The following is a 225,484-nucleotide window of genomic DNA, read 5'->3' as shown; positions in this document are numbered from 1 at the left end:
CGGCAACGTGCTGGTGATGCTGCTCGCGGGCGAGGACACCACCGCCAACACGCTGGCCTGGATGATCCATCTGCTGCACCGCAACCCGCCAGCGCTGCAGCGTGCCGGGGAAGAAGTGCGCCGCATCGCCGGCGAGCCCTCGCAATTCACCCCCGAGCGCATGGCCCAACTCGACTACCTGGAAGCCTGCGCGCACGAAACCATGCGGCTCAAGCCGGTGGCGCCGCTGCTGGCCGTGCAGGCGGTGCGCGCGACCACCCTTGCGGATGTCGAGATTCCCACCGACACCGTCGTGTTGGGCCTGATGCGCCATGACAGCCTGCTGGATCGCCACTTCCCCCATCCGACCGCCTTCCTGCCCGAACGCTGGCTCGGCGACGGCGGCCCGGCGCAGGTCGCCAGTTCCGCCAAGCGCGTGTCCATGCCCTTTGGCGCCGGGCCACGCGTCTGTCCGGGGCGCTACCTGGCGCTGCTGGAGATCAAGATGGCCGCGGCGATGCTGCTGTCCAGTTTTGACATCGACAGCGTGGACTCATCGAGCGGCACCGACGTGCCCGAGAAGCTGGCGTTCAGCATGGGCCCGGTGGGGCTGCGCATGCGTTTGCGCGAGCGCCGTTAAACCTCGCCTGGGGGCTTGAAAAAGGGTTTGAATACGGACGGTGCGACATCTAGAATAAATTCGGCGGGCACGGAGCGGGAAGCCATGAAGGACATCGCGCAAATTCTCAAGTCGAAGCCTGATCAGGCGGTCTACACCGTGAGGTCTTCTGCGTCGGTGTTCGATGCTGTCGCCCTGATGGCGGAAAAAAACATTGGCGCGCTGGTGGTGCTGGAGGGCGAGGCGTTTGTCGGCGTCCTCAGCGAACGCGACTGCGCGCGCAAGATGCTGCTCTCGGACCACTCGCCCCGGCAAACGGCGGTGCGCGACATCATGACTTTTCCGGTGCAGTATGTTCCCCCCACCCATAGCAACGAGGAATGCATGGCGCTGATGACCGACAAGCGCCTGCGCCACCTGCCCGTGATGGACAACGGCCGGCTGGTCGGCGTGGTGTCCATCGGCGATCTGGTGAAGGACATCATCTCCGAGCAGGGCTTCATCATCGAGCAGCTCGAACACTACATCGCGGGCGTGCGGGGCTGATGGCGCATCCACCAGCGCCTTTGCCTACCAATCTTCCTTCACCGCCAGCACCGCATCGTGTCCGGCCGCGGCGCGCCCCGCCAGCCACGCCGTGGCCGTGCCCGCCACCACGACAGCTGCGCACAACGCCAGCAGACGCAGCCACGGCACCTGCAAATCCATGGTCCAGTGAAAGCTTTGCGGATTTACCACGTGCACCAGCACCACCGACACGGCCAGGCCCAGTGCGAGCCCGGCGATGGCGCCGATCAGCGTCCAGGCCGCGCCTTCTCCGGCCACCACCGCCAGAATCTGCCGGCGCGTGAGGCCCAGGTGCGCCAGCAGGCCGAACTCGCGGCGCCGCGCCAGCACCTGCGCGCCGAAGGAGGCTGCCACGCCGAACAGGCCAATGGCAATCGCCACGGCCTGCAGCCAGTAGGTCACTGCAAAGCTGCGGTCGAAAATCCTGAGCGAGCTGGCGCGAATCTCGCCGACCGAGGCGAAGTCGATCAGCGCACCCGCGCCCGACTGCTGCTCGGCCACGTCGCGGATGGCCTGCTGCAATCGCGTGACGTCGGTGCCGGCTTGCAGCCAGAGCGCCAGATCGTTGACGCGCCGATCGCCCGTGAGCCGTTCGAAATCGCGCCGGTCGAGCGCGATGGCGCCGAACTGGCGGGCGTAGTCGCGCCACACACCTGCTACAAAAAAAGTAGCTGATTGCGTATGCCCATCAAAGGCTACAGCCCGAAATGAGTCAGATAAAGGAGCAAAAACGGCGCCCGCACGCGCGCCATACAGGTCCACCACCGCCTCGCTCACGTAGATCGCCACTTGCCCCGGCGGCACCGGTAGCGGGGGCGCCAGCAGGGGCAGGTTGCGCGCCGCGTCGCCCAGATCGCGCGCGATCAACGCCAGCGCCGGTTGGCCGGGCGCCAGCTGCAAGGGGCTGCTGCGCAGCGTGCTGACGCGCTGCACGCCAGGCAAGCGCGCCACGCCCCGCACAAACTCGGGCGTGAAATACGCCGTGTCGCTGGCACTGCCGGCGGTGGCGCTGCGCACGTACAACTCGGCCGGCAGCACCACATCGAGCCAGTGCATGACGGAGCCGCGAAAGCTGCCCACCATCACCGTCAGCGCCACAGCGAGGCTCAGCGCCGCCACCACGCCGCTCACGGCCACGGCGGCGCTCTCGCGCACGCGGCGCGCGCGCTCGACCGCCAGCAGCGGCAGCAGATGGCGCGCGACCCGCGGGGCGAGCCGGTCGTACAGCAGGGCCACCAGCCAGGGCAGGGCGGTGATACCGCCCACCAGCAGCAGCGCCACTGACAGGTAGGCCGCCAATGGAATGCCAAATACAGGCGGAGCCCAGGCCAACAGGGCGCCGGCAGCTATCAAAATGATACTTGGCCAGTGCGCAGTGGCGTCGCCCGGCGCTGCGCTCAAGCCCTTGAGGGTTTGCGCCGGCGGCAGCTTTTGGGCGGCGCGAGCCGGCCACCATGCGCCGACCAGCGCCGCCAGCACGCCGAGTGCGCCGTAGGTCAGCGCCGCCGCGCCGCTCCATTGCAAGGCCGGTGCCTCGCCGGCAAAGTAGCCGCCGCCCAGGTCGCCGCCCAGCACACGCAGCGCCAGCGCGGCCAGCCCCGTGCCCAGCACGATGCCGGCGGCGCTGCCGAGCAGCCCCAGCACGCCCGACTCCACCAGCACCAGCACCAAACGTTCGCGCCCGGTGAGTCCGAGCACGCCGAGCAGCGCCAACTGCTGGGCGCGCTTGGCCACGCTGAGCGACAGCACCGAGAACACCAGAAAAGCCCCGGTGAACAGCGCCACCAGCGCCAGCACCGTCAGGTTGACGCGGTAGGCGCGCGACAGGTTGCTCACACGCTGGCCGGCGTCGCCGGGTTCGCCCGCGCTGATGTTGGCGGGCAACTGCAGCGACTGCAGGAATGCCGCGCGATCCACGCCGGGGCGCAGCCGCACATCGATGCGCGTGAGCTGGCCGAGCTTGCCGAACAGCTCCTGCGCCGCCGCAATGTCCATCACGGCCAGCGCCGCGCCGCCGGCGCTGACCGTGCCCGCGACCCGCACCGTGCGCAGGGCCAGGCCGCTTTGCAACTGCAGCGTGGCGGGCGGCATACCCGCATCCGTCCGCAATGCCTGTCGCGCCGCGGGGTTCAGAAACACCGTTGCCGGCGCCAGCATCGCCAGCCGGTCGGCGCCGGCCTGGGGCACCGGCATCAGTGCCGGTGCCACCTGCGCCACCACGAGTGCATCCACGCCCATCACGCGCAGCGGCGCCCGTGTACCGTCGGGCTTCAGTACGTAAGTCGCCAATTCCAGCACCGGGCTGGCCACGGCCACCTGCGGCTGGTGCGCCACGCGCGCGAACAGCGCTTCGTCAAAACTGCCCTGGACCGCGCGCAGCGCCAGGTCGGGCTGGCCATTGACCGAGCGCACCGCGCTGGAGAATTCGCTGAGCGCCGAGGCGTTGATGAGCTGCACCGAGAACGCCAGCGCCACGCCCAGCATCACCGCGATCACGGCCGCCGCGTTGCGCCAGGGGTGGTGACGCAATTCCTGCCAGGAGAAGGTGCAAAGCAATGCGCGCATGTCCGTCCATTGTGCCGCCGCGTGTTGCGCCCTGACCCGTTTTACACTAACCGACCATCTTCAGAGAGGTTGATTCATGGCAATTGGTTGGCTCACGGCTTTGAAAACCATCCCGTGGGCGGATGTCATCAGCACGGCGCCCATCGTGGTTGACGGCGCGAAGAAACTGTGGAGTTCCGTGGGCAAGAAACCGGCGCCACCGGAGCTTGCCCCTGCGGCGTCGCCACCGGTTTCGTCACCCGAGGCGCAGGCCATCGCCGCGCTGGAGACCCGCATCGCCGCACTGGAGGTCGAGGCGTCCGACCTGCACGGCCAGATGGTGGCGTCCTCGGAGCTCATCAAGGCGCTGGCGGAACAGAACACGCAACTCATCAGCCGCATCGAAACCAGCCGGGTGCGCCTGCTCTGGCTGGCGGTTGCCAACGTGGTGATTGCCGTCATCGCCGTGGGTGCGCTGGGCCTGGCGATAGTGCGCCAGGGCGCCTGACAAAATCGCGGCAAGCTTCAACAAACGTCCCAAAGGATTTGATATGGCCGGCCCCACGACGGAATTCTGGCAAGAACGCTTCGAGAAAAAGGAAACACGCTGGGACCGTGGCGCCCCTAATCCCCAACTATTGGCCTGGCTGGACAGCGGCGCGTTGCAACCGTGCCGGATTGCCGTGCCGGGTTGCGGCGGTGGCTGGGAGGTGGCCGAACTGGCGCGGCGCGGCTTCGACGTCACGGGGCTCGACTACACCCCGGCGGCCGTCGCAAAAACCCGCGCGCTGCTGGACACCCAGTCCCTCAAGGCGGAAGTTGTTCAGGCCGATGTTCTGAGCTACCAGCCGGGGCAGGTTTTCGATGCCGTTTACGAGCAAACCTGCCTGTGCGCGATTCACCCGGACCATTGGTTGCAGTACGCAAGGCAATTGCGCCAATGGCTCAAGCCCGAAGGCAGTCTGTGGGTGCTGTTCATGCAGGCGATTCGCCCTGCCGCCAGCGAAGAGGGATTGATCGAAGGGCCGCCCTACCACTGCGACATCAACGCCATGTGGGCCTTGTTTGCGCAGCCTGACTGGGCATGGCCCAAACCGCCTTACGCCAAAGTGCCCCATCCGGTCCTTGTGCACGAGTTGGGGCTGCGGCTGATTCGCCGGTGAGTGCAGCCAACGTAGCGTATTGCAGGGTAGGCCATGTCTCATGAATCCAGACTGACGGGCGAATTGCGCGCGCTGCTGCATGCGCAGCGCACGGCGGCCTTGGGCACCACGGGCGACGATGGCGCCGCCTTTGTCTCCATGGTGCCGTTCGCCCTGGAGCCCGCTCTGGGCTGCCTGGTCATTCACGTCAGCGGCCTGGCGGCCCACACGCGCAACCTGCAAGCCCGGCCCAGGGTGTCGCTGCTTGTCATGCAGCCTGAGGTAACGGGTGAGCCGGTGCATGCGCTGCCGCGCGTGACGCTGCAGGGGGAGGCGTTGATGCTGGCGCCCGACAGCGCGCCGTGGCATGCGTGCCGGGCCGCGTATCTGGCCCGATTTCCCGAGGCGGAGTTCATGACGCAGTTGGGCGACTTTCGTTTTGTGGCGGTGCGCATCACACAAGCGCGTCACGTCGCGGGGTTTGGCGCGGCGCGCGATGTGGACGAAGAAGAAATCAAACGCGTTTTGAGCCCGGCAAAACCGGCATAGCCGGCCCCGGGATTACCCATCTGCGGCTGATAACGGCGCAGGCATGCTGTAGCACATTCCTGACGCTTGGCCCCGTCAGCTCTGGGCGCAGACGACGTGCGCCTGGATCTTTGCGTCGACCGGGCCTGCGCCGAATCGCGCGGCGATCGCAGCGGCACACGCCGCTGTCGCTTGCACCACATCGGCGCCAGAACGGGCCTCGATCTCATTGCGCAAGAGCGTTCCCTGACAATAGGCAACGGCCGGCACCTGTGCCGACACCGCGCGACTGCGCGCTGCAATCGTCTCGATACGTGGCGCCGAGTCGAACCCCGCAGCCGTGAGGTCGCGTGCAATCGCTTCCCTGTCGAAATAGCCGTGGGGTGTGCGCGCCATGAACCGTGGGGGGTCCGCGGGGAACAGGCCGGCAAGCACCGTCGTGACGGTATCGGCAAACTCGTTTTCCTCGATGCGATCCCAGACGTTGAACAACAGCACGCCGCCGCGACGCAGCACGCGCCGTGCTTCGGAAAACGCGCGCGACTTGTCGGGAAAGAACATCACGCCGAATTGGCAAACGACGATGTCGAAACTCGCGTCCTCGAACGGTAGCAGCGCCGCATCCGCCTGCTGCCACTGCACCGGGCGCTTCGTGCCGACGGCCGCGGCACGATCGAGCATTGGCTGATTCAGGTCGGTCGCCACCAGGTCGACATGGAGGGGCAAGACCTGCGCCATCGCTCGGGTGACGGCGCCCGTGCCGGCGGCGGTCTCAAGCACACGTGACGGATCGAGAGCGGCCACACGCTGCGCCAGATCGGCGGCATAGGGCTCAAAGATCAGTGGAACGAGGTGGCTGTCGTAGAGCTCGGGAATCGAGCCGGCGAAGAGCGCGTCAGATGCAGGTTTGTTCATCGGATTCCTCCTTTCGGACTTGCTGTGATCTTAGGCGCGGCGAGGCCAATTGAACAGCGATCTTGCAAAGGTCCGCTGCGTCGAACTCCCAGCATCTGTTCGGGCACGATGAAGCCTGTGACTGGTGGCCGTGAGTTATGGAACCATGGTTTTGAAACTCCCAATGACAGTTTTTGGGCTAGCTCTGTCGACCGTCAACAGAAGACTGAGCGGAGCCGGTCACGGTCACCCTACCAAGGCGCGGGCTCGACCCGATGCCGTCAGCTCTTGATGGAGATCAAGGCCGCGCGGCTAAACAAGCCCAAAATATCGACGAACTTTCCCACTTGACGATTGTGGAGGCGAGTCATGGACGACGAAATCAGACGGAAGATCCTGGCGCTCTTGGCGCAACATCGGATCATGACGGTTGCGACAGTGCGGCCGGATGGCTGGCCACAGGCAACGACTGTTGGCTACGTGAATGAAGGCTTGACCCTGTACTTTCTCTGCGGCCTGGAGAGTCAGAAGGCAAAAAACCTGGCGCGAGATGATCGGCTCTCGCTGACAATCGATCACGACACGGCGGATTTGATGGCGATCACCGGCCTGTCGATGGCAGCACGCGCGCATGCAGTGGATGATCGGGCACAAGCGGAGAAAGTCTTGCGCATGCTACCGCTGAAATATCCTGAGGCACAGCCTCTGCCGATGAAGATGCCGAGCCCGGATGAGGTCCGCCTGTTCCGCGTAACGCCCACGATCATTTCCGTCCTTGATTACTCCAAGGGCTTCGGGCATACGGATCTCGTCATTTGCTGATCGCGTCATTCTCGCGGTCTTGATGTCGTGCGCGACTCGGATGTTCTTCGAACCCGAATGGCCGCATCTTGCCGATGGCTGCTCCCGCTGCAGTCCGGCCGATCAATGAGATGGTGGTGACCGCAACCTGGTTATGCCTTGTTGGGATTGATCAGGTACTTGGTGCCGGTCGCACGTTGGCCATAAACGGCGATGACTTCTGGTTGCAGGGCCTCGGCCAGGGAAATCTCCTTCGAGTAGCTGCTGGCAAAGGTTGTCTTGAGCTCCGCCGCCACTCGTTGGCGCAGTGCCTGCGCAGCCTCCACGCCGATACGCTGCAGGAACGGAAACAATAGCCAGCCACCGATGCCCCATGCCATGCCGAAGTTCCGGTTGAACTCTGTCGGGCCGGTGTCGAGACCCCCGTAGAGGTAAACCTGCTTGTGGGTGGTGGAACCGTAGCGGCTGTATTCTTTGGCAGTGCGATTCAAAGCCGCCTCCATGCAGGTCAGGATCTGTCCGGCCAGCTTGCCGCCGCCGGTGGCATCGAAGGCAATGGTGGCGCCGGTGTCCACCAGCGCCTGCGTGAGGTCTTCCATGAACGTGGGCGTTGATGAGTCGCAAACATATTTGGCGCCCATGCGCTTGAGCAGCGTCGCCTGCTCGGGCTTGCGCACGACGTTCACCAGACCGATCTGGTCCTTGATGCAGATCTTGTTGAGCATCTGGCCGAGGTTGGAGGCCGCCGCCGTGTGAACCAGGGCTTTGTGGCCCTCGCGCCGCATGGTTTCCACCATGCCAAGCGCGGTCAGCGGGTTGACGAAGCAGGAGGCGCCCTCGGCCGGCGTCGTGCCTTCTGGCAGCACCAGGCATTGGTCGGCCTGGATGCAGCGGTACTGCGCATACATCGCCCCGCCCAGAACGGCCACCGTCTTGCCCAGCAGCGCCTGCGCCGTGCCGGACGACCCCGCAGCGACAACCACGCCGGCACCCTCGTTGCCCACAGGCAGCGACTGGCCCAGGCGGGCGGCCATGCCTTTCATCAGCTGGTCAGGAATTTGCGCTGTGACGACGGGGCTGGCCGGCGTTCCGGACATCTTTGCCGTGCTGATGTCGGCAGCGCCAAAAAGCAGTCCGATGTCGGAGGGGTTGATCGGAGTGGCTTCGATCCGCACCACCACTTCGTCGGGCGCGGGATCCGGGGTCGCGACGCTGAGCAGCGATATCTCCAGTTCGCCATTGGGCTTGACGAGGGAGCGAAGTTGAAGCCCTGTGCGTGTTGGGTTGGTACTCATGGTGGACTCCTGTGATGGAAATTCACTCTAGCATAGGGTCAATATTTTTTTACAATGGCCGCGCATTCCCACCTTGAAAGAGAGCCGCTTTATCGAACATCCCGTCATCACTCCATCCGCAGTACTGCAGGCGCATGGCCTGTGTTTCCGCCATCCGCAGCGCGAACTTTTCGCCGATTGGTCTACGCGCATCCCGCCCGGGGTTACGCTGGTGCGCGGCGGCGATGGCAGCGGCAAGAGCACGCTGCTGCGTTTGCTGGCGGGGGATCGGCCAGCCCAGGCTGGAACGCTGCAAATCAACGGTGTGCGCCTGGGCGACCGGCCGGGCGCCTATCGCCGGCAGGTGTTCTGGATCGATCCGCGCTCGAGTGCCTTTGACCAGATCACGCCGGTCGATTACTTCAGAACTTTGCACCGCCAGTATTCGGCGTTCGACGAGCAGGTAGCGGGCGAGTTGACGGAAGGCCTGTCGCTGGCACCGCACCGGGACAAGCCTTTGTACATGCTGTCCACGGGGTCCAAGCGCAAGGTCTGGCTGGCCGCGGCCTTTGCGTCGGGCGCTGCCGTCACGTTGCTGGACGAGCCCTTTGCGGCGCTCGACAAGACGTCGATCGGCTTTGTGACGGAACTTCTGCAGGACGCGGCCACGCATCCCGCGCGCGCATGGGTGATGGCCGACTACGAGGCGCCGGCGGGCGTGCCGCTGGCAGCCATCATCGATCTGTGAACTGCAGCGCGCGCCTATCATGAGCACGATGACAGCAAACCGGCACCCGATTTCGGCACTCAAGATTACCCTTATCGGCTTTGCCGCGCTGGCCTCGGCCATGGGCGTGGGCCGCTTTGCCTTCACACCGCTGTTGCCGCTGATGCAGGCGCATGCCGGCATGAGTCTGCGCCAGGGCGCGTGGCTTGCGGGGGCCAACTACGTCGGCTACCTGGTGGGCGCCATGCTGTGCAGCATCACCGTGCCGGCGCCGCGCCATGCGGTGCGCTTTGGCTTGGTGGCGGTGGCGTTGTTGACGCTGGGCATGGGCGTGACGGATGGCTTTGATGCGTGGCTGGCCCTGCGCTTCGGCGCCGGTGTGGCCAGCGCCTACGTGCTGGTGGGGGTGTCGGCCTGGGCCTTGCCCGTGCTCGCCAGGCATGACCGCTCGGTGTGGTCGGGTTGGGTTTTTGCCGGTGTTGGTGTGGGCATCAGCCTGGCCGGTCTGGTCGTCTTGCTGGCCGGGCTGGGTGGCTCCGATCCCGCCGGGGTGTGGCTGCTGCTGGGGTTGGCCAGCATTGTGGTCGCGGGCATCGCCTGGGCGCCGATGCGTGCGGCCGGCGCCGTCGCGGCCTCCAGTGTGCGGCAGGCGGGCCGGCTCGGCGCGGATGGCTGGCGGCTGGTGCTTTGCTACGGCACCTTCGGGTTCGGCTACATCATCCCGGCCACGTTCCTGCCCGCGATGGCGCGCGATGTGATTGCCGACCCGGCGGTCTTTGGCTGGGTCTGGCCGGTGTTCGGGGCGACCGCGGCGCTGTCGACCGTGGCCGTTGCGCTTGGCTCCAGGCGCATGCAGGCGCGCAGGGTCTGGGCGCTGGGCCAGCTCGTCATGGCGGCCGGTGTGCTCGCTCCGGTGCTGCTCCCCGGAATCGGGACGCTGCTGGTGGCGGCGGTGTGCGTCGGCGGCACGTTCATGGTGAATACCATGGCGGGGATGCAGGAGGCCCGGCGCATCGCCGGTGCCCATGCGCCGAAGCTGATGGCCGCGATGACCGCCGCCTTTGCACTGGGGCAGCTGGCGGGCCCGATCGTTGTTGCGATGGCTGCGGCGGATGGCGCCCGCCATGCGGCCGGGCCCAGCCTGTTCGCGGTCGCGCTGCTGCTGGCGGGGGCCTGGGCGCTGCGGCGCCAGCCGGATTGATCTGCGTCAAGCCCGGTGCGCAAGGATGACATCCAGGTGTCGCTGGACGGCAGCGTGGTCACGCTGCGCGCTGAGGTCAAGCAGGAGGACAGCCAGACCGAGGGTGACAAGGTACTGCGCAGCGAGCGCTACTACGGCGCGGTGTCGCGCAGCCTCCAGTTGCCGCAGGACATTGAGCAGGCGCAGGCCAAGGCCAAGTATGACAACGGGATTTTGATGCTGACGCTGCCCAAGAAGGGGGGCACCGGCGTCCAGCATCTGGCCATCGAATAAGCGGGCCGTTCCGGCCTGTGCGCTGCCGGCGCAGTCGCGTCAGGCGATGCCGACCGCGCTGAGATGCAGCACGCGGTCGGCTCGCGCGGCAGCGGCCGCCGAATGCGTCACCAGCACCAGCGAGGCGCCGTGCTGGCGGGTTTGCGAGATCAGTGCATCCATCACCTTGGTGGCGGTGGCCGGATCCAGGTTGCCGGTCGGCTCGTCCGCCAGCAGCAGCGTGGGGCGATGAATCAGCGCGCGCGCGATCGCCACGCGCTGCAGCTGGCCGCCGCTGAGCTGCTGCGGCAGCCGTGCGCCCAGGCCGTGCAGGCCGACGGCATCCAGCATGTCCTGTACGCGCGCATCGTCGTGCTGGCCCAGCAGCATCAGTGGCAGCGCCACGTTTTGCGCCACGTCCAGGTGCGGCAGCACATGAAAGGCCTGGAATACAAAGCCGACCTTGCGCCGGCGCCAGAGCGCGCGCTCGTCGGCGCTCAAGGCGCCGATATCCACGCCGTCGAGTTGCACCGAGCCGGTATCCCACGTATCCAGTCCGGCCATGCAGTTGAGCAGCGTGGATTTGCCGACGCCCGACTCGCCTACGATGGCGACGAATTCGCCGGGCGCGACTTCGAGCGAGACGTTGTCGAACACCACCAGCTCGCCATAGCGTTTGCTCAAGGCGTTGACGACCAGGCTCATGCACGTTGCTCTTGAAAGGCCTGCACCAGCGCCAGCACCTGCTGCACGGCCGTGGGGTCGTCGCAGGCCACCACGCGGCGCTCGGGGCTTGAGCGCAGCCAGGTGAGCTGGCGCTTGGCAAGCTGGCGTGTGGCGAAGATGCCCTTGTCGCGCAGCTCGCTGATCGCAGGGAGGTCGCCCGGCCCGCGTGCTTCGTGTGCATCCAGCCCGCGCGCTTCTTGCGCGTCCAACCACTCCCACGCCTGGCGGTAGCCGACGCAGCGCATCGCGGGCGCCTGCGCGGTCAGGTCGCCGCGCGCGCGCAGGGTCCGGACTTCGTCCAGAAAACCCGCCGCCAGCATGGCGTCGAAGCGCTGGGCGATGCGCTCGTGCAGCCAGCCGCGATCTTGCGGTTCTAAAGAAATAAAGGCTGTAGCCCTTGCGGAGTCTGTGCTATCAGCTATTGTTTTAATAGTATGGAAGGATGACATGGGCTGGCCGGAGGCGCGGTACACCTCCAGCGCGCGCTGGATGCGCTGCGAATCATTGGGCGCCAGGCGCTTGGCCGTGACCGGGTCCACGCGTGCCAGCTCGGCGTGCAGGGCGGGCCAGCCCGATGCCAGCGCCTCGGCTTCCAGCGCGGCGCGAATCGCCGGGTCGGCCGGCGGCATCGCATCCAGGCCCTGCGCCAGCGCCTTGAAGTACAGCATGGTGCCGCCTACCAGCAGCGGCAGCCTGCCGCGCGCGCTGATGTCACTGATCAGTCGCCGTGCGTCGGCCGCGAACTCGGCCGCGCTGTAGGGCTGCAATGGGTCGCGAATGTCGATCAGGTGGTGCGGCACGGCCGCCCGTTCTTCCGCGCTGGGCTTCGCCGTGCCGATGTCCATGCCGCGGTACACCAGCGCCGAATCGACGCTGACGATCTCGACCGCATGCGCGCGCGCAATGGCCATGGCGGCGGCCGTCTTGCCGGCGGCCGTGGGTCCGGCCAGCGCGACATAGCGCAGTGTTGCGGCGTCCGGATTGGGACGGTTCACCACGCTGTTGTGCCCCGGCAGCAGAGAGGCGAAGTCATTGAAAAGGGCGGCGTGCGAGACATCCGTCTGAGCGTATCAGATCGCCTGGCAGACCTCGGGCGAAATGCGGCGGCGCCGGGACCAAGGTGATCGATGCTGCTCAAGACGCCGTGGCGCGGTCACAATGGCCCGCACCGCCGATTCCGTGCGGAACACAGGACACCATCACCATGACCACCGCGCCACGCTGATCCGCACGGCAGTCATCATCGTGGTGCTTGCGGGCTTCGTCGTTGCCACCGGCAAGTGGAGCAACCCCTGGGCGCTGCAGACCAAGACCTGGCTGTTCCTGGCGCTGTCGGGGCTGGCCACCGGCGCCTCATGGGTCTGCTACTTTCGCGCGCTCAAGATCGGCGATGCGTCCAAGGTCGCGCCGGTGGACAAGTTCAGCCTGGTGCTGGTGGCGATCTTCGCCTTTGTTTTTCTTGGCGAGCGGCCCGGCGCGCGCGAATGGCTCGGCATCCTGATGGTGGGCGCGGGGGTCGTCGTGCTGGGGCTCAAGAAGTAGCGCGGTCCCCGCTTCAGATCACGCCTTGCGCCAGCATGGCGTCGGCCACTTTCACGAACGCGGCGACGTTGGCGCCATCCACATAGCTCACGCTGCCATCGGCGCGCCGGCCGTGCTGCAGGCAGGCTTCATGAATGCTGGTCATGATGCTGTGCAGGCGCGCGTCCACCTCGTCGCGCGGCCAGGTCAGGCGCATGGCGTTCTGGCTCATCTCCAGGCCCGACGTGGCGACACCGCCGGCATTGCTGGCCTTGCCGGGCGCATACAGCACGCCGTTGGCCTCGAACGCTTTCACGGCCTCGATGGTGCAGGGCATGTTGGCGCCTTCGGCCACGCAAATGGCCCCGTTCTTGATCAGGGTGGCGGCGTCATTGGCGTCCAGTTCGTTCTGGGTCGCGCAGGGCAGCACCACATCCACCGGCACATCCCAGGGGCGCGCGCCGGCATGGAAGTTCGTGCCCGTGCGCCGGGCGTAGTCGCTGACGCGGCCGTACTGGTGGTTCTTGACCTCCATGAGTTCGGCCAGCTTGGCCGGGCTGAAGCCTTCCTCGTCCACCACGGTGCCGCTGGAGTCCGACACGGTGACGACCTTGGCGCCCAGCGCCATGGCCTTCTCGACCGCGTATTGCGCCACATTGCCCGAGCCCGACACGCTGATGCGCAGGCCCTGCAGCGAGCGCCCGCTCTGCTTGAGCATCTCTTCGGCGAAGTAGACGGTGCCGTAACCGGTGGCTTCGGGGCGGATCAGCGAGCCGCCGAAACTCAGGCCCTTGCCGGTGAACACGCAGTCGGCCCGGTTCGTGATTTTTTTCATCATGCCGGTCATGAAACCGATCTCGCGGCCGCCCACGCCAATGTCGCCGGCCGGCACGTCGGTGTCGGCGCCCACGTGGTGCACCAGCTCGCTCACGAAGGCCTGGCAAAAGCGCATGACTTCGCCGGGGCTCTTGCCCTTGGGGTCGAAGTCGCTGCCGCCCTTGGCGCCGCCCATGGGCAAAGTCGTCAACGCGTTCTTGAAGGTCTGCTCGAAGGCCAGGAATTTCAGGATCGACAGGTTCACCGACGGGTGCAGGCGCAGGCCGCCCTTGTACGGGCCGATGGCCGAGCTGTGCTGGATGCGAAAGCCGCGGTTCACGCGGACCTCGCCATGATCGTCCACCCACGAGACGCGAAAGATGATGGCGCGCTCGGGCTCGGTCAGGCGTTCAAGCAGGCCCTGGCCGGCATATTTGGGGTGTTTTTCAATGTAGGGCCACAGGCTCTCCATGACTTCGGTCACGGCCTGCAGGTACTCGCTCTGGCCGGGGTTGCGTTCGGCCACGTGGCCCAGGAACGCGTGGAGGGTCTGGAATTTCATCAACCGTCTTTCACTTAAATGGTGCATGAAGTCATGCAAAAGACGTATTTTGCAGGAAATCTCCCTGTTTTGGTGCGTCGGCCATCCGGAAGACACCAGGCGTCCAAAGAAGCGTCGAAACGGGCGCCACTAAGCCGGCGAGCCGGCTAGCGCCCGCGCAGGAACAGGCTGTCGAGCTCGCGGATCGTGACCTGGCGCCAGGTGGGGCGGCCGTGGTTGCACTGGTCGGAGCGCTCGGTGTGCTCCATCTGGCGCAGCAGCGCGTTCATCTCGTCCACGGTGAGGCGGCGATTCGCGCGCACCGCGCCATGGCAGGCCATGGTGGAGAGCAGCTCGTTCTGCGCGCGCTGGATCACGGTGCTGGCGTCGTGTGTGCTGAGCTCGGCCAGCACGCTGCGCGCCAACTCCACCGCATCACCTTGGGCCAGCGAGGTGGGCACGGCGCGCACGGCCAGCGTCTTGGGCGAAAACGGCGTGATCTCCAGGCCCAGCATCCTGAGCGTGTCGGTGTGCGCCTCGGCCGTGGCGACTTCGTGCGCGGTGGCCGCGAATGTGGCGGGGATCAGCAGCGGCTGGCTCGCGATGGCGGCGCTGTCCATCTGCGTTTTCAGGCGCTCGTAGACGATGCGCTCGTGCGCCGCGTGCATGTCCACGATGACCAGGCCCTGCGTGTTCTCGGACAGGATGTAGATGCCCTGCAACTGCGCGAGTGCGCGACCGAGCGGCCAGTCGCCGGGGGGAAGCGTATCCGCAGCCGTTGGCCCGGCGCTTGGCCCGTCCTGAACTTGTCGAGGGGGCAAAGTGCCGTCTCGAGCGGGGGAAAATGCTTCGGTAGCGCCGGTTGTGAGCCCGTCGTGGGACCGGTCCTGAGCGGTGCCGGATGGGTCGGTGCCAGTGCTGCCAAAGTGGCCCACCGCTGCAGGTGAATTGGACTGTCCAACGGGCCACAGCGCCTCGAAGTCGGAGACCCGGTGATTCCGGGTTGCTGCGAAATCAATAGCGGGTTGCGCCCATGGCGTCTGGGCAACAGGCTGATTTGACTCATATTCTGTCGTTGCGGAATCCGTCGCGACTGTGGCTGCCGCTGCCGCCAGAACGGCCGCCGCTGCCCGCGGCGCGGCCAGTGCGTTCTCCACCGCGTGGCGCACGGCCTGGTGCACTTCGCGGCTGTCGCGAAAGCGCACCTCGATCTTGGTCGGGTGCACGTTCACGTCGACCCGCGCCGGGTCAATCTCCACGTACAGCGCATACACCGGCTGGCGCTGGCCGTGCAGCACATCCTCGTAGGCGCTGCGGGCCGCGTGCGTCAGCACCTTGTCGCGCACGAAGCGGCCGTTGACATAGCAAAATTGCTGGTCGGCGCGGGCCCGTGCGGCGTCGGGAATGCCGGCGCGGCCACTCACGCGCACCGAGCCGGCGCGGTAGTCCACCGCGATCGACTGCGCGATGAAGTCGCTGCCCAGCACATCGCCGAGCCGGCGTGTTCTCGCCGCATCGTCGCTGCCGCAGGCGCGCCACTGCTCGACCAGCCGGCCCTCGGCCCAGATGGCAAAGCCCACGTCGGGGCGCGCCAGCGCGTGGCGGCGCACGGCCTCGACGCAGTGCGCCTGCTCGGTCGCATCGGTCTTGAGGAATTTGCGCCGCGCTGGCACGCTGAAGAACAGTTCCTTGACTTCCACCGTGGTGCCCGCGGCGCGCGCGGCGGGTTTCAGCTCGCCCGTGCGGCCATCCAGAAAATAAGCACTGGATTGGCCTGCAGCCCTTGACAGCAGGGCGCAGTCAGCTATGGAGTTGATAGCGGCCAGGGCCTCACCGCGAAATCCCATGGTGCCGACCGATTCCAGATCGGCGAGGTTCCCGATCTTGCTCGTGGCATGGCGTTTGAGCGCAATGGGCAGCTCCTCGAATGGAATGCCCGCGCCGTCGTCCTCCACCGAGATCAGCCGCACGCCGCCGGCCAGCAGCCGCAGCGTGACCTGCGTGGCGCCGGCATCGAGCGCGTTGTCCACCAGTTCGCGCACCACCGAGGCCGGGCGCTCGACCACCTCGCCGGCGGCGATCTGGCTGATCAGCTCCTCGGGCAGTTCGCGGATCGGGCGGCGGGTGTCAAGAGGCATGGAGTGGGGGTAGGGCGCATTCACCGGGCCATTTTAGGGGTGCAGGGATAATCCTTTCCCATGGAACTTATTGCTTTTCTGATCGACTTCATCCTGCACGTGGACAAGCACCTCGAGGCGTTTGTCACCAGCTACGGCCTGTGGGTCTATGCACTGCTGTTTTTGATTATTTTTGTCGAGACCGGCCTCGTGGTCATGCCGTTCTTGCCGGGGGACTCGCTCCTGTTCGTCGCCGGTGCGATGTGCGGCGTGGGCCTGATGAACTACCCGCTGACGGTTGCGCTGCTGCTGGCCGCCGCGGTGCTGGGCAACCAGTCCAACTACACGATCGGCCATTATTTCGGGCCCCGGGTGTTCCAGTGGGAAGACTCCAAGTTTTTCAACAAGCGGGCGTTCGACCAGGCGCACAGCTTTTACGAACGCTATGGCGGCATCACCATCGTGGCGGCGCGCTTCATGCCGTTCGTGCGCACCTTCGCGCCCTTCGTGGCGGGCGTGGCGCAGATGACGCGGCGCAAATTCACGCTGTTCGATGTGACCGGCGGCGCGCTGTGGGTGGGCGGACTCGTCACCGTCGGTTATTTCTTCGGCAACATCCCGTTTGTCAAGGCGAACCTTGAAAAGGTGATCTGGGCGCTGATCCTGATCCCGGGGCTGTTCGTCCTGTTGGGCGCCTGGAAGGCCCGCAGAGGGCAGGCGGCCTCAAGGTCAACGGGTCCGAATTGATAATCAAGCATATTATCTAGACTCGTCAACCGCCACCGTGCGAGGAGTGCCATGAACGCACCTCAGGCTTCAAGTTCTGCTCTTTCCCGCTGGAGCCAGCCAGGCTCCAGCCGCATTCCATTTTGGGCCTATACCGACGGCCAGTTGTACCAGCGCGAACTGGAAGCCATTTTTTACGGCGCGCACTGGTGCTACGTGGGCCTGGAGGTCGAGATACCCAATGTGGGCGACTACAAGCTGAGCCATATCGGCGAGCGCCAGGTGCTGATGGTGCGCGACCGTGTGGCCCCCAAAGACCGCGATACAGACAGCGGCATCCGTGTGGTGGAAAACCGCTGCGTGCACCGTGGCGTGCGCTTTTGCCAGAAGCTGCAGGGCAACGCGCGCAGCTTTGTCTGCCCGTACCACCAGTGGACCTACAAGCTCAACGGCGATCTGGCGGGCTTGCCGTTCAAGGATGGGGTGAAGGACGGCGACTGCGTCAACGGCGGCATGCCGGAGGGCTTCGAGCTCAAGGACCACGGCCTGACGAAGCTGCGCGTGGCCACCCTGCACGGGCTGGTGTTGGCCACCTTCAGCGACGAGACCGAGCCGCTGCAGGATTACCTCGGCCCCAACGTCATGCCGTGGCTGGAGCGCATCTTCAAGGGGCACACGCTCACGCTGCTGGGCTACAACCGCCAGCGCATTCCGGGCAACTGGAAACTCATGATGGAAAACATCAAGGACCCGTACCACCCGGGCCTGCTGCACACCTGGTTCGTGACCTTCGGGCTGTGGCGGGCCGACCAGAAATCGCGCATGGTGATGGACGCGCAGGGCCGCCACGCGGTGATGATTTCCAGAAAGAACGAAGGCGGGCAAGCTGCGGTGACGCAGGGCGTGACCAGCTTCAAGGCCGGCATGACGCTGCACGACGACCGCCTGCTCGACGTAGTGCCGGAGCCGTGGTGGCGTATCCCCGACCCGTCGAATCCGGGTGCCGAGATCACGCCGACCGTAACGATGATCACGCTGTTCCCCAGCCTCATCATCCAGCAACAGGTCAACTCGCTGTCCACGCGCCACATCGTGCCGCGCGGCGCGGGCGAGTTCGATTTTGTCTGGACGCATTTCGGCTTTGCCGACGACACGCCCGAGATGACGCGGCGCCGGCTGCGCCAGTCGAATCTGTTCGGCCCGGCCGGCTTTGTGAGCGCTGACGACGGCGAGGTGATCGAACTGAGTCAGGGCGGTTTCCGCCAGTGGGGCGAGGGCGGTTCGACCCTGTGTGAACTGGGCGGCACCGGCACGGAGATGACCGAGCACATGGTGACGGAGACCCTGATCCGCAGCATGTATGCCTACTGGAAGAAGGTGATGGCCGTATGAGCACCCACGCCCCAACGGCCGGGAGTGTCGAAGCCTTGCTGCTGCAGCACCAGATCGACCAGCTCAACGCCGCCTGCGCGGCCGCGCTGGACGAGCAGCGCTTCGAGGCCTGGCCCGAATTCTTTCTGCCGGATGCAAGCTACAAGGTGCAGGCCCGCGAGAACTTCGACCGCGGCCTGCCGCTGGCGCTGATCGACCTGGAGAGCCAGGGCATGATGAAGGATCGGGTCTACGGCGTGACCCAGACGATCTTCCACGCGCCGTACTACATGCGGCACATCGTCAGCCCCGCGCAGGTGCTGGCGGTGAACAACGGCATCATTCATGCGCAGGCCCATTACGCCGTGTTCCGGACCAAACCCGGCGGCGTGAGCGAGGTCTACAACGTGGGCCGCTACATCGACCGGATCGTGCGCACCGAGGCCGGCCTGCGCTTTCAAAGTCGCCAGTGCATCTACGACAGCGAGATGGTTCTCAACTCGCTGATCTACCCGGTCTGAAGGCGCTATCGCTATCGCTACCGCGCCCGGCTTTCGCCGAAACGCGCGCGGGCTTGCCTTGTCAGGTGGGAGCTGTGGCCAGGAACCGTTCCGTCAGTCGCGCCCAGTATGCGGCACCCACCACCAGATTGTTGTCGTTGAAGTCGTAGCCCGGATTGTGGACGGCGCAACCACCCGCGCCGTCACCGTTGCCGATAATGAGGTAACAGCCAGGCACTTTTTCCAGCATGAAGGAGAAGTCTTCGCTGGCCGTGATTGCGGGACCATGCAGCACGGTCTTCTCCGGTCCCACCAGCTCCAGTGCGACTTGCCGGGCAAAGTCAGTTTCGGCAAGCGTGTTGACCAGCACCGCATAACCGCGCCGGTAGTCGATCTCCGCGCGAACGCCAAAGCTGTCTGCCTGGGCAGTCACCAGGGCTTTGATGCGCCGCTCCAGCAGTTCGCGCATTTCACATGTGAGCGCGCGAACACTAAGTTCAAGAATGGCGGTATCGGGAATTACGTTGTTGGCCTTGCCGCCGTGCAGCGCGCCGACGGTGACGATGGCCATGTCCATCGGATGGGCATTGCGCGAGACGATGGTTTGCAAAGCCATCACGATGCTGGACGCGGCAACGATTGGATCAGCCGTGCGGTGCGGCTCCGCGCCGTGGCCGCCCACGCCATGAAGTGTGATGGTGACATAGTCGGATGAGGCCATCATTGGGCCATCCCGGAACACCAGATGGCCCTGGGGTACGCCGGGGCCGTTGTGCATTGCGAACACGGCGTCGCAGGGATATTTGTCGAACAGCCCCTCGTCCATCATTCGCACCGCGCCCCCGCCACCTTCCTCGGCCGGCTGGAAGATCAGGTTCAGCGTGCCAGAGAACTCGCCGTGCTGGGTCAGATATTGCGCCGCGCCGAGCAGCATCGCGGTGTGGCCGTCATGCCCGCAGGCGTGCATGATGCCCGGTCGACAACTCGCGTACGCCACGCCGCTCTTTTCTTCGATCGGCAGTGCGTCCATGTCCGCGCGCAGGCCCAGGCGCTTGCGGCCATGACCCCGCCTCAGCTGGCCGACCACGCCGGTACCGCCGAGTCCTCGTTCAACCTGGTAACCCCATTGCGTCAGCTTCTCAGCAACGAGGTCGCTGGTCGCGAACTCTTCAAAGGCAAGCTCGGGGTGCTGGTGGATGCGGTGCCGGATCGAGGTCAGTTCGTCGGCATGCTGGTGCAGGTAGCTCAGGGATTGATTTGCAGTCTGGGACATAACGGAAGGGGTAGGTTGCGGATGCAGCGGCACGTCAAGGGTGCCGTGACATGGTGAGAGGCAGCTTGCGCCAGGGCAGATCGGTCGGGTCGGCCGCCATCGGCCCGGCCGCCTTGGCCACCAGAATGGCCTCGGCGATCGGCGCGAAGTCGGCGCGGAAATGCACCGAGCTCTTGTTGACCAGCAGTTTCATGCGCTCGGGTTCGATGCCGAGTTGGCGAAACAGCTCGCGGTCCAGCATCTGGCTCTTGGCGCTGGCCACGGCCACCAGCACGCCGTCGATCTCGAGGCAGGCACTGGGGCCGAGTTCGACGGTCGGATCCATGGTCATGGGTCCCTTGAGCGCAATGTGGCCGTCGCTCAGGGCGCGCACGGTAAAGCGGCCCTGCAGCGGCGAGTCGCTGGCGACGCCGGTGAAGGTCGGCACAGCGGCGCCCAGGGCCAGCGTGATTTCGTTGCCCACACCTGCGGCATGCGCGGCGGCGGCGGCCTCGGGGTCCCACATCAGGCCCAGGGCCACCTGTTGCGGAAAGCGCCGCCCGGCGCCCTCGGCCAACAGCGCGTGCAGCATGCCAGTGGTGTTGCTGTCGCCGCCGGCACCGGGGTTGTCCTGGGTGTCGGCGATCACAACCGGCCGGCGTGCGCCGGCCGCGATCTCCAGGCCGCGCGCCACGGCGGCCCGCGGCGCGAGCAGGTCCAGCCGCCACTGCGAGCGCGGCGCATCGATACGCGCATACAGCTTGCGCACCGCCGCCTCAGCCGCCTCGCCATGGGCCCAGACCACCGGGCCACATTCGGCGATGTCGGCAGCCGGAAAGCCGGTGGCGAAACTCAGCACTACGTCATGCTCGGCCTCCAGCGCGCGCAGCTCGGCGTAGATCGATGCGGCGGGCTCGGCCATGGTGGTCTGCACATTGAGCGGCAGCAGGAACGACAGGCGCATCGCGTGCAGCGACTCGCGTCGGCCGCACTGCAGGCGCCGCGCCAGCAGGCGCGCGGCCAAGCGCCCGGTGTCGGCCATATCGACATGCGGGTAGGTGCGGTAGCAGGCCAGTGCGTCGGCCGTCTCCAGCATCTGCTGCGTGACGTTGGCGTGCATGTCGAGACTGGCGACGATGGGCACGTCGGGCCCGGCCTCAGTGCGGATGCGCGCCAGCAACTCACCCTCGGCGTCATCGAGATGCTCGGCCACGGCGGCGCCGTGCAGGTCGAGGTAGACCGCGTCCAACCCGCCATGCGCGAGAGCCGCGCGCAGATCGCGCAGGATCTCGCCGGCGAGGCGCTCGAACGCATCCTGCGTCACGTGGGCCGATGGCGTCGCGCCGGCCCAGCACGAGGGCAGCAGCGTCCAGCCGTGTGTCCGCGCCTCGCTGATAAAGCCGCCGACCGGAATGTTGGCTTCCGCAAAGCGTTTGACCATGACCGGCCCGTGCACATAGGCCGGGAACGTCTCGCCGCGGTTGAAGGCCGCCCAGTCGGCCTTGGTCGGAGCGAAGGTATTGGTCTCGTGCTGAAACCCCGCGATCAGAATGCGAAGGGGTTGGCTGCCGCTCATGCCGTCACCTGTTGTTCCGGTGTGCCGAAGCTGAAGCCGCGGCCCGGGGCTGCCGCCAGCAGTGCCTGGGTGTAAGCATGCCGGGGGGAGAAGAAGACATCGCCGACGTCGCCCTGTTCGACAATCTTGCCGCGCTGCATCACGATCACGCGGTCGCAGATCTGGCTGGCCACGCGCAGATCATGGGTGATGAACACAATACCGATGGCCAGGCGCTGCTGTATTTCGTTGAGAAGATCCAGGATCTGCGCCTGCACCGACACGTCGAGCGCCGAGACGGCCTCGTCGGCGATCAGCACCTGCGGGTCGCAGGCCAGTGCGCGCGCAATCGAGATGCGCTGGCGCTGGCCGCCCGAGAACTCGCTCGGGTAGCGGTGCAGCGCCTCGGGCTGCAGACGCACCAGACGCATCAGCTCCTCGGCACGCGCCCACGCTTGCGCTCGCGGCACGCCGAAGTTCAGCGGGCCTTCGATGATCGAGGCGCCGGCGGTCTGGCGCGGGTTGAGGGAGCGGTACGGGTCCTGGAACACCACCTGCACGCGGCGGCGAAACGGCGACAGCGCGCGGCCGCTGGCTTTCGCCACCGAGCGTCCGTCGGCAAAAATGTCGCCACTGGTCGGCTCGATCAGCCGCGCGATGCAGCGCGCCACCGTCGACTTGCCCGAGCCCGACTCGCCGACGATGCCTACCGTCTCTCCCGGATGCACCGCCAGCGACACGTCCTGCGCGGCATGCACGGTGCGGCGCTTGGCGGGCCAGGAGCCGCTGACATAGGTCTTGCTGATGGCGCGTGCGTCGAGCAGGGCGTCGCCGGCCATACGCGGCGGGCGCCGGCGCCGGCCCAGTTCGGGTACCGCGGCGAGCAGCATCTTGGTGTACGCCTCGCGCGGGCTTTGCAATACCGCCAATTTTTCGCCTTGCTCCACCATCCGGCCCAGTTGCATCACCACCACGCGGTCGGCGATTTCGGCGACGACACCGAAGTCGTGGGTGATGAACAGCACCGCGGTGCCGTTCTCGCGCTGCAGCTCGGCAATGAGCTTGAGGATCTCGGCTTGCGTGGTGACGTCCAGCGCCGTGGTCGGTTCGTCACAGATCAGCAGCGCCGGCTTGAGAATCAGCGCCATCGCGATTACGATGCGCTGGCGCTGGCCGCCCGACAACTGGTGCGGGTACGACGCGTAGATGCGCTGCGGCTCCGGCAGATGCACATGCGCAAAGATGTCGAGAACGCGGCGCTGGCGCTCGGCCGCGCCCAGCGAGGTGTGTTCGCGCAGCATCTCGTCGACCTGGTCGCCACAGCGCAGCACCGGGTTGAGCGCGGTCATCGGCTCCTGGAATACCATGGCCATCGAAGCGCCGCGCAGCTGACGCAGCCGCTGCGGCGCGAGCTGCAGCAGGTCTTCGCCCTGCAGTTCGATGCAGCCGGCCACCGGCTTGATCCCTTGCGACAGCAGCCCCATCACAGTATTCGCGATGACCGATTTGCCGGAGCCGGATTCACCGAGCAGGCACAGTGTCTGCCCCGCGTGCACGTCGAAGCTGACACGCTGCACGGCATGCGGCCGATCGGCGCCGGCCGGCAGCGTGACGCTGAGATCGCGCACCTGCAGCACCGGCGCGGCACCGGCGGCTGCCATGGCGGGCGGGGAGTTGTTGATCATGTCATCAGCCCCCGCGCTTGTTGAACTTCGGGTCGAGCGTGTCGCGCAGCCCGTCGCCGAGAATATTGACCGCCAGCACCGTCAGGGCCAGAAAAATCCCCGGGAACAGCACGCTGTGCGGGTACTGCGTGAACTGCGAGCGGGCCTCGGCCATGATGTTGCCCCAGCTCGGAATGTCCGGCGGCATGCCGACGCCGAGGAACGACAGAATGGCCTCGACCAGGATCGCCGAGGCGCACACATAGGTGCCCTGAATGATCAGCGGAGCGATCGCGTTCGGCAGGATGTGGCGCGTGAGCACCTTCCAGGTCGGCGTGTCGAGCGCGACCGCCGCCTCCACATACGGCTCCTCGCGAATCGTCAGCACCACCGAGCGCACCAGCCGCGCGACCCTGGGCACTTCGGGTACCGCGATCGCGACGATGATGGTCGTCAGGCTGGCGCGCCAGAGCGCCATCAAAGTGATCGCGAACAGGATGCCGGGGATCGCCATCAGCCCGTCCATCACCCGCATGATCAGGCCGTCGAGGCGGCGAAAGTACCCCGCAATCAGCCCGACCGTCATGCCGACCGCCATCGCCAGGAGCGCCACCGCGACGCCGACGCTGAGCGAGACGCGCGCACCATAAATTACGCGGCTCCAGATATCGCGCCCAAGGCTGTCGCTGCCCATCGCGAACCAGTGCTGGAACGTGTCGCCACCCAGCGTCATGAATTCGGCGTGCGTGCCGGGCAGCAGGTTGGCGGCGCCCGGGTCGATCAGGGTCGGGTCGATGGTGCCGAGCCAGGGTGCGCCGATCGCCGCCAGGATCAGCAGCAGCAAGATGATCGTACCGAAGCGCACGGCACCGTTACGCAGCACGCGACGCGTCATCGAGACGCGCTGCTGCGCCACAGGCAGCGTATCGGCCATCACATCAGCAGGCTCGGGCAGGGGGTGACGTACTTCGGCCATGGTCGGTTTCTCGAATTCAGTAGCGGATGCGCGGATCGAGCAGCAGGTAGCTCAGGTCCACCAGCAGGTTGATCAGGACATAGATGACCGAGAAGAACAGCGTGATGCCCTGGATCAGGGGGTAGTCGCGCGACAGCACCGCATCCACCGTCAACTGGCCGAGGCCGGGGATCGCGAACACGGTCTCGGTGACGACGACGCCGCCGATCAGCAGCGCGACGCCGATGCCGATCACCGTGACGATGGGCACCGCGGCGTTGATCAGCGCATGGCGCACCAGCACGTGGCGCTCGCTGATGCCTTTCGAACGCGCGGTGCGGATGTAGTCCTCGGTCAACGCCTCGGCCACCGCGGCGCGGGTGACGCGCGCGATCAACGCAACGTAAACGATCGACAGGGTCAACCCGGGCAAGATCAGGTTGCGCAACCACGACCACAGCCCCTGATCGAGCCGGACATAGCCCTGCACCGGCAGCAACCCGCCCTTCAGCGCGACCAGCCAGATCAGCAGATAGCCGATTACGAAGGTCGGAATCGAAAAGCCGAGTACCGAGAAGCCCATCAGCGCACGGTCAAGCCAGCCGCCGTGGCGCCAGGCGGCGAGCACACCGAGTGGCACGGCGACCAGCACCGTCAGCACCAGGGTCAGGCCCGCCAGCGACAGGGTCGGCTCGATGCGCTGGCCGATCAGCGAGGCGACGGTTTGCTTCATGAACAGCGACTCGCCGAGATCGCCCCGCAGGACCTGCGCCGACCACTTGGCGAACTGCACCGGCAGCGGCTGGTCGAGGCCGAGCTGGGTCCGCACGCGGGCAATGTCGGCCGAGGTGCCGGTGTCGCCGACGATAACCGCTGCCGGATCGCCCGGCGCCAGCCGCGTCATCAGGAAAACGATCAGCGCGACGATCACCAGCACCGGGATGGTGGCGACGATGCGTCGTAACAGGAAGGACAACATGGTGGGTTCGTGAGGCCAGGGTTCAGTTCTTCTTGATGTTCCAGAACACGTTGACCGGCGCCTTGACGATGCCGCTGACGACACCGCGGCGCAGCACCGACAGCGGCTTTTGCTCACCCAGCGGGGCAAACAAGCCATTGTCGTAGGCGTCGATCTGGATCGCCTCGGCCAGGCGCTTGCGCACGGCCGGGTCGGTGGTGGCGACGAACTCGCTCTTAAGCTGTTCGAGCTTCGGGTCGGTGGCCCAGCCGAACCAACCTTTCTCACCATTGCCGGTTAGCGGCGCGAAGTACATCGGGTTCATGTTGTCGCTGGCGCCCCAGCCGGTAATGAACAGGTTCCAGCCGCCCTGGTCGGCCGGGTCCTTCCTGGCGCGGCGCATCAGCAGGGTCGGCCAGTCCATCGACTGCATGTCGACGTTGAAGCCGGCCTGCTTGAGCAGCTGCGCCATCACCGGCGGCAGCTTGTTGAGCAGGTTGAAGTCGGACGGCTGCATCAGTACTACCGGCTTGCCGTCGTAGCCGGCCTCCTTCAGCAGCTTCTTCGCTTCCTCGAACTGCGGCTTGCCAGTGAAGTACGAGGTTTTGTCCGACGCCAGCAGCGAGCCGCACGGGTAGATCGAAGTGCAGGGCTTGTACAGGTCGCGGTACACCATTTGCGCGCGCAGCAGCGCTTCCTGGTTGATCGCCATAATCGCGGCCCGGGCGATTTTCGGGTTGTCGAACGGTGGGATGTGGTGGTTCAGATGCAGGAAGTACGAGCCCGCCGTCGTCGCCTCGACGACCTCGAGTTTCGGGTCGATGCGCAGCGCCGCGTAGTGGTCCGACGGCATCCACGACAGCAAGTCGACCTCGCCGGTCTTGATCGCATTGACCTGAGTCTGCGCGTCTTTCAGGATGATCCATTCGACCCGATCGACATAGACCCGCTTGCCGCCGGCCAGGCCCGACGGTGCTTCGCTGCGCGGCACGTAGTGGGTGTTCTTCAGATAGACCACCTTGTCGCCGGAGCGGAACTCGTCCTTCTTGAAGATGTACGGGCCCGAGCCGGTATAGTCGTCGATCTGCTTGTCGGCCGGCGTATCGGCGACGCGCTTGGGCATGATGAAGGCCGGGCTGCCCGAGGGCTTCGCCAGCGCCTCCAGCACCATGCCGAACGGCTCCTTGAACACCATGCGCCAGCCGTTGTCGCCGCTCACTTCGATCGTGTCGAGCGCCGCGAACATCTTCTGCCCCAAGCTGTCACGCTTGCCCCATCGGGTCAGCGAGGCGATCACATCGGCCGAGGTTACCGGCTTGCCGTCGTGGAACGCCAGCCCCTTGCGCAGCGTGAAGGTCCAAGTCTTCGCATTGGGCGATGCACTGTACTTGTCGACCATCTGCGGCTGCACTTTGCCTTCGGCGTCAATGCCGAACAAGGTGTCGTAAATCATGTAGCCGTGGTCGCGCGTCACGAACGCGGTGGTCCAGATCGGGTCGAGGATCTTCAGGTCGGTCTGCGGCACCATGCGCAGGACCTTGGCGCCTTCCTGCGCCGATGCCGGCACGGCAGGTAGCGGCAGGAGCGCCGCGCCAACGAAACGCATAAAAGAAGAACGAGTCATCATAGTGATTACCTCTATAGTGAACAGTGGAAGAGAAATTTGGACGGGGAATTCGGATCAGACGGCCAAACGCTTGGCCGGTTACTTCAGATGACGTTCGATATTGGCCACCAGTTCATCGCCGGACGCTGTCAGCTTTTGCAGGCAGCGCCTGAATACGGCTTGCTCCTCCTCCGTCAGGGAGCCACGAAACGTCTCCTCCATGAAGCGCCCAATAGGGTCGGCGCGCATCACCACGGCCTCACCGGGGTCGGTCAATTCGAGGCGGATCTGGCGTGCATCTTCTTCTCCGACCGAGCGCACGACCAGGTCACGCCGAACCAATGTCGTGATTGCTTTGGATGCCAGCGTTTTCTCCAATGACGTGAGCTCGATCAAGCGCGTCAGCGTCAGGCCAGGTTCGGCCCCGATAAAACGCATCAGCCGCAACTCGCGCAAGGTCACGCCACACTCGCGCTCGTAGACCTGAGATGCGACGACCTTGACACGATCATTGACGATATCAAGCATCAAGGTCACGTAATCGAGCTTGATGCGCAACGCTTTTCGCCCTGGTCTGGAGCGGCTCATGAATATATATTTCAATAGTTGATATTTGCAACTAAATGGATGTTAATGGCACGACGTCTGAGACGTCACTCGGGGAAACCCTTGTGAAACAAGGTCTCGATGTTCCGCGCTAATTTCTCAGGAGCGACTTCAAGTGGTCGGCGCTGAAGGGGTCTTCAAGATCACCCGACAGGAACATAGCGGTACGAATCGCCGCGTGCAGGCTCGCGAGGAACTACAACGGAAAGTGGCATTTGCCCAGGCAGGGTGCCGCTCACAGCGCGCGGTTGCGCGCCAGCGGCGGATTTTTCGCAAAATAGCGCTGGATGCCGCGCATGATGGCGTCGGCCATCTTCTCCTGGTAGGCGTCGCTGTTGAGTTTGGCTTCTTCCTCGGGATTGCTGATGAAGGCGGTCTCGACCAGCACGCTGGGAATGTCGGGCGCCTTCAGCACGGCAAAGCTGGCCTGCTCCACGCGGCCCTTGTGCAGCTTGCCCACGTCACCGATCTCGCCGAGCAGCGCGCTGCCTAATTTGAGGCTGTCGTTGATCTGCGCGGTGGTGCTCATGTCGAACAGGGCGCGCTGCACCTGCACGTCCTTGGCGCGCACGTTCAGGCCGCCAATCAGGTCGGCCTTGTTTTCCTTGTCGGCCATCCACTTCGCGGCCGTGCTCGAGGCGCCGCCCTGGCTCAGCGCGAACACGCTGGCGCCGCGCGCCTGCGGCGTCAAAAACGCGTCGGCGTGGATGCTGACGAACAGATCGGCCTGCACGCGCCGGGCCTTTTGTACGCGCACCTGCAGCGGCACGAAGAAGTCGGCGTCGCGCGTCAGGAAGGCGCGCATCGGGTTGCCGTTGATGCTGGTGGCGTTGATGCGGTCGCGCACCAGGTGCGCAATTTTCAACACCACGTCTTTCTCGTGCGTGCCGGCGGGCCCGGTCGCACCGGGGTCTTCGCCGCCATGGCCGGGGTCGATCGCGACGATGATGAGCCGGTCGGTTCTGCCGCTCAAGACCGGTGCGGCGGCCCCATTGTTTGCGTCTTTTTGAGCCGTTGTCCTTGCGGAGTCTGGTGATTTTGCTATTGAAGTTGTAGCGTCCGCAACGCGCGGTGCGGCGGCGGGTTTGTGCATCTGGTTGGCCATCAGCTCGCCCAGCGGGTCGGTGGCTGCACTGGCGGCTTGCGCGGCGCCCGCGCTTTGCTGCTGGTCCTTGAGCCGCTCGGCAATCAGGGCTTCGAGCGGGTCGGCCGTGCGCGTGGGATACAGGTCGAACACCAGCCGGTACTGGTAGGCGGCCACCGGCGCCAGCGTGAACACCTGCGGCAGCGTGGCCTGTTTGAGGTCCAGCACCAGCCGCACCACGCCCGGCGCGTATTGCCCGACGCGCACGCCGCTGATGAAGGGGTCGTTCGAGGTGACCTTGCCCACCAGCTGGCGCAGTTCGGGGTTGAGGTCGATGCCGTCGATGTCCACTGCGAGCCGCGGCGGGTTCGGCACAAAAATCTGCCTGGCCTGCAGCGGCCCGTCGGATTCGATGGTGACGCGTGTGTACTCGGGCGCGGGCCAGACCCGCACCGCCACGATGGTGGCGCCGCGCGCAATTTGCTGCGTCCCCAACAGCAGCACCAGCGTGCCGGATTTGAGCAGGCTGCGGCGACTGAAGGGCTCGGCCCCGACGCCTGCCTCTGCAGGTGCTGCGCTGTGTTCGCGCGTCATGCCAGCAGTTCCCGCCCCAGCGGCGTTTGGGCGCTCAGGCTCACTTGACGTGACTCATCCAACATGGCTTCAATTTTAATAGCGAGGTCGGCGCGCGGGATGTACTGTGTTGCTTTTTCGGGCCATTCGGCGAGCTTCAATCCGGGGCTGGCAAAGATGTCGCGAAAGCCCGCGTCTTCCCACTCGCGCGGGTCGTCGAAGCGGTAGAAATCAAAGTGCCAGATGTGCAAGTCCGCGACCTCGTGCGGCTCGACCACCGCATAGGTCGGGCTCTTGATGCGCCCATGCACGCCCAGCGCGTGCAGCAGGTGCCGCACGAAGGTGGTCTTGCCGGCGCCGAGCTCGCCGTGCAGCTCGATGAACGCATTGCGCAGCGCCGGGTGTGCGGCCAGCCGGCGCGCAAACGCGCGCGTGTCGGCCTCGGTCTGCCAGACGATGGCCTGCACCACGACAGGGTCGGGCGTGCTTTCTACAATCATGGGGTGACATTCCCTCGCATTAGCGACTCTCAGATCAACGGTCTCCAATTGGTGTCCCAGGTTCAGGTGTGGGCCCGCGAGCTGGGATTCTCCCAAATCGGCGTGGCCGGGGTGGATTTGTCATCGGCGGAAGCGGGTTTGATGGCCTGGCTGGCCCAAGGGTTCCATGGCGACATGACTTATATGGCGGCGCATGGTCTCAGGCGCGCGCGCCCGGCCGAACTGGTGCCCGGCACCGTCAGCGTGATCACGGCCCGCATGGATTATCTGCCCTCGGGCACGCCGCACGACTGGCAGGCGGTTGAATTCGAGCGCTTGAAGCGGCCCGGGGAGGGCATCGTCTCCGTCTATGCACGCGGCCGCGACTATCACAAGGTGCTGCGCGCGCGCCTGCAAAAGCTCAGTGACCGCGTGGCCGGGCATCTGGGGCCGTTTGGCCACCGCGTGTTCACCGACTCGGCGCCGGTGCTCGAGGCCGAGCTCGCCTCGCGCAGCGGCCAGGGCTGGCGCGGCAAGCACACGCTGGTGCTGAACCGCGATGCGGGTTCGATGTTTTTCCTGGGCGAGATCTATGTGGACGTGGCCCTGCCGCCGAGCGAGCCCGTGCTAGATCACTGCGGCAGCTGCAGCGCCTGCATCGACGTGTGCCCGACCCAGGCCATCGTCGCGCCGTACCGGCTCGACGCGCGGCGCTGCATCTCGTACCTCACGATCGAGCACGCAGGGCCGATTCCACTGGAGTTGCGCCCGCTCATCGGCAACCGCATCTACGGCTGCGACGATTGCCAGCTGGCCTGCCCCTGGAACAAGTTTGCGCAGCGCAGCGCCTTGCCCGACTTCGACGAGCGCGCCGGCCTGAGCGGCGCGCAACTCGTGACGCTGTTCGCGTGGAGCGAGGAAGAGTTCCTGCGCTACACCGAGGGCAGCCCGATCCGGCGCATTGGCCACGAGCGCTGGCTGCGCAATGTGGCGGTGGCCATGGGCAACGCGCTGCGTCGCGGGCACGATGCCATGCTGGTCGAGGCTCTGCACCGGCGCTTTGACGACGCGAGTGAACTGGTGCGCGAGCACATCGCGTGGGCGCTCGAACAATAGTGAAGAATTTACCGATAGCCCTTGTGCGGTATAGGCATGTAGCTATAGAATCAATAGCAACCTACGCGATGCCGCCTAACGCAGCAGCCCGAGCGCAAACGGCAGGCTGAGCATGCCCAGCACGGTCGAGAGCGTGACCAGCCCGGCCACGTACGCGGCGTTGTAGCCCATGCGCGCCGCCAGCACGTAGCAGCTCGATGCGGTGGGCAGGGCAGAGAACATCAGCAACACCGTGGTCTGCAGCGGCTCCAGCCGCAATAGGCGCGACAGGCCGAACGCCACCAGCGGCAGGAGCAGGTGGCGGATCGAGAGCATGGCGACTGTCAGTGTTTTGGCGCGCGACAGATGACCCAGCTGCATGCCGGCGCCGGCCGCCATCAGCCCCAGCGGTACCGAAGCGCCGCCGATGCGCGTGACCGTGGGCTCCAGCCAGACCGGAATATGCAAGCCGAGCAGGTTGCCGGCGAGCCCTGCGGCGGTGCCGAGAATCAAAGGGTTGCGCACCAGTTCGCGCGCCAGCCCGAGGTTGGCGTGGCGCGCCATCGGCCAGACGGCGCCGATATTGTTCAGTGGCACGGAGACCCCGATCAGCACGGACATCAACAGCAGCCCCTCGGGACCCGCGAGCTTGCCGGCCAGCGCCAGGCCGATGAACGAGTTGTAGCGAAACGCGATTTGCGAGCTGGCGGCATGGTCCCGCGCATCGATGTGCCGGCCGATCCACGGCAGCCAGGGCAGCGCATAGGCCAGCGCGATGCCGATCGCGATCACCAGCAGGCCGGCCGCCATCAGGTTCGACGTCGCGCCGAAATCGAGCGGACTCTTGATGATCGACTGGAACAGCAGTACCGGAAACAGGAAGTAATACACCAGGCCTTCCACCGGCTCCCAGACCGTGCGGTTGAGCGCGGTGTGGCGACACAGCAGGTAGCCGCACAGGATCAGCGAAAAATCGGGGAACAGCAGTTGGGGGTAATTCACCGCGTCGAGAATAACCGCACGGTGGGCTTTTTTTGTTATCGTCATCGCATGCACCCCGCCAGCCAGTCCAGCATCGATGCCTTCGCGGACGCGCTGTGGCTGGAAGAAGGTTTGTCTCCAAACACCTTGAGCGCCTATCGGCGCGACCTGAGCCTGTTTGCCGACTGGCTGGGCACTCAAGCGCTTAGCCTGAACGACACGGCCGAGAACCATCTGAGCCAGTATTTTTCGCTCAAGCATGCCGCCACCAAGGCCACCACCGCGAACCGTCGCCTGACCGTGTTCAAGCGCTACTTTCGCTGGGCCCTGCGCGAGCGCATCGTCAAAGCCGACCCGACGCTGAAGCTGCAGGCCGCCAAGCAGGCGCTGCGCGTGCCCAAGACGCTGACCGAGGCGCAGGTGGAGACCCTGCTGGCGGCCCCCGATACCGATACCGCACTCGGCCTGCGCGAGCGCACCATGCTGGAGCTGATGTACGCCAGCGGCCTGCGCGTGAGCGAACTGGTCACGCTCAAGACCTTCAACGTCAGCATGAGCGACGGCGTGCTGCGCGTGCTGGGCAAGGGCAGCAAGGAGCGCCTGGTGCCGTTTGGCGAGGTGGCGCGCCTGTGGATCAATCGCTACCTGACCGAGGCGCGCCCCGAGCTGCTGGCCGGCAAGCAGACCGAAGACCTGTTCGTGACGAACCGCGGCGCCAAGGCCGGCACGGGCATGACGCGTGTCATGTTCTGGATGATCGTGAAGAAGCATGCGCGCGCCGCCGGCATCACGGCGCCGCTGTCGCCGCACACCCTGCGCCACGCCTTTGCCACCCATCTGCTGAACCACGGCGCCGACCTGCGCGCGGTGCAAATGCTGCTCGGGCATGTGGATATTTCCACCACCACCATCTACACGCACGTGGCGCGCGAGCGGCTCAAGCTGCTGCACGCCAAGCACCATCCACGCGGCTAACTTGCCCCACAATGGCAGTCTTTCGCTCCCCGAGGTTTTGACATGCTGCCCATCTCCCGCCGCTCTTCGCTTGCTGCCCTGTCGGTGCTGGCCCTGGCTCCGTTACCTGCACTCGCCCAGAGCTGGCCGTCCCGCCCCGTTCACATCGTGGTGGCGTACCCGGCCGGCGGCGTCGCCGATGCGGTGGCGCGGGCACTGGGCGACAAGCTCGCCACGCAATGGGGCACGCCGGTGATCATCGACAACCGCGGCGGGGCCAGTGGCAGCATCGGCATGGACGCGGTGGCCAAGGCCGCGCCCGATGGCTACACCCTGGGGTTTTCTGCCATCAGCCCGCTCTCGCTCAACCCGCACGTGGGCAAACTGCCGTATGACCCCGTGCTCGACATTGCGCCCGTCGCCAGCGTGATGTATTCGCCCGTGCTGCTGCTGGCCACGCCCGCGAGCACCAGCCGCGATTTTCGTGACCTGCTGGCCGCCGCCAAAAACAACCCCGGCGCCGTGCGCTGGGCCACTTCGGGGCAGGCCTCGCTCGGGCACATCATGCTGGCGCAGATCGAGCAGGCGGCCAAGGTGCAGATCACCCACATTCCCTACAAGGGCGGCAGCCAGCAGACGGGCGATGCGCTCAGCGGCCAGTTCGAAATCCTGTCCATCAATGCCGGCGCGGCGGTGATGCAGCACATCAAGGCCGGCAAACTGCGCCCGCTGGCCGTGGGCGCACCCAAGCGGCTGGATTCGCTGCCCGAGGTTCCCACATTGGCCGAGCTCGGTTATCCGCGCGCCAACCTGTCCTCGCAGTTCGGCGTTTTTGCGCCGGCGCGCACGCCGCCCGCAGTGCTGGAGCGGCTGAACCGCGACATCAACCAGGCGCTCGCGCTGCCCGATTTGCGTAGCAAGCTGCAGGCCACCGACAACGTGCCCACGGGCGGCAGCGCCGACGACTTTGCCAAGGCCATCGCGCGCGAATACGACAACATCGGGCGCGTGATCAGGGCGGGGCATATCAGGGCGCAGTGAGCGGGCTCGTTCGGTCGGTGAGCATCGAGCCGTCGTGAATCAATCCGGCGTTGCGCCGGGGCCGATATGGATGCTGCGGACTTCGGGTGTGCCCAATCCGGCCGGCCCCTGAAGCCAGTGGATGCGCAGCGTGGCCGATTCCGGCAACCACTCGATTCCCGCAGAGGCGAGTTCGATGTCGTCGCGGCAGCTCTCGAGCTTCACATGGAAGGTTTCGACGGCCAGCTTGCGGGCGATGGATGCGATACGCAGGAAGCGTTCGCGGCCGGCTTGACAGTAAGACATTCCTCCCGAAATCGAGGGGTAGCTGTCGATGAAGATAAGCCCCCGCTTGCCGATTTCGGCAACGACCTCGATGTTGTCCGGCGTGGCCCCGACCGGAATGGACGCGTCGCGGACGACCCAGACGCTGTAGTGTGTTCCGGAAGGCGATTGAACTTCGAGCGGGGCCCAAGACTTTGCGGCTGCCCGGACAGCCGCAGGGTTGCTGCGACCTGGAACGGCATCATCGGCCTGCGCTGTTTGAAATGCACACAGGACCAGCAGCAGGCTAGCCCAGAACGTGATCCGCATAACAGACTCCGCTGTACATCCAGTGCGCCCCCGCTGCGCGGCCCTTCAAGTATTTGCCGCTGTCCCGGTTGTGCAGCGCCGCTTCGGTTTTGCCTGTGTTTTGCACATCCGTCATGTCCCAGCCGATGTTGCCGGTTTTGGAGTCGCACAGGATGTTCGATTTTCTCTTCCAGGCCCCCGCATTCGCGTCCCACACGTGATAGCTGCCCCCGTTCCAGCGACAAACGGTCTCGTATTTGAGTTGCCCGTCGGTGTAGGAGCGGCCGCCTTGGGACAGGTAGGCGATCGCGCCGCTGCGTTTCTTGCCGAACAGCGCCAGTCCGCCGTCCACGTTCAGTTTCCAGTTCCAGGCTTGTTCGAAACTGGGCGGCGGCGTCGTGAGCTGGCACATGCCGAAGCCGTTGTCGAACGACTTGACGGGCTCGTTGCCTGCATTGAAGTGCCTGAATTTCGACTCCTGCGCCAGGATTTTGTCGAAGCCTGCACCACTGGGAGTGCTGGCCAGGTACTGGATGACGTCGCCAGCCACCGGGTTCGTTCCCTGGATCTTCACGGTGATGCCGGCCGTGTCGGTGCCGGCCTGGGCGCGCACCATCAGCGTTCCGCCGAGGTTTGTGATGGCAGTCTTGGCGTCCCACTGATTTGCGGCAGTTGCGCTCTGGCCGGATCTGGAGAACGCGCCCCAGGTCACCGTCCAGAACCAGGTGTGGGCGCCGCTTGCATCCGTCTCAAACAGGACGCTGGGCCATTCGGGCGTCGGGCTGATGGTGAAGAGCTCATTCAACCGGGGTGTCTTGAAATTCATGACGGAACTCCTTTCGTGCCACTGATCGCCGCGATGCGCTACAGCAGTAGTGCGGCCAATTCTTCGTCGGTGAATCCGGCCCGCTTGCGCGCCGCGTCGTTGAAGGGTGGGTGCAGCCGGGGTGCGGCGTAGCGCTCTGTGAGCAGGCGGTAGTGCGCCACCGGTTCCAGCCCACCCTGCGCGCACAGCCAGCGGTACCAGTGGTTGCCGATGGCCACGTGGCCGACTTCGTCGCGCAGGATGATGTCGAGGATGTCCACCGCGCGCAGCGCATCGGGCGCTCCGACCTGGCGCAGCTTGGCCTGGATCAACGGCGTGGCATCGAGCCCGCGCGCCTCCAGCGTGCGCGGCACCAGCGCCATGCGGGCCGTGACGTCGTCGGCGGTTTTCTCGCACATGGCCCACAGGTTGTCGTGCCCGGGGAAGTCGCCGTAGTCCCAGTGCTGGCCGTTGTGTTCCAGGCTTTGCAGGTGCGCGCGCAGCAGCGAGAAGTGAGACGCCTCCTCCAGGGCCACGCGCAGCCAGTCAAGGTAGAACGCGCGCGGCATGCCGTCGAAGCGCCAGACGGCATCGAGTGCGAGGTTGATCGCGTTGAATTCGATGTGGCAGATGGCGTGCACCAGCGCCGCGCGCCCCGCCACGCTGGCCGGTGAGCGCCGCGGCACCTGGGCGGGGTGGATCAACTCGGGCCGGGCGGGGCGGCCGGGAAATGTCGGTGCATAAGACAAAGCCTTCATTTCCGAGCCGAGATGATCTGCTACCAAAAGAGTAGCTGATTGCGCATACAGGATCTGGGCTGCAGCCACTTTTTGTTGTGGATCGGTGAGGCACAGGGCGGCCAGCGCGGCCTGCCGCAGTTCGGGGCGCGGCGCCATCCCTACAATTCCATGTTGATCAGCATGATTGGAGTTTATATGGCGATTTATGAACTGGACGGCACGGCGCCGCGCCTGGCCGACTCGGCCTGGGTGGCCGACAGCGCGCAGGTGATGGGCAACGTGGAACTGGCGCAGGACACCAGCGTGTGGTTTGGCGTGGTGATTCGCGGCGATACCGAAACCATCCGCATCGGGCGCGGCTCCAACATCCAGGATTTGAGCGTGCTGCACGCGGACATCGGCATGCCGCTCACGGTGGGCGAGAACGTCACGGTGGGTCACAAGGTCATGCTGCACGGCTGCACCATCGGGGACGAGTCCCTGATCGGCATTGGCGCGGTGGTGCTGAACGGCGCGAAGATCGGCAAGCACTGCCTGGTCGGCGCGGGCGCGCTGGTGACGGAGGGCAAGGAATTTCCCGACGGCTCGATGATCATCGGCAGCCCGGCCAAGGCCGTGCGCCAACTGACGCCCGAACAGATTGCGGGCCTGAAGATGAGCGCCCAGCACTATGTGGACAATGCCCGGCGCTTTCGGGCCGGCTTGAAGAAAATCGGCTGACCAGGATTGACGCGTGTCTGAACTTCACAAATTCCTTTTCGACGGGCTGCCGGTGCGCGGCATGATCGTGCGGCTGACCGATGCGTGGACCGAGATCCTGCGCCGGCGCGAGTCCAACAACGCCACCGGCGCCTATGCATTGCCGGTACGCGAGTTGCTGGGCCAAATGACGGCCGCCGGAGTCTTGATGCAGTCCAACATCAAGTTCAACGGCGCGCTGATCCTGCAGATTTTTGGCGACGGGCCGCTCAAGCTCGCGGTGGCCGAGGTGCAGCCCGATTTGAGCCTGCGCGCCACGGCCACCGTGGTGGGCGAGGTGGCGGCGGATGCCACGCTGAGCCAGATGGTCAACGTCACGAATCACGGACGCTGCGCCATCACGCTCGACCCCTTGAGCAAGTTCCCCGGCCAGCGACCCTACCAGGGCGTGGTGCCGCTGTTTGGCGACAGGCACGAGAAGCTGGAAAAGCTCAGCGAGGTGCTGGAGCACTACATGCTGCAAAGCGAGCAGCTCGACACCACGCTGGTGCTGGCGGCCAGCGACACCGTGGCGGCGGGTTTGCTGATCCAGCGCATGCCGGTCAAGGGCGAGGGCAATCTGGCGGGGAATAATTGGGGTCAGATTCCAAATTCGCCGGCCCGTGAACGGGCCAGGGACGCAGCGCAAAGCGCTGCTACGAAATTGGAATCTGACCCCAATTATTCCAATTATTCAGACGAGATCGGCCGCAACGAAGACTACAACCGCATCGCCACCCTGGCGGCCAGCCTGACGCAGGAGGAACTGCTGACGCTGGACGTGGATACGGTTCTGCGCCGCCTGTTCTGGCAGGAAAAACTGGTGCGCTTCGAGCCGAGAACGGGCAGCGATGGCCCGCGCTTTGCCTGCAACTGCAGCAGCGAGCGCGTGAGCCGCATGATCCGGGGGCTGGGCCAGGACGAGGCCGCGAGCATCCTTGCCGAGCGCGGCGAAATCGAGGTGGGCTGCGAATTCTGCGGCAAGCAGTACCGGTTCGATCCGATCGATGCGGCGCAAATCTTTACTGCGCCGACCGCCCAGCCGCCCGGCAGTTCAGCGACGCACTGAGTTCAACAGCGCCAAGGGCGCGGGGCGCCCTTACTTGGTCACCTGCACGAAGATCTCGTTGGGCTTGACCATGCCAAGCTCCATGCGCGCCTTTTCTTCCACCATGTCCAGGCCCTGCTTGAGGTCGGCCACCTCGGATGCCAGCCGCTCGTTGGCGACCTGCGCCTGCGCATTCGCAATCTTTTGTGCCGCGAGCTTTTGCCGCATCAGCGTCACCTCGGGGATGCTGCCGCGGCCGAACCACAACTGCGCGTGAAACACCGCGAGCAGCGCGACCAGGATGACTGGAACAATGCGGGAACCCACGAAAGCGCTGACTCAACGCAGGTTGTAGAACGCCGCGCGGCCCGGGTAGCTGGCGATATCGCCCAAATCCTCTTCGATGCGCAGCAGCTGGTTGTACTTGGCCATGCGGTCGGAGCGGCTCAGGCTGCCGGTCTTGATCTGGCCCGCGTTGGTACCCACCGCGATGTCGGCAATGGTCGAGTCCTCGGTCTCGCCCGAGCGGTGGCTGATCACCGCCGTGTAGCCCGCGCGCTTGGCCATCTCGATTGCGGCAAAGGTCTCGCTCAAAGTGCCGATCTGGTTGATCTTGATCAGGATCGAGTTGGCGATGCCTTTGTCGATGCCTTCCTTGAGGATCCTGGTGTTGGTGACGAACAGGTCGTCGCCCACGATCTGCACCTTCTTGCCGAGCTGCTCGGTCAGGTGCTTCCAGCCGTCCCAGTCGCCCTCGGCCATGCCGTCCTCGATGCTGATGATGGGGTATTTGTCGACCCAGGCGGCGAGCATGCTGGTCCACTCCTCGGATGACAGCGTGAGACCTTCGCCTTCGAGATGGTACTTGCCGTCTTTATAGAACTCGCTGGCGGCGCAGTCCAGGCCGATGGCAATCTGCTCGCCCGCGACGAAGCCGGCCTTGTCGATGGCGTCCAGGATCAACTGGATCGCCGCTTCGTGGTTGGCCACGCTGGGGGCAAAGCCGCCTTCGTCGCCGACAGCGGTGCTGATGCCCTTGTCGTGCAGGATTTTCTTGAGCGCGTGGAACACCTCGGCGCCATAGCGCAGCGCTTCGCGAAAGCTCGGCGCGCCCACCGGAATGATCATGAACTCCTGCAGGTCCAGGTTGTTGTTGGCGTGCGCGCCGCCGTTGATCACGTTCATCATGGGCACCGGCAGCTGCATGCTGCCCATGCCGCCGAAGTAGCGGTACAGCGGCAGGCCGGACTCTTCGGCCGCGGCACGCGCCACCGCCATCGAGACCGCCAGCATGGCATTGGCGCCCAGGCGCGATTTGTTCTCGGTGCCGTCGAGGTCGATCAGGGTCTTGTCCAGGAAGGCCTGCTCGGAGGCGTCGAGCCCGAGCACGGATTCGGAGATTTCGGTGTTGATGTGTTCCACCGCCTTGAGCACGCCCTTGCCCCCGTAGCGTTTCATGTCGCCGTCGCGCAGCTCGATGGCCTCGCGCGAGCCGGTGGAGGCGCCCGAGGGCACGGCCGCGCGACCCATGGTGCCGGACTCGAGCAACACGTCGCATTCCACGGTGGGGTTGCCGCGGCTGTCCAGGATTTCGCGGCCAACGATGTCAACAATTGCACTCATTCACTACGCTCTTTTCTGCTGGTTAAAGGGCTTCGACAGGCTCGGCCCGAACGGTTAAAAATCAGACACCTTCCACCACGATCATTCGCATGACGGCAGCACCTTGTCGTGCCGCACGGGCCTTGCCGTATTCGGGGGAGTCGTAGAAGGCATGGGCCGCTGCGAGGCTGGGAAATTTCAGGACCACGACGCGCTCGGGCGTCCAGTCGCCCTCCAGCACCTGCGCCTTGCCCCCGCGCACGCAGACCTCGGCGCCGTGCACCTGCATCGCGGCGCTGGAGAATTTTTTATAGTCTTCGTACTGCGCCGGGTTGGTCACGGTCACGTTGGCGATGATGTAGGCACTGGTCATGCTATTAGGCGGAGAAGTCGTTTTCGAGAAAGCCGTTTTTCTTGGTCACGGCATCGAGCGCCAAAAGGGTTTCGAGCAGCGCCTTCATGTGTTTGAGCGGCACGGCATTGGGTCCGTCGGACAGCGCCCTGGCCGGATCCGGGTGGGTTTCCATGAAGACGCCTGCCACGCCGACGGCGATCGCCGCGCGCGCCAGCACAGGCACCATCTCACGCTGGCCGCCGGAGCTGGTGCCCTGACCGCCGGGCAACTGCACCGAATGGGTTGCGTCGAACACCACGGGCGCGCCGGTCTCGCGCATGATGGACAGGCTGCGCATGTCGGACACCAGGTTGTTGTAGCCAAAGCTGGCGCCGCGCTCGCAGGCCATGAAGCTGTCCTCGGACAGGCCCTTTTCCTTCGCCGCCGCGCGCGCCTTGTCGATGACGTTCTTCATGTCGTGCGGCGCCAGGAACTGCCCCTTTTTGATATTCACGGGCTTGCCCGACTGCGCCACGGCGCGGATGAAGTCGGTCTGGCGGCACAGGAAGGCGGGCGTTTGCAGCACATCGACCACGCCGGCCACCTGCGTAATCTGCTCCTCGGAGTGCACGTCGGTCAGCACCGGCACGCCAAGCTCGCGTCTGACCTTGGCCAGGATTTCCAGGCCCTTGTCGAGGCCCGGGCCGCGAAACGTGCTGCCGCTGGAGCGATTCGCCTTGTCGAAACTGCTCTTGAAGATGAAGGGAATGCCCAGCGCCGCGGTGATTTCCTTGAGTGTGCCGGCCGTGTCCATCTGCAACTGCTCGGATTCGATCACGCAGGGGCCGGCGATCAGGAAGAAGCGGCGGTCCAGGCCGACTTCGAAGCCGCACAGTTTCATGCTCAGGCCACCACTTTCAGGTTGGCGCCAGCGACGGGATGCTCGGGTGCGACGGTCTGGTCGCGATGCGCCAGGGCCGCGCCAATGAAGGCATTGAACAGCGGGTGGCCGGCCCACGGCGTGGACCTGAATTCGGGGTGGAACTGCACGCCCATGAACCACGGGTGCACGCTTTGCGGCAGCTCGACGATTTCGGTCAGGTGCTCACGCTGCGTCAGGGCGGAAATCACCAGCCCCGCCTTGCGCAGCGTGTCGAGGTAGTTCACGTTGGCTTCGTAGCGGTGGCGGTGCCGTTCGGTCACCACGTCGCCGTAGATCTGGTGCGCCAGCGTGCCCGGCGCGACGTCGGAGCTTTGCGCGCCCAGGCGCATGGTGCCGCCGAGGTCGGAATTCTCGTCGCGCGTATTGATCGTGCCGTCCTTGTCTTTCCATTCGGTGATCAAGGCGATGACGGGGTTCGGGGTGTCGGGTTCGAACTCGGTGCTGTTGGCATCCTTGAGGTGCGCTACGTCGCGTGCAAATTCGATGGTCGCGACCTGCATACCCAGACAGATGCCCAGGTACGGCACCTTGTTTTCGCGCGCGAAACGGGCCGCGCAAATCTTGCCTTCGATGCCGCGTTTGCCAAAGCCGCCCGGCACCAGCACCGCGTCGAATTTGGCGAGTTGGTCGATGTTCTCGGGCGTGATGGTTTCCGAGTCGATATAGCCGATCTTCACGCGCGCATGGTTGCGCATGCCGGCGTGGCGCAGCGCCTCGTTAAGCGACTTGTAGCTGTCGGACAGGTCCACGTACTTGCCGACCATCGCGATGTTGACTTCACTTTGCGGGTGTTCGGTCTCGTGCACCAGGTCGTCCCAGCGCTTGAGGTTGGCAGGCGGCGTGTTCAGGCGCAGCTTGTCGCAGATCAGGCCGTCCAGGCCCTGCTCGTGCAGCATGCGCGGCACCTTGTAGATGGTGTCCACGTCCCACATCGAGATCACACCCCACTCGGGCACGTTCGAAAACAGCGAGATCTTGGAGCGTTCTTCCTGCGGAATCGGGCGGTCGGCGCGGCAGATCAGCGCGTCGGCCTGGATGCCGATTTCGCGCAGCTGCTTGGCGGTGTGCTGGGTCGGTTTGGTCTTGAGTTCGCCGGCGGCGGCAATCCAGGGCACGTAGCTCAGATGCACGAACGCCGAGTTGTTGGGGCCGAGCTTGAGGCTCATCTGGCGCACCGCCTCGAGGAAGGGCAGCGACTCGATATCGCCCACCGTGCCGCCGATTTCGACGATGGCCACATCCACACCGGCGGCCCCGCGCAGGACGAACTCCTGGATTTCGTTGGTCACATGTGGAATCACCTGCACGGTCTTGCCCAGGTAGTCGCCGCGGCGCTCTTTTTCGAGCACGCTTTTGTAGATCTGGCCGGTCGTGAAGTTGTTGACCTTGCCCATGCGCGTCTCGATGAAACGCTCGTAATGGCCCAGGTCGAGGTCGGTTTCGGCGCCGTCATCGGTCACGAACACTTCGCCGTGCTGGAACGGCGACATGGTGCCCGGATCGACGTTCAGGTAGGGATCGAGCTTGATGAGGGTGACCTGCAGGCCCCGCGATTCGAGGATCGCGGCTAAGGAGGCTGAGGCGATTCCCTTGCCCAGGGAGGACACCACACCGCCGGTGACGAAGACGAATTTGGTCATGTCAGGGTCGGGAGCCAATCCCGAGGAGGTGGTAAAGCGAGATTATAGGCGTCTGCTACATTGCGGCCCATGAACGATCTTGCTGGTAAACATATTGTTTTGGGCCTGTCCGGCGGCATCGCCTGCTACAAGGCGGCCGAGTTGTGCCGCGCGCTGATCAAGGAGGGCGCGATCGTGCAGGTCGTGATGACCGAGGCGGCCGGGCAGTTCATCACCCCGGTGACGATGCAGGCGCTCAGCAACCGGCCGGTGTACGGCTCGCAGTGGGACGCGCGCGAGCCCAACAACATGCCGCACATTAACCTCTCGCGCGAGGCGGACGCGATTTTGATCGCGCCCTGCAGCGCCGACTTCATGGCCAAGCTGCTGCATGGCCGCGCCGACGATTTGCTGAGCCTGATGTGTCTGGCGCGCCCCATCGCGCAGGTGCCGCTCCTGATCGCTCCCGCGATGAACCGCGAAATGTGGGCGCACCCGGCCACCCAGCGCAACCTGGCGCAACTGCAGGCCGATGGTGCGACGCTGCTGGGCGTAGGCAACGGCTTTCAGGCCTGCGGGGAGACGGGCGATGGCCGCATGCTGGAGCCCGCCGAACTGCTGGAAGACGTGATCGCGTTTTTCCAGCCCAAGCTGCTGGCCGGCCAGCAGGTGCTGGTCACGGCCGGGCCGACCTACGAGGCGATCGATCCGGTGCGCGGCATCACCAACCTGTCCAGCGGCAAGATGGGCTTTGCCATCGCCCGGGCCGCGCGCGAGGCCGGCGCCCAGGTCACGCTGGTGGCCGGGCCGGTGAGCCTGCCGACGCCGCGCGGGGTCACGCGCGTGAATGTGAAATCTGCGCAAGATATGCTTGAAGCCGTTATGCAGCATGCGCCCATAGCTACGATATTCGTAGCGACCGCCGCCGTGGCCGACTGGCGGCCGGCCAGCGCGGCGGACCACAAGATCAAGAAGGATGGCACCGGCCAGTGTCCGCAGATGGGTTTCGTCGAAAACCCGGACATCCTGGCCGGTGTGGCCCGATCGCCGCGCGGTCAAAGCGGTGCGCTGTTCTGCGTCGGGTTCGCGGCCGAGAGCCACGACCTGCTGGCCCATGCCCAGGCCAAGCGCGCGCGCAAGGGCGTGCCGCTGCTGGTCGGCAACATCGGCCCGGCTACGTTTGGGCAGGACGACAATGCGCTGCTGCTGGTGGATGAGCACGGCACGCGAGAAATGCCGCGCGCGCCCAAACTTGCACTTGCTCGCCAATTAATAGCAGAAGTCGCACGAAGGACAAGGGCTGCGGCCTGATTTTTCTTAAAACCCATGAACATCGACGTCAAAATCCTGGATCCGCGCATGACGGATCAGCTCCCCGCCTATGCCACGCCCGGCAGTGCCGGCCTGGACCTGCGCGCCTGCCTCGACGCGCCGCTCCTGCTCGCACCCAATGCCTGGCAGCTGGTGCCGACCGGCATCGCGATCCACCTGTGCGACCCGAACTTCGCGGCGCTGATCCTGCCGCGCTCGGGCCTGGGCCACAAGCATGGCATCGTGCTCGGCAACCTGGTCGGTTTGATCGACAGCGACTACCAGGGGCAACTCATGGTCAGCGCGTGGAATCGCAGCGACGTGGCCTTCACCATCGCGCCGATGGAGCGCATTGCGCAACTGGTGGTCGTGCCGGTGTTGCAGGCGCGGTTCAACGTGGTAAGCGAATTTCCGGCCAGCGTGCGCGGCGAGGGCGGCTACGGCTCCACCGGCAAGGCCTGAGGGCAGTGCATCCTACAGGCCGGCTTCCTGATTCCCTACAGGAATGCAGCGCCCTGCCTGATGGCGCAGGCAAGCCTCGGGGGCTTCAATGAAGGCAGACGAGGTGGGTTTGCAGCAATACACAGGGTTTCGCCGCAGCTCGCCGAATTTGATTTCATTCACCGGAGAGTCTTATGCGTCCATCTTTACGTCTTGCTGCCATTGTTTCCACCGCCACGCTGCTGGGTAGCCTTGCCGCGTGCGTCGCGCCACCCATGAATACATCGGGGACTGCGTATCCGAGTTACCCGGCGAGTTATCCGACTTACCCGTCGTCCAATTACCCGGCCACCAATTACCCGGCCACCAATTACCCTAATGCCAATTATCCTAATGCCAATTATCCGAACAACAACGCTCCCGGCGCGTACGTTGTGTACGGGCGCGTGACGGGTATCGACGTTATCCGCACCAACCAGCAAGGCCAGGGCATTGGTCCCGGTGCCGTCATCGGTGGTGTGGTGGGCGGCGTGCTGGGCAACCAGATTGGCGGCGGCACGGGACGCAGTGTGGCCACGGTGGCCGGCGTCGTGGGCGGTGCTGTAGTGGGCAATAGTATCGAGAAGAGCCGCACAGCCAACCAGCAGGAAATCTACCGCCTGTCGATCCAGACTGAGAATGGAACAATGCGTTCTTACGACATGGCGACGCCCGGCGACCTGCGCATCGGTGACCATGTGCGGATTGAAAACGGACAGGTCGTTCGGCTCTGAACGGGCGACGCCCAGACCACGCGCCACGATTTTTAGTGTAGCGTGGTGCCTCCGGGCGCCTGCGGCTGGACCTTGAAGAAGCCGGTGCCGCAGGAGCCGCGTCCGACTTCTTCCTCGGTCGCCTCGCGCACCGCCTCGACCCTCAGGCTCAGGCGCAGCGCAATGCCGGCCAGCGGATGGTTCCCATCGAGCACCACGTGCTCGGGATAGATTGCGGTCACGGTGTAGAGCGCGTCTTTCGGCGCATCGGGGTTGCTGCCCGCCGGTAGCGCGCTGCCCTCGAAGGTCATGCCTTCTTCCAGTTCTTGGGGGTACAGGCGGCGCGGCTCCAGAAAGATCATCTGGTCGTTGAAGTCGCCAAAGGCCTCTTCGGGCTCCAGGTGCAAATCCAGCCGGGCGCCCGGCTCGTGGCCCTGCAGCGCTTCCTCGATTTTGTGCAGCAGGTCGCTGCCGCCGACCAGGAACTCCACCGGTTCGTCGAGCACATCCAGTTCTTCGCCCAGCGTGTCCTTGAGCGTCCAGGTCAGCGCGACCACGCATTGTTGAGTAATTTCCATAGGAGAATTGTCGCAGTTATGGACATCACACAACCACTCGCACTGCTCGGCGGACTGAGCCCGCAGCAGTTCATGAAGCGGCACTGGCAGAAAAAGCCCTTGCTGGTGCGCCAGGCTATTCCGGGCATGGCCGGCTTTGCGTCGCTGCTGGATCGCACCGCGCTGTTCGCGCTGGCCGGCGGCGATGACGTGGAGTCGCGTTTGGTCACCCAGGGCTCCAAGGGCTGGCGCATGCGCTCCGGCCCGTTCGCGCGCCGCGCCCTGCCGCCGCTGGGGCAGCCCGGCTGGACGCTGCTGGTGCAGGGCGTCGATCTGCACGTCGATGCCGCACACGAACTGTTGCAGCAGTTTCGTTTTGTGCCCGAGGCCCGGCTCGACGATTTGATGATCAGCTACGCCGTGGATGGCGGCGGCGTCGGCCCGCACTTCGACAGTTACGACGTGTTCCTGCTACAGGCCCACGGCCGGCGCCGCTGGCGCATCGGGCGCCAGCAGGACCTGACCCTGCAGGAGGGCGTGCCGCTCAAGGTCTTGGCCAACTTTGTGCCGGAGCAGGAGTTCGTGCTGGAGCCGGGCGACCTGCTGTATCTTCCGCCGCGCTACGCCCACGATGGCGTGGCGGTGGGCGAGTGCATGACGTACTCGATCGGGTTTCGCGCGCCCCAGCGCGGCGAGATCGCGCGCGAGCTCTTGCAGCGCCTGGCCGAGGACGCGGATGAGGCAGCCGGCGGCGCGCTGTACCGGGACGCTGACCAGCCTGCGGCGGATTCGCCTGGCCGCATTCCGGCAAAGCTGCAGGATTTCGCGCGGCACGCGCTGCAGGCCGCGCTCAAGAACCCGCTGGCGCTGCCGCGCGCCCTGGGCGAATACCTGACCGAGCCGAAGGCCAGCGTCTGGTTCGAGCCGGCTGGGGCGCCGCGCACGTTGCGGCGCGTGGCGCTTGACCGCCGCACTCGAATGATGTTTGATAACCACCACGTTTTTATCAATGGCGAGAGCTACCGCGCTGGCGGGCGCGATGCCACCCTGATGCGGCGGCTGGCCGATCATCGGCGCCTTGAAGCGGACGATCTGGTACGAGCCAGCGAGGGTGCCTTGTCGCTGCTGGCATCCTGGTACGAGGCCGGCTGGTTGCATGAGCCGTCGGGCCGCTCCCAAGGCGAATACCGCAGCGCGTAGCGCGGAAGTTGACTGATGAGGGCGGTGCGGCGCTTTCATGCTGGCGGGGGTGCTGTCATGACGATGAAACAGATCGGGATAACAGATGACGGAGATGACGGGCTGGCCGATGTCGCAGCGGCACGTGGCAGTGCCGCATCCAGCCTGCCCTCGGGCCGGTTTTCGGGGCGCAGCGAATTCGCGCAGATCGTGCGCGATGCGCTGGCCCGCGCCGCGCGCGAGGGCTGGCACGAAATCATCATCAGCGACGCCAGCTTCGAAGACTGGCCGCTGGGCGAGCGAGCGCTCGCCGAGTCGCTGCAGGCATGGTCGAAAGCAGGGCGCAAATTCACCATGCTGGCCCGGCACTACGACGAAGTGAGCCGCCGTCACGCCCGGTTTGTGAGCTGGCGCCGGACCTGGTCGCACCTTGTGGAATGCCGCCGTTGTGTCGTGGCCGATCCGCTGGAGCTGCCCAGCGCGATCTGGAGCCCGGTCTGGGCGCTGCGCCGACTCGATCTGGAGCGCAGTACCGGCACCTGCGGCAGCGAGCCCGAGCGCCGCCTGCAGATCCGGGAGGCGCTGGGCGAGTGGCTGCGCAAGAGTACGCCGGGCTTTCCAGCTTCCACCCTGGGTCTGTAGCGCCCTCGACGCGGACAAAGTGTTGCTTTTTTGGTATTCGGGTTTCCGATACTTGTAATTGCCAGCACTATAATTGCGGCCAGAGATGAAAGAGCTCGAGTGCTTTCCCTCGGTCAATGCAGTCTTTTTGCTGTGCTGACAATTTCCGGAAGTTGTTTTTCTCCATTTAAGGAATTTTCAAATGAATAAGTCTCTCGTTTTGGCTGCCGTTATCGCCGCCGCTGCCCTGGTTGCCTGCGGCAAAAAAGATGAAACGCCGGCTCCTGCACCGGCTGAAGCGCCCGCTGCTGCTGCGCCTGCTGCCGCTGCTGCTGCTGATGCCGCTTCCGCTGCTGCCGGCGCTGCGAGCGAGGCTGCTGGTGCTGCGAACACCGCTGCTGGCGCTGCGAACACCGCTGCTGACGCTGCTACGTCGGCCGCTTCTGACGCCGCTGGCGCCATGAAGAAGCCTTAAATTTGGTATTCGCCTCCGGGCGTTTCCTGGAAAGAGCCACCGCAAGGTGGCTTTTTTGTGGGCGGCGTACGCGGTGGCGGCAGCGGCACGCCGCCTCTACACGTCAACCCACGGCGTGCCGAGCAGTGCGTGCGCAATATCGATGGCCAGAGCATCGGAGCCGAGCGCCGCCGCCAATGCGGCGCGCACCAGCTCCGGGCGGTTGTTTTGCTCGCTCAGGTGCGCCGCCACCACGCGATGCAGCCCGGCGTGCTGTACGGTCCGCGCAATGGCCGCCGCGTCGGCATTGGCCAGATGGCCGTGCGGGCCGCCTACCCGCTTTTTCAGGAAAACCGGATAGCCGGAGGCCGCCAGCAGCTCCGGGTCATGGTTGCATTCCAGCAGCAGCGCCTGGCAGTGGCCGAGATGCGCCAGCACATGTGTCGTGGAGTGCCCCAGATCGGTCAATACGCCGAGCTTTGAGGCGCCATCCGAGCAGGTCAGCTGCAGCGGCTCGCGCGCGTCGTGCGGCACGGTGAACGGCATCACCTGCAGTCCCCCGAGGTCAATGGCCTGTGCATCGCGCGCCGTCTTGAAGAGCCCCTCGAAGTCGCACGGACCGAGGGCGGCATGGGTACCCTGGCTCATCCACACCGGAATCCGCTCGCGCAGCGCCAACTGGCGTGCGCAGCCGATGTGGTCGCCATGTTCGTGGGTGATGAAGATGGCGTCCAACTGGCTGGCCGCCAGCCCCGCCCGGCCGAGCCGGGCATCCAGATGCTTCAGGCCGAAGCCGCAGTCGATCAGCAGGCGAGTGACCTGGCCGCCGCTGCGTGCTTCAACCACCGTGGCGTTGCCCGAGCTGCCGCTGCCCAGACTCCTGAATCTCAACATGCCACGGACAGGCTACTTGAGGTCGTCGGCAATGACCTTGACGATGCGCTGGGCGTTGGCCGAGCTCTCGGGCGCGCCGCTGGCGTTCAGCACCGACACGGTGGTCGCGTCACCCTGGCTCTGCAGCGCAATGCGGTACTGCAACGGCGGCGTGGCCGCTTTCGAGCCGCTGAACAGTTTGCTCAAAAAGCCCGGCTCACTCTTGTCGGTGGTCGGGTCCACGTAGCGCACAAAGTACAGACCCTTGCTGCGGTCCCGGTCCTCCACGGTGAAGCCGGTGCGGTCCAGCGTCAGGCCGACGCGGCGCCAAGCACGGTCGAAGCCCTCGTCCATCTGCACCACCGGCTGGTTGTTCAGCATGGCCACGCGTGCGGTCGGCTTGACGATCGCGGCCTCGGCAACCAGGGCCTTGGATTGCGCTTCCGAGGCGCCCAGCTTGAGCATCAGGCGGCGCAGGAATTCGGTCTCGAGTTCCGGATCGGAGGGCCTGGGTTGCCATGTGGTCTGGGTTTTTTGCGTATCGGTGTAGACCTCGACCATGCCGCGGTGGCTGATGAAGATATCGGTGCCGCCCGTGCCGGTGCGCTCCAGCCGGGTGCGGAATTTGTCGCGCTGGCCGGTGTCATAAGCCGAATCGAACACCTTGCCGATGGTTCTGCGGATGATGTCCTGCGGAATCTTGGCGCGGTTTTCGGCCCAGTCGGTTTCCATGATGCCGAGCTTGCGATCGTCCAGGGTCAGCAGGAAACCATTTTCCTGCCAGAAGTCGCGCACCGGTCCCCAGAGCTGATCGGCCGGACGGTTCACCACCAGCCAGCGATCGTTGCCGTCGCGCTCGATGTGCATGTCGCCCAGTGTCGAGACAGCCGTGGTGGGCTCGGCAGGCGTGGCGGCCCGGGTGCTCTGGTAGCCGCTGGCGGTGACGGCGCCGCCGGGGACGACGTACCGGTTGTTGGGCGCCAACTGCGTCAAATCGGGAGGAACCTCCAGGCCGGCCGCCTTGGTGGCGCTCTTGTAGTCGATCTTGTCGCTCTGGAGCATCGAGCAGGCGCCCAGCGTCAGTGTCAGGCCCAGAAGTGCCAGTCGTCTTGCAAATTGATTCACGCGGTATTCCATTAGATTGTTGCGGTCGGTCAGAGCAGGCCGGCCGAGCGCAGCGCGCCCTCGACCACAGCTTCGTTGGAGGGGGCGATCGGTGTCATGGGCAGGCGCAGGGTGCCCCCGCACAGGCCCATGCGGGCCATGGCCCACTTGAGCGGCATCGGGTTGGCTTCCACGAACAGGTGCTTGTGCACCGGCATCAGCTTGAACTGGATTTCCATGGCGCGACGGGCGTCGCCCGCGATGGCGGCCACGCACAGTTCGTGCATCAGGCGCGGCGCGATGTTCGCCGTGACGCTGACGTTGCCTTGGCCACCGCACAGCATCAGCGCGACCGCCGTCGGATCGTCGCCCGAATACACCGAAAAACCCTTGGGCACGTCGCGGATCAGCCACTGCGCGCGCTCGATGTTGCCCGTCGCTTCCTTGATGCCGACGATGCCCGGAACCTGTGCCAGCCGCAGCACGGTGTCGTGCGCCAGATCGGCGACCGAGCGCCCGGGCACGTTGTACAGCACCATGGGCAGGTCCACGGCTTCGGCAATGGCCCTGAAGTGCCGGTACTGGCCTTCTTGGCCGGGCTTGTTGTAGTAGGGCACGACCTGCAAGTGGCAGTCGGCGCCGACCTCTTTGGCAAAGCGCGTGAGCTCGATGGCCTCGGACGTCGAGTTGGCGCCGCAGCCGGCCATGACGGGCACACGGCCTTTGGCCTGCTCGACGGCGACGCGGATGATTTCGCAGTGCTCCTGCACGTTGACCGTGGGCGACTCGCCGGTGGTGCCGACCACGCCGATGCAGTCGGTGCCCTCCGCAATGTGCCAGTCGATCAGTTTGCGCAGGGTGGGGTAGTCCACGCTGCCGTCTTCATGCATCGGGGTCACGATGGCCACGGTGCTGCCGGTAATGGGTGTCATATCCGCAACTTGAAACGGTAAACCAGCATTCTAACTAGAGCATGTAACGCGTCGGGAGTTCCGCAGAGTGCTGCCTGACCGCCACGATGCGCTGCACGAAACGATCCGGACCTTGCAGGAACCCATCCTCGAAAGCCACCACCCGCAGGCCCCCGCACGCACACCACAGTTCACCCGGCTGCAGCAAAAAGTCGGGCCGCGACGGTTTGCCGACCGTCTCGTTGCCGGCGGCAAAGGTCTCATAGATCAGCACGCCGCCGGGCGCGACGCTGGCCACAAGGGCGGGCAGCAGCGGGCGCCACAGGTAGTTGGTCACGATCACCGCGTCGAACGTGCGGGCCTGCGCGCCGGCTGAAAACGGCCAGGGCCCGTTTTCAAGGTCGGCCCGCAGCGCTTCGGCCCGGCCCGCAGCGACCAGGTCTGCTATTGAATCGATAGCATCCTGTGACCGATCCACGCCGACCACCGGGTGATTTCGTTGTGCAAACCAGCGCAGGTGGCGGCCGTGGCCGCAGGCCACATCCAGTACCGTGCCGTGCGCGGGCACCAGGTGCGACCAGCGCTGGACCCACGCGGAAGCGGCCGCGCTGCCGTGCGGGCCGGGTGTTGTTTCAGTGAGGTTTGACATTGTCTTTGAGCGCCGCCAGCGCCATGTTTTCCACGATGCCGGGCACCAGCAGTTTCATGAAGCGTCCGATCTTGCCCTTGCGGCTCATCACCACCTCGCGCCGACGCTGCGCCATGCCGTCAAGGATCAGGCGCGCGCATTCCTCCACGCTCATCGCGTCGTCCTCTTTCAGGCCGCTGGCGCCCGCCGCCACGCCCGCCGCGTTGAAGCCGCGGTAGCGGGTCTGTGTTGCCACCACGCCGGGGTAGGCGGTGGTCACACTCACCCCCGCGACCTTGAGCTCGGCGCGCAGGGCCTCGAAAAAGCCGGTCATGGCGAACTTGGTCGCACTGTAGGCGGTGCGCCCGGGTACGCCGATCAGCCCGGCCAGCGATGACACCGCCACGATGCTGCCGCGCACGGCCTTGAGGTGCGGCAGCGCCGCGTGGGTGCACCAGACGCTGCCCCACAGGTTCACGCGCATCAGGTCCTCGTACCAACCCAGGTCCTGCGCCTTGACGTCTGCAAACAGCGCCTGGGCCGACATGCCGGCGTTGTTGATCAGCGCATCGATGCGGCCGAATTTCTCCACCGTCGCCGTGATCAGCTGGCGGCACTGCGCCTGCTGTGACACGTCGGTTTTGACCACCAGCGTCTGCGCGCCATGCGCTGCGCACTGCCCGGCGACCTGCTGCAGCAGGGCCTCGTTGCGCGCGGCCAGCACCAGCGCCACCTGCGTGCCGTGCGTCTGCGCCAGCTGGCGCGCCATTTCTGCGCCAATGCCATCGGAGGCGCCTGTGATGACGATCGTTTTCATGGGGTGTGGTGTGCTCGTATGGTGGCAAGTGCTTTGCAAGGAGCGGTCATCGGGGGAATGTAACGAATTCGGCCTCAGGCGGCTGTCGCATCGGTCACGGATTGTCTTTGAGCTGTATTTGTATCCAGTGGTTTGAGTGGCGGCGGACTACAATTCGCCGCTATGGCAACGAATCCTGCAGTCAAACCCCCCGAATATTCCGAAGGCTCGATCCGCGTTCTCAAGGGCCTGGAGCCCGTCAAGCAGCGCCCGGGCATGTACACCCGCACCGACAATCCGCTGCACGTCATCCAGGAAGTGCTGGACAACTCGGCCGACGAGGCGCTGGCCGGCCACGGCAAGAAGATCAGGGTCACGCTGCACCAGGACGGCTCGGTCAGTGTCGAGGACGACGGCCGCGGCATCCCGTTCGGCCTGCACCCCGAAGAAAAAGCACCGGTGATCGAGCTGGTGTTCACCCGGCTGCACGCGGGCGGCAAGTTCGACAAGGGCAGCGGTGGAGCCTACAGTTTTTCCGGCGGCCTGCACGGCGTGGGCGTCTCCGTGACCAATGCGCTGGCGAAACGGCTGGAGGCCACCTCGTACCGCGACGGCACGGTGGCGGCGCTGGTGTTTGCGGGCGGGGACGTGGTGGAGCCCTTGACGCTGCGCCCGGCCGGCGAGGGCGACCGCAAATGCGGTACCAGCGTGCGCGTCTGGCCCGACGCCAAATACTTCGAGGCGGCCGCGCTGCCGATGCACGAGCTGACGCACCTGCTGCGCAGCAAGGCCGTGCTGATGCCGGGCGTGACCGTGACGCTGACGATCGAGAAGACGCGTGAAGTCCAGACCTGGCTCTACAAGGGCGGCCTGCGCGACTACCTGATGCAGGAACTGAACGCCGATCCGGTGATCCCGCTGTTCGAGGGCGAGGGCTTTGCCGACGCCGCGCACGACAGCTTTGCCGAAGGCGAAGGCGCGCAGTGGTGCGTGGCCTTCACCGAAGACGGTCAGCCGGTGCGCGAAAGCTACGTCAACCTGATCCCCACCAGCGCCGGCGGCACGCACGAGAGCGGGCTGCGCGACGGGCTGTTCACCGCGGTCAAGAGCTTCATCGAGCTGCATTCGCTGTTGCCCAAGGGCGTCAAGCTGCTGCCCGAGGACGTGTTTGCGCGCGCCTCGTATGTGCTCTCAGCCAAGGTGCTGGACCCGCAGTTCCAGGGCCAGATCAAGGAACGCCTGAACTCGCGCGATGCGGTGCGGCTGGTCTCCAGCTTTGTGCGCCCCGCGCTGGAGCTCTGGCTCAACGAGCATGTGGACTACGGCAAGAAGCTGGCCGAGCTCGCCATCCGGGCCGCGCAGACGCGCCAGAGGGCCGGCCAGAAGGTGGAAAAGCGCAAGGGCTCGGGCGTGGCCGTGCTGCCCGGCAAGCTGACCGACTGCGAAAGCAAGGACCTGGCCTACAACGAGGTGTTTCTGGTGGAAGGCGACTCGGCCGGCGGCAGCGCCAAGATGGGCCGCGACAAGGAAAGCCAGGCCATCCTGCCGCTGCGCGGCAAGGTGCTCAACACCTGGGAGGTCGAGCGCGACCGGCTGTTTGCGAACACCGAAATCCACGACATCGCGGTGGCCATCGGCGTGGACCCGCATGGTCCGGCCGACACGCCCGATCTGAGCGGCCTGCGCTACGGCAAGATCTGTATCTTGAGTGACGCCGACGTCGATGGCTCGCACATCCAGGTGCTGTTGCTCACGCTGTTTTTCCGCCATTTCCCCAAGCTGATCGAGACCGGCCATGTGTTCGTGGCGCGCCCGCCGCTGTTCCGGGTCGATGCGCCCGCGCGCGGCAAGAAGCCCGCGTCCAAGGCCTATGCACTGGACGATGGCGAGCTGACCGCGATCCTGGACAAGCTGCGCAAGGAAGGCGTGCGCGAGTCCGCGTGGACCATCAGCCGCTTCAAGGGGCTCGGTGAAATGAATGCGGAGCAGCTGTGGGAGACCACGCTGAATCCGGACACGCGCCGCCTGTTGCCGGTACAACTGGGCACGCTGGACTTTTTGCAAACCGAAAACCTGATCACCAAACTCATGGGCAAGGGCGAGGCTGCGGCGCGGCGCGAACTCATGGAGCTGCACGGCGATGCCGTGGAAATTGATATCTGAACGCGACCCCTTTTTCAATGATCGACCAACCCACTCTCGACTTCCCCCAGGCCGAATCCGACGATTCGCTGAACCTTGCCACCTACGCCCAGCGCGCCTACCTTGAATACGCGCTGAGCGTGGTCAAGGGCCGGGCGCTGCCCGATGTCTGCGACGGACAAAAGCCCGTGCAGCGGCGCATCCTGTATTCGATGTCGCGCATGGGCCTGGGCTTCTCGGGCAACAGCGGCGCCAAGCCGGTCAAGAGCGCGCGCGTGGTGGGCGACGTGCTGGGCCGCTTTCATCCGCACGGCGACCAGGCCGCGTACGACGCGCTGGTGCGCATGGCGCAGGATTTCAGCCAGCGCTACCCGCTGATCGACGGCCAGGGTAACTTCGGTTCGCGCGACGGCGACGGCGCCGCGGCGATGCGCTACACCGAGGCGCGGCTCGCCAAAATCACCAGCCTGCTGCTCGATGAAATCGACGAAGGCACGGTGGAGTTCATCCCGAACTACGACGGCTCTACGTCCGAGCCCACGCAGCTGCCCGCACGGCTGCCGTTCACGCTGCTCAATGGCGCCAGCGGCATCGCAGTCGGCCTGGCGACCGAAATTCCGAGCCACAACCTGCGCGAGATCGCCGATGCCTGCGTGGCGCTGATCAAGACGCCGAAGCTCGCCGATGACGAGTTGTTCGCCCTGATCCCGGGGCCCGACTACCCGGGCGGCGGCCAGATTATCAGCGCGGCCTCCGATATCGCCGATGCCTACCGCAGCGGCCGCGGCTCGCTCAAGGTGCGCGCCCGCTGGAAGATCGAGGAGCTGGCGCGCGGGCAGTGGCAGCTGGTCGTGACCGAGTTGCCCATCGGCGTCAGCACGCAAAAAGTGCTGGAAGAAATTGAAGAGCTGACCAACCCCAAGGTCAAGACCGGCAAGAAGGCCTTGTCGCTGGAGCAGACGCAGCTCAAGGCCAGCGTGCTGTCCGTACTCGACGTGGTGCGCGACGAATCGAGCAAGGACGCCGCCGTGCGCCTGGTGTTCGAGCCCAAGACCAGCCGCACCCCACAGCAGGAGCTGATCACCACGCTGCTGGCCCACACCAGTCTGGAGACCTCCTCGTCCATCAACCTCACCATGGTGGGGCTGGACGGCCGCCCGACCCAGAAGTCGTTGCGGCAGATGCTGCTGGAATGGATCGAGTTCCGCCAGAGCACGGTGCAGCGCCGCTCGCAGCATCGCCTGGACAAGGTGCTGGACCGCATCCACATCCTGGAAGGGCGGCAGACCGTGCTGCTCAACATCGATGAGGTGATCGCCATCATCCGTCGCTCCGATGAGCCCAAGGCCGCGCTGATCGAGCGCTTCAAACTCAGTGACCGGCAGGCCGAGGACATTCTGGAAATCCGCCTGCGCCAGCTGGCGCGGCTGGAGGCCATCAAGATCGAGCAGGAACTCAAGGAGTTGCGCGAAGAGCAGGGCAAGCTCGAAGAAATCCTGGGCAGCCCGGCCGCGCTGCGCCGCCTGATGGTCAAGGAAATCGAGCTGGATGCCAAGACCTTTGCCGACCCGCGCCGCACCCTGATTCAGGCCGAGAAAAAAGCCGTGGTGGAGGTCCGGGTAGTGGACGAGCCGGTCACCGTGGTGATCTCGCAAAAGGGCTGGGTGCGCGCGCGTTCCGGCCATGGTCATGAGGCGGCGAGCTTTGCCTTCAAGGCCGGCGACGGGCTGTACGGCACCTTCGAGTGCCGCACGGTCGACACGCTGCTGGCGTTCGGCAGCAACGGCCGCGTCTATTCGGTGCCGGTCTCCCTGCTGCCCGGCGCCCGCGGCGACGGCCAGCCCGTGACCACGCTGATTGAGCTCGAATCGGGCACCCAGGTGACGCATTACTTTGCCGGCCCTATGGAGGCTACCCTGCTGCTGAGCAGCACCGCAGGTTATGGCTTCCTGGCCACGGTGGAGCACATGAGTTCGCGCCTGCGCGCCGGCAAGACGTTCGTGACCTGCAACGCGGGCGAGTCGCTGTGCCGCCCGTCGCACGTCAGCGGCACCTCGGGCGCTGCGCCGCTGGCGGCGGCAACGCACGTGGCCTGCGCGTCCATGGGTGGGCGCATCCTGACCTTCGAGATCAGCGAACTCAAGACCATGAGCCACGGCGGGCGCGGCCTGATGCTGATCGATCTGGAGGCCAAAGACACGCTGGCGGGCGCGGCGGCCTACGCCCGCAGCGTGCGCATCGAAGGCCTGGGCCGCGGCGGCAAGGAGCGCGCCGAGACGCTGGAGATTCGCTCGCTGAACAACGCGCGCGGCGCGCGCGGGCGCAAGGGCAAGGCCGCGGATCTGGGCTTCAAGCCCACTTCCATCCAGCGGGTTGAGTAGTTAAATAAAACAGGCCTTAGCCTGGTGCGGCGTCGTGCGCGTGCGCCATCACGTCGATGGCCAGCGCCGAGTGTGCATAGGCCCCGCCCGCGCGCATCTCGGCGGCCACCCAGATGGCTTCCATGATTTCCTGCTCGGTGGCGCCCGCCTTCAGGGCCGCTTGCGTGTGGCCGCGAATGCAATACGGGCACTGGGTCACGTGCGCCACCGCCACCGCGATCAGCTGCTTGGTTTTGCCCGGCAGGGCGCCGTCGGCAAACACGCTGGCGCTGAATGCCTTGAAGGCCTCCAGCGGCTTGGGCGCGAGTTCACGGCGCTTGCGCGCGATCTCTACAGTGGATGGGGGATAGAGGGATGTGTCCATGGGGTTCCTTGTCGATTGGCTTGCAGGGTGTGGCAGCTCGCTCAGCTAGCGCGCGGCCGGCTGGTAGATGCCCGCCTCGGAGCGAAACGGCACCGCGAGGCGGTTCCAGCCGTTGATGGCGATGACGGCGAGTGTCAGATCGACGATCGCCTTTTCGTCGAACTGGCGCCGCACCTCCTCATAGAGTTCGTCGGACACCTCGTGCCCGGCCAGTTGCGTGAGCGCCTCGGCCCAGGCCAGTGCGGCGCGCTCGCGCTCGGTGTAGAACGTCGTCTCGCGCCACGCTGGCAGCAGGTACAGGCGCTGCTCGGTCTCGCCGGCGGCACGCGCGTCCTTGCTGTGCATGTCCAGGCAGTAGGCGCAGCCGTTGATCTGGGACACGCGCATCTTCACCAGCTCGATCAGCGACGGTTCCAGCCCGCATCCGCGCACGTACTTCTCCACGCCCAGCATTGCCTGAAAGGCGCCGGGCGAAGTCTTCTTGTAATCGATTCGTTCTGTCATGTTGATCTCCTTCAAAGAGTTGTCAAAAGAAACTCCCGCATGGCGACCGCGTTGTTGTGCGCTTCGTCATGGGCGCCATACACCAGCGTGATCGTGCCCTGGCGCGCCAGCATGCGCAGGGATTCGAGCAGGTCGGCGTGCGGGCGCAGTTCCGCTGCGTAGCGCCGGCGAAACTCGGGCCACAGCGCGGGATCATGGCCGAACCACTGGCGCAATTCGGTGCTCGGCGCGAGTTCTTTCGTCCATTGGTCCAGGGCCAGGGTTTCTTTCTTGACGCCGCGCGGCCACAGGCGGTCGATCAATATCCGCGTGCCGTCGTCGGGCGCCGGCGGCTCGTAGGCGCGTTTGATCTGTATATGGCTGGCGGGGATTTTTGTGCTCATGAGACTGCCTTCTCAGCGTGCGCACCAGAAGCCATGGCGCGTTCGAATTCGACTTCGGCGCGCAGCCCCTCCAGATCCCGATGGATCACTGCGACCGCCAGTTTGCGGCCGCCGCGCCGATAGGTAATGGTGCAGTCCCGCGCGTCCAGGGACCCGTCGATGTCGGCATGGTCCCAGTCTTTGGCGTGGCCCACGTAGGCCAGGCCAAAGTCGTACTGTTCCGTCCAGAAAAAGGGAACAGCGTCGTAGCGCTCGCGCCGGCCCAGCAGATTGCGCGCGGCGGTCTGCCCCTGGCGCCCGGCCACCACCCAGTGTTCGACGCGGATGCGTTCGCCGCTCAGGCGGTCGGGCCAGCTCGCGATGTCGCCCGCCGCAAAAATCCCCTGCGCGCTGGTTTGCAGGTATTCATCCACCACTACGCCGTGTTCGACCGCCAGGCCGGCCTGCTCGGCCAGCGCGGTCTCGGGGCGCACGCCAACCCCGATAACGACCAGATCCGCCGACAGCTCTTCGCCGTTTTGCAGCGTGACTTTATCCGCATCGATGCGCGTCGCACTGGTGCCCAGGTGGAACACCACACCGTGTTGTTCGTGCAGCGTGCGGATGAAATTGCCGGCCTGCGGTCCCAGGATTTTCTCCATCGGGCAGGTTTCGAGTCCCACCACATGCACATCCACATTGCGCGCCCGCAGCGATGCCGCCACCTCCAGCCCGATGAAGCTCGCGCCAATCACCACGGCGCGGCGCGCGGCCTGCGCCTTGCCGGCCAGCGCTTCGCCGTCGGCCTGCGTGCGCAGGTAGTGCACGTGCGGCAGGTCGGCCCCTGCAATGGGAAGCCTGACCGGCTCGGCCCCCGTGGCCAGCAGCAACGCGCCATACGCAAGGCTGCTGCCATCGGCGAGGTGCAACCGGCGCTGCGCGACGTCGATGCGCACGACCCGCGTGTTCAGGCGCAGGTCGATCTGGCGCTCTGGGTAAAAACTGGGCGAGCGCAGCGGCAGCCACTCGGCCGGCGCCGTGCCGGCAAGAAAGTTTTTGGACAGATTGGGCCGGTCGCAGGGCGGCGCCGCATCGGCACTGAGCATCGTGACGGGGCCGCTGTAGCCCTCGCGGCGCAGGGTGATGGCCGCCGCGTCGCCGGCCGCGCCGCCGCCGATGATGACGATCGATTCGGGCAGGGCGGATGCCACCGGTGCGGGGTGGGCGGGCGTGTCGGCCTGCTTTGCAGTGACATAGACCGTGGTGCCACGCCGCTCGACGCGCCAGCAGGGTATCGGGCCGAGCGCCGGGGCGCGCAGCACTTCGCCGGTACGCAGGCTAAAGCAGGCGTGGTGCCAGGGACAGCGCAGCGTGTCGCCCATCAGCAGGCCATCGGCCAGCGGCGCGCCATAGTGGGTGCAGGTCGCGCCGACGGCAAAAAGCTCGTCGCCGTGGCGCGCGAGGATCACCGCCTCGCCCTGCGCGTGGCCGAGCAGCATGCCGTTGTCCGGGATTTTCGCCAGCGCAACGCCGGCGCCGAAGTCGTCGCCCTCAAGGGCCGGGGTCTCGTCACCCATGGCAGCCTCCACGCACGCTGGTTGCCGTGCCCGGCTGTCGAGCATTGGCGCTATGCGCTCCATCAGGGCCGCTCGCGAGCCGGCATGCGGCTGCGAAAATTACGTCCAGCGGTTTCATGATCTACCTCCTGCAATGAAAGCGATACGACCCCGGCGATGAGGTGCTCGCAGCATCGCACCACCGTGCGCTAAAGCATACGCGCGGTGCGCCGCACGATCATTCAGTAGGGGTATCGATCCGCCGCAGGCTCTGCACGGTCTGCAGGCAGGCCTGCGCGGCCTCTGTTCCTTTTACGACGAAATGCTCGGTGAAGAAGCGCCGGTGCTCCTCGTGCTCGTGAAAGCGTATCGGCGTCAGCACGGCAGAGAGCACCGGCACGCCGGTCTCCAGCTGCACCGACATCAGCGCCTTGATGACCGCATCGGCGACGAACTCATGGCGGTAGATGCCGCCGTCCACCACGAAGCCGCAGGCCACGATAGCGGCGTAGCGGCCGCACTGCGCGAGCTTCTTGGCATGCAGCGGAATCTCGAACGCGCCGGGCACCTCGAACACATCGATGGCCTGACGCGGCACGCCGTGGCGCGCCATCTCCGCGAGAAACGCGTCGCGTCCCTGGTTGACGATGTCGTGATGCCAGCGCGCATGAATGAACGCAAAGCGCGCGTCGGGTGGGAGCTTGGGGTGATCGGACTGACTCATGGAATTCCTCGCTGAGGTGGCTGCCAAAAATCAGGGCGAACGCAGGCGGCAGCCCGCACTCGCGCAGGTGCGCGGGCAAGGTCGTCAACCTCGCGATCTCTTTCATCCGGACTGTGACCGTCGGCTTCGGAGTTGCACCGAATCTGCTGACCCCGCCCAAGTTTCACGCCAGGGCGGGCGCTCGCGGGCTGATGCGATTACTCGCCATCACCGCCGGTGGGGACTTTCACCCCGCCCTGAGAACGCTTGGACCCGCGATGGCTCGCGGGACGGGAATATTCTAGATCGGCACGGAACTTGATGCGTTGCGCATCACCCCGCAGGCCGTCAGGCGATCTCGGCGATCAGCTCGATCTCGACGCATGCGCCCATCGGGATTTGCGCCACGCCAAAGGCACTGCGCGCATGGGCGCCCTTGTCGCCAAACACCTGGCCGATCAACTCGCTGGCGCCGTTGGTCACCAGGTGCTGCTCGGTGAAGCTGCCGGTCGAGTTGACGAGCGACATGAGCTTGACGATGCGTTTGACTTTACCCAGATCGCCCACGGCGGCGTGCAGCGTTCCCATGAGGTCGATCGCCACGGCGCGCGCCGCGGTCTTGCCCTCTTCGGTTGTGATGTCTTTGCCGAACTGGCCGACCCAGGGCGTGCCATTCTTTTTCGCAATGTGCCCGCTCAGGAACACCAGATTGCCGGTCTGAACGAACGGCACGTAGGCTGCGGCGGGCGTGGCGACAGCGGGCAGGGTGATGCCGAGTTCTTTCAGCTTGTCGTAAATGCTCATGGTCGGTCCTCTGAAGGTTGTAAATCGATGGGCTCCACTGTAACGCGCACCTCGAGCGTGTGGTCGGCCCCGCCATGGATCACGCCGCGCAGGGGCGCGACGTCGCCGTAGTCGCGCCCGATCGCCAGCGTGACGTAGTCTTCGCCCGGCGTGCCGGCGCCAAAGCGGTCGTTGGTCGGGTCGAAGTCGCACCAGCGCGTACCCTCCGGCAGGTCGGGCAGAAGGTCGGGTAAATAAAGCGAGACCCAGGCATGCGAGGCGTCGCTGCCGACCAGCCGGGGCTGGCCCGGCGGCGGCTGCGTCAGCAGGTAGCCGCTCACGTAGCGCGCGGGCAGGCCCATCGCGCGCAGGCAGCCCACCATGATGTGCGCAAAGTCCTGGCAGACCCCGGCGCGTTGGGTCAGGGCCTCCAGCACCGGTGTGCCGACTTCGGTGCTTTCGGGTTCGTAGCGGAACTCGCTGTGAATGCGCGTCATCAGGTCGCGCGCGGCGGCCAGCAGCGGGACGTCCGGGCCGAAGCTGGGCCGCGCATACGCCGCGAAATCCTCGTGGTGCGGCACCAGGGGAGACGCAAATACGAAGCCCGCGGCTGCGTCGTACGGAGCACCGGCGCGGTAGTGGAAGCGATCGCGCACCTGCTCCCAGGGCAGCGTGCTGCGCGGTGCGGCGACTGCGCTGGTGGATACCACGCTGGTCGCGATCACGGCGAGTTCATCATGCTCGGCCTGCAGCGAAAAAAACGATCGGGTGTTGCCAAACACATCTTGTGTTTCGTTTAGGTCGACTGGCGCGGGATGCACGTCCAGCGTGTGATTGACAAGCTTTTGGGTCGCCGTCTCCAGCGGCTTCAGGTACGCCATGTGCTGCGCCGTTTTGACCGGCGGCGTGTACTTAAAACGGGTTTCGTGAATGACGCGCAGATCCATCACGCCCCCCGAACGGGCTCGGGCGCCGACGAATGCGTGAAGTACAGCGTGCCGATCTCGTCCGACACGGTGAAGGCTGCGCTCGTGCATTGCTGCAGCAACTCGATCAGCTGGCGGTGCTGGCCTGCCTCGTCCACCGTGCACAGCTGCGCCAGATCCCAGCGGCCGGGGTCGGGAAGGTGCTGCGCCAACTCGCGGAGTTTCTCGGGGTCACTGCTGGCCAGTTTCGCCAGGCTCCCCTCCAGCGCCTGCGCCACCCAGCCCAGCGAGCGCGGGTTGTCGCGGTCCAGTACCAGCAACTCCAGCAGCGCCGCCACCTCGCGGCTTTGCTGGTAGCGCGCGTGGAAGGTGATGGTGTTGTCAAACAGTGCGGTCAAGGCCTCGAAGCCGCCGGCGTCGTGCACCGAGCCGGTTTCGAAGCCATGCGCCAGGGACGCCGCCAGAAACCCCAGGCGCTCGAGGTAGCGTCCGATGCCAAGCAGGCGCCAGCCGTCGTCGCGTGCCATGCGGTCGGTCTGCGCGCCGGTGATGGCGGCCAGCTGGCCGCTGGCGGCCTCCAGCATGCGCACGGCGTCCAGCGAGGCGCAGTCGCCGCCCTTGATGTCCTCCAGGCAGCGCCGCGAGAACTCCTGCTCCGCGCGCACGATCATGTTCCAGTGCTCCTGCGACAGGCGCTCGCGCACCGCGAAGGCCGTAAGCTTGACGGCGCGCAGGTTGAAGCCCACGCTGGCGACGCCATTGTGGCCGCCCAGCCCCGCGATCAGCGAGCGTTCGAACACGCGCGGCGCCAGGCTGGCGGCCGGCACGTCGGGCAGCACCAGCGCGTTGCGCACGGCCAGGTCGCCCAGCCACGCTAGCAGCGGCCGTGACGACTGGTCTTCGCCATTGAGGCAGTCCAGCGTGAGGTGTGCCAGCCGGATCATGTTTTCGCAGCGCTCGGTGTAGCGGCCCAGCCAGTACAGGTTTTCCGCCGCGCGGCTGGTCACCAGCGGTTTGCGATGCAGGGGCGGTGCAGCCGCACGGGAAGCCTGCGCCAGCAGGGTGGTGTGGTCCACGTCGCCCGGCCCCTGCGTGAGTACCCAGGTGTCCGCGCTGCTGCCGCCGCGCCGCATCGTTGCCACCTCTTCGCTGGCCGTGGCGATACGCGTCAGCCCGCCCGGCAGAACGCGCCACGACTGCGGGCCATCGCAGACCGCGAACACCCGCAGCAGGGCCGAGCGCGGCACGATGCGCGGCGATTGGGGCTCGTGGCTCCAGGTCGGCATCTGCGACAGCGGCAGGTAATCCTGCGCGGTATGCGCGTCGCCGCCCCGCAGGATGCGCCCCGCCCATTCGTCCAGCGCGCGGCGTGGCAGCGAGCGTCCCCGCACCGCATTGAACGAATCGGGGCCCGGGTACGTGGGCTTGATGACGCGCTCGCCCAGGCGCGGCAGCACGTCTTGCAGCGCAGCCTGCTCGCCGCACCACCAGGTGGGCACGGCCGGCAGTTGCAGTTCCTCGCCTAGCAGGTGCTTGGTGATCGCCGGTAAAAAGCCGAGCAGGGCGGGCGACTCCAGAAACCCCGAGCCGGGCGCATTGGCCACCAGCACATGGCCCGCGCGAATCGCCTGCAACAGGCCCGGCACGCCCAATCGCGAATCCGCGCGCAATTCCAGCGGGTCCAGAAACTCGTCGTCCAGGCGCTTCAGCAGTGCGTGCACCGGCTCCAGCCCCTGCAGCGTCTTGAGGTACAGCCGCTGGTCGCGCACCGTCAGGTCGCTGCCCTCGACCAGGGTGAGGCCCAGGTAGCGCGCAAGGTAGGCGTGCTCGAAATAGGTCTCGTTGTAGGGGCCGGGCGTCAGCAGCGCGATGTGCGAATCGGCACCGGCCGGGCTCATGCGCTTGAGGCCGTCCACCAGCGCGCGGTAGCTGGCGGCCAGCCGTTGCACGTGCAGGGCCTCGAAGGGCTTGGGGAGCAGGCGCGAAATGGAGAGTCGGTTTTCCAGCAGATAGCCGAGCCCGGATGGCGCCTGCGTGCGCTGCGACACCACCCACCAGTTGCCATCGGGCCCGCGTGCCAGATCGAAGGCGGCAATGTGCAAATGCGTGCCGCCCACGGGTTGGACGCCGTGCATGGCGCGCAGGTAGCCGGGGTGGCCCTGCACCAGCGCGGACGGCAGCAAGCCGCTGGCCAGCAATTGCTGCGGGCCGTAGACGTCGGCCATTACGCCCTCCAGCACGCGCACGCGCTGCAGCACACCGGCCTCGATCTGCTGCCAGCTCTGCGGCGAGATGATCAGCGGGAACAGATCCAGCGACCACGGGCGCTGCGGGCCGCTGGCGTCGGCATAGACGTTGTAGGTGACGCCGTTGTCGCGGATCTGGCGCTCCAGGCTCGCGCTGCGGCGGTCCAGGTCGGTGAAGCCGTCCAGCCCCAGATGTTCAAAGAATTGGCCCCAAGCCGGTGTCAGTTCTTGGCTTCGCGCTTCTGATTTTGTAGCAATGGCAGATGCGCGGCCGCGCAGCTCGTCGAAATGGCCGGGCGCCGCCGGCGGCGCCAGGGACGCCGCCAGCTCGGCCGGCGTTTGCGGGGTGTCGGTGTCGAAGAGGGAGTCCACGGAGTCAATGGGTTGGTCCACGTGACGCCATTGTCCCATTCCCGCAAATGGCGGGCCCATGGCATCGAACCTGGCGACGCGGGCCGGACTGGCGTGAAACGGGGCCTTGCGTTGCACGCGCCAGCCTCCATCTGCATCAGGAGACTATTCGCAACGGAAACCCATGAGCGCCCGCCCCGACCCTCAAATCCTCTCGTCCGATCCCTCTGCCGTGCCCGACGAAGCGCTGCTCGATGCCTACAGCGAGGCTGTGGCATACACCGTGGAGCGGGTGCAGGACGCGGTGGTCTTCATTGCCGTGCAGGCCCAGCGCGGCCCAAGTTCCCGCGCTGGCACGGGTTCGGGCTTTCTCTTCACGCCGGACGGCTACCTGCTCACCAACAGCCATGTGGTGCATGGCGCCACCAGCCTCGAAGTAACCCGCGCCGATGGCGTTACCTCCAGCGCCGAACTGATCGGCGAAGACCTGGACACGGATCTGGCGGTGCTGCGCATCGGCTCCAGCCGTTCGCTGGCGCACGCACAACTGGGCGATTCGTCGCGGCTGCGTGTCGGCCAGGTGGCCATCGCGATCGGCAACCCGCTGGGTTTTGCGCACACGGTCACCGCCGGAGTGGTTTCCGCGCTCGGGCGCTCCCTGCGCTCGAGTGCGGGCCGCATGATCGACAACGTCATACAGACCAATGCGGCCCTGAATCCAGGCAACTCCGGCGGCCCCTTGCTGGACACGCGCGCCCGCGTCGTCGGCGTCAACACGGCCATCATTCCTGCAGCCCAGTCGATCTGCTTTGCGACGGCCATCAACTCGGCCAAATGGGTCGTGGGCCAGTTGTTCGCGCATGGCCGGGTCAGGCGAGCGCGTCTTGGGCTGGCCGGCTCGACGGTTCCGCTGTCGCGCCGGGTCGCCCGCTTTCTCGAGGTCGAGCAGGCGAGTGCCGTGCGTGTGTCCGAAGTCCAGGCCGGCTCGCCGGCCGCCAATGGCGGCTTGAAGGCCGGGGACACCGTGGTTGGTATCGACGGCACCCCCGTCACCAGCGTCGATGACCTGCAGCGCCTGCTCGACGAATCCAGGATTGGAAAGGTCTGCGTACTGCGCGTGCTGCGCGGTGTCCAGGCCCTCTTCCTGCACCCGACGCCCATCGAGTCGCTGCCCCGCGCGTAGCCTGCGCGCGGCCGGCGCGGGGGACGCTCAGCCCTGCAGCAATCCCGCTTGCAGCGCCTTGGCCACCGCGTGGGCGCGCGAGTGGACGTTCAGTTTGCCGATGATTTGTGCCACGTGGAGTTTCGCCGTGTGCACGGAAACATGCAGTGACTCGGCAATCTCGCGGTTGCGCAGGCGACAGCGACCAGCGCGAGAGATGCGTCGCGCGGCAGGATCGAGACCCCGTGCTCGAGCCCGTCAGCCACGTCCATCGCCGCCTGATCATCGGCGAGCAGCACCACGGCAGTGCCCCTGTCCTCCACCCAGCACGGACACCGTGACCGCCTTGCCGATCTGCCCCGCCAGGGTGACCCGCAGGTCGGGCAGGCTGGCGACGGGCGTGTCGTCGATGCTGACCAGGATATCGCCCACCAGCAGGCCGGCCGCAATGGCGGGCCCGCCAGATATAAGGGCCGTGATGAGCAGGCCCACGCCGGCGCCCGGCTCTCCCGGCCCGCGCGCGTTCGCCAGGGGCACAGGCTGCGCGCCGATGCCGTAGCTGCGCGACAGCGCGGCCGTGGCCATGCCGAACACGGCGCCGCTCGCGTCCGCCACCGGCGCGCCGGACAGGCCCTCGTGGATGCCGCCGTCGAGACGGATTAAACGGTCGAGCTGGCCGCCGAGCCAGGTTTCCCAGGGGCCCGATGCGCGACTCACGATCCCGTAGCTTGCCGTCGGATTCTCCTGCGCCGAGCGCCCCACCGCGATGGCAAGGTGCCCCGGCTTGATGCTCGAAGCGTCCCCCAGCACGGCGGCCAGGCCGCGGCGGTGGCGGCCCGGCACGCCCAGGGTGCTGGCGCCGACGGACTCGACGATGCCGGCGAGGGAGGAGGAAAGCGCGGCCAGTGGATTGGGCACGGCGTCAAAAGCTTGGCTCGTCATATGAATTCCTTTCCGTTCGATGGAAGGAAAGTTACCCGCTTGCAGCCAGCCGCGCATCCGCCGGCGGAGCCGTCCAATCCCATATGTGCAAAGAATCGGCCTCAAGCCGGCCCCAAGTATTGATTATTTGCTCTTTATTTCGTAGCAATGAAAGATGCGTGACCGCGGGGTGTTGGCGTCGAACAGGGAACCCACGGAATCGCCGGGTGGGTCCACGTCAGGCTATTGACGCATTGCTGCATATAACGGGTCCCTGCGGATGCTACGAGCCCAAAACCCGGCCGCAGGAAAGTGGTGCTGCGCTACTTCGGAAAGGCTTTACTCGTGCTAATGGAAGAACGGCGAGCAGTGCAGGGGAAGCGGCTGCGATTGCTGTGGCAGCAGTGCTGAGGATGCATGCTGGCCGGCCGATACTTGGCTGCCGATTGATTGAAATGTGTCCGAAGCGGGCGCCCAAGGCCGGCCAGTCCGAAAGTCCGGGATGCAGCGTTTGCGGTCATTCAACATGTTCACCCGTTTAGGGGATGGGCTTGCGGGTATTTGAACAACTTAGAGTGTGCCTGCGGCGCGGACAGGCGCCCGCCAGCGGCCCGAAAGCGCGCCAAAGCACACCGATATGGCTCTAACATTTGGCGCAAACGCATCTTGGCTCCCATGGTGTGAGCTTCTGACGTTCAACTCACGCCTTGGCGGGGGATGTGCAGACCTTCCTTAGACAACCGCACAATCGAAAATCAGAACAATGAAAACACAAAACAACGTATCCCCACGTTCACCCGAAATTTCGGAAAATGACCGCACGACGGAAGTCGGGCTAGCTCGCTATGCCTACGAATACCTTGAAGCAGCAATCCTTGTTCACGAGCGAGAAGCTGGACGCAACCCGGGCAGCCAAATTTCACCAATCCCGGCATACTTTTTGGCCTCTCACGCTATCGAATTGACGCTTAAAGCGTATCTGCGCCTCAATAGGCTAACGGTGGATCAACTGAGCGATAAAAAATACGGTCATAACTTGCGAGCGTGTTATCGCAAAGCCAAGGAATTTGGACTGCTTGAACTATTCAATGAACATCCAAACGACGTTGCAGCTCTTGACATGCTCATCGGGCTCAATGAAAAGCATGGGCTTCGCTACATTCGGACCGGCGCGAAACAATTCCCTCTGTGGTCCATAGTTGAACCGTTTGCCGTACGATTGCATCAGGCTGTGGCATCCAAAGTAGGGTTCAGATCATTCACCCACACATTTCCAGAGTACGCGCCAGTTCAGTTTCATGGGCTTTGAGAGTGGCGCGACTCAACCCCTCAAATGACTAGGCTTTGACAATTGAAACGCCCAAGTGCTTTTGAAGGATGGTGTACAGCACAACGGGCGCATCATCAAGTTTGGCGCCAATAGACATCGTTTGCACTGATATGACATCGCTAGATGCTCGTTGGTCTGGCGCAGCATACCAACCACGAAGCCCACTTAAAACCATCTGGGTGGCTTTGGTGTGCAATGGGTTAAATACCTTCGGGTCAGCAACGTTGGCTGCTTTGAAATCCAAAAATATTGCATCGCAAAAATTGGCCACATTGCTGACCATTGTTTGTAGCAATTCTGGATGCAATGCCCTTCTGTTGCTGTCTCTAATTTCTGAAAAAGATCGGCTCACGCCATTCATGAATTGACGGCACACCTCTTCATCGGCTCCAAGAGTATTCTTGACGTAATTCAAGTACCCGCCGACATTGAATGCCATCAAGGTCAAATGTGCGAAAAATGGACCGACCTCAATGTCTCTTGAAAATTCATAATCCGAACAAGGTTTACCTGCCCCAAACTCTTCGCCAATAAACTTTGCGGACAGTTCACCCGACCAGCGCACGCCCAAATACCCAAATTCATCCGCGGTAATTCTTTTGCCGTCGCCAAATTTAAAGATGGGCGAATTTTGCTTTGAAGCCTTCCCGAATCCGAACATGTTTTGCTCTCCCAATTTTGGGCGTGTTATTGCCGATGCCGATTTGACCAACGGTGACGATTTTTCCTGACTATGACACAGCGATCTGTGGTCCGTGATTTCGCCAAGTTTTCTTTGTTGTGTAGGTGATCCGTGTTTACGGCGAGCCCGGTCAAATACGCATCGGCGTCAACTTCAAGACAGCGGAACTGATGCATTGCCATCGTAGAGCCGAGATCCAATTGCGCTCCTCCGTCGGTCCCGCCTCACATCGTTGGGCGTCAGCTATCAGCGAATCCGAATGTCCGGAGTCAGTCTGAAGCGGTCGCGAACACAAGACTTGCGGCCTACCGCTATGGCCGTTTGCGCCCGTCCATCAGACACCTCAGAAGCTCACCCATTAGTGGTCCGCTGGCAAAAACACCGCCTCGAGCCGATGGCGTTTGGGTGGCAGCCCCTGGCGCTTTTCCACGCGAAAACCGATCTGCTCCAGCGCCTCGCGCACGCTGTGGGCCACGGTATAGGTCGCCAGCGTCGTGCCCGGTCGGCAATGGCGCGCCATCGCCTGCAACGTGGCGTGAGACCACATCTCTGGATTGACGGCGGGACTGAAGCCATCCAGGTACACCGCGTCGGCCTCGCAGGCCAGTCGCTCCAGCATGGGCAGCACCTCGCCGGCGGCCAGCGTCAATTGCACCCGTCCCTCGGCAAAGTCCAGGTGATGGATGCCGGGCGACAGGTCCTGCCAGGCCCCGGCGAGTTGCTGCGCCAGGGCCTGCACGCGCGCCAGCAAAGGAGCGTCTGCGTCGCCTGTTGTGTTCGGCCCCCGCGCGCTGCGCACGATGTCCGCGGCTGCCACGGGATAAGCCTCCACCGACACAAAATGCAGATGGTCGCAGCGCCGCGCATCGGCCTCCCAGGTGGCCCAGGTGGTCAGGAAGTTCAGGCCCAGGCCGAAACCGGTCTCCAGCACCGTGAACCCGGTTTTGCCGCGCCAGCGCCGGGGCAGGCCACACCCTGCAAGAAACACCGACGCCGCCTGCGAAACGCCCCCGGAACGCGAGCGGTACCGGTCGTTGAAGCGGGGACTGTGCGGGCTGCCGTCGCTGGTCCACACGACAGGTTCACTCATCGAAATTCCCGCTTTGCGAGGAATGCCCGCGTCAGGTCAAGTGAAACATCCTGGTGCCGAACAGGCCCACCAGCCCGATCAGGATCAGGTAGATGGCCACGATGAAGTTCAGCAGCTTGGGCATGAGCAGGATGAGGATCCCCGCAATGAGTGAGATCAGGGGCGTCAGGCTGAGGTGGATGTTCATGCGGTCTCCAATGCAATCGAGCCAAAACAAGGGCAGGCCCTGAAGCGTTCATTCTATGGCGCCCACGAGTGGCCTGCTGCATGCGAACACCATGACGGTGGCACAAGCTTGCACGGTCTGTTAGCCTTTGAGGATTCATTCCCATCCAGCAAGGCAAATCCATGCAATACCGACGTCTTGGCCGCAGCGGCCTGCAGGTCAGCGAACTCTCCGTGGGCTCCTGGGTGACCTACCATAACCAGGTGAATGTGGCCGCGGCTCGCGAGATGCTGGCGGCCGCGCGTGATGCCGGCGTCAACTTCTTTGACAATGCCGAGGCCTACGCGCGTGGCAAGAGCGAGGTGGTCATGGGCGAAGCCTTCAAGGCTTTGAAATGGCCACGATTGAGCTACATCGTCTCCACCAAGTTCTTCTGGGGGCTGGACCGCGATGTCCAGCCCGTCAATCACAAGGACACACTCAACCGCAAGTATCTGATGCAGGCCATCGATGGCTCGCTTCGGCGCATGGGCCTGGATTTTATTGACCTGGTGTACTGCCATCGGCCCGACCCCCACACGCCCATCGAGGAAACCGTCTGGGCCATGAGCGACATGATCAGCCGCGGCAAGGCGCTGTACTGGGGCACCAGCGAATGGTCTGCGGAAGAGATTCGCGCGGCCTGGGACATTGCCGAACGGCACCACCTGCACAAGCCCGTGATGGAGCAGCCGCAGTACAACCTGTTTCACCGCAAGCGGGTGGAACAGGAGTACACACGGCTTTATGAGGATATCGGCCTGGGGTTGACGACCTGGAGCCCCCTGGCCGGCGGATTGCTCACCGGCAAATACCGCAATGGCGTTCCCGCAGGCAGTCGCGGTGCCATTGAAGGAATGGGGTATCTCGTCAAGGGCCTCACGGACGCCGCCAAAAACGCGGTGGTCACGAAACTGGAAGCCGTGGCGTCCGAGCTGAATTGCAGTCTCGGCCAGATGGCAATTGCCTGGGCTGCACGCAACCCCAGGGTCAGCACCGTCATCACCGGGGCCTCCAAAATCTCGCAGTTGCAAGACAATCTTGGCGCCGTGGACGTGCTGCCCCAACTGACGCCCGAGGTAATGGGGCGCATCGACCAGATCACCTCGCCGCTGGCCAGCTGACCGGCGTATGTCAGGACCGAGGCGTTTTCCCGGTGATCTGTGGGGCTCTTAGAAAGTCAAAGTCGACACCCTTGTCTGCCTGCGTGACGGTTTGCAGGAACAGCTTGCGATAGCCCCGCTCTGCTGTTGGCTCGATCAACACGTTGGCGCGGGCCCGCTGGACAAGCTCTTCGTCGGAAACCAGCAGACTGATCTCCCGGTTGCGCACGCTCAACCGGATTCGATCTCCATTGCGCACCTGTGCCAGTGGTCCACCCACGGCGGATTCCGGGGTCACGTGCAGCACGATGGTGCCGAAGGCCGTGCCGCTCATTCGACCGTCCGAAATCCGGACCATGTCCTTCACGCCAGCGCGTGCCAGCTTGAGCGGGATAGGGATGTAGCCTGCCTCGGGCATGCCCGGCGCCCCCTTGGGGCCGATGTTCTTGAGCACCAGGACATCCTCTGGCGTGACATCCAGATCGTCAAGATCAATGCGGTTGACCAGGTCCTCGGCATTTTCAAAGACCACCGCACGCCCCTCGTGCTCCATCAACTTCGGATCGGCCGCAGATTGCTTGATGATGGCGCAACCTGGTGCCAGGTTGCCGCTTAACACGGCAATGCCCCCTTGCGGGTAAATCGGGTTATCAATGGGGCGGATCACGTCCTGCGCAAAGCCCGGCCCGGCGCTCTCAATCTCCTGTCCAAGCGTGCGCCCCGTCACCGTTAATGCATCCAGGCGCAGCAAGGGCTTTAGTTCCCTGAATAGGGCGGCCATGCCACCCGCCTTGTGGAAGTCTTCCATATAGTGCTGACCGGATGGTTTGAGATCCAGCAAGACCGGTGTTCCCCGCCCCATGCGATCCAGAGCCTGCATATCAATTTCCAGGCCAACACGACCTGCGATGGCCGCCAGGTGCACGATGCCGTTGGTGGAGCCGCCGATGGACAGCAGCACGCGCATGGCATTTTCGAAAGCTGCGGGAGTCAGGATCTTGTCGATGGTCAGCCGATCACGCGCCATCTGGACAGCCCGCGCACCGGTCGCCTCTGCAATGCGGATGCGATCGGAAGTGACGGCCGGAGGCGATGCTCCGCCGGGAACCGTCATACCCAATGCCTCGGCAATACAGGCCATCGTGCTCGCTGTTCCCATGACAGAGCAGGTTCCCACGCTGGCCACCAACTGGTTGTTGACATTCGCTGTTTCCTGGGCGTCTATCTCGCCAGCGCGGAACTTGCCCCAATAGCGGCGGCAGTCAGTGCATGCACCCACACGCTCGCCCCTGTGGGATCCCGTCAGCATGGAGCCTGTGATCAACTGGATGGCAGGGATGCCTGCGGATGCCGCGCCCATGAGCTGCGCCGGAACAGTCTTGTCGCAGCCGCCAATCAGCACCACCGCGTCCATGGGTTGGGCCCGAATCATCTCCTCCGTATCCATCGACATGAGGTTGCGCAGGTACATGCTGGTCGGCGCCGCGAAGCTCTCGTGAATGGAAATGGTGGGGAAATCCATAGGCAGCCCGCCCGCCAGCAGGACACCGCGTTTGACGGCCTCGATAAGTTGGGGGGCATTGCCATGACAGGGGTTGTACGAGCTTCCGGTATTTGCAATGCCGATCACCGGTCGATCCAGCGCAGTGTCTGTGTAACCTGCCCCCTTGATAAAAGCCTTCCGGAGAAAGAGCGAGAAGCCTTGGTCACCATAGCTGGTCAGGCCCTTTCTCAAGCCGGTCTCATTCAGGACAGCATCTTCGGAATGGTGTTTGGTTTGATCGGTTGATTTCATATTCATGAGGGGTTTCTTAAAATCCCTGGCGGTAAATGGATCAGTCGTCGATGCTGACCAGTGTCGAGTCTAGGCGCTTCGCGACCGCAACTGGGATGTCGGCGGGCGCAAGCTCTGTGCCGACCTGCGCAAATCCAGCGTGAACGGGAAATCGCGGCTGCCCGCCACATGGATGGTCGCGGCCGGCACATCGATTGTGCCCGGCGAGCACGATCTTCAGGCCCAGTTCGGTGCTCGTGGCTTCGATGGCGGCGAGCAGATCGAGGTGTCCTCCAGCTTTTCGAGGGGCGGCATGAAGACGTAGAGCACGCCCGACTTGTGGCCCACCGCCTCGCCCGTCGGGCCGCTGGCGCGGCGCGGGTCGCGCACTTCCACGCACAGGGCGGAGCGGCTGATCCAGTGGGCCGACTCGAAACGATCGGGCGCACGCACAAAGTCGCCGGGGTTGGTGTGCCGGCCCGTGAGGGCGCTGCCGGTGCCCGAGCCGCCGGCGCGGCCCTGCAACAGCCGGGCGGCTTCGCCTTGCGGGCCCGTGCCGGCCAGGTAGGGCACGGCGCCGGCGTGGCCATAACGCGCGGACAAGTCGCTGGCGGCCGGCAGGGCGCCGCGCGGTGCCGAGGGAGCCTGCTCCACCAGGTACATGCGCTCGTCGCGCAGGGACCAGGGGCCGGTGACCCAGGCCGGGCCGGCCCGTGACGGAGCCTCGCTGACCTTCAGCGGCAGCACATAGCCGACCACCGCATCGAGCTTTTGCTCGAACACGCGGCGCAGCCGGGCGCGCTCCATCTCGTCGTCGAGTCTGGCGTCGAACGGGTCCACGTTCACCGGCAGGCGGCGCTCGCGCCACAGGTAGTACCAGGTGTCTTCAAAACCGGGCGTGATGTGCTGGCCGGTCACGCCGAGCCGGCGCGCGAGATGCGCCCCGCGCGAACCTGTTGCCGTGTTCGGCGCGCGGCCCGTTAGCATCGCCGTCATGCGCAACACTTGGCATCAGGGGGGATACCGGGCCGCAACCGGGGCCGCGCCGGCCTTCGCGGCGTTGCCGGGTTTTATCGCGGGCACGGCGCTGCAGTTGCAGCAGCCGGCGCTCTGGTTTTGGCCGGTTTATGCATGTTTTGTGGTTGTAGCCATTATCCTGTATGGAGTTGCTGCTACTAAACATGTAGCAAGCGCGGGCAGCTTCTGGCGCCGCTGCGCGGCGTTTGTGGCGGCGGCGGTGCTGGGGTTCAGCCTGTGCGGTCTGCGCGCCACGGCCTTCGAGCACGACGCGCTGGCGCCTGCGCTGGAGGGCCGCGATATCGCCGTGGTGGGCGTGGCGGCCGCCATGCCGCAGCGCAGCGAGGTGGGGCTGCGCTTTCGCTTCTCGGTCGAGTCGGCCAGCCTGGACGGTGCCCCCGTGGCGCTGCCGCCGCAGATTTACCTGAGCTGGTACGGCAGTGGCTATGGCGCCATGGGCGCGCCTGCCGGCGACGCTCCGGCCGCGGCGGTGCAGCCGCTGGCCGATGTGCGCGCCGGCGAGCGCTGGCGCATGACGGTGCGCCTGAAGGCGCCGCACGGCAACAGCAACCCCTATGGCTTCGATTACGAACTGTGGCTGTGGGAGCAGGGCCTGCAGGCCACGGGCTATGTGCGCGCCGGGCCCAAAGACGCCGTGCCGCAGCGTCTGGGCGACACCTGGCAGCACCCGGTGGAGCGCGTGCGCCAGCAGGTGCGCGACGCCGTGCAGGCGCGCGTTGCCGAGCGCCAGCTCGCGGGCGTGATCGCGGCGCTGGTGGTGGGCGACCAGAACGCGATCGAGCGCGCCGACTGGGATGTCTTCCGCGCCACGGGTGTCGCGCACCTGATGAGCATCTCAGGGCTTCATATCACCATGTTTGCCTGGCTCGCCGCCGCGCTGGTGGGCTGGCTGTGGCGGCGCTCGGCAAGGCTGTGCCTGTTCTATCCGGCGCCCAGCGCGGCGCTGATCGGCGGTGTGCTGCTGGCCACGGCCTACGCGGTGTTCAGCGGCTGGGGCGTGCCCTCGCAGCGCACCATCTGGATGCTCGCCACCGTAGGCCTGCTGCGCCTGTCCGGGCGGCGCTGGCCGTGGCCGCAGGTCTGGCTGCTGGCCTGCGCCGTGGTGCTGGTGGTCGATCCCTGGGCCTTGATGCAGGCCGGGTTCTGGCTCAGCTTTGTTGCGGTGGGTGTGCTGTTTGCTACAGACCCAGGAGCAGGTGGCGTACGACCGGTGGGGGCCAGGGGCCGATTGCTCACCATGGCGCACGAGCAGTGGGTGGTCACGCTGGCGCTCACGCCGCTGACGCTGCTGCTGTTTGGCCAGGTCTCGGTGGTGGGCCTGCTGGCGAATGCGGTGGCGATTCCCTGGGTCACCCTGGTGGTCACGCCGCTGTCCATGCTGGGCATCGTGCTGGCGCCGCTGTGGGACGCGGCGGCGGGGGCCATTGCGGCGCTGGGCTGGTATTTGAAGCTGCTGGCGCAGCTGCCGTTTGCTACGGTTTCGATAGCTTCTCCCGCTGTATGGGCGGGGGCTGCAGGTGTTTTTGGCGGTCTTTTGCTGGCGATGCGGCTGCCCTGGTCGCTGCGCGTGCTGGGGCTGCCGTTGATGCTGCCGGTGCTCTTGTGGCAGCCGCACCGCCCGCCGGACGGCCAGTTCGAGCTGCTGGCGGCCGACATCGGCCAGGGCAATGCCGTGATCGTGCGCACCGCCGCGCACACGCTGGTGTACGACACCGGGCCGCGCTTCAGCCAGGAGAGCGACGCCGGCCAGCGCGTGCTGGTGCCGCTGCTGCGCGCGCTGGGCGAGCGCGTCGACACCGTGATGCTGAGCCACCGCGACAGCGACCACATCGGCGGCGCGCCAGCCGTGCTCGCCATGCAGCCGCAGGCGAATTTGCTCAGCTCGATCGAGGCCGGCCACGAACTGCAGGCGCTGCGCCCGGCCACCCGCTGCGTCGCGGCGCGCGACGGCGGTCAGCGCTGGGCCTGGGACGGCGTCAGCTTCGAGGTGCTGCGCCCGAACGCGGCCGACTATGAGGTACCGAACAAGCCCAACGCCATGAGCTGCGTGCTGCGCATCTCGAATGGCGCGCAGACGGCGTTGCTGGTGGGCGATATCGAGCAGCCGCAGGAGGCCCGGCTGGTGGCCGATGTCGCCGACCTCATCAAGGCTGACGTGTTGCTGGTGCCCCACCACGGCAGCAAGACCTCCAGCAGCGCGCTGTTTCTCGATGCCGTGCGGCCGCACTGGGCGTTGGTGCAGGCCGGCTACCGCAGCCGCTTCGGCCACCCGGCGCCGCCGGTGCTGGCGCGCTATGAGGAGCGCGGCATCCGCGTGGTCGACTCGGTACACTGCGGCGCCGCAACCTGGTCGTCGGCGCAGCCCGGGCAGGTTGGCTGCCAGCGCGAAGCCGGGCTGCGCTACTGGCACCACCGGGTGCCTTGAGGGTGTCAAATGGGGCATCTCTGGCGCAAAACACTGCTGCATATGGCCCAAAAATTGCTAAGCTAGATGCAGGAGATCGCCATGGTCAAATTCGACGAGATGTACACCCGGCTGCCGTACGAGTTCTTCTCTCACGGTGCACAGATTCGCGATCACTACAAGATCTACGACGAATGGCTCGCGCGCCAGCCCGGCGACATGATGGCCAAGCGGCGCGAAGAGGCCGAGATGATCTTTCGGCGCGTCGGCATCACCTTTGCGGTCTACGGTGCGAAGGACGAAAATGGCTTCGGCACCGAGCGGCTGATTCCGTTCGACCTGATCCCGCGCATTATTCCGGCGCATGAGTGGGCCGCCCTCGAGCGCGGTCTGGTGCAGCGGGTGACAGCGCTGAATCGCTTCCTGCACGACGTGTACCACGACCAGGCAATCATCAAGGCCGGCCTGATCGAGGCCGACCAGATCACCCGCAACGCGCAGTTCCGCCCGCAGATGGTGGGGGTGGACGTGCCGAACCAGATTTACTCGCACATCGCGGGCGTGGACATCGTGCGCGCGCCCGATGCCCAGGGCAACGGCGAGTACTACGTGCTCGAAGATAATCTGCGCGTGCCCAGCGGCGTCAGCTACATGCTGGAAAACCGCAAGATGATGATGCGGCTGTTTCCCGACCTGTTCAACGCCCATCACGTGGCGCCGGTGGCGCACTATCCCGACCTGCTGCTGGAGACGCTGCGCGCGTCAAGCCCGCCCGCCACGGCCGACCCGACCGTGGTGGTGCTGACCCCCGGCATGTACAACAGCGCCTACTTCGAGCACGCCTTTCTGGCGCAGCAGATGGGGGTCGAGCTGGTCGAGGGCCAGGACCTGTTCGTGAAGGACAATTTCGTGTACATGCGCACCACGCGCGGCCCCATGCGCGTGGATGTGATCTACCGCCGCGTCGATGACGATTTTCTGGACCCGCTGGTGTTTCGCCCCAGCTCCACGCTGGGCTGCGCGGGTCTGCTGGAGGTCTACCGCGCGGGCAATGTGAGCATCTGCAACGCGGCCGGCACCGGCATTGCCGACGACAAGTCGATCTACCCCTACGTGCCCCAGATGATCGAGTTCTACCTGGGCGAAAAGCCGATCCTGAACAACGTGCCCACGCACATCTGCCGCCGCCCGGACGACCTGAAATACGTGCTGGCCCACCTGAAGGACCTGGTGATCAAGGAGGTGCATGGCGCGGGCGGCTACGGCATGCTGGTGGGCCCGGCCTCGACCACCGCCGAGATTGAAGAATTCCGCCAGGCCCTGCTCGCCAACCCGGGCGGCTACATTGCGCAGCCCACGCTCAGCCTGTCGAGCTGCCCGACTTTTGTCGAGAGCGGCATCGCGCCGCGCCACATTGACCTGCGCCCGTTCGTGCTGTCGGGCAAGGAGGTGCAGATGGTGCCCGGCGGCCTCACGCGCGTGGCGCTGAAGGAAGGCTCGCTGGTGGTGAACTCGTCGCAGGGCGGCGGCACCAAGGACACCTGGGTTCTCGAAATGGGGGCCCGGCCCGTGGCCCAGGCGCAATTGCAATCGCAGCTGCAGTCTCAATCCCAGTCGTCGGCTGCAAGGAGTTAAACATGCTGTCACGTACCGCCGACCACCTGTTCTGGATGTCCCGCTACACCGAGCGGGCGGAGAACACCGCGCGCATGATCGACGTCAACTACCAGACCGCGCTGCTGCCGCAGTCGGCCGCCGTGGCGCAACTGGGCTGGCAGGGGCTGCTGTCCATCAGCGAACTGCTGCCGATGTACACCGCCAAGCATGGCGAGGTCACGTCCTGCGGCGTGATGGAGTTCATGGTCCGGGACGAAAGCAACCCGTCCAGCATCCTGTCGTGCCTGCGCGCCGCGCGCGAGAATGCGCGCGCCGTGCGCGGCACACTCACCACCGAAGTCTGGGAGACGCAGAACCAGACCTGGCTGGAAGTCAACCGCATGCTGCGCGCGGGTGAGTTCGAGCAGGACCCGGGGCAGTTTTTTGAATGGGTCAAATTCCGCTCGCATCTCTCGCGCGGCGTGACCGTGGGCACCATGCTGATGGACGAGGCGCTGCATTTCATGCGCCTGGGCACCTTCCTGGAGCGCGCCGACAACACGGCGCGCCTGGTGGACGTGAAGTTCCACGCGGTGCAGAGCGACTTCTTCGGCGCCGCCACCGAGCAGGATCAGGAGTACGACTTCTACCACTGGAGCGCGATTTTGCGCAGCGTCTCGGGCTTCGAGATCTATCGCAAGGTGTACCGCGACGTGATCCGTCCCGAGCGCGTCGCCGAGCTCCTGATCCTGCGTGCCGACATGCCGCGCTCGCTGCACGCCAGCCTCAACGAGGTGGTCAGCAACCTGCACCTCGTGGCGAGCGACGCGGCCTGCGAAACCCTGCGCCGCGCCGGCCGGCTGCGTGCCGACGTGCAGTACGGCCGCATCGACGAGATCCTGGCTACCGGGCTGCATGCGTTCCTCACGCAGTTCCTGGACCGCGTGAATGAGCTGGGCGCGCACATCAGCCGGGAGTTTCTGGTGCCGGCGACGGCGTGGTGTACAGCCGCTTGACCCAATAATCAGGGCGGCGCTTGTGGGCCACAATCGCCAAAACCTCTATTTCATCGGATACCCGTACGGTACAAAATGTTGTAGGGCAGCTCAGGCCACCTCTAAACGCAACGTTCGTTTGTTAGTTGTGCCCCACACGCCGCGACACTTCCAGCGCGCAGCGGAGAAGTGGAGTGGCAACGGCACCGTCCCAACTGCTGTCGAAGGTCGCCGAAGGGCCCATGACGAGGATACCCAGCACGATATGACCGGCGGAATCGAAGACGGGCGCGCATAGCGCATCGATGCCCGGGATTGGTTGGCCGAGTGAACGCGAGAGCCCGTGTTTTCGGGTCTCGGCCAGAGAGGCTTCCAAGACCTCGTGCACCACAGGAATCTTTGAATTCACCCCCTTACTGAGGCGTGCAAGCTCATCGGATAGCAGGTGCTCAACTACCTTTGGGGGCATGTAAGCCGCGAACAGCCTGCCGGTAGCTGTATTGGCCAGCGACATGACGGTGCCGGTACGCAGATTCACATGCAGCGGTTCAATCGGCTCTTCGAGTCGCACGATGGTGGGGCCCAAGTTGCCCCAGACGGCGACCGCCACACTTTGGCCAGTGTCGTTGGCGAGGGCTTCGATCTGCTGCGATGCCTCCTTCACGGGATCCATCCGCTGCAGCCGGGCGAGACCCAACTGGAGTGCCAGCGGCCCAAGTTCGTAGTGGCCCGCATCTGTTTGGGTGACGAACCCGACATTGAGGAAGCTGACCATATACGGATGCGCCTTGCCCGCAGTCATGCCGGCGGCTTTCGCCAGATCCTTCAATGGGATGGGCCGAACGTGCCTGGCTAGCTGCAAGAGCAGGGCACTTCCGATTTCAATCGATTGAATACCGCGTCGACTCTTTTCCATGATGGGGATCGCAAAACGCGAAGGGGTCAGTGTATCCATAAGGGTTTTCCATAATAACAAATCGATTCGATTGAATCTTACAAATTGATATTAACAAATCTATTGACAATAGTCAGATGAAATATAAAATCCGACCCAATGCTTCTTTGTGGGGAAATGGAATGGCTCAGGAAAATATTACGGTGGACGTGCTCGTCGTGGGCACGGGCGCCTCAGGCATGGCAACGGCGGTCACGGCGGCGTTTCAGGGGCTTAAAGTCCTCGTTGTAGAGAAGGAGGCGACGTACGGCGGTACGACCGCACGTTCTGGTGGCTGGCTTTGGATACCGGGAACACGCCTGGCTACCGAGCAAGGAATCAATGAGCCGCCCGGCGCGGCAAAGGCCTATCTCAAGCACGAGACGACGACACACTTTGACGAGGCTCGCGTTGACGCCTTTCTTGAAAACGGCCCGAAGGCAATCGACTTCTTCACGCAAAAAACCTGCGTGCAGTTCGATATGCCGGCCGTCTTCCCTGACTATCACTCTGAAGCAATCGGTGGTCAGCCCGGAGGTCGTTCCATGGTCACGCGCCCGTTCGACGGCCGTGAACTGGGTCCGCGTATCAAACAACTGGCGTTGCCGCTTCCCGAGTTAACGGTTTTCGGGATGATGCTGGGCTCAGGCCCTGAGATTAAGCACTTCATGCGCGCATTCAAATCGCTGGAGTCCTTCGTATATGTCACCAAACGATTGAGCAAGCACTTCCTGGACGTGCTCGGAAACGGCCGGGGTATGACGCTCACCAACGGAAACGCGCTTGCCGGGCGACTGGCCAAGGCTGCGATGGATTTGGACATTCCCGTCTGGCTGTCATCGCCGGTAAAGAAACTTGTCACCGAATTCGACGGCGTCGCCGGAGCGCTGGTCCAGCACGAAGGAAAGACGGTCAGGGTCAACGCGTCGCGAGGTGTGGTGCTGGCCTGCGGTGGCTTTCCGCACGATATTGAACGCAGAAAGGAGCTGTTCCCGCACGCGCCTACCGGCAAAGAGCACTACTCACCTTCGCCCGAAACGAACACTGGCGATGGACTGCGGCTTGCGGAAGCGGTCGGGGGGCGAGTCGACGGAACCATTCCGCACGCTGCCGCGTGGGTGCCGACATCGGTGACAACACGGCCTGACGGGACGAAGGGTGTGATGCCTCACTTTATCGACCGCGCAAAGCCCGGTGTCATTGCTGTGACGCCCAAGGGAAAACGCTTCACTAACGAGGGCAACTCGTACCATGACTTCGTTCAGGCGATGGTCGCGGCATGCAAAGGCGAGCCCGAAGTTTCGGCGTGGCTGCTGTGCGATCACAAGGCCCTGCGTGACTATGGACTCGGCTGCGTCGCTCCGTCTCCGTTGCCGATTGGACGTCATCTGAAAAGCGGCTACCTGAAGCGCGGGAAAACTGTCGCCGAACTCGCGAAGCAAATCGGCATCCAGCCTTCGGTTCTTGAGGCGACGGTGAGCGAATTTAACCAGGGTGCGCGCATCGGCGAGGATCCTGCGTTTGGTAAGGGCAGCAAGGCCTACAACCGCTACCAGGGGGACGCTCTTGTGACGCCCAACCCCTGCATAGCACCTCTGGAGAGCGGTCCTTACTACGCGATCAAGCTCGTCGTGGGGGACATCGGCACTTTTGCTGGCCTTGTGACCGATGAAAAGACGCGGGTGCTCGATGCGTCTCGTAAACCAATCAAAGGTCTATACGCTGTTGGCAACGACGCGGCCAGCGTCATGGGCGGCAACTACCCGGGTGCGGGCATCACGCTTGGGCCAGCGTTGACCTTCGGCTATGTCGCAGGGCTTCAGCTGGCGAAGGCAGAGGCCGCGGCAGAAGTCACGCTTCAAGTCGAGAGGCGAGAGCCTGTGGCCATCAGCCGCCACACCTAACGCGACACGATTTCTCAACAAGACCCCAAGGAAACATCATGCCATTTCCAAGCTCTGTAGCGCCGCACCTTCTCGATGGGCGGTTGGCGTTGATCACCGGCGCCGGCCAGGGCAATGGCCGAGCGCTCGCGCTCGGACTGGCCCAGGCGGGTGCGCGCGTGATCGTTACCGACATGAACGCGAATACGGTCGAAGAGACCGCGCAGGCGGTCCGCGCCGAAGGCGGGCAGGCCTGGCCTTTCGTCCTCGATGTGACGTCGCTCGATGCCTGCCATGCGCTGGCAGCGCGTGTGGGCGACGAGATCGGCGCGATCGACCTGCTGGTCAACAACGCCGGCATCATCATCCGCGAGGGGATGGCCAGCGAGAACGCCGCATCTAACTGGAAGAGGACGATCGACGTCAACGTACACGGCACCTTCAACGTCAGTCTTGCGTGGCTCCCTGCGATCAAGGCGACAAAGGGCTCGATCATCAACATCGCATCGATCGCGGCCTATGCAGGACAGGGAGGAAGCCTCGGCTACTCTCCGTCCAAGGGAGCCATCAAGATGTTCACTCAGTCGCTTGCGGCCGAACTCGCTCCGGTCGGCGTTCGCGTGAACGCATTGGCTCCGGGGGTGATTGAGACGCCGATGACCGCCGCAACTCGCGAGAACCCGCAACGACTGGAATCTTTCATGACGCGCATTCCCATGGGCCGCGTCGGCCAGACAGAAGATCTGGTGGGCCCGGTGATCTTTCTCGCGTCCGGCATGTCGCGCTACGTCACCGGCATCACCCTGCCTGTCGACGGAGGATTCCTTGCCATCTGAGCGTACCCCGTGACCGACGACAAAACGCTCAACAACGGGCCACACAAGGCCACACAATTTTTCTTACCACCTCAACCACCTAAGGAGACACTATGAAGCTGAAACGAATCTGCAAACGGTTGCTCGCGGTCGCCGCGTTATCTACCCTTGCTTTGGGCGCTTCCGCACAAGACATCAAACTCGGCTTCAACGGCGACCTATCGGCCTCGCCGTCGGCCCAAAGCGGTCTGGCGGCTGTATTGGGAATGCAGACGGCCATTGACGACGTCAATAAGGCCGGCGGCCTTCTGGGGCGTAAATTGACGCTTGTGACCCGTGACGATTCGTCGCAGCCGGCGAAGTCGATTCAGAACACAATCGAGCTGATCGACAACGAAAAAGTATCCGCGATGTTCGGTCCGACGAACTCGGGTAACGCGATGGCGTGGAAGCACATCGTGAATCAGAAAAAAATCCCAGAGATTGGTAATGTCGGCTCCGGCACCGATATCACCAAGCCGATGAGTCCAGGCGCCGACAACTACATGTTCCGCGTATCGATGGTTGATCGCCCTCAGGTCGCCGCCCTGATGGCCTACGCGAAGAAGAACCCAACAACTAAAGTCGTGGGTCTCATGGCTGAGACCACTGGTTACGGCCAAGGCGGGCTGAAAGACATGGAAGAAATAGCGGCGCTGCAAGGCATCAAACCTGCGGACGTCGAGCGGTTTGGAGTGGGCGACACCGATATGACTTCACAGCTCAACAAGATGAAGGCTGCGGGCGTAGACACAGTGATCGTATGGGCTCAGGGTACCCCGATTGCGCAATTGATGCGCAGCATGGACAAGATCAACTATTTCCCGCTGACGCTTACTTCGTGGGCGGCCGACAACATTACCTTCTATGATGCAGCCGGCAAGACGTTGGCCGAAAAGCCGTTGTTTATGCGAACCGTGACCGAAACGTACACGCCGGCGCAGCAAAAGCTGTTCGACCGCATCGGCAGCAAACTCAAGGCGCCGAGCTCTTTCTCATTTGCACTGCATGGTTACGATTCGGTTCTCCTTTACGCCGCGGCGGTCAAGCAAGCCGGGAGCACAGACGGTTCTGCTGTCCGCCTGGCGCTGGAAGACCTGAAGACTCCCGTTCAGGGCCTTCTAAGGACTTACAACAAGCCATTCGACAAGACCAATCACGAAGCCCTGACTGCGAAAGATCTGGTTTGGACTCATTGGAAAGATGGCAAGTTGGCACCTTACACCGACGCGGTGATACGTTCGCTAACTGCTGCCGATATGAAGCAGTAAATCTGGCGCACAACAACGCAATAAACGACGGCTGCTGGGTGTTGGCACTCTCCAGCCATCAGGAGACTTACCATGACAGAAGCGCTCTTGCAGGCAGCTATCAGCGGACTGGCCGTGGGCGGCGCCTACGCACTGGTAGCGCTAGGGTTCAGCATCACATTTACAACCACGAAAACACTCAATTTTTCACAAGGCCAGTTTGTGTCTGCCGGAGCGTTCGTCGGCATGAGTGCACTCTTCTTGCTGTTGGGAAAGCCTGTCGGCTCGACGACCTTTGGTGATGCAGTTCCCGGTGCGACCGCACAACTTCTGGCTCTCGTGGCTACTCTCGGAATCATGGGTTTACTTGGTTGGGTGCTATATGCCATAGGCGTACGACCATTCGCTGGCCGACCTGGCATGGGGTGGGTCATAAGTACATTGGGCTTCGGCGTGGTTTTGCAGAGTATTGGCCTTGCGATCTGGGGTCCGAAACCTGTCGTGGTGCCGGCCCCCATGGGCGAGTCTGTAATCCATTTTTTCGGCGCCGGTGTTCGTCCCCAGGAGTTGCTGACGCTCGCCGTGGCCGTTTTCATCATGATAGTCTTTGACCTCGTCATGAACCGAACGATGGTGGGCAAGGCCATGCGCGCCGTGGCTGCTAACGGCAGCGTCGCGAAGCTTATGGGTATCAATACAAACGCCGTGATGATCGGCGCCTATGTCGCAAGTTCGGCGCTCGCCGGACTGTCGGGATTTCTGCTTGCGCCGATCGCGCAAGCATCTCTCTTCATGGGAGTAATAGTCGGCCTCAAAGGCTTCTCGGCCGCCATGATTGGTGGCCTCAACAACCCTCGGGGCTGTGTGATCGGCGGTTTCGTCCTCGGCGTGTTCGAGTCAATGGTCAACCTCTGGCAGGCGCAATGGCGCGAGGTCTCCGTGTTCGCGCTCGTTATCCTGGTGCTGGCGTTTTGGCCTACCGGTCTGTTTGGCAGCAAGGCAGTGGAGAAGGTATGAAGCGCGGGCAACACCTACTGGTGATCGCAGCAGCCGCCGCCGCGTTGACCGGTGGCGCCTCGCTGCTCGGCAACGGTTACTACTTGCGAATTGCGTTCATGATGTGCGTCTATTACATGTGCGCAGCTGGTATGAACGTGCTGGTTGGCTATGCCGGCCAGAAGTCGCTTGGCCAAGCCGGACTATTCGCGGCTGGCGCCTATGCAATGGCGCTTCTGACCACGCGCACGGAAATGAGCCCTTGGATCGCTTTGATCTTTGCGGCAGTAATCTCCGGCATTTGTGGTGTGCTTATCGCATTACCGTCCCTGCGTGTCAAGGGACCGTATCTGGCGATGGTGACGCTGGCATTCGGCATCGTGATCGAAAAGCTGGTTAGCGATTGGACTGACGTATTTGGTGGCGCGCAGGGAATCAGCGGCATTAGGCCCCTCACCTGGAACGGCCATCCTTTTTCGCCTCTGCAATGGGTATGGTTCGGAATAATCTTATGTGCTATCACCCATTTGCTACTGCGTAATCTACTTCAGGGCCGCTTCGGCCGGGCTATGCGCTCGCTGCAGTCTGACGAAATTGCATCGTCCTCGGTCGGAGTTCGCGTCTACCGTGCGAAGGTGGTTGCATTCGTTGTCGCTGCGGTTACGTGCGGCATTGCGGGTGCCCTGGTCGCTCAACAAAATCAGTATATCAACTCCGACTTCATTACCTTCGATCTGTCGATTTTCATTTTGTTGCTGGTTTTGTTTGGTGGCGCTGGATCCATCTACGGGCCCCTTGTTGGCGCCGTGATCCTGACGTTGATTGATGCGCTGCTTACGAGTTGGCCGTCGGTTCAACATTTTGTGTACGGATTCCTACTGCTGTTCGCGCTCTATGTGATGCCGGCCGGTGTGGTAGGTTTGTTCTCGAAGTGGTTTAAACGCACCAAAGAAGAGGTGCTTTCTTGGGACCGCATTGCGCCGACGCGGCCCGGCCTAGTTGGCGACGGTGAACTGCTCGTAGTGCATGGTGTTACCAAATCATATGGTGGCGTGAAGCCAGCGCAGGACATTTCCTTTCGCTTGCAACGTGGCCACATTCACGCACTGATCGGACCGAACGGTGCGGGCAAGAGCACCATGATCAACATGCTGACCGGTGTCGTCGACCCGAGTGCGGGGTCGATCCGTTTCTTGGGTCAAGAAATCGTCGGCCGACCGGTGCACACGATCTGCTGTCTGGGCATAGGGCGCACTTTCCAGAATCTGCGTCTTTTCGCTGACCTGTCGGTCTTGGACAATGTGATGCTCGGACGGCACAGTCGGATGGAGAACGGTTTCTTTGCATCGCTGACTGCGCTTCCGAGCGCACGCAAGCAGGAGCTCGCTACCCGCGGCCGTGCCATGCAATTGCTCGACCTCGTTGGTTTAGCGCATCTTGCGAGCCAGGCTGCGGGCAATCTTCCCTATGGATTGCAGCGCCGAGTGGAGTTGGCACGCGCATTGGCTACTGAGCCTCAACTACTTCTGCTCGACGAGCCGGCCGCTGGATTGAACCCGCAGGAGACGGCCGAGCTGGGGCAGCTTCTGGTGGTCATCGGCAAGTCTGGTGTGTCGATCCTGATGGTGGAGCATCACATGGATCTAGTGATGTCTATCTCCGACCACGTGATTGTGCTCGACTACGGGATCAAGATCGCAGAAGGAACGGTGGCCGAAGTGCAGGCCAATCCGCGCGTGGTCGAAGCTTATCTTGGCGTTGACGAGCCAATCGCGGTCTAAGCCAAAGGGATGAGCATGCTGAAAATAGAATCTGTCAACGTTTCCTACGGCGCGATCCGAGCAGTCAAGGGCGTGAGCCTGGAAGTGAGCGCGGGCGAGATTGTCACCATCATTGGCGCCAATGGCGCCGGTAAGAGCACCCTGCTAAAGAGCATTGTGGGTTTGGAGCCTGTCGTGGCAGGCCGCATTCTGATCGACGGCCAAGACTGCACCACAGTGCCGGCACACAAGCGGGTGGAGCTTGGCGTCGCAATGTCGCCTGAGGGGAGAGGGGTTTTCGCCGATCAGACCGTGCGCGAAAACCTGATGCTTGGTGCTTACTCGCGCAAGAAGAACACTGTCGGTACCGAGGCCGCCCTTAAAAGGGAGTTCGCGAGGTTCCCGCGCCTGAAGGAGCGGCAGGGCCAACTCTCAGGCACCTTGTCCGGTGGAGAGCAGCAAATGCTCGCTATTTCTCGCGCCCTCATGAGCGAGCCGCGCCTGTTGCTACTCGATGAGCCGTCGCTCGGACTCGCACCCTTGATCGTCAAAAGTATTTTCGACGCGATCCGTCAACTGCGCGAGTCGGGTCTGACGATCCTGCTGGTGGAGCAGATGGCCAAGCAGGCGCTGGGCGTGGCGGACCGTGCCTATGTGCTCGAAACCGGACACATCACGCTGGAGGGCTCGGGCCTCGATCTTCTCAACAACCCCAAGGTCAAAGCGGCCTACCTTGGCACGCATTGACCGTCATTAACCACTTCACAAGGACATAGCCCATGAGTTCCACCAAAAAATTTGCCAGCCAGGCCGATCTTGAAGAAAAGAAGGTCACCTTCAGTCAGCTCTCCGAGCACGCCTGGGCCTATACCGCTGAGGGTGACCCCAATACCGGCATCATCATCGGCGATGACTGTGTACTGGTAGCCGATACCCAAGCCACCCCTGCGATGGCTGCCGATGTAGTGCGCCGAATCCGCGAAGTGACCGACAAGCCCATCAAGTACGTGGTGCTTACGCACTACCATGCGGTGCGCGTGCTGGGCGCGGCCGGCTACCAGCCCGAGCACATCCTGGCGAGCCAGGACACGTACGACCTGATCGTCGAGCGCGGCGAGCAGGACAAGGCGAGCGAGATCGGCCGCTTCCCGCGCCTGTTCCAGAACGTCGAGACCGTGCCGCCGGGCCTGACCTGGCCCACCATGACCTTCACCGGCAAGATGACCTTGTGGCTCGGCAAGCTCGAAGTGCAGCTGTTGCAGCTCGGCCGCGGCCACACCAAAGGCGACACCGTCGTCTGGCTGCCACACGAGCGCACATTGTTCTCTGGCGACCTGGTCGAGTTCGATGCTACGCCTTATGCCGGCGATGCCTACTTCAAAGACTGGCCGCAAACGCTGGATAATGTGGCCGCGTTGCAGCCCAAGGCGCTGGTGCCGGGCCGCGGTGCGGCACTGACCACGCTCGACGAAGTGGCCAGGGGCCTGGCCGGCACCCGCAACTTCATCGCCGACGTGTACTCGAACGTTCAGAAAGGTGTCGCAGCTGGCAAGGACCTGAATGCCGTCTACAAGGACACCTTTGCCGCGCTCAAGCCCAAGTATGGCCACTGGGTGATCTTCGATCACTGCATGCCCTTCGATGTCACGCGTTGCTACGACGAGGCAACAAAGTACACCGATCCGCGCATTTGGACCGCCGAGCGCGACGTGGAGATGTGGAAAACCCTAGAGGGTTGACTGACACCCAGGTACCCGCAGATTCCCGAGGAGGCAAACCATGAAACTGAATGACCTAGTGTCGGCCGGCCTGGGGCGGTCAAGCGCTGCTGTCGATCTTGCGCAACAGCAGGTGTTGGTGTGTTACTCGACAGCGGCATCCGCGTTCGGCCGCCCTGAGGCGGTCCGGTGATCTAGGGTAAGAAAGCGGTTATTACCCTTATCTTGTCTTCCCAGGTTGCTACCGAAGTCATAGCATTCACGACCTTTGCAAGGAGTACAACCCATGCACTATCCGCCTACAGCCACCAATCTGCACTACCAGGCCGGCTTCGGCAACGAGCACGCCAGCGAGGCGGTGGCCGGCGCGCTGCCGCAGGGGTGCAACAGCCCGCAGCGCGCACCGCTGGATCTGTACCCCGAGCTGATTTCCGGCACCGCCTTCACCGCGCCGCGCCACGAGAACCGGCGCTCCTGGCTGTACCGGCGCCAGCCCTCGGTCGTCTCCGGCCGCTACCAGCCCTACGCGCAGACCGGCTGGAGCACCGGCGCCGACCGCGCCATCGCGCTGCCGCCCGAGCCGCTGCGCTGGCACCCGATCCCGCTAGATGGCGCTGAAACGGCTGGGGCGGACTTCGTTGACGGCATGTGCACGCTCGCCGCCAATGGCGATGCCGAGGCGCAGGTCGGCATCGGCTCGCTGGTCTATCGGGCCAACCGGTCCATGCAGCGGCGCGCCTTCGTCAATGCCGACGGCGAGCTGCTCATCGTGCCGCAGCAGGGGCGCCTGGTCCTCACCACCGAGATGGGCGTGCTCGAGGTCAAGCCCGGCGAGATCGCGCTGGTGCCGCGCGGCGTGGTGTTCAAGGTGGCCTTGCCCGACGGTCCCTCGCGCGGCTATGTCTGCGAGAACTACGGCGCGCAGTTCCGCCTGCCCGAACTCGGCCCCATCGGCTCCAACGGCCTGGCCAGCGCGCGCGATTTCCAGGCGCCTGTGGCCGCCTACGAAGACAGCTCCGGCGCGTACGAACTCGTGAAGAAATTCGGCGGCCGCTTCTGGTGCGCGCCGATGCAGCATTCGCCCTTCAACGTCATCGCCTGGCACGGCAACCTCACCCCGCTGAAGTACGACACCGCCAATTTCATGACCATCGGCTCGATCAGCTTCGACCACCCCGATCCGTCCATCTTCACCGTGCTCACCTCGCCCAGCGACACGCATGGCACCGCCAACTGCGACTTCGTGATCTTCCCGCCGCGCTGGCTGGTGATGGAAGACACCTTCCGTCCGCCCTGGTACCACCGCAACCTGATGAGCGAGTTCATGGGCCTGGTCTATGGCCAGTACGACGCCAAGCCCGGCGGCTTCAAGCCCGGTGGCGCCAGCCTGCATAACAGCATGGTGCCGCACGGGCCCGACGAGGAAGCCTTCGAGCGGGCCAGCCATGCCGACCTGAAGCCGCAGAAGCTCGACAACACGCTGGCCTTCATGTTCGAGAGCCGCTACCGTCTCGTTCCCACCGCCTGGGCGCTGCAAAGCCCGGCGCTCGACACCGACTACGCCGACTGCTGGGCCGGCCTCAAAGACAGGTTCAAACCATGAACACCCTCAACGAAACCCACGACCCGAAACTGCGCAGCTGGGTCGCTTCGGCCAATGAGGCCGGCTGCGACTTCCCCGTTCAGAACCTGCCGTTCGGGCGCTTTCGCACGGCGCGCGGCGTTGAGGCCCTGCGCATCGGCGTCGCGATCGGCGACCAGGTGCTGGATCTACGCGCAACCGGCCTGATCCACACCGACGACATGAACGCACTGATGGCTGCCAGCCCGGCGGATCGTCGGGCGCTGCGCGCCGCGATCTCCGCCGGCCTGGCCGAGGGCAGCAGCCGGCAGGGGGCCTGGCAGGGCGCCCTGCACGCGCAATCCGCGCTCGAGATGGCCGTGCCCTGCCACATTGGCGACTACACCGACTTCTACACCGGCATCCATCACGCCACCACGGTGGGCAAGCTGTTCCGCCCGGACAACCCTTTGATGCCCAACTACAAATGGGTGCCGATCGGCTACCACGGACGGGCCTCGTCAATCGGCGTCAGCGGCCAGCACTTGCGGCGCCCGCTCGGCCAGCTCAAGGGCGCGGCCGATGCGCCCCCCGTGCTCGGCCTCACGCAGCGGCTCGACTACGAGCTCGAACTCGGTTACTTCGCGGGTGCGGGCAACGCGCTCGGCGAGCCGATTCCGATGGGCGAGGCCGAGCAGCACCTGTTCGGCCTCGCGCTGTTCAACGACTGGTCGGCGCGCGACGTGCAGGCCTGGGAATATGTGCCGCTCGGGCCCTTCCTGTCGAAGAACTTCGCCTCCACGGTCTCGCCCTGGATCGTGACCATGGAGGCGCTGGCCCCGTTCCGCGCGCCTCTCAAACGTCCTGCGGGCGATCCTCAGCCGCTGCCGTACCTTGACTCGGCCGCGAACCGCGAACACGGCGCGCTCGACATCACGCTGGAAGTCTGGCTGCAGACCGCAAAGATGCGCGAGGCCGGCGCGCCGGCGGTGCGCCTGACCAGGGGCAACGCCCGCGAAGCGGCCTACTGGACGCCGGCGCAGCTGATCGCACACCACACCGTGGGCGGCTGCAACCTGCAGCCGGGCGACCTGCTCGGCTCGGGCACGCTCTCGGGACGCAAGCCTGACGAGGCCGGCTCGCTGCTCGAACTGACCCTGGGCGGCAAGAACCGGATCACGCTGCCCAATGGCGAGAGCCGCACCTTCCTGGAAGACGGCGACACGCTCACGCTGCGCGGCTGCTGCGAGCGGGCGGGGGCCGTGCGCATCGGGCTGGGGGAGTGCGCCGGCACCGTGCTGCCCGCCGTTGCGCTCGACGCATGAGCACCCCGCACCCGTTGCTGGCCTCCTTGCAGACCCCGGAGCGGGGCAAGGTGGTTTCCGCACAGGAAGCGGTGCGCCTGATTCGCGACGGCGACACCGTGGCGACCAGCGGCTTCGTCGGCATCGGCTTCGCCGAAGATATCGCGCTCGCGCTGGAGGTGCTCTATCTGATGACCGGTGCACGCCGGGTTGTTGTTGCAATGACCTATCGTTTCCGCGCTGAGCCCAAGATCGTTAAGCGCCGCGGCTTGCTAGCCACCGTAACACGTCGTGTCGTCCTGGTATTCACTGAACTCACACACATCCGACCCACGCAGAAGGGACTCATACTTCAAGAAAGTGCACATGAGCGTTGAGGCTATCTCACCCAGGATGCTGTGGCTTCTGAGCATCTGCGCGTTTGCGAGCATGGCTTCCATGCGCGTTTGTGATGCCATGTTGCCCGCATTGGCTTTCGATTTCTCGACGACGGCGGGGCAGGTGGCTCGTGCGATATCCGCATTCGCATTGGCATACGGCCTGCTTCAGTTGTTCTACGGCCCCTTGGGCGACCGCTACGGGAAGGTGCGCGTCATCGGCTTCGCCACATTGGCCTGTACCTTGGGAAACGTGGGCGCGGCATTTTCGTCGAACCTGGATTGGCTTGTCGCGAGCCGGATCGCATCCGGTGCGGCCGCAGCAGGCATCATCCCGCTGACCATGGCATGGATTGGTGACAACGTCCCGTACGCTGGTCGCCAGGAAGTGCTCGCACGACTTCTTGGTGCGACGGTGTTCGGCATGATTGCCGGCCAGTGGGTTGGTGGCCTTGTGGCGGACACACTCGGTTGGCGAGCGGCCTTTGCGATGCTGGCAGTGCTGTTTCTGGCCAGCGGGCTGCTGCTTGTTAGCTGGGGCGGGCAGACCCTGACACAACCCCAGGGTCACGTCGAAAGTGCGGTGCGCCGTACGGGGGCAGTGTTGGCTGTTCCCTGGGCGCGGGCAGTCCTTGCTGTGACTTTCGTTGAAGGGGCTCTCGCATACAGTGCGATCGCCTTCATTCCCAGCCAGCTTCACGCGCAATTCGATTTGTCGATGCCGGCTGCCGGCGGGATTGTGGCGTTATATGGCGTCGGCGGCCTGATCTACAGCCGCTCTGCCCGAATGTTGGTTCGACGTCTTGGCGAGGCAAATCTGGCGAGGCTCGGCGGTGTCTGCATGGCAATCGCGTTCGGCACACTTGCGTGGGCACCGTCCTGGCGTTGGGCCCTGCCGGCCTGCCTGATTGCGGGTTTCGGGTTCTACGCACTGCACAATACCCTGCAGACCAACGCGACGCAAATGGCGCCTGCGGCACGCGGAACGGCGGTCTCGTTATTTGCATGTGTCCTGTTCCTCGGGCAATCGCTCGGCGTGTTAGTGGCTGCTTGGTTCGTTGACCGCCTCTCTGCGGCACCCGTCTTTGCGTTTTCGGCGCTCGGGCTGCTTTTGCTCGGCGGCTCTTTCGCGATGCTGATGGCGCTGCATCGACGTACGTTGAAGGAGTCCTAGGTCCGATGCCGTCCACGAAACAGAAGCAATCCGCCGCGGTACAGGGGGCGCTGATCGGCGCCATGGCAGTGTGGGGTCTAAATGTCACGGCGGTGAAGCTGCTGACTGCATCGTTCGAGCCGACGACACTGGCAACGTTACGAATGATCGTGGCCTGCGCTGCGCTGACCGTCATCGTGCTGTGGAAGCGCTGCGGTGTGCCGGCGCTGACGTGGCGCCAGTTTGGCGCCGTGATCGTTTGTGCGGTCCTCATGGTCTACGCCAACCAGATCCTGTTTGCCGAAGGTCTGCTTCGCTCGACGGCGACGAATGGCGCGCTGATCATGGCCTTGAGCCCGCTGGTGTCGGCGCTGCTGGCAGCGCTCGCATTTCGTGAACGACTGACCCCGCAACGTGTGTGTGGTGTCGTGCTCGGCTTTGCCGGCGTTGCGGCTGTTGTGCTCAGTCACCCGGGCGCGGGCTTATCGAGTGCTGGATCCGGTGATCTGATGCTCATTGGAGCCGTGGTGAGTTTTGCCGCCGGTGGCGCGATTGTCCAGCGACTGGCGCGGCAATTGCATCCACTCTCCATTAGCTGGGCCATTTACCTAATTGGCACCCTGTTGTTGGCTGGGCATGACGCGCTCGGCTCAACACCGTTTAATGCCGCGTCGTTGTTTCCTGGGTGGTGGCCATGGGCGCTTGTGCTGTTTTCGGGAATTCTGGCCACCGCCGTCTGCAACCTTATCTGGAATCGTGCGATCGCGGCGATCGGGGTGGCGCGCACAGCTATCTTTTTGTACTGGGTGCCGGTCTTTGGTGTTGCATTTGCCGCACTGCTGCTCGGTGAGACCCTGACACTTTGGCATCTTGCCGGCTTCGCTGCGGTGATGGCCGGCACCTATCTGGGGATGCGGCAGCCAGCTCCTTTGTCCATCGTCGCGCCTTGAGCGCTCCTTGTCCACACTCCACCATGACCACCATCGATCCCTTGCTCTTCCACCCCATGCAACTACGCGAACTCGTTCTGAGCAACCGCATCGTAATCTCACCGATGTGCCAGCATGCGGCCGAAGCGGGCCACGCAACGCCGTGGCATCTGGTTCATCTCGGTAAATTCGCGCTCGGCGGAGCCGGACTGATCCTCACCGAAAGCACTGCAGTCGATCCACGCGGTCGCATCGGCACCGCCGATCTCGGCTTGTGGAAAGACAGCCAGGTCAAGCCACTGAAGGCCGTCGTCGATTTCGTTCATGCCAACGGCGGCGCAATCGGTGTGCAACTGGCCCATGCCGGCCGCAAGGCCGGCAGCCAGCCGCTGTGGGAGGGCGGCGCAGCCCTGAGCGAAGCGCGACTCGCGAGCGACGAAGAGCCATGGCAGCGGCTGGGTCCCAGCGCGCTACCGGCGGGGCCGGGATGGTCCGCCCCCGCGGTGCTGGATCACGAGGGCATCGCGAATATCGTTCAGAGCTTTGTCGATGCGACTGCGAGGGCGGAGCGGGCAGGCTTTGATGTGGTTGAGCTGCACTTCGGTCACGGCTACCTCGTCGCAAGCTTCCTGTCTCCCAACGCGAATCACCGTATCGACGAATGGGGCGGCAGCCTGGACGGGCGTATGCGCCTGGCGCTCGACATCGCGCGCAGGGTGCGCTTGGCGTGGCCGGCGCACAAGCCACTCTTCTGTCGCCTCTCGGCGGTCGATGGCAGTGTCGATGGCTGGAGCCTCGATGACTCCATCGTGCTGGCGCGCGAGCTCGCCCAATGCGGCGTAGACGTCATCGATTGTTCGTCCGGCGGCTTGACCGAAGAGACGCGTGCGCTGCCGGTGCCGCGCGGGCTGGGTTTTCAGGTGCCGTTCTCCGAGCGGATTCGTCACGAAGCAAAAGTCAGGACGCAAGCCGTCGGAATGATCGTCGATGCGCAGCAGGCGGAGGATGTACTGGCGCAAGGCAAGGCGGACCTGATTGCCCTCGGCCGCGAAGCCCTCTTCGATCCCTATTGGCCGCACCACGCCGCCGTCGCCCTTGGTGTCGATCCCGCATACAAGCGCTGGCCTGTCCGTCACGGCGTCTGGCTGGCGAAGCGCGCGCCAGGTCTGGCCCGTGCGCGTATCGAGGCAGCCAGAAATTTAATCGCATCAACCACCAACCAGGAGTGAAGACAATGAACGTGAGAATGGGCTTGATCCGCAAGAAGGCGGATTGGACGACAGAGGATTTCCAGGCATATTGGCGCAGCCAGCACGGACCGCTCGCCGCGCGCGCGCCGAATCTGCGCGGCTACTGGCAGAACGCCGTAACCGATCGACTTCAGCGAGGCATCGACTTCGCACGGGGGCCCTGGGATTTCGATGGCTTCTCGCAGCTGTGGTTTGACGATGCAAAACAGGCGCGTCACGCTTTCACCGACAGCGATCTCGCAGCGGCGCTTATCGCTGACGAGAATCACTTCCTTGGCGATCTGCACATCATTACCGCGCAGCAAGTTGAGGTCGTGGCCGTTCCCGCGGAGCCCGCCCGCGGCAAATTGCTGAAGCGGATCTCGACGTTGCGGAGGCGCATGGACGTCACTGAAGGCGACTTTCGGCGCGAGTGGAAAGTCCACGGTGACCTGGTGCGCGAGATGCCAGGCGTGAGCGGCTACCGGCAGAACGTGGTGGTCGAACGCGAGTTGATAAAAGGCCAGCCCTGCGGCTACGACCAGCTCCCGATCGACGGTATCGTCGAACTCTGGTTTGAAAACCCCGAGACGCTGGAAGCGGCTTTCTCCTCCCCTCAAGGTCAGCGGACGATGGCTCACGCGAAGACGTTTCTGGCCGAGATCACGGCATTCCTGGTGGTCGAACGCAGGATTGTTTGAATGGAAGTCACGAGCCTTGGCCCGCCAGAGCCTTACAGCCCGCCCTTCATTGCGGCCGCCACCTGCTGCCCCAGCTCCAGTACCGCCATCGCGTAGTAGCTGGACTGGTTGTAGCGCGTGATCACGTAGAAGTTCTCGGTGCCGGCCACATAGGTGGGCCCGTCATCGCCGTTTTCCAGTTCGATCAATGCCAGAGGGCCGGGGTTCTTGAGCGCATCGCCTTGCAGGACGGCGCCTTTGGCCATGAAGCCGGCGACGCTGAAGGTGGGCAGGATGTCGGGCGCCAGCAGGGCGGCCAGGTCGAGCCTGGCGGGATCAAAACTCACAGGATAGGTGGCCGGCATGCCCGGGTGCCAGCCGAACGCGCGGAAGTAGTTGGCCACCGAGCCGATGGCGTCAACCGCGCTGCCAGACAGATCGATCCTGCCGTCGCCATCGAAGTCCACGGCGAAACGGCGCCAGCTCGATGGCATGAACTGCGGCATGCCCATGGCGCCGGCGTAGCTGCCCAGTGGCGCCAACGGGTCCACGCCGGTGCGACTGCTCAGCGTCAAAAACTGTTCGAGCTCGCCCTTGAAGAATTCACTGCGCACCGCGGCCCGCGGGTGCGCGGCCGGGAAGTCGAACGCCAGCGTGGCCAGCGCGTCGATCACGCGAAAGCTGCCCATTTGCTGGCCGTAGATGGTCTCCACGCCGATGATGCCGACGATGATTTCGGGTGGCACGCCATATTCCTGCTCGGCGCGCGCCAATGCATCGCGGTTGGCTTGCCAGAAGCGCACGCCGGCGCGGATCCGGATGGGGTCGATGAAGCGGCTGCGGTACACCTGCCAGTTCTTGGCAGCGCCCTTTGGTGCCGGCAGCATGAGGCGCGCCACGTTCGGCAAATAGCAGGCCTGGCCGATCGCCTGGCGCACCCACGCGGGGTCGAGGTTGCGGCGCTGCGCGATGTCGTCGGCGGTGCGCATGGCATCATCACGGGTGGCATAGGCGGGGCCTTGTGTGGGGCCGCTGGCGGTCGCGGCCTGTACCTTGATTCTCAAGGGTTTTTGGGCTGTAGCCCCCGTGGACAGTGCGCAAGCCGCTATAAAAACAAGAGTGAATGGAATGAATCTCGACATCAGCGGGGCCAGTGGAGTTGTTTGAATGCGCGTTGCAGTGTAGCCAGAGAGCCGTGCGGGTTTCTCGCATAACGCTGCGCCTCGAGCTGCAGCAGCCATTGCGCCAGGGCCGTGGCGGCACTGCCAAAGCGCAGTTGTACGGCGTCGGCCATTTGCCGCGGCGGCGTGGTCGGCGCAAGGTCGAGCCCGGACTCCCGCAACTTCGTGCGGGCGCTCTCGAGCAGGCGCAGCCAGGGGTCGTGCTGGCGCCGCTCCCACAGCGTCCAGGCGGCGATGCACAGACTCACCAACACGATGATGCCGATCAACACGTAGCTCAGGTCTTCCCAACTGGGCGAGTCGAAGCCGAGGTTCTTGAGCAGGCCCAACTGCTTGCTCTGCGTGTAGTTCAGCACCCACTGGTTCCAGCCGTTGTTCATCGCGTCCCACATGGCGCGCAGGTCCAGCGCCAGGTCGGGGCTGACGCCGCCGATGGCCGAGGCGATGAATCCGCGCGGCGCCTGCAGCCGCGCCAGCGTGCCGATGCGCCCGGGCGCCACGGCGGCGGTCGGGTCCACGCGCACCCAGCCGCGCCCGGCCAGCCAGACCTCGGCCCAGGCGTGGGCGTCGCTCTGGCGCACGACCCAGAAACCGTCGAGGCTGTTGCGCTCGCCGCCCTGGTAGCCGGTGACCACGCGGGCCGGCACACCCAGCGCGCGCATCAGCACCACGAAAGCGGACGCGATGTGTTCGCAAAAACCCTGCTTGCGGTCGAACCAGAATTCGTCGGCGCTGTTCGGGCCGTACACGCCGGGCTCCAGCGTGTAGGTGTAGCCGCCGCTGCGCAGGCGCGCCAGCACCACGCCCACCAGTGCGGCCGTGTCGGCATTGGCATAGCGCGGGTTGCGCCGGATCTCGGCGGCCAGCGCCAGCGTGCGCGGGTTGAAGCCGGCGGGCAGCGCGACATCGTCCCGCAAGCCGGCCGTGGCGCGCTGCGGCCCCTGTCGATAATCGACATGGCTCGTGGCGCGGTAGCGCACGATGTCGGTGAGGGGGCGGTCGGTGCGCCATTGCAGGTCGGGCGTCATCGTCAGCTCGTAGCCGGGTAGCTCGGGTTTTTGATCGGCCGCGTCGAGCACGAACAGCCAAGGTCGATTCGTCGGTTCCAGCGTGACCTCGTACCTGATCGCGCTGCCAAATACCTGCAGATCGGCAGGCGCGCGCGTTCGCGGTGCCAGGCCGGCATCAAGGCGTGACGCCTGACGTCGCCATTCGCGGCCGTCGAACGCGGCCAGCACCGGGCCGCGAAAGTACAGGTCGGATTGCGGCGGCACCGGCCCTTCAAACCGGATGCGCATGGCAATGCTGTCGTCCAGCGCCAGGCTCGCGATGTTGCCGACCTGCATGCTGGCCGAGAGCCCGCTGCGCCCGCTCATGGCGTCGCTCGGAATGCCCCACAGCGGCGCCAGCCGCGGGAACAGCACGAACAGCACGGCCATGATGGGCGCGCCCAGCAGCGCCATCCAGCTGGCGGTTTTGGCGGCCTGCGCCAGCGGTGGTTTGCCCACTGGCATGTGGGCATTGACCAGCGCCGTCAGCAAGCCCAGCAGCGCCACCAGCATCGCCGCGGCGGTGAGCAGCGACTGCGAGAAAAAGAAGTTGGTGAGCATCGTGAAGAAGCCCAGAAAGAAGATCACGAAGGCGTCGCGGCGCGCGCGCAGCTCCAGCGTCTTGAGCGCCAGCAGCACGACGATCAGCGTCACGCCGGCGTCGCGCCCCAGCAGCGTGCGGTGCGTGAGCAGCGTGGCGCCGATCGCCACGGCCAGCAGGCCGAGCAGCCACCAGTTGCCCGGCAGCGGGCGCGAGGTGAACGCGAGCCAGCCGCGCCAGACCAGCACGCCGGCGGCCAGCGCGCTGCACCACAGCGGCAGACGGCCCACCTGCGGCAGGACGACCCAGCCGATGACCGCCAGCAGGAACAGGGTGTCGCGGGCCTCGCGGGGCAGAGTGGAGAGGCGGGTCAGCATGCCGGGTTTCGCTGCGGCGGGCGGGAGTCGGGATGTGCGCCCGACGGCGCAGTAACTTTTCTTTGAGTGCCCAAAGAAAAGTCACCAAAAGAAAGGGCAGCCGCAGACACGGCCCCTGCGGGGTGCCTTGCGCTGCTCGGCCGTGCCAGGACGGCGGGGACCGGGTACCAATACAAATTCACCGGGTACCAATACAAATTCAATACCAGATACAAAACCCCACTGGGACGCGCCATGGCGCGTCCTTGTTGACTTGGGTGTCCGGCTGTTTTGGCCGTCCTCACGCCGTCATGAGGAGGCGAGTAGCGCAGAGCCGGGCGGATCAGGGGCGCAGATGTTTGAGCCCGAAGGGCGAGTTTCTGCGCACCCCGCCTGGATCGAGCAACGCAGCGTGCCCGCAGGGCCGACGAATCCGGCTCGCCTTCTCTTTGCTTACTTTCTCTTGGCGAAGCAAGAGAAAGTGAGGCGCCCGCCGGGGCGCAACCCGGCCAGCCAGCGCCAGCGCCAGCACACAGGACGCGCCCCTTCAACATAACGCCAGCGCCTCCAGGCACCGCTTGCGATGCCCGGGACCGCTATCCGGCTGGATTTCCACCCCCGGCAGTCGCAACCCGTAGTCGATCCCGAGCCGGTCTGCCGCCAGCACCCAGGCACACAGCCGCGAGAGCCGGTGCTCGGTGCTGCGCGGACCTGCCTGCGCCAGGTCCAGCCACAGCTCATAGCGCTGGGCCTGCTCGGTGTCGCGGCTGACGAGCTCATCAGAGCCGCGGGCCAGCGCTTTGGCGGCCTGTTTCCAGACCACGCGCTTCAAGGGGTCGCCGCGCCGGTAGGCCCGCACACCATCGAACTCCGTGCCGCCTTGTACCTGCGTTGCAGCCGGGCCGCCCGAGCGCGGTTCGCCCGCGGGCAACGGCGGTGCAAAAGCTTCGGGCTTGGGATAGACCAGCACTTGTGCGGCGGGCCGCCATATCGTCCAGACGCGGAACGTGCCCAGTGGGAAGCGGGTTTCGGCAGTCAGCGTGGGCGCGCGGTGCAGGCCGCGCTGACCGGGCTGGAAGGCCACCTGTACCGTGGCGCTGCCCTGCGCCGGCACGTCGGTCCAGGCCCAGTGATGGGCGCCCAGCACGGACAGGCCAATGCCGTGCCGCACGGACCGACGCCGGCTCACAAGATTGATATCAAACAGGGCGCTAGTCCCCATGAAACATTCTCCGGGCGCTATCAAGTTCATAGTAATGCCGCGCAGCGTGCCGTGGCACACGTACATGCCCACCACGGCGCTGCCGGCCAGCAGGAAAGTCAGCAAATAGCCCAGGTTGAGCTGGTAGTTGATGGAGGCCACCAGCAGCACCGCCAGGGTCGCGCCCAGCATGAAACCGGCTCGCGTCGGCAGGATGTAGACGTTGCGCTGGGTCAGCGTGATGCTGTCCGACAGCGGCAGCCGCGCCTGCCACCACTGGCGAAAGCGGTGCCGCGCGAACGTGAACGGGTTGAAGACGGCAGGGTTCATCGCGCCCCCTCGAGGGGGAGGAGTCGAAGACGCTTCGGAGGGAGTCACGGCAACTGCACGGCCTCGATCATGGCGCGCACCTGCTCCACCGAACCGCGCCCGGCGTCGCCCACCGGGGTCAGGCGGTGCGCCACGGTCTGCGCCAGGATGGCCTGCACGTCGTCCGGCGCGGCGTAGTCGCGCCCGCACAGGAGCGCCTGGGCCTTGGCGGCGCGCAGCACGGCAATGCCGGCGCGCGGGGACAGGCCCATGGCGAACCAGCGGCCCGAGCGCGTGGCGGCGACCAGATCCTGCACGTAGTTGAGCAGCGGCTCGGCCGCATGCACCTGCAGCACCTGCTGCTGCAGGCTGTGCAGATCATCCAGCGTGAGCATGCCGGGCAACGCCTCCACCATGTCGCGCCGGTCGCTGCCGGTCAGCAGCTGGCGCTCGGCGGTGCGGTCCGGATAGCCCAGCGAGATGCGCATCAGGAAACGGTCGAGCTGCGACTCGGGCAGCGCATAGGTGCCGAGCTGGTCGTGCGGATTTTGCGTGGCGATCACGAAAAACGGCGAGGGCAGGGCGCGGGTTTCGCCCTCCACGGTGACCTGCTTTTCCTCCATGGCTTCCAGCAGCGCGCTCTGGGTTTTTGGGCTGGCGCGGTTGATCTCGTCGGCCAGCAGCACCTGCGCGAAGATCGGGCCGGGGTGGAACACGAAGGCTTCCTTGCCGCGCTCGTAGATCGATACGCCCGACAAGTCGCTGGGCATCAGGTCGGCGGTGAACTGCACGCGCGAAAAATGCAGGCCGAAGGCGCGCGCCAGCGCATGGGCCAGCGTGGTCTTGCCGACCCCGGGGACGTCCTCGATCAACAGGTGCCCGCCCGCCAGCAGGCAGGCCACGCAGTCCTGGACCTGGGCCGATTTGCCGACAATCACCGTGTTAAGCTGATTCAGAAGCGATTTGAGTTTTTCCTGGTGCTGCATGACATGACCATAACCGAAAAGTTTTCGGGAAATTCGAGACAAGGGCCGACGCTGTGAACAAGACGGGCTATTTCACCCACCCCGAGTGCCGCAAGCATGAAATGGGGCCCGGTCACCCCGAATGCCCCGAGCGCCTCGACGCGATTGCCGACCGGCTGCTGGTCACGGGGGTCCGCGATGCGCTGGATTTGCGCGAGGCGCCGGCAGCTCCGCTGGCCGACATCGAGCTGGCGCATGACCGGATGTATGTGGCGTCCTTGCGCGGCCTCTCCGACGGGCTCAAGGAAGAAATTCTGGCCGGCGGCCCCGCCTATGCCCAAGTGGACCCGGATACGGCCATGAACGAGCACACCTGGGATGCGGCGCTGCATGCGGCCGGGGCGGTACTGGCGGCGACCGACGCGGTGGTGGCGGGTGAACTGGAAAACGCGTTTTGCGCGATACGCCCGCCCGGGCACCATGCCTGTCGCAGCAAGGCCATGGGATTCTGCTTTTTCAACAACGTGGCCATCGGCGCCAAATATGCGCTGGAGCGGCATGGCCTGAAGCGCGTCGCGATCGTGGACTTCGACGTGCACCATGGCAACGGCACCGAGGACATCCTGAGCGGCGACGACCGGGTGCTGATGGTGGGTTTCTTTCAGCACCCGTTTTACCCTTATACCGGCACCGAATTCCCGGCCGACAACATGGTGAATGTGCCGGTGCCGGCCTACACGCGCGGCATGGCCATCCGCGAGTTGATCGACATCGTCTGGCTGCCGCGCCTGGACGCCTTCAAGCCCGAGATGATTTTCATGAGTGCCGGCTTCGACGCGCACCGCGAGGACGACATGGGCCAGCTCGGCCTGACCGAGCAGGACTATGCCTGGATCACCTGGCGCATCAAGGAGATGGCCCGGCGCCACGCCAGGGGCCGCATCGTCTCCTGCCTGGAAGGTGGCTATAACCTGAATGCACTGGCGCGCAGTGTGGAAGCGCACCTGCGTGTGCTGGCCGACGTTTGATCAAGAGGAGCTTGCATGGCAGGCGTAATGGCTGCACCGCCGCGGATTGACGACTTTCACGACTGGTTTGTCGCGCTGACGCAACCGACGGCGCTGACCGAGCTGGCGGTGCTGGCCGGCTGTGTCGTGCTGGCCTGGGGACTGACCTGGCTGGCGCGCCGATCCGTGGGGGAGCCTCCGGACCCCAACTCCATCTGGTTTGGTCGCAGGATCATTGACGGCGTGATGTTTCCGTTGCTGTTGTTGTGTGTCGGCTATATGGCGCGGGAGGCATTGGCCCACCGGATCCCGATGGCGGTGTTCCGGATCGCGATTCCGGTTCTGGTGTCGCTGGCGGCGATCCGGCTTGGCGTCAAGGTGTTGCAGATTGCCTTCAAGGCGGCACCCCTCGTGCGTGCGCTGGAGCGGACCATCTCGTGGCTGGCCTGGATCGCCATGGTGCTGTGGGTCAGCGGTCTGCTGCCGCTGATGCTCGATGAGCTGGACCAGATTACCTGGAAAGTGGGCGGCAGCCGGATTTCGGTCACGACGATGATCGCGGGCGCGTTGACGGCGGGGGCGGTGCTGCTGGTCACGCTGTGGATCTCGGCGGCCATCGAGGGCCGCCTGCTGCGCAAGGCAACGGGCAGCGAGCTGTCCGTGCGCATTGCCATCAGCAATGCGATCCGCGCGCTGTTGATGTTTGTCGGGTTGCTGGTGGCTTTGTCGGCCGTCGGCATCGATCTCACGACACTCTCGGTGCTGGGCGGCGCGATCGGCGTGGGCATCGGCCTGGGCCTGCAGCAACTGGCGGCCAACTATGTCAGCGGCTTTGTCATTCTGGCCGAGCGCAGCGTGCGCATTGGCGACAACGTGCGCGTCGATACCTTTGAGGGCCGCATCACCAACATCAATGCCCGCTACACCCTGATCCGCTCGACTTCCGGTCGCGAGTCCATCGTGCCCAACGCGATGATGACGGCCCAGCGGGTGGAAAACCTCTCGCTGGCCGATACACGGGTGTGGCTGTCCACGGTGGTATCCGTCGGCTACGAGAGTGACGTGGATCTGGTGATGCGCCTGCTGGTCGATGCCGCAGCCCGGTGCCCGCGCGTGCTGCGCGATCCCGCGCCCGCCGCGGCGCTGTCGGCGTTCGGCGCCGACGGCCTGGAGTTCACGGTGGGCTTCTGGATTTCAGACCCCGAGAACGGCCAGCTCGGCCTGCGCTCGCAGATCAATCTGGCGATCCTGCGCTCGCTGCGCGAGCACCACATCGACATTCCGTACCCGCAGCGGGTGGTTCACGTCAAGCCAAACTGAGGTGCGGCGTCAAGGCCTTCAGGTCTTGCCAAGACCCAGGTAGGTGGCGGCCACACGCGCATCGTGCATCAGCTCGCCCGCAGGGCCTTCGAGCGTGATGCGGCCGGTCTCCAGCACATAGCCGTAGTCGGCCACCTGCAGGGCCGCGCGCGCGTTTTGCTCGACCAGCAGGATGCCGACGCCGCTTTGCCTGAGTCCCGAGATGATGTGGAAAATTTCCCGCACCACCAGCGGCGCCAGACCCAGGCTGGGCTCGTCGAGCATCAGGACCTTGGGTTTGGCCATCAGCGCGCGGCCGATCGCCAGCATCTGGCGTTCACCACCCGATAGCGTGCCCGCCAGTTGTTTGCGGCGCTCGGCCAGGCGGGGGAACAGGCGGTACACCTCGGCCTGGGTCGCCTCGGCGCCGCGGCCGCGCCAATCGAGCCGCACCTTGGCGCCCAGCAGCAGGTTGTCTTCGACCGTCATGGTGGCGAACAGTTCGCGCTTTTCGGGCACCAGGCTCAGGCCGTGTGCCACGCGCATCTCGATCGAGCCGCGCTCGCGCTGGCCCAGAAAGTGCACCTCTCCGCTGGACGGCAGCACGCCCATGACGGCATTGAGCAGGGTGGATTTGCCGGCGCCGTTGGGGCCGATCACGGTCACGATGCTGCCCGCAGCGACCTGTAGCGAGGCGTCGTGCAACGCACGGACTTTGCCGTAGTCGACCGAGAAATTGCGCACCGCCAGAACGGGCACCGTCGGATGCGGGGTCGCAGACGCGTTCATTCGACCCCTCCCAGATAGGCTTCGATCACGGCCGGGTCCAGCCGCACGTCTTGAGGAACACCTTCGGCGATGTGGCTGCCAAAATCCATCACCACCAGGCGATCGACCAGCCCCATCACGAAATCCATGTCGTGTTCGACGAGCAGGACGCTGACACCCTCGCTGCGCAACTGGCGCAGCACGGTGGCCAGCGCCTGCTTCTCCTGGTGGCGCAGCCCGGCGGCGGGCTCGTCCAGCAGCAGCAGCACGGGGTCGGACGCCAGCGCCCGGGCGATCTCCAGCAGGCGCTGTTGGCCCAGCGCCAGGCTACCGGCCTCGCGCAGGCCGTCGCTGCCCAGGCCGACCCGTTCCAGCTGGGTGCGCGCCTGCGCAAAAAGGCTGGCTTCTTCCGCGCGATTCAGCCGCAGTGCGCCAGCGAGCGCGCCCTTGTTGCCGCGCAGGTGGGCACCGATGGTGACGTTCTCGATGGCGCTCATGGTGGGCATCAGACGCACGTGCTGGAAGGTGCGCGCCATGCCCGCCCGGGCCATCCAGCGCGAGGGCCGGCCATCGACCCGCTGGCCCATGAAGTGCACTTCGCCCGCGCTCAGGGGCAGTACACCGCTGACCAGGTTGAACATCGTGCTTTTGCCGGCACCGTTGGGGCCGATCAGTCCGACGATCTCGCCCGCGGCCAGTGAGAAGCTGACATCGTTCACCGCCACCAAGCCACCGAAGGTCTTGCGCGCCAGCCGCACATCCAGCACCGGGCTGCCGTGCGCCGGCTTGGCGCGCTGCGGCAAGACCCGCGCGTGTCGGATAGCGCGCAGGCCGGCAGGCGGCGCCAGTTCGGCAGAGGCTGCCGCACTGCCCCTGCGGCGACGGAAGGGCCACTGCGCTGCGCGTACCAGAAAAGGCCAAATTCCAGCGGGCGCACGCTGTAGCAGCAGGATCATCAACAGGCCCGTGACGACGACTTCGTAATTACCGCTTTGTCCGAGCAGCGCCGGCAGCACACTCTGCAGCCAGTCGCTCAGCAGTGTCATGAGCGCCGCTCCCACCAGCGCGCCCCACACATAGCCGGCGCCGCCGACCACCGCCATGAACAGGTAACCGATGCCGGCACTGAGGTCAAACGGGGTTGGATTCACGGCGCGCTGCAGGTGCGCGTAGAGCCAGCCCGACAGGCCAGCCAGTACAGCCGCAATAACGAACGTGAGCATTTTGGTGCGCGCGGTATTCACGCCGCAGGATTCGGCCATCACGACGCCACCCTTGAGGGCGCGGATGGCGCGGCCCGAGCGCGAATCGAGCAGATTCAGGGTGGCCATGACGGCCAGTGCGACCATGAGCCAGATCAGCAGGTAGATGTGCCGGCCGCTTCGCAACTCGAAGCCGAACACGTTGATGGGGGGGATGCCGGTGATCCCGTCGAATTGCCCGAGCAGGGTCAGGTTGCCGAACAGGTAGAACAGGCTCAGACCCCACGCCAGCGTGCACAGCGGCAGGTAATGGCCCGACAGGCGCACGGTGAGGGCGCCCAGCGCCAACGCGGCCAGTACCGTGACGGCGACGCCGGCCAGCAGACCGATCCAGGGCGAGGCGCCGTAACTGGTGGTCAGCACGGCGCTGGCGTAAGCGCCCAGCCCGACGAACGCGGCCTGGCCGAACGACATCATGCCCGCGATGCCTGTCAGCAGCACCAGCCCCAGCGCGACCAGACTGTACATGCCGATGTAGTTGGCCAGCGTGATCCAGAATACGGGCACTGGCAGGACCGCCAGCGCGATCATGAACGCCAGCCACAACACGATGCCGGTCTGGCCGAAGCGTCGGCGCGGCAATGTCGGGCCGGCCATTATTCTTCCTCCTCATCCAGCAGCGCGTGGCCGCTGAACGAGCGCCAGGCCACGATCGGCACGATCAATGCGAACACCAGCACGTCCTTGTAGGCGCTGGCCCAGAACGATGCGTAGGCCTCCATCAGCCCTACGAACAGCGCCCCGGCAGCTGCGATCGGGTAGCTGACCATGCCACCGATGATGGCGCCGACAAAGCCTTTCAGGCCGATCACGAAACCCGAGTCGTAATACAGCGTCGTGGCGGGGCCGATCAGGATGCCCGAGAACGCGCCGATCAGGCCCGCCAGCAAGAATGCCAGCTGGCCCGAATGCACCACCTCGATCCCCACCAGCCGTGCACCGAGGCGGTTCACGGCAGTCGCGCGCAAGGCCTTGCCGGCCACCGTTACGCTAAAGAACAGCGACAGCGCGGCCATGATCAGCACCGATGCGACGATCACCGCCAGGCCCTGCCCCGAGAGCGACAGTGGCCCCAGGTTGAAGTGCAGGTCCGAGAACGGATTGGAGCGCGCGCCTTCTGCTCCGAACATCGCCAGCCCGAGTCCGAGCATGACGAAATGCACGGCCACCGCGACGATCAGCAACACCAGCACACTGGCGTGGGCCAGCGGCTCAAAGGCCAGCCGGTACCACATCGGCGCAAGTGGCGCGACGATGGCCAGGGTGAGCGCTGCCTGGGCGGGCAGGTCCAAGGCTTGCAGCGGGAGCAGCCTGGCCAGCAGGTAGACCACAACCGGCAGCAGCAGGTTCAACACCGCGGAATTTCGCAGGACGTGGTTGCCAGCGGGCAGTGCGCCAGGGCGCAGCTGGCCCCACACGTCCTTGATGAAGACAGCCAATCCCATGGCCAGCAGCAACCAGACGGTGGTCGGGAAGGTGCCGGCCTGCAGCATGACCATGGTGAGTGCGCCGTAGGTCACCATCTCGCCCTGCGGGATGAAGATGACCCGGGTCACGGCAAACACCAGCACGAGGCCCACGGCCAGCAGTGCATAGACGGCGCCGGTCGTGATGCCATCCTGCGCCAGAATCAGGGCAATTGAAGCGTCCATTGGGATTTACACAAGAAAAAAGGCGTTGCCATCATGCGCAACGCCTGGCAGAACGGGATGGGGAGACTCTACTGGACGAGCTTCCACTGGCCGTTCACGATTTCCACCATGACGCGCGAGCGCTGATCGAACCCCATGTGGTCCGTCTTGCTCATGTTCATGATGCCGTGCGTGGTAACCAGATTCGTGGTGTTCTCCAGCGCATCGCGCAGCGCGCTGCGGAATGCCTCGGTGCCGGGCTTGGCCGTCTTGAGCGCTACCGGAATCGCATTCTTGAGCAACAGATATACATTCCAGGCATGTGCCGAGAACGAGTTCGCCGGGCTCTTCGGGTAGGCGGCATCGTACCGCTTGATGAACTCCAGCGACACCTTCTTGATCGGGTTGCTGTCGGGCAACTGCTTCGCTACCACGAACGGGCCGGCCGGCAGGAATGCGCCGTCTACGGCCTTGCCGCCGACACGCAGGAAGTCCTGGTTGATGATGCCGTCGGTGAAGTAGATCTTGCCCTTGTAGCCGCGATCCCGCAGGGTGCTGGCAGGCAGTGCTCCAGGCGTGCCTGAGGCCGCGATCAGGACCGCGTCAGGATTGGCTTCCATGATCTTGAGCGCCTGACCGATCACGCTGGTGTCGTTGCGCTTGTACCGCTCTTCCGCCACGACCTTGAGGTGATGCAGTCCGGACAGCGTGTTGAACTCCTTCATGACGCCTTCGCCGTACGCATCATTGAAGCCGATCAGGCCCACCGTTTTCACGCCATGATCGGCCATGTGGGCCGTCACGGCCGTCAACATGATGGCATCGGTCTGCGGCGTCTTGAACACCCAGAACCGCTTGGCATCCACCGGATCGACGATGGCTATGGACGACGCGATGGAGATCATGGGCGTCTTCGAATCGGCCGCCACGTCGATCATCGCCAGGCTGGCGGGCGTGGTGGACGAACCCGCAATCACGTCCACCTTGTCTTCCGACACGAACTTGCGGGTGTTCTTGACGGCCGCCACCGGGTCGGAGGCGTCATCCAGCACGATGTACTCCACTTTTTGACCCGCAATTTCCTTCGGCATGACGGCAAACGCCATTTTCTCGGGAATCCCCAACGAGGCCGCCGGCCCGGTAGTGGAAATGGTGACGCCCACTTTGATTTGGGCGTTCGCCGCGAGGGGCAGGACCGACAGGGCAACGGCAGATGCAAGTAGGAGCTGTTTGAACATGGTTTTTCCAATCTCTGAATTTACTGGGCCCAACTATAAGAGGGTTATGGCGCCTCGAACGTCATGACTTACCCGAATTAGCCAACCGATTGGTCGGGTAATTGTCGGCGGCCAGGCGCACGGCCCAGGGCCGGGTTCGAATCCAGTGGCGTGGCGTATTTATAATAAAAGCACGGTCGTTCGGTTTTGTTTGTAACCCCGAACGCAGGCCCCGCGCCGTCACGTGGCGTTGATGCTTCGCCGCATAGAATCGACAGGGTTACAACAACGTCTATTTAATAACTCAATGGAGCCGCAATCATGAAGGTCCTGGTAGCAGTCAAGCGCGTGGTCGACTACAACGTCAAGGTGCGCGTCAAATCGGACGGCACGGGCGTGGACATCGCCAACGTCAAGATGAGCATGAACCCCTTTGACGAGATCGCCGTCGAAGAGGCGGTTCGCCTGAAAGAAAAAGGCATTGCTTCTGAGGTCATCGCCGTCTCGTGCGGCGTGCAGCAGTGCCAGGAGACCCTGCGCACCGCCATGGCCATCGGGGCCGACCGCGCCATCCTGGTGCAAACCGACGTGGAACTGCAACCCCTGGCGGTGGCCAAACTGCTCAAGGCCCTGTTCGACAAGGAACAGCCTGGCCTGATCATCCTGGGCAAGCAGGCCATCGACGACGACTGCAACCAGACCGGCCAGATGCTCGCTGCACTGGCCGATCTGCCCCAAGCCACCTTCGCCAGCAAGGTCGAGGTGGTCGACGGCCGGGCCCAGGTCACGCGCGAAGTCGACGGCGGCCTGGAAACCCTGTCCATCAGCCTGCCCGCCATCGTCACCACCGACCTGCGCCTGAACGAGCCGCGCTACGTGACCCTGCCCAACATCATGAAGGCCAAGAAAAAGCAGCTCGACACCTACAAACCCGAGGACCTGGGCGTTGACGTGAGCCCGCGCCTGAAAACCCTCAAGGTCTCGGAACCCCCGAAGCGCAGCGCCGGCATCAAGGTGCCCGACGTCGCCACCCTGGTGGACAAACTCAAGAACGAAGCCAAAGTCATCTAAAAAGACGGAGAACCACCATGACCGCACTTGTTATTGCCGAACACGACAACGCCCACCTCAAGGGCGCCACCTTCAACACCGTGACCGCTGCCGCCCAGTGTGGCGGTGAGGTGCACGTGCTGGTGGCCGGCCACAATGCCGGCGCCGCTGCTGCCGCTGCAGCCCAGATCACCGGCGTGACCAAGGTCCTGCACACAGAGGGCGACTACCTCGCGCACGGCCTGGCTGAGAACGTCGCCGCCCAGGTGCTGGCCATTGCCGCCAATTACAGCCACATCCTGTTCCCGGCCACGGCCAGCGGCAAGAACATCGCGCCGCGCGTGGCCGCCAAACTCGACGTGGCCCAGATCAGCGACATCAGCAAGGTGGACAGCCCGGACACCTTCGAGCGCCCGATCTATGCCGGCAACGCCATTGCCATCGTGCAAAGCAGTGACGCCACCAAGGTGATCACGGTGCGCACCACGGGCTTTGACCCGGCCCCCAGCAGCGGTGGCAGCGCCGCGGTGGAGGCCATCAGCGCCACACCCGACAGCGGCAAGTCGACCTTCATGGGCAGCGAGATTGCCAAGAACGACCGGCCCGAGTTGACTGCCGCCAAGATCATCGTCTCCGGCGGGCGCGCGCTGGGCAGTGCCGAGAAGTTCAGCGAGGTCATCACGCCGCTGGCGGACAAGCTGGGGGCGGCCATGGGGGCGAGTCGCGCGGCGGTCGATGCCGGCTATGCGCCCAACGACTGGCAGGTCGGGCAGACCGGCAAGATTGTGGCGCCCCAGCTGTATGTGGCTGTGGGCATCTCCGGGGCGATCCAGCACCTGGCGGGCATGAAGGACTCCAAGGTGATCGTGGCGATCAACAAGGATGAAGAAGCGCCGATCTTCTCGGTGGCCGACTATGGGCTGGTGGCTGATCTGTTCACCGCCGTGCCGGAGCTGGTGAAGGCGCTGTAACGGATTCGGCGAGCTTTTTGGACAACACGATATCCGGAGACAAGACATGAGCTACATCGCCCCCACCAAGGACATGCTGTTCGACATCCAGCACCTGGCCAACATCGACCAGGTCGCGCGGATGCCCGGCTTCGAAGAGGCCGGCCTTGAGACTGCCCAGGCCGTGCTGGAAGAATGCGCCAGGTTCAATGAAGGTGTGGTGGCGCCGCTCAACTGGGAGGGCGACAAGAACCCGTCGTCGTGGCGCGACGGTGTCGTGACCACCACGCCGGGTTTCAAGCAGGCCTTCAAACAGTACGGCGAAGGCGGCTGGCAGGGCTTGCAGCATCCGACGGACTTTGGCGGACAGGGCCTGCCCAAGACCATTGGTGCGGCCTGCGGCGAAATGCTCAATTCGGCCAACATGAGCTTTGCGCTGTGCCCGCTGCTGACCGATGGCGCCATCGAGGCGCTGCTCACCGCGGGCTCCGACGAGCTCAAGGCCATCTATCTGGAAAAGATGGTCAGCGGCCAGTGGACCGGCACCATGAACCTGACCGAGCCGCAGGCCGGCTCCGATCTGGCGGCCGTGCGCAGCCGTGCCGAGCCTCAGGCTGACGGCACCTACAAGGTGTTCGGCACCAAGATCTTCATCACCTACGGTGAGCACGACATGGCCGACAACATCGTGCACCTGGTGCTGGCCCGCGTCACCGGCGCGCCCGAAGGCGTGAAGGGCATCAGCCTGTTCGTCGTGCCGAAGTTCATGGTGGGCAAGGACGGTTCCCTGGGCGCGCGCAACGACGTGCACTGTGTCAGCATCGAGCACAAGCTGGGCATCAAGGCCTCGCCGACCGCCGTGCTGCAGTTTGGCGACCATGGCGGCGCCGTGGGCTACCTGGTGGGCCAGGAGAACCGTGGCCTCGAATACATGTTCATCATGATGAATTCGGCACGCTACGCCGTGGGCATGCAGGGCATCGCGATTGCCGAGCGCGCCTACCAGAAGGCCGCGGCGTTTGCCAAGGAGCGCGTGCAGTCGCGCCCGGTGGATGGATCGATCAATGCCAGCGCACCCATCATCCACCATCCCGATGTGCGGCGCATGCTCATGACCATGCGCGCCTACACGCAGGGCTGCCGCGCCATGGCCTCGGTCGCGGCGGCCGCGTACGATGTATCGCACCACCACCCCGATGCCGAGGTGCGCAAGCAGAACCAGGCGTTCTATGAATACATGGTGCCGCTGGTCAAGGGCTACAGCACCGAGATGAGCCTGGAGGTCACCTCGCTGGGCGTGCAGGTGCACGGCGGCATGGGTTTCATCGAGGAAACCGGTGCGGCGCAGTACTACCGCGACGCGAAAATCCTGACCATCTATGAAGGCACCACCGCGATCCAGGCGAACGACCTGGTGGGCCGCAAGACGGCACGCGACGGCGGCCAGACCGCCAAGGCGATCGCCCAACAGATTGAAGCCACCGAAGCCGAACTTAAGAAGCGTCCCAGCGCCACCGGACGGGCCGTGGCCGCCCGCCTGCAGGCTGCGCGTGAGGCTTTCCTCGATGTGGTGGATTTCGTGGCCAACAACACCAAGGCCTCGCCCAATGCCGTGTTTGCCGGCAGCGTGCCCTACCTCCTGCTGGCCGGCAACCTGATGGCAGGCTGGCAGATGGCACGGGCTTTGATGGTGGCTGAGGACGAACTGGCCAAAGGCATCGATGCCGGCTTCATGCAGGCCAAGATCACCACCGCGCGCTTCTACGCAGACCATCTGCTGGCCAAGGCGCCGGGGCAGCGCAACAGCATTGTGGAAGGTGCCGACAGCGTGACGGCGCTGGCGCTCGACGCGTTTTGATTTGCTATTAATAGCATAGCGGCTGTCGCCCGATTGACATGGGCTACAGCCGTTTTCATTTATAAATTCAAAATACTGTGTTAACGGAGATTCCATGTCCAGATTGCCGCCGCCGCTGAACCAGCTGCCGTTCCCCGTGATCGGCTCGCCGCTGTTCATCATCAGCAACCCCAAGCTGGTGATTGCCCAGTGCATCAACGGCGTGGTGGGCGCGATGCCGGCACTCAACGCGCGCCCCGCCGCGCAACTGGATGAATGGCTGGCCGAGATCACCGAGACGCTGGCGGCCTGGGACAAGGCACACCCTGACAAGCCGGCCGCACCGTTCGCCATCAACCAGATCGTGCACAAGAGCAACGACCGGCTCGAACACGACATGGACATGGTCGTGAAGTACAAGGTGCCAATCATCATCACCTCGCTGGGCGCGCGCACCGACGTGAACGACGCCATCCACAGCTATGGCGGCGTGGTGCTGCACGACATCATCAACAACAAGTTTGCGAAGAAGGCGATCGAAAAGGGCGCCGATGGCCTGATCGCCGTCGCCGCCGGCGCGGGCGGCCATGCGGGGGTGAAGAGCCCGTTTGCGCTGATTCAGGAAATCCGCGCGTGGTTCGACGGCCCGATTGCGCTCAGCGGCTCGATCTCGACCGGCTCCGCGGTGCTGGCTGCCCAGGCCATGGGCGCGGACTTTGCCTACATCGGCACGGCCTTTATTGCGACCGAAGAGGCGCGCGCGGTCGAGGCCTATAAACAGGCGATCGTGCAGGGCAGCTCAGACGACATTGTCTACAGCAACCTGTTCACCGGCGTGCACGGCAACTACCTGGCGCCGAGCATCCGCGCGGCCGGCCTGGACCCCGACAAGCTGCCCGAGAGCGACCCGAGCAAGATGAACTTCGGCGGCGACGCCAAAAAGGCCTGGAAAGACATCTGGGGCAGCGGCCAGGGCATTGGCGCGGTCAGCAAGGTGCAAAGCGCGGCCGACTTCATCGCCCAGCTCAAGCGCGAGTATGCCGAGGCGCGGGCTCGTCTGGCGCTTTGAACGGGGCCGGAGCGTCAGTGCGGAGAACTTGCACGAGTATCCTTGGCAAAGTAGAGCCCAGATTATTTTGGAAAGGACGCCCCAATGTACGGATTTTCTACCGCCATCGACCTGCCCTTTGCGGCGGCCATTGATAAAGTTACCGATGCCCTGAAGAAGGAGGGGTTTGGTGTGCTCTCCGACATCGATGTGCAGGCCACCATGAAAGCCAAGCTCAATATCGAGGGGCGGCCCTATCGCATATTGGGTGCCTGCAATCCTCCCCTGGCCCATCGGGCTATCGAGCTGGACCCGGATATCGGGCTGCTCCTGCCTTGCAATGTCGTCGTTCGCGAAAATGCCGACGGCAAAGTCATTGTTTCCTTCATGGATCCCGGGGCGGTATTGAGTTTGGTGGATCGGCCCGGTATCGACGCATTGGCGGGCGAAGTCAAGGGGCGGCTCGAGCGGGTCCGCGACAGCCTGGCGGCCTGAATCGGTGTCGTGTGGGGGGGTCCGGCCAATGGTCCGGACTCGTCGCCGTGATGCTCTCAGCCCGCGATTTCGACGAACAGGCCCTTTTCCTCGCGCTCGAAGTGGTGTTCGAGCAGGTGCTGCAAAGGCAGTGAGGCGTCGAGCAGGGCCAAGCGGCGCTCCGGTTCGACGGTATGCGCAGGCAGTCTTTCGAGGCGGGCGCGCCACTCCTCGGTCATCGCTGCCAGCTTGGCGTGCTCGGCCAGATAGACCTTGGCCGACCAGCGCGCCGACGTGCCGAGCCGGGAGATGAGATCGGACTCCTCGGCAGCAATATGCTCGGCCTGCAAGGCATGCAGCGCATCGCGCGCGGCGCGCGCAGATGTGATGTCGCCGGCAAGCATGGCGAGGCGCATGCGCTGCATGGTCTGCAGCATCGCGTCGTGCTGCTTGCACAGATGTGCGATGGTGTTTGCTGTCATGCCTCGATTGTCTCCGCAGAATCGCCTTGTGTGTGCAACCCTCCGGTCTCTTCGAAAGGCTTGAGCGTTTGACCTGCATCAATGAAAGCCGGGGCCGCGTCTGCTACCGTGACTGCTGTTCGTTGCGCCGCGTGGGCGATAGCCGCCCGCGGTGCCACGGCCAGCTCCTGCTGACCTGGACTCCATCATGAATTCCGTACTCAACCTGAATGCCGCTGACGCGCCTGGCGCATCAGCGGTGCCGATGCAACTGGTGTGCCCGGCCGGCAGCCTGCCCGCCCTCAAGGCCGCCGTCGACCATGGCGCTGACTGCGTCTACCTGGGCCTGCGCGACGCCACCAACGCGCGCAACTTCGCCGGCCTGAACTTTGACGAGGCCGCCATCGCCGGCGGCGTTCGCTATGCGCACGAGCGCGGCACGCGTGTGTTCATGGCGCTCAATACCTACCCGCAGGCGTCCAACCCTCAGCCCTGGCGCACCGCGCTGGACAAGGCCGCAGACCTGGGTGTCGATGCCGTGATCCTGGCGGATCCGGGCCTGATGCAGTACGCCGCCGCGCGCTACCCCGCGCTGCGGCTGCATTTGTCGGTGCAGGGCTCGGCCACCAATTACGAGGCCATCAACTTCTACCGCCAGCATTTCGGCGTGGTGCGCGCCGTGCTGCCGCGCGTGCTGTCGCTGGCGCAGGTGGAGCAGGTGATCGGCAAGACTCTGGTCGAGATCGAGGTGTTCGGCTTTGGCAGTCTGTGTGTGATGGTCGAGGGGCGCTGCGCGCTCTCGTCGTATGTGACGGGCGAGTCGCCCAACACGCATGGCGTGTGTTCGCCCCCGAAGGCGGTGCGCTGGCAGGAAACACCCAGGGGGCTTGAATCGCGCCTGAACGGGGTGCTGATCGACCGCTACGCCGCCGGCGAAAACGCCGGGTACCCGACGCTGTGCAAGGGGCGCTTCGACGTGGGTGATGACGAAAACTATTACGCCATCGAGGAGCCCACCAGCCTGAATACGCTGGAGTTGCTGCCGCAGTTGCTCAAGATGGGCGTGCGCGCCATCAAGATTGAAGGTCGCCAGCGCAGCCCGGCCTATGTGGCGCAGGTGACCCAGGTGTGGCGTGAGGCCATCGACGCCTGCACGGGCAACCCGCACCGCTACGCCCCCAAGGCGGCCTGGATGGCCAGCCTGGACCAGGTGGCCGAAGGCCAGCAACACACTTTGGGGGCCTACCACCGGCCCTGGAAATGAACGCCGCCATGAAACTCTCGCTCGGCCCTCTGCAGTACTACTGGCCGCACGCCAGCGTCATGCGCTTTTACGAGGCCATCGCCGCCACACCGGTGGACATCGTCTATCTCGGCGAAACCGTGTGTTCGCGCCGCCATGAGCTGCGGCTGTCCGACTGGCTGGAGATCGCCGCGCGGCTGATCGACGCCGGCAAGGAGGTGGTGTTGTCCACGCAGGTGCTGATCGAATCGGGCTCGGAGGTCAGCGTGCTGTACAAGATTGCCGCCAACGGCCTGTGCGCTGTCGAGGCCAACGACATGGGCGCCGTGCATGTTGTGGCCGGCAAGCTGCCGTGGGTGGCCGGACCGCACCTGAACCTGTACAACCTGCCGTCGCTGCAGTGGATGGCCACGCTGGGCGCCAGCCGCTGGGTCATGCCGCTGGAGATGAAACGGGACGATCTGGCCGTGATCCAGGCGGGTCGTCCGGCGGGCCTGCAAACCGAGGTGTTTGCCTACGGCCGCATGCCGCTGGCGTATTCGGCGCGCTGCTTCACGGCGCGCAACCGCAACCTGCCCAAGGACGACTGCCGCTTCAGCTGCATCGACCACCCCGACGGCCTGCTGCTGAACACGCGCGAGAAGGAAGGCTTCCTCGTGCTCAACGGCACGCAGACACAGTCGGCGCGCGTGTACAACCTGGTCGATGCGCTGGACGACATGCACGCGCTTGGTGTGGACGTGGTGCGCCTGAGCCCGCAGTCGCAGCACATGGGCGAGGTGATCGACGTGTTCCACGCCGCACGCACGCATGCGCTGGCGCCACACGAGGCGCTCGCGCAGCTGCAGCCGCTCATGCCAGCCGCCGGCTGCAATGGCTACTGGCACGGCCTGCCGGGGCTGGTGCAGCACACCAGCGCGGGCGAACCGGCGACGGCCTGAAACACGGCCACAGCACATGTACTACGGCGAAAGGTTCAACAGCATCAGCCATGGGGTCGGCGCGGCTCTGGCGGCACTCGGCACTGCGCTGCTGGTGGTGCTGGCCGCCCGCCTGGGTGACCCGTGGAAGATTGTCGGCTTCAGCGTGTACGGTGCCATGCTGATCGTGCTGTATGGGGTCTCCACGCTGTACCACAGTATGCGCGGCGCTGCCAAGAACGTGCTGCGCAAACTTGACCACTGTGCGATCTACCTCTTGATTGCGGGTAGCTACACGCCGTTTGCCTTGGTGTCGCTGCGCGGCGTCTGGGGCTGGTCGCTGCTGGGCGTGGAGTGGGGCCTGGCCGTGCTCGGCATCGTGCAGGAATTCTGGCTGGCCAAGGGCGCGCGGGTGTCGTCGTTGGCCATTTACCTGCTGATGGGCTGGCTTGCGCTGGTCGCCATCTCGCCGCTGCTCGCAGCGCTGACGCCCCATGGCTTCGCCTGGCTGGCGGCCGGCGGCGCCTGCTACACGGTGGGCATCGTTTTCTATGCGACCGACAAAAAGCTGCGGCATGGCCACGGCCTGTGGCACCTGTTCGTGATGGGCGGCAGCGCCTGCCACTTCGCCGCGGTGCTGTTCTACGTGGCCTGACGTTTCGGAGTGTCATGAACAACAAGCCGTCTTCCTTCCTGTTGCCCGGGCCGGTCGGTGCCGTGCTGGTGCGACTGCCGCCCTATCCGGGCTCGGTGCTACTGGTCGCGGCACTCAATGCCGGCCTGGCGCGCCAGTTGCCGCCGGATGTGGGCGAGCGGCTGCTGCACAAGCGCCTGCGCATTCATGTGCGTGATGCGCGCGTGACCTTTGACTTCACCTGGAACGGGCGCGGCTTTGCCGCCCGCGTGCCGCAGGACAGCGTCGACCTGTGCATCAGCGCCAGTGCCCACGACTTCGTACGCCTGGCGCAGCGGCAGGAAGACCCCGACACGCTGTTTTTCAGCCGCCGCCTGTCGATGGAAGGCGACACCGAGCTCGGGCTGGTGGTCAAGAACACACTCGACGCGCTGGAGTTGCCCGTGCTGGACCTGGCGCAGCTGGCGCCGCGCCAGTTGCTGGCGCGCCTGGCAGCGCTGCGGCCCGGCCGCTCGTCCCAGTCACCGCCCGCCGGCGGCTTCCATTCCGGCGCACCCCACCCCGGAGCTTCGCCATGAATCGCGAACAAGATCCCCGTCCGCTGGTGTATTCCTGCTCCGGCTGCTCCAGCGCCGCGCAGCTGGCCAACCATGTGGCGGTGCGGCTCGACCGCACGGGCCTCGCCGAAATGTCGTGCATCGCCGGCGTCGGTGGCGACGTCAAGGCGCTGGTGAAAACCGCGCGTTCGGGGCGCCCGATCATTGCGCTGGACGGCTGCCCGCTGGTGTGCGTCAAGAGCAGTCTGGCGCGCCACGGCATCGTCGCCGACCGGCACTACCAGCTGCAGCAGTACGGCGTCAAGAAGCGCCAGCACGAAGACTTCGACCCCGGGCAGGCGCGCGTCGTGCTGGCGCGCGTGACGCAGGATCTGCAGCAGACGCCACTGGGCGCGCGGCCTGCTGCGGCCCCGGCGGATACGAGCCCGGCCGTCCTGCCGCCTGGACCCCAAGCCGCCAACGACCCGTGCGCGCCGGACGCTGCGACCCGATGAGTACTGCCGGGCCGTCCCAAGATGCGAAGACGCCTTCGTGGCGCAGCGAGCCATCTGTCGTGGGTCAACGCAGGGGTCATGGGTGAGTCCTGCGTCGCTGCCGCGCCGCTTCATCATCGCCATCTCGGGCGCCAGCGGTGCCGTGTATGGCGTGCGCCTGCTGCAGGTACTGCAGCGCACACCGGGCGTGGAATCGCATCTGGTTGTGTCGGAGACGGGCTGGCGTACCTTGCAGCACGAACTGGCCATGGAGCGCACTGCCGTGCAGGCGCTGGCACACCAGGTGCACGACGTGAGCAACGTGGGTGCAGCCATTGCCAGCGGCTCGTTTCAGTGTGCCGGCATGGTGGTGGCGCCATGCTCCATGCGCACGCTGGCGGCGGTGGCGCACGGCCTGGCTGACAACCTGCTCACACGCGCCGCCGACGTGATGCTGAAAGAGCGCCGCCGCCTTGTGCTCATGGTGCGCGAGACGCCGCTGCACCTGGGCCATCTGCGCAACATGGTCAGCGTGACCGAGATGGGCGGCATCGTCTGCCCGCCGCTGCCCGCGTTCTACCTGCGGCCTGCGAGCGTGGCAGAGATCGTGGACCACAGCGTGGCGCGCGTGCTCGACCTGCTGGACGTTCCGCACCACCTCGCGCCGCGCTGGGAGGGTCTGGCGGCGCCGGCCCCCGATATCCCCGGATTGCTATGAAAAAAAGAGCAGCTCGCGCTTATTCATCAAGCGTTACAGGCTCTTTTTGCTTGTAAAACCAGCCATGCCCTACCGTGACCTGCGCGACTTCATGGCCCAGCTGGAGCAGGGCGGCGAGCTGCGCCGCATCGCCGAGCCCGTCTCGCCCTACCTGGAGATGACCGCGCTGTGCGATCGCGTGCTGCGCGCGGGCGGCCCGGCGCTGCTGTTCGAGCAGCCCACGGGCCACAGCATGCCCGTGCTGGGCAACCTGTTCGGCACGCCGGCGCGGGTGGCGCGCGCCATGGGCGTGGGCAGCCTCGCCGAGCTGCGCGTATTTGGCCATGTACTGGCGGCGCTCAGGGAGCCGGAGGCGCCGCAAGGCCTCAAGGACATGCTCGGTCTGGGTCGCCTGCTCAAGACCCTGTGGCACATGGCGCCCAGGGAGCGTAGTTCGGCACCGTGCCAGGAGGTGGTGTGGGAAGGCCAGGACGTGGATTTGACGCGTCTGCCGGTGCAGCACTGCTGGCCCGGCGACGTCGCGCCGCTCATCACCTGGGGCCTGGTTATCACGCAGGGACCGCACAAGGCGCGGCAAAACCTGGGCATCTATCGCCAGCAAGTCCTCTCACGCAACCAGCTCGTCATGCGCTGGCTCGCGCACCGCGGCGGCGCGCTGGATTTCCGCGATCACTGCGCCGCGCACCCCGGCCAGCCTTATCCGGTCGCCGTGGCGCTGGGCGCCGATCCGGCCACCATCCTGGGCGCGGTCACGCCCGTGCCCGACAGCCTGTCTGAATACCAGTTTGCCGGCCTGCTGCGCGGCGCCCGCACCGAGGTGGTGAAAGCGCTGGGCGTGCCGCTGCGCGTGCCGGCCTCGGCAGAGATCGTGCTCGAAGGCCACATCTACCCCGACGCCCTTCACGCCAGCGGCTACCAGCACGCGCTGGAAGGCCCGTATGGCGACCACACCGGCTACTACAACGAGCAGGCCGAGTTCCCGGTGTTCACCGTGGACCGCATCACCATGCGCCGCGAGCCGATTTACCACTCCACCTACACTGGCAAGCCGCCCGATGAGCCGGCCGTGCTGGGCATGGCGCTGAACGAGTTGTTCATTCCGCTGCTGCAGCGCCAGTTCCCGGAAATCACCGACTTTTATCTGCCGCCCGAAGGCTGCAGTTACCGCATGGCCGTGGTGCGAATCAGAAAGGCCTACCCCGGCCACGCCCGCCGCGTGATGATGGGCGTATGGAGCCACCTGCGCCAGTTCATGTACACCAAGTTCATCATCGTGGTCGATGACGACGTCAACGTGCGCGACTGGCGCGAAGTGATCTGGGCCATCACCACCCGCATGGACCCGGTGCGCGACACCATGATGGTTGAAAACACCCCCATCGACTACCTCGACTTTGCCTCGCCCGTCAGCGGCCTGGGCAGCAAGATGGGGCTCGACGCCACGAACAAATGGCCCGGCGAAACGCAGCGCGAGTGGGGCCGCACGATCGCCATGGACGCGAATGTGACAGCGCGCATGGACAGCCTGTTTGTCGCGCTCGGACTGTAAGAGGACAACGCCCCATGGACTTCGACCTTTCCCCGCGCGCCCAGGACCTGTGCCGGCGTCTTGAAGACTTCATGGCGCACTACGTGCTGCCTTACAACGCCGCCTGGCACCAAGCGGTGGCCGAGGGGCTGTACCCGCCCCCGTTTCTCGAAGACCTGAAGACACTGGCGCGCGAGCAGGGGCTGTGGAACCTGTTTCTGCCGGGACTGCGCGAGGACGAGCCCGGCACACGCCTGGGCAACCTCGACTACGCGCCGCTGGCCGAGATCATGGGCCGCCTGCCATGGGCCTCCGAGGTGTTCAACTGCAGCGCACCCGACACCGGCAACATCGAGTTGCTGCACCGCTTCGCCACGCCGGCGCAGCGTGCGCAATGGCTGGGCCCGCTGCTGCACGGCACGATGCGCTCGGCCTTCGCCATGTCCGAGCCCGACGTGGCCTCGTCCGACCCGACCAACCTGCAGACCACGCTGCGCCATGATGGCGATGCGCTGGTGCTCAATGGCCGCAAATGGTTCATCACCGGCGCCGCGCATCCGCACTGCAGGCTGCTGATCGTGATGTGCGAGAGCGGCGGCGACGGCGGCGAAGTGCCACAGCACGGCCGGCACAGCCTGGTGCTGGTGCCGATGGACACGCCCGGCCTGCGCCTGGTGCGCAACATTGCCATCATGCAGCACCACGCGCCCGAAGGGCATTGCGAAATCGTGCTGCAGAACGTGCGTGTGCCGGCCGCGAACCTGCTGGGAGCCGAAGGCGAGGGGTTCGCGATGGCGCAGGCACGGCTCGGGCCGGGCCGCATCCACCACTGCATGCGCACCATCGGCCAGTGCGAGCTCGCGCTGGCGCTGGCCTGCGAGCGCACGCTCGAGCGCCGCGCCTTCGGCAAGTACCTGGCCGATTTTTCCAACGTGCAGGAGTGGATCGCCGAGTCGCGCCTGGAGATCGACCAGGCGCGGCTGCTGGTGCTGCGCGCCGCGTGGGCGCTGGACCAGGGCGCCCATGCGGACCTGAGCGCGCAAAGCCGGGCCGACGTGGCCGGCATCAAGGTGGTGGCGGCGCGGCTGCAAACCCGCGTGGTGGACCGTGCCATGCAGGTGTTCGGCGCCATGGGCCTGTCGCCCGACACCCCGCTGGCGTATTTCTGGACTTGGGGCCGTGCCCTGCACCTGATGGACGGGCCCGACGAGGTGCACCTGCGCAGCGTGGCGCGGCACGAGCTGGCCCGGGCGCGTGCACGCCGCGGCGCGACGGCCGCCTACTTCACCACGCCCGAGCAGCTGCTGGCGCCGCCGCGCATCCGCTGAGCGCGTGCGCACGCGGCCATCCTGGATGAAATCTGGCCGTGGCTGCGCTCGTCACTTCTCGAGTCGCTCTATGCCAAGCGCCTTGAGCATGTATTTTTCGTAAATCGGCTCGGAGCTTCCATTCTTCATTTTGTACAAGAAATATTTCTCGAAGGCGATCTTGGCCACGTGCACCCACTTGCCCTTCTTGAACCAGTTGACGTTGCGCGGCGGAATCTGCGGCAGCGCCACGAAGGCGGCACCGGTGTCACCCATGTCGGCCAGGCAGACGGCGTTCCAGCTGGCTTTTGTGGTGGCGGGCTGGCCGGCCAGGTCCGCTGAGATGTTGTGCACGATGGCGCCGACCATGGTCTCGATCATGTAGCCCGTCTTGGGCGCACCCGTTGCCACCGGGGTGACTTCCACCGGCGGGATAGCCACGCACACGCCGGCTGAAAAAATATTCGTATATTTCCTGCTCCGCTGGAATTCGTCTATCAGAACGAAGCCGCGCGGGTTGCACAGCCCTTCCACCGCCGCCACCGGATCCACCCCCTTGAACGCCGGAAGCATCATGCTGAACTTGAACGGCAACTCGTGCTCCTTTTTCACATTGCCGCTGTCATCGACTTCGGTCACGAACATCTTGCCCGCTTCCACTTTGGTGACTTTGGCATTGGTGATCCACTTGATGTCGTTGCTGCGAAATTCGCTCTCAAGCATCGATTTGGAATCGCCGACACCGCCCAGACCCATGTGACCGATGTAAGGTTCGCTGGTGACAAAGGTCAGGGGCACCTTGTTGCGCAGCTTGCGACGCCGCAGATCCCGGTTGAGAATAAAGGCGAACTCATAGGCGGGCCCGAAACAGGATGCACCCGGCATGGCTCCGACGATGACCGGGCCGGGATTGTTCAGGAACGCTTGATAGTCGGTCCAGGTCTGCCCGGCATGGTCCACGTTGCAGATGGAATGCGTGTGGCCATCCGGACCTGAGCCCGGCACCTCGTCAAATGAGAGCTTGGGACCGGTGGTGATCACCAGATAATCGTAGGCGAGGCTGCTGCCGTCCTGCAGCTCCAGCGTGCTGCCGGCCGCATCAATGCGCGTGACCGCTTGCGCCACAAAGTCGATTCCCTTTTTCTCGAGGTAGGGCTTGATCGGAAAGGTGATGTTCTCGCGTTCACGCCAGCCCACCGCGAGCCAGGGATTGGAGGGCACAAACTGGAAATAGTCCACCGCGTTGACCACGGTGATGCGGTGCGTCTTTGCGAGTTTCTCACGCAATTCATACGCTGCGGGCATGCCGCCGGTGCCGGCGCCCAGGATGATGATATGAGCCATGGTTGTCTCCTTTCGGTGAATAAACCTTTTCGTCTGTCCGGCGTATCGATCTTGCTCAGCGCTGCAGCAGGGTGTTCACTGCCTCGAGTCGGGCCTCATCGAGCTGACCGGCCAGCGCCTGCAAGCGCAACTGGTTCAGCAGCAGGTCCACCCTGGCCTGCAGCAGCGCCAGCTCCGCATTGCTCGCGTCGCTTTCGGCGTTCAGCAGATCCAGCGTGGTGCGGTCACCGACCTGACGGCCGAGTTGTGTCGCGTCCAGCCGGGACTGGCTCGCCTTGAGTGACTCAGTCAGCGCGCTGATACGTGCACTGCCCGCCTGCAGCCCGAGCCAGGCCGCCCGTGTTTGCTGGCTGATCTGCTGACGTGTCCGGTCCACTTCGGCCAGCGCCTTGTCCTCCAGGTGCAGCGCTTCCGCCTGGCGCGCGCTGCGATAGCCGCCGGTGTAAAGCGGGACGGTCAACTGCACACCGATCATCGCCTGGCGGGTGGTGTTGCTGGCCGGGCCAAAGTCGCCGCTGCCGCGCAGGCGTTGCTCCCCAGCCTGCGCCACAAGGTCCAGCTTCGCTGAGGCGGCGGCGCTGAGTTTGACGGTCTCCTCCCGGGCGGCCTGAGCCTTGGCCAACTGCAGGCGCAGCTGGGGGTTGCTGTCCGCCGCCAGTGCCAGCCAGTGGGCCAGCGGTGGCAATGCTCCGGGCACGGCGCTGCCACCGGGAGACAGCATCTGAAGCGACGGAGACACCAGGCCGGTGGCATCGGACAGCGCCGTCCGTGCGAGCTGAAGTTCGTTGTCGGCGGCGAGCACCTGCGCGCGCAGACTTTCGGCACGGGCCGATGCTTCGTAGGTGTCCGTGACTGGCGCATCGCCTATCGCGAAACGGTCCTTTGCCTGCGCCCACGCCCTCTCGACCGCGCTGTGCTGCCGCGTCAGGAGATCCAGTTTGCGCTGTGCCAGGATCACATCGAAATAGCGTTGTACCGTGTGCAACATCAAGTCCTGTCGGCTCGACTGCCACTCCAGATCGGCGGCATCCGCCGAGATATCCAGTTGTTGCGACTGGGCCTGTCGCTCGCGGCTGATCAGCGGCTGGCGGGCCTCGAGTGTCCAGCCGCTGGCGTTGCCGTCGTTGATCGAGGTGTTGAAGGCCACGCCGTTGGACTGGCCGAAGGCGGGTGCGGAAAAGTTGGCGCCCGCCGTGCTGGTGTTTGCACTCGTGCGGGCCACGTTGCCACTGAGGGTCACCGTTGGCCGCCACAAGGCCGAGGCCTGTGCGCGGCGCGCTTCGCCGGCCTCGCGCGCAGACTGCGCGATGGCGACGTCCGGATCATGCACACTGGCGGCATGCCAGACATCGAGCAGATCGGTGGCCCGGGCCGCCAGCGGCGCGCCGGCCATGACGATGGTCATGGCGGCAGCGGCCAGTGCGTTGAGCGGCTTCATCGCACCGCGTCTCAATTGCCGGACGTTGCGCCCAGCTTGCGCAGGATCATCTCGAGCATGCACCACTTCGTGAAGGCGCTTTGCAGCAGGTTGGCTCCCACGAACGCGGTGAATGCAAGCCACCACTGACTCACAAAGATCGGGCTGCCTGGAATGCCCAGCGCGAGGGAAAGCAGAATAAATGCGCCCGCAAACAGGCGCACAAGTTGCCATGAGGTCATGATGAAACTCCTTGAGGTGGGGTGGGGGAATCGCCAGGGGCTGGCGAGGTTGGCTGAAAGACGCGGTGATAAGCCGCGTAGTACAGTGTCGGGATCACCACCAGCGTGAGCACGGTGGAGACCAGGATGCCAAAGATCAGCGAGATTGCCAGCCCGTTGAAGATCGGGTCATCGAGGATGAAGAAGGCGCCGAGCATGGCGGCCAACCCGGTCAGCAAAATCGGTTGCGCCCGCACGGTGGCGGAATGCACCACGGCTCGTTTGAAAGGTACGCCCTCGCGCACTTGCAAATTGATGAAATCGACCAGCAGGATCGAGTTGCGCACAATGATGCCGGCCAGTGCAATCATGCCGATCATGCTGGTCGCGGTGAACTGCGCGCCGAGCAGGGCGTGGCCGGGCATCACGCCGATGAGCGTCAGGGGAATCGGCGCCATGATGATCAGCGGCGTCAGGTACGAGCCGAACTGCGCCACCACCAGCAGATAGATCAGAATCAGCCCGACGGCATAGGCCGCGCCCATGTCGCGAAATGTCTCGTAGGTGATTTGCGATTCGCCGTCCCATTTGAGGGCGTAGTCGCGATACGCGTCTTGCGGCTGGTGAATGAAATATTCGACGAGCCGGCCACCACCCGGGGTCACGATTTTCGCCAGTTCACGGCGCATCGCAAACACACCGTACAGGGGGCTGTCGACCTTGCCGGCCATGTCGCCGACAACGTAGTTCACGGGCAGCAGGTCCTTGTGATAAACGGGCTGTTCACGCGCCGTGTCGGTGACCGTGACAAGCTCGCGGATCGGCACCAGCTGGCCCGAGGCGCCGCGTACCGAGAGCTGCAGCAGTGTGTTCAGGTCGCCCTGGCGATCGGGGGGCAATTCGAGCATCGCGGCGGCCGGGTACTTGCTTTGGTCGTGCAGGTACGTCGCTGCCTCGCCGCTCAGGCCGGCGTGCAGCGTGGCCACGATCGCCTGCTGCGGCACACCCAGCACCGCCGCTTTTCTGCGCTCCACCAACAGCAGCGTCCTGGGGGCCACCGCGATGCTGCTGTCGTCCACATCAACCAGCCCCGGTGTTTTCTCGAATACGGCGCGCACAGCCTTCGCGACTTCGCGCCGGCCCCCGGCATCGGCCCCGTAGATTTCGGCCACGATCGGCGAGAGCACCGGCGGTCCCGGCGGGACTTCAACCACCTTCACGTTGGCGCCAAACTGCCGTCCAATCTTCTGCAGCGCCGCACGCACGCGGGTGGCTATCTCGTGGCTTTGCTCCTTGCGCAACTGCTTGTCGAGCAGGTTCACCTGCAAGTCCCCGACGTTGCCGCCGCTGCGCAGATAGTATTGGCGCACAAGACCGTTGAAATTGATCGGTGCGGCGGTGCCGGCGTAGGCCTGGTAGTCGGTCACCTCGGGCACCGTGGCCAGGTAGGCACCCAGCTCGTGCAGTACGGCCGCGGTCTGCTCGACCGGCGTGCCAGCCGGCATGTCCACAATGACCTGGAACTCGGACTTGTTGTCGAAAGGCAGCATCTTGAGCAGCACCAGTTTGGTGGCGGGCAGCGCCAGCGAGGCCACGATGAGCAGCGCAATGCCCAGTGCAAGCCGGCGTCGATGGCGCGAGCCGCGCGCGTCGTCGAGCAAGGGCCGGAACAGCCGATCGAACAGCGGGCCAAGCCGGGCTGCAAGGCCCTGTCCGGCCGCATGCATGGCGACAGTGCGGCTCCCTTCACCCTGCGCGGGGGCTGGCGGCGTGGGTTTCAGCCACAGCCGCGCGAGCCAGGGCGTGACGGTAAAGGCAATCGCCAGCGACAGCGCCATGCCCATGCTGGCGTTGATCGGGATCGGACTCATGTAGGGGCCCATCAGGCCGGACACGAAGGCCATCGGCAGCAGCGCGGCAATCACCGTCAGCGTGGCGAGAATGGTGGGACCGCCGACTTCATCGACCGCGCCGGGGATGATCTCGGCGAGCGGCGTTCCAGGGCACTGTTGCTGATGCCGGTGAATGTTTTCGACCACCACGATGGCGTCATCGACCAGAATGCCGATCGAGAAGATCAGGGCGAACAGCGAGACCCGATTCAGCGTGAAGCCCCAGGCCCAGGAGGCAAACAGCGTCACCGTCAGTGTCAGAACCACAGCGCTGCCGACGATGGCCGCTTCACGCCAGCCCAGCGCGACGAAGACCAGCGCCACGACCAGCGCGGTCACGAACAGCAGCTTGTGAATGAGTTTTTCAGCCTTGTCGTTCGCCGTGGCACCATAGTTGCGCGTCTCGGCCACGGTCACGTCCGCCGGAATCACCGTGTTGCGCAGGACCTCGACACGGCGCATCAACGCATCGGCCACGTCGATGGCGTTTTCTCCCGCCTTTTTGGTGATCGCTATCGTGACCGCTGGATATTCGGCCGCCGCTTTCCCGTCTTTGGCGGCCGAGCCATACCAGACGTAGCGATTCGGCGGCAAGGGTCCGTCGCGCACGCTGGCCACGTCACGCAGAAACACGGGTTTACCGCCGTGCACGCCAACCACCAGATCTGCCACCTCGCTGGCCTGGCGCAGGAATGGGCCCGCGTCGATGGCGACCGCACGGTTGCCAGTGATCAGATCCCCGATCGGCAACCCGGGGTTGGCCGACTGCAGTGCCTGACGCAGGTCGGGTACCGTGACGCCGGCGCCCGTCATGCGCGCCGGATCCATCTCGACCAGCACCGCGCGCCCCGGTCCGCCCACGGTCGTCACCTCGCGCGTGCCCGGCACACGTTTGAGGTCCGACTCAATGCTGTGCGCCACACGCTCCAGGTCGAAGGCGCCAGTGGCGGGGTTTTTGCTGAACAGCGTGAGGGTGACGATGGGCACATCGTCGATGCCCTTGGGCTTGATGATCGGATCGAGCACACCCAGTCCCTTGGGCAGCCAGTCCGCATTCGAATTGATGGTGTCGTAAAGACGCACCAGCGCCTCGGTGCGCGGCACCCCGACCTTGAATTGCACGGTGAGCACCGCCAGGCCCGGCTGCGACACCGACATCACATGCTCAACGCCCACCATCTGGGACAAGACCTGTTCGGCCGGCGCCGCCACCATCTGCTCCACATCGGTCACCGCCGCGCCCGGAAATGGAATCAACACATTGGCCATGGTCACGTTGATTTGGGGCTCTTCCTCGCGCGGCGTCACCAGCACGGCAAAAAAGCCGAGCAGCAACGCCACCAGCGCCAGCAGCGGCGTGATCTTCGCGTTCTGGAAACGTGCGGCAAGGCGGCCGGCGATACCCATGACGGATGGCGCGGTCATGTCAGCGCACCCTGGCTGCCGCCTGTGGATCGGCGGCGATCCTTTCGCCTTTTTGCACGCCGCTCAGCACCTCGATGCGGTCGCCGTCAAGCGGTCCCACCCGGATTTGTCGCAGCAGCGGGCGTCCATTGGCGCCGATGACATACAGCCCGGTCATCTCCGCGCGCCGAACCACGGCGCTCGCGGGAATATACAGGCGGCCGCCCCCGCTGCTCGCCGCGGCGACGGGCAGCCACACCCGTGCGAACATGCCGGGCACCAAGCCCTTGACGCCCGCAGGCACATCGAGTCGCACCTGCAACGTGTGGGTGGCCGCATCGGCCGCCGGCAGAATCTGCACCGGACCGGGCTCAAGCAGACCTTGGCCGACCGGTGCACCGGGGAGCTCGAGCCGCAGGCTTTTGCCATCGGGAACCCCTTGCAGCGCCGATTGAGGTATGGCGGCCGTTACACGCAACGCCGAGGGGTCATACAGGGTCACCAGCGGACGGCCGGGTGTGGCCATGTCACCCAGCGCGACCGGTACCGCGCTGACCACGCCCGCATAAGGGGCGGTGACGACGAAAAACCCCGATTGCGTGTGGGTTGCGCTGGCCTGCGCCTGCAAGGCCTGCACTTGGGCCCGCGCCGCCTGAAACTGGCCTTGGGCGCGGTCCAGCGCGGACTGGCTGATGTACTGTTTCTGAAACAGCTGCTTTTGCCGCTCATAGTCCGCGGACGCCACGCTCAGGGCGGCCTGCGCGGCGCGCGCCTGCGCCGCACTCGCGGCGGCCAGCTCGGCCGCGGCCCGGGCGTCGATGCGCAGCAACTCCTGCCCCGCCCGAACCCGCTCGCCAGCGCTGACATTCAGGGCCACGATTGCCCCGGACACCTGGGCCGACACATTCGTTTGGCGGACCGCTTCCACCACACCGTCGAAACTGACCCCGTCGGAGACGGTGGAGCCTGCGGCTTGCACCGTCACGGTCGCGAGTGAGCCGCCATCCGCAGCGCCAGCGGGCAGGGCGGTCATCACACAAGAGGCGACCACGAGGGTCGCGAGCCCGGCTTTCAGCATCCCGATCTCCTTGGCCACGAGCCGTGCAGCAATGCTTTCGAATTGAATTTCACAATTTGACTAATCAGCTAATAATGTAAATAATACAATAAAATCGTCCGACGTTCACTGAGCTTGATCAATAAAAGGGCCTTTTGATCTCATGAAAACTGCTCTGCCAAAAGTGGGACCCCCCATGGAGAACATGTCCCCCGAGGCTTTGTCGGAAGTTGCGGCCTATTTCCAGGCGTTGTCGGAGCCGACACGTCTGAAAATTCTTAATTTGCTGCGCCAGGGCGAATGCAATGTGGGTGAGTTGGCGCGTCTGTGCGGCTTCACGGCCGCCAACATCTCGCGCCACCTGACACTGTTGACCAAGCGCGGACTGGTGGCGCGCGAAAGCCGGGGCACGAGTGTGTACTACCGCATCGCCGATGAGTCGGTTTATGCCTTGTGTGACCTGGTGTGCGGCAACATTGCGCGGGAGCTGGAGCGCACCGCCGAACGCCGCCTCGCATTTTCGCAACCCCACTGACGCCGTCCCCTTGCGCGCCAGCACCGTTCCAGATGCGGGCAGCCTGCTGCAAACGGGGGCATCCCTGCTATGGCTGCCGCAGGCCGGTTTGCTGGCTTGGGCCCTGCAAGGCCTGCTGCAGGGTGACGGTTTGCCGGCCGTGCAGATTCCCGCCGTCGGGGTGCTGCTGGTAGGCCTGGCGCGCGCGGCTTGTGATGCCTGGGGCGCACGGCGGGCCTTTCGCTCGGCGCGTGTTCGTTTGTCGGACCTGCGCGCGCAGGTCGCGCTTGCGCTGGCAGCGCGTTCGCCACTGGACCGCGCGCGCCCGGCCTCGGGCCTGGCCGCCAGTGGCATGGCGGAGCAGGCCGAAGCCGTGGTGCCCTACTGGACGCGTTACCAGACAGCGCGATTACGCGTCATGGTGGTGCCGCCGGTGATTTTTCTGGCGGTGCTGCCCTTATCCTGGGTGGCAGCACTAGTGTTGATGGTTGCCGCGCCGTTGATCCCGCTTTTCATGGCCCTGGTGGGCTGGCGTGCCAAGGCTGCGAGCGACGCCCAGATGGTCGAGATGGGCGGGATGAATGCCTTCCTGCTGGATCGCTTGCGCGGGCTCGCGACGCTGCGCGCGCTCGATGCGGTGGATGCCACGGTGCTGCGTTTGCGCGATGCGGCGCATGCGCTCAAGCAGCGCACCATGGCGGTGTTGCGCATCGCTTTTTTGTCGTCGGCCGTGCTCGAACTCTTCTCTGCGCTGGGTGTGGCGATGGTGGCCGTGTACATTGGCTTTCACTTGTTGGGCCCGTTTGATTTTGGGGCCTGGGGCCGGCGACTCACCCTGGGGCAGGGCTTCTTTGTGTTGCTGCTGACGCCGGCTTTTTTTGAGCCCTTGCGCGAGTTGGCCAGCGTCTGGCACGACCGCGCGGCCGGTGAGGCGGCGCTGGGCGCGCTGAACCGCCTGGCTGCGCAGGGGATCGTTTTGCCGGGCGCCGTTGGCCCGCAGCAGACCCCCGATCTTCTTGCCGGTAAACCTGCGCGCAGCACTCCGGCGGTAGAAATTCAGGGCTTGCGATTGACGCATCCCGGTGCGAGCCATCCCGTGTTTGAGGGCTATGACTTGCATGTCGCGCCCGGTGAGCACCTCGTGATTGCCGGGGCCAGTGGCGCCGGAAAATCCACGCTGCTGGCCTTGATCGCGGGTCTGCTGCCCGCGCAGGGCGGCAGCATCCTGATCGACGGCGTGCCGTTGTCGGCGGGCAGCGCCACGGCGCTGCGCACGCGCATGGCCTGGGTTGGCCAGAAGCCGCATATTTTTGCGGGCACGGTGCAGGCCAATGTGGCGCTGGGTCGTGCGCCCGCGAGCGCGGCCGCGGTGGTCGCCGCGCTGCGCTTTGCCGCGCTGGAGGGCGTGGCGCAGGCGCACCCGAATGTTGGCCTCGGCGAAGGCGGTGTCGGGCTGTCGGGTGGCGAGGCGGTGCGGCTGGCGCTGGCGCGCGCTGCGGTTGATCCTGCTGTGGACCTGCTGCTGGCCGACGAGCCGACCGCGCATCTGGACGCCGCGACAGCCGCGCAGGTGGCCGATGCGCTGCTGCAACTGGCTGTCGGCAAGACGCTCATCGTCGCGACGCATGACCCGGTGCTGGCCGCCCGTGTAGGGCGCGCCGGGCGCATCATTCAGCTCGCCGCAGCGCGGGAGACCCCCGCATGAAGCTCTGGCGCGAACTTCGCCCCTTGCTGGTCGTCTTCGCGCAGGCGCGCCGCCGGTGGTTGCTGGGCGGCGCGCTGCTGGCGGCGCTGACGGTGCTCTCGGGCATGGCGCTGCTGGGGCTGGCGGGCTGGTTCATCACGGCCACGGCGATCGCGGGCCTGAGCGCGGCTACGGCCTTCACCTTCGATGTGTTCATGCCGTCGGCCGGTATCCGCCTGCTGGCGCTGGGCCGTACCGCCTCCCGCTACGGGGAGCGACTGGTGACGCACGATGCCACGCTGGGGGTGCTGGCGCAGTTGCGCGAGCGTTTGTTCCGGGGCTGGGCGCAGCCCGAGGCGGCCCGGCGGTTGCTGGCCCGGCCGGCCCAATTGCTGTTTCGCCTGACGGCCGACATTGACGCGCTGGACTCGCTGTACCTGCGGGTGCTTGTGCCCGCCAGCGCGGCGCTGCTGGCGGCGCTGGCGACCGGGTTGGCGCTGGGGCTGGCCCATTGGGGCCTGGGCGTGGCCGTGGCGTTGTGGCTGGTCGCGGCCGGTTTGGGGATTGCGTGGGTGGTGGCGCAGCGTGCGCGCCGGGCGGCGCGCCGGCGCGCTTACGGGCTGGAGGCTTTGCGCGCACGCAGCGTGGATCTGGTGGCAGGACAGACGGACCTCGTCATGGCCGGGCAACTCGATGCACAGCGGGGCGCGCTGGCGGCGGCCGATGGCTACCTGGCGCGTGCCGACAACGCCTTGAACCGGCTGGAAACCCGGGCGGCCCTGGCCTATAGCGTGGCCGGCACCATCGCCCTGAGCGCCACCCTGCTGGCGGTGGGCGCGCTGACCGGTGCGGGCACCATGGGTGCGCCGGTGGCCGCCCTGGCGTTGCTGCTGGTGCTGACCGCGACCGAGCCCTTTGCCGCACTCAGCCGCGGGGCGCTGGAGCTGGGGCGCACGCTGTTGGCCGCGCGCCGGCTGGTGCCGCGCATGCAGACGCCCGGTCCGCAGCCTGCGACTGAGGGCGGCGCGATGGTACCGGCCCCCGGCCTGGCACTGCAGTTGATCTGCGTCACAGCCAACCCGGGGGGTGATGAGGCGCCCGGTCGGCCACTGCTGCGCGAGCTATCACTCGCGCTGCGCGCCGGTGAGCACGTGGCGCTGATCGGGTCCAGCGGAGCCGGCAAGTCCACTTTGCTGGCGCTGGTGGCGGGCGAGCTGGCGCCGCACTCGGGCGTGGTGCAGACGCAGCCCCATAGCCTGCTGACGCAGCGCACCGAGCTGTTCCAGGACAGCCTGCGCGACAACCTGCGCCTGGCCGACCCCGACGCCGATGACGCGCGCCTGTGGCAGGTGCTCGAGGCCGCCGGCCTGGCCGATGACGTGCGGGCGCTGCCACAAACGCTGGATGCACGATTGGGCGAGGGCGGGCTCGGCCTGTCGGGCGGCCAGGCGCGCCGGCTGGCATTGGCGCGCTTGCTGTTGCGCCGCGTGCCGCTGTGGCTGCTGGATGAGCCGACCGAGGGGCTCGACCCGGCCACCGCGCGCGACGTGCTGCAACGCCTCAAAGACCAGGCCAGCGGGCGCACCGTTTTGCTGGCGACGCATGTGCGGCGTGAGGCCGCGCTGGCGGACCGTTTGCTGGGCTTGCAGCACGGGCGTATCGTGGCCGATGCCCGGCGCGGTGAGGCACAATTCGAGGCGATGCTGGGAACATTGCGGCCCGATTGAAGTCGGATGCAGGGTAGGGCGGGTCGCAGCAAAGTCCCGCGGCAGCGCAGAATCAAAAATCAAAAGGGGTTGACATGGAACTCGACATCGTTTCGCTGTCGCGATTGCAGTTTGCCATCACGGCGCTGTATCACTTTTTGTTCGTGCCGCTGACCCTCGGCCTGTCCATCATCCTGGCCATCATGGAGACGGTCTACGTCATGACCGGGCGCGTGATCTGGCGCGACATGACGCAATTCTGGGGCGTGCTGTTCGGCATCAATTTCGCCATGGGCGTTGCGACCGGCGTCGTGATGGAGTTCCAGTTCGGCATGAACTGGAGCTACTACAGCCACTACGTGGGCGATATTTTTGGCGCACCGCTGGCCCTCGAGGGCCTGATGGCCTTTTTCCTGGAAGCCACCTTTGTCGGGCTGTTTTTCTTTGGCTGGGACAAGCTCTCCAGGGTCGGGCATCTGACGACCACCTGGGCCGTGGCCGCCGGCTCCAACTTTTCGGCCTTGTGGATTTTGATCGCCAATGGCTGGATGCAAAACCCGGTGGGGGCCGTGTTCAACCCGCAGACCATGCGCATGGAAGTGACGGACTTCTATGCCGTGCTGACCAACCCGGTGGCGCAAGCCAAGTTTGTCCACACCGTCTCGGCTGGTTACGTGACCGCCGCCGTGTTTGTGCTCGGGGTGTCGGCCTGGTATCTGCTCAAGGGGCAGCACCGCGATCTGGCCAAACGTTCGATGACGGTAGCGGCGTCCTTCGGGCTGGCGGCGGCGTTGTCGGTGGTAGTGTTGGGCGACGAGAGTGGCTACCTTTCAGGCGAGCACCAGAAGATGAAGCTCGCTGCCATCGAGGGCATGTGGGAAACCCAGCCCGCACCTGCGGCCTTCACGCTGATTGGGTTTCCGGACCAGGCGGCGCGTGAAACCCACTACGCCATCCATATCCCGGGGCTGATGGGGTTGATCGGCACCCGCTCGCTCGACACCGTGATTCCGGGCATCAATGACATGGTGAAACTGGCCAAGGTGCGCATCGCCCAGGGCATCAAGGCCTACGACGCGTTGCAGCAGATTCGCGCCGCCGGCAGCACGGGCAAGATTTCGCCCGAATTGCGCGCCGCCTTTGAAGACAACGGCAACCAGCTGGGCTATGCGCTGCTGCTCAAGCGCTATGTCGACGACCCGCGCCAGGCCACCCCGGAGCAGATCGACAAGGCGGCCTGGGACACCGTGCCGCAGGTGGCGCCGCTGTTCTGGCTGTTCCGTCTCATGGTGGGCATCAGCATGTTCCTGATCCTGTTGATGGGGACGTTCTTCGTGCTGTCGGCGCGCCGGGCGCTGGATCGGCATCGCTGGCTGCTCAAGGTGGCGCTGTTCGCCATTCCGCTGCCGTGGATCGCGGCCGAGGCCGGCTGGCTGGTCGCCGAGTTCGGTCGCCAGCCCTGGGTGGTTGAAGGCATCCTGCCCACAGCGGCAGCGGTCTCCAGCCTGGGCATCAAGACGCTGCTGTTCAGCATTGCCTGCTTCGTCCTGATCTACACCGTGCTGCTGGTGATCGAGATGAAGCTGCTGCTCAAAACCATTCGCAAGGGGCCGGCCTCGGAACATTCTCCGGCCGAGGGCGCACCTCCCAGGCGCGCCGCTGCGATCCCGGTGCCCCTCACCTCATTGGAGTAGCCCCATGATCCTGCATCAGTTAGTGGATTACGAAAGCCTGCGCCTGATCTGGTGGGCCCTGATCGGCCTGCTGCTGGCCAGCTATGCCATCACCGATGGTTTCGATCTGGGGGCGGGCATGCTGCTGCCCTTTGCCGGACGCGACGACGTGGAGCGGCGCGTGATCATCAACAGCATCGGCCCGGTCTGGGAAGGCAATCAGGTGTGGCTGATCCTGGGCGGCGGTGCCATCTTTGCCGCGTGGCCGCAGCTCTATGCGGTGGCGTTCTCGGGGTTTTACCTTGCCATGCTCGCGATTCTGGCGGGGCTGATTCTGCGTCCGGTGGCGTTCAAGTTTCGCAGCAAGCGTGACGACCCGCGCTGGCGCGCGCGCTGGGATTGGGTCCTGTTTTTCAGCGGCTTCGTGCCGGCGCTGATTTTCGGCGTCGCGCTCGGCAATGCGCTGCAAGGCGTACCGTTCCGGCTCGCGCCCGACATGCGGATCTTTTACGACGGCAGCTTCCTGGGCTTGCTCAACCCCTTTGGCTTGCTGTGCGGCGGGGTTTCGGTGGCCATGCTGGTGATGCACGGCAGTGCCTGGCTGCAGCTCAAGACGCAGCAGGGGCCGGTGGCGCAGCGCGCGCGCCGCTACGGCAGCGTGGCGGCACTGCTGACCATCGTGCTGTATGGGCTGGCCGGTGTGCTGTTGTGGTCTTACGTTGGCGGCTATCGCATCACCAGCGCCATCGACATGGGGGGCCCGTCAAATCCTCTGCTCAAGACGGTCGAGGCCCATGACGCAGGCGCCTGGTTTTCCAACTATGCGACCCATGCGTGGACCCTGGCTGCACCCGTGGCCGGTTTTGCCGGCGCGCTGGGTGCCTTGCTGGGGCTGCGGCTGCGGCGCGAGATCTTCACGCTCTTGTGCAGCGCGCTGAGCGTGGCCGGCATCGTGCTGAGCGTGGGCGCGTCGATGTTCCCGTTCCTGTTGCCGTCGTCCATCGACCCGCACGCCAGCCTGACGGTGTGGGATTCCTCGTCGAGCCACCTCACGCTGTTCATCATGCTGGTGGTGACCGTGATTTTCGTGCCCATCATCGTCGCCTATACCTCGTGGGTGTACCACGTGCTGTGGGGCAAGGTCGACGAGCAGGCCATCCGCAACGAGAGCGGGCACGCGTATTGACGCGCCCCGTCATTCAAAAAAACCAGGGGCTTGTTATGTGGTACTTCTCATGGATTCTCGGTCTGCCCCTCGCGGCCGCCTTTGCCGTCCTCAACGCCATGTGGTACGAGCTGATGGATGACGAGGAGACGGGCCGGGAGCAGCTCGAAAAGCCCTGACAGCCCAGCTGCGCCCGCGCATTGCCTCAGTGACCCAGCGCCTGCGTGATCAGGCGGCCGGCCGGCGACAGGTTGGCCACCAGCTCATGCGGCAGCGCGTGGCGCTCCACCAGGTACTGCGGCGTGTTGAAGCTCACCATCACGGTGCCGGGCACCGCTTCCGACACCAGCGCCTTGAGCGGCAGATCGAGCGCGGCCAGCGGGTGCGCCAGCATCAGCGGCGTGCCGGCTTTCGCGTTGCCAAAAATCAGCAGCACGGTGGGCGGCATCGTCAAACCCACGGCAGCGGCCTCGGCCTGGTGATCGATGGTCGCGAATACCTTGAGGCCATGCGCTTTGAACGTGGCCCGCAGTCGCTCCAGCGTGTCTGCGAGCGTATGGGCACTCTTGATGCTGACCACGCCGGGTGTGTTGACCGGGGTTGAAAGGGGGGTGTTCATGCGATGCTCCTGGAGAGGACTTGAGACCATGGTAGGCCGATTTTGGGCGATGCGCATGGGGACGGAACCCTTTGGCATCGAATTCTGAAATTCAAGCTTTTTCGGGCTATAGCCCTTATGGGGTAACGACTATGTGCTATGAATTGCGTAGTGTCAATGCACTGCATCTGCGGCGCACGGCGCTTGTCACGTGCCTTCGAACATCGCCAGATTCAGCTTCGAGGGCTCGCCCAGCCACGACGCGTGCAGCGTGTGGTCCGCTAGATCATCGCCCGTCAGGCCGTGCACCAGCACGTCCAGGCCGTGTCGGTTCTGTTCCAGCCAGGCGATGAAGGGCTCGAACTGCGCGCCGTCGAACGCGATCTGGCAGCTCCAGTGCGGGTGCGGCCCCACGAGCTTTTCGTGCACCCGGCCCACGCGCACGTTGAACTGCTCGCCCGCCTGCTGGCAGAGTTGGCGCGCCTGCGCTACCGTATCCGGCCCGAAGTAGACATGGGCGTGGTAGTGCGTGTAGAGGTTTTGGGGGCGTGCAATCATGGGCTGTCTCCAGCGGGCCAGGGCGGCCCTTTCAATTCGACGGTGTTGCCCTGCGGGTCCGCAATATAGATGGAGGGGCCTTCTCCCTGCGCCCCGTTGCGGGACTCGACCGGCCCCACGGCGACGCCTGCGGATGTGAGGTGCGCACGGATCATGGCCACATCGAACGGATCGATGCGCAGGCAGAAGTGATCGAGATTTTTCCCTTCCACCCCCGGCGCCGCACCGCCCGCGCGGCCCAGCGGCCCGTCGACCGGCACCAGATCGATCAGCGATCGCCCCGCGCGCAGCTGCACCAGGCCGATATCATCCTGCCGCCGCTCGATGGGGCAGCCCAGCACCGTGCCGTAGAAATGGAGCATGGCATCCAGATCGGCGGCGCGCAGGACGATGTGGTCAATTTCCAGGATGTGGATCATCGCGCTCTTTCCTTATTGGGTCATTCGGTTTCAGGCCAGTGGTGGGATAGCGGGCGCCGCATCGGTGTATCAGCAGACATTCTGCGATTTTGATCCCGGTAATGGCAGGCTGAGTGAGTCGCTCGAAATTTTCGGCGCGGGATTGCTTGTCGGCTGAGGTGTCGATATACTGGTATTTTATACAGTATATTCGTTACCATGGCGCTCCACAAGGCTTCCCCGTCGTCAGTCCGACCGCAGCGCCATGCCGGCGGGATGGAGGCAGACCCGTGAGCGACGTGATGATTCCCCTGCACGCCATCAAGGGGCGGGGCACGGCCACGCGCATCGCGCACCGGTTCGAGCGCGACGTGCGCAATGCCTTCGACGATGGCTGGGACACCCTGGCGGATGACGTGCAGGGTGATTCGGCACCCCCCGCCACGCAGGTCACGTTCGAAGACGCCAAAAGCGCGCTCACACACAACGAGTCGCCCGACATTTACTTCGACTACGGCCTGAACCCGTACCGCGGCTGTGAGCACGGTTGCGTGTACTGCTATGCACGGCCGACGCACAGCTACCTGGGCCTGTCGCCGGGGCTGGACTTCGAGACCCGCATCGTCGCCAAACGCAACATTGCCGCCGTGCTGGCGCGCGAGCTGGCGGCGCCCCGCCATGTGCCGCGCATGATTGCGCTTGGGACGGTGACCGATCCCTACCAGCCGGTCGAGCGCGAGCTGCGCCTCACGCGCGGCGTGGTCGAGTTGCTGCAGCAATGTCACCATCCGTTCGCCGTGGTGACGAAGGGCAGCGGCGTGGAGCGCGACCTGGACCTGATCGCGCCGATGGCGCAGGCGGGGCTTGCGGCGGTGTATGTGACCATCACCACGCTCAATGCCAATCTCGCGCGCATTCTGGAGCCGCGTGCCGCCGCACCCTACCGGCGACTGCGCACCATCCGCTCGCTGGCCGATGCCGGCGTGCCGGTGGGCGTCAGCGTGGCGCCGCAAATTCCGTTCGTGAACGAAGACATGGAGCAGGTGCTGGCCGCCGCCTGGGAGGCGGGCGCACGCAGTGCCTTCTACACCGTGCTGCGCCTGCCGTGGGAGCTGAGTCCGCTGTTTCGCCAGTGGCTGGAGCTGCACTATCCGCAGCGCGCCGCGCGCATCATGGCGCGCATCCAGGAGATGCGCGGTGGCAAGGACTATGACAGTGATTTTGCGACGCGCATGAAGGGCAGTGGGCTGTGGGCCGAACTGGTGCGCCAGCGCTTCGAGAAAGCCTGCCGCCGCCTGGGGTTCAATCGCGAGCGCATCGAGCTCGACGCGAGCCAGTTCCGCCCTGGCGAGGCGGTGGGGCAGCGCAGTTTGTTTTAGCGCCGGGTGCTGGCGCCCTTCAGCGCAAGTAGCTGCGGTTCAGCCGCACTTCCAGTTTTTTCTGCAGCGTCTCAAAGAAGGCGCTCATGGCCCAGTAGATGCCCGCGGCGGCCAGGTACAGCGGGAACGGCTGGAACGTGGTGGCGATCACTTCCTTGGTGGCCAGCATCAACTCGCTCACGGCAATCACCGACACCAGCGAGGTGTCCTTGATCAGGCTGATCAGGCTGTTCGACAGACTGGGCACGGCCAGGCGCAGCGCCTGCGGGCCGACGATGTAGCGCAGGGTTTGCGTCTGCGTCAGGCCCAGGCTGCGCGCGGCGTTCCACTGGCCGTGTTCCACGCCGTTGATCGCGCCACGGATGGTCTCCGACAGGTAGGCGCCAACATTCAGGCTCAAGCCCAGAATGCCCGCGGTGATCGGCTCGAACTGGATGCCGATGCTGGGCAGGCCAAAGTAGATCACGAACAACTGGACCAGCAGTGGCGTGCCGCGCATGCAGCTCACATACAGGGTGGCGAATTGCGACAGCATGGGCACCTTGGCCATGCGCGTGATCGCCACCAGGGTGCCCAGCACCGCGCCGAAAATCACCGACGCCACGGCCAGCACCAGCGTGTAGCCGGCGCCCCTGAGCATCACCGGCAGCGCATCGCGCAGCAATTGCGTCAAGCCATGCAGGTCCATACATCACTCTCCCGATTTGAATAAAAAAACCCGGCCGCAGCCGGGTTGCCGAGCGCGAAAATTATTTCGCGAGTGGCGGTTTGCTGACGTCGCGGTCAAACCATTTGTTGGAGATTCTCGCAAAACTGCCATCGGCTTCGATATCGGCCAGTGCCTTGTCCAGCGCCGCCTTGAACTTCGGGTTGTTCTTGGCAAACGGGATGCCGTTTTTTTCGATCTCGCCCACCGGTGCGCCGGCCTTGAGCGGCAGTTTGGTCTTTTTGATGATGTAGGGAATCAGGAGGCTGTCGTTCATCGCAGCGTCGATGCGGCCCAGCGCCAGATCCTGCAGGTACTCGGTGGAGCCGGGATAGGTCTTGATGTCGATGCCGCCCACCGCCTGGGCCATTTCAGCAAAGTTGGTGCCCTGGCCCAGGCCCAGTTTTTTACCGCGAAGATCGGCCAACGTCCTGAAATTACGTTTTTCGTCCTGGCGCACGATCAACTGTGGGCTGGAGATGGTGTAGGGCTCGGAAAAATCGAAGGCTTCCTTGCGCTTGTCGGTGATGCCGACCTGGTTGATCACCACGTCGTATTTGCCCGCCTGCAGGCCGGCCAGAAGAGCACTCCATTCCCCGGTAATGAAATCGGCCTTGACGCCAAGTTTTTGCGCCAGCGCGTTAGACAACTCGACCTCGAAGCCGGCCAGATGGCCATTTTCCTTGTAGTTGAAGGGCGGATAGGTGCCTTCCATCGCGACCCTGAGCGTGCCGCGCTGCTTGACGGTGTCGAGCAGGTCGGCGGCGCCGGCATGCAGGGTGGTGGCCAAAAGAAGGGAAATTGCCAGGATTTTTCGAATATGCATATTCAGTCCAGTTATAAGGAGTGGTTTTTATGTGAGTTCTGAATATTACAGCGAGTCGTGCCTTGTTTGCGGGCCAGCACCTGGCAGGCCTGGTGCCACCATGGGGATTCGCGTCACGGTTGGGCGCAGCCCGCGTAGATGTCCATCGATCGCTGGTACACGCTGGTTTGCACGTCAAGCAAGCCCAGGACGGAATGAAAGTAATTGTCTTGCGAAACCGGCGCATCCAGTCGCCGCTTGAGACAGGCTGTTGTGATTTTGTCGCGCTGCTCGAACGACGGTGACAGCCAGGTAATCCAGGGCACATGTTTTTGCACATCGGGCGCGATGCTATAGGGCAGGCCGTGCAGATAGAGGTTGTTCTCGCCCAGCGATTCGCCATGATCTGCGACATAAATCATGGCGGGCGACCAGTTATGTTCTTCGGTCTTGAGCCATTCAATGCTGGAGGCCAGAAAGTGATCGGTGTACAGCACGGTGTTGTCATAGGCGTTCACCAACTGCTCACGGTCGCAGTCCTGCAAGTTGTTGCTGGTGCATTCGGGCAGGAATTTCTTGTAGGCGGCGGGGCTGCGTTTGTAGTACGCCGGTCCGTGGCTGCCCATCTGGTGCATCACCAGCACCACGCCCTTGGCGCGCGCCGCAGCCGGCAGGGCGGCGATGCGCTGGTCGATGTTGTCCAGCATGACGGCGTCAAAACACTCCCCGCCCTGGCACAGGCCCGGCACCTTGAGCTGTGAGGTGTCGACGTTGTGAACCCGATCGCACACGCCCTTGCAGCCCGACTGGTTGTCGATCCACAGCACCGCCAGCCCGGCGCGCTGCAGCACATCGAGAAGACCTTCGTGGTTGGCCTTGCGGGCCTCGAAGTCCACGCGGCCCAAAGGGGAAAACATGCATGGCACCGAGGCGGCCGTGCTGGTGCCGCACGACCAGGCGTTGTGCAGGCTCACCACGTTTTCCCGGGCCAGCTCCGGGGTGGTAGCGCGTGCATAGCCGTTCAGGCCGAAGTTGCCGGCACGTCCGGCTTCGCCCAGCACCAGCAGCAGTAGCGGCGGTTTGGACTGGGCGGTGTAGCTGTCGCCGAGTTTCGCATCTTCACCTGTCGGCAGCAGCACCGAGTCGTTGCGCTCGAACGGCTTGGCGGCGGCGTCACCGAGTGCATAGAACGAATTGAGCGGGTTTATCAGGTAGCGCAACTGGGTGTGGTTGCGCATGACCGACGATAAGTCCTTGTACAAAATGGCCGTAGCCACGACCAAGACTGCGCAGGACGCTATGAGAACCATGGTATTGACGAGCAGCTGCCGGCCAAAGCCGAGGCGCCTCAAGGGCTTGCGCCAGAGCCACACGGCCGGCAGGACCGCCAGCACCAGCACGCTGCCAAGCATGCGCCAGCTGACAAGGTCGCCCACTTCGCGCGGGTTGGTCTGCAATACGTTGGTCATCATGGTGGTGTCGATGACCACGCCGTAGCTCAGCATGAAATAGGCGCCGAAGGCGCCTGCCAGCAGGAACAGGGTGATGGCCGGCTTGAGCGTCCTGCGCCAGGCCAGCAGACTCAGCAGTGCGCTGGTGGCGGCGGCAATCATCACCGCAAACCCCACGCCGAACCACAGGCCGCGGGTGTTTTCCAGGCCGGGCAGGCGCGCCAGTTGCTGCCACAGCGCCAGGTTGCAGGCCGTTGCGATCCAGACAGAGGCCAGCACGATGACCCAGGCCGGATGCATGGCGGCCCGCTCGCGTTCGGGTGAAAAAAATGACGACAGCGCGAACTCGGTGGTGCGGAACAGTTTCAGCGACGACATGGTTCTGGATTGTCGCTGTTTTTGCGGTTTTGGCGATTCACCAGAGGTGAGCCCGTCAGTAAATCACCACGCCGCGGATCGACTCGCCGCGCTTCATGAGGTCGAACCCCTTGTTGATGTCCTCGAGTGGCATGGTGTGCGTGATCAGGTCGTCGATGTTGATCTTGCCCTCCATGTACCAGTCGACGATCCTGGGCACATCGGTGCGCCCGCGCGCGCCGCCGAAGGCCGAGCCCTCCCACTTGCGCCCGGTGACGAGCTGGAACGGGCGCGTGCTGATCTCGGCACCGGCTTCGGCCACGCCGATGATGATGCTGCGCCCCCAGCCCTTGTGCGTGCATTCGAGCGCCTGGCGCATCACCCGCGTGTTGCCGATGCACTCGAAGCTGTAGTCGGCGCCGCCGTCGGTCAGCTGCGCGATGGCATCGACGATGTTGCCGCCCGCGGCTTCGATGTCCCTGGGATTGAGAAAGTGCGTCATGCCGAACTGGCGCGCCATGGCTTCGCGCGCCGGGTTCAGGTCTACGCCGATGATCTTGTCGGCGCCCACCATCCTGGCGCCCTGGATCACATTGAGGCCGATGCCGCCCAGGCCGAACACCACCACATTGGCGCCGGCTTCCACCTTGGCCGTGAAGATCACGGCGCCGATGCCGGTGGTCACGCCACAGCCGATGTAGCAAACCTTGTCAAACGGCGCATCCTCGCGGATCTTCGCCAGCGAGATTTCGGGCGCGACCGTGTAGTTGCTGAAAGTGGAGGTGCCCATGTAGTGAAAAATGGGCTTGCCGTCCAGGCTGAAGCGGCTGGTGGCGTCGGGCATCAGGCCCTTGCCCTGGGTGCCGCGGATCAGCTGGCACAGGTTGGTCTTGCGCGACAGGCAGAACTTGCACTGGCGGCATTCGGGCGTGTACAGCGGAATGACGTGGTCGCCCTTCTTGAGTGTCGCCACGCCGGGGCCGACATCGACCACGATGCCCGCGCCTTCATGGCCGAGGATGGCCGGAAAGATGCCTTCGGGATCGGCGCCCGAGAGCGTGTAGTAGTCGGTGTGGCAGATGCCGGTGGCCTTGATCTCCACCAGCACCTCGCCGAATTTCGGACCTTCGAGGTCCACGGTTTCGATGGTCAGGGGTTGGCCCGATTTCCAGGCGACGGCGGCGCGGGTTTTCATGGGGTAGTTGTGGGCAAAGAAGGATCCCTGCACTATAGATGCAAGACCGCATGCCGCTAACCGGGCCAGGTCGAGCCATGCTCGGGCACCATGGCGCGCCACTTCAGTTCGTGCTCTATGCGCTTGCGCAGTTCGTCGGACGGCCCCATGTCGCCATGCACCACATAGACTTCATCGGGTGCGTGCGGCAATGTGCGCAGCCACTGCATCAACTGGTTGGCGTCGGCGTGGGCCGAGGCCGACTGCAGTTGCACGACCTCCGCATTCACGGCTACGTCCTGGCCATGAAGGCGCACGGTTTTGGCGCTACCGGCCAGCGTGGCCCCGCGCGTGCCCGGGGCCTGATAGCCGGTCAGAACGATCATGTTGCGATGCTCGCCAGCGTACAGCGCCAGGTGGTGCAACACCCGCCCGCCGGTCGCCATGCCGCTGCCTGCCAGGATCACCATCGGACCGTGCCGTTTCGCCAATGCCTTGGACTGCTCGGTCGTCTCCACCATGGTGGCGGCATGGCCCATGGCATGTGCCTCCCGCATGCTCAGGCGGTGCTCGCCCGGATGGCGCTCGAACAGGCCGGTGGTTTTGATGGCCATGGGACTGTCGAGAAACACCGGCAACGAGGTCGGCAGAGTGCCGCCGGCCTTGAGACGGGCGATGGCATGCAGCAACGCCTGCGCGCGCCCGACGGCAAACACCGGCACCACCGCGACGCCGCCGCGCGCGGCGACGCGTTTCAGGGCCGGTCCAAGCTCCGCGATCACATCCTCCACCGGATGCACGCGGTCGCCATAGGTGGATTCGATCAATACCGTATCTGCGGCCGGGGCCGGGTCCGCAGGACGCATCAGCAAGTCATCGGGGCGCCCCAGATCGCCGGAGAACAGGACGCGCCGCCCCGCCACCTCCAGCAACACGCTGGCGGCGCCCAGGATGTGCCCCGCCATGGAAAAGGTGGCACGCCAGCCCGGGACCGGCTCGAACACTTTGGAGAAGGGAACGCTCCTGAACAAACGCAGGCAGTCCAGCGCGTCGCGGCGTGTGTACAGGGGCAAGGCCGGCGTGTGCTTCGAGAAGCCGTGCCGATTGGCAAAGTCGGCATCTTCTTCCTGGATGTGGCCGCTGTCGGGCAGCAAAATGCCGCACAGGTCGCGCGTGCCGGCGGTGGCGTACACGCGGCCCGAAAAGCCCTCGCGCGCCAGCAGCGGCAGGTAGCCGCTGTGGTCCAGGTGGGCGTGGGTCAGTACGACGGCATCGATCTTGCCCGGCGCCACGGGCAAGGGGCGCCAGTTGCGCAGCCGGAGCTGCTTGTAGCCCTGGAACAAACCGCAGTCGACCAGCACACTCTTGCCCGCATGCTGCACCAGGTACTTGGAGCCGGTGACGGTGCCGGCTCCGCCCAGAAACGTGATGTTGACGCTCATCTGATCCCTTCATTCGCTGCCGCAATGATGGTACAGGAGCCGGGCTCATGCGCCGTCCAGATGCCACCCGCGCCCCGGCGCAGGGCTGCGCAGCAGGCTGGTATAGGTTTCGGGGTGCCAGCCGGGGGGCGCTTCAGGCGGTGAAGAAGCTCTTCAGTTTGTCAGTCCAGTGCCCCTCGCCGGGCGAGTGCTTGGCGCCGCCTTTTTTGAGCGACTCGTCGAGTTCCTTGAGCAGTTTGCGCTGGTGCTCCGTCAGCTTCACGGGTGTTTCCACCGTGATGTGGCAGTACAGATCGCCCGGGTAGCTGGAGCGCACGCCCTTGATGCCCTTGCCGCGCAGGCGGAACTGCTTGCCGGCCTGCGTGCCTTCGGGGAGGTCGATGGCCGCCTTGCCGGCCAGCGTAGGCACATCGATCTCGCCGCCCAGCGCGGCCGTGGTGAAGCTGATCGGTACCTCGCAGTGCAGGTCGTCACCGTCGCGCTCGAAGATGCTGTGCTTCTTGAGGCGAATCTCAATATAGAGGTCGCCAGGCGGGCCGCCATTCGTGCCCGGCTCGCCGTTGCCCGCGCTGCGAATGCGCATGCCGTCATCGATGCCGGCCGGAATCCTGACTTCCAGCGTCTTGTTGCTTTTGACCTTGCCCTGGCCGTGGCAGGTGGCGCAGGGCTCGGGAATCAGCTTGCCCGTGCCGCGGCAGGTCGGGCAGGTTTGCTGTACGCTGAAAAAGCCCTGGCGCATCTGCACGGCACCGGCGCCGTGGCAGGTGGTGCAGGTGATGACTTTGGTGCCGGGTTTGGCGCCCGTGCCATGGCAGGTGGCGCAGTCGTCCCAGGTGGGAATGCGGATCTGCGCCTCCTTGCCCTGGGCGGCCTCTTCGAGCGTGACCTCCATCGCATAGCTCAGGTCGCCGCCGCGAAACACCTGCCGGCCACCTTGGGCCCGGCCGCCGCGCTGGCCGTTGAAGATGTCGCCGAAGATGTCGCCAAAAGCCTCGGCAAAGCCGCCAAAGCCTTCCGCGCCCGGGCCGCCGCGCATGTTCGGGTCGACGCCGGCATGGCCGTACTGGTCGTAGGCGGCGCGCTTTTGCGCGTCGCTCAGCATCTCGTAGGCCTCCTTGGCTTCCTTGAACCTGGCCTCGGCCGTCTTCGCCACATCGCCCTGGTTACGGTCCGGGTGGTGCTTCATCGCCAGCTTGCGATAAGCCTTCTTGATCTCTTCATCACTGGCGTTTTTGGGAACGCCCAGGGTTTCGTAATAGTCTCGTTTGGCCATAGGGATTGCGTCTTCAGTGAGCGGAAAATTTTGCGGCCCGGATGTGCGAAAGCGGAAATCCCGGATGACTCCCGGTTTCCGCTTCGCTGTCTCGAGGCTGCGACTTCAATGGCCTGCCAGCCTGTATCAGCTCTTTTTGACTTCCTTGACCTCGGCATCCACCACGTTGTCATCGGCCGCCGGTTGCTCCGGCGACTGGGCACCCGCCGCGCCAGCCCCCGCCGACGCGGCGGCTTGCTGCGCCTGCATGTCGGCGTACATCTTCTCGCCCAGTTTCTGGCTGGCGGTGGTCAGGGTATTGGTCTTTTCCTCGATCGCGGCCTTGTCTTCACCCTTGAGGGCTTCGTCCAGGTCCTTGATCGCGGCTTCGATCTTTTCCTTCTCGCCGGCATCGAGCTTGTCGCCGTACTCAACGAGGCTCTTGCGCACGCTGTGCACCATGGCCTCGCCCTGATTTCGGGCCTGCACCAGCTCCAGTTTTTTCTTGTCGTCGGCCGCGTTGATCTCGGCGTCCTTCACCATTTGCTGAATCTCGGCCTCCGTCAGGCCCGAGTTGGCCTTGATGGTGATCTTGTTTTCCTTGCCGGTGCCCTTGTCCTTGGCGCCCACGTGCAGGATGCCGTTGGCGTCGATGTCGAACGACACCTCGATCTGCGGCGTGCCGCGCGCCGACGGCGGGATGCCTTCGAGGTTGAATTCGCCCAGCAGCTTGTTGCCGCTGGCGATGTCGCGCTCGCCCTGGAACACCTTGATCGTCACGGCCGGCTGGTTGTCCTCGGCGGTCGAGAAGGTCTGGGCGAACTTGGTGGGGATGGTCGTGTTTTTCTTGATCATCTTGGTCATCACGCCGCCCATGGTCTCGATGCCCAGCGACAGCGGCGTCACGTCCAGCAGCAGCACGTCCTTGCGGTCGCCGCTGAGCACCTGGCCCTGGATGGCGGCGCCCACGGCCACGGCTTCGTCGGGGTTCACGTCCTTGCGCGGGTCCTTGCCGAAGAATTCCTTGACCTTGTCCTGCACTTTGGGCATGCGCGTCATGCCGCCCACCAGAATCACGTCGTTGATATCGGATACGCTTACGCCGGCGTCCTTGATGGCGGTGCGGCAGGGGCCGATGGTGCGCTCGATCAGCTCGTCCACCAGCGACTCCAGCTTGGCGCGCGTCATCTTGATGTTCAGGTGCTTGGGACCCGAGGCATCGGCCGTGATGTAGGGCAGGTTGATGTCGGTCTGTGCGCTGTTCGACAGCTCGATCTTGGCCTTTTCAGCGGCATCCTTCAGGCGCTGCAATGCCAGCACGTCCTTGGACAGATCGACGCCTTGCTCTTTCTTGAACTCGCCGACGATGTAGTCGATGATGCGCTGGTCGAAGTCTTCGCCGCCCAGGAAGGTGTCGCCATTGGTGGACAGCACCTCGAACTGCTTCTCGCCATCGACATCGGCGATCTCGATGATGGAGATGTCGAACGTGCCCCCGCCCAGGTCGTACACCGCGATCTTGCGGTCGCCCTTTTCCATCTTGTCCATGCCGAAGGCCAGCGCGGCCGCGGTGGGCTCGTTGATGATGCGCTTCACATCCAGCCCGGCAATCCGGCCGGCGTCCTTGGTGGCCTGGCGCTGGCTGTCGTTGAAGTAGGCGGGCACGGTGATCACGGCCTCGGTCACGGGCTCGCCGAGGTAATCCTCGGCGGTCTTCTTCATCTTGCGCAGGATGTCGGCGCTGACCTGCTGGGCGGAAATCTGCTTGCCGCGCACCTCGACCCAAGCGTCGCCGTTGTCGGCGGCGACGATCTTGTAGGGCATGAGGTTGATGTCCTTCTGCACCTCTTTCTCGGTGAATTTGCGCCCGATCAGGCGCTTCACGGCATACAGGGTGTTCTTCGGGTTGGTGACGGCCTGGCGCTTGGCCGAGGCGCCTACCAGCACTTCGCCGTCTTCCTGGTAGGCCACGATGGACGGCGTGGTGCGCGCGCCCTCGGAGTTTTCAATGACCTTGGGCGTGCTGCCCTCGATGATGGACACGCAGCTGTTGGTGGTGCCCAGGTCGATCCCGATGATTCTTGCCATGATGTTTACTCCTGCGATTTTTGAAAATTGAATAAGCGTTACTTGTGGATAGCCGGAGGTGTTTCAAGCCCTTGAGGCCGTCATTTCGGCGCGGCTACCGTGACCAGCGCGGGGCGCAGCACGCGTTCGGCGATCAGGTAGCCCTTTTGCAACACTGTGACCACGGTATTGGCCTCCTGATCGGCCGGCACCATGCTGATGGCCTGGTGCTGATGCGGGTCGAATTTGCTGCCGGCGGCCGGATTGACCTCGATCACCTTGTTGCGCTCCAGCGCCGCTTTGAGCTGGCGCAGCGTGACCTCGGTGCCTTCGCGGATCTGTTCAAGCGTGGCATCCTTCACGGCGAGGCCGGCTTCCAGGCTGTCTGCTACCGGCAGCAGGCTCTCGGCAAAGCTCTCAAGTGCAAATTTGCGGGCCTTGGAGATTTCCTCTTCGGCGCGGCGGCGGGCATTTTCGGTTTCGGCCTTGGCGCGCAAAAAGTGGTCGGACAATTCGGCGACCCTGGTTTTGAGGCCGTCCATCTCGGCCTGCACGCTGATCATGTCGGCCGCGGCCTGCGCTTCGTTCGCGGCCAGGGCGGCTTCGCGCTCCTCGGGCGAGGCGTCGGCCGGAATTCCATCCGTTCCGGGGGCGTTCATGGATTGATTTTGCTCGGGGTTCTGATGGTTAGACATGCTTGAAAATGGGGTTTTGAGGAGCCAATTTTCCATTTAAGGGCGGTATCGCGCCTTTCAAGCCCTGGCTGCCACGCGAGGCCAGACCGCGAACCGGCTGCCGCCGCCCCGGGGCGCCGGGGTGTTTGTTTACTTGACGCCGAGCAGTTCGACGTCGAACTTGAGCGTGGCGTTGGGCGGAATCACGCCGCCGGCGCCGCGCGCGCCATAGCCCAGGTCCGCCGGAATGATCAGGGTGCGCGCCCCGCCGACCTTCATGCCCGCGACGCCTTCGTCCCAGCCGCGAATCACCATGCCGGCGCCCAACGAGAACACGAAAGGGTCCTTGCGGTCCTTGCTGGAGTCAAACTTGGCGCCTTGCACGCCGTCGTTGAAGAGCCAGCCGGTGTAATGAACGGTGACGCTCTGGCCTTTCGTGGCCTGGGCGCCGTCGCCGGTGGCGGTGTCGTGGTATTGCAGGCCGGATGCGGTGGTGATCATGCTCAATCCTTGGTTGATGTGCTATACAAAATATAGCAAGCTATGCATTGTTACAGAGGGCTAAAGTCCTAAAGCTCCCCGAATTATGCCAGCACGCCAGCCGGATCCCCGCGGCACATCCGGCCTGCAGAAACGAAAAAGGACAGGTCACGCCTGTCCTTGGGGTCTCCAAAAAGAAAAGGACTTACTTCTTTTTGGCCTGGCTGGCCGCCCACTTGCCGGCAAAGGCCTGCAGGTCGTTCAGGCGCTTGAGCAGATCGACACCCGACGCCGTGACGCCATAGCCATCGGTGCCATGGTTCACCAGGCCGGCCTCACGCAGCTCCTTGATGCGGGTGTTGAGCGTGTTGGGGGTGATGCCGCCGACGCTGTCCTGCAGCAGCCGGAAGGTCTGCGCATGGCCATCCCTGAGCGCCCACAGCACACGCATCGCGTAGCGCGACTCCAGCAGGCTCAGCAACTGGCTGACGGCGGCATTTTCCTTGGAACTCATTCGTCGATCTCCTCGTATATTTAATTGGGCAGGTGGTGCCGGCCCCTCGCCGCGCACCCACCAGGGCGAGGCAAATATAGCGCAGTTTCCTGGTTGCTACAAGTTTCATAGCTGTTAGTGCCCGAAATACGTGGGCTCAGAGTCATAAACGCCAACTATTTGGCTTTTATATAGATTTTTTGCAGCAGCCGCATCAGGGTTTTCCGCTCGGTCGCGCTCAGGCGGCCGGTGGCCTGGGCTTCGAGCTCGCTGGCGGTGTGCTCGGCATCGCGCATCAATTTCTGGCCGGCTTCGGTCAGGTGCAGCCCCGTGGCGCGGCGGTCGTGCGGGTGCGGCCGGCGCGCGATCAGTTCGCGCTTTTCCAGCGCGTTGATCATGCCCACCAGGTTGGGCGGCAGGATGCTCAGCGCGCTGCAAAGCTGGCGCGAGGTGATGCCGGGGTTGTGGGTGATTAGCGACAGTACCGAAAAATCCACCGGCCGCAACTCGTACACGGCCATGTGCCGCAGGAACGACTCGATGATGGCCAGCGCCGCGCGCCGCGCGTTGTAGCCCATCAGTGACTCAAGGTAACTGGTGTCGACTTCGGTGACGAAGGTGCTGGATTCTTTGGGTGCCATGGAAGGGGCCAGGGATGAAGTGGCGCTAATCTACACCAGCGCCACTGGAGGCTTGCGCGGCCGGTGTGCGCGATGCGCCCAGGTAGGTGTCAATCACGCGCGCGTCGGTGGCGAGATCAAAGGCGCGGCCCTGCAGGCTGACGCTGCCCATTTCCAGCACATAGCCGTGGTCGGCCGCTTCCAGCGCGGCGCGCGCGTTTTGTTCGACCAGCAAAATCGTGACACCGGTCTTGCGCAGTTCTTCCACGGTGTGGAAGATCTCGCGCACGATCAGCGGCGCCAGGCCCAGGCTGGGCTCGTCCAGCATCAGCAGCGTAGGGCGCGACATCAGGGCGCGCGCCACCGCCAGCATCTGGCGCTCGCCGCCCGACAGCGTGCCGGCCAGTTGCAGGCGCCGCTCCTTCAGGCGCGGGAACAGGGTGTAGACCACCTCGAGTTGGTCGCGCCATTTCGGGTTGCGCAGGCGCACCTGGCGGAACGCGCCGAGCACGAGGTTGTCTTCCACCGGCATGGTGCCGAACAGCTCGCGCTTTTCGGGCACCAGCGCAATGCCGAGCATCACGCGCTCTTCGAGCGACAGCTTTTGCAGCGGCTGGCCCTGGAATTCGATCTGGCCGCGCGCCGGCAGGATGCCCATCAGGGCGTTGAGCAGGGTGGACTTGCCGGCGCCATTCGGGCCGATCACGGTGATCACGCTGCCCGCCGTGGCCTGCAGGTCGATGCCGTGCAGGACTTCGGCGCGGCCGTAACCGGCATGCAGGTCCTGAACGCGAAGGAGGGGGGTGTTGTTCATCGATCAGTTATCCATTGCGCCAAGCGCTGCCCATAGCGCATGAAGCTCGCGCGGCTCAAGCCAAGGCCACCGCGGAACCGGCTTTGCCGGGCCGCTGGTGGCGCCCCCTTGAGGGGGAGGCGCCGCAGGCGCTTCGGGGGTGGTCATCATCTCAATGTTCGGTGCCGAGATAGGCGGCGCGTACCGCGGGGCTTTGCTGGACCTCGGCCGGTGTGCCCTCCATCAGGTGCGTGCCGAATTCCATCACCACGATGTGGTCCGTCACGTCCATCACCAGGTCCATGTCGTGCTCCACCAGCAGGATGCTCATGCCCTCGGCGCGCAACTGGCGCAGCACGCCCGCCAGCGCCTGTTTTTCCTTGTGGCGCAGGCCAGCCGCCGGCTCGTCCAGCAGCAGCAGCGCCGGGTCGCTGCACAGGGCGCGGGCAATCTCGAGCAGGCGCTGCGGGCCCATGGCCAGGTTACCGGCCAGCTCGTGCAGGCTGCCTTCCATGCCCACGCGTTGCAGCTGGTGCGCGGCCTCGCGCAGCAGGCGCTGTTCTTCCGGCCGGTCCAGCCGCAGCATGGCCGACAGCGCGCCGCGGTGGCCGCGCAGGTGGGCGCCCAGCGCGACGTTTTCGAGCACCGTCATGTCGGGAATCATCTTCACGTGCTGGAAGGTGCGCGCCACACCGCGCCGGGCAATCTCGCGCGAGGGCAGGCCGCTGACCACGTCGCCGCGAAAGCGCACTTCGCCGGTCGTCAGCCCGAGCACGCCGGTGATCAGGTTGAAGGTGGTGGACTTGCCCGCGCCGTTGGGGCCGATCAGGCCGACGATCTGCCCGGCCCGCACCGAGAAGCTGATGTCGTTCACGGCGATCAAACCGCCGAATTGCTTGCGCACCGCGCGCACGTCCAGTACCAGATCGCCCGGTGCGGGCCTGGACCGTTCTTCAAGCGGTGCGGCGCCGTCCCAGTCGTTCGGACGCGGCTTTTTGGGCAGGCGCTGGGCCACAAAAGACCAGATGCCGTCGGGCAGGTACTTGAGCACCAGCACCAGCACGATGCCGAACACAATGGTCTCGTAGCTGCCGCTGGTGCCGAACAGCCGGGGCAGCAGCACCTGCAGCTGGTCTTCCAGCAGCTTGGTCAGGGCCGCCCCGGTGACCGCGCCCCAGACGTAGCCGGCGCCGCCCAGCACCGCCATGAACAGGTATTCGATGCCCCATTTGATGCCGAACGGCGAGGGATTCACGGTGCCTTGATAGTGCGCGAACAGCCAGCCCGAGACGCTCGCGAACAGCGCGGCGATCAGGAAGATGCCGATCTTGTAGCGCAGCGTGTTCACGCCCATGGCCTCGGCCATCTGCGCGCCGGTGCGCAGCGAGCGGATGGCGCGCCCGGTGCGCGAGTTGAGCAGGTTGATCAGCGAGAAGGCCGCCAGCAGCACCAGCACCCAGGTCAGCAGGAAAAAGGGCCGGCCCTGGCTCAAATTCCAATCCCCCAAAGTGATGCCGGGTACGCCGAGCAGGCCGTCGTATTTACCCAGGGCGTCGACGTTGCCCATCAGGTAGTACAGCGCCAGCCCCCAGGCGATGGTGGCCAGCGGCAGGTAGTGGCCTGACATGCGCAGCGTGATCCAGCCCACCACCAGCGCGCTGATGGCCGTGATGCCCAGACCCATGAGCACCGTGAGCCAGGGCGAGAGCCCGGCGTTGATCGTCAGGTAGGCGCTGGTATAGGCCCCGATGCCCACAAAAGCGGCCTGGCCAAACGAGGTGAGGCCGCCAATGCCCGTGAGCAGCACCAGGCCCAGCACCACCAGGCTGTACAGGCCGATGTAGTTGAGTTGCGTGATCCAGAAATCCGGCAGCGGCAGCCAGGCGATCAGGACGATGGCGGCCAGCAGCGCCAGCGGCTGCATTTTTGAGGTCCAGCGCATCAGTGGTCCTCCCCGGCATGTTTGTCGGTCAGCGAGAGCCAGAACAGGATGGGCAGGATCAGCGTGAATACGATCACCTCCTTGAAGGCGCTGGCCCAGAACGAGCCAAAGGATTCGACCACGCCGACGAACAGCGCCCCGATGGCGGTGGCCGGGTAGCTGGCCAGGCCGCCGATCACGGCGGCGACGAAGCCCTTCAGGCCGATCAGGAAGCCCGAGTCGTAGAACACGGTGGTGGTCGGGCCGATCAAGAGCCCCGACAGCGCGCCGATCAGCGCGGCCATGGCCAGCGTCAACTGGCCGGCGGTGTGCGCCGAGATGCCCATCAGGCGCGCGCCGAGCCGGTTCACGGCGGTGGCGCGCAGCGCCTTGCCATACAGCGTGCGCTCGAAGAACAGCCACAGCAGCACGATCAGCGCCAGCGAGACCATGCCGATGATGATGGCCTGCCCGCTCAGGGTCACGGCGCCAAACTGGTAGCGCACGCCCCAGAACGGGGGATTGCGAAAGCCCTCGGCGCCAAAGAACAGCAGCGCCAGCCCGGTCATGGCGAAATGCACGCCGACCGACACGATCAGGAGCACCAGCGTGCTGGCATCGGCCAGCGACTGGAAGGCCACGCGGTAGATCAGCGGGCCGAACGAGGTGACGATGGCGATCGTCAGCAGGACCTGCACCAGCATGGGGAACTGCCGCGGCGCCGCCCAGGCCGTGACGGCAGCCACCGCGAGCGGCACGACCAGGGTGCGCCCGGCGGCCCTCAAGGCGGCTCCCGCCCGGTGATGGCGCTGCCAGGCGGTGGCGGCGTCCATGGCGGCGGCCACCCCCGCCAGCATGATCAGCAGCCAGACGGTGCCGGGCACCTGGCCGGTCTGCAATATCGCCAGGGTCAGCGCGCCGTAGGCCACGAACTCTCCCTGCGGGATGAAAATCACGCGCGTCACCGCAAACACCAGCACGATGGCCAGGCCGAGCAGGGCGTAGATGGCCCCGCTGGTGAGGCCATCGAGCAGCAGGATGCTCGCGATCGAAGTGTCCATGGAACAGGTCCCGGGGTTGGAAGGGCAAAGGTCAGTCGACCTTGAATTCCCCGTTCACGACCTTGAGCATCACGCCGGTCTCGTTGGTAAAGCCCCAGTGGTCCTGCGCCGTGTAATCCAGCACGCCGTGCGACACGACGGTGCGCCCCATGGTTTCAATCCCGTCACGCAGCGCGGCACGGAACTCCTTGGTGCCGGGCTTGGCCTTCTTCAAGGCGCCAGGCACCACTTTTTCCAGCACCAGCAGCGCGTCGTAGCCGTGTCCGGCGAACTGGTTGCGCGAGCCGGGGCCGTAGACCTTCTCGTACTTCTGCACAAAGTCGATCGCGACCTTCTTGGACGGATGGCTGTCGGGCAGCTGCTCGGCAATCACGGCAGGACCCGACACCACGTAGGTGCCTTCGACCTCCTTGCCACCCACGCGCATCAGGTCGCGCGTGGCCGCGGCGTGGGTCTGGTAGATCTTGCCCTTGTAGCCGCGCTCGACCACGGCCATTTCCGGCATCGCGGCACCGCTGCCCGAGGCCACGATCAGGATGGCGTCCGGATTGGCCGAGGTCAGCTTGAGGGCCTGCGCCGTCACGCTGGTGTCGGAACGCGCAAAGCGCTCGGTGGCCACCACCTTGATGCCATTCTTCGCGGCCTCTGCCGTGAAGTCCTTCAGCCAGCCTTCGCCGTAGGCATCGGTGTAGCCGAGGAAGCCCACCGTCTTGACCCCCAGTTTCTTCATGTGCGCCACCATGGCGTAGGACATCACGGCGTTCGATTGCGGCAAGCGGAAGGTCCAATGGTCCTTGCCCGGCGGCAGCGCCGAGGGCGACAGGGACAGTTGCACGGTCTCTGCCTCGGCCGCGACGGCGGCCATGGGAATGGCGACCGGTGTGGCGACCGAGCCGGCGATCAGGTCGACCTTGTCTTCCGTCACGAAGCGGCGCGCATTCTTGACCCCCTGGGTTGGATCGGTGGCGTCGTCGAGCACGATCACATTGAGCTTTTCGCCGTCAATGCTTTTTGGCCACAGCGCGATCTCGTTCTTGATGGGAATGCCCAGCCCGGAGGCCGGGCCGGTCAGCGACAGGCTCACGCCGATCGTGATGTCGGCCAGGGCGGCGCCCGACAGGCACAGAGCGACGGCGGCGGTCACGAGGGATTTGGTGTGTTTCATGAAGAAGTCTCCTTGGTTTTGAGGGTCGAGAAAAAAATCAGCCGCACAGCGCACGGATGTCCGCCGGTACCGGAATGGCCTTGAGCCGGCCCGGCTCGCCGGGCGGATGGATCACGAAGGCGCGCGTCTCGCGACCTTCGCACAGCAGGTCGTCGCCACGCCGGATCAGGTGTTGTTGCAAGAAAACCTTGTCGCGCCACTCCTCGACGCTGGTATGAATGTGCAGCGTTTCGCCATAGGTGGCCGAGCGCAGGAATTTGGTGTGGATCTCCAGCAGCGGCGTGCCGACGATACCAGTGGTCCGGGTCAGTTCGCGCCAGGGGGGCAGGCCGCACGCCATGAAGAAGTTCAGCGACGAGGCGTCCATCCACCTCAGGAAGTTGGGAAAAAAGACGATGCCCGCGGGGTCGCAGTCGCCGAACTGCACCTTGACTTCGTACACCTGCGTCTTGCCCATGAGTTCACCGGGGCGCCATGCGCAGCGCACCGTCCAGGCGGATGACTTCGCCATTCAGGTGCGTGTTGGTGACGATGTGGCAGGCCAGCTCGGCGAATTCCGACGGCTTGCCCAGGCGCGGCGGGAATGGAATGCTCGCCGCCAGCGAGGCCTGCACGGGCTCGGGCAATTGCCGCATGAGCGGCGTGGCGAACAGGCCGGGCGCAATGGTACAGACGCGGATGCCATGCTGTGCCAGATCGCGCGCCATCGGCAGCGTCATGCCGACCAGGCCGCCCTTGGAGGCGCTATAGGCCTGCTGGCCGACCTGGCCGTCGAACGCGGCCACCGAGGCGGTGAACAGCATCACGCCGCGCTCGCCGTCGACCAAAGGGGACAGCTTGGCGCATTCGGCAGCAAACAGGCGGCTCGCGTTGTAGGTGCCGATCAGGTTGACGTTGATGACCCTGGCGAAGTCTTCCAAAGGGGCAGGCGTACCGTCCTTGGCGACCACGCGCTTGGCCGAGCCGATGCCCGCGATGTTCATCAGGATGCGCGCCGGGCCGTGGGCGGCGGCGGCCTTGGCGATCGCGGCCTGCAGGCTGTCGGTGTTGGTGATGTCGCACTGGCAGGCGATACCGTTGATTTCTGCTGCGACCTTTTCGGCGTTGGCGAGGTTCACATCGAGCACGGCAACTTTCGCGCCGAGCCGGGCCAGTTCGCGTGCGGTGGCCTCGCCGAGGCCGGAGCCGCCACCGGTGACGAGTGCGGCATGTCCTTGGATGTTCATGGTGAAGACTCCTGGTTTGCTATTAATCTGGTAGCTGAATGCAAAGACTGGATAAGGGCTGCAGGCACTTTTCTCTTGAAGATATCAGCGTTCGCCGGGTTTGAGAATGTGGGCGGCCGTGCCGTCGTGCAGCGCGCGCACCAGGGCGTCGCGGTGCTTGAGCACGGCGCGCTGGTTGATCGAGCCCTTGTCGGTCACCTCGCCCTTGTCGATGGAGGGCGGCTCGGCCAGCAAAATGGCGCGCGCGATGCGGTTCGCGCTGCCAGTGGATTGCTGCGCCAGTTCGGTGAAGACGCGGCGGAAATGCGCCAGCACCGGTGCGCTCTCAAGCACCTCGGCCAGCGACGCGCTGGCATCCAATCCGCTCAGCGTGCGCACGGCGGCCGTCGGGAAAATCATCGCGCCGACCTCGTTGAGGTTCAGTCCGGTGAGCACGGCGTCCTGGATGTAAGGCGCGCCCGCCGCAATGATCCTGGCGCGCAGCGGACCCACGCTCACAAAAGTGCCGGTGGCCAGCTTGAAGTCCTCTGCGATGCGCCCGTCGAACTTCAGTCCCTGGTGGATGTCGTTCGGGTCGATCCACTGGACCGCATCGCCGGTGCGGAAAAAGCCTTCCTCGTCGAACGCCTCTTTCGTCGCCTGCGGCGCGCGCCAGTAACCCGGCGTGATGTTGGGGCCTGCATAGCGCACCTCGGTCTTGCCGTCCACCGGTACTAGCTTGAGCACGATGCCCGGTGCGGGCACGCCGATGTCGCCGGCCTTCACATTTGGGCTGGTCACGAATACCGCGAACGGCGCGGACTCGGTCATGCCCAGGCCCGTGCCCATGACGATGCGCTCGCCGATCTCGGCTTCCTGCGTGGCGTGCAGGCTGTCCCAGACCGGCTGCGCGAGTCCCGCGCCCGCATAGAAAAACATCTTCACGCGCGACAGCAGCGTGCGGCGCAGCTGCGCGTCGGTCTTCATGGCGTTGGCAATCGCCTCGAAGCCGGTGGGCACGTTGAAGTACACCGTGGGCGCGATCTCGCGCAGGTTGCGCAGGGTCTCGCTCATCAGCGCCGGCGTGGGCTTGCCGTCGTCGATGTACAGCGTGCCGCCGTTGTAGATCGTCAGGCCCACGTTGTGGTTGCCGCCGAAGGTGTGATTCCAGGGCAGCCAGTCGACCAGCACCGGGGGCTCCTCGGCCAGCACCGGCATGGACTGGCGCATCTGCTGCTGGTTCGCGCACCACATGCAGTGCGTGTTGATCACGGCCTTGGGCAGCTTGGTCGAGCCCGAGGTGAAGAGGAACTTGGTGATGGTGTCCGGCCCGGTGGCCTGCATGGCGGCATCCACCTGCGGCGTCGGCGCGGTGGCCAGCAGCGCGGCGAAGGGGGTGGTGGGACGGCCGTCCAGCGAGCCCTCGTGCAGCACGACTTCGACATCAAGGCCCGCGGTGGCCTGGATCGCCTTGCCATAGCGCGCGGCGTCGCTGGCAAACACCAGCCCCGGGGTCAGTGTCTTGAAGATGTGGCGCAGTTTTTCGTAGTCCAGGCTGACCACGCTGTAGGCCGGCGAGGCCGGGCAGTAGGGGATGCCGGCGTACAGGCAGCCGAGCGCCAGCTGCGCGTGCTCCAGGCTGTTCTCGCTCAGGATCACCACCGGGCGCTCGGCGCTCAGGCCGCGGTCCAGCAGCGCCTGCCCGACCGCGCGGGCGGTGACGAGTGCCTCGCCGTAGCTGATGTGGCGCCAGTCGCCCGTGCTGCCGTCCGCGTTTTTGACGCGGCGCGCCAGGAAGCTGCGCTCAGGCGTGGTCTGCGCCCAGTGCATAAAGCGGTCGGTGATGCGCGCCGCGTAGTCGGCCAGCGGCTGGTCGGCTTCGAGGTAGCGGACACCGTCTTGGCCATCGCGCAGCAGCACGCGCGTGACGCCGAATTTCAAGGGGCGGTAGCGCGGTGCGGAAGAGGGTTTTGTCTCGCTCATGATCTGGCTCTTTAGTCGGTCAGGCTTTTTTGACCTTGGCGGCGCGGCCGTCGAGGAAGGCCTGCACGCGGGTCTTGGCCTCGGGCGCGCTCTGCGCAATCGCGGCCATCAGTGCCTCGGTCAGGAAGCCCTGGTCGGCCGGCTGCTCGGCGATGCGCGGCAGCGCGTGCATCAGCGCATAGTTGGTCAGCGGTGCGTTTTGCGCCACGCGCTGCGCCAGCTCGAAGGCCTTGTCGAACGCCTGGCCTTGCGGCACCAGGTATTGGGCCAGGCCGATGCGCTCGCCGTCCTGTGCGTTGTACACGCGCCCCGTCAGCATCATGTCGGTCATGCGCGCGGCGCCGATCAGGCGCGGAATGCGCACCGCGCCGCCGCCGCCCACGAAGATGCCGCGCGAGCCTTCGGGCAGCGCATAGAAGGTGGAGTCGTCGGCCACGCGGATATGGCAGGCGCTGGCCAGCTCGAGTCCGCCGCCGACCACCGCGCCGTGCAGGGCCGCGATGACGGGCACCGGGCCGTATTGCACGCGCTCCAGCGCGGCGTGCCACATGCGCGAATGGACCAGGCCCTGGCCCGCGTCGCGCTCCTTGAGCTCGGACAGATCCAGGCCGGCGCAGAAATGCTCGCCTTCGCCGTCGATGACTGCCGCGCGTACCGTGGCGGGCAGGTTTTCAAAAACATCGCGCAGGGCCAGAATCAGGCCATCGCTGAGCGCATTGCGTTTGGCGGGGCGGGTCAGGCGGATCACGGCGACTTCCTTGTGGTCGCCGCGAATGTCAAGCTGGAGGTCTTTTTTGCTCATGGTGGTGTTTCTTTCGAAGGTTGATTATGATTATTAAATATAATCAAATCAAGCCGCTTGAACTGGCTTTTGATAAGGGTTTACCCAGGCATTCATCGAACTTCAGGAGACCGATATGGATTACAGGAATCTCGTTGCCATCGACACCCATACCCACCTCGAGGTGTCGTGCCGCAACCCCTTCGACAACTACGGCGAAGAGTACGACCGCGCGGCCGACAAATACTTCCGCTCCAGCCGTCGCCCGACGATGGATGAAACAATAGCCTACTACCGCGAGAAGAAGATCGGCTTCGTCAACTTCACGGTGGACGCCGAAACGCAGATGGGCCGGCGCCGCATCCCCAACGAGGAGATTGCCGAGGCGGCACTCGCGAACAGCGACATCATGATCGCCTTCGGCAGCATCGATCCGCACAAGGGAAAAATGGGCGCACGCGAAGCCCGCAAGCTGATCGAGGAGTATGGCGTCAAGGGCTTCAAGTTTCACCCGACGGTGCAGGGCTTCGAGCCGCAGGACCGCATGGCCTGGCCGATCTACGAAGTCATCAACGAGTACCAGCTGCCCGCCGTCTTCCACAGCGGCCACTCGGGCATCGGCAGCGGCATGCGCTGCGGCGGCGGCCTGCGGCTGCAGAACTCGAATCCGATGCTGCTGGAGGACGTCGCCATCGCGTTCCCCGACATCCAGATCATCATCGCCCACCCGTCGTGGCCGTGGCAGGACGAAGCCATCTCGCTGGCGATGCACAAGCCCAACATCTGGATCGACCTGTCGGGCTGGAGCCCGAAGTATTTTCCGCCGCAACTGGTGCAGTACGCGAACACGCTGCTCAAGGACCGCATCCTGTTCGGCAGCGACTACCCGCTCATCACGCCGGACCGCTGGATGAAGGACTTCGAGGAGGCCGGCTTCAAGCCCGAGGTGAAGCCCGGCATCCTCAAGGACAATGCGGTGCGGCTGCTGGGGCTGGATCAGCCGGCAGCCTGATCGCTACAGAATCAATAGCGTGATGTGAGGGCCCCATCTGGGTCAGAGGCCGTTTATTCCAGCTTGAGATTCGCGGCCTTGATCACCTGGGCCCACTTGTCGACCTCGGCCTTCTGGAACGCGGCGAACTGATCGGCCGTCAGGTTCCCCGGCTGCATGCCCAGACCCTTGAGTCGGTCCTGCATTTCGGGTGTCTTCAAGATCTTGTCGATCTCGTTGTGCAGGCGCTCCACCAGCGGCTTGGGTGTGCCGGCGGGCGCGAAGATGCCTTGCCACGACACCACCTCGAAACCCGGCACGCCCGACTCGGCGATGGTGGGCACGTTGGGCATGGAGTCCAGGCGCCTGGCCGAGCTGACGGCGATCGCGCGCAGCGTGCCGCTCTGGATGTACGGGCCGGCCACCACCGTGGTGTCGAACATCATGTCGACCTGGCCGCCGATCAGGTCCTGGATCGCCGGGCCGCTGCCCTTGTACGGCACATGGACGAACTTCGTGCCCGACTTGTAGGCCAGCAGCTCCAGCGTCATGTGCTGCGAGGTGCCATTGCCGGCGGAGGCCGACGAAATGGTGCCGGGCTTGGCCCGGGCCGCGGCCAGCACGTCCTGCAGCGTCTTGAAGGGGCTGTCCTTGCGCACGATCAGCACCACCGGGTTGGAGCCGATCAGGATGATGGGCGTGAAGGACTTGACCGGGTCGTAGCCGAGCTTGGGGTACAGGCTCACATTGATGGCGTGCGAGCTGATGGTGCCGCCCAGCAGGGTGTAGCCATCGGGCGCCGCGCGCGCCGCGACTTCCGATCCCACGCTGCCGCCGGCGCCGCCGCGGTTTTCGATCACGATCGTGGTGCCCAGGGCTGCGCCCAGTTTTTGCCCGATCAGACGCCCGAGGATGTCGGTGGTGCCGCCCGCGGGAAAGGGCACGATGTAGCTGATGGGCTTGGTGGGCCAGTTGCCTTGGGCGAATGCGGGCGCGCCGGCCATGCTGGCGGTGAGCGACGCGAGCGCGGTGTGAATCAGGGTGCGGCGTTTCATGGGATATCTCTCCAGTCGTTGGTGGTAAAAAAGCAGTGCAGCGCTTGTGGAATCTTCACAAGGCGCTATTGTTTATGTAGCATTCAGGTCACGGGCCCCGGATTGAACAGCACCAGCGCGTTGTGCAGCTTCCAGTGCTCGGCCCAGGTTTTCTTGGTGCCGCTCGCGACCTCGAGCATGAGGCGGAACAACTCCCAGCCCACCTCTTCGATGCTGGCGGAGCCGTCGGCGATACGCCCCGCATTCACATCCATCAGGTCGTGCCAGCGCCGTGCGAGGTCGCTGCGCGTGGCCACCTTGATGACCGGCACCTGCGCCAGCCCGTAGGGGGTACCGCGCCCGGTCGTGAACACGTGCAGATTGATGCCGGCCGCCAGCTGCAGCGTGCCGCAGATGAAGTCGCTGGCCGGCGTGGCGGCGAAGATCAGGCCCTTCTTCCTCACCTTCTCGCCGGGCGCGAGCACGCCCGAGATCGGGGCGCTGCCGGACTTGACGATCGAGCCCATGGCCTTCTCGACGATGTTGGACAGGCCGCCCATCTTGTTGCCGGGCGTGGTGTTGGCGCTGCGGTCGGCGTGCCCCTTTTGCAGGTAGGCGTCGTACCAGGCCATCTCGCGGATCATGGCCGCGGCCACCTCGGGCGTAGCCGCGCGCGCGGTCAGCTGGTCGATGCCGTCGCGCACCTCGGTCACTTCCGAGAACATCACGGTGGCGCCGGCCCGCACCAGCAGGTCGGTGCAAAAGCCGACCGCGGGGTTGGCCGTCACGCCGCTGAACGCATCGCTGCCGCCGCACTGCACGCCCACCACCAACTCGCTGGCCGGCACGGTTTCGCGCCGGCGCGCGTTCAGGCGCTCCAGGTGTTCCTCGGCCTGGCGCATGATGGACTCGACCATCGACATGAAGCCCACATGCGCCTCGTCCTGCAGGCAGACCACGTCGAGTCTGGCATCCGCGTTGACGCCGACATCGGCCACGCTGTTCTCGTCCACGAGCGCGATGGTGCCGGGCGGCATGAGGCGCCTGGGCTGCAGCTTCTCGCAGCCCAGGCTGACCAGCATCACCTCGCCGCCGAAGTTCGGATTCAGGCTGATGTTGCGCAGCGTGCGGATCGGGATGGTCGCGCCGGGTGCATCGATCGCGACGCCGCAGCCGTAGCCGTGCTCCAGCGCCACCACGTCGTCGACGTGGGGAAAGCGGGGCAACAGCTCGGCCTTGATGCGCTGCACGGCGAACGCGGTCACGCCGGCCACGCACTGCACGGTCTGGGTGATCGCCAGGATGTTGCGCGAGCCCACCGAGCCGTCGGCATTGCGATAACCCTCGAAGGTGTAGCCCTCGAGCGGGGGCATCGCGGGCAGCTTGGCGGTGGCGATCGGCAGGCCTTCGAGCGAGCGTGCCGCGGGCATCTCGAGCAGGCGCTCGTGCACCCAGCTGCCCGCCGGAACGTCGCGCGTCGTGCGCCCGATCACCACGTTGTAGCGCCGCACCGGCGTGCCGGCCGGCAGGTCGAGCAGCGCGACCTTGTGACCCTGCGGCACCTTGTCGATGAGCTTGAGGCCTGATGCAAACACGGTGCCTGCCGGCAGGCCGCCGTCGTTGGCGACGATCGCGACGTTGTCGTGCTTGTGCATGGTGATGTACAGCGGCGGCGAACTCGAGGGGGCTGTCATGGTGGTCTTTCGCTTAGTGGTTGTGTGGGGCGCTTTCGGCCCGGTCGCCCCGGCAGGCCGCAAGAAAATGGCGGCGAATTTTCCTCATTCGAACGGACCTTGCGCGGTAAAGGCTCCGCCCTGGTAGAGGGCGTTCGGGTCGGTGGGCGCGACCGGCGGCTGCGCCTCGATCTTGTCGCGGAACACCTCCGACGTGTCCTGCGCCGCGAAGCCCAGCAGTGCAGCGGCGCCGTTGTCCCACCACACATCGCGGTTCGCCGACATGCCGTACACCACCGTGTGCCGCACGCCCGGTGTGAAGAGCGACTTCCCGATCAGCGTGGTGAGGTCGCGGTAGCTGAGCCAGGTGCTCATCATGCGGCGGTTGGCCGGCTCCGCAAACGAGGAGCCGATGCGGATGCTCACCGTCTCGATGCCCCAGCGGTCGAAGTAGAACTGCGCGACGTCCTCGCCAAACGACTTCGACAGCCCGTAGTAGCCGTCGGGGCGCTTCAGCGCATGGGCATCGATGCGCTCGCTCTGCCTGTAGAAGCCGATCACGTGGTTGGAGCTGGCGAACACGACACGCTTCACGCCATGCCGGCGCGCGCCTTCGTAGATGTGGAACACGCCCTTGATGTTGGCCTCGAGGACTTCCTCGAAAGGCCGTTCCACCGAGACGCCGCCCAGATGCACGATGGCGTCGCAGCCCGCCACCAGCGCGTCGACGGCGCCCCTGTCGGCCAGGTCGCAGGGCACGACCTCTTCATGTGCCCCTTGTGCCGGGGCGAGCGCCGCGACGTCGGACAGCCGCAATACGTTCGCGCACGGGCGAAGGCTTTCGCGCAGCACCTTGCCCAGGCTGCCGGCGGCGCCGGTCAGCAGCAGGCGATCAAACCGGTGAGCCGTGGTTGTTTGGGAATCGGAGGAAGTTGGCATGGTCGGCCCGTTCTCAGGAAGCATGGACTGAGTAGAAAAACAAGTTATAAGTTGTCGTACAACAAGTTGCGTATTATGATGACAATATGATGTCATCAGTTGCGGGTAAACCCTTGATTCATGAACCGACGGTGAAAATCGCGGCAGAGGCTGACGCGCACGGGTTGCCGGATGGCTTCGTGGGTCGGCCGCGCCAGCGTGCACGCGGGCTGGCGCATGGTCTGGTGGATGACCTGAGCGGGCGGATTCGCGACGGCGCCTTGCGTCCAGGCGACAAGTTGCCGACGGAGTCCGAGATCATGCGTGCCTTTGGCGTCAGCCGGACCGTGGTGCGCGAGGCCCTGTCCAAACTGCAGGCGGCGGAGCTGGTCGAAACACACCATGGGGTGGGCACGTTCGTGCTGCAGCCGCGCGCCGGCGGAATGTTCCGGCTGGACCCGGGCGAGATCGCGACCTCGGTCGACGTACTCGCGGTGCTCGAGCTGCGCATCAGCCTTGAGACCGAGTCGGCCGGGCTGGCCGCCAGCCGCCGCACCGAGGAGCAACTGCTGGTGATGCGCCAGGCGCTCGACGAATTCGAGCGCAACGTGGGGGTGGCGGGGGACACGGTGGCGCCGGATTTCCGCTTTCACCTGCAGATTGCCCAGTCGACCGGCAACCCGTATTTCGCCGACATCATGAGCCACCTGGGCACCACCATCATTCCGCGCACGCGCATCAGCGCCATTCGGAACTTCGAGCGTGGCGGCGCCTATCTGAGCCGGGTCAACCGTGAGCACGAAGAGATCTATGCGGCGATTGCCCGGCGCGACCCCGAGTCGGCCCGGGCCGCGATGCGCATTCACCTGACCAATAGCCGCGAGCGGCTGCGCATGGCGCAGGAGGAGGCACAGAAGGTGGCTGCCGGCGCCGCTTCACCCTGAAGAGAACGGTTTTTTCTGGACAACTCGTCTTTATAGTTATACGATGACGTACCACTTGATAGTGCGCCGGCACTGGGCGCTTCAAACACTTTCCTTTCTGCTTTTTCTTCCCTGAACGTCACCATGAATCCGCAAGAACTCAAGACCATCATGGGCTCCGGCCTGCTCTCCTTCCCGTTGACCGATTTCGACAGCAACGGTGACTTCGACCGCAGGGGCTACAGCGAGCGCCTCGAATGGCTCATGCCTTACGGCGCCAGTGCGCTGTTCGCCGCGGGTGGCACGGGGGAGTTCTTCTCGCTGACCGGCGACGAGTACCCCGGCATCATTCAGACGGCGGTCGATACCTGCCGCGGCAAGGTGCCGATCATCGCGGGCGCCGGCGGTCCGACACGCTTCGCCATCCAGTGCGCGCAGGCCGCAGAAAAGGCCGGCGCGCACGGCATCCTGCTGATGCCGCACTACCTCACCGAAGCGGGGCAGGAAGGCCTGGCCGCGCACGTCGAGGAGGTCTGCAAGAGCGTGAAGTTCGGCGTGATCGTCTACAACCGCGCCAACAGCCGGTTCAAGCCCGAAACCCTGGCCCGGCTGGCGCAGCGCAACCCGAATCTGGTCGGTTTCAAGGATGGCGTGGGCGACATCGAAGCGATGGTGTCGGTGTATCAGCGCATGGGCGATCGTTTCGCCTACCTGGGCGGCCTGCCGACGGCCGAGGTCTATGCCGCGGCCTACAAGGCGCTCGGCACGCCGGTGTATTCGTCGGCCGTCTTCAACTTCATTCCGAAGACCGCGATGGATTTCTACCATGCGGTCGCGGCCGACGACCTGCCCACGCAGCACCGCCTGCTCAAGGACTTCTTCATGCCCTATCTTGAGCTGCGCAACCGCATGCAGGGCTATGCCGTGAGCATCGTCAAGGCAGGCGCAAAGATCGTCGGCCACGGCGCCGGTCCGGTGCGCGCGCCGCTCACCGACCTGAAGCCGGGCGAGGTCGAAACGCTCAAGATGCTGATCGACCAGCTCGGCCCGCAATGAATTCCGCCAACCGCACCATGCACGCGAAGACGCCCGTCGTTGTCGCCATGCGCGTGATCCCGGTCGCGGGCCGCGACAGCATGCTGATGAACCTCAGCGGCGCGCATGGCCCGTTCTTCACGCGCAACCTGTTGATCCTCACCGACAGCGCCGGCCACACCGGCGTGGGCGAGGTGCCGGGCGGCGAGAAGATCCGCCAGACGCTGCAAGACGCGCACGACCTGGTCGTCGGCCAGCCGATCGGACGCTACAACGCGGTGCTGAACAGCATGCGCAGCGCGTTCGCGGGCCGCGACAGTGGCGGGCGCGGGCAGCAAACCTTCGACCTGCGCGTGGCCATCCATGCGGTGACGGCCGCCGAGGCCGCTCTGCTCGACCTGCTGGGTCAGTTCCTGGAGGTGCCGGTGGCGGCGCTGCTCGGCGAAGGCCAGCAGCGCGATGCCGTGCAGATGCTCGGCTACCTGTTCTACGTGGGCGACCGCAAGAAGACCGACCTGCCGTACCAGAGCGAGCCCGGTGCCGACAGCGACTGGTTCCGCCTGCGCCACGAAGAGGCGATGACGCCCGAGGCGATCGTGCGTCTGGCCGAGGCCGCGCAGGCGCGCTATGGATTTGCCGACTTCAAGCTCAAGGGCGGCGTGCTGCGCGGCGAGGAGGAGGTCGAGGCGATCCGTGCGCTGCACGCGCGTTTTCCGCAGGCGCGCGTCACGCTCGACCCGAACGGCGGCTGGCTGCTTGCCGATGCGGTGCGCCTGTGCCGCGACCTGCATGGCGTGATGGCGTATGCCGAGGACCCGTGCGGCGCCGAAGGCGTGTTCTCGGGCCGCGAGGTGATGGCCGAGTTCCGCCGTGCGACCGGATTGCCGACCGCGACCAACATGGTCGCCACCGACTGGCGCGAGATGGTGCACAGCCTGTCGCTGCAGTCGGTCGACATTCCGCTGGCCGATCCGCATTTCTGGACCCTGCAGGGCGCGGTGCGCGTGGCGCAGCTGTGCCAGGCCTGGGGGCTGACCTGGGGCTCGCACTCGAACAATCATTTCGACGTGTCGCTGGCGATGTTCACGCACGTGGCCGCGGCGGCACCCGGCCGGGTCACGGCCATCGATACGCACTGGATCTGGCAGGACGGCCAGCGCCTGACGAAGGCGCCGTTGCAGATCGAGGGCGGCTACGTGAAAGTGCCGACGCGTGGCGGCCTGGGTGTGGAGCTCGACATGGACGAGGTCGAGAAGGCGCACCAGCTCTACCTGCAGCACAGCCTTGGCGCGCGCAACGACGCGCAGGCCATGCAATACCTGATGGCCGGCTGGCAATTCGACAACAAGCGTCCCAGCCTGGTGCGTTGACACGCCAACCTGCAACTCCTTGCCGAAGCGCCCCCCTGCTTCGGCCTCCGATTTCCCCCACATCAAGGATTCAAGCCATGCAACAACACGACAACCTGATCGGCGGCGAATGGACGCCGGGCCACACCTACAGCCCGAACCTGAACCCCTCCAACCTTGGCGACACCATCGCGGGGTACACCCAGGGCGATGCCAGTCACGTCCGAGCCGCCGTGGCCGCCGCGACCGCAGCCTTCCCGGCCTGGGCCACCGGCAGCATCCAGGCGCGCTGCGACGCGCTGGACAGAATCGGCACTGAGATACTTGCCCGCAAGGAGGAGCTCGGCACCCTGCTGGCGCGCGAAGAGGGCAAGACCCGCGCGGAGGGCATCGGCGAGGCGGCCCGCGCCGGGCAGATCTTCAAGTTCTTCGCCGGCGAATGCCTGCGCCTTACGGGTGAGACCGTACCGTCGGTGCGCCCCGGCATTGGTGTCGAGATCACGCGCGAGCCGGTCGGCGTGGTCGGCCTCATCACGCCGTGGAACTTCCCGATCGCGATTCCGGCCTGGAAGATCGCGCCGGCGCTGGCCTATGGCAACTGCGTCGTCCTGAAGCCCGCCGACCTGGTGCCGGGCTGCGCCTGGGCGCTGGCCGAAATCATCAGCCGCTCGGGCATTCCGGCCGGCGTGTTCAACCTCGTGATGGGCCGCGGCAGCGTGATCGGCAATGCGCTGGTGAATCACCCGGGCGTCCACGCGATCAGTTTCACCGGCTCGGTCGAGGTCGGGCGCGGCATCGCGGTGCAATGCGTGACGAATCACAAGAAGGTGCAGCTGGAGATGGGCGGCAAGAACCCGCAGGTGGTGCTGGACGACGCCGATCTGGCGCAGGCGGTCGAGCTCAGCGTGCAAAGCGCGTTTTATTCGACCGGCCAGCGCTGCACCGCATCCAGCCGCCTCATCGTCACCGAAGGCATCTACCCGAAGTTCATCGCCGCGATGCAGGAACGCATGGCCAGAATCAAGGTCGGCGATGCGCTGGCGCAGGGGACCGACGTCGGCCCGGTCTCGAGCCAGAGCCAGCTCGAGCAGAACCTGGGCTACATCGAGATCGGCAAGGGCGAAGGCGCGACCCTGGCGGGTGGCGGCGAGCGCCTGAAGCTTGGCACCGAAGGTTTCTACATGTCGCCCGCGCTGTTCAGCGAATCCGTCGCGTCGATGCGCATCAACAAGGAAGAAATCTTCGGTCCGGTGGCCAGCGTGATCCGCGTGAAGAACTACGAAGAGGCGCTGGCCATGGCCAACGACACCGAGTTCGGCCTGTCCGCCGGCATTGCAACGACCAGTCTGAAGTACGCGACGCACTTCAAACGCCATAGCCAGGCCGGCATGGTGATGGTCAATTTGCCGACCGCCGGCGTCGACTACCACGTGCCCTTTGGCGGGCGCAAAGCTTCGAGCTACGGTCCGCGCGAGCAGGGCCGGTACGCGCAGGAATTCTTCACGACGGTGAAGACGGCTTACACGCTGGCGTAGCCGGCCGGGAACGGGGTGCTATTTAGTTGATAGCACAATGCCATTGTCCTGAAAGGGCTTCAGGCACATTTTGCTTGAAATTCAGGCCCTGCGCCGCCGTATCATCCGCTCGATCACCTCGAACAGTGCCTCGCTCAGCAGCGCCAGCACGGTGGCGGGCAGGGCACCCGCGAGCAGCAGTTGATCGTCATTCAGGGCCAGGCCGGTGACGATGCGCTCGCCGTAGCCACCGGCGCCGATGAAGGCGGCGATGGTCGCGGTGCCGATCGCGATCGAGGTGGCGGTGCGCACGCCGGCCAGGATGGTCGGCAGCGCCAGCGGCAGCTCGACGTAGCGCATGCGCTGGCGCGCCGTCATGCCGAGCGCCTGGCCCGCGAGCCGCAGGCCCTGCGGCACCTCGGCGAGTCCCGTCGTAGTGTTGCGCATGATGGGCAGCAGCGCGTACAGCATCAGCGCGAGCAGCGCGGGCATCACGCCGATCACGCCCATCAGTGAAATCAGCGCGGCCAGCATGGCCAGCGAGGGCACGGTTTGCAGCAGGCCGGTGGCGCCGAGCACGAGCGCGCGCAGGCGCGGATGGGGAAACACCAGCACCGCCAGCGGGATGGCGAGCAGCACGGCCACGGCCACCGAAATCGCCACCAGCGCCAGGTGCTGCCAGGTCAGTCGCGCCAGGTCGGGCCCGAACAGCTTGGCCCAGAAGCCGCGCCGCGCCGCGTCGGGGGCATTGCCGGTTGCAGCCACGGCTCCAGTGGCCTTGCTCGTCAGGTAATCGCGGGCAATCACATCGAACGCCACGCCCTGCAACTCAGCCCGCGCGTTCATCGCGATCATGGCGCGCTCGTCGATGCTGCCGGCCAGCGTCTGCAGCGCCGCCCAGGCCTTCGGAAAGCGCGTGGGCACGTCCAGCCGGTACAGCACCACGGCGTCGTAGCGCGGAAAGTAATGCAGGTCGTCCTGCAGCACGCGCAGGCCGAGCTGGGCGATCTTGGCATCGGTGGTGTAGATGTCGATCACGTCCACCTGCTTTTGCGCCAGCGCGGTGTAGGCCAGGCCGTGGTCCAGGCCGGTCGGCGCCTGCGTGAAGCCGTAGCGCTGCGCCAGACCCTTCCAGCCATCGGCGCGGCCGATGAACTCGTTGGACAGTCCCAGCTTCAACTCGGGATGCTGCGCCAGATCGCTCAGCGACACGATGTGCAGGCGCTGCGCCTGCGCATCGCGCATGGCCAGCGCATAGCCGTCGTTGAAGCCCAGTGGAATGGCAACGCCCAGGCCCAGCGGTGCCAGGGCCTGGTTCATGGCGTGCATCGACATCGGCTCAGTGCTTTTGAGGATCTCCAGGCTGATGGTGCCCGCGTACTCCGGGTACAGATCGATGTTGCCCGAGCGCAGCGCCTCGTAGACGATGGCCGTGTTGCCCAGCCCTTGCAGCACCGTCGGGGATTTGCCGGTGCGTGCCGCGACCGTCTGCGCCAGCACCTGCGCCAGGATGTAGGACTCGGTGAAGCGCTTGGAGCCGATGCGCAGCAGATCGTTGGGGGCGTCGGCCGCGAAGGCGAGCGTACTGGCGCCGACCAATCCGCAGGCGATGCAGCAGGCCGCAAGCCCTCGCAGCCGCTGCCACAGGCGCGGAGTGTTGAAGGCGTAGCGTCGGCGGGTCATGCCGCTAGTATCGCCTTCCTCCCTGTCGTGTCAGCGCCGCCTCAGGCCGTGCCCCAAACTTCCCGTGCCGTCTCCACCACGAGACGCAGCTTGGCGCGCTGCGCCTCCACGGCAATGTCGTTGCCATGCACGGTGCTGCTGAAGCCGCATTGCGGTGACAGCGCCAGTTGCTCCAGCGGCGCGTATTTGGCGGCTTGTTCGATGCGGCGTTTCAGGTCGTCCTTGTCCTCGAGCTGGCCGAACTTGGTGGTCACCAGGCCCAGCACCACGGTCTTGCCCTTGGGCAGGTAGCGCAGCGGCTTGAAGTCGCCGCTGCGCTCGTCGTCGTACTCCATGAAGTAGGCGTCCAGGTTCATTTCGCGCAGCAGCGCTTCAGCCACCGGCTCGTAGTTGCCGGCCGCCGCGTGCGTGCTCTTGAAATTGCCGCGGCACAGGTGCATGGCCAGCAGCATGCCGGCGGGCTTTTGCGCCACCACCTTGTTGATGAAGGCGGCGTAGCGGTGCGGCAGCTCGTTCGGGTCGTCGCCGCGCTGGCGCGCTGCTTCGCGCATCTTCTCGTCGCACAGGTAGGCCAGGTTGGTGTCGTCCATCTGCACGTAGGTGGCGCCCGCGGCGGCCAGCGAGCGCAGCTCGTCGCCATAGGCGTTCGCCACGTCGTCGTAGAACGCCGGGTCGAGCTCCGGATACGCCTGGCGGCTGATGCCGGCGCGCCCGCCGCGAAAGTGCAGCATGGTGGGCGAGGGAATGCAAACCTTGGGCGTGTTGCCCGGGGATACCTGGCTCTTGAGGTACTGGAAGTCGGCCAGCTGGATGTTCTTCACGTGCCGCACCTTGTCCACCACGCGCATCACGGGCGGGGCCAGTTCCTGAGTGCCGTCCGGCTTTTGAATAGTGACCGGGATGTCGGTCTTCACGCCGCCGAGCTGGTCCAGAAAGTCGATATGGAAGTAGGTGCGGCGGAACTCGCCGTCGGTGATGCTTTTCAGGCCCACGTCTTCCTGGAACTTGACGATCTCGGTGATGGCCTTGTCCTCTACGGTGCGCAGTTGCTCGGGGGTGATCGCACCCTTGGCCTTTTGCTCGCGCGCCTCGAGCAGGTATTTGGGGCGCAGAAAGCTGCCAACGTGGTCATAGCGGGCGGGGAGCTGGGTCATACCGTTTTCCTCAAAGTTGTGTTTGTTCGAGCGCGTATGTTAGGACACGCCAAGGCGTTTTGTGTGCCGGCCGGGATATGACCCGGACCACGACAGAGACTTCCGCCGTGTCACAAATCAAGCACCAGCGTTTTACTCCTGGCGCGCGAGCAGCACGGGGTGAACTGGTCATTGCTGGCATGCTCTTCATCCGTGAAGTACATGTCCCGGTGGTCCGGCTCCCCCTCCAGCACGCGCGTGATGCAGGTGCCGCAAACGCCCTGCTCGCAGGAGGTGAGGATCTCGATTCCGTTGTCCTTCAAGACCTGGATGATGGTTTTGTCCGGGGCGACGACATAGGATTTCCCGGTGCTCGCGATCCTGACTTCAAAACCGGTGTCGCCGGAGGTGTCCTGCGCCGCCCCGCTGAAATATTCCAGATGGATCTGATCGCCCGGCCAGCCCCTGGCCTTGGCCGTGTTGATGACGTAGTCGATGAAGCCGCCCGGGCCGCAGACGTAAAGCTGGGTGTCGGGCGCCTGCGCCGCGAGAATCGCGTCCAGATCCATCTTTTGCTCGGGCGCGCCCGCATCGAAGTGGAATTGAACCTGGCTTGAGAACCGCGAGGCGCCGATGTACTCGCGAAACGCGGTGCGCTCCATGGAGCGCGTGCAGTAGTGCAGCGTGAAGTCCGCACCGATCTGCGCCAGCCGCTCGGCCATGCACAAGAGCGGCGTCACGCCGATGCCGCCCGCAAACAGCAGCGAGCGCCGGGCGTGCTTGAGCGGGAAGTGATTTTTGGGCTCACTGATCTGGATCACATCGCCCTCGTTCACCGCGTCGTGCATGGCCACCGAGCCGCCACGTGAGCCCGCATCGCGCAGCACGGCAATGCGGTAGCGGTGCTGCTCGACGGAGGCATTGCACAGCGAGTACTGGCGCGTCAGCCCGCCGGGGGTCTGCACGTCGATGTGCGAGCCGGCGCTGAACGCCGGCAAGGGCGCGCCATCCGCGCGCGCCAGCTCGAAACTGACAATGTCCTGCGCTTCCTGTGTTTTTTTGACGACCTTGACGGCAATGGTTTCCATGGCGTTCACCGATCGGCTTCCTGCGCGATGAGGCGGTCCAGAATGCGCCGCGACTGCACGCCGCCCGCATCGATGTTGAGCATCAGCAGGCGGCGCTCGGGATACTGTGCGATGTTTTCCTGCTGCGCCTCGAGGACGGCCAGGTCCTCCGCGAAGACCTTGGCCTGGCCGTCGCGGATCGCGGCAGTGAGCGCTTCATCCTTGGGGTTGAAGTTGCGTGCCATGCCCCAGAAATACCACATCGACGTTTCTGTTTCGGGTGTGCAAAAGTCCACCACGATGCTGTACACCTTGTCTTTCGCGTCCGCGTGGTAGCCGCCCTTGCCGGCGTGGGCGACGCCGACTTCGATCATGACGTGGCAGGGCGGCGTGAAGCGCGAGATCTGCCAGCGGTCGACCGGAACGTCGTCGGCCAGGTTGTTGCCGCGCAGGTTCGCGCGCCAGAAGGGCGGCGGCATGACGTTTTCCATGAAACGGCTGGTGGTGACGATATCGCCTTCCAGCTTGGTGGTGACGGGGGCCTCGTCGATTTCGTTCTGCCCGATGCTGGTGGTGTGCACATAGGCCTCGTGGGTCAGGTCCATGAGGTTGTCGATCATCAGGCGGTAGTTGCAGTTGATGTGGTACAGGCCGCCGCCATAGGCCCACTCGGGGTTCTGCGCCCATTCGAGATGGTGGATCTTCGCGGGGTCCGCCAGTTTGTCGTCGCCGGTCCAGACCCAGATGAAGCCATAGCGCTCCACCACCGGAAAAGTGCGCGTGCGCGGAAAGCCCTGCACGCGCTGGCCGGGCATGGAGACGGTCTTGCCGTCGCAGCCCACCCGCAGTCCGTGGTAGCCGCACATCAGGCTGCCGTCGTCGCAGACCTTGCCCAGCGAGAGTCGCGCGCCGCGGTGCGGGCAGAAATCTTCGAGAGCCGCGACCTTACCGTCCGGGCCGCGGAAAAAAACGATCTTCTCGCCGCAAATCTGCCGCCCCAGCGGCTTGTCGGCGATTTCGGCCGGCGTACAGGCGACGTACCAGGCGTTCTTGGGAAACATGTCTTGCTCCAGGGAAAGTGTGAAACCATCAGGGCCGTCCCTGCACAAAGGCCGGGGGAGGCCGCGGTGCACGATGGATTTGCGCCGCAATTATGCTTCGATGCTCAATGAATGTATACAGAAAATCAAAAATATCCTGAAAAATCGCATCATATCGCCTAGTTTGATTGATTTATGTATACAATGAAGGTCAACCAACACCCCCTCAAGCCACGTCCTACTTCTCTTCATGGATGCAACCAGTCCGATCACGACCGATGTCCCTGAGGCAGCTACTTCGCAGGCCGTGAAGGCCCAGTTGCGCCTGCGCGAGATGATCCTGGCGGGCGAGTTGCCGGGCGGCGCGCGGATTGCCGAACTGGCCATCGTCGAGAAGCTGGGTGTCTCGCGCACCCCCATCCGGGCTGCGCTGATGCGGCTGGAACAGGAGGGCCTGCTCGACGCGCTGCCCAACGGCGGCTACGCCGTGCGCACCTTCTCCGAGCGCGACGTGTCCGAGGCCATCGAGCTGCGCGGCACGCTGGAGGGCCTGTCGGCGCGACTGGCGGCCGAGCGCGGCGTGGCTCCCAAGCTGCTCGCCGCGGCGCGTGAGTGCCTGGACCGGATCGACGCCGTGCTGAGCCAGCCCGCGCTCGATGACGAGGCGTTCTCGAACTACGTGGCCCTGAACCGGACGTTCCACGCCCTGGTGGGCGACATGGCCGGCAGCAGCGTCATCGCGCGCGAACTCGAGCGCGTCGTGAGCCTGCCGTTTGCCTCGCCCTCGGGCTTTGTCGTGCAGCAGGCGAATTCACCGCAGGCGCGCGACATGCTGGTCGTGGCGCAGGACCAGCACCGGCAGGTGCTCGATGCGATCGCCGCGCGCGAAGGCTCGCGCGCCGAAGCCATCATGCGCGAGCACTCGCGCATCGCCCAGCGCAACTTGCGCGAAGCTCTCGAAAACCGGCAGCTCGATCAGATGCCGGGCGTGCAGCTGATCCGCACGCGGGCCTGAAATGCGGGGCTGCCACGCTGGCGTTATCGCAATTTGCTATAACAAGTAGTCGCAAATTGGCCTTGCCAGCGCGCCGATCTGTCGTGATAGTGCGGTGCGGGTTTGATCCGATGGCGCCAATGTGTCGAACAAGCGACGATTCCCATGACCCGATTCACCCTGGAGACACCCATGAAAAAAAGAGTATTTCTCAGCGCAACTGCTCTGGTGGCCATGTCGCTGCCATCGCTCAGTGCGCTGGCGCAGAGCAACACCTTCAAGATCGGCCTGATCCTGCCCATGACCGGGCAGCAGGCATCGACGGGGCGCCAGGTCGAGGCAGGGGTGCGCCTGTACATGGCGCAAAACGGTGGCACGGTGGCGGGCAAGAAAATCGAGCTGATCGTCAAGGACGACACCAGCCTGCCCGACGTGACCAAGCGCCTGGCGCAGGAGCTGGTGGTGAACGACAAGGTCAACGTGCTGGCCGGCTTCGGCATCACGCCGTCGGCGCTGGCCACGGCGCCGATTGCCACGCAGTCCAAGACCCCTGAAGTGGTGATGGCTGCGGCCACCTCGAGCATCACCGAGGCCTCGCCCTACATCGTGCGCACCAGCTTCACCTTGCCGCAGGTCTCGGTGGCGCTGGCGGACTGGGCGCCGAAGAACGGCATCACGAAGGTCGTCACCTTGGTCAGCGACTACGGCCCCGGCATCGATGCCGAGAAATACTTCAAGGAACGCCTGACCTTCAACGGCGGGCGCGTCATCGACTCGCTGCGTGTGCCGCTGCGCAACCCGGACTTCGCGCCATTCCTGCAAAAGGTGCGCGACGAAAATCCGGATGCGCTGTTCGTGTTCGTGCCCTCGGGCGCGGGCGCCGCGGTCATGAAGCAGTTTCTCGAGCGCGGCATGGGCAAGGCGGGCATCAGGCTGATCGCCACCGGCGACGTGACCGATGACGACCAGCTCAACGACATGGGCAATGGCGCTCTGGGCGTCGTGACCTCGCACCACTATTCCGCGGCCCACCCGTCGGCCATGAACAAGAAGTTTGTCGCCGCTTTTGGTGCCGCCAACAAGGGCATGCGCCCCAACTTCATGGCCGTGGGCGGCTATGACGGCATGCATGTGATCTATGAAGCGCTCAAGAAGACCAAGGGGCAGGGCGGCGGCGATGCACTGCTGGCCGCGATGAAAGGCCAGATTTTCGAGAGCCCGCGCGGCCCGATCTATATCGATGCGCAGACCCGCGATATCGTGCAGAACGTTTACCTGCGCAAGGTCGAAAAGGTCGACGGCCAGCTCTACAACGTCGAGTTCGACGTGATCAAGGACGTCAAGGATCCGGGCAAGAGCAAAAAGTAAACAGGAAGTGACGTTGCGCGTCCCCTCCCTCCAGACGTGATCACCATTCTCTTTGACGGCATTGCCTACGGCATGCTGCTGTTCGTGCTCGCCGTCGGCCTGGCGGTGACGCTGGGCCTGATGAACTTCATCAACCTGGCGCACGGCGCCTTTGCCATGGCCGGGGGCTACATCACGGTGCTGCTGATGCAGCGCCTGGGCGTGCCGTTCCTGTGGTGCCTGCTGCTGGCCTTCGTGCTGGTCGGCCTGCTCGGCGCGCTGCTGGAGCGCACGCTGTACCGCCCGATGTACAGCAAGCCGCAACTCGACCAGGTGCTGTTTTCCATCGGGCTGGCCTTCATGGCAGTGGCGGGGGTCGACTACTTCATGGGCTCGAGCCAGCAGAATGTGCAGCTGCCCGAATGGCTGAGCGGGCGCACCGAGATCGGCCACGGCGCCTGGATGCTGGGCATGGGGCACTACCGGCTGTTCATCATCGTGCTGTGTGCGGCGCTCACCGTGGTGCTGCAGCTGCTGCTGTCGCGCACGCGTTTCGGCAGCCGCCTGCGCGCGGCCGTCGATGACCCGCGCGTGGCCGCCGGCCTGGGCATCAACGTCAACGTGGTGTTCCTGCTGACGTTCGCGGTGGGCTCCGGGCTGGCGGGCCTGGGCGGTGCGCTGGGCGCCGAAATCCTGGGACTGGATCCGACCTTTCCGCTCAAGTACATGATCTACTTCCTGATCGTGGTGTCGGTCGGCGGCACCTCATCCATCACCGGGCCGCTGATGGCCGCGCTGCTGCTGGGCATTGCCGATGTGGCGGGCAAGTACTTCATTCCCACGCTGGGCGCTTTCATCGTCTACACGCTCATGATCCTGATTCTGATGTGGCGGCCCGAAGGCCTGTTCACGCGCAAGGGAGGCAAGTGATGCCGCCCCTGTCACCCCGCGACGCCCGCGCCGAGTTGCTGCAACTGTCGCGCTGGCGGGCGTGGGAGCCGCTGGTGTGGCTGCTGGCGTTTGCCGCGCCGTGGCTGCTGCCCAGCCAGGCGCTGATGATCAACGAGATCGCCATCGTGGCGCTGTTCGCCGTCTCGCTGGACCTGATCCTGGGCTACACCGGCATCGTCTCGCTCGGCCATGCGGCGTTCTTCGGCTTTGGCGCCTACGCGGGCGCGCTGTTCGCCAAGCTCGTTATGCCCGACCCGGTGGTCGGCCTGCTGGTGGCGATGGCGCTGTCGGCGCTGCTGGGCGCGCTGTGCAGCGTCACCATCCTGCGCGGCACCGACCTGACCCGCCTGATGGTCACGCTGGGCATCGCCCTGATCCTGCTGGAGCTGGCCAACAAGCTGGACTGGCTCACCGGCGGCGCCGACGGCCTGCAGGGCGTGATCCTCGGCCCGGTGCTGGGCCGGTTTGAATTCGACCTGTCCGGGCGCACCGCCGCCTGGTATTCGCTCTCGGTGCTGCTGCTGCTGTTCCTGGTGCTGCGCCGGCTCGTCAACTCGCCCTTTGGCGCTACGCTCAAGGCCATCCGCGACAACCGCCTGCGCGCCATGGCCATCGGCATTCCGGTGCGCTCGCGCCTGGTGGTGATCTACACCGTGGCCGCCGCCGTGGCCGGTGCCGCCGGCGCCCTGCTGGCGCAGACCACGGGCTTTGCTTCGCTCGATGTGCTGGCCTTCGACCGCTCGGCCGACGTGCTCTTGATGCTGGTGATCGGCGGGGTCGGCTGGCTGTACGGCGGCATTGCCGGCGCCATCGTGTTCAAGCTGCTGCAGGACAACCTGTCCTCCATCACGCCGCAGTACTGGATGTTCTGGATCGGCCTGATCCTGGTGCTGCTGGTGCGCGTCGGGCGCGAGCGTTTGCTGCGCCCGTGGACCTGGTGGCGAAGGAGCGGCTCATGAGTGGCGTGAATTCCGCGCACCCCGAGGTCGTGCTGTCGGCCCAGGGCCTGGTCAAGCGCTTTGGCGGCATCACGGCCACCAGCAACGTCACGCTGAACCTGCACCGCGGCGCGCGCCATGCGCTGATCGGCCCCAACGGCGCCGGCAAGACGACGCTGATCAACCTGCTCACCGGCGTGCTGCAGCCGTCCGAGGGACGCATCGTGCTGGAGGGCCAGGACATCACGCAGCTGGCGCCGCACCAGCGCGTGCGCCGCGGCATGGTGCGCACCTTCCAGATCAACCAGCTGTTCGACTCCATGACGCCGCTGCAGACGCTGGCGCTCGTGATTTCTCAACAAAAAGGACTGGGAGCCCAATGGTGGCATGCGCTTGGTGCTAGTAAAGATGTAGCACAGCGGGCCCAGCAGCTGCTTGAACAATTTCACCTTGCCGACGTGCAGAACCAGCCTACGCAGGTGCTGGCCTATGGCAAACGCCGTCTGCTGGAGATTGCCATCGCGCTGGCCTGCGAGCCGCGTGTGCTGCTGCTCGACGAGCCGGTGGCGGGCGTGCCGGCGGGCGAGCGCGAGGAACTGCTGCAGACCGTGGCGGCACTGCCCGCCGACGTCTCGGTGCTGCTGATCGAGCACGACATGGACCTGGTCTTCAGCTTCGCCAGCCGCATGACGGTGCTGGTCAACGGCGCAGTGCTGACCGAGGGCGACCCCGAGCAGATTGCCAGCGACCCGCAGGTCAAGGCCGTGTACCTGGGGCATGGGGAGGAGGCGGCGAGGGTCCCCTCGGGGGGCAGTGCAGTACACGAAGTGACAAGCGTGGGGGCCGATCGACATGCCTGAACTGCTCAAAGTAGAGAACCTGAGCGCCGGCTACGGCGAAGCCGTGGTGCTGCAAAACGTGTCGCTGGCGCTCGATGAAGGCCACACGCTGGCGCTGCTGGGGCGCAACGGCACCGGCAAGACCACCCTGATCAACACCCTGGCCGGCGCCACACGCCAGCATGGCGGCAGCATCCAGCTCGGCAACGTCGCCCTGCACCAACTGGCGCCGTACCGGCGCGCGGCCGCGGGTATCGGCTGGGTGCCGCAGGAGCGCAATATTTTCAAGTCGCTCACGGTGCACGAAAACCTGACGGCGGTGGAGCGGGCCGGTCGGGCCGGCAGCACGGCGCGGCGCTGGACGCCCGAGCGCGTGTACGAAATGTTCCCGCGCCTGGCCGAGCGCAAGACCAACCTGGGCACGCAGCTGTCGGGTGGCGAGCAGCAAATGCTGGCCGTGGGCCGCGCGCTGGCGCTGAACCCGCGGCTGCTGCTGCTCGACGAGCCGCTTGAGGGGCTGGCACCGATCATCGTGGAAGAGCTACTGCGCGCGATCCGGCGCATCACGCGTGAGGAGGGCCTGTCGGCCATCATCGTCGAGCAGCATCCGCAGGCCATCCTGGCGATTTCCGACCGCGCCGTGGTGCTGGACCGCGGCACGGTCGTGCATGCGGGCACGGCGCAGGAACTGCGCGAGCGCCCCGAGTTGCTGGACAGGTTGCTGGGCGTGGCGCGCGCTTGAGGCGGCGCCAGTACCATCGCAGCATCGATATGAAGCGCCGCAGTATCCTCCAGGCCACTGCGGCAGCGCTGGCAGCATCGGCGTTGGCGCCTGGCGCGGCCCGCGCGGCAGCCTGGCCCAGCCGGCTCATCAAGATCGTCGTACCGTTCGGTCCGGGCGGTGTGGCCGATGTGACGGCCCGCATCGTGGCCAAAAAACTCGGCGAACAACTGCACCAAAGCGTGATCATCGAAAACCGCCCGGGGGCGGGCGGTGTTGTGGCAGGTGAACTGGTGGCCCGGGCCGCGCCTGGCGGCTACACCCTGCTGCTCATGAGCAACGGCACCGCCGTGAGCGAAGGCTTGTTCAGGCACCTGCCGTTCGACGCACAAAAGGATTTCGCCCCGATCTCCACGCTCGGCTTTTTCGATATCGTGCTTGTCGTGCCCGCGGATTCGCGCTTCAAGACGCTGGCGGACCTGCTGGCCTATGCCCGGGCAAATCCCGACAAGCTCAACCTGGGCACCGTGAATATCGGCAGCACGCAGAACCTCGCCGCACAACTGTTCAAGACTACGGCCGGCGTCCATGCGCAGATCGTTCCCTTCAACGCGACCGGCGCGGTCCTCACCGCGCTGCGCAGTGGGCAGATCGACGCCGGGGTGGAAGTGCTCAGTCCGATGATGTCGCAGATCCGCGCGGGAACTCTGCGTGCCCTGGCCGTGATGGGCGAGAAGCGCGCACCCGAACTTCCTCAGGTGCCCACCGTGCGCGAGAGCGGCGGTGCGCTGGCCGGGTTCTACGCCGCCTCGTGGAACGCGCTAGCCGCGCCTGCCAAAACGCCGCCCGCCGTGCTGCAGCGACTGAACCAGGAGGTCGTCGTCGCACTGCAATCGCCCGATGTGATCCACAGCCTGACCCAGATCAACGTTCAGCCCCGGCCCGGCACGCCGGCGCAGTTGGCCGAGCTGCTCGGCAGCGAGATCCGGCGCTGGGGCGGTGTCATCAAGAGTGCCGGAATTCCCCTGCAATAGTCGCGTCAACGTGGAGAGAACCATCGCATGGCACTGCAGCACATCGGCCTGATCGGCTATGGCGAAGTCGGCAAAACGTTTTCGGCGGGGCTGAAAGACAAGCCCGGCGTCGCGGGCACGGGTGCCTGGGACCTGAAGTTCGCCGCCGCGGCGACGCAAGGCCCGGAGCGTGCACATGCGGCGCAGGCCGGCGTCACGGCGCACGATTCGATGGGTGCGCTGTGCGCGGCGAGCGAACTTGTCATCTCCGCCGTGACGGCCTCCAATACCCTGGCGGTGGCGCAGGAGGCCGCGCAGCACATTCGCCCGGGCACCCTGTTTCTGGATCTCAACTCGGCCTCGCCCGGGACCAAGGAGCAATGCGCCGCGCTGATCGACGCCCGCGGGGCGCACTACGTCGAGGCTGGTGTCATGACCTCGGTGCCGCCCTATGGCATCCGGGTGCCGATGCTGCTGGGTGGCGCGCATGCTGCTGCACTGGCCGGCGTGCTCACCGCTTGGGGCATGGACGCCAAGGCCGTGAGCGAGCGGCTCGGCGTGGCCAGCGCGATCAAGATGTGCCGCAGCGTGATGATCAAGGGGCTGGAGGCGCTGGTGATCGAGAGCTACACCACCGCGCGTGCCTATGGCGTGGAAGATCATGTGCTGCCGACCCTGGCCGAAACCTTCCCCAGCATCGACTGGCCAAAGACCGGCGCCTATTTCTTCAGCCGCGTGGTACAGCACGGCCAGCGCCGCGCCGAGGAGATGCGCGAGTCGGCGAACACCGTGCGCGAGGCGGGCTTCGCCCCGCTGATGACGGCCGCCATCGCCGACAAGCAGCAGTGGGTGGCCGACCAGGCGCGCGCGGGCGTGTTCGCGGGCCTTGCGAAGGACGCGCGCTGGCAGGACTATGCGGACAGGCTGATCACGGCGCGCGAGCCGTCTTTGCTATCCAAAAAATAGCTGCATGCGCAGATCTGGCATGGGCTGGCGGCACTTTTCATGTAAATTTCTGCGCGCGGCGGATCACACCGGCGAGAGCACCGGCCGGCCCGCGAAGTGCGCCTGCATGTTGGCAAGGAAGCGTGTGACGGTCGCCTGCACCGCCTCGGGCGAGCGCCCCGCGACGTGTGGCGTGAGCACGATGTTGGACAGCGCGATGAGTTCCTCGGGCCGGTGCGGCTCGCTCTCATAGACGTCGATGCCGGCCGCGCCGAGCCGGCGCTCGCGCAGCACCCGCGCCAGCGCCTGCGTGTCGACCACGCTGCCGCGCGCGATGTTCACCAGCGCCCCCTGCGGGCCGATGGCCTCCAGCACCGCCTCGTTCACCAGGTGCCGCGTGCCGGCGCCGCCGGGCGTGGCCACGACCAGGAAGTCGCACCAGCGCGCCAGCGCCAGCGGGCTGTCGAACCAGGCGTGCGCCGCGTCGCCCCGGCGGTGGCGGCTGTGGTAGCCCACAGTCATGTCGAAGCCGCCGGCGCGCCGCGCGATCTTTTGCCCGATCAACCCGTAGCCCAGGATGCCGAGCCGCTTGCCCGAGACCGAGGGCGCGTAGTCGGGGATCTGGTCGCGCCACACGCCATCGCGGCAGGCGCGGTCCAGCTGCACAATGCCGCGCACGGCCGCGATCAGCAGGCCGAAGGCATGGTCGGCCACGCAGTCGTCGTTGGTGCCGGCGCCGTTCGCCACGACGATGCCGCGCGCTCGTGCGGCCGCCACGTCGACCTGCTCGTAGCCCGCGCCGAGCGCGCAGACCAGCTCCAGCGCGGGCAGGGCGGCGATCTCGGCGCCCGTGAGGCCGATCGGGCCGATGGTCAGCACGGCCCGCACGCGCATGCCGTGGGCCGTGATGGCCTGTGCGCGCAGCGCGGCATCCGGCGCATGGATCACGTCATAGGCGGCGGCGATCTGCGCGAGGTACGGCTGTGGCAGCGGGCACAGGACCAGCAAAGGGATGGTGGGTGTCATGGTGATTCAAGCGGTGGTGAGGACGGTGCCAAGGGTCTCGCGAAGCAGCGCCAGCATGGCCTGCTGCGTCAGTGTGGCAGGGCGCAGCGAGCTGACCGCGAGTGACAGCTCGCTGCGTAGCGACGGCGTGCGGATCGGCCGCGTGATGTAGTTTGACGCCTTGCCCGAGGTGGCCACGGCGTTCATGGACAGCACGGCGCTGCCGGCGCCATCGGCCACCAGGTCCAGGATCGCGGGCACGCCGTCGATCTCCAACGCGATCTGCGGCCGGCAGCCGAGTCGCGCCAGTTCGGACTCGACCAGCATGCGCATGGCGTTGGGCCGGGTCGGGATGACGAGCGGGATTGCCGCCAGCTCGCGCAGCGTGATCGGGGCCGCGCGCGCGCGGCGCGATGCCGGCACCCGGCGCTGCACCAGAAACAGCTCCTCCTGCAGCAGCGCCGTCGCCTCGATGCCCGGCGTCGGCAGGGTGTTGTACAGCAGCGCGATGTCGAGCCGCCCCGTAACCAGCGCTTCGCGCAGTGACACCGACAGGCCTTCGCTGATCGACAGTGCGGCGTCAGGCAGCCGCGAGCGCGCAGCGCGCGTGAGCGGCACCGTCAGCACCTTCGCAATGCTCGGCGGCAGGCCCAGAGCGACCTGGCCGGCCAGCGCGCCGCGTACCCGGCCCAACTCCTCGCGCGCGCGCTCGACCTGGTGCAGGATGCCGCGGCCGTGTTCCAGCAGCAGCTTGCCGGCCTCGGTGGGGCTGGCGCCGCGGCCGTTGCGCACCAGCAGGTTTTGCCGCAGCTCCACCTCGAGCAGCCGCACCTGGCGGCTCAGCGCCGGCTGCGCCACATTCAGTACGACGGAGGCGCGCGTGAAGCTGCCGAGCTCGGCGACCCGCACGAAATACTCGATCTGTTTTAAATCCATAGGAAACGATGGTTGAATGGTCCTCATCCGGCCATGCCTGAATGATATAGCTGCTAGTGACCCCGTCCCCTTCATTTTTGGCGCCCGCGCGACCACAATCGAGCGCATGAAAGCACCGCTTGCGCCATGCCGGGCGGCGGTAAAGGGCAAGGCGGGGATGCGGCCATTCGGCTGCGGGCCCCGCAGGGGGCCCCCGCAAGCGCTATATTGATTTTCTGCTTCAACGATCCATCGACACGGGAAGGACGCGACCATGATCATCGACTGCCACGGCCACTACACCACGGCGCCCAAGGCGCTGGAGAACTGGCGCAACCGGCAAATTGCCGGCATCAAGGACCCGGCCCTCAAGCCCCGCGTGGCGGACCTGCGGATCAGCGACGACGAACTGCGCGAATCGATTGAAACGAACCAGCTCGCCAAGATGAAGGAGCGCGGTTCCGACCTGACCATCTTCAGCCCGCGTGCGAGCTTCATGGCGCACCACATCGGCGACTTCGAGGTGTCACAGGCCTGGGCCGCGATCTGCAACGAACTGTGCTTTCGCGTGTCGCAGCTGTTCCCTGACCACTTCGTCCCGGCCGCGATGCTGCCGCAGTCGCCGGGGGTGGATCCGAAGACCTGCATTCCCGAGCTCGAGAAGTGTGTGAAGGAATACGGCAATGTCGGCATCAACCTGAACCCCGACCCCTCGGGCGGCCACTGGAATTCGCCGCCGCTGTCAGACCGGCACTGGTACCCGATCTACGAAAAGATGGTCGAGTACGACATCCCTGCGATGATCCACGTGAGCACGAGCTGCAACCCGGCCTTCCACACCACGGGCGCGCACTACCTGAACGCCGACACCACGGCCTTCATGCAGTGCCTGACCTCGGACCTGTTCAAGGACTTCCCGACGCTGCGCTTCCTGATCCCGCACGGCGGCGGCGCCGTGCCCTACCACTGGGGCCGATTCCGCGGCCTGGCGCAGGAGCTCAAGAAGCCGCTGCTGTCCGAGCACCTGCTGAACAACATCTTCTTCGACACCTGCGTCTACCACCAGCCCGGCATCGATCTGCTGAACACCGTGATTCCGGTGAAGAACGTGCTGTTCGCCTCGGAGATGATCGGCGCGGTGCGCGGCATCGACCCCGAGACGGGCCACTACTACGACGACACCAAGCGCTACATCGAGGCCTGCAAGATCCTGAGCGGCGCCGACCGCCAGCAGATTTACGAAGGCAACGCGCGCCGGGTGTTTCCGCGGCTGGACGCCGCGCTGAAGGCCAAAGGCCAGTAACCGAACAAGGAGGCTCATCATGAGCATGAATCAGCTGGGTATCGTGAAACGCAACATCGTGCGCGCCGACAAGGCCGCGGTCGACAAACTCTCGCAATTCGGTGTCGCTACCGTGCATGAAGCCATGGGCCGGGTCGGCCTGATGAAGCCCTACATGCGCCCCATCTACCCGCACGCCCGCCTGTGCGGCACGGCGGTGACCATCCTGCTGCAGCCGGGCGACAACTGGATGATGCACGTGGCCGCCGAGCAGTTGCGGAGCGGCGACGTGGCTGTGGCCGCCTGCACCACGGACAACTTCGACGGCTTCTTCGGCGATCTGCTGGCGACCAGCTTCAAGGCGCGCGGTGCCAGAGGCCTGATCATCGATGCGGGCGTGCGCGACGTGGCCGAGCTCGAGAAGATGAATTTTCCGGTGTTCAGCCGGGCCATTCATGCCAAGGGCACGATCAAGGCCACGCTGGGCTCGGTGAATATTCCGGTGGTGTGCGCCGGCGCCCTGGTCAATCCGGGCGACGTGGTGGTGGCTGACGCAGACGGCGTCGTCGTGGTGCCCGCTGCCATTGCGCAACAAGTGGCCGATGCGGCCGAGAAGCGCGAAAGCTTCGAGGGCGAAAAACGCGCCAAGTTCGCCGCGGGCGTGCTGGGCCTGGACCTGTACAAGATGCGCGAGCCGCTGGAAAAAGCCGGCCTCAAATACATCGACTGAAGATTCACCATGTCAAAACCCACCACCGGTGATTTCACCAAAACCCCTGGCTGGCTCGACTGGTACGCCGGCCCGAGCAAGCCCCGATTCAAACTGCCCGCAGACAGCGTGGACGCGCACTGCCACGTGTTCGGCCCCGGCGCCGAGTTTCCCTATGCGCCCGAGCGAAAGTACACGCCGTGCGACGCCAGCAAGGCCCAACTGTTCGCGCTGCGCGACCACCTGGGTTTCGGGAAGAACGTGATCGTGCAGGCCACCTGCCACGGCGCCGACAACCGCGCGCTGCTCGATGCGCTGCGCGCGGCCAACGGCCGCGCGCGCGGCGTAGCCACCGTCAAGCGCAGCGTGAGCGATGGTGAACTGCAGGCCATGCACGATGCCGGTGTGCGCGGCGTGCGCTTCAACTTCGTCAAGCGCCTGGTGGACTTCACACCCAAAGACGAGCTGCTGGAAATTGCCGGCCGCATTGCCCAATGGGGCTGGCACGTGGTGATCTACTTCGAGGCGGTGGATTTGCCCGAACTGTGGAGCTTCTTCACCGCGCTGCCGGGCACCGTGGTAGTCGACCACATGGGCCGCCCGGACGTGAGCAAACCGGTGGATGGCCCCGAGTTCGGGCTGTTCCTGAAGTTCATGCGCGAGCACGGCAACGTCTGGAGCAAGGTCACCTGCCCGGAGCGCCTGAGCGTGACCGGGCCGAAGGCTTTGAGCGGCGAGCAAAATGCCTACAGTGACGTGGTCCCGTTCGCCCGGCGCCTCGTGGACGAGTTCCCGGACCGCGTGCTCTGGGGCACCGACTGGCCGCATCCGAACCTGAAGGACCACATGCCCGACGACGGCCTGCTGGTGGATTTCATCCCGCATATCGCGCCGACGCCAGAGCAGCAGCGCAAGCTGCTGGTGGACAATCCGAACCGCCTGTATTGGGGAGCCTGACATGTCACTCGTCAAACCGTACCTGGACGTTCCGGGCACCACCATCTTCGACGCCGAGCAATCGCGCAAGGGCTACCACCTGAACCAGTTCTGCATGTCGCTCATGCAGGCCGCCAACCGCGAGCGCTTCAAGGCCAATGAGCGGGCCTACCTGGACGAGTGGCCCATGACCGAGGCGCAGAAGCAGGCCGTGCTCGCACGCGACCTGAACCGGTGCATCAGCCTGGGCGGCAACATCTACTTCCTGGCCAAGATCGGCGCGACCGACGGCAAGAGCTTTCAGCAGATGGCCGGCAGCATGACCGGCATGACGGAGGAGGAGTACCGCGACATGATGATCCACGGCGGCCGCTCGGTCGAAGGCAATCGGCGCACCGGCGAAGACGGCGACGCGCAGCCGCAGCACCAGCCCCAGGGCAAGGCAGGCCGAAGCGGCCAGAAAGCGAGTATCTGAAATGGCCAGAATCACCGCCAGCGTCTACACCTCGCACATCCCGGCGATCGGCGCCGCGCTCGACCTGGGCAAGACCCACGAGCCCTACTGGCAGCCGGTGTTCCAGGGCTACGAGTTCTCCCGGCAGTGGCTGAAGGACCATCGGCCCGATGTCATCTTTCTGGTCTTCAACGACCACGCCACCGCCTTCAGCCTGGACATGATCCCCACGTTCGCGATCGGCACGGCCGCCGAGTTCAAACCGGCGGACGAGGGCTGGGGCGCCCGGCCGGTGCCGACCGTGATCGGCCATCCGGAGCTCGCCTCGCACATCGCGCAGTCGGTGATCCAGCAGGATTTCGACCTGACCATCGTGAACAAGATGGACGTGGACCACGGCCTCACGGTGCCGCTGTCGCTGCTGTGCGGTGCGCAGGATCCGGTCAAGGGCGCCTGGCCCTGCCCGGTGATTCCGTTCGCCGTCAACGTGGTGCAGTACCCCGTGCCGAGTGGCCAGCGCTGCTTCAACCTGGGTCAGGCCATCCGCCGCGCCGTCGAGAGCTTCGACGAGGATCTGAACGTGCAGATCTGGGGCACGGGTGGCATGAGCCACCAGCTGCAGGGTCCGCGCGCCGGGCTCATCAACAAGGCATTCGACAGCGCCTTCCTCGACCAGTTGATCGCCGACCCCGCGACGCTGGCGAAAAAGCCGCACATCGACTATGTGCGCGAAGCCGGCAGCGAGGGCATCGAACTCGTGATGTGGCTGATCGCCCGCGGCGCCATGGCCGACGTGGCCGGCGGCAAGCCGCCCCATGTCGCGCACCGCTTCTACCATGTGCCCGCATCCAACACGGCCGTCGGCCACCTGATTCTGGAGAATTCATGATGTCCAAGACCCTCAAAGTCGCACTCGCGGGCGCCGGCGCGTTCGGCATCAAGCACCTGGACGGCATCAAGAACATCGACGGCGTGGAAGTCGTCTCGCTGGTCGGCCGGGAGCTGGACAAGACGAGGGAAGTCGCCGCCAAATACGGCATTGGCCACGTGACGACCGATCTGGCCGAGAGCCTCGCGCTGGCCGAGGTGGACGCCGTCATCCTGTGCACGCCCACGCAGATGCATGCCGAGCAAAGCATCGCCTGCCTGAAGGCCGGCAAGCATGTGCAGGTGGAGATTCCGCTGGCCGACAAGCTGGCCGACGCCGAGGCCGTGGTGGCGCTGGCGCGCCAGAGCGGCCGCGTCGCCATGTGCGGCCACACGCGCCGCTTCAACCCCAGCCACCAGTACGTGCACCGGCAGATCGAGGCCGGCAAATTCAACATCCAGCAGATGGACGTGCAGACCTACTTCTTTCGCCGCACCAACATGAACGCGCTGGGCCAGCCGCGCAGCTGGACCGACCACCTGCTGTGGCACCACGCCGCGCACACGGTGGACCTGTTTGCGTACCAGGCCGGCAGCCCGATCGTGCAGGCCAACGCCGTGCAGGGCCCGATCCATCCGCAGCTCGGCATCGCGATGGACATGAGCATCCAGCTCAAGGCCGCGAACGGCGCGATCTGCACGCTGAGCCTGTCCTTCAACAACGAGGGGCCGCTCGGCACCTTCTTCCGCTATATCGGCGACACGGCGACCTACATCGCGCGCTATGACGACCTGTTCACGGGCAAGGACGAGAAGATCGACGTGAGCAATGTGGCCGTGTCCATGAACGGCATCGAGCTGCAGGACCGCGAGTTTTTCGCCGCCATCACTGAGGGCCGCGAGCCGAACTCGAGTGTGGCGCAGGTGCTGCCGTGCTACCAGGTGCTGGACCGGCTGGAGCGGCAGCTGAACAAAAGCGCCTGAGGCCGCGGCTCGATAACCGCCGGGCAAAATGGGGTCGGATCACTCGCCGCGCAGCGGCGATGTGCTCCGACCCCATTTTTCGGACCCCGATTCACGTTCTACGAGGAAGCCCACCATGCAACAAAGACAACTCGGCCCCTTCACCGTCTCCGCCATCGGCCTGGGCTGCATGAACCTGAGCCATGCCTATGGCGTGCCGCCCCCGCCCGAGCAGGGTGAGCGCGTGCTGCTGGCCGCACTGGACGCGGGTGTCACGCTGTTCGATACCGCCGCGCTGTACGGTTTCGGCGCCAACGAAACGCTGGTCGGCAAGGTGCTGGCCAAACACCGCAGCCGCTTCACGCTGGCCAGCAAATGCGGCATGCAGGGCGTGGACGTGGCCGGCGACGGCAAGCTCGTGCGCGTGATCGACGGCCGGCCCGCAACCATCAAGGCCACCTGCGAGGCCAGCCTGCGCCGCCTGCAGACCGACGTGATCGATCTGTACTACCTGCACCGCTGGGACAAGAAGGTGCCGATCGAAGACAGCGTGGGGGCCCTGAGCGAGCTGGTGCGCGCCGGCAAGATCCGCGCCATCGGTCTGTCTGAAGTCTCCAGCGCCACGCTGCGCCGCGCGCACGCCGTGCATCCGATCAGCGCGGTGCAGACCGAATACTCGCTGTGGACGCGCAACCCCGAGATCGCCGTGCTGCAGGCCTGCCGCGAACTCGGCGCCGCGCTGGTCGCGTTCAGCCCGGTGGCGCGCGGCTTTCTGTGCGGCGCGGCTATCGACGTGAACGCGCTGGAGGCGAAGGACATCCGCCGCAGCATGCCGCGCTTTGCACCCGACAACCACGCCGCCAACCTCAAGCTGCTGCCGGCTTATCACGCGATCGCGCAGGAGGCCGGCTGCACGCCGGCGCAGCTTGCGCTGGCGTGGCTGCTGCACCAGGGCGAGCACATCATTCCCATTCCCGGCACCACCCGCGTCGCGCATCTGCAGGACGATCTGGGTGCGGCGCACGTCACCCTGAGCGCCGACGTGCTGGCCCGCCTGCAGGCGCTGATCAACCAGAACACCGTGAGCGGTGCGCGCTACAACGCCCAAAGCGCCAGCGAAGTGGATACCGAGAACTTCTGACGCGCTGGCCGTCGGTGGCGCACGGGGTGCATAGCCGAACGACCTGAACTCAACCTGATTCGCGACCTCATGCCAAACCCACCCGCTCCCTGAATCTCCTTGGCGCCACCAATTTCCGCGACCTGGGCGGTTATGCCGGCCGGGACGGGCGGCCGCTGCGCTGGCGCCGGCTGTTCCGCTCGGACCATCTGGCCGCGCTCACGCCGCAAGATGTGGCGGTGCTGTCCAGCCTGGGCCTGGGACGCGCCTACGACTTGCGCGGCGAGGCCGAGAGCGCGGCGCTGCAGGCCGTCGAGACCGACTACGGCGGCGTGCTGCCGTACCTTGAGAAGGCGTTGGGTGTGGGGCCGAAGGAGCGAGGGCGGTGGGCTGCGCTGTATCTTCAGGCGCCGAATGACATCTGGGCCGTGCCGCGAAGCAACTCTTCAAACAGAGTATCGGCGCCCATTTGACCGCCCTTGAGCATGATTTCCATCCCGTCGAGTGAATAGTTGTCGCTGTGCAGGTGGCACAGCGCCACACCTGGCGCCAGTTGCGCCTGGTAGGCCAGGCCCCAGGCATCGAGGGCCTGCACGGCGTGGCTGGAAGTGTCGCCCCCGGCAATGCCCAAGCGCTGTACAGGCACAGTCTTGAGAACGCACGCCAGCAGCTCGCCGCAGGCCTGCGCGAGCGCACGGGCATCGGCGGGCGTGCCGGCGTTGGCGGCTGAGCCCTGGCCTGAGGTGCAGGCCAGCACATGGTCGCCTTCCCCTAGCCGTGCAGCAATTTGGCCGCCCATATGCATGAGGTAGTCCCGGTCTTTTGCCAGGCGAGCGGCGTCCAGCACCACGTGCCGGTAGGACGTGGCGGCGCCGACCTGAAGCGCCGTCATTGGCGAAAGACTGCCCGCCAGAACCAGCACGGGCCCTTTCGCAGGAGCGACGGCGGCTTCGCGCCGAGCCGGCATGGTCTGCCAGTGTGCCGTGAGTGCCTGTACCACGCTGCTGGGCCCTGCGGTGAGCAGGCGTCTGCGCTGCGCGTGTTGCCAGATCAGACGGCCCACGGGGGCCAGATGGGCGGCATCTGCCACGTCAAAGAGCACGGCATCGGGACCCTGTGCGAGGAGGGCTGCTAGCTGCCGATCCAGCGCGTCATCGCCCTGCTCATAGTCGGGATAGGCGATGGAACTCACATGCTTCAGGCCCTGCTGTGCCAGGTGCAGTCGCAGGTCGGCTTCGTGCATGGGTGTGACCGGATGCTGGCGCATCGTGGGGTGACGGTCCAGTCGACTGATCGCGCCGTCTTTGCCCGCGCCCGCAAACAGGTTGCCGAACACGCAGTAGCGGCGCAGGTTGGGCTGGCCACCAACGACGGCGACCAGTGCATTGCCGGCATGTGGCCGCAGGATCTGGATGGCTGCGCCGATGCTGCCGATGTGCGCTGCGCTATCGAAGGTGGAGCAGGTTTTGTAGTGGATGACCGGCGCGTCCAGTGCTGCGAACAGGCGACCCACAGGCTCCAGTTCTGATTGCATTTCGGCGGGTGTCATGGCACGTGCTGCACCGGCAATACCCAGGCAATCGAGCGGACCGGCGCGTTCAAGTTGCGCGGTTGTCGGCAGCCCCAGAAACAGCAAGGTGCGAAGGCCGGCGCGCGCGGCGGTGGCGAGCGTGTCGGTGGCGCCCGTGAAGTCATCAGCGTAATAGGCAATCTTCAGGGCGCTATTCTCTATGTCGCTCGCAAGCATGGTCATTTACCGAAAAATGCAAGCGCAGCTGCGAGCTCGGGGGCTTGGCGGGCATAGTGGGCCAACGCGATGCCCTGGCGCGCGGCCGTCCAGGCCTGGCGAATGCTGGCCACGCCGGCAGCCGGGCCGTCCGGGTGGGCCAGAATGCCGCCGCCGGACATGAAGAGCAGGTCATCGCTTTTCACTGCGGCCCAGGTGGCAGGCACCGTGCCGGCCCACTGGCCCGAAGAAAATGCCGGCATGACGCGGTCATCAAAACCATCGGTGAGCGGTGTGTAGCAGTCGTGCGCCGATTCGATCACTTCTTCATCGGGCTGCGCAAACTTGCCCTGCAGACCGTGCACATGCATATGGTCCACCCCGGCGAGCCGCCACAGGGTCTGGTAGGCCTGAAACGACATGCCCAGCTGCGGATGCCGCGACAGTGCGCCGTAACCGTTGCGGTGGCCGTGCAGCGCCAGGCCGGTATGGCGACGCAGGGTCTGCATGGCCGAATAACCACACCAGTTGAGGCTGGCCATGACGCAGGAGCCTCCTTCCCGCTCGACCAGATCGGCGTGGCGTCGCATCGCGTCCAGCTCGTCGGTGATATTGAACGCGACCATGACATGTTTGCCGGTGCGCTGCTGGTGCTCCCGCACCATGGCCATGACCGCGGGAATGCGTTCGGCCAGCGGGGCGTGTGCCGGGTCGGCGCAAACCTCATCATCCTTGATGAAGTCCACGCCTGCCGCGCACAGCCGGGCGACCAGCCCCGCGGTTTGAGCAGCGGAAAAACCGACGTTGGGCTTGATGATGGTGCCGACCAGTGCGCCCGTGGTCACACCGGTGGCCCGGCGTGTACCCGCAATGCCGACCTTGGGCATGTCGAATTGTGCGCGGTAGGTGGCGGGCAGCTTCATCGTTTCCAGCCGCATCCCGCTGACCTCGCCGAGGTCATACAGGTTGCCGGACACGGTGGCGGCCAGCGTGGGCAGGTTGACGCCCACATTGGCTACCGGAAAGGAAATGCGCACCCTTGCGCGGCGCCAGGGGCCTTTGCGGTCCTGGCGCTCCAGCAGGGCATTCGGCAAACTTGGCGCGTTGACCGGCTCAAGTTCTTCAATCGATTCGACCGTGGCGCGGGCGCGCCGGCGCAGCTCATCGGTTTCGCCCTGCACGCGGGTGAAGGTGCCGCAGGACTGTTCGCCCGCCATTACCTCGGCGACACGCGCAGGCTCCAGCGGTGTTTCGATCAGGTAAGTGGCTTCGAAGCGGTCTGCGGGCATGGCGAAGCGTTTCAAAGCGTTCCCAGGTCGGGGAAGGGGCGCACCGGGTTACTGCCATCCCAACCTTCGGACGATCTGCGGATCAAGTCAAACATCTTGCCCTTGGGGCCGGCCACCTCGGACAACTCGATGACGGTACCGGGATGGTATTCGGTATCGAAATAAATGAAGCGGCCGTTCTCGCCGACTTCGCCGCTCATGACGGGCTTGAATCCCTGCTGGAGCAGCCGCGCCAGATCGGCGTCGTAGTGGCTGGTCCAGTAGGCGACGTGCTGCAGGCCGGTACGCCCCGCCTGCTGGAAGTCGCGGTACATCGAGGGCACATCGTTGCGGGTCTGGATCAGCTCGACCTGCACAAAGCCGGAATTGGCCAGCGCCACCGAGTTGTGCGGCTCGTGCGATTCACCGTGGTAGGTGTAGTTCTTGATGGGTACTTTGGGGTTGTAAAACCAGGGACCGACACCCAGGGTGGTGCTCCAGTAATTGATGGCCGCTTCAATGTCGTGCACGACGTAGCCCAGCTGGCGAATCTCGCCGAAAAATCTGCTCATGTTGTAGCCCCGGTGAGAGAGAAATGTTTTAGTGTTTGAGGAGACCGATGGAGAACCACGGCACGGCGGCAACCAGAATCAGGCCCAGCAGCAGCGCGCCAAAGTAGCCCCAGATGTGCTTGATGCCATCGGCCGGATCGACCTTGCTGACAGCGCAGGCGCCGTAATAGCCGACACCAAAAGGGGGGGCGAACAGGCCGATGCCCATTGCAAGAATGACGACCATGGCGTAGTGCACCTCATGCACGCCGACCATGCGGGCAATTGGGAACAACAGGGGACCAAACAACACAATCGCAGGAATGCCTTCGAGCACACTGCCCAGCACAATGAAGGCGACGATGGACACGGCGAGGAAGCCGTAGGCGCCGCCCGGCAGGCTGCCCATGAGATGCGCCAGGTCCTGCGAAAAGCCTGACTGCGTAAGTCCCCAGGCCATGGCTGTGGCGCAGCCCACGATGAAGATGATGGCGCCGGTCAGCGACGCAGTTTCAACCAGCATAGGCATGAGCCGGCGCCAGGCAAACTGGCGGTACAGGAGCAGGCCTGCCAGCGCCGAGTAGACGATGCCGATGGTGGAGACCTCCGTTGCGGTGGCTATGCCTTCGATCACCGCAGCGCGGATGACGAACGGCAGGACGATTGCGGGCAGAGCGACCACAAGCAGCTTGCCGATTTGGATTTTGCTGTGGCGCTCAACGGCGCTCAGGTCTTCATGGCGGTAGCGCCACCAGACCACCGAACACAGCGCCGCACCCAGCACCACAGCAGGCAGCAGACCACCGGTGAAGAGCGCGGCAATCGACACGCCAGTGACCGAGCCCAGCGTGATCAGCACGATCGAAGGTGGAATGGTTTCGGTCTGCGCACCGGTGGCCGACAGCAGCGCCACCAGCTCACCCGGCTTGGCGCCGCGCTTTTGCATTTCGGGAAACAGCACCGGCGCAATCGCGGCCATGTCGGCGATTTTGGAGCCTGAGATGCCCGAGACCAGATAGATGGCGCCGATCAGCACGTAGCTCAGACCGCCGCGTACGTGACCCAACAGGCTCGCGAGAAACCGGATCATGGCTTTGGCCATGCCGGTCATTTCGATCAGTGCACCCAGGAAAACGAAGAGCGGCACGGCCAGCAAAATCAAATGGGACATGCCCTCGTCAAGCCGCCCCACCATGACCACCAGTGGCGTCTGTGTGGTGAGGGCGAGGTAGCCGAACGTGGCCAGTGCAAACGAAAAGGCAATGGGAACACCGGAAAGAACATTGGCAGCCACCACCAGCACGAAGAAGATGATCAGGTTGGCCTTGCCCAGCGGCACAAGCAGGGGTTGCGCCAGCCAGAAAGCCAGCACCACGGCCGCCGTGCCGGCCAGGGCAATGGCGATCTGCTTGAAACTGCTGACGCGCAGCAATCGCAGCAGAGCGACGATGATCATCAACCCCATGCCCACCGGGATGGCCGCCGCACGCCAGGCGTTGTTGATTTCCAGCGCCGGCGTGACAATGAAGCTCTCTTCATACGCATACTGGTACGAGGGAAGCAGCACCAGCACGAGAAAGGCCAGCGATGCCGTGGTGGCCATTGTGTCCAGCAGAGCGCGTGTGTGTGGCCTGGTATTGTTGACCAGTGCCGTCATGCGCATGTGTTCTCCGCGGCGCAGCGCCACGACGGCGCCTAGCATGGACAGCCACAGGAACATGATGGAAGCCAGCTCGTCCGACCAGGTCAGCGGCTCGTGAAACACGTAACGCGAGACCACGCCGGCAAACAGGACGATGATTTCTGCCACCACCAGGACTGCCGTAATCGTCTCGACCACTTTGCCCAAGCCCCTGTCCACGCTATGGGACAGGGCACTCAGCGTGCTGGCCAGGCCATCCAGCGCGTTGGCAGGCGGTGCATGGGCCGCTAGCGTTTCGGACGTAAGGTGGGACATGGGATGCAAGCTCCTGCGCCAATGTTTCGGGAATAAAGCGGGTCAGACGCCGACGGCCAGCGCTGGGGTACCCCGCAGCGGCTGGGTAGCGTCGTGAATCAGGCCAGCTTGCCGACGGACTGCTCCAGCAGGTTCCAGGCTTCGCCGCCGAAGCGTCCCTTCCACTCGCTGTAAAAGCCGGCTTCACGCAGTTTGGTACGGAAGGTGTCGGACGCGGGGCGGTTGATGGCCAAGCCTTTGGATTGCAGGTCGGCCACCACGCTTTCGTTGAGTTTTTTGATGTCGTCGCGTTGCTGCAGGCCGGCTTCGTTGATCGCGCGCGCGACGATGGTTTTGAGGTCGGAGGGCAGCTTTTCCCATGTGCTGCCGTTGGCGATGAACCAGTAGCCGTCCCATATGTGGTTGGTCAGCGAGCAGAATTTTTGCACTTCATACAGCTTGGCGACCTGGATGATGGGCAGCGGGTTCTCCTGAGCGTCAACGATTTTGGTCTGTAGCGATGAATACACCTCGCTGAACTGCAGGCTGACTGGCGCGGCGCCCAGGCCCTTGAACATCGAGATTGACAGTGGGCTCACCGGCACGCGTATCTTCAGGCCGTCCATGTCTCTGGCCGTGGTGACCGGTGCCTTGCTGCTGGTGGTCTGGCGAAAGCCGTTGTCCCACATTTTTTCAAACGCGTAAAGGTGCGACTTGCTGATGGCGTCGCGCACATATGCCCCCAGCTTGCCGTCCATCGCACCCCAAACCTGGTTGTAGTCCGAGAACGCAAAGCCGACGGCATTGATGGCTGCGACCGGTACCAGCGTGGCGATGACCAGGGCTGAAGGTGTGAAGAAATCTATACCGCCGGAGCGCACCTGCGCCAGCATGTCGGTGTCGCCGCCAAGCTGGTTGTTCGGAAAGATCTTGATTTCAACCCGGCCCTTGGTTTCTTTCAGGATGCGGCCGGCGGCCTGTTGCGCCCGAATGTTCAGCGGGTGGGTGACGGGCAGGTTGTTGCCGTATTTGTACGAGAACTCCGCAGCGCGTGCCATGGACGGCAGGGCTGCGGCAACGCTGGCAACGGGTACGGCCGACAGGCTGCGCAAGACGCTGCGACGAGCAAGGGAGGTAGCAAGGGTCATTGGGTTGTCTCCAGTTTTGTTTTGATGCGTTTTGATGCATCATTGAATGAAAAGCTACGCAACAATAGGTTTATGTTGGCTGACGGTCAAATATTAAAAATGATTGATTTTGATGTATGAGTGTTAACCCGAATGTGATGAAAGGCGTGCTGCAGCGAGCCACGGTGGCCGATATTGCGAAGGTCGCCAAGGTGTCTACCGCCACCGTGGACCGGGTGTTGAACCGGCGTCCCGGCGTGCGTGATGCGACGGCCCAAAGGGTATTGAAGGCGGCGGCGGCACTGGACTACCTGCCCGAGACCGGGCTCTATGCAGCACTGGCTGCGCCGCCCATGCGCCTGACGTTTTTACTGCCCGATGGCAGCAACCGTTATCTGCGCATGCTGGGTGACACGGTGGGTTACTCGCAGGAGCATCTGTTGCCCTTCAACGTCAAGTGCCGCACCGAGCAGTTTGAAAGCTTCAACCCACAGCAACTCGCGGCCAGCCTGTTGCGCATGGGGCAGCGCAGCGACGGCATCGCCTTCATGGCGCTGGAGCATCCGGCGGTGCGTGAAGCGGTGAGCGTGCTGGCTGAAAAGGGCGTGTTGACCATCACGCTGATTTCAGACCTGACGGGCTCGCGGCGCGCCGGTTATGTGGGCCTGGACAACCGTGCGGCGGGACGCACCGCCGGCTACCTCGTCGGACGTTTCATCGGGCCCGGCGCACGCAGCGGCAAGGTGGCGCTGATTGCCGGCTCGCGCAGCTACAGCGCGCACGAAGAGCGCGAGGCCGGTTTTTTGCATGTGATCGAGGAGATGTTCCCGGCGCTGCAGGTGGTGGGCCTGCGCGAGGGTCAGGACGATGCGCAGAAAAATTACGAGCAGACGCGCACCCTGCTGGAGCAGCACCCGGACCTGGCCGGTATCTACAACATAGGCGGCGCGTCCGACGGGGTAGCGCGCGCGCTCAAAGAGATGGGGCGCGAGCACAAAGTGGTCTTCATCGGCCATGGCCTCACGCCCGACACGCGCGCCATGCTGATCGACGGCAGCATGGATGCGGTCATCACCCAAAGCCCGCAGACAGCCATGATGAGTTGTGTGCGCATGTTCACAAACCTGCGCGACAAGCGTGACCTGATGAGTGGCGTGGATGCCGTGCGCAGCCAGGTGATTTTCAGGGAAAACCTGCCTTAGCCGCGGTGGTGGAACACTGAAAGGAGCTTTCCGGCAGCGCAAGGTTTCTTGGCGGCCCCCTAAAATTGGCTCAATAGAGAACCCATGAGCCAACTGCTCATCAACGATTGACCGAACGACCCCAACCCAACCTGAGTCGCGACCTCATGCCAAACCCCACCCGTTCCCTGAACCTCCTTGGTGCCACCAATTTCCGCGACCTCGGTGGCTATGCCGGCCAGGGCGGGCGGCCGCTGCGCTGGCGCCGGCTGTTCCGCTCGGACCATCTGGCCGCGTTGACGCCGGACGACGTGGCGGTGCTGTCCAGCCTGGGCCTGGCGCGCGCCTACGACTTGCGCGGCGAGGCCGAGAGCGCGGCGCTGCCGTATGCGTTGCCGGGCGTGGCAGTGCACGCGCTGCCGATCGAGCCCACGGTGGTGCAGCGCCTGAAGGATCTATTGGAGTCCGGCCACCAGCTCACGCCCCAGGACACGGTGCGCCTGATGCAGCAGACCTACCGCGCCTTCGTGCACGACAACGCGGCGCGCTTCGCGGCACTGTTCGGCCACCTGCTGGAGAGCGATGCGCCGCTGGTCTTTCACTGCACGGCCGGCAAGGACCGCACCGGCTTTGCCGCGGCGATGATCCTGCTGGCACTGGGCGTGTCGCGCGCCGTGGTGATGCAGGACTACCTGCTGACCAACGAGCTGTTTCGCATGCCGCACAGCGCCGCCCCCGGCCGCGCGCCGCAGGAGGTGCTGGACGTGCTGTGGCGCGTGCAGCCCGATTTTCTCGACGCGGCGCTGCACGCCGTCGAGGCCGACTATGGCGGCGTGCTGCGCTACCTCGAGAAGGCGCTGGGTGTGGGATCGAAGGAGCGCGAGCGGCTGGCTGCGCTGTATCTTCAGCCGCCAGGCTAGCACGGCGCTTCCAGAAACATAGCTGCTTGCGCAGGTGAGATATGGGCTACAGACCAATCCGGTGTCGGACCTGTTCAGGGGCGCAATCCCTCAGCGCTTCGCTTTCTTCTCAGGTTTCGACTTGCCAGAACTGTTGAGGGCAACTGCCTGGTGAACGAGCGCCTGGAAGGCGGACCCGTCAACTTCTTCGCCCTCAAAGATGTCGATCGCGCGGCGTACGTTTCCGTCGAGACTCGCGTTGAAGAGACGGGCCGGGTCCTTCAGCGACGCGCCCTTGGCGAAGGTCAGCTTCACCTTATCCTTGTAGGACTCGCCCGTGCAGATGATGCCGTCGTGCGACCAGACCGGCGTGCCCATCCATTTCCACTCCTCCACGACGTCCGGGTCGGCTTGCCGGATGAGCCTGCGCATTCGGCCGAGGGCTTCCCCGCGCCAGTCCGCGAGTTCGGTGATTCTGTTCGAGATAAGCTCCGATGCCGGCTGGCCCTGCGCTTCGATGTTCAATCTTGTCACTTTGAGGTTGAAGAGGTTCGTAACGATCGCCGCAAGGAGCGTTGCCCTGGCACCCACACGCTGCAACGCACAGTGCGCGTCAGGCCGGCTCCAGCCCATTGCGGCGCTTGATGTCGGCGGCCGCGGGCGAGACCATGAAGTCGAGCAGCTCGCCGACCGCTGGCGCCTGTGTTGACGTCACCGACAGGCCCGCCGAGAACGTGGTGACGATCTGGATCGCCGGCGGCAGCGGGCCCAGCACGTCGATGCCCTCCTGGTGAATCAGCTCGCTCAGCTGCTGGAAGCCGAGTTCGACCTCGCCCCTGGCCACCAGTGAGCCCACGGGCACGCCGGGCGGCGCCTGCACGATGCGGCTCTTGATCGCGTCGGCGATGCCCCAGCGCTCGAACAGCTTGGCCAGGTGCACGCCGCTGGGGCCGGTCGAGTAGCCGAGGCTGCGCGCCGCCAGGACCGCCTGCCGGACCGCTTCTTCGGAGTCGATGCCGGGCCGCGCCGCGCCGGCCCGCACCGCGATGGAAACGCCGGAATGGACCAGGTCGACCCGGCTGCCGGGCACGATCCTGCCGGCTTCGATCAGCTTGTCGATTGCATTGGCCGCGAGGATCACCACGTCGAACGCCTCGCCGTCCTGCACGCGCCTGGCCGCGTCGACGCCGCCCACCGACTCGACGCTTACCTGCTGCGGGGACGTCTGCTGGAACTGGGCGACAAGTTCGGCCAGCACTTGCCGGGTTGCCATCGATGAAATGATGCTGATGTTGGATGTCATGGAGCTGCCTTGGATGCGTTGCGGGCCGGGCCGGGGCCAGCGCCGAAAGAGATTATTTAAGCACAGCCCGCCGGCAGCAATACCGAGCTGGTGATGACCGGGCCGGTGGACGGCCACGATGGCCACCAGCTGCTGCTGCGCGGCGGGCCGATGTGGTCCGTGTCGCTGGGCGTTTGTCAACAAGGTTGGGCTGCTCGCGCCTTGAGCGCGCGCCGCACGCCGGTTTCGAGCGACGCCGGGGTCACAACTGGCGTTCACCACAGCGCGCCAGATGTTCCACCAGCAGCCGTGCGGCGGGTGAGAGCGTGGTCTCGTCCCGAAAGCACATGGCAAAGCGCCGCCGGGCCCAGTCGTCGGTCAATGGGATGACGCGCAGTCCGAAGGTGACGGCGTAAGGGTGCGCCACCTGCACCGGGACGACGCTGATGGCCAGGTTAGCGCAGACCACGCGCAGGACGGCATCGAAGTTCGACACGACGACGCGCTGCACCAGCGGCTGGCCCATGCGGGTGGCGGCGCGCTGCAGCATGACCTGCACCGCGCTGGCCGCCGGCAGGCTCACATGCTCATACCCCAGCGCCTGCTCGAAGCGCAGGGTATCCAGCGCAGCCAGCGGATGCGCCGGGTGCACCACGACGGCCAGCTGGTCGGCGCGGTAGCGGCGCGACTGCAGTCCCTGAAAGTCGGCCGCATCCCAGCAGATGCCGAGCGAGGCGCTGCCTTCCCGTATCCGGCGCACCACGCCGACGCTGACGTCCTCCTCCATGTCGACCCGGATGTCGCGGTACTGCGGGTTCTGCAAAAACGCAGCGACGTCCTCGGCCAGCGATTCGGCCAGCACCGACGCCGTTGCCAAAATCCGCACCTGGCCGCGGATGCCCGAGGCGTAGGCCGACATATCGCGCTCGATGCGGCTGGCGCTGGCCAGCATGGCGCGCGCATGCTCGAGCAGCGTTTCGCCGGCGGGCGTGGGCTCGACACCACGCCGGCGTCGCACCAGCAGTCGCGTGCCCGCGGTGTCCTCCAGCACCGCCAGCCGCTTGCTGATGGCCGAGCCCACGATATTGGCCTGCTCGCCCGCGCGCGCGATGTTGCGGGTCTCGCACACCGTCACAAACAGGCGCAGGGTGGTCAGATCGAGGTCGCGCATGGCAAATTCCTTTGGCCGGGATTTTCGTGAAATTCCATTTGGGAATCTTAAAGCTTCCAAAATTGATTTTGTGAATCATCAAGGAATTTCTAAACTGCGCCCATTCCTTACCCAACAGTCCGGAGACACCGCGTGGCCGCTTCTGATTCTTCCCCTTTGCCGCGCGAGGCCACGATCCGCGAGGTGGGTCTGCGCGATGGCCTGCAAAGCATTGCCCGCGTGTTGCCCACCGCGCAGAAGATGGCGTGGATTCGCGCCGCCCATGCGGCCGGCCAGCGCGAGATCGAGGTCGGCTCCTTCGTGCCCGCGCGGCTGCTGCCGCAGCTGGCCGACACGGCCGAGCTGGTGACCTTTGCCAAAACCCTGCCGGGGCTGTTCGTGTCGGTGCTGGTGCCCAATCTCAAGGGTGCCGAACGCGCGATCGACAGCGGGGCCGATCTGATGATCGTGCCGCTGTCCGCCAGCCACGCGCACAGCCTGGCGAATCTGCGCAGGACGCCCGACGAGGTGGTGCAGGAGGTGGCCCGCATCCGCGCCGCGCGCGATGCTGCGGGCTCGAACATGATCCTTGAAGGTGGCGTCGGCACGGCCTTTGGCTGCACCCTGCAGGGCGAGGTCGAGGAGGGCGAAGTGCTGCGCCTGATGCAGGCCCTGCTCGATGCCGGCGCCGACCGCGTGAGCCTGGCCGACACCGTGGGCTATGCCGATCCGGCCAGGGTGCAGCGCCTGTTCAGCAAGGCGCGCGCCCTGGCCGGCGACCGGCTCTGGTGCGGCCATTTCCACGACACGCGCGGACTCGGCCTGGCCAACGTATATGCGGCGCTGCAGACCGGCGTGACGCGCTTTGACGCGTGCCTGGCCGGCATCGGCGGCTGCCCGCATGCGCCCGGGGCCAGCGGCAACGTCAGCACCGAGGACCTGGCCTACATGCTGCGCAGCATGGGCATCGCCACCGGCGTGGATATCGCCCAACTGCTTGCGCTGCGCCAGCAGGTGGCCGGCTGGCTGGACGGCGAAACCCTGCACGGCACGCTCTGGAAGGCCGGCCTGCCGAAAACCCTCACCTGCGTTCAGCCTCGGGGTGAACGTGTCTTGTCCTGAGGTTCACAAAATGAATAGCGCACCTTCAAAACCCCTCCCGCTGACCGGCCTGCGCGTGGTCGAATTCACCCACATGGTGATGGGCCCGACCTGCGGCATGGTGCTGGCCGACATGGGGGCCGAGGTCATCAAGGTCGAGCCGATCGACGGCGATCGCACGCGCCATCTGCTGGGCGCGGGCGCGGGCTTCTTCCCCATGTTCAATCGCAACAAGAAGAGCATTGCCATCGATTTGCATCACCCCGCGGGCGCCGAGGTGGCGCGCAAGCTGGCGGCCAGTGCCGACGTGGTGGCGGAGAACTTCAAGCCCGGCACCATGGGCAAATACGGGCTGGACTATGCGAGCCTGAGCCGGGTCAACGAGCGCCTGATCTACGTGAGCCACAAGGGCTTCCTGCCCGGCCCGTACGAGCACCGCACCGCGCTCGACGAGGTGGTGCAGATGATGGGCGGCCTGGCCTACATGACGGGCCGTCCCGGCGACCCGCTGCGCGCCGGCACCAGCGTGAACGACATCATGGGCGGCATGTTCGGCGCCATTGGCGCTTTAGGCGCACTGATCCAGCGCGGCATCACCGGCCGCGGACAGGAAGTGCAGAGCGCGCTGTTCGAGAACAACGTGTTCCTGATGGGCCAGCACATGCTGCAGTACGCCGTGACCGGCAAGCCGGCGGCACCGCTGCCCGCGCGCGAGAACCCCTGGGCCGTGTACGACGTGTTCAGCGTGAAGGACGGCGGCCAGATCTTCCTGGCGGCGGTGAGCGACGCGCAATGGGCCGTCTTCTGCGACGCGCTGGGCTTTGCCGACCTCAAGGCCGATCCGGCGCTGGCCACCAACAACCAGCGCGTGCAGGTGCGACCCAAGCTGTTGGCGGATCTGCGCGGGCGCCTCGCGCATTTCACGGCGGCCCAGTTGGCTGCCATCTTCGAGAAAGCGGGCCTGCCGTTCGCCCCCATCGTCAAACCCGAGGAACTGCTGGACGACCCGCACCTGCGGGCCACCGGCGGGCTGGCTGACGTGCGCCTGGTCGACGGCGCCAGGGCCGGCCAAACTGCCAAGGCCGCGCTGCTCCCGATCACGATGGACGGGGGCCGCCTGGGCCTGCGCCTGCAGCCGCCCACGCTGGGCGAACACACGGCGGGACTGCTCGCAGGCCTGGGTTACGACGCGCAAGCCATCGAGGCCCTGCAGGCGCAGGCGGCCGTTGCCTGATTTTTCACATTCACCACATTCACATAAGGAGACCACCATGACACAAACCCTGCCGACCTTTTCCCGGCGCAAAACCCTGAGCCTGCTCGGCGGCATGGCATTGGGGGCGGGTGCCCTAAGTTCGCCCAGGGCGCTGCTGGCGCAGATCAGCGACCGGCCCGTGCGCTTCATCCTGCCCGTGGCGGCAGGCTCCGGCGTCGACACGATCATGCGTGCGACCAGCGCTGCACTGGCGCAGGCGCTGGGACACCCGGTCGTGATCGAAAACCAGGCGGGGGCGGGCGGCATCGTGGGCACCGCCGCCATGGTCAAGTCGGCGCCCGACGGCTTCACGCTGAGCGTGGTCTCGAACAACCACGTGATTTTCCCGAGCGTGTACAAGACGCTGCCGTTCGATCCCCTCAATGACATCACTCCGATCTCGGTGCTGGGCTCGACGCCGATGGTGCTGGTGGTCAATCCGGTCAAAATCCACGCCACGAATTCGAAAGAACTGGTGGCGCTGCTCAAGGCCAGGCCGGGCGCGTACAACTACGCGTCATCGGGCAACGGCACCATCCTGCACCTGGCGGCCGAGATGTTTCTGCAGGAAGCGGGCGTGCAGGCCCATCACATTCCGTACAAGGGCGTAGGCCCGATGATTTCCGACCTGATCGGCGGCCAGGTTGACATGGGCGTGCTGTCGCTGCCGTCGGTCCAGGGCCACCTCAAGAGCGGCGCGCTGCGCGCCATCGGCACCTCGTCGCCGCACCGCCTGGCCGCGGCACCGGAGATTGCGACCTTTGTGGAACAGGGCCTGCCCAACTATCTGGTGGACGGCTGGTTTGCCGCGGTGGGGCCCAAGCGCCTGCCGGCGCCTGACGTTAAGCGCATCCACACAGCCTTTGTCACGGCTTTCAGCGCGCCCGAGGTGAAGGACACGATGGCCCGGCAGGGCAACACCATTTCGACGACGACGCCGGAAGAGGCCGCCGCGTTTTTCCGCACGGAGATGGTCAAGTACGCGAAGCTGGTGAAGGCGGCGGGCATCGAATTGGCGTAGGGAGCAGCATGCGAGCCCGCTGGCGCTGCGCCGTGCGATGCTTTGCGCGAGTCTTTGGATACTACAAATAGAATAGCACCTCACGCCCATTGGATAAGGGCTTGAGGCGCTTTTGGCTCGTGGATCCCGGGTCAAGCCCGGGATGACAGCGTCAGAGCGTGTCGATAAAGCTGCGCATGTCGACGCGACTCAATCCTTGTACGACGGATCTGTCCGGTCCAGGAGTCGCAGCAGCGCCTGCCAGTCGCGACCCTGCACAGAGCTGTCGTCGCCCGCAAACTGGGCAGCGGTGCGGTCGCACACGGCCGGGCTGGGGCGGGTGACGCTGGCATTGCCTGCCAGCGCGGCGATCTGGATCTGGCACGCACGCTCGAGGAAGTACATGAACGCGAAAGCCTCCGGCACACCGCGCCCTAGGGTTAGCAGGCCGTGATTGCGCAGGATCAGCGCATCCTTGTCGCTCAAATCGCGCACCAGCCGCTGCCGCTCCTCGTCATCCAGCGCAATACCTTCGAAGTCATGGTAGGCCACCCGGCCGTGGAACATCAGCGCATGCTGGGAGATGGGCAAAAGCCCGTCGCTTTGCGCAGCCACGCCGGACCCGGCCAGGGTGTGCGTGTGCAGCACGCATCCGACTTCGGGTCGCGCCGCATGGATGGCGCCGTGGATCACGAAGGCGGCAGGATTGACGTCGAGCCCCACGTCCTCGACGAGGCGGCCGTGCACGTCCACCTTTACCAGGTTTGAAGCCGATATTTCTTCGTACAGCAGGCCGAACGGGTTGATCAGGTAGTGCTCATGCGAGCCGGGAACGCGCGCCGAGATGTGGTTGTAGATCCAGTCGGTCATGCGGAAATGCGCCACCAGCCGGTAGCAAGCCGCCAGTTCCACACGCGCGGCCCATTCCTCGGGGCTGACGGCGTGTTTCAGCGCTTTGCGTTGTTCGAGTAGTTGCTTCAGCGATTCGTTGTTCAGCATGATGGATTCTTGAGATGAAATGGGAGAGCGCGCGCGTTCACAGATTCGCCCTTCACACCACGAGGTAACTCTCCAGTTTTTCCCGGGTGAATAAAGCGAGCGGGCCGCCGGCGACGCACTCGCCGTGGTCGAGAACGAGAACGTGGTCGGAAATCTGCATCAGGAACGAAAGGTTCTGCTCCACGACGACGAACGCGGCGCCGGCCTCGCACCGCGCGCGCAGCAGCACCGCCATCTTCGTGATGTTCTCCGGCTGCACCCCTTCCGTGGGCTCGTCCATCAGGCTCAGGGGCGCAAGCAGCCCCAGCGTCCGGGTGAAGGACAGCAGCTTGCGCTCGCCGCCGCTCAGCGAGCCAGCGCGTTGGGCCGCGCGCTCCTCCAGGCGGGGAAAGGCCTGGAAGTACGGCTGGTAGCGCGACATGTCGCGGGTTCGAAGGTGCAGGCGCAGGTTTTCGCTCACGCTCAGGTCGCCGAACACGGTGTCTTCTTGCGGCGCGTAGGCCATGCCGGCGGCCAGCCGATGCTGCGGCGGGACATCGGCCAGATCGAGCCCCGCGGCGCCAACTTCACCCTCCATTAGAGGGATAAAGCCGGACAAGGCCCGCATGAGTGTGGTTTTCCCGACCCCGTTGCGTCCCAGCACACCGAGCACCTGGCCAGACTGCAGTGAGCCGCTGATACCGCGCAGGACCTGTGTATCCCCGTACCCCGCCACAACGTCCCTGAACTCAAGCGCAGCGCTCACTTATGGCCTCCCGCATAGACGGCGCGAACCTTCTCGTTGGCTTGCACCTGCGCCAGAGAGCCCTCGGCCAAGAGGCGTCCCTGATGCATGACGTACACGTGGTCGGCGATGCGCTCCACCGCGCTCATGTCGTGCTCGATCACCAAGGCCGCTGCGTCGAGCCGCTGCGCCACAGTCTTGATCGCATCCATCATGCGCTGGGTCTCCCCCGGCGAGAGCCCCGCACAGGGTTCATCCAGCAACATCAGGCGCGGCTCCGGCAAGGCCATCATTACGAATTCAAGCGCCTGGCGGTCACCTTGGGAGAGCCGGCCTGCAGGGATGTCGAGGCTGTTCCGCAGTGCCGGAAACAGGTTCAGCAGCTCCTGAAGCAGCGGCGTTTGCCATTGCTTCGGCCGGTTGCTCAGTGATTGCAGCCCGTGCAACCGGTTGGCCCACAGGGCAATTGCCAGGTTGTCACGGACGTCCAGTTGACTGAACACCGAAGGAATCTGGAACTTGCGTCCGATACCGAGCCGTGCCACCCGCCAGGCGGCCCAGCGTCCTACTTTTTGGTCCGCAAACTGGATGCTTCCCGATTGCGAGGGCAGGCGGCCCGTCAGCGTGTTGAATGTCGACGTTTTGCCTGCGCCGTTGGGGCCGATCAGGCAGCGAACGCCGGGGCCGCTGAGCTTCAGCGAGAGGCCATTGATGATGGCGATGCCCGAAGCACCGCTGTACACATCGTCGAACGCCAACTCGGCACGTGAGCTTCTTGATGCGGGGAAGATGGCAGGCGCGGCCTCCACGGGCGCGGATATCTGCGCCGACGTGGCAGGCCCCCGGTTGAGCAGCCTTGTGACGAAGCCGGCGATGCCGTCGGGGAGAAATCGGACCACCGCCATGAATGCGATTGCAACGACGACTTCCCAATACGCGAAGTTGTCGCGCAATTCCGAGGACGCATAGCCGACCAGCACGGCTCCGAGCAGGGCGCCAAAGGGGCTGGCCTTGCCGCCAACTGCCGCCCAGATGACGAGCTCGGTCGACAAGAGGAAGCCGACAGTTTGGGGCGTGACGATGCCTTGGTGAGGAGCGAACAGCACGCCAGCTGCGGCCGCGCACAGCGCCGAGAGGCCAAAGGCCAGGGCCTTCATGCGGTCGGTCGCGAAGCCGAAGAACTGCAGCCGGTCCTCGTTCTGCGAAATGGCGCTCCAGAGTGTGCCGATGGGACGGCGCAGCATCACGGTCAAGCCAGTCGTGCTGACCAGCGCCAGTGCAGCCACTGCCCAGTACATCGCCCCATAGCGGTCGAGCCCCGGCAATTCAGGGATTTCGGTCATGCCGTTGAAGCCACCGGTGAGCGAGCTGAACCGGTTGGCGGCCAGGAAGCCCAACATCGTCAAGGCCAGCGTGATGAGTGAAAAGTACGGGCCGCTGTGGTAGCTGCGCGCGAACACCAGGCGCGCGACGGCCCAGGCCAACACGGCGGGAGCGAGCGCAGCGAGCGGGAGCAACAGGTACCACACGGCATCGGCCTGTGCGGCCTTCAGGATGCCGCCGCTGAGGTAGGCGCCCAGCCCGAAGAACAGGGCGTGTCCCAAAGGCAGGAAGCCCAGCCGCCCCCAGCACAGCGCCACGCCCTGAGCGGCGACCCCATACAGGAGGAACAGTCCTATTTGATAGGCCAGGAATTCGTTGCCGACGAAGGGCAGCAGCACCAGTGCAGCCGCCAGGAGCACCGGCGCTACCCAAGGCCGCATTCCGCCCAGGCGCAAGGTGATCGACAAGGCAGGACGTGAACTAGCGGCGGCCATAAAGCCCTTGCGGTCGTAACCAGAGGAAGAGGATGGAAAGAACGAGTACCGCGGCGTAGCCCGCGGTCTGGTCAATCAGGCTGGAGATGCCGGCCTGTGTCCCGCCGATAAGCCCGACGCCACTGGTCAGCCCCGCCAGTGAGCCCAGCCCGCCGACCACCAACACAAAGAACGCGTTCAGCAGATAGTCCACGCCCATGGCCGGCTCCACTCGAACGATGGGTGCGAGCAATACCCCTGCCAGGCCTGCCAGCACGACACCCATGACGAAGGCCCGCGTCGCCAGCTTGCCGGTGTCGATGCCGAGCGCCCGCGCCAGGGTGGGGTTGCCCGTCATCGCGCGTACCTTCAAACCGGCGTTGCTGCGGCGATACCAAAGCACAAGAGCGAGCATCAGCACGACCGTCAGAGCCATCAGGAAGAGCCGATAGGCCGGATAGGACGTGCCCAGAAATGCCATGGGTGCGGCTGCGCTGCTTTGGACGTTCTGGTAGCCCTTGCCAAAGATGGCTTCCACCAGATTGCGCAGGAGTATGGACAGGCCCCAGGTTGCCAGCAGCGTGTCGAAGGGGCGCGCGTACAAGGGGCGGATGAGCCATCGCTCCACCGCCCATCCGAGTGCGCCACAGATCGCGATGGCCAGTGGCACAGCGGCTGGGAGCGGCAGCCCCAGCTTCTGCACCACCACCACGGCGTAGGCACCCAGCATGACGAATTCGCCATGAGCCATGTTCATGACCCCCAGTAGTCCGAACACAATGGCCAGACCCAGCGTCGTCAAGGCGAGCGTGCACAGGGCGTAACCCAGGTTCAGCCCGGTCAGTACTGTGGCGCTGTCCATCATCAGGGTCTCCAGCTCAGACTTTGCAGGTCTGCCCCGAGGGGACGTGCGGGAAGGTCTTCACAACCTTGAACCCGGTACTGGCGACCTCGGCAACATAGATGTTCTGGTCGACGTGGCGGGCATGCATCGTCACCGAACCGCGCGGTCCTTCGTAGCTCGCGCCTTCCGACGCGTGTTCCATGGCCGCGACTTTCAGGTTGTTGGCCTTCTTGGCGATGGCACTCAGCATGAGGAAGCCTTCGAACACCGACTCGGCCAGGCCGTTCAGCGCCGGTGCCTTGTCTCCAAAACGTTTGAAGTAAGCCGTGGAGAATCCCTTGGCAGCAGGCGTATCGATGTTGGCGAAGTAGCCGGCGCTGGAATACAGGTTCTTTGCGTTCTGCACCCCGATGCCCGCCAGCGTGTTTTCTTCAATCAGGGAGCCGATGCGAACCACCTTGTCCGCCAGGCCGAAACCTGCGAACGCGCGATTGAAGGTGACCGAGGAGCCGCCAACCAGCGACACCAGTACAGCGTCCGCGCCACTGTCCCGGATGCGCGCCAAACTCGAGTCGAAGTTGTCGACCGAGAATGGCTGGTACTCGTCCCCCACGACCGTGCCACCCGCCTTGGTGATGTAGCCCTTGGCCGCCGCGTTGGTGTTGCGACCCCAGATGTAGTCGTTGCCAATCAGGTACCACTTCTTGACCTTGCGCTCGGCCATGAGCCAGGGCAGGGGCAGTTCGAGCTGCTGGGGCGGTGTCTCGCCGTTGAAGTAGGTCCCGACGCTGCAATCGCCGCCTTCGTAGACAGGCGTGTAGAAATACGGGACCTGACCCTTGAACAAACCCTCCAGCGCGCCGCGAACGGCGCTGTCATGCATACCGATGAACACTTCAGCACCGTTGCCTTTCCACAGTTTGAGCGCCGCCTGTCCGGCTTCGGCCGGCGCAAGCCCACCGTCGCCGATGAGCAGATCCACTTTGCGCCCGAGGACGCCACCGCGGGCGTTGAGCTGCTCTACCGCCAGCTCGGCACATGCCTTGGCGGACGGTCCGAACAAGCCCGCCGGTCCGGTGAGCGGCACCATCACCGCGACCTTGAGCGGGCTAGCGGCCCAGGCCGAAGCCATCGGTTGCATGGCGCCGGCAAGAGCGACGGCGGCGCTGGAGACAAAAGTTCTGCGTTGCATGTGAATTTCCTCGGGTTGTCGTCGGGTGGTGGATAAGAGGTGCTTGCGGTTTAGAGTGGAGCCAGGGTTGGCTTCGGGAGAACACGTTCGATGGCGGCGGCAACCGACAGCAGCCGGCGATCGGAATGGGCGGGCCCGTCGAGTGCCAAGCCCACCGGCAGGCCATCCGGCGCCATGCCTGCCGGCAAGGTCACGCCCGGAATGCCGGCGTTGCTTCCGGGGTCGGTGTTGCGGATGAAGGTTGGGAACGAAGGCTGCTGCTGGCCGTTGAACTCGACCGTGTCTTGTGGGGAGACTGCGCGCGCGGTCAGCGGGGTCGTGGGGAACACCAGCGCCTCCACCTGATACTTTGCGAAGGCCGTGGAGTAAACCTGTTGCAACTTCTCCCGGGCGGTCAGGGCCATGGCATAGGTATCCTGCGGAATCCCTCCACTCGCCAGAAGCGGCTGGAGCAGGCCGGCGACGTCCTGATTACCAATGCGCGCCACCAGTTCTGCCAGGCTGATGCCGCTCGCTGAGCTTTCGAGGTAACGGGTCATGTCTGGGATGAACTCGTAAAGCGCGATGGGGAAGCCCGCCGCCTCGTTGTGTTGGTCCAGTTCCGGAAGGTCTACGTCCACGAGTACCACACCGGCGCGGCGCAGGAGTTCAAGCGCTGCCTGCGTTACCGTAGACACGCCACCGTCAAGGCCTTGCCAGAAGCGCCCACTCGGCAGCCCCAGCCGCAGGCCTGCGAGCGATATGGGCGCAACCGGCTCGGCATCGCCGGTGAGGACAGTGTCCAGCAAGGCCAAGTCCTCGGTACAGCGCGCCATCGGGCCGGCGGTGTCCCGGGTCGACGAAATTGGCGCGATACCTCTTCCTGAGACCCGGCCAACGGTCGGGCGCAGGCCCGCAATGCCGCACAGGGCGGCCGGGACGCGAACCGAGCCACCCGTGTCCGTCCCAATCGCTGCGGGCACCAGGCCTGCGGCCACCAGGACGCCGCAGCCACCGCTGCTACCGCCGGGAATGCGATCCGTTGCCCAGGGATTGCGGGCAATGCCCGTAACCCTGTTGTGATTCGTAATTCCGAATGCCAGCTCGTGCATGTTCGCTTTGCCACTGATGAGGGCGCCGGCCGCACGTAGCCGTTCGGTCACGGCGGCGTCCCGCGATGGCTTGTTGTCGAGCAACGCCGTGGTGCCGACCGACGTTGGCCAGCCGACCGCGTCGATGTTGTCCTTCAGCGCGATGGGCATACCCAGCAGTGGCACGGTCTCGCCGGCAGACCGACGGCTGTCGGCAACGCGGGCCTGCGCACGAAGCAGATCAGGATCGAAGCCGACATAGCCACCAAGAGCGGTGTGAGTTGCCGTGCGGGCAATCAGGGTCTCCGCATACTCGGCACTGGAGGTCTCACGATTGGCCAGAGCGCGTATGAGCGATGCGAGGGAAGGGTAGTCGGTGACGGACATGTGGAAGAGCCTCAAGTTAAGGGACGGACCCGGCGGGCCCGTTCCGCGTCTTCAGATTCATGTGCGCAGTTTAGGCCGCTGTGTTGCTTGCGGTACTCCCAAGAATGAGGGGGGAATTACCCGGATCGGCGCCCACGCTTCGGGGCCGCAGCGCACGGCTGGGGGCCTGCCCATTGACACTGGCCGGAGCCTCCACTACGATTTCCGGCTTGCCGAGGCATGGTTCTTGCGTGCTTTGTGTCCGTGGCAGTCATCCTGAAATAACCGTTTGCCGATGTACCTGAACGAAAGCAAGTCCCGCCTGTTGGCGGACGTTTTACAGCTTTTGGCCGGCGCCCAAGAGGTGGATGACCTGCGCCAGGAGCTGGCGAAACCCATTGCGCAACTGGTCGAGGCGGATTACCTGTCGTCGCGCGATTGGGACCCGGTGTCTGGCAGGTATTCGATTTGCGCGGGATACAACGTCTGCTCGTCGCACATTCAATCCTACGATGCTTACTACCAGTTCCACGACCCCGTGACGCCCAAGCTCAGAGAGCGGCGAAGTCCCACGCGCGTGTCGGACGTCATCTCGCAGGATGAGCTGGTTCACACCGAGTTTTTCAACGACTTTCTGCGTCGCGACGGGCTGTACTGGGGCGTCAACCTTTACGCCTATGCGGGCGCTGACTGTGTCGGCGACCTCGTGATCTTTCGTTCGCAGCAGCGGCAGAATTTTGATGCGCAAAGCTTGCAGATTCTGAATCTTATTCAGCCGGCCTTCACTGCCGCACTGGTGCGTTTGCAAAAAAAAGTGGCGTTGGTGACTGACATCTTGCCCAAGCCTGACGCGGGGCTGCCGGTACGGCTGCTCACGCAGCGCGGGCACCTCAGCCCGCGTGAGGCCGAAGTCGCTTTGCGGGTATCCCGTGGAGATTCAGACAAGGAAATCGCGCGCGACCTCGGGATTGAATTCAGCACGGTCCGCTACTACCTGGCCAATGCGTTTCGCAAATTGAACGTCGATGGCCGCAACAAACTGGGTTGCGAGGTCAATCGCCTGCTCGTATAGGCAGGGCGGCAACCTTGATGCTTCGTAATCGATAGTATTTGAAAGTCGCCCAGCGCGAACTTAAGCTTCTTTACGTTCAACTGCGGTGCCTGCCTCCCGATGAAACCACGCGCCCTGTCGGCCAACGTTACTCGGTTTCCAAAAAAAAACGCGCTCCGCCGCCAGATTTGGACACCTTTCAACCGCCGCTGACGGTGGCAATGATCTTCGCCAGGGTTTTCCTGCAACCTGAAAATTAGTCTGTCTGCGTCGGGCGCTTGAACAGCTTGTGCACCAGTGCGCGCATCCATTGCTGGGCCGGGTCGTTGTTCGTGCTGCTGTGCCACACCAAATGAACGTCATAGGTGGGGGCGCCGGGGATGCCCCATACCCTGAAGTCATAGCGCTGGCGAAGATTGTGCGCATACATTTCCGGCACGATGGACAACAGGTCGGTGCTTAGGGCCAAGTCGGGCAGGGCGCCGAAGTGGCGCGCCCGCAGCACGATGCGGTCTTCCAGCTTCATGCGCACCAGCATCTGTTCGACGCTGCCATGGAAGGTCGCGGTTGGCGACGCCACCACAAAGGCGGCTTCGGCAAGCTGCCGCATTGTCAAGATCCGGCCACTGCGGCCGGATGCAGGCCGCCACAGTGGCGCGGCCATCGCTACGTATTGCTCGCGCAGCAGCAGTTCTGTACGAATGCCCCTGTGCCGGGGTTGCAAAATGCCGATGGCCAGATCGATCTCGCGCGCCTCCAGCGCCGCCGCAACATCGGCCGCCGCCACCGAAATATTGGAAAGACGGGCGCTTGGCGCCTGACTGCGCAGCGTGCTGGCCAACGCCGGTAAAAAGACTATTTCTCCCAAGTCGGACAGGGAAAGACGCCAGTGCATATCGCTCAGAGCGGGCTCGAAATCGTCATGGCCGCTGACCACTGTCTCCAGGGCGAGCAACTGGGCCAGCACCGCGGGCGCCAGCTTTTCGCACAGACGGGTCGGTTTCAGGCCAGAAGGGGCGCGCACGAAAAGCTCATCTTCAAAAAAGTCGCGCAGCCGCGCCAGGGCATTGCTAGTTGCGGGCTGTGACAGCGACAAGGCTTTGCCGGCCATGGTGACCGAGCCGGTACGGTGAATGGCCGCCAGCACGCGTAGCAGGTTGAGGTCCAGCTGGCGGAAGTTCATCGTGCATCTCTGCCCATAGTTATCGAGATTCTCCGGGATTATTCACCAAATGGATGTGCTCCATTTGAAGAATCCATTTGTCACATGAATTTGACCTGCGTAAATTAGATTCATTCTTTTCACAAACTTGGAGATGATCATGACAATTCCCGTGCGTACTAAGTACAAAGTCGCGGCCGTGCAGGCTGCGCCCGCGTTTCTCGACCTCGACAAGGGTGTCGAGAAGGCCATAGGCTTCATCGAGCAGGCCGCAGCCGAAGGCGCCGCGTTGATCGGATTCCCTGAAACTTGGCTGCCCGGCTATCCGTGGTGGATCTGGCTCGACTCGCCAGCCTGGGGCATGCAGTTCGTGCAGCGCTACTACGAGAACGCGCTAGTGGTTGGTAGCCCGCAATGGGAACGCTTGTGTCGCGCCGCCGCAGAAAACAATATTCATGTTGTGCTCGGCTTCAGCGAGCGCTCGGTCGGCACACTCTATCTCGCGCAAACCATCATCGACAACCACGGTGAAGTGATCGCGACACGGCGCAAACTCAAGCCGACCCACGCCGAGCGCACCGTCTTCGGCGAAGGCGACGGCAGTCATCTGGCCGTGCACGACACCTCGCTCGGGCGCATCGGAGCCCTTTGCTGCGCCGAGCACATTCAGCCGCTGAGCAAGTATGCGATGTTCTCGCAGAACGAGCAGGTGCACATCGCTGCCTGGCCCAGCTTCTCGGTCTACCGCGGCGCAGCGTTCCAGCTCAGCGCAGAAGCGAACAATGCTGCCAGCCAAGTCTATGCACTGGAAGGCCAATGCTACGTGCTTGCGCCTTGCGCCACTGTGTCCAAGGAGATGCTCGACATGCTTGCCGACACGCCGCAGAAGCGCGAGCTCCTGCTTGAGGGTGGCGGGTTTGCGATGATCTACGGCCCAGATGCCAAACCGCTCTGCGAGCCCTTGCCGGAAACCGCCGAGGGACTCCTCTATGCGGATGTCGACCTTGGCTTCATCGGCGTGGCCAAGGCGGCTTACGACCCCACCGGCCACTACTCGCGCCCCGACGTCGTGCGGCTGCTGTTCAACAAGAAGCCGGCCTCGCGCGTGCATGCGTTCGATCCCGAATACACCGAAGTCGACGTGAACAACGGCAGCTCTGGCGGTTGACACCGCCCCTACGCTGATCGAATGAGACGATGACCGACCGGCTTCTTGACGATCGCCTCGCCTGGGATGTCATTCTTGATTGGCAAGTCGGACCGCGCCGAGTTCGTTGACACGCCGATTGATCGGAAGGTCGCGCATTCAATGCTATGCGGAGTCATTGTCGGTGCTGCTGCGCCATACCAAGTGAATGCCATGGTTTCGAAAAAAATCGCGCAATCGCACCGGGGTCTTGCCGGCCATGGTGACCGAGCCGGTACGGTGAATGGTCGCCAGCACGCGTAGCAGGTTGAGGTCAAGCTGGCGGAAGTTCGTCGCGCATCTCCGTCCACGGTTCCCAGGGTTCTCCCGAGTTATTCACCAAATGGATGTGCTCGATTCGAATAATCCATTTGCCAGATGATTTTGAGCTGCGTAAATTCGCGGCATGAAACACGGGTACCACTCACACCGCAGATTCCTTGTTGGCGTTTTACTTCACGATGACATCACAATGACTTCTCTGCCGCGACAATACATTTCCGAGGCAACGGGCGCTAGCCTGGCCACAGCACGAGGTGTCTGCCATGGCTGAGCGCTCATTTACCAACGAAGTTCAAAAACTGCGCCTCGGCGAGGGTGACGAGTTTCGCGGCGAAGGCATTCTGGCGGTCACCAAAGCACTTTTGCAGTCCGGGGTCAGTTATATCGGCGGCTATCAAGGCGCACCGATTTCCCACCTCATTGACGTGTTGGGGGATTCTCGTGATCTGCTCGAAGGCCTTGGCATCTACTTCGAGAACAGTGCATCCGAAGCCGGAGCGGCGGCAATGCTCGGTGCTTCGATCAACTATCCCGTACGCGGCGCTGTCACGTGGAAATCCACGGTGGGCACGAACGTAGCGTCGGACGCACTGTCGAATCTGGCATCGGCAGGCGTAAAGGGTGGCGCGCTAATCATCCTGGGCGAGGACTACGGCGAAGGCTCCAGCATCATCCAGGAGCGCACGCACGCGTTCGCGATGAAGTCGCAGATGTGGCTGATGGATCCCCGTCCCAACCTGACGTCGATCGTAAACTTGGTCGAGCAAAGTTTCGAGTTGTCGGAAGCGAGTCAAACACCCGTCATGCTGCAGTTGCGCATCCGTGCCTGCCACGTGTATGGAAGCTTCATTTGCAAGGACAACAAGGCGCCCCGCATCTCAAGCAACGAGTTGATCACGGAGCCGAGCTTCGATTTTTCCAAGATCAATCTCCCGCCATCGATCTATGAGCAGGAGCGGCTCAAGATTGATGCACGCTGGCCAGCGGCAGTCAACTTTATTCGCGATAGAAAGTTGAACGAGACGTTCGACGGTGAGCTCGGCGAACTGGGATTGATCGTACCGGGGGGCCTGTACAACGGCGTGATCCGTGCCCTTCAACAGCTGGATCTTGCGGACACGTACGGTCGCTCGAAGATCCCGCTTTATGTGATGAACGTGGTGTACCCGTTGGTGCCGGATGAGTTGATCCAGTTCTGCGTGACGCGCTTATCGGTACTGGTGGTTGAAGAGGGCCAGCCCAACTACATCGAAGACGCTATCCACGCGGTTTTGCGCAAAGCCGGCGTCGCTGCGCCACTGCACGGCAAGGACATCTTCCCGATGGCTGGCGAGTACACGGGGGAAGTCTTGCTGCGCGGCATCGGTGCTTACCTCGACGCAGCTCGTCCCGCGAAGCTCGAGGTCACTGAGGTGCTCGCTACGCAAAGAGCCTTGACTGGCCTTCGTCAAGATGGTGTCGCTGCGCTTGTCGAGCCGGTGCCGAGTCGCCCTCCAGGATTTTGCATCGGCTGTCCCGAGCGACCCGTCTTTGCGGCGATCAAGCTCATGCAGAAAGAACTGGGCACGGTTCACGTCAGCGCGGACATCGGATGCCATACGTTCGGAACCCTTGCTCCGTTCAATGTCGGCAGCACGGTGCTGGGCTACGGACTCGGTCTCGCGAGCTCTTCGGGAATCGCCCCGCTGATGCGGAACCGCGTGATCAGCATCATGGGTGATGGCGGCTTCTGGCACAACGGCTTCACCAGTGGCGTAGTCAACGCTGTTTACAACGGTCAGGACTCCGTGCTGGTGATACTGAAGAACGGCTATACGTCGGCCACCGGAACCCAGGCGATTCCATCCTCGCCGACGCAGCGCACCAATCATCCGATGACCCTGGACATTGCGGCGGCTCTCAAAGGCGTGGGCGTCAGGTGGGTCAAAACCGTGCCGAGCTACAGCGTCTCTGACATGTTGAGTACGTTGAAAGACGCCATGACGACCGAGGAAGGCGGCCTGAAGGTCATCATCGCCGATGGCGAGTGCCAGCTGGAGCGTCAACGCCGCATCAAGCCGATCGTGGCCAAGCGGCTGAAGGCAGGCAAACGGGAAGTCAGAACGCGGTTTGGCATCGACGACGACGTCTGCACAGGCGATCACTCGTGCATCCGGCTTTCTGGCTGCCCCTCGCTGACAATCAAACCCAATCCGAGTGCACTGCGTACGGACCCGGTGGCGACGGTTAACCAAGGCTGTGTCGGTTGCGGCCTGTGCGGCGAAAACGTCCATGCGGCCACCCTGTGCCCGTCGTTCTACAAGGCGGAAATCATTCAGAACGCGACGCGATGGGAGCGCCTGATCTATCGGCTGCGCTCGAGCGTCATCGGCATGTTAGCCGGAGCATCCCGGACCCAAGAGGCGCTCACAGCATGAGCGATATCAAACCCATTTCCATTCTTGTTGCGGCCCTCGGCGGTGAAGGCGGCGGCGTGCTGTCCGACTGGATCATTTCGGCGGCGACCCAACTGGATTTCCCGGTTCAAAGCACGTCGGTGCCCGGCGTGGCTCAGCGCACGGGTGCGACAACCTATTACCTTGAGGTTCTACCGCTGGCACGCAACGCCCTTGCAGGCCGCGAACCCATCTTTTCGCTCACCCCCACGCCTGGCAGCCTGGACATCATTGTGGCGTCGGAATTGGTGGAAGCTGGCCGAGTGCTTCAAGGCGGCTACGTCAACACCGCGCGGACCACGCTCATTGCGTCAACGCACCGCGAATACGCCATCTCGGAAAAGACGGCCATGGGAGATGGTCGGTTTGACACGGCGCGTCTGGTGACCGCCGCGCAGAAGATGGCGCAGCGAACCTTCCTTTTCGACATGCGCGTGCTGGCTTGGAAACACGGAACGGTCATCAACACTGTGATGTTCGGAGCCATGGCCGGCACAGGCGTGCTGCCTTTTCCACGCGAGGTCTGTGAGGAAGCCATCCGCGAATCGGGCAAGGCGGTTGAGGCCAGCCTGCGTGGCTTTGCCGCGGGTTATGGGCATGTGACCGGGACGGGTGACGCCGATGTCACTGCGCCTGCTTCCATCCAAGCCGGCGTCAGCTCGATTCCTCGCCGGGTACAGCAGTTTCCCGAGCCGGTCCGGCAACTGGTGGGCGCTGGCGTGGAGCACGTGACGGACTATCAAAGCAACGCGTATGCGAGTCTTTATCTCGACCGCTGCGAGACGATCTGTGGCATCGAGTCGGACCGAGGTCAGCTTGACTTCCCGGTGACCCGAGAAACCGCTCGCTATCTCGCGCTTTGGATGGCCTACGAAGACGTTGTCCGCGTGGCCGACCTCAAGACGCGGCGGGAGCGCCTGGACAGGGTTCGCAAGGAGGTGTCGGCAAAGGAGGGAGAGCCCTTGCGTCTGACGGAATACCTCAAGCCTGGGTTGGATGAGATCTGCTCCATGTTGCCTTCGAGGCTCGCGAACTGGACCCGCAACCGGTTCAAGGGTCGTGAGGGCGCATTCAGCGTCGCTCTGCACATGCGAACAGACACGGTGAGCGGGTTCCTTCTGCTTTGCACATTGCGTTCCTTGCGCTTCTGGCGTCCGCGCAGTTCGCGCTATGCGAACGAACAGAAAGCCATCGTGCGGTGGCTTGCTGCCATCCGATTGGCGCTGGCCATGTCAGGAGGGGTCGCGCACGAACTTGCTCTCAGTGGCAACCTGGTCAAAGGTTACGGCGAGACAAGTGAGCGGGGTCACCGGAATCTGGAAGCGATCCTGGCCGACTTTGAAGCGACCGGCCTGCGCGACCCCGAACTTCTGGAAGCGCGGGTGAGAGACGCGCGTGTCGCAGCGCTCGCCGATCCGGAAGGCAGAACCCTCGCCAAGTCGCTCGGTCTTCAGCCGCCGGAACCAAAAGCAAAACCGATCAGGTTCGTGCGTAGGCTTCCGCACGCCTGACGAGCATTTTTATATCAACCACTTACTACAACGGGGACAAACATGACTACAAGCATTTCCAATTTCAGCCACATCGGCCGTCGATTATTCCTGGGCGCCGCACTGGCAGCCCTTGCCGCGTCAAGCTCAGCGGCCGAGTCACCCATCAAGATCGGCTCTGTGATTTCAGCGACTGGCCCTGCGTCGTTCCTTGGCGATCCTGAACAGAAAACCCTCGAGCTCTATGTGGAGAAGATCAATGCTGCCGGTGGCGTGCTCGGCAGGAAGCTGGAGCTGGTCATTTATGACGACGCGAGCGATGCGAACAAGGCTAACGCGTTCGCGCGGCGCTTGATCTTGCAGGACCAGGTTGATGCCCTCGTTGGCGCCTCCACCACCGGCTCAACCATGGCCATGATTCCGCAAATTGAGAGCGCCAAGATTCCGTTCATTTCGCTTGCGGCGGCTTCCGTCATTGTGGAGCCGGTGAAGAAATGGGTGTTCAAGATGCCTCACTCCGACCGAATGGCGGCGCAAAAGGTGTTGGAGGATATGAAGAAGCGCGGCTTCAAAAGCTTTGCGCTGCTCTCTGATACGGGCGGATTCGGAAAGTCTGGGAGAACGGAGACGCTGAAGACTGCGGCTGCGATGGGTATGACCGTCGCTGATGACCAGCAGTACGGCGAAAAAGACACGGATGTCACACCGCAACTCACCAAAATCAAGACATCCGGCGCCCAGGCGATTCTGGTCTTCGGTACCGGACAGGCGCCGGCGATCATTGCTCGCAACTATCAACAACTTGCGATGAAGCAGCCGTTGTATACGACGCACGGCCAAGCTTCGTTGGAGTTCGTTCGCATCGCGGGCGCAGCAGCGGAAGGTATTCGCATGCCCTCGCCAGCCTTGTTGATCGCCTCTGATCTTCCCGACTCGGACAAACAAAAGGCCGTGAGCATCGCTTACGCCAAGGCTTACCAAGACCGGTTCAAGATGGACGTTTCCACCTTTGGTGGCTACGCCCACGACGGTCTGATGATGATGGTGGATGCCATCAAACGTGCTGGAACCACCGACAAGGAAAAGGTTCGCGCGGCCCTCGAAGCAACCAACGGATTTGTGGGCGTCAGCGGTATCTACAAGATGTCGCCAACGGACCACATGGGCCTGGATGTTTCCGCGTTCCGGATGGTGGAGGTCAAGGGTGGGGTATTCAAGGAAGTCCGCTAGGCCCAACCGCCAACAATCGCCAGGGCGTTCCGTGTTCCTTGATGTTGAAGACTGTCGATGCGGGGCCGAGCGAAGTTTGCTCCCCAATCCGGCGCGCGCTGTGCTTTCGCTGCTTCGCGCGAAACTTGAACGCACCATGGCCTTTATTGGGCCGGCGTTGCTCGATCAAATCGAGCAACGCCATCTGTTTCACCAACTCATGTTGACCTAAGACGGAGGCCGAGATGTCTGATCTCAGTCAATTTGTATTTTCCGGTCTCACGACAGGATCCATCTACGCCCTGGCGGCACTGGGCTTCACGCTGATCTACAACGCCAGCGGCGTGATCAATTTCGCCCAGGGAGACTTCCTGATGTTGGGCGGCATGATCACCTCCGCCAGTTTGGCGATGGGGCTGCCAATGCCCGTGGCCATTGTCGCCGCCCTGGCCATTACCACACTAATCGGTGTGCTTCTGTACCAACTTGCGATCCGTCCCGCTGGCGAGACTAGTGTTGTGTCCCTGATTATCATCACGATCGGTGCGTCGACATTCATCCAGGGCGCGGTCCAGATTCTTCTGGGCAAGAACCAGTTCACCTTGCCATCGTTCTCCGGCGACGCATCATTGCAGCTGCTCGGCGCTTACGTGTTGCCGCAAAGCCTGTGGGTGATCGGCGTCGGCACGGTGCTGGTCGTGGCCTGTGCACTCTTCTTCCACTTTACCCTGCTCGGAAAGGCGCTTCTCGCCGTGGCTGCAAACCGCCTGGCTGCGCAGGCGGTGGGAATCAATTCAGGTCGAATCCTGCGGCTGTCTTTCGGCCTTTCCGCGTTGATTGGAGCAGTGGCGGGCATCGTTGCGGCTCCCATTACGACCACAACGTATGACCTTGGCCTGATGCTCGGCTTGAAAGGCTTTGTTGCCGCGACGCTCGGTGGTTTGAACAGCGGCGTTGGCGCTGTACTCGGCGGCCTGCTGGTAGGCTTGCTCGAGGCGCTTGTCGCGGGCTACATCTCGTCTGCCTACAAGGATGCTGTCCCGTTCGTGCTAATCATATTCGTGCTGCTCGTATTGCCGAATGGGCTGTTGGGCGCCAAGAGCACGGAGCGCGTATGAGGCAGTTCGCCCGCCCCTCCATCCTGGTGGCCCTGGCCATCTGTATCTTGCTGCCTCTGGTGCTACCTAACAACTTCATGCTCGACATCGCCATTCGGGCAGCGCTGACAGCGATTGCCGTTGTCGGCTTGAATCTCCTGATGGGCTTTGCCGGTCAGGTCAGCATTGGTCATGCCGCATTCGTGGCGATAGGCTCGTATGGAACGGGGATCATCACCGCCCGACTGAATTGGCCGCCGTTGGTGGCGCTTGCCGTCGCGGCAGCCGGCGCCGCTCTCGTCGCGTACCTCGTCGCAAAGCCGATTCTGCGTCTCAAGGGGCACATGCTGACGATGGCAACCCTTGGTTTCGGCGTGATCGTGAACATCGCGCTTGTCAACGAGGTGGCGTGGACTGGTGGCCCTGATGGCATGTCAGTCGTGCCGCTGAGCATCGGTACCTTCGAGTTGACGAGCATCATGCACTGGTACGTGCTGGCGGCGGCGCTCCTCGTCCTGTCCATGGTCCTGTCGCTCAATCTGTATGAGTCGCCGGCCGGTAGAGCGATGCGCGGGCTCAACAGTTCCGAGGTCGCTGCCCGCGCGATGGGCGTAGACGTCGCCACCGCCAAATCACGCGCGTTCGTCGCCTCCGCCATTTTTGCCACGGTGTCCGGGAGTTTCTCGGCCCATTACCTCGGCTTCATCAGTCCTTCGATTTCCGGATTCACCCATTCCGTCGAGCTGGCGACCATGGTGGTGGTCGGAGGCATGGCGTCGACCTTTGGCGCAGTGCTCGGGGCGATCCTGTTGACTGTTTTGCCTCAATTACTGGGCGGACTTCATGGCTATGAATCGGTGTTCTTTGGCCTGATCCTGATGCTCACCATGATCTTCCTGCCCAAGGGCCTGGTGCCATCCATTGCGTTGCTGGTTAGCCGCAGGCGAAGGAGCTGAGATGCTGACGCTCAACAGAGTATCCAAGTCTTTCGGTGGTGTCACGGCCGTGCATGACATGAGCTTCGCTGTTCGCAAGGGCGCGGTGCATGCCGTCATCGGGCCGAACGGCGCCGGAAAAACTACCCTCTTCAACCTTATCTCGGGCGTGTACACGCCCAGTTCAGGCGAGATTCTTCTCGACGACGAAAGGATCACCGGCTTGCGCTCCGACGAACTTGCCACGCGCGGCGTCAGCCGCACCTTTCAAAACCTGCAGATCTGCATGAACATGACGGCATGCGAGAACGTGATGCTGGGCGCGCACCTGCGTTCGACGAGGTCGATGGTTGCCGGCATGCTCGGCACCACGCGAAAGGCCGACATCCTGTTGCGCGAGGAGGCACTGCAGCTCATGGACAAGGTTGGCGTGGGCGCCGTCGCAAAGGCGCAGGCATCGCAGCTGTCCTATGGGCTGTTGAAGCGACTTGAGATCGCGCGCGCGCTCGCCAGCAAGCCCCGTTTGCTGCTTCTCGACGAACCCGCTGCCGGGCTGAACGACACCGAGACCGCAGAGGTGACCACCTTGATCCGCGACATTGCGGCTTCCGGCATCACAGTCCTGCTCGTCGAACACGATATGAAGATGGTCATGACGATTTCCGACCACATCGTTGTTCTGGACTACGGAAAGAAACTTGCAGAAGGGACTGCGGCGCAAGTGAGTCAGAACCCGAAAGTAATCGAAGCTTATCTGGGGATCGAGGCATGACGGCCGCGGCAACAGCCACAGAAACAAGCGCTCTGGCCGTGCGGGATCTGGTCGCCGGCTATGGTGGCATCGAGGTGCTTCATGGCGTCAGTATTTCACTCGAAAGCGGCCAGATCGTTGCACTCGTGGGCGCCAACGGGGCAGGCAAGACGACGCTCCTGCGCACCATCTCCGGCTTGATTCCTGCTCGATCGGGAAGCGTCGAGCTCTTCGGAAAAAACATCAGCGCGCTTCGGTCTGACAGGCGTGTTTGCGCTGGCTTGGCGCAGGTCCTTGAAGGCCGTCAGGTCTTCGGACCGCTTTCCGTTGAGGACAATCTCCGGCTCGGCGGCTATTCGCAACCCGGCAGTTCGGTCGAGCAACTGGAAGCGATGTACCGGCTCTTTCCAATTTTGAAGGAGAAACGCCTTCTTCCTGCTGGCACCCTGTCGGGAGGGCAGCAGCAAATGCTGGCCATCGCGCGGGCACTGATGAGTCGGCCCAAAGTCTTGCTGCTAGACGAGCCGTCGATGGGGCTGGCGCCCCTGCTGGTGCGCGAAATCTTTGCCGTCATTGCCGACCTGAGGGCCACAGGAATTCCCATCTTGCTGGTGGAGCAGAACGCCCACGCCGCCCTGTCCATCGCCGACCACGGCTACGTGCTTGAGACGGGGCGCATAGCGCTCAGTGACGCGGCCGGAGCACTTCTGCAAGACGAACGAGTGAAAACGGCCTACCTGGGCCTTTGACTTCATGGGATTCCCATGACTGAGCTTCTTGTCACGTGCATCGATGCGCGGGCGGTCAACGTTCCGCTTGAATATCCGGTGCGCACCTCCGTCGGCACTGTTGACACCGCACCACTGGTTTTGATCGACCTGCAGACCAACACCGGCGTGGTCGGGCGCTCCTATCTCTTCACTTACACGCCGCTGGCGCTGCAAGCCACGCGACAGATGGTGCTGGCACTTTCCGGGATCGTGAAGGGAAAACCGGTTGCCCCATTTGAACTCGACCGCCTGTTTCGAAGCCGGTTGCGCTTGCTCGGCGCGACGGGCATCGCGTTGATGGCATGCGCCGGCATCGACATGGCCGCGTGGGACGCTCTGGCCAGCTCCCGGGAATTGCCGTTGGTAGAGCTTCTTGGCGGAGCGCGGCGACCGATTCCTGCCTACGACAGCCACAGCATGGACGGTGAAGCGCTGGGCGTGAAGCGGGCAAGCATGTCCGTGAAACAGGGGTTCAAGGCGATCAAGACGAAGATCGGCTACTCCACCGTGGAGGAAGATGCGCGGATTCTTGGAGCGTTGCGGCAGACCATCGGGAACGAAGTTTCTTTGATGGCCGATTTCAATCAAGGCCTGACTGTACCGGAGGCGATCCGGCGTATTCGAATACTTGAGCAGTTCGGCCTGGGCTGGGTTGAGGAACCCACAGCCCAAGAAAACTATGCAGGGCATGCCAACATCCGTGCACAGGTTTCGACACCTATTCAAATGGGCGAAAACTGGTGCGGGCCGGACGAGATGGCTAAAGCGCTCGCCTCTGGTGCCTGTGATCTGGCCATGCCGGATGCGATGAAGATCGGCGGCGTGACGGGATGGCTGAAAGCGGCGGCTCTCGCTGAAGCACGCGGCATTCCGATGTCTAGTCATATTTTTCAGGAAGTCAGCGCCCATTTATTGGCCGTGACCCCGACGGCGCACTGGCTTGAGCGCATGGATCTGGCCGGACCGATTCTGGCACGGCCCTTGGCGTTTGCCGACGGGTGCGCGCAACTGTCTGATGAGCCTGGAACGGGGCTCGCGTGGAATGAAGATGCCGTCACACAGTTTGCTGTCTGAGCGGCCGATGGAACCCATTGGCGCGTTCGACTAAACAGCGTCTTGTATGCCAAGGCGAACTCGCATCTTTGATCCCCTTATTGAGGCCGCACCTTTCAAAGAAAGGAGTAGGCGATCATGGACTATCAAAAAAATAGCGCCTCATGCCCACTGGATAAGGGCTTGAGGCGCTTTTGACTCATAGATCCCGGGTCAAGCCCGGGATGACAGGTTGCCTGCCAGGGCGGCGGATCAGAGCGTGTCGATAAAGCTGCGCAGCTTGTCCGAGCGGCTCGGGTGCTTCAACTTGCGCAGCGCCTTCGCTTCGATCTGGCGGATGCGCTCGCGCGTCACGTCGAACTGCTTGCCGACTTCTTCGAGCGTGTGATCGGTGCTCATCTCGATGCCGAAGCGCATGCGCAGCACCTTGGCTTCACGCGGCGTCAGGCTGTCCAGGATGTCCTTCACCACGTCGCGCAGGCCGGCCTGCATCGCGGCTTCCAGCGGTGCGGTGTTGGCGCTGTCCTCGATGAAGTCGCCCAGGTGCGAATCGTCGTCGTCGCCGATCGGCGTTTCCATCGAGATCGGCTCTTTCGCGATCTTCATGATCTTGCGGATCTTGTCTTCCGGGATCTCCATCTTGGCCGCCAGGATGCTGGCGTCGGGCTCGAAGCCGAACTCCTGCAGATGCTGGCGGCTGATGCGGTTCATCTTGTTGATGGTCTCGATCATGTGCACCGGGATGCGGATGGTGCGCGCCTGGTCGGCGATCGAGCGCGTGATCGCCTGGCGGATCCACCACGTGGCGTAGGTCGAGAACTTGTAGCCGCGCCGGTATTCGAACTTGTCCACCGCCTTCATCAGGCCGATGTTGCCTTCCTGGATCAGGTCCAGGAACTGCAGGCCGCGATTCGTGTACTTCTTGGCGATCGAGATCACCAGGCGCAAATTGGCCTCGATCATCTCTTTCTTGGCGTCGCGCGACGAAGCCTCGCCTTCGTTCATGCGCTTGTTGATGTCTTTCAGCTGAAACAGCGGCACCACCACGCGCGACTGCAGGTCGGTCAGGCGCTGCTGCAGTTCCTGGATCGGCGGGATGTTGCGCGCCATCACCGTGCTCCACGGCTTGTTGGCGGCGGCCTGCTTTTCCACCCATTTCAGGTTCAGCAGGTTGGACGCCACGCGGTGGCCGTGCTTGTCGAAGCCGCTGAAGTCGCGGATGAAGTCTTCCTGCGGGAAGCCGCATTTGTCCACGATGATGCGGCGCAGCTCGCGCTCCTTCTTGCGCACGTCGTCGACCTGGCTGCGCAGCATGCTGCACAGCTTCTCGATGGTCTTGGCCGTGAAGCGGATGGTCATCAGCTCGTCGGACAGGGCTTTTTGCGCCTTCACGTAGGCCGGCGTGCCGTAGCCTTCCTTGTCGTAGATCTTGTGGACCTTCTCGAACAGGCTGCGCAGCGTGTCGAAGCGCGTCAGGGCCTCGCGCTTGAGCTCTTCGAGCTTCTTGGTCAGCGCCTTGGAGCCGCCCTTGCCGTCGTCGTCATCCTCTTCGTCGAATTCGTCGAAGTCTTCTTCGGCCACATAGTCGTCGGCCTCGTTCGGGTTGGAGAAGCCGTCCACGATGGTGGAGATCACCACCTTGCCGTCGCGGATGTCATCGGCCATGCGAAACACCTCGGCGATGGTGGCCGGGCTTTCGCTGATGGCCTCCATCATGCGCATCAGGCCGCCCTCGATGCGCTTGGCGATCTCGATTTCGCCTTCGCGCGTGAGCAGCTCGACCGTGCCCATTTCGCGCATGTACATGCGCACCGGGTCGGTGGTGCGGCCGAATTCGCTGTCCACCGTGGACAGTGCGGCCTCGGCTTCTTCCTCGGCTTCTTCCTCGGTCGCGGCGGTCGGGCCGGT

The 225,484-nt window shown here is 64.8% G+C and carries 211 protein-coding genes, 2 pseudogenes and 1 riboswitch (2 of these 214 only partly in view); of the genes and pseudogenes, 105 read left to right on the top strand and 108 right to left on the bottom strand.

What is annotated here, in order from left to right; all coding sequences use genetic code 11:
- Both EUB48_RS13835 and EUB48_RS13830 read left to right on the top strand, forming a co-directional pair.
- Nucleotides 1-619: the final stretch of a cytochrome P450 gene (locus tag EUB48_RS13835; protein WP_142819664.1), read on the top strand. 842 nt of this gene lie to the left of the window's left edge; only the last 619 of its 1,461 coding nucleotides appear in the window; the start codon falls outside the window, past its left edge; its stop codon occupies nt 617-619.
- 84 nt (nt 620-703) lie between these two features.
- Complete coding sequence (locus EUB48_RS13830; protein WP_142819663.1) at nt 704-1,144, top strand: CBS domain-containing protein; 441 nt, start codon at nt 704-706, stop codon at nt 1,142-1,144.
- A gap of 24 nt (nt 1,145-1,168) precedes the next feature.
- Here EUB48_RS13830 and EUB48_RS13825 read toward each other — a convergent pair whose 3' ends face one another.
- A complete protein-coding gene (locus EUB48_RS13825; protein ID WP_142819662.1) occupies nt 1,169-3,730 on the bottom strand; it encodes an FtsX-like permease family protein in 2,562 nt (853 codons plus the stop codon).
- A gap of 76 nt (nt 3,731-3,806) precedes the next feature.
- Here EUB48_RS13825 and EUB48_RS13820 point away from each other — a divergent pair, with 76 nt between their 5' ends.
- From EUB48_RS13820 to EUB48_RS13810, 3 genes are read left to right on the top strand one after another with little or no spacing between them, the layout of a single operon-like run.
- On the top strand, nt 3,807-4,217 hold the full coding sequence (locus tag EUB48_RS13820) for a hypothetical protein (RefSeq protein ID WP_142819661.1): 411 nt from the start codon (nt 3,807-3,809) through the stop codon (nt 4,215-4,217).
- A 43-nt stretch (nt 4,218-4,260) separates the two neighbouring features.
- On the top strand, nt 4,261-4,872 hold the full coding sequence (locus EUB48_RS13815; protein ID WP_142819660.1) for a methyltransferase domain-containing protein: 612 nt from the start codon (nt 4,261-4,263) through the stop codon (nt 4,870-4,872).
- Nucleotides 4,873-4,905: 33 nt separating this feature from the next.
- Complete coding sequence (locus tag EUB48_RS13810; protein ID WP_142819659.1) at nt 4,906-5,400, top strand: HugZ family pyridoxamine 5'-phosphate oxidase; 495 nt, start codon at nt 4,906-4,908, stop codon at nt 5,398-5,400.
- A 75-nt stretch (nt 5,401-5,475) separates the two neighbouring features.
- On the opposite strand, the gene EUB48_RS13805 is transcribed toward EUB48_RS13810, so the two are convergent.
- Nucleotides 5,476-6,294, bottom strand: a complete 819-nt coding sequence (locus EUB48_RS13805; protein ID WP_142819658.1) for a class I SAM-dependent methyltransferase — start codon at nt 6,292-6,294, stop codon at nt 5,476-5,478.
- 348 nt (nt 6,295-6,642) lie between these two features.
- Here EUB48_RS13805 and EUB48_RS13800 point away from each other — a divergent pair, with 348 nt between their 5' ends.
- Nucleotides 6,643-7,095, top strand: coding sequence for a pyridoxamine 5'-phosphate oxidase family protein (locus tag EUB48_RS13800; protein WP_142819657.1), 453 nt, complete (start codon nt 6,643-6,645; stop codon nt 7,093-7,095).
- Between the two features lie 131 nt (nt 7,096-7,226).
- Here the strand turns inward: EUB48_RS13800 and EUB48_RS13795 are convergent, their stop codons facing one another.
- On the bottom strand, nt 7,227-8,369 hold the full coding sequence (locus EUB48_RS13795; RefSeq protein WP_142819656.1) for a zinc-binding dehydrogenase: 1,143 nt from the start codon (nt 8,367-8,369) through the stop codon (nt 7,227-7,229).
- Nucleotides 8,370-8,442: 73 nt separating this feature from the next.
- Here EUB48_RS13795 and EUB48_RS13790 point away from each other — a divergent pair, with 73 nt between their 5' ends.
- The 3 genes and pseudogenes from EUB48_RS13790 to EUB48_RS13780 all read left to right on the top strand — a co-directional run.
- Nucleotides 8,443-9,096, top strand: coding sequence for an ABC transporter ATP-binding protein (locus EUB48_RS13790; protein ID WP_244618202.1), 654 nt, complete (start codon nt 8,443-8,445; stop codon nt 9,094-9,096).
- A gap of 19 nt (nt 9,097-9,115) precedes the next feature.
- Nucleotides 9,116-10,276, top strand: a complete 1,161-nt coding sequence (locus EUB48_RS13785) for a YbfB/YjiJ family MFS transporter (RefSeq protein WP_210411635.1) — start codon at nt 9,116-9,118, stop codon at nt 10,274-10,276.
- 15 nt (nt 10,277-10,291) lie between these two features.
- A pseudogene (locus tag EUB48_RS13780) lies at nt 10,292-10,549 on the top strand (Hsp20/alpha crystallin family protein); the annotation flags it as partial.
- Between the two features lie 39 nt (nt 10,550-10,588).
- Here EUB48_RS13780 and EUB48_RS13775 read toward each other — a convergent pair.
- Nucleotides 10,589-11,233 (bottom strand): ABC transporter ATP-binding protein, encoded by a 645-nt coding sequence (locus tag EUB48_RS13775; RefSeq protein ID WP_142819654.1) that lies wholly within the window; start codon nt 11,231-11,233, stop codon nt 10,589-10,591.
- The gene (gene miaA / locus EUB48_RS13770; RefSeq protein ID WP_142819653.1) at nt 11,230-12,249 is read right to left on the bottom strand and encodes a tRNA (adenosine(37)-N6)-dimethylallyltransferase MiaA; all 1,020 of its coding nucleotides are present in this window, start codon (nt 12,247-12,249) and stop codon (nt 11,230-11,232) included. Before miaA ends, EUB48_RS13775 begins: the two co-directional genes overlap by 4 nt.
- 184 nt (nt 12,250-12,433) lie before the next feature.
- On the opposite strand from miaA, the gene EUB48_RS13765 reads away from it, so the two are divergent.
- On the top strand, nt 12,434-12,796 hold the full coding sequence (locus EUB48_RS13765; protein ID WP_476705527.1) for an EamA family transporter: 363 nt from the start codon (nt 12,434-12,436) through the stop codon (nt 12,794-12,796).
- A 13-nt stretch (nt 12,797-12,809) separates the two neighbouring features.
- Here the strand turns inward: EUB48_RS13765 and gdhA are convergent, their stop codons facing one another.
- Together gdhA and mutL are read right to left on the bottom strand one after the other, a co-directional pair.
- On the bottom strand, nt 12,810-14,153 hold the full coding sequence (gene gdhA, locus EUB48_RS13760; RefSeq protein WP_142819651.1) for an NADP-specific glutamate dehydrogenase: 1,344 nt from the start codon (nt 14,151-14,153) through the stop codon (nt 12,810-12,812).
- Nucleotides 14,154-14,299: 146 nt separating this feature from the next.
- Complete coding sequence (mutL, locus tag EUB48_RS13755; protein ID WP_142819650.1) at nt 14,300-16,270, bottom strand: DNA mismatch repair endonuclease MutL; 1,971 nt, start codon at nt 16,268-16,270, stop codon at nt 14,300-14,302.
- 60 nt (nt 16,271-16,330) lie between these two features.
- On the opposite strand from mutL, the gene EUB48_RS13750 reads away from it, so the two are divergent.
- From EUB48_RS13750 to EUB48_RS13740, 3 genes are read left to right on the top strand one after another with little or no spacing between them, the layout of a single operon-like run.
- On the top strand, nt 16,331-16,996 hold the full coding sequence (locus EUB48_RS13750; protein ID WP_142819649.1) for a DedA family protein: 666 nt from the start codon (nt 16,331-16,333) through the stop codon (nt 16,994-16,996).
- Between the two features lie 51 nt (nt 16,997-17,047).
- Nucleotides 17,048-18,367, top strand: coding sequence for an aromatic ring-hydroxylating dioxygenase subunit alpha (locus tag EUB48_RS13745; RefSeq protein ID WP_142819648.1), 1,320 nt, complete (start codon nt 17,048-17,050; stop codon nt 18,365-18,367).
- On the top strand, nt 18,364-18,867 hold the full coding sequence (locus tag EUB48_RS13740) for an aromatic-ring-hydroxylating dioxygenase subunit beta (RefSeq protein ID WP_142819647.1): 504 nt from the start codon (nt 18,364-18,366) through the stop codon (nt 18,865-18,867). Before EUB48_RS13745 ends, EUB48_RS13740 begins: the two co-directional genes overlap by 4 nt.
- 61 nt (nt 18,868-18,928) lie before the next feature.
- Here EUB48_RS13740 and EUB48_RS13735 read toward each other — a convergent pair whose 3' ends face one another.
- The 9 genes from EUB48_RS13735 to tsaE all read right to left on the bottom strand — a co-directional run bounded on the left by EUB48_RS13735 (nt 18,929) and on the right by tsaE (nt 29,599).
- Entirely contained in the window at nt 18,929-20,119 is a 1,191-nt protein-coding gene (locus EUB48_RS13735) for a M20 aminoacylase family protein (RefSeq protein ID WP_142821280.1), read from the bottom strand.
- A gap of 34 nt (nt 20,120-20,153) precedes the next feature.
- On the bottom strand, nt 20,154-21,674 hold the full coding sequence (locus EUB48_RS13730) for a M81 family metallopeptidase (RefSeq protein ID WP_142819646.1): 1,521 nt from the start codon (nt 21,672-21,674) through the stop codon (nt 20,154-20,156).
- Nucleotides 21,671-23,338 carry a dipeptide ABC transporter ATP-binding protein gene (locus EUB48_RS13725; RefSeq protein WP_244618201.1) on the bottom strand — a complete coding sequence of 556 codons (1,668 nt, stop codon included), beginning with the start codon at nt 23,336-23,338 and terminating at the stop codon, nt 21,671-21,673. Before EUB48_RS13725 ends, EUB48_RS13730 begins: the two co-directional genes overlap by 4 nt.
- A 4-nt stretch (nt 23,339-23,342) precedes the next feature.
- Entirely contained in the window at nt 23,343-24,251 is a 909-nt protein-coding gene (locus tag EUB48_RS13720; protein WP_142821276.1) for an ABC transporter permease, read from the bottom strand.
- Between the two features lie 58 nt (nt 24,252-24,309).
- Nucleotides 24,310-25,251: an ABC transporter permease gene (locus tag EUB48_RS13715; RefSeq protein ID WP_142819645.1), complete on the bottom strand. Its 942-nt coding sequence runs from the start codon at nt 25,249-25,251 to the stop codon at nt 24,310-24,312.
- Nucleotides 25,252-25,273: 22 nt separating this feature from the next.
- Nucleotides 25,274-26,857, bottom strand: a complete 1,584-nt coding sequence (locus EUB48_RS13710) for an ABC transporter substrate-binding protein (RefSeq protein ID WP_244618200.1) — start codon at nt 26,855-26,857, stop codon at nt 25,274-25,276.
- Between the two features lie 78 nt (nt 26,858-26,935).
- Nucleotides 26,936-27,424 (bottom strand): MarR family winged helix-turn-helix transcriptional regulator, encoded by a 489-nt coding sequence (locus tag EUB48_RS13705; protein WP_142819644.1) that lies wholly within the window; start codon nt 27,422-27,424, stop codon nt 26,936-26,938.
- Between the two features lie 253 nt (nt 27,425-27,677).
- Nucleotides 27,678-29,120 carry an N-acetylmuramoyl-L-alanine amidase gene (locus EUB48_RS13700; protein ID WP_142819643.1) on the bottom strand — a complete coding sequence of 481 codons (1,443 nt, stop codon included), beginning with the start codon at nt 29,118-29,120 and terminating at the stop codon, nt 27,678-27,680.
- Nucleotides 29,117-29,599 (bottom strand): tRNA (adenosine(37)-N6)-threonylcarbamoyltransferase complex ATPase subunit type 1 TsaE, encoded by a 483-nt coding sequence (gene tsaE / locus EUB48_RS13695; RefSeq protein WP_142819642.1) that lies wholly within the window; start codon nt 29,597-29,599, stop codon nt 29,117-29,119. The genes EUB48_RS13700 and tsaE overlap by 4 nt, the downstream gene beginning before the upstream one ends.
- Before the next feature lie 51 nt (nt 29,600-29,650).
- On the opposite strand from tsaE, the gene queG reads away from it, so the two are divergent.
- The gene (gene queG, locus EUB48_RS13690) at nt 29,651-30,694 is read left to right on the top strand and encodes a tRNA epoxyqueuosine(34) reductase QueG (protein ID WP_210411634.1); all 1,044 of its coding nucleotides are present in this window, start codon (nt 29,651-29,653) and stop codon (nt 30,692-30,694) included.
- A gap of 75 nt (nt 30,695-30,769) precedes the next feature.
- Here queG and EUB48_RS13685 read toward each other — a convergent pair whose 3' ends face one another.
- Nucleotides 30,770-31,675, bottom strand: coding sequence for an AEC family transporter (locus EUB48_RS13685; RefSeq protein ID WP_142819641.1), 906 nt, complete (start codon nt 31,673-31,675; stop codon nt 30,770-30,772).
- 48 nt (nt 31,676-31,723) lie between these two features.
- Between EUB48_RS13685 and xerD the strand changes: the two genes are divergently transcribed.
- Entirely contained in the window at nt 31,724-32,629 is a 906-nt protein-coding gene (gene xerD / locus EUB48_RS13680) for a site-specific tyrosine recombinase XerD (protein ID WP_142819640.1), read from the top strand.
- Between the two features lie 42 nt (nt 32,630-32,671).
- Entirely contained in the window at nt 32,672-33,649 is a 978-nt protein-coding gene (locus EUB48_RS13675) for a Bug family tripartite tricarboxylate transporter substrate binding protein (RefSeq protein WP_142819639.1), read from the top strand.
- Nucleotides 33,650-33,688: 39 nt separating this feature from the next.
- Here the strand turns inward: EUB48_RS13675 and EUB48_RS13670 are convergent, their stop codons facing one another.
- The 3 genes from EUB48_RS13670 to EUB48_RS13660 are packed head-to-tail and all read right to left on the bottom strand — an operon-like array spanning nt 33,689 to nt 35,902.
- The gene (locus EUB48_RS13670) at nt 33,689-34,222 is read right to left on the bottom strand and encodes a hypothetical protein (protein ID WP_142819638.1); all 534 of its coding nucleotides are present in this window, start codon (nt 34,220-34,222) and stop codon (nt 33,689-33,691) included.
- A complete protein-coding gene (locus tag EUB48_RS13665; protein WP_142819637.1) occupies nt 34,200-35,027 on the bottom strand; it encodes a hypothetical protein in 828 nt (275 codons plus the stop codon). Before EUB48_RS13665 ends, EUB48_RS13670 begins: the two co-directional genes overlap by 23 nt.
- Before the next feature lie 38 nt (nt 35,028-35,065).
- Nucleotides 35,066-35,902 carry a ferritin-like domain-containing protein gene (locus tag EUB48_RS13660; RefSeq protein WP_142819636.1) on the bottom strand — a complete coding sequence of 279 codons (837 nt, stop codon included), beginning with the start codon at nt 35,900-35,902 and terminating at the stop codon, nt 35,066-35,068.
- 39 nt (nt 35,903-35,941) lie between these two features.
- On the opposite strand from EUB48_RS13660, the gene EUB48_RS13655 reads away from it, so the two are divergent.
- The gene (locus EUB48_RS13655) at nt 35,942-36,466 is read left to right on the top strand and encodes a gamma carbonic anhydrase family protein (RefSeq protein WP_142819635.1); all 525 of its coding nucleotides are present in this window, start codon (nt 35,942-35,944) and stop codon (nt 36,464-36,466) included.
- 13 nt (nt 36,467-36,479) lie between these two features.
- Nucleotides 36,480-37,553 (top strand): Hsp33 family molecular chaperone HslO, encoded by a 1,074-nt coding sequence (gene hslO / locus EUB48_RS13650; protein WP_142819634.1) that lies wholly within the window; start codon nt 36,480-36,482, stop codon nt 37,551-37,553.
- 30 nt (nt 37,554-37,583) lie between these two features.
- Here hslO and EUB48_RS13645 read toward each other — a convergent pair whose 3' ends face one another.
- The 5 genes from EUB48_RS13645 to EUB48_RS13625 form a co-directional block, all read right to left on the bottom strand.
- Complete coding sequence (locus EUB48_RS13645) at nt 37,584-37,859, bottom strand: septum formation initiator family protein (RefSeq protein WP_142819633.1); 276 nt, start codon at nt 37,857-37,859, stop codon at nt 37,584-37,586.
- 12 nt (nt 37,860-37,871) lie between these two features.
- Nucleotides 37,872-39,155, bottom strand: coding sequence for a phosphopyruvate hydratase (gene eno, locus EUB48_RS13640; protein WP_142819632.1), 1,284 nt, complete (start codon nt 39,153-39,155; stop codon nt 37,872-37,874).
- Between the two features lie 61 nt (nt 39,156-39,216).
- Nucleotides 39,217-39,507 (bottom strand): DUF1330 domain-containing protein, encoded by a 291-nt coding sequence (locus EUB48_RS13635; protein WP_142819631.1) that lies wholly within the window; start codon nt 39,505-39,507, stop codon nt 39,217-39,219.
- 4 nt (nt 39,508-39,511) lie between these two features.
- Nucleotides 39,512-40,369, bottom strand: coding sequence for a 3-deoxy-8-phosphooctulonate synthase (gene kdsA / locus EUB48_RS13630; RefSeq protein ID WP_142819630.1), 858 nt, complete (start codon nt 40,367-40,369; stop codon nt 39,512-39,514).
- A gap of 2 nt (nt 40,370-40,371) precedes the next feature.
- On the bottom strand, nt 40,372-42,051 hold the full coding sequence (locus tag EUB48_RS13625) for a CTP synthase (RefSeq protein ID WP_142819629.1): 1,680 nt from the start codon (nt 42,049-42,051) through the stop codon (nt 40,372-40,374).
- 69 nt (nt 42,052-42,120) lie between these two features.
- Here EUB48_RS13625 and coaBC point away from each other — a divergent pair, with 69 nt between their 5' ends.
- The 3 genes from coaBC to EUB48_RS13610 all read left to right on the top strand — a co-directional run bounded on the left by coaBC (nt 42,121) and on the right by EUB48_RS13610 (nt 44,555).
- A complete protein-coding gene (gene coaBC, locus EUB48_RS13620; protein WP_142819628.1) occupies nt 42,121-43,341 on the top strand; it encodes a bifunctional phosphopantothenoylcysteine decarboxylase/phosphopantothenate--cysteine ligase CoaBC in 1,221 nt (406 codons plus the stop codon).
- 15 nt (nt 43,342-43,356) lie between these two features.
- Nucleotides 43,357-43,803, top strand: a complete 447-nt coding sequence (gene dut, locus EUB48_RS13615; RefSeq protein ID WP_142819627.1) for a dUTP diphosphatase — start codon at nt 43,357-43,359, stop codon at nt 43,801-43,803.
- A 173-nt stretch (nt 43,804-43,976) separates the two neighbouring features.
- Nucleotides 43,977-44,555: a glycine zipper 2TM domain-containing protein gene (locus EUB48_RS13610; RefSeq protein WP_142819626.1), complete on the top strand. Its 579-nt coding sequence runs from the start codon at nt 43,977-43,979 to the stop codon at nt 44,553-44,555.
- Between the two features lie 32 nt (nt 44,556-44,587).
- Here EUB48_RS13610 and EUB48_RS13605 read toward each other — a convergent pair whose 3' ends face one another.
- Nucleotides 44,588-45,112, bottom strand: a complete 525-nt coding sequence (locus tag EUB48_RS13605) for an FKBP-type peptidyl-prolyl cis-trans isomerase (protein WP_142819625.1) — start codon at nt 45,110-45,112, stop codon at nt 44,588-44,590.
- 18 nt (nt 45,113-45,130) lie between these two features.
- Between EUB48_RS13605 and EUB48_RS13600 the strand changes: the two genes are divergently transcribed.
- The 3 genes from EUB48_RS13600 (at nt 45,131) to EUB48_RS13590 (ending at nt 47,355) form a co-directional block, all read left to right on the top strand.
- Complete coding sequence (locus EUB48_RS13600; RefSeq protein ID WP_142819624.1) at nt 45,131-46,291, top strand: JmjC domain-containing protein; 1,161 nt, start codon at nt 45,131-45,133, stop codon at nt 46,289-46,291.
- 57 nt (nt 46,292-46,348) lie between these two features.
- Nucleotides 46,349-46,912 carry a hypothetical protein gene (locus EUB48_RS13595; protein WP_244618199.1) on the top strand — a complete coding sequence of 188 codons (564 nt, stop codon included), beginning with the start codon at nt 46,349-46,351 and terminating at the stop codon, nt 46,910-46,912.
- Between the two features lie 248 nt (nt 46,913-47,160).
- Nucleotides 47,161-47,355: a hypothetical protein gene (locus tag EUB48_RS13590; protein WP_210411633.1), complete on the top strand. Its 195-nt coding sequence runs from the start codon at nt 47,161-47,163 to the stop codon at nt 47,353-47,355.
- Nucleotides 47,356-47,462: 107 nt separating this feature from the next.
- Here EUB48_RS13590 and EUB48_RS13585 read toward each other — a convergent pair whose 3' ends face one another.
- From EUB48_RS13585 to EUB48_RS13565, 5 genes are read right to left on the bottom strand one after another with little or no spacing between them, the layout of a single operon-like run.
- Nucleotides 47,463-48,239: an MBL fold metallo-hydrolase gene (locus EUB48_RS13585; protein WP_142819622.1), complete on the bottom strand. Its 777-nt coding sequence runs from the start codon at nt 48,237-48,239 to the stop codon at nt 47,463-47,465.
- Nucleotides 48,240-48,251: 12 nt separating this feature from the next.
- Nucleotides 48,252-49,343: an outer membrane protein assembly factor BamC gene (gene bamC / locus EUB48_RS13580; RefSeq protein ID WP_420821415.1), complete on the bottom strand. Its 1,092-nt coding sequence runs from the start codon at nt 49,341-49,343 to the stop codon at nt 48,252-48,254.
- Nucleotides 49,344-49,372: 29 nt separating this feature from the next.
- Nucleotides 49,373-50,254: a 4-hydroxy-tetrahydrodipicolinate synthase gene (gene dapA, locus EUB48_RS13575; protein WP_142819620.1), complete on the bottom strand. Its 882-nt coding sequence runs from the start codon at nt 50,252-50,254 to the stop codon at nt 49,373-49,375.
- Nucleotides 50,255-50,288: 34 nt separating this feature from the next.
- A complete protein-coding gene (locus EUB48_RS13570; RefSeq protein ID WP_142819619.1) occupies nt 50,289-50,882 on the bottom strand; it encodes a class I SAM-dependent methyltransferase in 594 nt (197 codons plus the stop codon).
- Nucleotides 50,866-51,678, bottom strand: coding sequence for an SDR family oxidoreductase (locus tag EUB48_RS13565; protein ID WP_142819618.1), 813 nt, complete (start codon nt 51,676-51,678; stop codon nt 50,866-50,868). The genes EUB48_RS13570 and EUB48_RS13565 overlap by 17 nt, the downstream gene beginning before the upstream one ends.
- 162 nt (nt 51,679-51,840) lie before the next feature.
- Here EUB48_RS13565 and EUB48_RS13560 point away from each other — a divergent pair, with 162 nt between their 5' ends.
- The gene (locus EUB48_RS13560) at nt 51,841-53,820 is read left to right on the top strand and encodes a DNA topoisomerase IV subunit B (protein ID WP_142819617.1); all 1,980 of its coding nucleotides are present in this window, start codon (nt 51,841-51,843) and stop codon (nt 53,818-53,820) included.
- 17 nt (nt 53,821-53,837) lie between these two features.
- On the top strand, nt 53,838-56,180 hold the full coding sequence (parC, locus tag EUB48_RS13555; RefSeq protein WP_142819616.1) for a DNA topoisomerase IV subunit A: 2,343 nt from the start codon (nt 53,838-53,840) through the stop codon (nt 56,178-56,180).
- Nucleotides 56,181-56,196: 16 nt separating this feature from the next.
- Here parC and EUB48_RS13550 read toward each other — a convergent pair whose 3' ends face one another.
- From EUB48_RS13550 to EUB48_RS13515, 8 genes are all read right to left on the bottom strand, one after another.
- Complete coding sequence (locus EUB48_RS13550; protein ID WP_142819615.1) at nt 56,197-56,544, bottom strand: carboxymuconolactone decarboxylase family protein; 348 nt, start codon at nt 56,542-56,544, stop codon at nt 56,197-56,199.
- Nucleotides 56,545-56,589: 45 nt separating this feature from the next.
- Complete coding sequence (locus EUB48_RS13545) at nt 56,590-57,048, bottom strand: carboxymuconolactone decarboxylase family protein (RefSeq protein ID WP_142819614.1); 459 nt, start codon at nt 57,046-57,048, stop codon at nt 56,590-56,592.
- 11 nt (nt 57,049-57,059) lie between these two features.
- Complete coding sequence (locus EUB48_RS13540; protein WP_142819613.1) at nt 57,060-57,431, bottom strand: DUF488 domain-containing protein; 372 nt, start codon at nt 57,429-57,431, stop codon at nt 57,060-57,062.
- On the bottom strand, nt 57,428-58,987 hold the full coding sequence (locus tag EUB48_RS13535; protein WP_142819612.1) for an FAD-dependent oxidoreductase: 1,560 nt from the start codon (nt 58,985-58,987) through the stop codon (nt 57,428-57,430). Before EUB48_RS13535 ends, EUB48_RS13540 begins: the two co-directional genes overlap by 4 nt.
- Nucleotides 58,988-59,204: 217 nt before the next feature.
- On the bottom strand, nt 59,205-59,690 hold the full coding sequence (locus EUB48_RS13530; protein WP_142819611.1) for a 6,7-dimethyl-8-ribityllumazine synthase: 486 nt from the start codon (nt 59,688-59,690) through the stop codon (nt 59,205-59,207).
- A 90-nt stretch (nt 59,691-59,780) separates the two neighbouring features.
- Nucleotides 59,781-59,938: riboswitch (FMN riboswitch) on the bottom strand.
- A gap of 79 nt (nt 59,939-60,017) precedes the next feature.
- Entirely contained in the window at nt 60,018-60,473 is a 456-nt protein-coding gene (locus EUB48_RS13525) for a RidA family protein (RefSeq protein ID WP_142819610.1), read from the bottom strand.
- Nucleotides 60,470-61,399 carry a transglutaminase family protein gene (locus EUB48_RS13520; protein WP_142819609.1) on the bottom strand — a complete coding sequence of 310 codons (930 nt, stop codon included), beginning with the start codon at nt 61,397-61,399 and terminating at the stop codon, nt 60,470-60,472. The genes EUB48_RS13525 and EUB48_RS13520 overlap by 4 nt, the downstream gene beginning before the upstream one ends.
- Entirely contained in the window at nt 61,399-64,035 is a 2,637-nt protein-coding gene (locus tag EUB48_RS13515; protein ID WP_142821269.1) for a circularly permuted type 2 ATP-grasp protein, read from the bottom strand. Before EUB48_RS13515 ends, EUB48_RS13520 begins: the two co-directional genes overlap by 1 nt.
- A 124-nt stretch (nt 64,036-64,159) precedes the next feature.
- Here EUB48_RS13515 and EUB48_RS13510 point away from each other — a divergent pair, with 124 nt between their 5' ends.
- A complete protein-coding gene (locus EUB48_RS13510; RefSeq protein WP_142819608.1) occupies nt 64,160-65,158 on the top strand; it encodes a S1C family serine protease in 999 nt (332 codons plus the stop codon).
- Between the two features lie 27 nt (nt 65,159-65,185).
- On the opposite strand, the gene EUB48_RS21505 is transcribed toward EUB48_RS13510, so the two are convergent.
- Nucleotides 65,186-65,317 carry a LuxR C-terminal-related transcriptional regulator gene (locus EUB48_RS21505; protein ID WP_274595972.1) on the bottom strand — a complete coding sequence of 44 codons (132 nt, stop codon included), beginning with the start codon at nt 65,315-65,317 and terminating at the stop codon, nt 65,186-65,188.
- Between the two features lie 102 nt (nt 65,318-65,419).
- Nucleotides 65,420-66,079: a S1C family serine protease gene (locus EUB48_RS13500; RefSeq protein WP_168226746.1), complete on the bottom strand. Its 660-nt coding sequence runs from the start codon at nt 66,077-66,079 to the stop codon at nt 65,420-65,422.
- Between the two features lie 742 nt (nt 66,080-66,821).
- Here EUB48_RS13500 and EUB48_RS13495 point away from each other — a divergent pair.
- Entirely contained in the window at nt 66,822-67,367 is a 546-nt protein-coding gene (locus EUB48_RS13495; RefSeq protein ID WP_142819605.1) for a hypothetical protein, read from the top strand.
- Nucleotides 67,368-67,395: 28 nt separating this feature from the next.
- Here the strand turns inward: EUB48_RS13495 and EUB48_RS13490 are convergent, their stop codons facing one another.
- The 3 genes from EUB48_RS13490 to EUB48_RS13480 all read right to left on the bottom strand — a co-directional run bounded on the left by EUB48_RS13490 (nt 67,396) and on the right by EUB48_RS13480 (nt 69,347).
- Nucleotides 67,396-68,049, bottom strand: a complete 654-nt coding sequence (locus EUB48_RS13490) for a hypothetical protein (RefSeq protein WP_142819604.1) — start codon at nt 68,047-68,049, stop codon at nt 67,396-67,398.
- Between the two features lie 379 nt (nt 68,050-68,428).
- Complete coding sequence (gene mnmC2, locus EUB48_RS13485; RefSeq protein WP_142819603.1) at nt 68,429-69,160, bottom strand: tRNA (5-methylaminomethyl-2-thiouridine)(34)-methyltransferase MnmC2; 732 nt, start codon at nt 69,158-69,160, stop codon at nt 68,429-68,431.
- Nucleotides 69,161-69,191: 31 nt separating this feature from the next.
- Nucleotides 69,192-69,347, bottom strand: coding sequence for a DUF3096 domain-containing protein (locus tag EUB48_RS13480; protein WP_077561514.1), 156 nt, complete (start codon nt 69,345-69,347; stop codon nt 69,192-69,194).
- A 161-nt stretch (nt 69,348-69,508) separates the two neighbouring features.
- Between EUB48_RS13480 and EUB48_RS13475 the strand changes: the two genes are divergently transcribed.
- Complete coding sequence (locus tag EUB48_RS13475; RefSeq protein ID WP_142819602.1) at nt 69,509-70,489, top strand: potassium channel beta subunit family protein; 981 nt, start codon at nt 69,509-69,511, stop codon at nt 70,487-70,489.
- A 10-nt stretch (nt 70,490-70,499) separates the two neighbouring features.
- Here EUB48_RS13475 and EUB48_RS13470 read toward each other — a convergent pair whose 3' ends face one another.
- Nucleotides 70,500-72,269 carry an IlvD/Edd family dehydratase gene (locus EUB48_RS13470; RefSeq protein WP_420821414.1) on the bottom strand — a complete coding sequence of 590 codons (1,770 nt, stop codon included), beginning with the start codon at nt 72,267-72,269 and terminating at the stop codon, nt 70,500-70,502.
- Between the two features lie 210 nt (nt 72,270-72,479).
- Complete coding sequence (locus EUB48_RS13465; protein ID WP_338052393.1) at nt 72,480-73,238, bottom strand: transglutaminase family protein; 759 nt, start codon at nt 73,236-73,238, stop codon at nt 72,480-72,482.
- On the opposite strand from EUB48_RS13465, the gene EUB48_RS13460 reads away from it, so the two are divergent.
- From EUB48_RS13460 to EUB48_RS13450, 3 genes are all read left to right on the top strand, one after another.
- On the top strand, nt 73,237-75,705 hold the full coding sequence (locus EUB48_RS13460; RefSeq protein ID WP_142819601.1) for a DNA internalization-related competence protein ComEC/Rec2: 2,469 nt from the start codon (nt 73,237-73,239) through the stop codon (nt 75,703-75,705). The genes EUB48_RS13465 and EUB48_RS13460 overlap by 2 nt on opposite strands.
- Before the next feature lie 81 nt (nt 75,706-75,786).
- The gene (locus tag EUB48_RS13455; RefSeq protein ID WP_142819600.1) at nt 75,787-77,319 is read left to right on the top strand and encodes a circularly permuted type 2 ATP-grasp protein; all 1,533 of its coding nucleotides are present in this window, start codon (nt 75,787-75,789) and stop codon (nt 77,317-77,319) included.
- 2 nt (nt 77,320-77,321) lie between these two features.
- Entirely contained in the window at nt 77,322-78,296 is a 975-nt protein-coding gene (locus EUB48_RS13450) for an alpha-E domain-containing protein (RefSeq protein WP_142819599.1), read from the top strand.
- Nucleotides 78,297-78,417: 121 nt separating this feature from the next.
- Here EUB48_RS13450 and EUB48_RS13445 read toward each other — a convergent pair whose 3' ends face one another.
- Nucleotides 78,418-79,191 carry an IclR family transcriptional regulator gene (locus EUB48_RS13445; RefSeq protein ID WP_142821265.1) on the bottom strand — a complete coding sequence of 258 codons (774 nt, stop codon included), beginning with the start codon at nt 79,189-79,191 and terminating at the stop codon, nt 78,418-78,420.
- Between the two features lie 161 nt (nt 79,192-79,352).
- On the opposite strand from EUB48_RS13445, the gene EUB48_RS13440 reads away from it, so the two are divergent.
- From EUB48_RS13440 to EUB48_RS13375, 14 genes are all read left to right on the top strand, one after another.
- Nucleotides 79,353-81,113, top strand: coding sequence for an FAD-dependent oxidoreductase (locus tag EUB48_RS13440; protein WP_142821263.1), 1,761 nt, complete (start codon nt 79,353-79,355; stop codon nt 81,111-81,113).
- Between the two features lie 38 nt (nt 81,114-81,151).
- A complete protein-coding gene (locus EUB48_RS13435; RefSeq protein ID WP_142819598.1) occupies nt 81,152-81,928 on the top strand; it encodes an SDR family NAD(P)-dependent oxidoreductase in 777 nt (258 codons plus the stop codon).
- A gap of 92 nt (nt 81,929-82,020) precedes the next feature.
- Nucleotides 82,021-83,217, top strand: a complete 1,197-nt coding sequence (locus EUB48_RS13430) for an ABC transporter substrate-binding protein (protein ID WP_142819597.1) — start codon at nt 82,021-82,023, stop codon at nt 83,215-83,217.
- Nucleotides 83,218-83,289: 72 nt separating this feature from the next.
- Nucleotides 83,290-84,213: a branched-chain amino acid ABC transporter permease gene (locus tag EUB48_RS13425; RefSeq protein WP_142819596.1), complete on the top strand. Its 924-nt coding sequence runs from the start codon at nt 83,290-83,292 to the stop codon at nt 84,211-84,213.
- Entirely contained in the window at nt 84,210-85,973 is a 1,764-nt protein-coding gene (locus EUB48_RS13420) for a branched-chain amino acid ABC transporter ATP-binding protein/permease (RefSeq protein ID WP_142819595.1), read from the top strand. Before EUB48_RS13425 ends, EUB48_RS13420 begins: the two co-directional genes overlap by 4 nt.
- Nucleotides 85,974-85,988: 15 nt before the next feature.
- Nucleotides 85,989-86,699 carry an ABC transporter ATP-binding protein gene (locus tag EUB48_RS13415; RefSeq protein WP_142819594.1) on the top strand — a complete coding sequence of 237 codons (711 nt, stop codon included), beginning with the start codon at nt 85,989-85,991 and terminating at the stop codon, nt 86,697-86,699.
- A gap of 32 nt (nt 86,700-86,731) precedes the next feature.
- Nucleotides 86,732-87,691 carry an MBL fold metallo-hydrolase gene (locus tag EUB48_RS13410; RefSeq protein ID WP_142819593.1) on the top strand — a complete coding sequence of 320 codons (960 nt, stop codon included), beginning with the start codon at nt 86,732-86,734 and terminating at the stop codon, nt 87,689-87,691.
- A 265-nt stretch (nt 87,692-87,956) separates the two neighbouring features.
- Nucleotides 87,957-89,273 carry a homogentisate 1,2-dioxygenase gene (hmgA, locus tag EUB48_RS13405; RefSeq protein ID WP_142819592.1) on the top strand — a complete coding sequence of 439 codons (1,317 nt, stop codon included), beginning with the start codon at nt 87,957-87,959 and terminating at the stop codon, nt 89,271-89,273.
- Nucleotides 89,270-90,556, top strand: coding sequence for a fumarylacetoacetase (fahA, locus tag EUB48_RS13400; RefSeq protein ID WP_142819591.1), 1,287 nt, complete (start codon nt 89,270-89,272; stop codon nt 90,554-90,556). The genes hmgA and fahA overlap by 4 nt, the downstream gene beginning before the upstream one ends.
- Nucleotides 90,553-90,912 carry a hypothetical protein gene (locus EUB48_RS13395; protein ID WP_142819590.1) on the top strand — a complete coding sequence of 120 codons (360 nt, stop codon included), beginning with the start codon at nt 90,553-90,555 and terminating at the stop codon, nt 90,910-90,912. Before fahA ends, EUB48_RS13395 begins: the two co-directional genes overlap by 4 nt.
- Nucleotides 90,902-92,086 (top strand): MFS transporter, encoded by a 1,185-nt coding sequence (locus EUB48_RS13390; RefSeq protein WP_142819589.1) that lies wholly within the window; start codon nt 90,902-90,904, stop codon nt 92,084-92,086. Before EUB48_RS13395 ends, EUB48_RS13390 begins: the two co-directional genes overlap by 11 nt.
- Before the next feature lie 5 nt (nt 92,087-92,091).
- Nucleotides 92,092-93,015: a DMT family transporter gene (locus tag EUB48_RS13385; RefSeq protein WP_142819588.1), complete on the top strand. Its 924-nt coding sequence runs from the start codon at nt 92,092-92,094 to the stop codon at nt 93,013-93,015.
- Between the two features lie 23 nt (nt 93,016-93,038).
- Nucleotides 93,039-94,223, top strand: coding sequence for an NADH:flavin oxidoreductase/NADH oxidase (locus tag EUB48_RS13380; RefSeq protein WP_142819587.1), 1,185 nt, complete (start codon nt 93,039-93,041; stop codon nt 94,221-94,223).
- Between the two features lie 5 nt (nt 94,224-94,228).
- Nucleotides 94,229-94,924 (top strand): EthD domain-containing protein, encoded by a 696-nt coding sequence (locus tag EUB48_RS13375; RefSeq protein WP_142819586.1) that lies wholly within the window; start codon nt 94,229-94,231, stop codon nt 94,922-94,924.
- A 32-nt stretch (nt 94,925-94,956) separates the two neighbouring features.
- On the opposite strand, the gene mltB is transcribed toward EUB48_RS13375, so the two are convergent.
- The 4 genes from mltB to EUB48_RS13355 form a co-directional block, all read right to left on the bottom strand.
- A complete protein-coding gene (gene mltB / locus EUB48_RS13370) occupies nt 94,957-96,045 on the bottom strand; it encodes a lytic murein transglycosylase B (RefSeq protein WP_142819585.1) in 1,089 nt (362 codons plus the stop codon).
- Nucleotides 96,045-98,051 (bottom strand): transglutaminase TgpA family protein, encoded by a 2,007-nt coding sequence (locus EUB48_RS13365; RefSeq protein WP_142819584.1) that lies wholly within the window; start codon nt 98,049-98,051, stop codon nt 96,045-96,047. The genes mltB and EUB48_RS13365 overlap by 1 nt, the downstream gene beginning before the upstream one ends.
- Before the next feature lie 526 nt (nt 98,052-98,577).
- A complete protein-coding gene (locus tag EUB48_RS13360; RefSeq protein ID WP_142819583.1) occupies nt 98,578-99,561 on the bottom strand; it encodes a DUF58 domain-containing protein in 984 nt (327 codons plus the stop codon).
- 44 nt (nt 99,562-99,605) lie between these two features.
- Nucleotides 99,606-100,526, bottom strand: a complete 921-nt coding sequence (locus EUB48_RS13355; protein ID WP_142819582.1) for an AAA family ATPase — start codon at nt 100,524-100,526, stop codon at nt 99,606-99,608.
- Nucleotides 100,527-100,579: 53 nt separating this feature from the next.
- On the opposite strand from EUB48_RS13355, the gene EUB48_RS13350 reads away from it, so the two are divergent.
- On the top strand, nt 100,580-101,533 hold the full coding sequence (locus EUB48_RS13350; protein ID WP_142819581.1) for a histone deacetylase family protein: 954 nt from the start codon (nt 100,580-100,582) through the stop codon (nt 101,531-101,533).
- A 15-nt stretch (nt 101,534-101,548) separates the two neighbouring features.
- The gene (locus EUB48_RS13345; RefSeq protein WP_142819580.1) at nt 101,549-102,832 is read left to right on the top strand and encodes a mechanosensitive ion channel family protein; all 1,284 of its coding nucleotides are present in this window, start codon (nt 101,549-101,551) and stop codon (nt 102,830-102,832) included.
- 18 nt (nt 102,833-102,850) lie between these two features.
- Here the strand turns inward: EUB48_RS13345 and EUB48_RS13340 are convergent, their stop codons facing one another.
- From EUB48_RS13340 to EUB48_RS13325, 4 genes are all read right to left on the bottom strand, one after another.
- The gene (locus EUB48_RS13340; protein WP_142819579.1) at nt 102,851-103,600 is read right to left on the bottom strand and encodes an ABC transporter ATP-binding protein; all 750 of its coding nucleotides are present in this window, start codon (nt 103,598-103,600) and stop codon (nt 102,851-102,853) included.
- Nucleotides 103,597-105,438, bottom strand: coding sequence for a branched-chain amino acid ABC transporter ATP-binding protein/permease (locus tag EUB48_RS13335; protein ID WP_142819578.1), 1,842 nt, complete (start codon nt 105,436-105,438; stop codon nt 103,597-103,599). Before EUB48_RS13335 ends, EUB48_RS13340 begins: the two co-directional genes overlap by 4 nt.
- Complete coding sequence (locus EUB48_RS13330; protein WP_142819577.1) at nt 105,438-106,493, bottom strand: branched-chain amino acid ABC transporter permease; 1,056 nt, start codon at nt 106,491-106,493, stop codon at nt 105,438-105,440. The genes EUB48_RS13335 and EUB48_RS13330 overlap by 1 nt, the downstream gene beginning before the upstream one ends.
- A gap of 68 nt (nt 106,494-106,561) precedes the next feature.
- Nucleotides 106,562-107,710, bottom strand: coding sequence for an ABC transporter substrate-binding protein (locus EUB48_RS13325; RefSeq protein ID WP_142819576.1), 1,149 nt, complete (start codon nt 107,708-107,710; stop codon nt 106,562-106,564).
- Nucleotides 107,711-108,010: 300 nt separating this feature from the next.
- On the opposite strand from EUB48_RS13325, the gene EUB48_RS13320 reads away from it, so the two are divergent.
- The 5 genes from EUB48_RS13320 (at nt 108,011) to EUB48_RS13300 (ending at nt 113,069) form a co-directional block, all read left to right on the top strand.
- Entirely contained in the window at nt 108,011-108,760 is a 750-nt protein-coding gene (locus tag EUB48_RS13320; RefSeq protein WP_142819575.1) for an electron transfer flavoprotein subunit beta/FixA family protein, read from the top strand.
- Between the two features lie 17 nt (nt 108,761-108,777).
- Nucleotides 108,778-109,710: an electron transfer flavoprotein subunit alpha/FixB family protein gene (locus tag EUB48_RS13315; protein WP_142819574.1), complete on the top strand. Its 933-nt coding sequence runs from the start codon at nt 108,778-108,780 to the stop codon at nt 109,708-109,710.
- Between the two features lie 46 nt (nt 109,711-109,756).
- Nucleotides 109,757-111,547: an acyl-CoA dehydrogenase gene (locus EUB48_RS13310; RefSeq protein WP_142819573.1), complete on the top strand. Its 1,791-nt coding sequence runs from the start codon at nt 109,757-109,759 to the stop codon at nt 111,545-111,547.
- 94 nt (nt 111,548-111,641) lie between these two features.
- Nucleotides 111,642-112,595, top strand: a complete 954-nt coding sequence (locus EUB48_RS13305) for an NAD(P)H-dependent flavin oxidoreductase (RefSeq protein WP_142819572.1) — start codon at nt 111,642-111,644, stop codon at nt 112,593-112,595.
- An 84-nt stretch (nt 112,596-112,679) separates the two neighbouring features.
- Complete coding sequence (locus EUB48_RS13300; protein ID WP_142819571.1) at nt 112,680-113,069, top strand: DUF302 domain-containing protein; 390 nt, start codon at nt 112,680-112,682, stop codon at nt 113,067-113,069.
- A gap of 56 nt (nt 113,070-113,125) precedes the next feature.
- Here EUB48_RS13300 and EUB48_RS13295 read toward each other — a convergent pair whose 3' ends face one another.
- Nucleotides 113,126-113,530, bottom strand: a complete 405-nt coding sequence (locus EUB48_RS13295; protein WP_142819570.1) for a hypothetical protein — start codon at nt 113,528-113,530, stop codon at nt 113,126-113,128.
- Between the two features lie 187 nt (nt 113,531-113,717).
- On the opposite strand from EUB48_RS13295, the gene ubiU reads away from it, so the two are divergent.
- The 8 genes from ubiU to EUB48_RS13255 all read left to right on the top strand — a co-directional run bounded on the left by ubiU (nt 113,718) and on the right by EUB48_RS13255 (nt 120,910).
- Nucleotides 113,718-114,773, top strand: coding sequence for a ubiquinone anaerobic biosynthesis protein UbiU (gene ubiU, locus EUB48_RS13290; protein WP_142819569.1), 1,056 nt, complete (start codon nt 113,718-113,720; stop codon nt 114,771-114,773).
- A gap of 8 nt (nt 114,774-114,781) precedes the next feature.
- Complete coding sequence (gene ubiV / locus EUB48_RS13285; RefSeq protein WP_142819568.1) at nt 114,782-115,693, top strand: ubiquinone anaerobic biosynthesis protein UbiV; 912 nt, start codon at nt 114,782-114,784, stop codon at nt 115,691-115,693.
- A 16-nt stretch (nt 115,694-115,709) separates the two neighbouring features.
- Nucleotides 115,710-116,327, top strand: a complete 618-nt coding sequence (gene trhA / locus EUB48_RS13280; RefSeq protein ID WP_142819567.1) for a PAQR family membrane homeostasis protein TrhA — start codon at nt 115,710-115,712, stop codon at nt 116,325-116,327.
- A 14-nt stretch (nt 116,328-116,341) separates the two neighbouring features.
- On the top strand, nt 116,342-116,884 hold the full coding sequence (ubiT, locus tag EUB48_RS13275; RefSeq protein WP_142819566.1) for a ubiquinone anaerobic biosynthesis accessory factor UbiT: 543 nt from the start codon (nt 116,342-116,344) through the stop codon (nt 116,882-116,884).
- Complete coding sequence (locus EUB48_RS13270) at nt 116,881-117,357, top strand: putative zinc-binding protein (protein WP_142819565.1); 477 nt, start codon at nt 116,881-116,883, stop codon at nt 117,355-117,357. The genes ubiT and EUB48_RS13270 overlap by 4 nt, the downstream gene beginning before the upstream one ends.
- 82 nt (nt 117,358-117,439) lie before the next feature.
- Nucleotides 117,440-118,054 (top strand): UbiX family flavin prenyltransferase, encoded by a 615-nt coding sequence (locus EUB48_RS13265; protein ID WP_142819564.1) that lies wholly within the window; start codon nt 117,440-117,442, stop codon nt 118,052-118,054.
- A 64-nt stretch (nt 118,055-118,118) separates the two neighbouring features.
- Nucleotides 118,119-119,603: a 4-hydroxy-3-polyprenylbenzoate decarboxylase gene (ubiD, locus tag EUB48_RS13260; protein WP_142819563.1), complete on the top strand. Its 1,485-nt coding sequence runs from the start codon at nt 118,119-118,121 to the stop codon at nt 119,601-119,603.
- A gap of 14 nt (nt 119,604-119,617) precedes the next feature.
- Complete coding sequence (locus EUB48_RS13255) at nt 119,618-120,910, top strand: acyl-CoA dehydrogenase family protein (protein ID WP_142819562.1); 1,293 nt, start codon at nt 119,618-119,620, stop codon at nt 120,908-120,910.
- A 51-nt stretch (nt 120,911-120,961) separates the two neighbouring features.
- On the opposite strand, the gene EUB48_RS13250 is transcribed toward EUB48_RS13255, so the two are convergent.
- The 5 genes from EUB48_RS13250 to EUB48_RS13230 are packed head-to-tail and all read right to left on the bottom strand — an operon-like array spanning nt 120,962 to nt 128,245.
- On the bottom strand, nt 120,962-122,233 hold the full coding sequence (locus EUB48_RS13250; RefSeq protein ID WP_142819561.1) for an NAD(P)/FAD-dependent oxidoreductase: 1,272 nt from the start codon (nt 122,231-122,233) through the stop codon (nt 120,962-120,964).
- A gap of 55 nt (nt 122,234-122,288) precedes the next feature.
- Nucleotides 122,289-123,671, bottom strand: coding sequence for a TolC family outer membrane protein (locus EUB48_RS13245; RefSeq protein ID WP_244618198.1), 1,383 nt, complete (start codon nt 123,669-123,671; stop codon nt 122,289-122,291).
- 11 nt (nt 123,672-123,682) lie between these two features.
- On the bottom strand, nt 123,683-123,892 hold the full coding sequence (locus EUB48_RS13240) for a YgaP family membrane protein (RefSeq protein ID WP_142819560.1): 210 nt from the start codon (nt 123,890-123,892) through the stop codon (nt 123,683-123,685).
- Nucleotides 123,889-127,188: an efflux RND transporter permease subunit gene (locus EUB48_RS13235; RefSeq protein WP_244618197.1), complete on the bottom strand. Its 3,300-nt coding sequence runs from the start codon at nt 127,186-127,188 to the stop codon at nt 123,889-123,891. The genes EUB48_RS13240 and EUB48_RS13235 overlap by 4 nt, the downstream gene beginning before the upstream one ends.
- Before the next feature lies 1 nt (nt 127,189).
- Entirely contained in the window at nt 127,190-128,245 is a 1,056-nt protein-coding gene (locus tag EUB48_RS13230) for an efflux RND transporter periplasmic adaptor subunit (RefSeq protein ID WP_142819559.1), read from the bottom strand.
- A gap of 175 nt (nt 128,246-128,420) precedes the next feature.
- Here EUB48_RS13230 and EUB48_RS13225 point away from each other — a divergent pair, with 175 nt between their 5' ends.
- From EUB48_RS13225 to cydX, 6 genes are all read left to right on the top strand, one after another.
- Entirely contained in the window at nt 128,421-128,759 is a 339-nt protein-coding gene (locus EUB48_RS13225) for an ArsR/SmtB family transcription factor (protein WP_142819558.1), read from the top strand.
- Between the two features lie 10 nt (nt 128,760-128,769).
- Entirely contained in the window at nt 128,770-130,443 is a 1,674-nt protein-coding gene (gene cydD / locus EUB48_RS13220; RefSeq protein WP_244618196.1) for a thiol reductant ABC exporter subunit CydD, read from the top strand.
- Complete coding sequence (cydC, locus tag EUB48_RS13215) at nt 130,440-132,149, top strand: thiol reductant ABC exporter subunit CydC (RefSeq protein WP_142819556.1); 1,710 nt, start codon at nt 130,440-130,442, stop codon at nt 132,147-132,149. The genes cydD and cydC overlap by 4 nt, the downstream gene beginning before the upstream one ends.
- A gap of 74 nt (nt 132,150-132,223) precedes the next feature.
- Nucleotides 132,224-133,822, top strand: a complete 1,599-nt coding sequence (locus tag EUB48_RS13210) for a cytochrome ubiquinol oxidase subunit I (protein ID WP_142819555.1) — start codon at nt 132,224-132,226, stop codon at nt 133,820-133,822.
- 4 nt (nt 133,823-133,826) lie between these two features.
- On the top strand, nt 133,827-134,987 hold the full coding sequence (gene cydB / locus EUB48_RS13205; protein ID WP_142819554.1) for a cytochrome d ubiquinol oxidase subunit II: 1,161 nt from the start codon (nt 133,827-133,829) through the stop codon (nt 134,985-134,987).
- A 35-nt stretch (nt 134,988-135,022) separates the two neighbouring features.
- Nucleotides 135,023-135,145 (top strand): cytochrome bd-I oxidase subunit CydX, encoded by a 123-nt coding sequence (cydX, locus tag EUB48_RS13200; protein ID WP_142819553.1) that lies wholly within the window; start codon nt 135,023-135,025, stop codon nt 135,143-135,145.
- Nucleotides 135,146-135,171: 26 nt separating this feature from the next.
- Here the strand turns inward: cydX and EUB48_RS13195 are convergent, their stop codons facing one another.
- The 3 genes from EUB48_RS13195 to EUB48_RS13185 all read right to left on the bottom strand — a co-directional run bounded on the left by EUB48_RS13195 (nt 135,172) and on the right by EUB48_RS13185 (nt 136,541).
- Entirely contained in the window at nt 135,172-135,585 is a 414-nt protein-coding gene (locus EUB48_RS13195) for a DUF302 domain-containing protein (protein WP_142819552.1), read from the bottom strand.
- 186 nt (nt 135,586-135,771) lie between these two features.
- Nucleotides 135,772-136,122, bottom strand: coding sequence for a DOPA 4,5-dioxygenase family protein (locus EUB48_RS13190; protein WP_142819551.1), 351 nt, complete (start codon nt 136,120-136,122; stop codon nt 135,772-135,774).
- Nucleotides 136,119-136,541, bottom strand: a complete 423-nt coding sequence (locus EUB48_RS13185) for a VOC family protein (protein WP_142819550.1) — start codon at nt 136,539-136,541, stop codon at nt 136,119-136,121. The genes EUB48_RS13190 and EUB48_RS13185 overlap by 4 nt, the downstream gene beginning before the upstream one ends.
- A 281-nt stretch (nt 136,542-136,822) precedes the next feature.
- Between EUB48_RS13185 and EUB48_RS13180 the strand changes: the two genes are divergently transcribed.
- Complete coding sequence (locus EUB48_RS13180) at nt 136,823-137,899, top strand: PA0069 family radical SAM protein (RefSeq protein WP_142821257.1); 1,077 nt, start codon at nt 136,823-136,825, stop codon at nt 137,897-137,899.
- 19 nt (nt 137,900-137,918) lie between these two features.
- Here the strand turns inward: EUB48_RS13180 and EUB48_RS13175 are convergent, their stop codons facing one another.
- The 19 genes from EUB48_RS13175 to EUB48_RS13085 form a co-directional block, all read right to left on the bottom strand.
- The gene (locus tag EUB48_RS13175) at nt 137,919-138,587 is read right to left on the bottom strand and encodes an amino acid ABC transporter permease (RefSeq protein ID WP_142819549.1); all 669 of its coding nucleotides are present in this window, start codon (nt 138,585-138,587) and stop codon (nt 137,919-137,921) included.
- Between the two features lie 61 nt (nt 138,588-138,648).
- Complete coding sequence (locus EUB48_RS13170) at nt 138,649-139,431, bottom strand: transporter substrate-binding domain-containing protein (protein ID WP_210411630.1); 783 nt, start codon at nt 139,429-139,431, stop codon at nt 138,649-138,651.
- Between the two features lie 113 nt (nt 139,432-139,544).
- Nucleotides 139,545-141,239: a phosphoethanolamine transferase gene (locus EUB48_RS13165; RefSeq protein ID WP_142819547.1), complete on the bottom strand. Its 1,695-nt coding sequence runs from the start codon at nt 141,237-141,239 to the stop codon at nt 139,545-139,547.
- A gap of 55 nt (nt 141,240-141,294) precedes the next feature.
- Nucleotides 141,295-142,413 carry an S-(hydroxymethyl)glutathione dehydrogenase/class III alcohol dehydrogenase gene (locus EUB48_RS13160; RefSeq protein WP_142819546.1) on the bottom strand — a complete coding sequence of 373 codons (1,119 nt, stop codon included), beginning with the start codon at nt 142,411-142,413 and terminating at the stop codon, nt 141,295-141,297.
- Nucleotides 142,414-142,469: 56 nt separating this feature from the next.
- The gene (locus EUB48_RS13155) at nt 142,470-143,834 is read right to left on the bottom strand and encodes an MBL fold metallo-hydrolase (RefSeq protein ID WP_142819545.1); all 1,365 of its coding nucleotides are present in this window, start codon (nt 143,832-143,834) and stop codon (nt 142,470-142,472) included.
- 133 nt (nt 143,835-143,967) lie between these two features.
- A complete protein-coding gene (gene dnaJ, locus EUB48_RS13150; protein ID WP_142819544.1) occupies nt 143,968-145,107 on the bottom strand; it encodes a molecular chaperone DnaJ in 1,140 nt (379 codons plus the stop codon).
- Nucleotides 145,108-145,233: 126 nt separating this feature from the next.
- On the bottom strand, nt 145,234-147,174 hold the full coding sequence (gene dnaK, locus EUB48_RS13145; RefSeq protein WP_142819543.1) for a molecular chaperone DnaK: 1,941 nt from the start codon (nt 147,172-147,174) through the stop codon (nt 145,234-145,236).
- Nucleotides 147,175-147,254: 80 nt separating this feature from the next.
- Nucleotides 147,255-147,848, bottom strand: coding sequence for a nucleotide exchange factor GrpE (grpE, locus tag EUB48_RS13140; RefSeq protein WP_142819542.1), 594 nt, complete (start codon nt 147,846-147,848; stop codon nt 147,255-147,257).
- 129 nt (nt 147,849-147,977) lie between these two features.
- Nucleotides 147,978-148,334 carry an FKBP-type peptidyl-prolyl cis-trans isomerase gene (locus EUB48_RS13135; RefSeq protein ID WP_077560854.1) on the bottom strand — a complete coding sequence of 119 codons (357 nt, stop codon included), beginning with the start codon at nt 148,332-148,334 and terminating at the stop codon, nt 147,978-147,980.
- Nucleotides 148,335-148,512: 178 nt separating this feature from the next.
- Nucleotides 148,513-148,821, bottom strand: a complete 309-nt coding sequence (locus EUB48_RS13130; protein ID WP_077560853.1) for a winged helix-turn-helix transcriptional regulator — start codon at nt 148,819-148,821, stop codon at nt 148,513-148,515.
- 155 nt (nt 148,822-148,976) lie between these two features.
- Nucleotides 148,977-149,441, bottom strand: coding sequence for a MarR family winged helix-turn-helix transcriptional regulator (locus EUB48_RS13125; protein WP_142819541.1), 465 nt, complete (start codon nt 149,439-149,441; stop codon nt 148,977-148,979).
- 25 nt (nt 149,442-149,466) lie between these two features.
- Entirely contained in the window at nt 149,467-150,234 is a 768-nt protein-coding gene (locus EUB48_RS13120) for an ABC transporter ATP-binding protein (RefSeq protein ID WP_142819540.1), read from the bottom strand.
- Between the two features lie 151 nt (nt 150,235-150,385).
- Nucleotides 150,386-152,155 carry a branched-chain amino acid ABC transporter ATP-binding protein/permease gene (locus EUB48_RS13115; protein WP_420821413.1) on the bottom strand — a complete coding sequence of 590 codons (1,770 nt, stop codon included), beginning with the start codon at nt 152,153-152,155 and terminating at the stop codon, nt 150,386-150,388.
- Nucleotides 152,155-153,195 carry a branched-chain amino acid ABC transporter permease gene (locus tag EUB48_RS13110; protein WP_142819539.1) on the bottom strand — a complete coding sequence of 347 codons (1,041 nt, stop codon included), beginning with the start codon at nt 153,193-153,195 and terminating at the stop codon, nt 152,155-152,157. The genes EUB48_RS13115 and EUB48_RS13110 overlap by 1 nt, the downstream gene beginning before the upstream one ends.
- A 31-nt stretch (nt 153,196-153,226) precedes the next feature.
- Nucleotides 153,227-154,360 carry an ABC transporter substrate-binding protein gene (locus tag EUB48_RS13105; RefSeq protein WP_142819538.1) on the bottom strand — a complete coding sequence of 378 codons (1,134 nt, stop codon included), beginning with the start codon at nt 154,358-154,360 and terminating at the stop codon, nt 153,227-153,229.
- 37 nt (nt 154,361-154,397) lie between these two features.
- On the bottom strand, nt 154,398-154,817 hold the full coding sequence (locus EUB48_RS13100; RefSeq protein WP_142821254.1) for an acyl-CoA thioesterase: 420 nt from the start codon (nt 154,815-154,817) through the stop codon (nt 154,398-154,400).
- Between the two features lie 4 nt (nt 154,818-154,821).
- The gene (locus tag EUB48_RS13095; protein ID WP_142819537.1) at nt 154,822-155,586 is read right to left on the bottom strand and encodes an SDR family NAD(P)-dependent oxidoreductase; all 765 of its coding nucleotides are present in this window, start codon (nt 155,584-155,586) and stop codon (nt 154,822-154,824) included.
- A gap of 84 nt (nt 155,587-155,670) precedes the next feature.
- Entirely contained in the window at nt 155,671-157,548 is a 1,878-nt protein-coding gene (locus EUB48_RS13090; protein WP_142819536.1) for a feruloyl-CoA synthase, read from the bottom strand.
- A gap of 19 nt (nt 157,549-157,567) precedes the next feature.
- Nucleotides 157,568-158,350, bottom strand: coding sequence for a crotonase/enoyl-CoA hydratase family protein (locus EUB48_RS13085; protein WP_142819535.1), 783 nt, complete (start codon nt 158,348-158,350; stop codon nt 157,568-157,570).
- A gap of 115 nt (nt 158,351-158,465) precedes the next feature.
- Here EUB48_RS13085 and EUB48_RS13080 point away from each other — a divergent pair, with 115 nt between their 5' ends.
- Nucleotides 158,466-159,341 carry an amidohydrolase family protein gene (locus tag EUB48_RS13080; RefSeq protein WP_142819534.1) on the top strand — a complete coding sequence of 292 codons (876 nt, stop codon included), beginning with the start codon at nt 158,466-158,468 and terminating at the stop codon, nt 159,339-159,341.
- 53 nt (nt 159,342-159,394) lie between these two features.
- Here EUB48_RS13080 and EUB48_RS13075 read toward each other — a convergent pair whose 3' ends face one another.
- The 3 genes from EUB48_RS13075 to EUB48_RS13065 form a co-directional block, all read right to left on the bottom strand.
- Complete coding sequence (locus EUB48_RS13075; protein WP_142819533.1) at nt 159,395-160,375, bottom strand: Bug family tripartite tricarboxylate transporter substrate binding protein; 981 nt, start codon at nt 160,373-160,375, stop codon at nt 159,395-159,397.
- A gap of 83 nt (nt 160,376-160,458) precedes the next feature.
- Nucleotides 160,459-162,048, bottom strand: a complete 1,590-nt coding sequence (gene garD / locus EUB48_RS13070) for a galactarate dehydratase (protein ID WP_142819532.1) — start codon at nt 162,046-162,048, stop codon at nt 160,459-160,461.
- A gap of 84 nt (nt 162,049-162,132) precedes the next feature.
- Nucleotides 162,133-162,966, bottom strand: a complete 834-nt coding sequence (locus EUB48_RS13065) for an NAD-dependent epimerase/dehydratase family protein (protein WP_142819531.1) — start codon at nt 162,964-162,966, stop codon at nt 162,133-162,135.
- 86 nt (nt 162,967-163,052) lie between these two features.
- Between EUB48_RS13065 and EUB48_RS13060 the strand changes: the two genes are divergently transcribed.
- The 4 genes from EUB48_RS13060 (at nt 163,053) to EUB48_RS13045 (ending at nt 167,787) form a co-directional block, all read left to right on the top strand.
- Nucleotides 163,053-163,889, top strand: coding sequence for a FadR/GntR family transcriptional regulator (locus tag EUB48_RS13060; RefSeq protein WP_142819530.1), 837 nt, complete (start codon nt 163,053-163,055; stop codon nt 163,887-163,889).
- A 123-nt stretch (nt 163,890-164,012) separates the two neighbouring features.
- Complete coding sequence (gene kdgD / locus EUB48_RS13055; RefSeq protein WP_142819529.1) at nt 164,013-164,924, top strand: 5-dehydro-4-deoxyglucarate dehydratase; 912 nt, start codon at nt 164,013-164,015, stop codon at nt 164,922-164,924.
- On the top strand, nt 164,921-166,273 hold the full coding sequence (gudD, locus tag EUB48_RS13050) for a glucarate dehydratase (protein WP_142819528.1): 1,353 nt from the start codon (nt 164,921-164,923) through the stop codon (nt 166,271-166,273). The genes kdgD and gudD overlap by 4 nt, the downstream gene beginning before the upstream one ends.
- Before the next feature lie 77 nt (nt 166,274-166,350).
- Nucleotides 166,351-167,787, top strand: coding sequence for an aldehyde dehydrogenase family protein (locus tag EUB48_RS13045; RefSeq protein WP_142819527.1), 1,437 nt, complete (start codon nt 166,351-166,353; stop codon nt 167,785-167,787).
- A gap of 81 nt (nt 167,788-167,868) precedes the next feature.
- On the opposite strand, the gene EUB48_RS13040 is transcribed toward EUB48_RS13045, so the two are convergent.
- The 4 genes from EUB48_RS13040 to EUB48_RS13025 form a co-directional block, all read right to left on the bottom strand.
- On the bottom strand, nt 167,869-169,449 hold the full coding sequence (locus EUB48_RS13040) for a glycine betaine ABC transporter substrate-binding protein (RefSeq protein WP_142819526.1): 1,581 nt from the start codon (nt 169,447-169,449) through the stop codon (nt 167,869-167,871).
- A 41-nt stretch (nt 169,450-169,490) separates the two neighbouring features.
- Entirely contained in the window at nt 169,491-170,603 is a 1,113-nt protein-coding gene (locus EUB48_RS13035) for a 5-methyltetrahydropteroyltriglutamate--homocysteine S-methyltransferase (protein ID WP_142819525.1), read from the bottom strand.
- 110 nt (nt 170,604-170,713) lie between these two features.
- The gene (locus EUB48_RS13030; RefSeq protein ID WP_210411629.1) at nt 170,714-171,670 is read right to left on the bottom strand and encodes a PDR/VanB family oxidoreductase; all 957 of its coding nucleotides are present in this window, start codon (nt 171,668-171,670) and stop codon (nt 170,714-170,716) included.
- A 5-nt stretch (nt 171,671-171,675) separates the two neighbouring features.
- Nucleotides 171,676-172,710 (bottom strand): aromatic ring-hydroxylating dioxygenase subunit alpha, encoded by a 1,035-nt coding sequence (locus tag EUB48_RS13025; RefSeq protein WP_142819523.1) that lies wholly within the window; start codon nt 172,708-172,710, stop codon nt 171,676-171,678.
- Nucleotides 172,711-172,939: 229 nt separating this feature from the next.
- Here EUB48_RS13025 and EUB48_RS13020 point away from each other — a divergent pair, with 229 nt between their 5' ends.
- From EUB48_RS13020 to EUB48_RS12985, 8 genes are all read left to right on the top strand, one after another.
- Complete coding sequence (locus EUB48_RS13020; RefSeq protein ID WP_142819522.1) at nt 172,940-173,704, top strand: GntR family transcriptional regulator; 765 nt, start codon at nt 172,940-172,942, stop codon at nt 173,702-173,704.
- A gap of 171 nt (nt 173,705-173,875) precedes the next feature.
- Nucleotides 173,876-175,051 carry an ABC transporter substrate-binding protein gene (locus EUB48_RS13015; RefSeq protein ID WP_142819521.1) on the top strand — a complete coding sequence of 392 codons (1,176 nt, stop codon included), beginning with the start codon at nt 173,876-173,878 and terminating at the stop codon, nt 175,049-175,051.
- A 36-nt stretch (nt 175,052-175,087) separates the two neighbouring features.
- Nucleotides 175,088-175,960: a branched-chain amino acid ABC transporter permease gene (locus EUB48_RS13010; RefSeq protein WP_142819520.1), complete on the top strand. Its 873-nt coding sequence runs from the start codon at nt 175,088-175,090 to the stop codon at nt 175,958-175,960.
- Complete coding sequence (locus EUB48_RS13005) at nt 175,960-176,940, top strand: branched-chain amino acid ABC transporter permease (protein ID WP_142819519.1); 981 nt, start codon at nt 175,960-175,962, stop codon at nt 176,938-176,940. The genes EUB48_RS13010 and EUB48_RS13005 overlap by 1 nt, the downstream gene beginning before the upstream one ends.
- Nucleotides 176,937-177,779: an ABC transporter ATP-binding protein gene (locus tag EUB48_RS13000; RefSeq protein WP_142819518.1), complete on the top strand. Its 843-nt coding sequence runs from the start codon at nt 176,937-176,939 to the stop codon at nt 177,777-177,779. The genes EUB48_RS13005 and EUB48_RS13000 overlap by 4 nt, the downstream gene beginning before the upstream one ends.
- A complete protein-coding gene (locus EUB48_RS12995; protein WP_142819517.1) occupies nt 177,772-178,500 on the top strand; it encodes an ABC transporter ATP-binding protein in 729 nt (242 codons plus the stop codon). Before EUB48_RS13000 ends, EUB48_RS12995 begins: the two co-directional genes overlap by 8 nt.
- A gap of 29 nt (nt 178,501-178,529) precedes the next feature.
- Nucleotides 178,530-179,513 (top strand): tripartite tricarboxylate transporter substrate binding protein, encoded by a 984-nt coding sequence (locus tag EUB48_RS12990; protein ID WP_142819516.1) that lies wholly within the window; start codon nt 178,530-178,532, stop codon nt 179,511-179,513.
- Nucleotides 179,514-179,540: 27 nt separating this feature from the next.
- The gene (locus EUB48_RS12985) at nt 179,541-180,458 is read left to right on the top strand and encodes an NAD(P)-dependent oxidoreductase (RefSeq protein ID WP_142819515.1); all 918 of its coding nucleotides are present in this window, start codon (nt 179,541-179,543) and stop codon (nt 180,456-180,458) included.
- Between the two features lie 63 nt (nt 180,459-180,521).
- On the opposite strand, the gene EUB48_RS12980 is transcribed toward EUB48_RS12985, so the two are convergent.
- Nucleotides 180,522-181,463 carry a 2-hydroxyacid dehydrogenase gene (locus EUB48_RS12980; RefSeq protein ID WP_142819514.1) on the bottom strand — a complete coding sequence of 314 codons (942 nt, stop codon included), beginning with the start codon at nt 181,461-181,463 and terminating at the stop codon, nt 180,522-180,524.
- A gap of 6 nt (nt 181,464-181,469) precedes the next feature.
- Nucleotides 181,470-182,378, bottom strand: coding sequence for a LysR substrate-binding domain-containing protein (locus EUB48_RS12975; protein WP_142819513.1), 909 nt, complete (start codon nt 182,376-182,378; stop codon nt 181,470-181,472).
- 253 nt (nt 182,379-182,631) lie between these two features.
- Between EUB48_RS12975 and EUB48_RS12970 the strand changes: the two genes are divergently transcribed.
- The 8 genes and pseudogenes from EUB48_RS12970 to EUB48_RS21725 form a co-directional block, all read left to right on the top strand.
- Nucleotides 182,632-183,660: an amidohydrolase family protein gene (locus EUB48_RS12970; RefSeq protein ID WP_142819512.1), complete on the top strand. Its 1,029-nt coding sequence runs from the start codon at nt 182,632-182,634 to the stop codon at nt 183,658-183,660.
- Nucleotides 183,661-183,685: 25 nt separating this feature from the next.
- Nucleotides 183,686-184,369 (top strand): 4-carboxy-4-hydroxy-2-oxoadipate aldolase/oxaloacetate decarboxylase, encoded by a 684-nt coding sequence (ligK, locus tag EUB48_RS12965; RefSeq protein WP_210411758.1) that lies wholly within the window; start codon nt 183,686-183,688, stop codon nt 184,367-184,369.
- Between the two features lie 9 nt (nt 184,370-184,378).
- Nucleotides 184,379-185,305, top strand: a complete 927-nt coding sequence (locus EUB48_RS12960) for an amidohydrolase family protein (protein ID WP_142819510.1) — start codon at nt 184,379-184,381, stop codon at nt 185,303-185,305.
- A gap of 1 nt (nt 185,306) precedes the next feature.
- A complete protein-coding gene (gene ligA / locus EUB48_RS12955) occupies nt 185,307-185,759 on the top strand; it encodes a protocatechuate 4,5-dioxygenase subunit alpha (RefSeq protein ID WP_142819509.1) in 453 nt (150 codons plus the stop codon).
- A 1-nt stretch (nt 185,760) separates the two neighbouring features.
- The gene (locus EUB48_RS12950; protein ID WP_142819508.1) at nt 185,761-186,627 is read left to right on the top strand and encodes a class III extradiol dioxygenase subunit beta; all 867 of its coding nucleotides are present in this window, start codon (nt 185,761-185,763) and stop codon (nt 186,625-186,627) included.
- Nucleotides 186,624-187,589: a Gfo/Idh/MocA family oxidoreductase gene (locus EUB48_RS12945; RefSeq protein WP_142819507.1), complete on the top strand. Its 966-nt coding sequence runs from the start codon at nt 186,624-186,626 to the stop codon at nt 187,587-187,589. Before EUB48_RS12950 ends, EUB48_RS12945 begins: the two co-directional genes overlap by 4 nt.
- A gap of 115 nt (nt 187,590-187,704) precedes the next feature.
- Nucleotides 187,705-188,709 carry an aldo/keto reductase gene (locus tag EUB48_RS12940; protein ID WP_142819506.1) on the top strand — a complete coding sequence of 335 codons (1,005 nt, stop codon included), beginning with the start codon at nt 187,705-187,707 and terminating at the stop codon, nt 188,707-188,709.
- 89 nt (nt 188,710-188,798) lie between these two features.
- A pseudogene (locus EUB48_RS21725) lies at nt 188,799-188,993 on the top strand (tyrosine-protein phosphatase); the annotation flags it as partial.
- A gap of 98 nt (nt 188,994-189,091) precedes the next feature.
- On the opposite strand, the gene EUB48_RS12930 reads toward EUB48_RS21725, so the two are convergent.
- The 5 genes from EUB48_RS12930 to EUB48_RS12910 form a co-directional block, all read right to left on the bottom strand.
- Entirely contained in the window at nt 189,092-190,435 is a 1,344-nt protein-coding gene (locus tag EUB48_RS12930) for a four-carbon acid sugar kinase family protein (RefSeq protein ID WP_142819505.1), read from the bottom strand.
- A gap of 2 nt (nt 190,436-190,437) precedes the next feature.
- Nucleotides 190,438-191,703, bottom strand: coding sequence for a ribulose-bisphosphate carboxylase large subunit family protein (locus tag EUB48_RS12925; RefSeq protein ID WP_142821251.1), 1,266 nt, complete (start codon nt 191,701-191,703; stop codon nt 190,438-190,440).
- Nucleotides 191,704-191,714: 11 nt separating this feature from the next.
- Complete coding sequence (locus tag EUB48_RS12920; RefSeq protein WP_142819504.1) at nt 191,715-192,254, bottom strand: VOC family protein; 540 nt, start codon at nt 192,252-192,254, stop codon at nt 191,715-191,717.
- A 28-nt stretch (nt 192,255-192,282) separates the two neighbouring features.
- Nucleotides 192,283-194,190 (bottom strand): TRAP transporter large permease, encoded by a 1,908-nt coding sequence (locus EUB48_RS12915; RefSeq protein WP_142819503.1) that lies wholly within the window; start codon nt 194,188-194,190, stop codon nt 192,283-192,285.
- A 98-nt stretch (nt 194,191-194,288) separates the two neighbouring features.
- Complete coding sequence (locus EUB48_RS12910) at nt 194,289-195,317, bottom strand: TRAP transporter substrate-binding protein (RefSeq protein WP_142819502.1); 1,029 nt, start codon at nt 195,315-195,317, stop codon at nt 194,289-194,291.
- Between the two features lie 116 nt (nt 195,318-195,433).
- Here EUB48_RS12910 and EUB48_RS12905 point away from each other — a divergent pair, with 116 nt between their 5' ends.
- Entirely contained in the window at nt 195,434-196,498 is a 1,065-nt protein-coding gene (locus EUB48_RS12905; RefSeq protein WP_142819501.1) for a LacI family DNA-binding transcriptional regulator, read from the top strand.
- A 146-nt stretch (nt 196,499-196,644) separates the two neighbouring features.
- Nucleotides 196,645-197,397, top strand: a complete 753-nt coding sequence (locus tag EUB48_RS12900; RefSeq protein WP_142819500.1) for a tyrosine-protein phosphatase — start codon at nt 196,645-196,647, stop codon at nt 197,395-197,397.
- 90 nt (nt 197,398-197,487) lie between these two features.
- Here the strand turns inward: EUB48_RS12900 and EUB48_RS12895 are convergent, their stop codons facing one another.
- The 3 genes from EUB48_RS12895 to EUB48_RS12885 all read right to left on the bottom strand — a co-directional run bounded on the left by EUB48_RS12895 (nt 197,488) and on the right by EUB48_RS12885 (nt 199,829).
- The gene (locus tag EUB48_RS12895) at nt 197,488-197,901 is read right to left on the bottom strand and encodes a DUF1801 domain-containing protein (RefSeq protein ID WP_420821412.1); all 414 of its coding nucleotides are present in this window, start codon (nt 197,899-197,901) and stop codon (nt 197,488-197,490) included.
- A gap of 88 nt (nt 197,902-197,989) precedes the next feature.
- Nucleotides 197,990-198,679 carry a substrate-binding domain-containing protein gene (locus tag EUB48_RS12890; RefSeq protein ID WP_142819498.1) on the bottom strand — a complete coding sequence of 230 codons (690 nt, stop codon included), beginning with the start codon at nt 198,677-198,679 and terminating at the stop codon, nt 197,990-197,992.
- A 241-nt stretch (nt 198,680-198,920) separates the two neighbouring features.
- The gene (locus tag EUB48_RS12885; RefSeq protein ID WP_142819497.1) at nt 198,921-199,829 is read right to left on the bottom strand and encodes a LysR substrate-binding domain-containing protein; all 909 of its coding nucleotides are present in this window, start codon (nt 199,827-199,829) and stop codon (nt 198,921-198,923) included.
- 132 nt (nt 199,830-199,961) lie between these two features.
- Here EUB48_RS12885 and EUB48_RS12880 point away from each other — a divergent pair, with 132 nt between their 5' ends.
- Genes EUB48_RS12880 through EUB48_RS12870 form a run of 3 tightly spaced genes read left to right on the top strand, consistent with a single transcriptional unit; the run spans nt 199,962 to nt 203,185 of the window.
- Entirely contained in the window at nt 199,962-200,930 is a 969-nt protein-coding gene (locus EUB48_RS12880) for a hydroxymethylglutaryl-CoA lyase (protein WP_244618195.1), read from the top strand.
- Nucleotides 200,931-200,940: 10 nt separating this feature from the next.
- Complete coding sequence (locus EUB48_RS12875) at nt 200,941-202,143, top strand: CaiB/BaiF CoA transferase family protein (protein WP_142819496.1); 1,203 nt, start codon at nt 200,941-200,943, stop codon at nt 202,141-202,143.
- Nucleotides 202,144-202,180: 37 nt separating this feature from the next.
- Nucleotides 202,181-203,185, top strand: a complete 1,005-nt coding sequence (locus EUB48_RS12870; protein WP_142819495.1) for a Bug family tripartite tricarboxylate transporter substrate binding protein — start codon at nt 202,181-202,183, stop codon at nt 203,183-203,185.
- A gap of 189 nt (nt 203,186-203,374) precedes the next feature.
- Here EUB48_RS12870 and EUB48_RS12865 read toward each other — a convergent pair whose 3' ends face one another.
- From EUB48_RS12865 to iaaH, 6 genes are read right to left on the bottom strand one after another with little or no spacing between them, the layout of a single operon-like run.
- A complete protein-coding gene (locus EUB48_RS12865; protein WP_142819494.1) occupies nt 203,375-204,163 on the bottom strand; it encodes a class II aldolase/adducin family protein in 789 nt (262 codons plus the stop codon).
- Nucleotides 204,164-204,215: 52 nt separating this feature from the next.
- Nucleotides 204,216-204,908, bottom strand: a complete 693-nt coding sequence (locus tag EUB48_RS12860; protein WP_142819493.1) for an ABC transporter ATP-binding protein — start codon at nt 204,906-204,908, stop codon at nt 204,216-204,218.
- The gene (locus EUB48_RS12855; protein ID WP_244618194.1) at nt 204,905-206,677 is read right to left on the bottom strand and encodes a branched-chain amino acid ABC transporter ATP-binding protein/permease; all 1,773 of its coding nucleotides are present in this window, start codon (nt 206,675-206,677) and stop codon (nt 204,905-204,907) included. Before EUB48_RS12855 ends, EUB48_RS12860 begins: the two co-directional genes overlap by 4 nt.
- Nucleotides 206,678-206,690: 13 nt before the next feature.
- Nucleotides 206,691-207,545, bottom strand: a complete 855-nt coding sequence (locus EUB48_RS12850; protein WP_142819492.1) for a branched-chain amino acid ABC transporter permease — start codon at nt 207,543-207,545, stop codon at nt 206,691-206,693.
- A gap of 16 nt (nt 207,546-207,561) precedes the next feature.
- Nucleotides 207,562-208,719, bottom strand: a complete 1,158-nt coding sequence (locus tag EUB48_RS12845; protein WP_142819491.1) for a substrate-binding domain-containing protein — start codon at nt 208,717-208,719, stop codon at nt 207,562-207,564.
- A gap of 50 nt (nt 208,720-208,769) precedes the next feature.
- A complete protein-coding gene (iaaH, locus tag EUB48_RS12840) occupies nt 208,770-210,176 on the bottom strand; it encodes an indoleacetamide hydrolase (RefSeq protein ID WP_142819490.1) in 1,407 nt (468 codons plus the stop codon).
- A gap of 274 nt (nt 210,177-210,450) precedes the next feature.
- Between iaaH and EUB48_RS12835 the strand changes: the two genes are divergently transcribed.
- Both EUB48_RS12835 and EUB48_RS12830 read left to right on the top strand, forming a co-directional pair.
- Entirely contained in the window at nt 210,451-211,227 is a 777-nt protein-coding gene (locus EUB48_RS12835) for a helix-turn-helix transcriptional regulator (RefSeq protein WP_142819489.1), read from the top strand.
- A gap of 38 nt (nt 211,228-211,265) precedes the next feature.
- On the top strand, nt 211,266-211,466 hold the full coding sequence (locus EUB48_RS12830) for a hypothetical protein (protein ID WP_142819488.1): 201 nt from the start codon (nt 211,266-211,268) through the stop codon (nt 211,464-211,466).
- Here EUB48_RS12830 and EUB48_RS12825 read toward each other — a convergent pair.
- Entirely contained in the window at nt 211,463-212,389 is a 927-nt protein-coding gene (locus tag EUB48_RS12825) for a LysR family transcriptional regulator (RefSeq protein ID WP_142819487.1), read from the bottom strand. The genes EUB48_RS12830 and EUB48_RS12825 overlap by 4 nt on opposite strands.
- Nucleotides 212,390-212,528: 139 nt before the next feature.
- On the opposite strand from EUB48_RS12825, the gene EUB48_RS12820 reads away from it, so the two are divergent.
- The 9 genes from EUB48_RS12820 (at nt 212,529) to EUB48_RS12780 (ending at nt 223,597) form a co-directional block, all read left to right on the top strand.
- A complete protein-coding gene (locus EUB48_RS12820; RefSeq protein WP_142819486.1) occupies nt 212,529-213,536 on the top strand; it encodes a carbon-nitrogen hydrolase family protein in 1,008 nt (335 codons plus the stop codon).
- Nucleotides 213,537-214,099: 563 nt separating this feature from the next.
- Nucleotides 214,100-216,253, top strand: coding sequence for a thiamine pyrophosphate-dependent enzyme (locus EUB48_RS12815; protein WP_142819485.1), 2,154 nt, complete (start codon nt 214,100-214,102; stop codon nt 216,251-216,253).
- Nucleotides 216,250-217,782 (top strand): indolepyruvate oxidoreductase subunit beta family protein, encoded by a 1,533-nt coding sequence (locus EUB48_RS12810; RefSeq protein ID WP_142819484.1) that lies wholly within the window; start codon nt 216,250-216,252, stop codon nt 217,780-217,782. Before EUB48_RS12815 ends, EUB48_RS12810 begins: the two co-directional genes overlap by 4 nt.
- A 42-nt stretch (nt 217,783-217,824) precedes the next feature.
- Entirely contained in the window at nt 217,825-218,991 is a 1,167-nt protein-coding gene (locus EUB48_RS12805) for an ABC transporter substrate-binding protein (protein WP_142819483.1), read from the top strand.
- Nucleotides 218,992-219,215: 224 nt separating this feature from the next.
- Nucleotides 219,216-220,088 carry a branched-chain amino acid ABC transporter permease gene (locus EUB48_RS12800; protein WP_142819482.1) on the top strand — a complete coding sequence of 291 codons (873 nt, stop codon included), beginning with the start codon at nt 219,216-219,218 and terminating at the stop codon, nt 220,086-220,088.
- Nucleotides 220,085-221,023 (top strand): branched-chain amino acid ABC transporter permease, encoded by a 939-nt coding sequence (locus tag EUB48_RS12795; protein WP_142819481.1) that lies wholly within the window; start codon nt 220,085-220,087, stop codon nt 221,021-221,023. Before EUB48_RS12800 ends, EUB48_RS12795 begins: the two co-directional genes overlap by 4 nt.
- Nucleotide 221,024: 1 nt before the next feature.
- Nucleotides 221,025-221,774, top strand: a complete 750-nt coding sequence (locus EUB48_RS12790) for an ABC transporter ATP-binding protein (RefSeq protein ID WP_142819480.1) — start codon at nt 221,025-221,027, stop codon at nt 221,772-221,774.
- Nucleotides 221,771-222,502 (top strand): ABC transporter ATP-binding protein, encoded by a 732-nt coding sequence (locus EUB48_RS12785; RefSeq protein WP_142819479.1) that lies wholly within the window; start codon nt 221,771-221,773, stop codon nt 222,500-222,502. Before EUB48_RS12790 ends, EUB48_RS12785 begins: the two co-directional genes overlap by 4 nt.
- Nucleotides 222,503-222,517: 15 nt before the next feature.
- On the top strand, nt 222,518-223,597 hold the full coding sequence (locus EUB48_RS12780; RefSeq protein ID WP_142819478.1) for an enolase C-terminal domain-like protein: 1,080 nt from the start codon (nt 222,518-222,520) through the stop codon (nt 223,595-223,597).
- Between the two features lie 231 nt (nt 223,598-223,828).
- Here the strand turns inward: EUB48_RS12780 and rpoD are convergent, their stop codons facing one another.
- Nucleotides 223,829-225,484: the 3' portion of an RNA polymerase sigma factor RpoD gene (gene rpoD / locus EUB48_RS12775; protein WP_142819477.1), read on the bottom strand. The gene runs 630 nt beyond the window's last position; the window shows 1,656 of its 2,286 coding nt (coding positions 631-2,286); its start codon lies off the right edge, out of view; its stop codon occupies nt 223,829-223,831.

Source organism: Rhodoferax sediminis, assembly GCF_006970865.1.
GTDB classification, from domain to species: Bacteria; Pseudomonadota; Gammaproteobacteria; order Burkholderiales; family Burkholderiaceae_C; genus Rhodoferax_A; species Rhodoferax_A sediminis.
The sequence above is the reverse complement of the archived record's forward strand: the minus strand, read 5'-3'. Positions and strand labels throughout refer to the sequence as shown.

Coding starts and splice junctions, on each gene's coding strand:
- EUB48_RS13830 (WP_142819663.1), top strand. CDS start 704: ATGAAGGACATCGCGCAAATTCTCAAGTCGAAGCCTGATCAGGCGGTC.
- EUB48_RS13825 (WP_142819662.1), bottom strand. CDS start 3,730: ATGCGCGCATTGCTTTGCACCTTCTCCTGGCAGGAATTGCGTCACCAC.
- EUB48_RS13820 (WP_142819661.1), top strand. CDS start 3,807: ATGGCAATTGGTTGGCTCACGGCTTTGAAAACCATCCCGTGGGCGGAT.
- EUB48_RS13815 (WP_142819660.1), top strand. CDS start 4,261: ATGGCCGGCCCCACGACGGAATTCTGGCAAGAACGCTTCGAGAAAAAG.
- EUB48_RS13810 (WP_142819659.1), top strand. CDS start 4,906: ATGTCTCATGAATCCAGACTGACGGGCGAATTGCGCGCGCTGCTGCAT.
- EUB48_RS13805 (WP_142819658.1), bottom strand. CDS start 6,294: ATGAACAAACCTGCATCTGACGCGCTCTTCGCCGGCTCGATTCCCGAG.
- EUB48_RS13800 (WP_142819657.1), top strand. CDS start 6,643: ATGGACGACGAAATCAGACGGAAGATCCTGGCGCTCTTGGCGCAACAT.
- EUB48_RS13795 (WP_142819656.1), bottom strand. CDS start 8,369: ATGAGTACCAACCCAACACGCACAGGGCTTCAACTTCGCTCCCTCGTC.
- EUB48_RS13785 (WP_210411635.1), top strand. CDS start 9,116: ATGAGCACGATGACAGCAAACCGGCACCCGATTTCGGCACTCAAGATT.
- EUB48_RS13775 (WP_142819654.1), bottom strand. CDS start 11,233: ATGAGCCTGGTCGTCAACGCCTTGAGCAAACGCTATGGCGAGCTGGTG.
- gdhA (WP_142819651.1), bottom strand. CDS start 14,153: ATGAAATTCCAGACCCTCCACGCGTTCCTGGGCCACGTGGCCGAACGC.
- mutL (WP_142819650.1), bottom strand. CDS start 16,270: ATGCCTCTTGACACCCGCCGCCCGATCCGCGAACTGCCCGAGGAGCTG.
- EUB48_RS13750 (WP_142819649.1), top strand. CDS start 16,331: ATGGAACTTATTGCTTTTCTGATCGACTTCATCCTGCACGTGGACAAG.
- EUB48_RS13745 (WP_142819648.1), top strand. CDS start 17,048: ATGAACGCACCTCAGGCTTCAAGTTCTGCTCTTTCCCGCTGGAGCCAG.
- EUB48_RS13740 (WP_142819647.1), top strand. CDS start 18,364: ATGAGCACCCACGCCCCAACGGCCGGGAGTGTCGAAGCCTTGCTGCTG.
- EUB48_RS13735 (WP_142821280.1), bottom strand. CDS start 20,119: ATGTCCCAGACTGCAAATCAATCCCTGAGCTACCTGCACCAGCATGCC.
- EUB48_RS13730 (WP_142819646.1), bottom strand. CDS start 21,674: ATGAGCGGCAGCCAACCCCTTCGCATTCTGATCGCGGGGTTTCAGCAC.
- EUB48_RS13725 (WP_244618201.1), bottom strand. CDS start 23,338: ATGATCAACAACTCCCCGCCCGCCATGGCAGCCGCCGGTGCCGCGCCG.
- EUB48_RS13720 (WP_142821276.1), bottom strand. CDS start 24,251: ATGGCCGATACGCTGCCTGTGGCGCAGCAGCGCGTCTCGATGACGCGT.
- EUB48_RS13715 (WP_142819645.1), bottom strand. CDS start 25,251: ATGTTGTCCTTCCTGTTACGACGCATCGTCGCCACCATCCCGGTGCTG.
- EUB48_RS13710 (WP_244618200.1), bottom strand. CDS start 26,857: ATGATGACTCGTTCTTCTTTTATGCGTTTCGTTGGCGCGGCGCTCCTG.
- EUB48_RS13705 (WP_142819644.1), bottom strand. CDS start 27,424: ATGAGCCGCTCCAGACCAGGGCGAAAAGCGTTGCGCATCAAGCTCGAT.
- EUB48_RS13700 (WP_142819643.1), bottom strand. CDS start 29,120: ATGACGCGCGAACACAGCGCAGCACCTGCAGAGGCAGGCGTCGGGGCC.
- tsaE (WP_142819642.1), bottom strand. CDS start 29,599: ATGATTGTAGAAAGCACGCCCGACCCTGTCGTGGTGCAGGCCATCGTC.
- xerD (WP_142819640.1), top strand. CDS start 31,724: ATGCACCCCGCCAGCCAGTCCAGCATCGATGCCTTCGCGGACGCGCTG.
- EUB48_RS13675 (WP_142819639.1), top strand. CDS start 32,672: ATGCTGCCCATCTCCCGCCGCTCTTCGCTTGCTGCCCTGTCGGTGCTG.
- EUB48_RS13670 (WP_142819638.1), bottom strand. CDS start 34,222: ATGCGGATCACGTTCTGGGCTAGCCTGCTGCTGGTCCTGTGTGCATTT.
- EUB48_RS13665 (WP_142819637.1), bottom strand. CDS start 35,027: ATGAATTTCAAGACACCCCGGTTGAATGAGCTCTTCACCATCAGCCCG.
- EUB48_RS13660 (WP_142819636.1), bottom strand. CDS start 35,902: ATGGCGCCGCGCCCCGAACTGCGGCAGGCCGCGCTGGCCGCCCTGTGC.
- EUB48_RS13655 (WP_142819635.1), top strand. CDS start 35,942: ATGGCGATTTATGAACTGGACGGCACGGCGCCGCGCCTGGCCGACTCG.
- eno (WP_142819632.1), bottom strand. CDS start 39,155: ATGAGTGCAATTGTTGACATCGTTGGCCGCGAAATCCTGGACAGCCGC.
- EUB48_RS13635 (WP_142819631.1), bottom strand. CDS start 39,507: ATGACCAGTGCCTACATCATCGCCAACGTGACCGTGACCAACCCGGCG.
- kdsA (WP_142819630.1), bottom strand. CDS start 40,369: ATGAAACTGTGCGGCTTCGAAGTCGGCCTGGACCGCCGCTTCTTCCTG.
- EUB48_RS13625 (WP_142819629.1), bottom strand. CDS start 42,051: ATGACCAAATTCGTCTTCGTCACCGGCGGTGTGGTGTCCTCCCTGGGC.
- coaBC (WP_142819628.1), top strand. CDS start 42,121: ATGAACGATCTTGCTGGTAAACATATTGTTTTGGGCCTGTCCGGCGGC.
- dut (WP_142819627.1), top strand. CDS start 43,357: ATGAACATCGACGTCAAAATCCTGGATCCGCGCATGACGGATCAGCTC.
- EUB48_RS13610 (WP_142819626.1), top strand. CDS start 43,977: ATGCGTCCATCTTTACGTCTTGCTGCCATTGTTTCCACCGCCACGCTG.
- EUB48_RS13605 (WP_142819625.1), bottom strand. CDS start 45,112: ATGGAAATTACTCAACAATGCGTGGTCGCGCTGACCTGGACGCTCAAG.
- EUB48_RS13600 (WP_142819624.1), top strand. CDS start 45,131: ATGGACATCACACAACCACTCGCACTGCTCGGCGGACTGAGCCCGCAG.
- EUB48_RS13595 (WP_244618199.1), top strand. CDS start 46,349: ATGACGATGAAACAGATCGGGATAACAGATGACGGAGATGACGGGCTG.
- EUB48_RS13590 (WP_210411633.1), top strand. CDS start 47,161: ATGAAACGCCGGCTCCTGCACCGGCTGAAGCGCCCGCTGCTGCTGCGC.
- EUB48_RS13585 (WP_142819622.1), bottom strand. CDS start 48,239: ATGTTGAGATTCAGGAGTCTGGGCAGCGGCAGCTCGGGCAACGCCACG.
- dapA (WP_142819620.1), bottom strand. CDS start 50,254: ATGACACCCATTACCGGCAGCACCGTGGCCATCGTGACCCCGATGCAT.
- EUB48_RS13570 (WP_142819619.1), bottom strand. CDS start 50,882: ATGTCAAACCTCACTGAAACAACACCCGGCCCGCACGGCAGCGCGGCC.
- EUB48_RS13565 (WP_142819618.1), bottom strand. CDS start 51,678: ATGAAAACGATCGTCATCACAGGCGCCTCCGATGGCATTGGCGCAGAA.
- EUB48_RS13560 (WP_142819617.1), top strand. CDS start 51,841: ATGGCAACGAATCCTGCAGTCAAACCCCCCGAATATTCCGAAGGCTCG.
- parC (WP_142819616.1), top strand. CDS start 53,838: ATGATCGACCAACCCACTCTCGACTTCCCCCAGGCCGAATCCGACGAT.
- EUB48_RS13550 (WP_142819615.1), bottom strand. CDS start 56,544: ATGGACACATCCCTCTATCCCCCATCCACTGTAGAGATCGCGCGCAAG.
- EUB48_RS13545 (WP_142819614.1), bottom strand. CDS start 57,048: ATGACAGAACGAATCGATTACAAGAAGACTTCGCCCGGCGCCTTTCAG.
- EUB48_RS13540 (WP_142819613.1), bottom strand. CDS start 57,431: ATGAGCACAAAAATCCCCGCCAGCCATATACAGATCAAACGCGCCTAC.
- EUB48_RS13535 (WP_142819612.1), bottom strand. CDS start 58,987: ATGGGTGACGAGACCCCGGCCCTTGAGGGCGACGACTTCGGCGCCGGC.
- EUB48_RS13530 (WP_142819611.1), bottom strand. CDS start 59,690: ATGAGTCAGTCCGATCACCCCAAGCTCCCACCCGACGCGCGCTTTGCG.
- EUB48_RS13525 (WP_142819610.1), bottom strand. CDS start 60,473: ATGAGCATTTACGACAAGCTGAAAGAACTCGGCATCACCCTGCCCGCT.
- EUB48_RS13520 (WP_142819609.1), bottom strand. CDS start 61,399: ATGGATCTGCGCGTCATTCACGAAACCCGTTTTAAGTACACGCCGCCG.
- EUB48_RS13515 (WP_142821269.1), bottom strand. CDS start 64,035: ATGGGACAATGGCGTCACGTGGACCAACCCATTGACTCCGTGGACTCC.
- EUB48_RS13510 (WP_142819608.1), top strand. CDS start 64,160: ATGAGCGCCCGCCCCGACCCTCAAATCCTCTCGTCCGATCCCTCTGCC.
- EUB48_RS13500 (WP_168226746.1), bottom strand. CDS start 66,079: ATGACGAGCCAAGCTTTTGACGCCGTGCCCAATCCACTGGCCGCGCTT.
- EUB48_RS13495 (WP_142819605.1), top strand. CDS start 66,822: ATGAAAACACAAAACAACGTATCCCCACGTTCACCCGAAATTTCGGAA.
- EUB48_RS13490 (WP_142819604.1), bottom strand. CDS start 68,049: ATGTTCGGATTCGGGAAGGCTTCAAAGCAAAATTCGCCCATCTTTAAA.
- mnmC2 (WP_142819603.1), bottom strand. CDS start 69,160: ATGAGTGAACCTGTCGTGTGGACCAGCGACGGCAGCCCGCACAGTCCC.
- EUB48_RS13480 (WP_077561514.1), bottom strand. CDS start 69,347: ATGAACATCCACCTCAGCCTGACGCCCCTGATCTCACTCATTGCGGGG.
- EUB48_RS13475 (WP_142819602.1), top strand. CDS start 69,509: ATGCAATACCGACGTCTTGGCCGCAGCGGCCTGCAGGTCAGCGAACTC.
- EUB48_RS13470 (WP_420821414.1), bottom strand. CDS start 72,269: ATGAATATGAAATCAACCGATCAAACCAAACACCATTCCGAAGATGCT.
- EUB48_RS13460 (WP_142819601.1), top strand. CDS start 73,237: ATGCGCAACACTTGGCATCAGGGGGGATACCGGGCCGCAACCGGGGCC.
- EUB48_RS13465 (WP_338052393.1), bottom strand. CDS start 73,238: ATGACGGCGATGCTAACGGGCCGCGCGCCGAACACGGCAACAGGTTCG.
- EUB48_RS13455 (WP_142819600.1), top strand. CDS start 75,787: ATGGTCAAATTCGACGAGATGTACACCCGGCTGCCGTACGAGTTCTTC.
- EUB48_RS13450 (WP_142819599.1), top strand. CDS start 77,322: ATGCTGTCACGTACCGCCGACCACCTGTTCTGGATGTCCCGCTACACC.
- EUB48_RS13445 (WP_142821265.1), bottom strand. CDS start 79,191: ATGGAAAAGAGTCGACGCGGTATTCAATCGATTGAAATCGGAAGTGCC.
- EUB48_RS13440 (WP_142821263.1), top strand. CDS start 79,353: ATGGCTCAGGAAAATATTACGGTGGACGTGCTCGTCGTGGGCACGGGC.
- EUB48_RS13435 (WP_142819598.1), top strand. CDS start 81,152: ATGCCATTTCCAAGCTCTGTAGCGCCGCACCTTCTCGATGGGCGGTTG.
- EUB48_RS13430 (WP_142819597.1), top strand. CDS start 82,021: ATGAAGCTGAAACGAATCTGCAAACGGTTGCTCGCGGTCGCCGCGTTA.
- EUB48_RS13425 (WP_142819596.1), top strand. CDS start 83,290: ATGACAGAAGCGCTCTTGCAGGCAGCTATCAGCGGACTGGCCGTGGGC.
- EUB48_RS13420 (WP_142819595.1), top strand. CDS start 84,210: ATGAAGCGCGGGCAACACCTACTGGTGATCGCAGCAGCCGCCGCCGCG.
- EUB48_RS13415 (WP_142819594.1), top strand. CDS start 85,989: ATGCTGAAAATAGAATCTGTCAACGTTTCCTACGGCGCGATCCGAGCA.
- EUB48_RS13410 (WP_142819593.1), top strand. CDS start 86,732: ATGAGTTCCACCAAAAAATTTGCCAGCCAGGCCGATCTTGAAGAAAAG.
- hmgA (WP_142819592.1), top strand. CDS start 87,957: ATGCACTATCCGCCTACAGCCACCAATCTGCACTACCAGGCCGGCTTC.
- fahA (WP_142819591.1), top strand. CDS start 89,270: ATGAACACCCTCAACGAAACCCACGACCCGAAACTGCGCAGCTGGGTC.
- EUB48_RS13395 (WP_142819590.1), top strand. CDS start 90,553: ATGAGCACCCCGCACCCGTTGCTGGCCTCCTTGCAGACCCCGGAGCGG.
- EUB48_RS13390 (WP_142819589.1), top strand. CDS start 90,902: ATGAGCGTTGAGGCTATCTCACCCAGGATGCTGTGGCTTCTGAGCATC.
- EUB48_RS13385 (WP_142819588.1), top strand. CDS start 92,092: ATGCCGTCCACGAAACAGAAGCAATCCGCCGCGGTACAGGGGGCGCTG.
- EUB48_RS13380 (WP_142819587.1), top strand. CDS start 93,039: ATGACCACCATCGATCCCTTGCTCTTCCACCCCATGCAACTACGCGAA.
- EUB48_RS13375 (WP_142819586.1), top strand. CDS start 94,229: ATGAACGTGAGAATGGGCTTGATCCGCAAGAAGGCGGATTGGACGACA.
- mltB (WP_142819585.1), bottom strand. CDS start 96,045: ATGTCGAGATTCATTCCATTCACTCTTGTTTTTATAGCGGCTTGCGCA.
- EUB48_RS13365 (WP_142819584.1), bottom strand. CDS start 98,051: ATGCTGACCCGCCTCTCCACTCTGCCCCGCGAGGCCCGCGACACCCTG.
- EUB48_RS13360 (WP_142819583.1), bottom strand. CDS start 99,561: ATGAACCCTGCCGTCTTCAACCCGTTCACGTTCGCGCGGCACCGCTTT.
- EUB48_RS13355 (WP_142819582.1), bottom strand. CDS start 100,526: ATGCAGCACCAGGAAAAACTCAAATCGCTTCTGAATCAGCTTAACACG.
- EUB48_RS13345 (WP_142819580.1), top strand. CDS start 101,549: ATGGCAGGCGTAATGGCTGCACCGCCGCGGATTGACGACTTTCACGAC.
- EUB48_RS13340 (WP_142819579.1), bottom strand. CDS start 103,600: ATGAACGCGTCTGCGACCCCGCATCCGACGGTGCCCGTTCTGGCGGTG.
- EUB48_RS13335 (WP_142819578.1), bottom strand. CDS start 105,438: ATGGCCGGCCCGACATTGCCGCGCCGACGCTTCGGCCAGACCGGCATC.
- EUB48_RS13330 (WP_142819577.1), bottom strand. CDS start 106,493: ATGGACGCTTCAATTGCCCTGATTCTGGCGCAGGATGGCATCACGACC.
- EUB48_RS13325 (WP_142819576.1), bottom strand. CDS start 107,710: ATGTTCAAACAGCTCCTACTTGCATCTGCCGTTGCCCTGTCGGTCCTG.
- EUB48_RS13320 (WP_142819575.1), top strand. CDS start 108,011: ATGAAGGTCCTGGTAGCAGTCAAGCGCGTGGTCGACTACAACGTCAAG.
- EUB48_RS13315 (WP_142819574.1), top strand. CDS start 108,778: ATGACCGCACTTGTTATTGCCGAACACGACAACGCCCACCTCAAGGGC.
- EUB48_RS13310 (WP_142819573.1), top strand. CDS start 109,757: ATGAGCTACATCGCCCCCACCAAGGACATGCTGTTCGACATCCAGCAC.
- EUB48_RS13305 (WP_142819572.1), top strand. CDS start 111,642: ATGTCCAGATTGCCGCCGCCGCTGAACCAGCTGCCGTTCCCCGTGATC.
- EUB48_RS13300 (WP_142819571.1), top strand. CDS start 112,680: ATGTACGGATTTTCTACCGCCATCGACCTGCCCTTTGCGGCGGCCATT.
- EUB48_RS13295 (WP_142819570.1), bottom strand. CDS start 113,530: ATGACAGCAAACACCATCGCACATCTGTGCAAGCAGCACGACGCGATG.
- ubiU (WP_142819569.1), top strand. CDS start 113,718: ATGAATTCCGTACTCAACCTGAATGCCGCTGACGCGCCTGGCGCATCA.
- ubiV (WP_142819568.1), top strand. CDS start 114,782: ATGAAACTCTCGCTCGGCCCTCTGCAGTACTACTGGCCGCACGCCAGC.
- trhA (WP_142819567.1), top strand. CDS start 115,710: ATGTACTACGGCGAAAGGTTCAACAGCATCAGCCATGGGGTCGGCGCG.
- ubiT (WP_142819566.1), top strand. CDS start 116,342: ATGAACAACAAGCCGTCTTCCTTCCTGTTGCCCGGGCCGGTCGGTGCC.
- EUB48_RS13270 (WP_142819565.1), top strand. CDS start 116,881: ATGAATCGCGAACAAGATCCCCGTCCGCTGGTGTATTCCTGCTCCGGC.
- ubiD (WP_142819563.1), top strand. CDS start 118,119: ATGCCCTACCGTGACCTGCGCGACTTCATGGCCCAGCTGGAGCAGGGC.
- EUB48_RS13255 (WP_142819562.1), top strand. CDS start 119,618: ATGGACTTCGACCTTTCCCCGCGCGCCCAGGACCTGTGCCGGCGTCTT.
- EUB48_RS13250 (WP_142819561.1), bottom strand. CDS start 122,233: ATGGCTCATATCATCATCCTGGGCGCCGGCACCGGCGGCATGCCCGCA.
- EUB48_RS13245 (WP_244618198.1), bottom strand. CDS start 123,671: ATGAAGCCGCTCAACGCACTGGCCGCTGCCGCCATGACCATCGTCATG.
- EUB48_RS13240 (WP_142819560.1), bottom strand. CDS start 123,892: ATGACCTCATGGCAACTTGTGCGCCTGTTTGCGGGCGCATTTATTCTG.
- EUB48_RS13235 (WP_244618197.1), bottom strand. CDS start 127,188: ATGACCGCGCCATCCGTCATGGGTATCGCCGGCCGCCTTGCCGCACGT.
- EUB48_RS13230 (WP_142819559.1), bottom strand. CDS start 128,245: ATGCTGAAAGCCGGGCTCGCGACCCTCGTGGTCGCCTCTTGTGTGATG.
- EUB48_RS13225 (WP_142819558.1), top strand. CDS start 128,421: ATGGAGAACATGTCCCCCGAGGCTTTGTCGGAAGTTGCGGCCTATTTC.
- cydC (WP_142819556.1), top strand. CDS start 130,440: ATGAAGCTCTGGCGCGAACTTCGCCCCTTGCTGGTCGTCTTCGCGCAG.
- EUB48_RS13210 (WP_142819555.1), top strand. CDS start 132,224: ATGGAACTCGACATCGTTTCGCTGTCGCGATTGCAGTTTGCCATCACG.
- cydB (WP_142819554.1), top strand. CDS start 133,827: ATGATCCTGCATCAGTTAGTGGATTACGAAAGCCTGCGCCTGATCTGG.
- cydX (WP_142819553.1), top strand. CDS start 135,023: ATGTGGTACTTCTCATGGATTCTCGGTCTGCCCCTCGCGGCCGCCTTT.
- EUB48_RS13195 (WP_142819552.1), bottom strand. CDS start 135,585: ATGAACACCCCCCTTTCAACCCCGGTCAACACACCCGGCGTGGTCAGC.
- EUB48_RS13190 (WP_142819551.1), bottom strand. CDS start 136,122: ATGATTGCACGCCCCCAAAACCTCTACACGCACTACCACGCCCATGTC.
- EUB48_RS13185 (WP_142819550.1), bottom strand. CDS start 136,541: ATGATCCACATCCTGGAAATTGACCACATCGTCCTGCGCGCCGCCGAT.
- EUB48_RS13180 (WP_142821257.1), top strand. CDS start 136,823: ATGATTCCCCTGCACGCCATCAAGGGGCGGGGCACGGCCACGCGCATC.
- EUB48_RS13175 (WP_142819549.1), bottom strand. CDS start 138,587: ATGGACCTGCATGGCTTGACGCAATTGCTGCGCGATGCGCTGCCGGTG.
- EUB48_RS13170 (WP_210411630.1), bottom strand. CDS start 139,431: ATGCATATTCGAAAAATCCTGGCAATTTCCCTTCTTTTGGCCACCACC.
- EUB48_RS13165 (WP_142819547.1), bottom strand. CDS start 141,239: ATGTCGTCGCTGAAACTGTTCCGCACCACCGAGTTCGCGCTGTCGTCA.
- EUB48_RS13160 (WP_142819546.1), bottom strand. CDS start 142,413: ATGAAAACCCGCGCCGCCGTCGCCTGGAAATCGGGCCAACCCCTGACC.
- EUB48_RS13155 (WP_142819545.1), bottom strand. CDS start 143,834: ATGAGCGTCAACATCACGTTTCTGGGCGGAGCCGGCACCGTCACCGGC.
- dnaJ (WP_142819544.1), bottom strand. CDS start 145,107: ATGGCCAAACGAGACTATTACGAAACCCTGGGCGTTCCCAAAAACGCC.
- dnaK (WP_142819543.1), bottom strand. CDS start 147,174: ATGGCAAGAATCATCGGGATCGACCTGGGCACCACCAACAGCTGCGTG.
- grpE (WP_142819542.1), bottom strand. CDS start 147,848: ATGTCTAACCATCAGAACCCCGAGCAAAATCAATCCATGAACGCCCCC.
- EUB48_RS13130 (WP_077560853.1), bottom strand. CDS start 148,821: ATGAGTTCCAAGGAAAATGCCGCCGTCAGCCAGTTGCTGAGCCTGCTG.
- EUB48_RS13125 (WP_142819541.1), bottom strand. CDS start 149,441: ATGGCACCCAAAGAATCCAGCACCTTCGTCACCGAAGTCGACACCAGT.
- EUB48_RS13120 (WP_142819540.1), bottom strand. CDS start 150,234: ATGAACAACACCCCCCTCCTTCGCGTTCAGGACCTGCATGCCGGTTAC.
- EUB48_RS13115 (WP_420821413.1), bottom strand. CDS start 152,155: ATGCGCTGGACCTCAAAAATGCAGCCGCTGGCGCTGCTGGCCGCCATC.
- EUB48_RS13110 (WP_142819539.1), bottom strand. CDS start 153,195: ATGGACACTTCGATCGCGAGCATCCTGCTGCTCGATGGCCTCACCAGC.
- EUB48_RS13105 (WP_142819538.1), bottom strand. CDS start 154,360: ATGAAACACACCAAATCCCTCGTGACCGCCGCCGTCGCTCTGTGCCTG.
- EUB48_RS13100 (WP_142821254.1), bottom strand. CDS start 154,817: ATGGGCAAGACGCAGGTGTACGAAGTCAAGGTGCAGTTCGGCGACTGC.
- EUB48_RS13095 (WP_142819537.1), bottom strand. CDS start 155,586: ATGAACATCCAAGGACATGCCGCACTCGTCACCGGTGGCGGCTCCGGC.
- EUB48_RS13090 (WP_142819536.1), bottom strand. CDS start 157,548: ATGAGCGAGACAAAACCCTCTTCCGCACCGCGCTACCGCCCCTTGAAA.
- EUB48_RS13085 (WP_142819535.1), bottom strand. CDS start 158,350: ATGAGCAAAAAAGACCTCCAGCTTGACATTCGCGGCGACCACAAGGAA.
- EUB48_RS13080 (WP_142819534.1), top strand. CDS start 158,466: ATGGATTACAGGAATCTCGTTGCCATCGACACCCATACCCACCTCGAG.
- EUB48_RS13075 (WP_142819533.1), bottom strand. CDS start 160,375: ATGAAACGCCGCACCCTGATTCACACCGCGCTCGCGTCGCTCACCGCC.
- garD (WP_142819532.1), bottom strand. CDS start 162,048: ATGACAGCCCCCTCGAGTTCGCCGCCGCTGTACATCACCATGCACAAG.
- EUB48_RS13065 (WP_142819531.1), bottom strand. CDS start 162,966: ATGCCAACTTCCTCCGATTCCCAAACAACCACGGCTCACCGGTTTGAT.
- EUB48_RS13060 (WP_142819530.1), top strand. CDS start 163,053: ATGATGTCATCAGTTGCGGGTAAACCCTTGATTCATGAACCGACGGTG.
- kdgD (WP_142819529.1), top strand. CDS start 164,013: ATGAATCCGCAAGAACTCAAGACCATCATGGGCTCCGGCCTGCTCTCC.
- gudD (WP_142819528.1), top strand. CDS start 164,921: ATGAATTCCGCCAACCGCACCATGCACGCGAAGACGCCCGTCGTTGTC.
- EUB48_RS13045 (WP_142819527.1), top strand. CDS start 166,351: ATGCAACAACACGACAACCTGATCGGCGGCGAATGGACGCCGGGCCAC.
- EUB48_RS13040 (WP_142819526.1), bottom strand. CDS start 169,449: ATGACCCGCCGACGCTACGCCTTCAACACTCCGCGCCTGTGGCAGCGG.
- EUB48_RS13035 (WP_142819525.1), bottom strand. CDS start 170,603: ATGACCCAGCTCCCCGCCCGCTATGACCACGTTGGCAGCTTTCTGCGC.
- EUB48_RS13030 (WP_210411629.1), bottom strand. CDS start 171,670: ATGGAAACCATTGCCGTCAAGGTCGTCAAAAAAACACAGGAAGCGCAG.
- EUB48_RS13025 (WP_142819523.1), bottom strand. CDS start 172,710: ATGTTTCCCAAGAACGCCTGGTACGTCGCCTGTACGCCGGCCGAAATC.
- EUB48_RS13020 (WP_142819522.1), top strand. CDS start 172,940: ATGGATGCAACCAGTCCGATCACGACCGATGTCCCTGAGGCAGCTACT.
- EUB48_RS13015 (WP_142819521.1), top strand. CDS start 173,876: ATGAAAAAAAGAGTATTTCTCAGCGCAACTGCTCTGGTGGCCATGTCG.
- EUB48_RS13005 (WP_142819519.1), top strand. CDS start 175,960: ATGCCGCCCCTGTCACCCCGCGACGCCCGCGCCGAGTTGCTGCAACTG.
- EUB48_RS13000 (WP_142819518.1), top strand. CDS start 176,937: ATGAGTGGCGTGAATTCCGCGCACCCCGAGGTCGTGCTGTCGGCCCAG.
- EUB48_RS12995 (WP_142819517.1), top strand. CDS start 177,772: ATGCCTGAACTGCTCAAAGTAGAGAACCTGAGCGCCGGCTACGGCGAA.
- EUB48_RS12990 (WP_142819516.1), top strand. CDS start 178,530: ATGAAGCGCCGCAGTATCCTCCAGGCCACTGCGGCAGCGCTGGCAGCA.
- EUB48_RS12985 (WP_142819515.1), top strand. CDS start 179,541: ATGGCACTGCAGCACATCGGCCTGATCGGCTATGGCGAAGTCGGCAAA.
- EUB48_RS12980 (WP_142819514.1), bottom strand. CDS start 181,463: ATGACACCCACCATCCCTTTGCTGGTCCTGTGCCCGCTGCCACAGCCG.
- EUB48_RS12975 (WP_142819513.1), bottom strand. CDS start 182,378: ATGGATTTAAAACAGATCGAGTATTTCGTGCGGGTCGCCGAGCTCGGC.
- EUB48_RS12970 (WP_142819512.1), top strand. CDS start 182,632: ATGATCATCGACTGCCACGGCCACTACACCACGGCGCCCAAGGCGCTG.
- ligK (WP_210411758.1), top strand. CDS start 183,686: ATGAATCAGCTGGGTATCGTGAAACGCAACATCGTGCGCGCCGACAAG.
- EUB48_RS12960 (WP_142819510.1), top strand. CDS start 184,379: ATGTCAAAACCCACCACCGGTGATTTCACCAAAACCCCTGGCTGGCTC.
- ligA (WP_142819509.1), top strand. CDS start 185,307: ATGTCACTCGTCAAACCGTACCTGGACGTTCCGGGCACCACCATCTTC.
- EUB48_RS12950 (WP_142819508.1), top strand. CDS start 185,761: ATGGCCAGAATCACCGCCAGCGTCTACACCTCGCACATCCCGGCGATC.
- EUB48_RS12945 (WP_142819507.1), top strand. CDS start 186,624: ATGATGTCCAAGACCCTCAAAGTCGCACTCGCGGGCGCCGGCGCGTTC.
- EUB48_RS12940 (WP_142819506.1), top strand. CDS start 187,705: ATGCAACAAAGACAACTCGGCCCCTTCACCGTCTCCGCCATCGGCCTG.
- EUB48_RS12930 (WP_142819505.1), bottom strand. CDS start 190,435: ATGCTTGCGAGCGACATAGAGAATAGCGCCCTGAAGATTGCCTATTAC.
- EUB48_RS12925 (WP_142821251.1), bottom strand. CDS start 191,703: ATGCCCGCAGACCGCTTCGAAGCCACTTACCTGATCGAAACACCGCTG.
- EUB48_RS12920 (WP_142819504.1), bottom strand. CDS start 192,254: ATGAGCAGATTTTTCGGCGAGATTCGCCAGCTGGGCTACGTCGTGCAC.
- EUB48_RS12915 (WP_142819503.1), bottom strand. CDS start 194,190: ATGTCCCACCTTACGTCCGAAACGCTAGCGGCCCATGCACCGCCTGCC.
- EUB48_RS12910 (WP_142819502.1), bottom strand. CDS start 195,317: ATGACCCTTGCTACCTCCCTTGCTCGTCGCAGCGTCTTGCGCAGCCTG.
- EUB48_RS12905 (WP_142819501.1), top strand. CDS start 195,434: ATGAGTGTTAACCCGAATGTGATGAAAGGCGTGCTGCAGCGAGCCACG.
- EUB48_RS12900 (WP_142819500.1), top strand. CDS start 196,645: ATGCCAAACCCCACCCGTTCCCTGAACCTCCTTGGTGCCACCAATTTC.
- EUB48_RS12890 (WP_142819498.1), bottom strand. CDS start 198,679: ATGACATCCAACATCAGCATCATTTCATCGATGGCAACCCGGCAAGTG.
- EUB48_RS12885 (WP_142819497.1), bottom strand. CDS start 199,829: ATGCGCGACCTCGATCTGACCACCCTGCGCCTGTTTGTGACGGTGTGC.
- EUB48_RS12875 (WP_142819496.1), top strand. CDS start 200,941: ATGAATAGCGCACCTTCAAAACCCCTCCCGCTGACCGGCCTGCGCGTG.
- EUB48_RS12870 (WP_142819495.1), top strand. CDS start 202,181: ATGACACAAACCCTGCCGACCTTTTCCCGGCGCAAAACCCTGAGCCTG.
- EUB48_RS12865 (WP_142819494.1), bottom strand. CDS start 204,163: ATGCTGAACAACGAATCGCTGAAGCAACTACTCGAACAACGCAAAGCG.
- EUB48_RS12850 (WP_142819492.1), bottom strand. CDS start 207,545: ATGGACAGCGCCACAGTACTGACCGGGCTGAACCTGGGTTACGCCCTG.
- EUB48_RS12845 (WP_142819491.1), bottom strand. CDS start 208,719: ATGCAACGCAGAACTTTTGTCTCCAGCGCCGCCGTCGCTCTTGCCGGC.
- iaaH (WP_142819490.1), bottom strand. CDS start 210,176: ATGTCCGTCACCGACTACCCTTCCCTCGCATCGCTCATACGCGCTCTG.
- EUB48_RS12835 (WP_142819489.1), top strand. CDS start 210,451: ATGTACCTGAACGAAAGCAAGTCCCGCCTGTTGGCGGACGTTTTACAG.
- EUB48_RS12825 (WP_142819487.1), bottom strand. CDS start 212,389: ATGAACTTCCGCCAGCTGGACCTCAACCTGCTACGCGTGCTGGCGGCC.
- EUB48_RS12820 (WP_142819486.1), top strand. CDS start 212,529: ATGACAATTCCCGTGCGTACTAAGTACAAAGTCGCGGCCGTGCAGGCT.
- EUB48_RS12815 (WP_142819485.1), top strand. CDS start 214,100: ATGGCTGAGCGCTCATTTACCAACGAAGTTCAAAAACTGCGCCTCGGC.
- EUB48_RS12810 (WP_142819484.1), top strand. CDS start 216,250: ATGAGCGATATCAAACCCATTTCCATTCTTGTTGCGGCCCTCGGCGGT.
- EUB48_RS12805 (WP_142819483.1), top strand. CDS start 217,825: ATGACTACAAGCATTTCCAATTTCAGCCACATCGGCCGTCGATTATTC.
- EUB48_RS12800 (WP_142819482.1), top strand. CDS start 219,216: ATGTCTGATCTCAGTCAATTTGTATTTTCCGGTCTCACGACAGGATCC.
- EUB48_RS12795 (WP_142819481.1), top strand. CDS start 220,085: ATGAGGCAGTTCGCCCGCCCCTCCATCCTGGTGGCCCTGGCCATCTGT.
- EUB48_RS12790 (WP_142819480.1), top strand. CDS start 221,025: ATGCTGACGCTCAACAGAGTATCCAAGTCTTTCGGTGGTGTCACGGCC.
- EUB48_RS12785 (WP_142819479.1), top strand. CDS start 221,771: ATGACGGCCGCGGCAACAGCCACAGAAACAAGCGCTCTGGCCGTGCGG.
- EUB48_RS12780 (WP_142819478.1), top strand. CDS start 222,518: ATGACTGAGCTTCTTGTCACGTGCATCGATGCGCGGGCGGTCAACGTT.